This is a genomic window from Pseudomonas sp. S04, from assembly GCF_009834545.1.
GTDB lineage: Bacteria > Pseudomonadota > Gammaproteobacteria > Pseudomonadales > Pseudomonadaceae > Aquipseudomonas.
On the sequence record NZ_CP019427.1, the window covers coordinates 4,397,508 to 4,624,555 of the forward strand.

A 227,048-nucleotide genomic window follows, 5' to 3' on the forward strand; every position below is an offset into this window, starting at 1 on the left:
AATCATCGCGCGTATCGCCGACGGTTCGCGCTTCCTCGAGTTCAAGGGCGAGTTCGACCAGCAGACCCTGTGTGGTCATCTGAAAATCCAGGGCCGGCCCTGTGGTTTCATCGGCAACAACGGCCCGATCACCCCGCAAGGCGCGAGCAAGGCGGCGCAGTTCATCCAGCTGTGTGACCAGAGCCAGACTCCGCTGCTGTTTTTCCACAACACCACCGGCTTCATGGTCGGCACCGAGTCAGAACAGCAAGGGGTGATCAAGCATGGCTCCAAGCTGATTCAGGCCGTGGCCAATGCCCGGGTGCCGAAGCTGACGCTGGTGGTCGGCGGCTCCTACGGTGCCGGCAACTACGCGATGTGCGGCCGGGGACTCGATCCGCGCTTCATCTTCGCCTGGCCCAACAGCCGCACTGCGGTAATGGGCGGCGCCCAGGCCGGCAAGGTGCTGCGTATTGTCACCGAGGCCAGGCAGCTCAAGGATGGCCTGGTCCCGGACCCGAAGATGCTCGACATGCTGGAGCAGGTCACCGCACAGAAACTCGACAGCCAGTCCACCGCCCTCTACGCCAGTGCCAACCTGTGGGATGACGGGCTGATCGATCCACGGGACAGCCGCACGTTGCTGGGCTACCTGCTGGATATTTGCCAGGAGGCCGAGGTTCGTCAGCTGCAACCCAACAGTTTTGGTGTCGCCCGGTTCTAGTCCGGCCAAAGGAGAACAACAACAATGATCTTTACCCAGGAACACGAAGCCCTGCGCCGTACCGTGCGCCAGTTTGTCGACAGCCAGATCAACCCCTACGTCGATGAGTGGGAGAAGGCCGGGCGCTTCCCGATCCACGAGATTTTTCGCCAGGCCGGCGAACTCGGCCTGCTGGGTATCAGCAAACCGGAAAAATTCGGCGGCATGGGGCTGGACTACAGCTATTCGATAGTCGCGGCCGAAGAGTTCGGCACCATTCACTGCGGCGGGATCCCCATGTCCATCGGCGTGCAGACCGACATGTGCACCCCGGCGCTGGCGCGCTTCGGCTCCGATGAACTGCGCGAGGAGTTCCTGCGTCCGGCCATCAGCGGCGAACAGGTCGGCTGCATTGGCGTCTCGGAAGTCGGCGCCGGGTCCGATGTCGCCGGGTTGAAGACCACCGCGCGCAAGGACGGCGACGACTACGTGATCAACGGCAGCAAGATGTGGATCACCAACGCACCGAGTGCCGATTTCATCTGCCTGCTGGCCAACACCTCCGACGACAAGGCGCACATCAATAAGTCGCTGATCATGGTGCCGATGAACACGCCTGGCGTCAGCCTCGGCTCGCACCTGGACAAACTGGGCATGCGCAGCTCGGAAACTGCCCAGGTATTCTTCGATGACGTGCGCGTGCCGCAACGCTACCGCATCGGCCACGAAGGGGCCGGGTTCATGATGCAGATGCTGCAGTTCCAGGAAGAACGCCTGTTCGGCGCGGCCAACATGATCAAGGGCCTGGAGTACTGCGTCGACAGCACCATCGAGTACTGCAAGGAACGCAAGACCTTCGGCAATGCCCTGATCGACAACCAGGTCATCCACTTCCGCCTGGCCGAACTGTCCACCGAGATCGAGTGCCTGCGGGCGTTGGTCTATCAAGCCACCGAGCAGTACGTCAAAGGCCAGGACGTCACCCGCCTGGCGTCCATGGCCAAGCTCAAGGCCGGTCGCCTGGGCCGGGAAGTCAGCGACAGTTGCCTGCAGTACTGGGGCGGCATGGGCTTCATGTGGGACAACCCGGTGGCCCGCGCCTATCGCGACGTGCGCCTGGTGTCGATCGGCGGCGGTGCCGACGAAATCATGCTGGGGATTATCTGCAAGCTGATGGGTACCCTGCCCGGGAAGAAAAAATGAGCACCCTGCCCAATTGCCAGACCCTCTTGCTGGAACTGCACAGTGGCGTGCTGCACATCACCCTGAACCGCGCCGATTGCCGCAACGCCATGAGCCTGCAGATGGTGGCAGAGTTGCGTGCGGTGCTGGCGGCGGTCCGCGATGACCGGCAGGTACGCGCACTGGTCTTGGGCGGTGCCGGCGGGCATTTCTGTGCCGGCGGCGACTTGAAAGACATGGCCAACGCCCGAGCGCAGGGCGCAGACGCTTACCGTGAACTGAACCGGGCCTTCGGCGCGTTGCTGGAAGAAGCCCAGCACGCGCCCCAAGTGCTGATCTGTGTGTTGCAGGGCGCGGTACTCGGCGGCGGCCTGGGCCTGGCCTGTGTCAGCGACATTGCCCTGGCCGACCACAAGGCACAATTCGGTCTGCCGGAAACCAGCCTGGGGCTGCTACCGGCGCAGATCGCGCCCTTTGTGGTCCGGCGCATCGGCCTGACTCAGGCCCGGCGCCTGGCCCTGACGGCGGCGCGTTTTGACGGGCACGAGGCACGGCGCCTGGGCCTGGTGCATTTTGTCGAGCAGGATGCGCAAGCCTTGGCCGAACGCCTGGACGCGGTACTCGAGCACGTCCTGTGCTGCGCGCCAGAGGCCAATGCCGCGACCAAGGCCCTGCTGCTGGCCAGCACCGAACAACCGTTGGGGCCATTGCTCGACCAGGCCGCCGAGTGGTTCAGCGCTGCAGTGACAGGCGCAGAAGGCGTCGAGGGCACCCTGGCGTTTGTCCAGAAACGCAAACCAGGTTGGGCGCCCTGACAACATCGCAAGCAGGCCCTTACCGACTCCGCACTCACCAATGGGAACCCGACCATGCCGACCCTGCGCAAAATTCTCATCGCCAACCGCGGTGAAATTGCCTGCCGCATCCAGCGCACCGCCCAGGCCCTGGGCTATCGCACCGTGGCCGTCTTCAGCGATGCCGACGCCGACGCCCTGCATGTGCAACTGGCCGACGAAGCCGTGCACATCGGCCCTGCTGCGGTGGCCCAGTCCTACCTCAATGCCCAGGCGATCCTCGACGCAGCACGGCGCAGCGGGGCCGACGCGATCCATCCCGGCTACGGTTTCCTCTCGGAAAACGCGCCGTTCGCCCAAGCCTGCGCCGACGCCGGGCTGACCTTTATCGGCCCAAGCCCCGAGGCCATCGAACTGATGGGCAGCAAACGCCTGTCGAAGATCGCCATGCTCGCTGCGGGCGTGCCGTGCATCGCCGGCTACCAGGGCGCAGAGCAGGACGATCAGACCCTGGCGCGCGAAGCCGAGCGCATCGGCTATCCCTTGATGATCAAGGCCAGCGCCGGTGGTGGTGGACGCGGCATGCGCCTGGTGCACGAGGCCGACCAGCTAGTGGCGCAACTGCGCACCGCGCGCTCCGAAGCCCTGAATGCCTTTGGCAGTGCCGAGCTGATTCTGGAGCAGGCGCTGATCGCTCCGCGCCACGTTGAAATCCAGTTGTTCGGCGATCAACACGGCCACCTGATCTATCTCGGCGAGCGTGACTGCTCCATCCAGCGCCGCCATCAGAAAGTCATCGAAGAGGCGCCTTGCCCGATGATGACCCCACAGCTGCGCCAGGCCATGGGCGAAGCCGCATTGAAGGCGGCGCGCGCGGTCAATTATGTCGGTGCCGGCACCGTGGAGTTCTTGCTCGATAGCCGGGGGCACTTTTACTTCCTCGAAATGAACACCCGGTTGCAGGTCGAGCATCCGGTCACCGAACTGATCACCGGCCTCGACCTGGTGGCCTGGCAACTGCAGGTCGCCGCCGGAAAGCCCCTGCCATTGCGCCAGGAACAGGTCGAACTCAAGGGCCACGCCATGGAGGTGCGCCTGTATGCCGAAGACCCGGCGCAGGCGTTCATGCCACAGACCGGGCGTATCCACCACTGGTTGCCGGCGCTGCAAGAAGGGGTGCGCATTGACCATGGCCTGCTCGAAGGGCAGCAGGTCAGCCCGTTCTACGACCCCATGCTGGGAAAAATCATCGCTTACGGCGCTACTCGCGAAGAGGCCCGGCGCAAACTGTTGCGGGCAGTCGAAGACACGGTCCTGCTGGGGGTGCAGACCAATCAGCGCTTGCTCGCCGCCCTGCTGGACCATCCGCAGTTCATCGATGGCGCGTTCAGTACCGACTTTATCCCCGAGCATTTCAGCGCTCACCCAAGCCTGCACCCCCACACCCCCAACGCCGAAGAACTGGCAATCGCCGCGGCCTTGTTCTACCAGCAGTCCGCCCAGGTGCACGGCGCAGGGCTCACGGGCTGGCGCAACAATGCCAGTGCCCCGCTGCAACTGCAGATCGGCCTGCTGGGTGCCCGTTGGCCTGCGCAGATAACGGTGCTGGCCGAAGGTCAGTTGCGCATTGAGGTGGCCGCGCAAACACTGCACCTGAAGTTGCTGGAGATCAGCCCGCACTCAGCCTATCTGGAGCTCGATGGTATCCGCCGGCGTTGTGCCTATGCCTTGGTCCACGACCAGCTCTGGCTGGGCACCCGCCCTGGCGCCCTGGTGCTGCAAGACCAGACGCTGGCACCGGTGCGTGGCCAGGCCGCCGCCAGTTGTGGGACCCTGAAAGCGCCGATGGACGGGGCGATCGTCGATGTGTTGGTCAGCGAAGGCGCACAGGTCAGCAAGGGCCAATTGCTCCTGGTACTGGAGGCAATGAAGATGGAACACCCGCTCAAAGCCGGCATCGACGGCGTGATCAAACGCTTGCAGGTCAGCCGGGGCGACCAGGTGAAAAATCGTCAGATTCTGTTGGAGGTTGAATAAGCCCCTAGGCGGAACCGCCGCGGTTGGCTACGCTCAGCCTCATCAGTACGCGGATACCGGGAAAGCTGCGATGCCTCATTGGCTGGTAATTGATCTTGAAGCGACAACTGATGATGGCGGCTGGCCTATCGAAGAGATGGAAATCATTGAAATCGGTGCCACCCTGGTCAACCGCCAGGGCCGCGAGCTGGATCACTTCCAGCGCTTCGTCCGGCCGTTGCGACGGCCCTTGTTGACCCCCTTTTGTCGGGAACTGACCCATATCACCCAGGCCAACATCGACGCGGCCCAACCGCTGGCAGACGTCTGGCTGCAGTTCGAACGCTGGCTCGGCCAGCATCACAGCCGCCTGGAGGGCTGGGCCAGTTGGGGCGACTACGATCGCAAACAATTACTCCAGGAATGGCAGCGCCTGCAACTCGACAGCGCCCTGAGCCGGGTGCCGCACATGAATCTCAAGCAGCGCTTTGCCAAGGCCCGCCGACTGGAGCGGCCACTGGGCCTCAATGCGGCCCTGCAACTGGCCGGCCTGCAGTTCAGCGGGCAACAGCATCGGGCGCTCGAGGATGCGCGCAATACCGCACGTTTATTACCGTTGACCCTGCCCGCCACTCCATGAGTGCAACAGGTGACGGGCGAAAAGGCCTTGTGCATACTGGCCGGCCTTTTTAGCCCTTTTCGAGGAATCGCCCATGTTCAAAGTCAACGAGTACTTCGACGGCACCGTCAAGTCGATTGCTTTCGGCACTGCCGAAGGTCCGGCCACCATCGGCGTCATGGCAGCGGGCGAATACGAGTTTGGTACTAGCCAGCGCGAAATCATGCACGTGGTCTCCGGCGCCCTGACCGTCAAACTGCCGGACAGCGACGATTGGCAAACCTTCGCCGCCGGCAGCCAGTTCAATGTTCCGGCCAACAGCAAGTTCCAACTCAAAGTGGCGGTCGACAGCGCCTACCTGTGCGAATACCGCGGCTAAGCGTTATTGCGCTACAACAAAAATGCCCGTGTCCTGCGACACGGGCATTTTTCGTTTTGCACCCACGGGATTACTCGAGAATCGTCACCGGCATGCCAACTTCCAGCCGCCCATTGGCGTCGTTGACCAGATTCTGCCCAAACATCGCACCATCGGCTTGCGCGCGATACTGCTGCAAGGTTGCCAACGGCTCGCGGTCAGCGCTGCGCTCACCGGTCTGCGGGTCGATGGTGGTCAGGATGCAGCGCGAGCACGGCTTGACCACACGGAACTCGACATCGCCAATACGAATCCGCTTCCAACCGTCCTCGGCAAACGCTTGGCTGCCTTCGATCACCAGGTTGGGCCGGAACCTGAGCATCTCCAGCGGCCGACCGACCCGTTGCACCAGGTCATCGAGCGAAGCCTGGCCAATCAACAGCAGGGGGAAACCATCGGCGAAGGCGACTTTATCGTCATCCTTGCCATAGCCTGCCTGGGTGGTCCGGGCCAACGCCTCGGGCACTTGCACCAGGCGCGTGGGCTTTCCGATAAACGCGCTGACCCAGGCAGCCGCGGCGTCACCGGCATCAGGCACCCGCAAGGTGTCGCGCCAGATGGTCACGCCACGCAGTTCGGCGTCGTCCACCGGCAAGGCCACCTCAATCGGCGAATGCCCAGGCGCCGCCAGTGTCAGGCCACCCGTGGCATTCCACAGGGCCGACAATTGACTCATCGCCGCAACCGCCCGCTGCGTCAGAAACCGCCCACTGGCCTCGTCCACCAGCATCCAGCGACGGTCACCGACCAGCCCCAGCGTGTCCAGGTGCGCCTGTTGCAGGACTTCACCCTTGGCGGACTTGAGTGGATAACGGTACAGCGCGCTCAGACGCAACATGGCCAGCTCCCTGATGGGCAAAAACGCCACCCTATACGAGCTTGATCGCCGAATCAAAGGCCGGGGGGGCTCCAACGCCTTGCAGGTGCGGATTTTGTGGGGCTGGCAACGCGAGTAGACGGAGCGCCGCCCGGCCCACAGTAAATCTGCCTACCCGCAAGTATTGTGTACCGCCAGCAAACCTGTGGGAGCAAGGCTTGCCGCGATAGCGGTGTGTCGGGGGCCATCGATGTTGAATGGACCGGCCCCATCGCGGGCAAGCCCGCTCCCACAGTGGTTCTGGGTGTTCGCAGATTCTGGGTACACCCACTCAACCTGTGGGAGCTGGCGCCCGCTTGCGGCTTGCCCGCGATAACGGTGTGTCAGGCACCATCGATGTTGAATGGACTGGCCCCATCGCTAGCAGGTCGGCAGGCCGCCTCGCCCGCCCTTACCACTCATCAGGCTGGGACTTCATCGAGCATCAACCGCTGGCGCACCACATCGACCAGTTTGTCGGGCTGGAACTTGGAAAGGAAGTTGTCGCAACCGACCTTCTTCACCATCGATTCGTTGAAACTGCCGGATAGCGAGGTGTGCAGCACCACGTACAGCCCCCGCAAACGCGGATCGTTGCGGATCTCGGTAGTCAGGCGGTAGCCGTCCATTTCCGGCATTTCCGCGTCGGTGAAGACCATCAGCAGCTTCTCGGTCATCTCCACCCCACTGTCTGCCCAGCTCTTGAGCAATTTCAAGGCTTTCAGGCCGTCGCTGGCAATGTGCATTTTCACCCCCAACTGGCTGAGGGTATCGCGCATCTGCGCCAGCGCCACGTTGGAGTCGTCCACCAGCAACACTTCACGATGGCGGGCACGCTCGAGTACTGGGTCCTCGAGTTTCTCGCGCGAGACCTTGGTGCTGTAGGGCACGATCTCGGCGAGGACTTTTTCGACGTCGATGATTTCCACCAACTGTTCATCGACTTTGCTGATGGCGGTCAGGTAATGCTGGCGACCTGCGCTAGTCGGCGGAGGCAGAATGGCTTCCCAGTTCATGTTGACGATGCGGTCCACACCGCCGACCAGGAACGCCTGAACCGAACGGTTGTACTCGGTGACGATAATCGTGCTGTTGGGGCCCGGCACCAGCGGGCGCATGCCAATGGCCTGGGACAAGTCGATCACCGGCAGGGTCTGGCCACGCAGATTGACCACACCACAGACAAATGGATGACGATGGGGCATCAGCGTCAGCTTGGGCAATTGCAGGACTTCTTGCACCTTGAAGACGTTGATCGCGAACAACTGCCGACCGGCCAGGCGGAACATAAGGATTTCCAGGCGGTTCTCACCCACCAGTTGGGTGCGTTGATCTACCGTGTCGAGAATGCCGGCCATTATGACTCCTGGGTTTACCGATGAATTCACTCAGGCAAGGTATCGGCGGCGGCCTGCACTTCTTGACCCTGGAGAGACGGGCCGCGTAAAAAAATTGATGTCATATTGGCATCATGCTCTACTGAATGAATCTCCCCCGGGTAACGTGCTCCACGAACAGCCCCCATCAGCCTTGCGTGTAGCGCATCAGGGAAACCCCTAGATGCAATCGGGACTCGCCTGATATTCGTGATATCCAATAGCCATTAATGTGACGCCATTCTCATTGCATGAATGGAGTCAGGCTTTTGTTGTTGATCGCGGAGCCACCGCCAGGCCCTCTTTACCCCCCTTCAAAACATTCAGCGAGAGCCTCACGACGCCGTGCCGCCGTCGTTCGTTGTGCTACCCCTGCCACCAACGCCGTAGCCCTATGGGTAACTGGTAGGGACCTGCCGGAAAAACCGGAACCGTCCTACAGACTTTGTGCAATTGCAGACAGTAACTTAGCCCCGTTCACCAGACGCCCGATTGCCCTACCTGACTTGAAGTCGTGGAGAAAAGCATGTTGATCGAACGGAATAACTGGAACCCTCGACTGCCTGAATTCCTGATTGAAGCCGAAATGCTGCTGGCAAAATCGGAGGAGTGCCTGGCGCACCTGCAATTGATCAAAAACGACCCGGACGCCATCCACTGCCTGCTTGGCACTCTGCTGACCCTGGCCAATCGCGCGGACGTCCTGGCCCTGGGCGCCATCTGTACATTTGCCCGCTCCCTTCACGTCGTACTCAGCCAGGTACGAGGGCAAGTCGATCTGCATGACCAGGCCCTTGGTGCTTTAAAGGAGTGTTTGACGCTGATCGCCTGGCAACTGGAACTGGTCGATCGACATACCGGTGATCTGCGCCTCGACAACACCGAGCAGGCGTTTTTGCTTGAGGCATTCGTGGCGCAAATCGACTGTGCGGCCTTTCCGTTCGCCGGGCCGACCAGCGGCCTGGCCTGCGCAAACATGGCCACCAGGCGGGCGTAAAGCTCGTCATCAAGACCGTGCCGGGGCGATGTGCGCAAGCGCGACCAACCGCACCTTAGGTGGTAACATGCGCACCAATTAATTGACGCTACAGAAATGACACTCTGAATCCCGGCCCTTGGCGGCGGGAAGTGCAAGGCTCTACCTTGCCCCTCAGACTGCTCTGCTTTGCAGCCGCCCGCTCCAGTCAATCACCCTGACCGGCCAGCCCACAGCGAACATTCATGGGTTCCCTGCGCCATGCACGCCAGCCTCAAATCAGTCATGAACTGGCGCCCCTCCCGACAGGCAGCACAACGCCTGACCCTGCTGCTTTGCCTTTGCACTGCCATCGGTTGCCTGCTGGCCTATTCCCTGTCCAGCCCGGTGCCATTGGCCTTGCTGGTGTTGAGCCTGGCGGCGGCAATCGGCGTATTGCGCCAATACCTGCGCTTGCGCAGCGCCATCAAGTTTCAGCCCCACGAGCTGGCGGACCGCTTGCTGCAGGTCCAGGAAAGCGAGCGTCATCGACTCAGCCGGGAGTTGCACGACGACATCGGCCAATTGCTTACCGCAGCAAAACTGCAAAACGAATGGCTCAAGCGCCGCCTGCCAGCAGAACTGCACAGCCACTGCAACCTGCTCGGCGAAACCCTGGAAGACACCTTGGCCAAGGTGCACGACATCTGCGCCGTGCTCAATCCACGGCAACTGTCGAGCCTGGGCCTGGAAGCCAGTTTACGCGCCCATCTGCTCAAGACGCTGGCCAACAACAGCCTGCACTGGAGCCTGGAATGCCAGCAGCAACTGGCAGGCATTCCAGAAGAAATGGCGGTCGCGGCGTTTCGCGTTACCCAGGAAGCCATCACCAATGTGCTGCGCCACGCCCAGGCCGAGAATCTGCTGGTCCGTTTGCAACGTACCCCGGAGGGGCTGGCACTGTTGATCAGTGACGATGGCGTGGGCTTTTGTCCTGCCGCGTTTCCTGGCCGTGAAGGACAGCGTGGCATGGCGGGCATGTCGGAACGGGTCGAGCAGTTGGGCGGCAAGCTGGACGTCAGAAGTGACCCGGGCAAGGGAACACGGATCGACGCCCTTTTCCCCTGGGCACCCCGCACACTCGAACGAGCCGCCACCCATAAGGTTCCCCATTGACTTGCAATTTGCTACTGGTAGATGACCACTCGCTGATCAGGGCTGGCGTGCGTGCGCTGGTCCTGGATATTCCCGGCTATGCGGTGATTGGTGAGGCCGACGATGGGGCCCAGGTGCTGGAGATGGTCGAGACCTTGAACCCGGACATCATTGTCCTCGACCTCTCGATGAAGCAGGTCGGCGGATTGCACGCACTGCAAAGGCTCAAGGCGGTCCATCCGCAGAGCAAGGTGCTGATCCTGTCGATGCATACCGACCCGACGCTGGTCATGCGCGCCCTGGAGTCCGGGGCTCATGGCTACCTGCTCAAGGACACCACGGCCACGGAGCTCGCGCACGCCCTTGAAGCCCTGCGCAACAACGAACGCTACCTGAGCCCTGCCATCGCCCACACCGTGATCGACCAGGCGCTGGCACGGGCCCACAACCCTCAGGTTCCCACCGTTGATAGCCATAACCTCACCGCGCGGCAACTGGAGATCCTGCGGCTGATCGTACGCGGCAAATCCACTCGCGAGATTGCCTGCGGCCTGGGGCTGAGTATCAAGACCGTGGAAACCCACCGCTCGCAGATCATGAAGCGCCTGCAGATCTACGAGGTGGCGGGGCTGGTGCTGTTTGCCGTGCGCGAGCGCATCATCAGCCTCGACGACTGACCCGGTTCACGCCTTGAGCAAAGGCGAGTCCGCGGGTAGATGCACGCGCAATGCGCCAGGACGCACCGAAAAGCGCAGGCTCTCGCCTTCCAGTGGCTCGCCATCAAGATTGATATAGAGCCCCTCCGAGACCTTGATCTCGACCCATGGCAGGCGCGCGCGGACAAACATGTTGTCGATGCCCCAACCGTCCGCCAACAAATCCTTGAGCGTGCCCACGACATCCTGCGGTGCCGGGAGGATGCTGACATCCAGCAGGCCGTCATTGACCAGCGCCTGCGGACATAACTCATGCCCGCCACCGGCCTGCCGGCCATTGCCGATCCCCAGTGCCAGTAACTGCCCATGCCAGTGAAAATCGGGACCTTGCAACTCGCCGTAGGCGGCATGCAACTCGCTGAAGCGCGACAGTCCGGTGAACAGGTAAGCCGCCCCGCCCAGCATCTTCTTCAGGTCTTCAGAGGTGTTCGCCGTCACCTGGCTGCCAAATCCGCCGGTCGCCATGTTGAGAAATACCTGACCGCCCACTTCCCCCAGGTCGATCGGTTGCGCCGGCACGTCGAGCAACGCGAGCGCCTCTCGCGGTACCAGGGAAACCCCTGCTGCGCGCGCAAAGTCATTGGCTGTACCCAACGGCAGCAGCACCAGGCTAGCTTGATCAGTCTGCGCCGCCAGCGCTTCAGCGATGTCGCGCAAGGTACCGTCGCCACCTCCGGCAATCAATCGGGTAAAGCCGGCAGCCAGTGCCTCTTGCACCAGACGCTGGGCGTCCCCGGCTTCCCATGTCAGGCGCACCGCCAGTTCCCAGCCTTGTTCGCGCTTTTCCTCGACCGCCGAACGGACCTCTTCGTTGAGTGCCTGCTTACCGTGCAAAATCAACAGCGCCTTGCGCTCACTCATCGTCATCTCCCCGGTTGATCAAAGGCCTCTGGCAAATGTTGACCACACACGCGACTGAAAGAGCCAAGGACCACGATAAGTTTCGAGTTTTTTCTTACAGCCTGTGACGAATCGGCCTAATTGACGTTGATTTGATATTGGAACACCTTGTGTCCAGGCACCTCAGGAACAGATTGGTAATACACAAGGAAGTGAATACTTATGAATGGCACCGCCCTCCAGACCCTGACCCGATTCACAACAAAAAAACCTGCACCGACAACCCCCAAGGGCGACCCAGACTCGGCAACCCGTTGCACGTCCATACCAGCCGAAGGAAGCGACATGGAACCTCGTATCGCAGAACTGGAGGCCCATCTCAAGTCACTGCACAAGAACCTTTACCAGGCCCGGGACGAGTTGCAAGCCATCAGGTACAGGGTTGCCTACTCGACCGGCATCCTCATCGTGATCATCGGTCTCGCCAGTTGGATTGCCAACAGCCGCTTCGATCAACTGCTGACACTACTCAACTAAGCATGCGCCAGGCCCGGGCTGCAGCACGGGCCTGGCGCGAATCAGCCAAGCACTTCACTCAATGGAATGAAGTTCACCCAATCACCTTCGACCAGGGTGCGCTCCTCCAGCACCTCGACCAGCCCTTCGGCCCACGCGGCACTGCGTAACACTCCGGAGCTCTGGTTACGGTAGACAACTGCCCGCCCCTGCTCCAGGCGTCCACGCAGGTATTCGCGACGGTTACCGGCCTTGGGCCAGACAAACCCTGCCGGGACCTGGAACTGCAGCGGGGTCACCTCCGTCACGCCCTGGCGTCGTAACAGATAGGGCCGCGCCAGCAAGGCGAAGGTCACCAGGGTCGACGCCGGATTGCCCGGCAAGCCAATCACCGGCACACCTTGAAAGTGCCCAAACGTCAGGGGTTTGCCGGGTTTGATCGCCAGCTTCCATAACGTCAGTTCACCCGCCTCGCGCAGCGCGATGCCGAGGAAATCCGCTTCGCCGACCGACACCCCGCCAGTGGAGAGGATCAGGTCGACGCTGCCCAGTTGCGCAAGACGCTCGCGGGTGGCCTGCAGGTTGTCCGGCAAGATGCCCGCATCCAGCACCTCACACCCCAGGCGCTGCAACCAACTGCACAGCAGCACCCGATTGCTGTTGTAGATCTGCCCAGGCCCGAGTGCCTGCCCCGGCTCCACCAACTCATCCCCAGTCGACAGCACGGCGACCCGCACTTTGCGGACCACCCGCAGCTCGGCATTGCCCAATGATGCGGCCAGGCCAAGTTCAATCGGTCCCAGGCGAGTACCGGCGTTCAGCACCCGTTCGCCCACGGTGGTCTCCTGCCCTTGCGGGCGAATGTTCTGCCCGACGTGCAATGGCTCGCTGAAGCGCACCCGCTGATCGGCCAGGACCTCGGTATTTTCCTGCATCTCAACGCAGTCCGCACCGGCCGGCACCGGGGCACCGGTAAAGATCCGCGCACAGGTACCTGGAGCCAATGGCTCGGGAGCCATCCCGGCAAAGATCTTCTGGCTGACGAGCAATGGTTCGCCTGTCCAGTCGGCGACGCGCAAGGCGTAGCCATCCATGGCACTGTTGGGCCATGGCGGCAGATCGAGGCTCGAGAGCAGATCCTCGGCCAGCACCCGGCCTTCAGCGGCCGCCAACGGCAGGTGCTCAAACTCGACAATCGGCGCAGCCTCGGCCATCTCCAGCAGGCGCGCCAATGCTACTTCGACTGGCATCAAGCTGCCGGTCTTGCCAGGCTTACCCACGGGATTCACAAGGTGCCGCCTGCTTCAAATGGGCGACAAAGTTGCACGGCCGGTGACGGACATCCAACTGCTCGGCCAGAATTCCATCCCAGCCAGTGCGTACCGCATTGGTGGAGCCCGGCAGGCAGCACACCAGGGTGCCATTGGCCAGGCCGGCCAGCGCTCGGGACTGCACCGTCGAGGTGCCGATGTCCGCCACCGATATCTGGCGAAACAACTCGCCGAAGCCATCGACCTGCTTGTCCAGCAGGCAACTGACGGCTTCCGGGGTGCTGTCGCGTCCGGTGAAGCCAGTCCCGCCGGTAATCAGCACCACTTGCACCACGTCGTCGGCAATCCAGGTGGCTACTTGCGCACGTATTTTGTACAAGTCATCTTTAAGCAGCACCCGTGCAGCGAGGTGATGGCCGGCAGCGCCCAGACGGTCGACAAAGACCTGTCCCGAGGTATCGGTGTCCAGTGTGCGAGTGTCGCTGACAGTCAGCACCGCGATGTTCAGCGGGGCGAAAGGTACATCAGCCTTGGCTTTCATAGGCTCGTCCAGTTGTAGGAGAAACAGCCCGGTGTTATATCACAGCGCCTTGTTTTTTTGCCGCCCCGATGGAGTAGCGCCATGCCCTTGAATGTTCAGCTACCACCCTGCTCGATCCTGCTCCTGGCAGGCGGACGCGGCCAGCGCATGGGCGGCCAGGACAAGGGCTTACTCGAGTGGCAGGGCGAACCTTTGATCAGCCATCTGCACCGGCTGACGCGCAGCTTGACCGATGACCTGATCATCTCCTGCAACCGTAATCGGCACCGGTACGCGGCCTACGCCGACCAACTGGTGCACGACGAGATTGCCGACTTCCCTGGACCGTTGGCCGGCATTCGCGCGGGCCTGGCGGCGGCACGGCACGCCCATCTGCTGGTGCTGCCGTGCGATGTGCCGCGCATTGATGCCCAGCTTGTGCACGACATGCGTGCAGCCGCCAGCCAGCACCCGGCCACCCCCTTGATGCTGCGCCAGGGTGAACATTGGCAACCGTTGTTATGCGTGATCCCGGTAGCGCTTGCGCAGGCGTTTGAAAGCGCCTGGAATACCGGTGAGCGCAGTCCTGGGCGTATCATGCGTAATCTGGGTGCTTTGGCCTTGCAGTGCCCGGACCATGATCAGCGCCTGGCCAACCTCAATACGCCCGAGCTGTTAAGCCTGCACGCCAGCGTGTCAGAATGACGGCGCCAAGGAACTTGCCGGCGTGTCACACGTCTCAAGTCCAGTATTTAAAAGAATTCATTTGCGGAGACATCTCATGACTCAACGGACCCTCGCCACTTTCATGCTTGCTCTGGGCCTGGCCACCCTTGCTGGTTGCTCCTCGCCTGCAGTCATCACCTTGAATGACGGTCGCGAAATCCAGTCTGTCGATAGCCCTAGATTCGATTCCGAGTCGGGCTTCTACGAGTTCGAACAACTGGACGGCAAGCAGACCCGCATCAACAAGGATCAGGTTCGCACCGTTAAAGAGCTGTAACCCTCGGCCTCTACGGCTGCACGACAATGCCCGCCCTGCGCGGGCGTTGTCGTATCTGGGAGACGGAAAAACCTGTTGTGCAATACCTATGGCGAAGACTCACCAGGCCAGTCTGATCCGGCTTTCGAAAACCCGCTCTACACCGCTCAGCGGATCGCTGAAGCGCAACCCCCTGGCCAACAGCTTCAGCGGATTGGCGTAGTCGTCCTCGACATCCTTCAGTACCTGCGGATAGAACGGGTCATTGCAAATGCTCGCCCCCAGCGCAGTCATGTGCACCCGTAACTGGTGCTTCTTCCCGGTCACCGGGGACAAGCCGTACCGCCAGAGGTCGCCATTCTTTTCCAGGACCTGCACCGCCGTTTCGGTGTTACTCACCCCTGGGCCTTCCTGCATGCGAAAGAAGGGTTCGCCATCCACCAGCCGGCTTTTGTGGACCAAGGGAAATGCCAGTTGGGGCAACGCCTGGGCAATGGCTTCGTAGTATTTGTCGATCTTGCGGGTTGGAAACAACGACTGATACGCCGAACGGCTTTGCGGATTGGCGGAAAACAGCACCAGCCCGGCGGTGTGCCGATCGATGCGATGCAACGGCACCAGATGGGGATTGTCCAGGCGGCGAATCAAGCGGCGCAGCAGGGTCTGCTCGACATATTCACCCGCTGGCGTCACTGGTAGAAAATGCGGTTTGTCCGCCACGATCAGGTGCTCGTCGGCATACAGGATCGTTTCCAGAACCGGGATGACCTTTTCGTCCGGCACTTCGCGAAAGTAATGGATCCGCAAGCCTTCCTTGTAGGCCAGATCCAGGGTAATCGCCTGGCCCTGGGCATCGAGGACGCGACCACGGGCGATCCGGTCCAACCACTGTTCGCGCCCAATGGCACTGAAGTGTTCGCACAGGCAGTCAAGCACGGTGACCCAGGAACCCGGTGGCAGGTACAGCGTGCTGGCCTGGCTCTGGGCGGCGGAAAATGATGAAGTGGACATACACAGGCTCTTGCGGTTAATGCAGACGAGCATTATCCAGCAACAGCTGAAGCCCACCTAGGGAAGATTCCGTGCCGCCGTGGTTCAGGCCCCACAGGTGGCCATTGATTCGCGCAAGGCCGCAGCCTCGGTGAACTCTTTCAACCAGCGCAATACCTCCACCGCTTCCCAGCGCCCGGGATCATAAAGCGCGTAGAGCAAACCCTGATAACCCACCACATCCAGTTGCCGGTGATACCCGGCGCGCTGGAACAAGGCTTCGATTTCCGCAAAGCAGGTATTGAAGTGCAATTTGTTGAATGGGGTCTTCCCTTCCGTCACCAGGCCATCGAGCCGCAACTCCAGAACCGCCTCACGCACCACGTCGGCCGACATCCGGTTCACGCTGGATTTCAACTGTTCGACATTGACCATGCTGTATCACTCCTGTTTCGTATGCGCCCGCTGATGCCTGACGCTTTATGCAAATGCCTGCTGGACCGCCCTCAGCCACGTCCCACATAGCTGACCACCCAGAGCACCACGCCCCAGATCGGGGCCGGGTCGAGATCGTCGAAGGCAACCGAGGCCACCGAGGGCCGGGCAGCCTTGAGCAGCAGCCCGCCCTTGGGGTCGGCTGCCAGCAAGCGCACGCAGTATTCGTTGTCGCCATCGAGGTGAGCCACCACGTACTGATCCTGAACCGGTCTGATCGAACGATCGACGATCAGGCGATCACCTGGATAAATACCAAAGCCAAGCAAGCTGTCGTCTTCCACCAGCACCGCACGTACCTGGGGCGCGCCCAGGCCGACAATTCGGTCGAGGGAGAAGTTCTGGCCTCGAACTTCGGCGGCACAATGCACGGCGCTGAGGCTCAGCTCATCGGCATCGGGCAAGTGCAGGCGCTGGGTACTGGCGAGCAAGGTGAGGGACATGGCGGCCTCCCGGATAACTGTATGCACATACAGTAACCGAATATCCGGATGGGTGCCAATGCATGTCGCGTGGGACACGACAAACGGAGTGCATGGTGCTGAACTGGCTCCAGGTATCAGCGCAGGAAGGCGACGACTTGTTCGGCGTCGAAGGGCCAGCCCAGTTCCGCGCCGGTATCGACCCGGCGCAGCACCGGGATCCGCAGGCCATAGGCGTCGAACAGTTGCTGGCTATCGGCGATGTCCACCAGCTCTACTAACAGGCCGTGCTCGACCAGCGGCATCAGTTCCGCTTCGGCGAGTTCACACAGGTGGCAGCCAAGGGTGCCGAACAACTGGCATTCAGGGGGCATGACAGACGGACCACGAAAGAATGGGTGTTCATTCTAGGCTGGCCACCAAAAACCGTCGAGCACGGGGCGGCCACCATCAGTCCTGACTGACCGCGCCGATCTTGTGGATCGACAGGTCAGCGCCGTAGTACTCCTCTTCCTGGCTCAGGCGCAGTCCGTGCAGGCGCTTGATCACGCCGTATACCAACAGTCCGCCGAGTAACGCGATGACAATGCCCAACGCAGTGCCGATCAATTGACTGATCAGGCTGACGCCACCCAGGCCGCCCAATGCTGTCTGGCCGAAAATCCCACAGGCGATGCCGCCCCAGGCCCCGCATAGGCCATGCAGTGGCCAGACACCGAGTACGTCGTCGATCTTCCATTGGTTTTGCGCTGCGATAAAACACCAGACAAACAGGGCGCCGGCAATGACCCCCGTGACCAACGCACCCACCGGGTGCATCAGGTCGGAGCCGGCACAGATGGCCACCAGACCGGCCAACGGTCCGTTGTGCAGGAAGCCGGGATCGTTACGACCGACAATCAGGGCCGCCATGGTGCCGCCGACCATCGCCATCAACGAGTTGACCGCTACCAGGCCACTGACCCCTTGCAGCGTTTGTGCACTCATGACGTTAAAGCCGAACCAGCCAACGATCAGTATCCACGAGCCAAGGGCCAGGAACGGAATGCTCGACGGCGCAAACGCCACCAGTCGCCCCTCGCGGTATCGCCCGTTACGTGGCCCAAGCAGCAGCACTGCCGCCAGGGCCAGCCAGCCCCCCATGGCATGCACCACCACGGAGCCCGCGAAGTCATGGAAGCTGGCGCCAAACTGTTCCAGCAACCAGGCCTGCAGGCCAAGATTGCCGTTCCAGACCATGCCTTCGAAAAATGGGTAGATAAACGCCACGATCAACGCCGTCGCGCACAGTTGCGGAACGAAGCGCGCCCGCTCGGCGATCCCTCCCGAAATAATCGCTGGAATGGCGGCGGCAAAGGTCAGCAGGAAGAAAAACTTCACCAGGCCATACCCGTGATCGGCGCTGAGCACGGCGGCCGGTTGCAGGAAATTGACCCCGTAGGAAATCCAGTAGCCTATAAAGAAGTAGGCCAGTGTCGAGACCGCAAAGTCGCTGAGGATCTTCGACAGGGCATTGACCTGATTCTTTTGGCGAACCGTACCCACTTCAAGAAAGGCAAAACCGGCATGCATGGCCAGGACCATCACCGCGCCAATCAGGATGAACAGGGTATTGGAGCTATGGACCAGGGTGGCCACTGCACTTTGCACATTTTCCATGGGATTGGCAGACCTTCAAACCGCAAATAGCACCAAAGCAGTTCGTCGAGCCTGTGCGCGCACCAAGTTGATACTTTCCCTGGTCTCAACCCGGTTTGACGGTGAACCGTTTTGGCGCAAAGACTTCAACGCGATCAATCATTGCTTCGATGTTGCCGCGAGTTTCTATTATTTGAGTTAAGGTTTTCGCCAGGCATGCCCGTTTCAGGACAATCGAAGCGCCCGGCGCACCAGGACATAGCAAAAGCTGTACCAGTCATTTGCACTGAACCTTAGTGCAAGGCCCATACTCGAACCTTTGACACGCCACTTATGGAGATCACCATGGCCAGCAAAACAGCAAAGACTGCTCAAGAAATCCTGATGGATGATTTTCAGACTCTGGTCAGCGACACCGAACGTTTGCTCGAGCACACCGCGACCCTGGCTGGCGATCAAGCCGACGAATTGCGTGACCAGATTCATCAGAGCCTGTTGCGTGCCCGTGAAACCCTGCAATTGACCCAGGACTCCCTGACCGAACGCGGCAAGGCCGCCGTGACGGCCACCGAAGACTACGTCCAGGCCAACCCTTGGCAGTCCGTAGGGATCGCCGCCGGTGTCGGCTTCCTGATCGGCCTGCTGGCGACACGGCGCTGATATGGCTATCGGTGAATCCGGCTCGTCCGAGACTGGTACTGGCTCCTCGCCGCGACGCCTGGGCGCCGCTTTTCTGGGATTGCTGCACAGCCACGTAGAGCTGTTCGGCATCGAATTGCAGGAACAGAAAGCCCGAACAGTCAGCCTGTTGCTGTTTGCCGGCCTGGCCCTGGTGTTCGCCCTGCTGTTGCTGGTGGGCATTTCGGCACTGGTGATGATTCTGCTCTGGGACACTTACCGCCTGACCGCGATCATTGGCCTGTGCGTGTTCTATGCGGCCGCCGCGCTGTTTTGCGGGATGCGCCTGAAAGCGGCAATTTTCGATGAGTCCTCGCCATTCCACGCGACCCTCGAAGAGCTGGCCAATGACCGGGAGCGCCTGCTGCCATGAACCTGCCTGAAATCCCCAAGAACAGTACCCGCAAGGAAATGCGCAAGGCCCTGCTGCGCCTGCGCATGGAAATGCATCGCCAGGAAATCCGTCACGAGTCGCAACAATTGTTGCAGCCGCTGCAGCGTGTACGGGGCATGGGCCAGAGCTTCCAAGACGGCCTGGGCATCAAGCATGCCCCGCTGTGGGGCGTGGCTGCAGTCACCCTGCTCGGATTTCTGACGGGCAAGGGCGCCAAGGGCGGCGGCATACGCAGTGCCACCCGCCTAGTCAGATTGGGCACTACGCTGCTGCCACTGATTCGTATGGTGCTACAGGGCAGCTCACGCAAGGACTGATCGACACATCATTGTCAGCCCGACCGAAGCTCTTGCCCGAGAGCTTCGGTCGGGCTTGCAGCCTGGCGCTTGAACCGGGAAGCTAGCGCATCAGTTCCCTGACGGAGAGATCAGCCTTGGATTGGCAGACCCTGCTTAACCGTGAACGCCTCGGCAAACCTGTGCACAGTCCGGAAGAACTTGGCCGCAGCCCTTTCCACAAAGATCATGACCGGGTGATTTTCTCCGGGGCCTTCCGTCGCCTGGGCCGCAAGACCCAGGTCCACCCGGTTCACAGCAACGATCACATCCACACGCGCCTGACCCATTCGCTGGAAGTCAGCTGCGTGGGGCGTTCGCTGGGCATGCGCGTCGGTGAAACCATTCGCAGTGCCCTACCCGACTGGTGCGAGCCCAGTGACTTGGGGATGGTGGTGCAATCGGCCTGTCTGGCTCATGACATTGGCAATCCACCCTTTGGCCACTCCGGCGAAGACGCCATTCGCTACTGGTTCCAGCAAGCCGCGAACAAAGGCTGGCTGGATGCAATGAGTGAAGTGGAACGTAACGACTTCCTCAACTTCGAGGGCAATGCGCAAGGCTTCCGAGTGCTGACTCAACTGGAGTATCACCAGTTCGATGGCGGCACCCGACTGACCTACGCCACCCTTGGCACCTACCTCAAGTACCCCTGGACCGCACGACACGCCGACTCACTGGGCTACAAGAAACACAAGTTCGGCTGCTATCAGAGCGAACTGCCCCTGCTCGAACAGATCGCCCAGAAGCTCGGCCTGCCGCAACTGGAGGAACAACGCTGGGCCCGCCATCCCCTGGTCTACCTGATGGAGGCTGCGGATGACATCTGCTACGCCTTGATCGACCTGGAGGACGGCCTGGAAATGGAGCTGCTGGAATATGCCGAGGTCGAATCGCTGTTGCTCGGACTGGTGGGCGATGACCTGCCGGAAACCTACCGCCAGCTTGGCCCCTCTGACTCACGCCGGCGCAAGCTGGCGATTTTGCGCGGCAAGGCCATTGAACACCTGACCAACGCCGCGGCGCGGGCCTTCGTCGAGCAACAGGACGCCCTGCTGGCGGGCACGCTGCAAGGTGACCTGGTAGAGCACATGCATGGCCCGGCCAAACGTTGCGTATTGAATGCCAAGGACATGGCCCGCAAGAAAATCTTCCAGGATAAACGCAAGACCCTGCATGAAATCGGCGCCTACACCACGCTGGAAATACTCTTGAACGGCTTCTGTGGCGCGGCGCTGGAGCAACACGGCGGCGGTACGGCCTCATTCAAGAACCGTCGCATTCTCGATCTGCTAGGTAATAACGCACCCGATCCACACGGTCCGCTACATGCCTCGTTTCTACGCATGATCGACTTTATAGCCGGCATGACCGACAGCTATGCCAGCGAAATGGCCATGGAGATGACCGGACGCTCCAGCCGACCGTGACCCATGCACCCGTCGCGCCACCTCTTTGGGCCGCGACGGGTGCTTACAGTCCTCGGCGCCTCCCAGGAATCATCCTACAGTTAGCGTCGAATTGAATGACGACGAGAGTATCGGTACACATACAACTTCGCTTCTATGCTGAACACTATGATCAAAAATCAATACAGCGGTAGATATCCAGCAACAGAAAAAAGATAATCCATCTCCTATTAAAGCTAACGCCGACACTCCCAAGGCCAATCTCTCTTCCAGGAAAGCCAAATGTTAACTTACAACTTACGCATCCTGCTGGTTGAAGACCACCCCTTTCAACTCAGGGCAACACTTTGCTTGCTTAACAGTTACGGCTTCACCCAAGTCACTACCGCCGACACTGCCGACAATGCACTACAAAAGATGAATCTGGCACATCAACCTTTTGAACTGCTACTCTGCGACCAATGCCTTCCAGATCTTCCCGGCCTGGAACTGATTGGCATTGCGAGCCTGCAGGGACTAATACAACAAGCCATTCTCCTGAGCAGCCTTGACAGCCTCGAATTAAACACTTTGAAAAAAGCCGCTGATGAACATCGACTACCCTTACTCGGTTATCTGGCAAAGCCGCTGAAAAAAACCGAGCTTATAAACCTGCTGATGTCAGAGCAGCGTAATCGCTGAGCATCGTCACTACTGCCCCCCAGAGTCTCCCACCCAATTACAAGCGTCCTTCCCGTTACAACTTACAAGTTTAAACATAGGCTTTCGACAGCAGACTTCCTCCTGATATTCCTTCCTACTGCGTAATCCCTAGCCTTCTCTTATGTAGGACTCGTCCTATATTGCACTCCTGCCCCCCTCGGTTCATACGTCGCTACTGCTATCTGAGCTAAGGTGCTCGCTTTATTTGCGCACGTATGGGACTTGATTATGAACACCGTTTTTATTGTCGACGATCACCCCGTCATTCGTCTCGCCGTTCGTATGTTGCTGGAACATGAAGGTTACAAAGTCGTCGGGGAATCGGATAACGGCGTCGATGCCATGCAAATGGTTCGCGAATGCATGCCTGATCTGATTATTCTCGATATCAGCATCCCAAAACTGGATGGCCTGGAAGTTCTTTCGCGCTTCAACAGCATGAATACGCCCCTGAAAACCCTGGTACTGACCGCACAGAGCCCGGAACTTTTCGCCATTCGCTGCATGCAATCCGGTGCATGCGGGTACGTCTGCAAACAGGAAGACCTGAGTGAGTTGGTAAGCGCCATCAACGCCGTTTTTTCCGGCTATCACTACTTCCCCAGCCAGGCATTGAGCCCCTCGCGCAGCAATGATGAACTGAACGCCGAACTCGACTTGTTCCGTTCCGTCAATGACCGCGAACTGATGGTCCTGCAATTGTTTGCCCAAGGTCGCAGCAACAAGGAAATTGCCAAAGGGATGTTTCTCAGCAACAAGACTGTCAGCACCTACAAAAAAAGGCTCATGCAAAAGCTCAAGGCACAATCTCTGGTGGAACTCATCGAAATGGCAAAACGCAACGCTTTAGTGTGAGAGACAGGATGCCCAGTTCTTTAAAGGACTATTTGTTGTATTTAAGTGTCGGACTTTGCCTGAGTGCCTCTGCCTGCATGGCAGACCCAGAAATCGGTAATTACTCGCTGCTCAGTCGCTCGACGACCAAACCCATGGACGTTGAGTTGGATCTATCACAGCGCCAGTGGGTACAAGACCGACCCGGACTGGTCCTGGGGACTTCGGCACCCGACTATCCACCATTCGACCTGACGATCCGGGGCCAGGACTATGAAGGATTCACCGCAGATTACGCGGGTATCATCGGCAGCACCCTGGGCCTGCCTATCCAGATCCGGCGCTACCCTTCCCGAGAAGCCGCCATCCAGGCACTGGAAAACGGCGATGTAGACCTGCTGGGCACGGCCAACGGCTATGAAGCCAGGAAATCGAACATCGCGCTGTCGATCCCCTACGCCATAGACCAACCGGTCCTGGTCACCCGGGAGACCGAAACCCGCTCGCTGACCGAGGGCCTGGCCGGCATGCGCTTGAGCATGGTCTACCACTACCTGCCTCTGGAAGAGGTAACGGCCCTGTACCCCAACGCCATCATTACACCCTACCCGTCCTTTCAGAATGCGATCAATGCCGTGGCCTTCGATCAGGCTGACGTATTTCTTGGCGATACAATTTCCACTCACTTCACGATCAACAAGGGCTATCTGAAAAACGTCAGGATGGCCAACTTCGGTAAACACGAGGCCTATGGTTTCAGCTTTGCCGTCAAGCAGGACAACCAGGAGTTGTTGAACCTCATCAACACGGTCCTGGCAAGGGTGCCGGCCCGTGAGCGAGAAGACATCGCCAAACGCTGGAGCGCCGGCAGTGACATCCTGCTGACTGACCGCAAACTGCAGTTGAGCAATCGTGAAGAACGCTGGCTGGCGCAACATCCAGTGGTGCGAGTGGCCGTCAACGATGGTTTTGCGCCGCTGACCTTCTTTGATTCCGATGGCAACCTGCGGGGGATCACCGCCGACCTGCTGGAGCTCATCAGGTTGCGGACGGGATTGCGTTTCGAGCTTCATCGCAGCCCAAGCGAACGCGCCATGCTCAACCTGATTGAGGAGGACCGCGTCGACCTGATTGCCGCCATTGCCCCCAGTGTCGAGCGCGAGACACGCCTGAGCTTCACCCGCCCCTACCTGGAAAGCTCCTATGTACTGCTGAGCAGCAAGAGCCCCGGCAGCCCGACGGATCTCGAGCAACTGCGTGGCAAGAGCCTGGCAATCACCGAAAACAATCCATTGCGTGATTACCTGCAACGCGAACACCCGGGTATCCACCTGGTGCAAACGCAGGACGCCTTCAGCGCCGTGGAGTTGCTTGCCAAGGGCCAGGTCCAGGGCGCGGTTGAATCCCTGATCATCGCCAACTACTTCATCGCCGCGCAGTTGTTCGAGGACCAACTACAGATCAGCGCAACGGTCGGCACACAGCAAGCCGCAGTTTCCCTGGCCACCGCCCGTGGTGCGATTGAGTTGAGTACTATCCTCGACAAGGCCCTGCTGAGTATCGCCCCGGACGAACTGGGGATCATCAACAGCCGCTGGCGTGGCTACATGGGTCCGGCCAGTGGCACCTGGCGCAACTACCAGCGCCAGCTATACCAACTGGTGGTCGGCAGCAGCCTGGTACTGCTCATGCTCCTGGCCTGGAACGCCCACATGCGTCGCCAGATCAAACAGCGGCAAAAGGTTGAGCGCGCCCTCAATGACCAGCTCGAGTTCATGCACACGCTGGTCAATGGCACGCCCCACCCCATCTACGTGCGCGACCGCCAGGGGGTGCTGAAAAGTTGCAATGACAGCTATCTGGAAACCTTCTGCGCCAAACGCGAGGAGGTGATCGGCAAAACCGTCATGCAAGGCTCCATGAGCAACGCCTTTGAAGCCGGGGAATACCAGGCGGACTATCAGCGAGTGATGGCCGAGGGCGTGCCGATGCTGCTCGATCGCACCCTGCACATCGGCAGCACAAAACTGACGATCTATCACTGGATCCTGCCCTATCGGGATTCCACGGGAGAGGTCCAGGGAATTATCGGCGGCTGGATCGACATCAGCGACAGACGCCAGCTGTTTGATGATCTCAGGTCCGCCAAAGAGCGCGCCGATGAAGCAAACCGCGCCAAGAGCACCTTCCTGGCCACCATGAGCCATGAAATCCGTACGCCGATGAACGCCGTGATCGGTATGCTCGAACTGACCCTCGAACGCGATGAACATAGCCTGCAGGATCGTCCCGCCATTGAAGTGGCCTATAACTCGGCCAAGGACCTGCTGGAGCTCATCGGTGACATTCTCGACATTGCCCGAATCGAATCCGGCCGCCTGAGCCTGGCGCCCGAACGGGTCAATCTCGGCGTCACCCTGGAAGCGGTGATACGGGTCTTTGACGGACTCGCGCGGCAGAAGAAACTGACGCTGAGCCTCGACTTTCCCGACGCGGCGGCGCAGCCGGATGTGCTGACCGACCCTCTGCGCCTGAAACAGATTCTGTCCAACCTGATCAGCAATGCCATCAAGTTTACTGAGCAGGGAAAAGTCAGCATCAAGGTCCGGTTGTTGACGGTCGAGGGCGCCGACCAGCAGCAGATGGTCATGCACATCATCGATACGGGGGTCGGCATCAGTGCGGACGACCAGCGCCTGTTGTTCGAACCCTTCGCCCAGGCGCAGAACACCAGCCAAATGGCCAGGAGCGGAGCCGGCCTGGGTCTGGTGATCTGCCGCAGCCTGTGCGAAATGATGGGCGGCGACCTGCAACTGAGCAGCCAACCGGGAGTCGGCACCGAGATCCGGGTTGACCTGCCCATGACGCCGCTGCCAGACGCCACTGTGCAGGAGCCACTGCCGGCGCTGGTCGCACCTGGCCAGACCTGCTTAAACGTGCTGGTGGTCGACGATCATCCGGCAAATCGGCTGCTGATGAGCCAGCAACTGGGGTTCCTGGGGCATCGTTGGGTCACGGCGAACGACGGTGCGCAAGGATTGGCGGCCTGGCAAGAGGGTCATTTCGACCTGGTGATCGCCGACTGCAACATGCCGGTGATGAATGGCTACGAACTGGCGCGGGCCATCCGCAGGATCGAACACGATGAACAACGCCCACCGTGTACGGTGCTCGGCTTTACTGCCAACGCCCAGCCAGAGGAAAAACCTCGATGTCGCCAGGCGGGAATGAACGATTGCCTGTTCAAGCCCATCAGCCTGGCGACACTCAGCCAATGCCTGGAGACCCTGCGTCCTCTCACCGAGGAACCGGCCTTCAGCCTGCAGAGCCTGCAAGCACTGACCGGTGGCGACCCCGTACTGGTGCAGCGCCTGCTCACCGAGTTGCTCAACAGCAACCGCCTCGATCGCCAAGAACTGCTCGACTTGTCGCCGGCCAGCGGGCGCGAGGGATTCATCGATATCGCCCACAAAATCAAAGGCGCGGCCCGCATCGTCCAGGCCACCAGACTGATGGACAGCTGTGAGGCACTTGAGCGGATGTGCCACGAAGCGTTCACCGAGGCCAGGCTGGCGACCTGCACCGAGGCGATACAGCAGGCCATGCTGGAACTGGAGCAGGCACTGCAACGAGAGATTGCTCAATCTTCGACCTGACATCTCCCGGGCCACAGTTTGAACCCTGCTGGCCCTGGCGCTCGGACAGCCTCAAGGATTCACAGCAGACCGTTGTGCCATTAACTATGCTTGTTGGCTGAGCCGTGCGTATCGACTATGGAGAGCCTGCAATGCCCAGCCCACCGCGCCCGGACAAACGCCGATTGCCGCTGCACGTGCATATCAGCGTGATGTTCACCCTGTTGCTGCTGTTCACGGGCGTTGTGCTGGGTATTTTCAATTATCGACAAACCACCGAGATCATCCTCTCCAGCAGTGAGAAGCTGTTCGAACGCATAGACCAGGACGTGCGCAGGGACCTGCAAACCACCTACCAGCCCATTCGACGATTGCTCAGCCTGTTGGCAGAAAGCGACGCGATACAGGGAACGGATCTGGCGCACCGGCTGCCCCTGCTCAAACCCTTCAGCCAATCCCTCAGGGACAATAACGAGCTGGCATCGCTGTACGTCGGTTATGCCGATGGCGATTTTTTCATGGTCCGCCCATTACGCAGCGATGCCCTGAAAAAAACCCTGCAGGCGCCTGATGCAGCCGCCTTTCAGGTCTGGAGCATCGATCGTGACATCCTCACCGGGCAAACCCGCTCACAATCACTGTTCTATGACGCGACACTGAACCAGATCGGGCGCCTGGATAATCCGCAGGAGGCCTATGACCCTCGCACCCGGGCCTGGTTCGACCGGGCCAACAGCAGCGAAGAACAGATCACCACTGAACCCTACATCTTCTTTTCGACCCACAACATCGGCACGACGCTCGCCCGCCACAGCGGCCCCAATGCCGTGGTGGGCGCCGACCTGACCCTGGCCCAGCTGTCCGCCACCCTGGCCAAGCACCAGGTAACACCCGGCACCGAAGTCGTGCTGTTCGATGGCGACGGCAATGCCGTCGCCTACCCCGACAGTAGCAAGCTGATCATCGATGATCAAAAGGCCCACCTGGCCAAGGTCAAGGACTTGAGCCCGGCCCTGGCAGCCCTGTTTATGCACCCGGCCAGTGGCAATCGCCTGGAGGTCGGCAACCGCCAATGGATCTTTGCTCGCAGCAGCATCCAGGAAGGTGGCCCGCGGGGACTGAACCTGGCAGTGATGGTTCCCGAAGAGGAGTTGCTGGTCGATGCCTATCGAATGCGCTGGCAGGGCGCCCTACTGACCCTGGCCATCTTGTTACTGTGTGTGCCACTGGGCTGGCTGACCTCCCGTATCCTGGTCAAGCCATTACGGGCACTGGTGCAGGAAGCCGACGCGATTCGCAGTTTTGATTTCAACTACCCGGTTGCACGCCGCTCGCCGGTGTTGGAAGTCGACCAACTCAGCGTCTCCATGGCGCGCATGAAAGCGACCCTGGCCAGCTTCTTTGAAATCACCGACAGCCTATCGGCGGAAACCCGCTTCGAGCCGCTGCTGCTTCGAGTCCTGGCGGAAACCGTGAAGATAGGCCAGGCCCAGGCGGGACTGATATACCTGCGGGAAAATGAAGGCAACCGCCTCCAGCCCCATGGCTTGTTCATCGAGGGTGAATCACGCGACCTTTCGGCATTCAACGTCAAGAGTCATGATCCTGACGACACGCAGGCCCCTGCCTGGCTGCACCCACTGGCGAGCCAGAACGCTCTGGTGACGACTCTGGGATTCGAGCAGGCAGGCGATCTGCAAAGTGTAATGCTGGCGCTGCAGTGCCCCAGCGTGCACCTGATCGGCATTCGCCTGCACAATCGCCATAACGAAACCGTCGGCGTGCTGATCCTGTTGCTGGCCGACAGCGGTGCGCAAGCGGACCTCGAAAAGCTGCGCCCTGACCGGATCGCCTTTATCCAGGCGGTCTCCGGCGCTGCAGCCGTGAGCATCGAAAGCCAGCGCCTGCAGCACAAGCAAAAACAGCTGCTGGACGCCTTCATTCAGTTGTTGGCAGGAGCGATCGATGCCAAGAGCCCCTATACCGGCGGCCACTGCCAACGGGTACCCGCCCTGACCCTGATGCTCGCCCAGGCCGCCGCCGCCAGCCGGGCCCCGGAATTCGAACGCTACAACCCCACCGACGATGAATGGGAAGCGCTGCACATTGCCGCCTGGTTGCACGACTGTGGAAAAGTCACCACACCTGAATACGTGGTCGACAAAGCCACCAAGCTTGAGACCCTCACCGACCGCCTGCATGAAATCCGCACCCGCTTCGAAGTACTCAAGCGCGATGCCTGGATCGACTACTGGCAAGGGCTCGCCCAAGGTGGCGACGGGCAGACACTGGCTGTAACGCGCGACGCCAGCCTCGCCGCCCTCGACGACGACTTTGCCTTTGTCGCCCGCAGTAACCTGGGGGGCGAGGCCATGGTCGAAGGCGACCTGCAACGGCTGCACAACATTGCCCAACGCACCTGGACCCGCACGCTGGATGACCGGCTGGGGCTGTCCTGGGAGGAGAACCGCCGCCAGGCTCGCACCCCGACTCCCGTGCTGCCGGTCAGCGAGCCGCTGCTGGCGGATAAGCCCGAACACCTGTTCGAACGCAACAGTGCCGAGCTAATGCCCGCGGACAATCCCTGGGGCTTCAAACTCGACGTTCCGCCGCACAAATACAACCGTGGCGAGCTGTACAACCTGAGCATCACCCGCGGCACGCTGACCTGCGAGGAGCGCTACATCATCAACCATCACATGGTGCAGACGATCCTGATGCTCAGCCACCTGCCCTTCCCCGGGCACTTAAGCAACGTCATGGAAATTGCCGCCGGGCATCACGAAAAAATGGACGGCACCGGCTATCCGAGACGACTCACACGGGAACAGATGAGCCTGCCGGCGCGGATGATGGCGATTGCCGATATTTTCGAAGCGCTGACTGCCGCAGACCGCCCCTACAAGAAGGCCAAGACCCTCAGTGAGGCTCTCGGCATCATGGCGTTCATGTGCCGTGATGCCCATATCGACCCGCAGCTGTTTGCCCTGTTTATCGAGGAACAGATCTATCAGCAGTACGCCGACAGATACCTCGACCCGGTACAAATCGATGCCGTGGACCGACAAAGCCTGCTCGCCAAAGCAGGCCTGGTTAGCTGATCAGCAGTCAGTCAGGCGCAGGAAGATCGCGGCCAGTTGCTCGATACCGGCCTGGTCAGCGACGCTGAAGCGCGCCAGTGACGGGCTATCCAGGTCCAGCACGCCGATCAGTCGACCGTCCTTGACCAGTGGCACCACCAACTCACTGTTCGAAGCGCTGTCACAGGCAATATGCCCGGCGAACGCATGCACATCCTCCACGCGCTGGGTGGTCAGCGTGGCCGCTGCAGCGCCACAAACACCGCGACCAAAGGGGATCCGCACGCAGGCTATCTGGCCCTGGAACGGCCCGAGCACCAACTCTTCATTGCGATTCAGGTAGAAGCCGGCCCAGTTCAGGTCATCGAGTTGATTGAACAGGAACGCCGAGAACTGCGCGGCATTGGCAATAAAATCTCGCTCATCGGCCAGCAACGACTCCAGCTGTGCGCACAGCAGGCCATAACCCTCCAGGCCTGCGCCGCTGTTTTGCAAATCAATCATGCCTGCTGCTCCAACAGTTTGAGCCCGACCCAATAGCGGGCGAACTGATAGGCGCATCGCCCGTTGCGGTTACCACGGCCAGTAGCCCAGCGCACCGCGAGGATTTCCAGCTCTTCATCCCGTTGCCAGGCCAGGCCGGCCTTGGTGGCCAACTCGCCGACCCAGTGTTCGACCACGTTGAGGAAGTGCTCCTGGGTAAACGGGTAGAACGACAGCCACAGGCCAAAACGATCCGACAGCGCGATCTTGTCCTCCACCGCCTCACTGGGGTGCAGCTCACCGTCGACCCTTTTCCAGTTCTCGTTATCGCTCTCCTTTTCCGGCACCAGGTGACGCCGGTTGGAGGTGGCATACAACAGGACATTGTCCGGGGCCTGCTCCAGCGAGCCGTCGAGCACACTCTTGAGCACCCGGTAGTCGCCCTCGCCCGCCTCGAAGGACAGATCGTCACAAAACAGCACGAAGCGTTGCGGCAGCTTGGCAACCTGCTCGACCACCCGCGGCAGGTCCGCCAGGTGATCACGCTCGATCTCGATCAAGCGCAGCCCGCCCTTGGCATGCTCGGCCAACAGCGCGCGCACCAGCGAAGACTTGCCCGTCCCTCGCGAGCCCCAGAGCAGGGCATGGTTGGCAGGCATGCCATCGAGGAACTGGCGCGTATTGCGGCCCAACTGTTCCAATTGCTTGTCGACCCCGATCAGGTCGCTCAGGCGCATATCCAGGCTGACCTCAAGTGGCAGCAGAAAACCGCTGCGTCCCTCACGCTGCCAGCGGGCAGCCAGGCATTGTGTCCAGTCGATGGCACTGCGTGGCGCTGGCAGCAGCGGCTCGATACGAGCCAGAACCGCATCAGCGCGTTCAAGAAAGGCATTCAATCGAGAGTCCACGTCTTCTCCTCAAGGCAGTTCACAGTAATGATGGGCAGACCAACCCGCTCCTGGCGCCAGACACCGTCCCGGGTCGCGAGCCAGAGCGCTGCACGCGTCGGCAAAACCCGGTAACGATCAGCTATGCTTGGCCCAGAAGGGAAACGAAAGTGGCTGCGCACCCAATGGATATCAAGTTCACCAACCGCCTGTCCTACAAGCAAGCCAAGCTCACCGTGCTGGTCGGTTTTGTCCTGGGTATGCTGCTGAGTCTGCTGCAGATAGGCATCGATTATGCCAGCGAAGATGCTTCCATCAACCGGGAAATATTGTCCCTGCTGGAAATCAGCCACAGTCCCGCCTCCCGGATCGCCTACAACATCGACGCCGAACTGGCCCAGGAGTTGACGCTTGGCCTGTTGCGCTCACCTGCGGTGATTGGCGCGCAACTGACCGACAATAACAATACCGTGCTGGCCAATGTCAAACGCGCCCCTTCGGCCAGTACCTACCGAGTGATCAGCGACTTCCTGTTTGGTGCCGATCGCCAGTTCAAGGAGCGGTTGTTCCTCGAACATCTGCCCGATGAATCCCTTGGTACCCTGGCACTGGAAGTCGATACCTACGCCTTCGGCAGCCGTTTCTTGCGTCGGGCCGAAGTCACCCTGCTCAACGGTTTCGCCCGCAGCCTGATCCTCAGCGGCATTCTCCTGGCATTATTTTATGTGATGCTGACCAAGCCGCTGGTACGGGTCATCCGCGAGCTGAGCGAGCGTGACCCGCGCATCGCCGAGCAACCACCGCTGGAATGCCCGGTGCACCATCAGAACGATGAAATCGGGGTGCTGGTCAGGGTGGCCAACCAGCAGTTCGAAAGCATGACCACGGAAATCCAGCAGCGGCGCGCCGCCGAAAATCGCCTGACTGACTACCTCGGGCAACTGGAGTCCATCGTTTCGTCGCGCACCGCCGAGCTGAAAGCGATCAATCGGCGCCTGACGGCCTCCAACGAGGAACTGCAGATCGCGCGCCAGACAGCCTTGGACATGGCGCAGGCGCGCTCGGTGTTCCTGGCCAACATGAGCCATGAAATCCGCACGCCCCTCAACGGCCTGCTGGGCATGATCGCCTTGTCCCTCGACAGCCCGTTGAATGCCGAGCAGCGCCAGCAACTGGCGATTGCCCACGACTCCGGCAAAGTGCTGGTAGAACTGCTCAACGATATTCTCGACCTGTCGAAATTCGATGCCGGCCAACTGGAACTCGAACACATTCCCTTCGACCTCGGCTCATTGATCGAAGACACCGCCAACCTGCTCTCGCAGAACGCTGCACCCAGTGTCGAGCTGACCTGCCTGATCGATCCGCAGTTTCCCGCCCAGGTGATTGGCGACCCGACACGGGTTCGGCAAATCGTCAGTAACCTGCTATCCAACGCCCTCAAATTCACTCGTTTCGGCCGGGTCGATGTGCGCCTCTGTACACGGGAGGATGGCGTCAGGATCGAAGTCTGCGACACCGGTATCGGCATCGCCCAGGATGCCCAGGTCAAGATCTTCCAACCCTTTACCCAGGCTGGCGCCGGCATTACCCGTCAGTTCGGCGGCACCGGGCTGGGGCTGGCCCTGACCTTCAACCTGTGCAACGCCATGCAGGGCCGACTGAGCATCAGTTCGGAGTCGGGTTTTGGCAGCCAGTTCTGCGCCGACCTGCCACTGCCAGCGCACACTCGCGCCACACCGCCGGCTCGCCTGCACGGCAAGGTCGTGGCCATCACGTCGGCCAGCAGTGGCCTGGCCGAGCTGTTGCGCAGCCTGTTGCCCGGATGGGGCCTGAATTACCAACAGCGCAGCCTCGATGACTCACTGCACGACCTGGACCCCGATGTACTGATTACTGACTGCCCACCCTGCCTGTTCGAATTGCGCTCGACGTTCGCCGCACCGATCTTGCTGGTGACCGCCTACGGCAACTTCATGCCCAGCGAAGAAAGCGCCGCCCTTGCTCCTCTGCAGCAACAGGCCCGGCCATTGGCGCGCAATGCGCTGTACCAGACCTTGCGTCGCGCCTTGAACATGGAAAACGTTGGGGATAGCCCAACGCCCGATCACTCGCCGTCACCTCCACGCCGGGGGCGAATCCTGTTGGTGGAAGACAACCCGGTCAATCAGCTGGTGGCCAAAGGCATGCTGAGCAAACTGGGCAGCGACGTGATTGTGGTGTCCCACGGCGCCGAGGCGCTCGACCAACTGGAACTCGGCCACTTTGACCTGGTGCTGATGGACTGCAACATGCCGGTCATGGACGGTTATGAAGCCAGCCGGCACATCCGGCGCAGCGGTCGTTGGCCGGACCTGCCGATCGTCGCCTTGACCGCCAATGCCATGCCCGAGGAACGGGAGCGCTGTCGCGCGGCCGGGATGAACGATTACCTGGCCAAGCCCTTTCGCCGCGAAGAACTGGCCGCGCTGCTGGACCTGTGGATACCGCTCAGGAAAGCCCCTTGATCTGCTCCAGCAACTGATCGAGGCCCGCGCGCAATTGCGTCAGTTGCTGCAGGTCGAAGCCGCTGTCGCACAATAATCTGGACTTCAGCGGCCCCACCTGTTCACGCAGGGCAACACCGGCTGGCGACAAGCTCAGGTGCACTTCGCGCTCGTCCCGGGCCGAGCGCTGGCGCTGGACGAACTGCATCTGCTCCAGGCGCTTGAGCAAGGGCGTCAGGGTTCCGGAATCCAGCGCCAGGCGTTCGCCCAACGCCTTGACCGTGGGTTGCTCGGGCGGCTGTTGCTGCCACTCCCATAACACCAGCATCACCAGGTACTGCGGATAGGTCAGGCCCAGGGGCTCGAGCAAGGGCTTGTAGCCCCGGATCACCGCCCTGGAGGCCGCGTACAGCTTGAAACAGAGCTGGTCATCCAGTGCCAGAGAATCAACGGACAGATCATTCATTTGAGCAGTGCTTCAATCTCGCGCGTCAGGTCTTGCGGCTTGGTCGCGGGGGCAAAACGCTTGACCAGCTTGCCGTCCTGACCGATCAGGAATTTGGTGAAGTTCCATTTGATGCCCTGAGACCCCAACACACCGGGAGCGCGCTTCTTCAACTGGACAAACAGCGGATGGGCGTCGCTGCCATTGACGTCGATCTTTTTGAACAGCGGAAAGCTGACACCGAAATTCAGTTCGCAGAACTCTGAGATTGCCCCCTCGTTGCCCGGCTCCTGCTTGCCGAACTGATTGCAGGGAAAACCGAGCACCACCAGGCCTTGATCCTTGTAGGTCTGCCACAACGCTTCCAGTCCCTTGTACTGCGGGGTAAAACCACATTTGCTGGCTGTGTTGACCACCAGCACCGCCTTGCCGGCGTAATCGGCAAGGGTCTTTTGTTCCCCTTTGATCGTGGTACACGGGATGTCGAGCAGGTTGTCGGTCATGGGACGGGCTCCGAATAATAGGCAGATACAATAAACATAGCGAGCAATTGAATTGTACGCAACTTAATTGGCCGAAAACCGACCGGGAGTACCGGCTGGCTAACGGGGTTGGCTGCCTGCACCAGACCTTCGCCAGCCAGCCAGAACCTGCCTCAGTCGCGCGGCACCAGGTCCAGGCACACGGAGTTGATGCAGTAACGCAGGCCGGTAGGCGGCGGACCATCCGGGAACACATGCCCCAGGTGCGCCTCACATTTGGCGCAGACCACTTCGGTGCGGATCATGCCGTGGCTGACATCGCGGATCTCAACCATCGCGCTCGCGCCGATCGGCTCGTAGAAACTTGGCCAGCCGCAGCCGGAATCGAACTTTGCCCGGGAGTCGAACAGCGGCTCGTTGCAGCAGATGCAATGATAGACACCCGCGGTCTTCGTCGCGTTGTACTTGCCCGAGAACGGTCGCTCGGTGCCCTTGAGACGGCACACGTTGTACTGCTCTGGATCGAGCATGGCCCGCCATTCTTCCAGGGTTTTCTGGATCTTTTCCATTGTCCTACCTCAGCAACTGAAAAAGCCCGATCTGTACCTTTTCCACGGATCGGGCGGCACGTATGATTGCGCCTCGTCAAACGCCAGTCTGGCAGCCGCGTTACACGCATTCAAACGGATTTTGGTGCACCGCTCCGAGGCGCCGGGCTCGTGTGAGAACGCAGGATTCCCAGTACGGTAGTTCATACAACGTCTGGATCGTTCATTTTCGGGAACACATCGCCATGCAGGTCAGCAAATCGAACAAGCTCGCCAACGTCTGTTATGACATTCGCGGCCCGGTGCTCAAGCACGCCAAACGCCTGGAAGAGGAAGGCCATCGCATCCTCAAGCTGAACATCGGCAACCCGGCGCCCTTTGGTTTCGAAGCGCCTGATGAAATCCTCCAGGACGTCATCCGCAACCTGCCGACCGCCCAGGGCTACAGCGACTCCAAAGGCCTGTTCAGCGCACGCAAGGCCGTCATGCAGTACTACCAGCAGAAGCAGGTCGAAGGTGTCGGTATCGAGGACATCTACCTGGGCAACGGCGTTTCCGAGCTGATCGTGATGTCGATGCAGGCCTTGCTCAACAACGGCGACGAAGTGCTGGTGCCGGCGCCCGATTACCCGCTGTGGACGGCTGCGGTAAGCCTGGCCGGCGGCAACCCGGTGCATTACCTGTGCGACGAACAGGCCGACTGGTTCCCTGACCTGGCAGACATCAAGGCCAAGATCACCCCCAATACCAAAGCCCTGGTGATCATCAACCCGAACAACCCGACCGGCGCGGTGTACTCGCGCGAAGTCCTGCTGGGCATGCTCGAACTGGCGCGCCAGCACAACCTGGTGGTGTTCTCCGACGAGATCTACGACAAGATCCTCTACGACGATGCTGTGCATATCTGCACCGCCTCACTGGCCCCGGACCTGCTGTGCCTGACCTTCAACGGTCTGTCCAAGTCCTACCGGGTGGCGGGTTTCCGTTCCGGCTGGATCGCCATCTCCGGGCCCAAGCAACACGCCCAGAGCTACATCGAAGGCATCGACATGCTGGCCAACATGCGCCTGTGTGCCAACGTGCCGAGCCAGCATGCGATCCAGACGGCACTGGGTGGCTACCAGAGCATCAACGACCTGGTGCTGCCACAGGGCCGGTTGCTGGAACAACGCAACCGCACCTGGGAGCTGCTCAATGACATTCCCGGAGTCAGTTGCGTGAAGCCGATGGGCGCGCTGTACGCCTTCCCGCGGATCGATCCGAAAATCTGCCCGATCCACAATGACGAAAAATTCGTGCTCGACCTGCTGCTCTCGGAAAAACTGCTGGTGGTGCAAGGCACGGCATTCAACTGGCCGTGGCCCGACCATTTCCGTGTCGTGACCCTGCCCCGCCTCGACGACCTGGACATGGCCATCGGCCGGATCGGTAACTTCCTGAAATCCTATCGCCAGTAAATGACCTGTCGCCGAGGCGGGTAGCAACCCGTCCTCGGTGATTGATTCAGCAACATATCCCCCCGCCTTTCGACTACTCTCTGCCCCTTGTGTGCTGGCGCTCGCTCGCTGGTGGCTGCAAGCCAACAATCACGGGCATTGCGCAGGAAAAAACTGGCCCAATATTGCTTGAAGCAATACCAGAAATGTCCTGCAACCTAGTGGAATCTGGCTGTAGGACACAGTTTGAAATAGTCACCCGGTTGAATAGCCCGGTGCAGCACCTTATATACCCCGCAGTAAGCTACATCTTTAGCATGAGGAGATTTCTACAACCATGATGCGCATCCTGCTGTTTTTGGCCACTAACCTGGCGGTCGTGCTGATTGCCAGCATCACCCTGAGCCTTTTCGGCTTCAACGGGTTCATGGCGGCCAACGGGGTTGATCTCAACCTCAATCAGCTGCTGATTTTCTGTGCGGTCTTTGGTTTCGCCGGTTCCCTGTTCTCGCTGTTCATCTCCAAGTGGATGGCGAAGATGAGCACCAGCACCCAAATCATCAGCCAGCCGCGCACTCGCCATGAACAATGGTTGCTGCAAACCGTTGAGCAACTGTCCCGCGAAGCCGGGATCAAGATGCCCGAAGTCGGTATTTTCCCGGCTTACGAGGCCAACGCGTTTGCCACCGGTTGGAACAAGAACGATGCACTGGTCGCAGTCAGCCAGGGCTTGCTCGAACGTTTCTCGCCGGACGAAGTGAAAGCGGTCCTGGCCCACGAGATCGGCCACGTGGCCAACGGTGACATGGTCACTCTGGCGCTGGTCCAGGGCGTGGTGAACACCTTCGTGATGTTCTTTGCGCGGATCATCGGCAACTTTGTCGACAAGGTGATCTTCAAGAACGAAGAAGGCCAGGGCATCGCCTACTACATCGCGACCATCTTCGCTGAATTGGTCCTGGGCTTCCTGGCCAGCTCGATCGTCATGTGGTTCTCGCGCAAACGTGAGTTCCGTGCGGACGAAGCCGGTGCCCGCCTGGCCGGTACCAGTGCCATGATCGGCGCCCTGCAGCGCCTGCGCTCGGAGCAAGGCCTGCCGGTGCACATGCCGGACACCCTGAATGCCTTCGGCATCAACGGTGGCCTCAAGCAAGGGTTCGCTCGCATGTTCATGAGCCACCCGCCGCTGGAAGAGCGTATCGACGCACTGCGTCGTCGCGGTTGATCCGTCTGGCGTAACAACAAAAAAGGCCCGCAGCGATGCGGGCCTTTTTTGTTTGTCTTGAGTGGGGAGTTGCTGCCTACGCGCGATGAGACAGGCATAGGCAACTGCGGACTAACGGGGGGAAATCCGGTACACCCGCTCCACAAGCCGTGTCACCCCGGCCCGCAGGAACTTCCAGCTCTCACCCAGCACATCCTGCTCCTGCAGCATGTACAGGCGCCAGAAGCATCCCCAAGACCGCCGCACCTCATCATCCTCCACAGCAAACGGTGGTCCTGGCAACTGCGCTTGATCGTAATCCAGAGTAATCAGCAACCCCCGCAACTCGGCCGGCAAGATCTGCTGCAGATGCGCGCCATAACGCTCGCGCATTGGTGGCGGCAAGGCGATCAGTGCCGCGCGATCGTACAGCGCAGCACAATCAGCCACATCGCGCGCCGTCAGCGCAAAAAAATCGCCGCACCACAGCTCAATGGCCCCGGCACGATAGACCTTGAACGCGCCCGCATCACTTACCTCTGGCGCTAACTGCTGCTCGCTGAAAAAGTCTTCGACAGCCGTTTGCGAAAGTTCGATCCCGAGCACCTGGTGCCCCTGCCCTGCCAGCCACAGCAGGTCCAGGCTCTTGCCACACAACGGGACTAGCACACGTGCCCGCGCAGGGATCGCCAGCTCCGGCCAGTGCCGCTGCAAATACGGATTGACTTGCGGCAGGTGAAAACCGATCTGGTTCGAAGCCCACTTCTTGTGCCAAAACTCCGGCTGCATAAATCACCCTGAAAATTCGATCAATAGGCTCTAAAACTTATATTAGATTTAGATCAATGATCTGACTGAAGATGCAGTCATCTTACCGCTCAGGACCTCCTCCATGTTCCCCAGCCTGTTTATCTCCCACGGCTCACCGATGCTGGCACTGGAACCAGGCGCCAGCGGGCCGGCACTGGCGCGCCTGGCCAGCGAGCTGCCAACCCCCAAGGCCATCGTGATTGTCTCCGCGCACTGGGAAAGTCGGGACCTGCGGGTCAGTAGCGGCACCCAGCCAGAAACCTGGCACGACTTTGGTGGCTTTCCTGCCGCCCTCTTCGCCGTGCAATACCCCGCACCCGGCCAGCCAGAGTTGGCGGCACAGGTCGCCGAACTGCTCAAGACTGACGGCCTGCCGGCACAACTGGACGGGCAACGCCCGTTCGATCATGGGGTCTGGGTGCCGTTGTCGCTGATGTATCCGCAGGCCGACATCCCCGTGGTGCAGGTGTCACTGCCAAGCCACGCCGGCCCGGCACTGCAGACCCGGATCGGCCATGCGCTGGCCAGCCTGCGCCAACAAGGCGTGCTGTTGATCGGCTCCGGCAGCATCACCCACAACCTGCGAGAGTTGGACTGGCATGCCGGCCCGGAGAGCATCGAACCCTGGGCCCGCGAGTTCCGTGACTGGATGATCGACAAGCTGGCGGCCGACGATGAAGCGGCGCTGCATGATTACCGCCAACAGGCGCCCAACGCGGTGCGCAGTCACCCGAGTGACGAGCACTTGCTGCCGCTGTATTTTGCCCGCGGTGCCGGCGGCGAGTTCAGCGTGGCGCACACAGGTTTTACCCTGGGCGCACTAGGCATGGACATCTATCGTTTTGGCTGACCACTGAACCTGGAAAGCAAACAGCAGGCAAAAAAAATCCCCGAACCAGTCGGGGATTTTTTATCGTAGATCAATCAGCCCAAGGGCGGATTAATCTTCGCGGTAGCGACGCAGTTTCAGCTGCTTACCGGCAACACGAGTATCCTTCAGCTTGGTCAGCAGTTTCTCCAGACCATCTTCCGGCAGCTCTACCAGCGAGAAGCTGTCACGCACCTGGATGCGACCGATTGCTTCGCGAGCCAGGCCACCCTCGTTAAGGATGGCGCCCAACAGGTTCTTGGCAGCGATACCGTCACGCGCACCCAGCGCGGTACGGCAACGAGCACGACCTTCGGCCAGCGGGATCGGTGCACGACGCTCACGATCACCACGGTCCGGACGATCACCAGTACGCTCTGGACGGTCGCCACGTGGTGCATTGTTCGGCACCAGTGGACGCTCCTTCTCGATCGCGGCCAGGGTCAGCGCTTGACCGTTGGTGGCCTTGCGCAGCAGGGCTGCGGCCAGGGCACGTGGGCTGCAACCGATATCGGCGGTCAGGCGATCAAGCAGATCACCGTGGGTCGATTCGGCATCGGCAACCAGCGGCGCCAGGCTGTTGGTCAGTTTCTTGATGCGCGCATCGAGAACTGCCTGGGCGTCCGGCAGGCGAACTTCAGCAACTTTCTGCCCGGTTACACGCTCGATCACTTGCAGCATGCGGCGCTCACGAGGAGTCACCAGCAGCAGTGCACGACCTTCGCGACCCGCACGGCCGGTACGGCCGATACGGTGAACGTAGGATTCCGGATCGTACGGCATGTCAACGTTGAACACGTGAGTGATGCGCGGAACGTCCAGGCCACGAGCAGCAACGTCGGTCGCCACAACGATGTCCAGACGGCCATCCTTGAGGGAGTCGATCACGCGCTCACGTTGGTTCTGGGCAATGTCGCCGTTCAGCGCAGCGGCTTTGTAGCCTTTGGCTTCCAGGGCGCTGGCCAGGTCCAGGGTCGCTTGCTTGGTGCGCACGAACATGATCAGGGCGTCGAAATCTTCCACTTCCAGCAGGCTCAATACAGCCGAGGTCTTCTGGTCAGCGTGAACCAACAGGTGAGCCTGTTCGATCGCGGTAACGGTCTGGGTCTTGGTCTGGATCTTCACGTGTTGCGGATCGCGCAGGTGGCGTTCGGCAATGGCACGGATCGACTGCGGCAAAGTAGCCGAGAACAATACGGTCTGACGGGTAGCTGGCAATGCCTTGAAGATAACTTCCAGGTCATCCATGAAGCCCAGCTTGAGCATTTCGTCAGCTTCGTCGAGAACCAGGTGGTTCACGGTCGACAGGACTTTCTCGTCGCGACGCAGGTGGTCGCACAGACGGCCCGGGGTGGCGACAACAATCTGTGCGCCATTACGGATTGCTTTCAATTGTGGGCCCATCGGCGCGCCGCCGTAGACAGCCACAACAGTTACGCCTGGCATTTGCTTGGCGTAGGTTTCAAAAGCAGTTGCAACTTGCAGCGCCAACTCTCGGGTTGGCGCCAGGATCAGGGCTTGCGGCTCGCGCTTGGCAGGATCGATGCAGTGCAGGATAGGCAGGGCGAACGCGGCGGTTTTACCGGTACCGGTTTGCGCCTGGCCAATCATGTCTTGGCCGGCCATGATGATCGGGATCGATTGCTGCTGAATAGCCGAAGGCTCTTCGTAGCCGGTCGCGATGACGGCTGCCAGAATATTCGGATTAAGATTAAAAGCGGCGAAGCCGCCGGTTTCCTGGGTCATGGGTCTGCCTCTAAGTGCATCCGCAAAGACCCATGCTCCAAAGCTGCGCGTGCCGTGTTGAGACTCAAGAGTCGCCCTGGCAGCTTTGTCGGCGGGGATTTGCGAAAACGAATGAATGAAAAGAATCGTCAAGGAAGAGTCCGCAGTGCGGACGTGCAGCCGAAGCTGACTTCGGGGAATTGCTCTACCTAAACGCGGCCCGGCTAAAGGCCGGCGCGCACTATACCGGAATTAGCTGAAAAAGGGAGCTTTTTTTATCGAAAAAAGCCTGTGAACGCAGGACTGTCACAGCTTTTGCGGATATTCGCGCGACAGTCTATTTTTCAAAGGCCCGGCCCTGCTGGTCATGGCGCTTAAACGGTTCATCTTGCGGGCCGGGACCTTTGGTCCGATGCCTCCTTTCCCTCCGAGGATTTACTCCATGAATCAACCGGATAAGAGTCGTGTCAGCCGAGAACGACAGGGGCATGTGCTGTTGATCGGGCTGGATCGGGTCGCCAAGCGCAACGCATTCGACCTCGATCTGCTGAACGCCTTGAGCCTGGCCTATGGCGAGTTCGAGGCCGACTCAGAGGCCCGGGTTGCCGTGGTGTTTGCCCATGGCGAGCACTTTACCGCCGGCCTCGATCTGGTGAGTGCCAGCGGCGCACTGGCCAAGGGCTGGCAGGTTCCGACCGGCGGCTGCGATCCGTGGGGAGTATTCGTCGGGCCCAGGGTCAGCAAGCCGGTGATTGTAGCCGCCCACGGGTATTGCCTGACCATCGGTATCGAGTTGATGCTGGCGGCGGACATCAACCTGTGCGCCAGCAACACCCGCTTTGCGCAGATGGAAGTCCAGCGCGGGATCTTTCCTTTCGGCGGCGCCACCTTGCGCCTGCCTCGACTGTCGGGCTGGGGCAATGCCATGCGCTGGTTGTTGACCGGTGACGAGTTCGACGCCCACGAAGCGTTGCGCCTGGGACTGGTGCAGGAGGTCATGGCCAGCGAGGACCTGTTGCCACGCGCCATTGAACTGGCTGAACGCATCGCTCGACAGGCACCGCTGGGGGTTCAGGCGACATTACAGTCGGCGCGCCAGGCCCACCTCGAAGGTGAAGCCGCGGCGGCAGCGAGTTTGCCGGCGTTGGCCAAGGAGCTGTTGAACAGCGAGGACGCCAAGGAAGGCGTGCGATCGTTGATCGAGAAGCGCCCGGCCATTTTCAAAGGATGTTAACCCCTGGCGCTCCATCAGGTGGCTGGGCGAATGGCCTTGATCAGGTTCTGCAACGAGTAACCCAGGCGCGGGGCCAGGGCTTCGGCGCGGGCGCTCAACCCGTGCATGTCCAGCTCCTGGTCGAGCTCCGCTGGCACGATCAGGATCACATTGCCCTCCTTCACCGGCAGCTCCCAGTAATGGCGGTGATAAAGCCCGCGCAGCAATGCCGCACCCAATGGCTTGCCATCATCGGTCGCCCATTGGTTGATCACCAGCCAACCGCCCGGATTCAGGCGTTTCTGGCAGTTCTCCAGGAAATTCCACGCCAGATGCCCGACACCCGGTCCGACATCGGTGTAGAGGTCGACGAAGATCAAATCTGCAGGCTCGGCGGTTTCCAGCAGATCGAGCGCATCGCCGATGCGGATGTACAGGCGCGGGTCATCGTCCAGGCCCAGGTACTCGATGGCCAGGCGCGGTACGTCCGGGCGCAGTTCAATGGCTTCTACGTCTTCCAGCGGCAGGAACTTCAGGCAGGCCTGGGTCAAGGTACCGGCACCCAGCCCAAGGAACAGCGCGCTGTCCGGCTGCTCGTGGCACAGCGCGCCAATCAGCATGGCGCGAGTGTAGTCATACTCCAGCCAGCTCGGGTCGGCGGTGAACACGCAGCTCTGCTCGATGGCGTCGCCAAATTCGAGGAAGCGGTAATCCGCCACTTCCAGCACCCGGATCATGCCGAACTCATCGTGCACTTCGGCGAGCAGATGCTCGACGCGCTCCTCAGTCATTTCGTCTCCTGGTCGTTGCCCGGCCAGTCCCCAGACAACGTTATCATTCGTTCCGCGTTAGGCGGCAAAGGCGCGATTGTCGGCCAAGCATCGCCAGCAGGTCACGTACTAATTGCTGATAACATGAGGTCCCGTGCGTAAACACTAGAGACCGTGATGAGCCAACCCTGGAGCCCTGACAGCTGGCGCGCCTTGCCGATCCAGCAACAACCCCACTACCCGGACGCGGCGCACCTGCATGCCGTCGAGCAAAGCCTGGCCAGTTATCCGCCCCTGGTGTTTGCCGGTGAGGCCCGGGAGTTGCGCCGTCAGTTTGCCGAGGTCACCGAAGGGCGTGCGTTTCTGTTGCAAGGCGGCGATTGCGCGGAGAGCTTTGCCGAGTTTTCGGCGGCGAAGATTCGCGACACCTTCAAAGTGCTGCTGCAAATGGCCATCGTCATGACCTTTGCCGCCGGCTGTCCAGTGGTCAAGGTCGGCCGGATGGCAGGGCAGTTCGCCAAGCCGCGCTCGGCCAACGACGAAACCATCGATGGCGTGACCCTGCCGGCCTATCGGGGTGACATCGTCAACGGCATCGGCTTCGACGAAAAAAGCCGGGTGCCGGACCCGGACCGCCTGCTGCAGTCATACCATCAGTCCACAGCCACCCTGAACCTGTTGCGCGCCTTCGCCCAGGGCGGTTTTGCCGACCTGCACCAGGTGCACAAGTGGAACCTGGACTTCATCGCCAACTCGGCGCTGGCGGAAAAGTACAGCCACCTGGCCAACCGTATCGATGAAACCCTGGCCTTCATGCGCGCCTGCGGTATGGACTCGTCGCCACAATTGCGCGAGACCAGCTTCTTCACCGCCCACGAAGCCCTGCTGCTCAATTACGAAGAAGCTTTCGTGCGGCGCGACAGCCTGACCAACGACTATTACGACTGCTCCGCCCACATGTTGTGGATCGGCGACCGCACTCGCCAGCTCGACGGCGCTCACGTCGAGTTCCTGCGCGGGGTCAACAACCCGATCGGGGTCAAGGTCGGCCCGACCATGAACACCGATGAGCTGATTCGTCTGATCGACGTGCTCAACCCGGAAAACGATCCGGGCCGCCTTAACCTGATTGCCCGCATGGGCGCGAACAAGGTCGGCGATCACCTGCCGCAGCTGATTCGTGCCGTGGAACGTGAAGGCAAAAAGGTGCTCTGGAGCAGCGACCCGATGCACGGCAATACCATCAAGGCCAGCAGCGGCTACAAGACCCGGGATTTCGCGCAGATCCTCGGTGAGGTGAAGCAGTTCTTCCAGGTTCACCAGGCCGAAGGCACTTACGCTGGCGGTATTCACATCGAGATGACCGGTCAGAACGTCACCGAGTGCATTGGCGGCGCACGTCCGATCACCGAGGACGGCTTGTCGGACCGCTACCATACCCACTGCGATCCACGGATGAATGCCGATCAGTCGCTGGAGCTGGCGTTCCTGATCGCTGAAACCCTGAAGCAGGTTCGCCGCTAAGGCGGGCTACCCCCCGGCCAACGCCACCCGCAACCGCGCCGCACTGGCGCGGGGGCAATTGAGTTGAATCTGCGCCAGGCCCAACCAGTTGGCCATCTTGCGCAAATTGTCCGCCAACGCCTGCATGCCCGCCTCATCGAGACCCGGTTGCTCTTCGTGCACCGCGTGCACCGCCAGCCGCCCCAACGCCCGCTCAGCCCGCAGATCGACCCGCGCGGCGATCCGCTCGTGGTGCAGAAACGGCAACACGTAATAGCCATACACCCGCTTGGCGGGTGGCGTATAGATTTCCAGGCGGTATCGGAAGTCGAACAGACGCTCGGTCCGGCTGCGTTCCCAGATCAACGAGTCAAAGGGTGAAAGCAAGGCACTGGCGCTGACCCGGCGTGGGACTTTCGGCTCGGGCAAACAGTACGCCCGTTGCTTCCAGCCCTGCACTTCGCAGGCCTGCAACGCGCCATCCTCTACCAGTTCCGCCAACGCGCTGCGACACTGCGCCAGCTCCAGGCGAAAATAGTCGCGCAAGTCCTTCTCAGTCGCCACGCCCAGTGCAGCGGCGGCGTGCAGGAGCAGTCCTCGTTGCGCATCTGCCTCGCTTGGCAGAGCAACACTGAGCACGGACGCGGGAATCACCCGTTCCGGCAGATCGTAGAGCCGCTCAAAACCGCGCCGCCCCGCTACCGTGACCTCTCCGGCAGCGAACAACCACTCCAACGCGTGTTTTTCCGCACTCCAGTCCCACCAGGGCCCTGCTCGCTCCTGGCGTGTCGACAAACTCCCAGCCCCCAACGCACCGAGCTCCTCGACCGAGGCCAGGACCCGGCGGATGGTGTCCTGCTGTTCCCGCCCGAAACGCGCCAATTGCTGATAGATGCCCTCGCCTTGCGCGGCCCGTTGCATCCGCCAGCGCAGCAACGGATACATCGACAACGGCAACAATGAGGCCTCATGCCCCCAGTATTCGAACAAGGTGCGCCGCCGCCCTTGACCCCAGGCGGCCTGATCAAGTAGCCCGGAGGAGTAGTCTCCAAGGCGCGAGAACAAGGGCAGGTAATGCGAGCGCACCAGCGCGTTGACCGAATCGATCTGCAGCACACCCAGACGCTCGATCAACCGATTGAGCTGGCTCGACTTGACCGCTGCTGGCGACTGACGCCCAGAGAAACCTTGGGCCGTCAGTGCCAGGCGCCTGGCTTGCTTGAGGGAAAAACACAGGGAGCCGGTCATGTAACCATCCTTGGTGAAGGTTTCCTCCACCTTAATACCAGGCTCACCAAACGCCAATGGCAGGCTCAACGCTTCAGTGGATCATCCCAGAACGGACGCGATGACTCCCTGACCACATCTGCCCGACTCAGGCCGATATCCCGCAACCGGTCATCGCTCATCCGTGCAAGCTCTGCACGGTCCTTACTCAACTGGTGCCACCGCCCCAGTTTCGCGAGCGCCCTGGACAAATGCCGGACCGACCTGTCCAGCGTTGACTCCATGGCCCCGCGCCCTACCCTCACTACTGTGTGCCGTCGTTCCATGACAGTGCTCCCAAAAAGTGAGGTCGAAGTCTGCTACCGGTTCGGCAAACCAACCAGTGAATGTCGGTGACCACCTGTTTCCAGCTCGATACAACCCCATGGCCCGGGCGTTTGCAGTGGACCACGGGGGAGTGACAGAAGATTTCAATCGACCTGGCCGCTTACTTGCCCTTGCCCATTGGGTCTTCCCAGAAATGCCGCTCCGTTTCCTGCTGGATGTCGGCCCGACTCAGACCAATGTCTTTCAGCGCGTCATCGCTGAGGCTGGCCAGCACTGAGCGCTCACGATGCAACTGAAACCAGCGCACGAGTTTTTCCAGCAGATGATGGGAGAAGCCTTGGAGTGAGAAATGGTTTAACTGCACATAACCTTTTTGACCTTTCATCGTCTTGCCCTCCGTTGTGGATGGCTCAAGTCTCGCGCCAGGACTAAGATCAATCCAACGAATGTTTCTTATGCAACACATCTCGGAGATTGATGAGTTGAGCGCCTACCCCAGCATTGATACCGAAGTCCTGCGCACGTTCGTCGCCATTGCCGACCAGGGCGGTTTCACCCGTGCTGGTGAGTTGGTCAACCGCACGCAATCGGCGGTCAGCATGCAGATGAAGCGTCTTGAAGAGGACGTGCTGCAACGCCAACTGTTCCAGCGCGACGGACGCCAGGTGAAGCTGACTGCCGAGGGTCAGGTGTTGCTGGGTTACGCCCGGCGGATCCTCAAGCTGCACAGTGAAGTGTTCAACACCCTGCGAGAACCGCACATGGTCGGCATGGTCAAGATCGGCACGCCCGACGACTATGTCATGCGCTTCCTGCCGGGCATCCTGTCGCGCTTCGCCCAGGCCTATCCGTTGATCCAGATCGAAGTGCATTGCGACTCCTCCGAGCAGTTGCTGCAACGCCAGGACCTGGACCTGTCGATCGTCACCCGCGAACCTGGTAACGAGATCGGCCAACTGCTGCGCAAGGAACGTTTTGTCTGGGCCCAGGCGCTGTGCTTCAACCCCAACGAGCAAGTGCCGCTGCCGCTGGCAATGTTCAACAGTGACTGTTTTTGCCGGCGCTGGGCCTGTAACGCCCTGGACGCCAGCGAGCGCGAGTACCGCATCGCCTATAACAGCTCAAGTCTGTCGGCGATCATGGCGGTGGTCAGTGCCGGGCTGGCCGTAACCGCCCAACTGGAAAGCTTGATCACCCAGGACATGCGCATCCTCGGCGAGGCGGAAGGTCTGCCGCAGTTGCCCGAGGCCAGCATCATGCTGTTGCGCAACCTGCATAACCCCTCGCCCATCACCGAGTGCCTGGCCGAGCACATTGTCGAAGGCTTCAAACTTTAAAGGCGAGCATCACCGCACACAGCACCAGGAAGGCGCAGAACAACCCGCGCAGCAGGCGTTCCGGCATGGCGTGGGCGATCTTCACTCCCCAACTGATGCTCAACAGCCCCCCCGCCGCCATAGGCAGCGCAATGCTCCAGTTCACCTGCTGATGCAGCGCATAGGTGACCAGGGTCACGCCGGTGCTGGGCAAGGCCAGCGCCAGCGACAGGCCCTGGGCCACCACTTGAGTGGTGCCGAACAGACTGGTGAGCACCGGCGTCGCCACCACGGCCCCGCCCACACCGAACAACCCACCCATGGCCCCCGAGGCCGCTCCCAGGACGCCTAGCCAGGGCCATGGATAGCGCATCTGCACGCTGGGCTTGGCGGTTGCCATGAACATACGCAGCAGGTTGTAGCTCGACAGCGCCACCAGAAAGGCCACAAAACCGATGCGCATGACCTGGGCATCAATCCCCACCGCCCAGATCGAGCCAAGCCAGGCGAAACAGAACCCCATCGACGCAAGCGGCAGGGCGTGCCGCAATTCGATGCGATTGCGCTGGTGGTAACGCCACAGCGCCAGCATCACATTGGGCACCACCATCACCAGCGCCGTGCCCTGGGCAATCTGCTGATCCAGGCCGAACAATACGCCCAGCACCGGGATCGCGATCAATCCGCCGCCGATTCCGAACAATCCGCCGACAGTCCCCAGGGCAGCGCCCAGTACCAGATACATCGCCAACTCAATCACAATTCATTTCTCCGCACACCAGGCTGTGCATCCTACGCAGTAGCTTCTAGCGGGGAAACGCACAGCAACGCACAATGGCTGTGCCAAATCCGCATAGGCTGATCCTGATGAATCCCAACGCGCTCACCGACCAACTGGGGTTATTCCTCGACGTAGTGGAAACCGGCAGTTTTTCCGCGGCCGCCCGCCGCCATCCACTGACCCCCTCGGCCGTCGCCAGGCGTATCGACAGCCTGGAGCATGCCTTGGGCAGCCAGCTGTTCGTGCGCACCACCCATGCCGTTCGCGCCACGCCCGCGGGGTTGGCGTTTGCCGAACGAGCCCGACGGATAGTCAGTGAATTACGCCTGGCCCGGGCCGAAGCCGCTTCCCTGAGCAACGCGCCGGAGGGCCTGATTCGGGTCGATGCGCCTGCGGCCTTCGGTCGACGCCATCTGGCACCGGTGATTGCCGACTTTCTACAGGTCTATCCGGGGCTCGACGTGCAATTGCATTTGATCGACAGCTTCGTCGACATGCAGGGCTTGAACCTGGGCAAGGTCGACCTGGTGCTGCGCGCCGGGCAAATGGCCGACACCCGCATGGTGGCCACACCCCTGGCGAGCATGGTGCGCATTGCCTGCGCCAGCCCCGCGTACCTCAAGCGGCGCGGCGTACCCCAGCGGCCCGAGGAGTTGAGCACTCATGACGGCCTCGATTGGGATGGCCTGGCGCCGCCCTTCGCCTGGCGCTTCGAGCACAACGGCCAACAGCACTTGCATCGCCCGCAACGCATCCGCCTGAGCGCCAACAATGCCGAAGCGCTGCTCTACGGCGCCCTCGCCGGCCTGGGTATCGCGCACCTGCCGACCTGGTTGTGCAGCGAATACCTGCTGCGCGGCGAGTTGCTACCGTTGTTTTGCGACGCGGGCTTGCCCAAGCCGGAGAACACCGGCATCTATGCCCTGCGCCTGGAGCAGCAGGCCAGTTCCCGCACACGGCTGTTGCTGGAATACCTCAAGAGCCGCTTCAGCCCAATCCCGCCATGGGACCTGGCCCTGCAGCGTGACTTCAGCCGGCTCTAGCGGACAATCATCTGGCGCAAGGCAAAAAAAAACCCGACACAAGGTCGGGTTTTTTGCCTACAAGGACTGCGCTTATTTAGCACGGCCTTTGTAAGAACCGCCTTCGCGGGTATCGATCTCGATCATGTCGCCGATTTCGATGAAGTCAGCAACCGACAGCTCGGTACCGTTCTTCAGTTTGGCAGGCTTCATCACCTTGCCGGAAGTGTCACCGCGAGCGGAACCTTCGGTGTAGTCAACCTGACGCACGATAGTGGTCGGCAGCTCTACGGATACCAGACGGTCTTCGAAGAACACGGCTTCGCAGACGTCGGTCATGCCTTCTTCAACGAATGGCAGAACGCTTTCGATGTCTTCGGCGTTCAGCTCGTACATGGTGTAGTCAGTGGTGTCCATGAACGTGTAGGTGTCGCCGCTGATGAAGGACAGGGTCGCTTCTTTGCGGTCGAGGATCACGTCGTCCAGTTTGTCGTCGGCGCTGTAAACGATCTCGGTCTTGTAACCGGTCAGCAGGTTTTTCAGCTTGGTCTTCATGATCGCGCTGTTACGACCGGACTTGGTGAATTCAGCTTTCTGAACCAGCCAAGGGTCGTTTTCGAGACGGATCACCGTACCGGGTTTCAGTTCTTTACCAGTTTTCATTGCGAATATCCGAATTTGGATGGGATTTACAAAAATCTAGGCCGCGTATCATATCCAATTTAGGTAAAACTGCACCAGCGCTGAGGCAAGATCGGCCTGCAACGACTGTTCCAGACACCATGAGCGGGCGTGATTTTGCAGCTCCGGCCAGTGCGCCTCGGCGCTGATCCAGGCCGGGGCCATGCCCTCGCCGTTATTCCAGGCCCGCCACAACCCCTCTAGCGCCGCGCGTGCAGCCGGCGACAGGGCTTTGGTGTAGAGGCTCAAAAAGGCTTCGAGCTTATCCAGGTGGGCCTCTTCCTCCTGCTGGTAGATATGCCACAGCATCGGACGAGCGGCCCATTGCGCACGGACGAACGAGTCCTCGCCACGCACCGCGTTGAAATCGCAGCACCACAGCAGCAGGTCGTACTGGTCCTGACGGACAAACGGCAACACCTGCACGGTCAGGGCTCCCCGTTGCTGCACGGCGCCGACTGCCAGTCCCGGCTGCCCTAGCCAGCGTGCCACATCCCCGAGGACTCGCCCCTGCGGCACCAGCAGATGGGTGGCCTGTGCAGCGTTCGCCATCACGTCCAGCCAATCGGCCAGCCCGGCATTCTCGTAGGCAAACAGGGATATCAGGCGCGCTCCCGCGGCGCGCTCTACCCCCAGGCCTTGCAGGAACTCACGCTGCGCAACCGGGTGGGCTTGAAACTGCTCGCGCCGTGCCAGCAACTCCCGTTCGCGCAGCAGACCGCCCGTGCCCGGCTGGAACCCGGGGAAAAAAAAGTATTTCTGCACATGCTGGAACTTCACCGAGGGCAGGCCGTGGCAGCCAACGATCCAGTCTTCGGCACTCAAATAGTCGAGGTTCAGCCACAGCGGAGTGTGCTCGCGGGCTGCCATCGCCTCCATGTAGGCATGCGGCAACTGACAGGCGAAGGCAGCAACCACCACATCGGCAGCGTCCGTCGCTTGCCAGTCCGCCGACCAGTGACGCACGTCCACGCCCTGCTGCCATTGCTGGCGCGCATTGACATCAAGCTCCGGACACAGGCGCTCGAATGCCCGCAGGTCGTCGACCCACAAGCGCACCGCGCAGGGATGCTCAGCCACCAGTTGGCGGGCCAGGCGCCAGGTCACGCCGATGTCGCCGTAGTTGTCGACGACCGTACAGAAAATATCCCAGTCGACTTTCATGCCGGGCTCCGTGGGGCAAAGACTTTGATTGTCCGCATAAATCGTTGCGCGCAGAAGGGCCGACGGCGATTAATCTTCATGCGACAATCCACGCTTGCCCATTTCCCCCGCCAGGAGGCAACGATGCCGTACCGTCCATCCGCTCGCCGCACAGTGTCGATCACTCTCAACCCGCTGCAATTGATCGGCTGCATCGCCCTGGGCCTGTGGCTGGGGTTCGTCGCCATTGCCCTGACCGCCTGGCTGCTGTCCAGGCTTTTGCCTGCTACACAGTTGGCGCCGCTGGCGGACGTGGTGCGCCCGGCCACCCAAGCCGCGCCGGTGGCGGCACAACCAGCAGCGGACAACCAGATGTTTGAGCAGTACAAGTCCATCCTCAACCAACAGGCGCGGCAGGAAGTCCTGGAGCAAGCGCGCAATGACCCGCGCAATCAGACCAACCCCACCTGCCAGTTCTGGTTGCAACAAGACCGCACTATCCCCAGCGACAAAAGCCGCAGCAACGTGCTGCAGTTCTGCAATTGATCATGAATAAACAGAACGTACACCAGTTGCTTCTGGAAAAGCTGGCGGTCGATTTCGACGTCGCCCAGCGAGCGGCGCAAACCGCCTACGAAACCGCAACCCACGAAGAAAACATCGCCGAGAACAAGTACGACACCCTGGGGCTCGAAGCCTCTTACCTGGCGGCCGGCCAGGCCAAGCGCGTCGAGGAAATTCGCCAGGCGCTGACGCGGTGCCAGAACATGCCCGTGGCTGCGTATGACGCGCAGCGGGGCATCCAGATCGGCAGCCTGCTGGGCCTGGAAGACGACCAGGGGCGCCAGCAATGGCTGTTCCTGGCGCCGGATGCGGCGGGATTGAAGGTCTATCTGGTGGGACAGTTGATTACCGTCATCACCCCGCGCTCGCCACTGGGCAACAGCCTCTTGGGCAAATTGGAGGGCGATGAGGTGGAGATCGTGGTGGCGGGCACTCGGCAACAGTTCACTGTCACCGAGGTCGTCTGAGGGACTCAGTGAACCGGTAGTTCAACGCCGTCGAACAGTTCTTCGAGTTCCTGCTTGTTGTGGCACTGGATGGCCTTGGCCATGACTTCGCGGGTCAGGTGTGGGGCGAACTTCTCGATGAAGTCGCACATGAAGCCCCGCAGGAAAGTACCGCGACGGAAACCGATCTTGGTCACGCTGGACTCGAACAGCTCGCTGGCATCGAGTACTACCAGGTCATTATCGAGCTTGGTATCGACCGCCATCTTGGCTACGATCCCGACGCCCAGGCCGAGGCGCACATAGGTCTTGATCACGTCGGCGTCAGCGGCGGTGAACACCACTTTCGGCGTCAAGCCGCGGTGGCTGAAGGCTTCGTCGAGCTTCGAACGGCCGGTAAAACCGAAGACGTAGGTCACGATCGGGTATTCGGCCAGGGCTTCGAGGGTCAGCTTCGGCAGCTTGGTCAGCGGGTGACCCTGGGGCACTACCACACAACGGTTCCAGCGGTAGCACGGCATCATTACCAGGTCGCCGAACAACTCCAGGGCCTCGGTGGCAATGGCAAAATCCACGGTGCCATCGGCGGCCATTTCGGCGATCTGCATCGGCGACCCCTGGTGCATGTGCAGGGCAACGTCGGGGTATTGCTTGATGAAATTGCTGATCACCGGCGGCAATGCATAACGTGCCTGGGTGTGGGTGGTGGCAATCGACAGGGTGCCTTTCTTCTCGTTGGAGAACTCCTGGGCGATCTGCTTGATGCTCTCGACCTTGCGCAGGATTTCGCCGGCGGTGGTGATGATGCGCTCACCGGCCGGAGTGACGCGGGTCAGGTGTTTGCCGCTGCGTGCAAAAACCTCGACGCCCAACTCGTCCTCCAGCAGGCGGATCTGCTTGCTGATGCCCGGCTGCGAGGTGTACAGGCTTTGGGCAGTAGCCGAAACGTTGAGGTCGTGGTGCGCCACTTCCCAGATGTAGCGCAATTGTTGAAGCTTCATATGAATCCCTCAAAGCAGATAGACGCCACGGGCATCAGCGACGGTATATAACTATATTAATGGTTTGAAGAATAAATCTAGAACTTTTTCATCAAAAGGCCAGCATTCTCGCCTCAAATATCCCCGTGCCGCCGGCGCTGTGACAGGGGCACCAGGTAAACCGGCACTTGCGACAACTGCAACACCCGTGCGGCTGTGCGCCCCAAAGGGGTTTCCCCACCGCTGCCATGGCTGTGACTCCCTAGGATCAACAAATCCACCGAGAGTTTCTGAGCCTGTTCGAGAATCACCTGCGACGGATCGCCCTGGAACACCCTGACCGACTGAATCAGCTCCAGGTCCTGCTGCCCCTCCCCCAACTCCTCGCGAAAACTGTCGAGCACCCGCTGTTCGATATTGGCCATTACCGTACTCAGGCCCTGGCTGTGAAACTCGTTCAGCGCCTGTTCGTCGAGGTAGCTCTGCAACACCGATTCAGCGAACAACCCCATCGGTTCAACCGCGTGCACTACATACAGCTCGGCCTTGAACGTTCGGGCCAATGCCAGTGCGTGTTGCATCACAAAAGGAGCGTAAAGGCCGAGGTCAGTGGCATACAGCATCGAACGAATCATGTGACCTCCTCGAGTGCCTGAATGGCGGAGATTGCTTCAGCTTAGCAGTGCTGCGCGCAGTTCGACGTGCCGTGCAAGGTGCTGAACGGGCGACCTAAACCTTCAGTTCGTTGCTGATGCCGTGGGGCACATGCCCGGTGGCCACGACCTCGCGAGCCAGTTCACAGTGGCCGGCCTGGTCGTCGAAAAACACATCGGCGGCAAACGCCTCAAGAAATGCCGACTTGGTCAGCCCCCCGAGAAACAGTGATTCGTCGAGGCGGATATCCCACTCGCGCAGCGTGCGAATCACCCGCTCATGGGCCGGCGCCGAACGTGCCGTGACCAAGGCGGTGCGGATCGGGCATTGGTCTTCGGGGAACTCGCGCTGCAAGGCATTGAGTGCGGCCAGGAAGCCCTTGAACGGACCGCCGCGCAGCGGCTCACGCGCGGCCTGCCGCTCACTGGCCTGGAACGCTTCAAGACCGCCGGCCTGATAGACCCGCTCCGACTCATCGGAAAACAGCACCGCATCGCCATCGAAGGCGATGCGCAACTCTTCGCTGGCCGCACGGCTGGCACCTCCCGACAGAATGGTCGCGGCGGCAAAGCCGGCGTCCAGTGCGCTGCGCACATCTTCAGCGTGAGTGGAGAGAAACAGGTCGCAGCCAAATGCCTTGAGGTACGGATAGGGACTGCGGCCACCGACAAACGCCGCCCGGGAAATTGCCAGGCCGTAATGGTGGATCGAATTGAACACCCGTAAGCCGGTGTCAGCGCTGTTGCGCGATACCAGCACCACTTCGACCCGAGCCTTGCCCAGGTGCGCATTGAGGTTCAACAGTTTCTGCACCAGGGGAAAGGCATCGCCCGGCTCGAGGATCTCGTCTTCATGTTCGATCTGGTACTGCCGGTACGCCTCGACGCCACTGGCCAGGTACACCTTATGGCTGTCGCTGAGGTCGAACAGCGCTCGCGAGGAAATCGCCAGGACCAGTTTGTCGTCGATGCCTTTTGCCATGTGTCCCCCCGGACTGAAACTTCAGCGATTACGCCCTTCAATAAAACACAGGGCCTGATACAGGGCTTCGATCTTCGGCATCGGGCAACCCGCTGCCCGGGCCGAAGCCAAGGGCTGGGCGTAGATCGCAGCCAACTCCAGCGGCCGCTGCTGCAGGAAGTCGTGATACATGCTCGGCCAGTAGTCGGGCATTTTTTCGGTGACCTTGAACAGATGCTCGGCATAACCCGCTGGCATGCTGTGCCCACAGGCTTGTGCGCCCTGCACCACTTCCGCCATCAGCGCCTGGATCAGTTCGCGACTGTATTGATCGGCCATCAAGGGGCTGGTACTCGCCCCGAGCAGCACCGACAAACCGTTGTAAGGAACATTCCAGACCAGTTTTTGCCAACGCGCCTGCTGAAGATTGGCCATGGCCTGGGAATCGAGACCAGCGGTACGAAACAGCCCAGCGCCTTGCTCGACGATCTGCTGGCGTGCCGCCGCATCGGCCATCACCGGGCCACTGTGATAACCCACATGCACGGCGCCCAGCGCCTGGTGTTCGATGATGCCTGGGCCTGCGCGGTGCACACAGATGAAACACAGGCCACCGAGCAGGTGCAGCGAGTCGGGCAACAGCTCGCGCAAGCTGTCCTCGACATCCAGGCCGTTCTGCAGCAGCAGGACCTTGGCGCCCGCCGCCGCAGCCTGGATGATCGCCGGCGCCAGCTCGCTGTTGCTGGTGGTCTTGGCACCCACCAGCAGCCAATCGCAAGGGGGCATGTCTTCAGCGGTGTTGTAGGCCTGGACCGGGTTCAAGGTCAGGGCGCCGAACGGCGCGCTGTGCACTTGCAGGCCACGCTCGGCCACCGCGCAAAATTCGCTGCGCAATAGAAAATGCACGTCAAATCCGGCCCGCGCCAACATCACGCCGTAAAATCCACCAATCGCCCCGGTGCCGATAATGCCGATTCTCGGCGATTGTCCTGCTGTTGCTGTCATGGCAATTCCTCTGGTTCCCGACTCAGCGCCAGCCCCACCGCCGCGTTCAGTTCAGTGCGGGTGAGGCGCGCCTGGACTGCGCCAAAAAACTCACCGTCGCGCACCACAAACAGCGCCGGCAAATGAAAGACCTGATAACGCGCCACGGCTCCGCCGTTGTTGCCGGCGTCGATCCAGCACAGCCGATCGACCGCGAGGCCGAGGGCGGGTAACTGGACTCGCGCCCAACGGCAACTGGAGCAGCCGACACTGGTGAAAATCACCAGCGAGACACCACTCATCGCCAACAGCCGTTGGTCGGCGTCGAAATCGGTCAGCTCGCATTCGACCACTATACTGGGGGAAACACTGTCGAATGACCGACACTTGGAGTCCGCGTTCATGGGGCGTTTTATTCCTCATCCTGACGATGTGCCCGTCGAGTTAACGTTGCGCAAGCACCAGTGTATTTCTCGGCAAGAGCTGCACACTATCAGTCTCGGCGGCGTGGCTTGCAATTACCACCGCGCCTGGCGCAAGGGTACGGCACTGGAAGTACGCATGCCGACCCTCAGCGAACATGTCTGCTACCTGGGCTACGTGGCCTGGTGCCTTCGGCGCAAGCGTGGTTACCTGGTGGGCATCGCCTTCATCGACGAACAGACCCTGTTCAAGGCGCGAATGGGCGAGCAGGTCTGCCAGATCGAACGTTATTGCCGCCAGCAAGACCAGCAGCGCGAACCACAAGGCGTCCAGGCACTGGCCCTGCAATGGGTCGATCAACATGCCGGCGAGTACTCCCACGAGACCGTTCGCCAGGCTTTTGCCACGCCAGCGCTGGATTAAACCCGCGTCTGCCCATTGTCGAGCCACCGCCTAACGCGCTAAGGTTCGGCTCCCCGCTGCGCTTAAATCATGCTGTGCTCCGCCGCGCGGGGATCGCTGGCGGCCGGCACCCGTGACCTGACGAGTAACACGATGGCTGATTTACCGATCAATGACCTAAACGTCGCCTCCAACGAGACGCTGATCACTCCTGACCAGCTCAAGCGTGATATCCCCCTGAGCGCCGCTGCCCTGCAGACCGTGACCAAGGGCCGCGAAGTGATTCGCAATATCCTGGATGGCACCGACCACCGCCTGTTCGTCGTAATCGGGCCCTGCTCGATCCACGACCTCAAGGCCGCACACGAATACGCCGAGCGCCTCAAGGTCCTCGCCGCAGAAGTGTCCGACACCCTGTATCTGGTCATGCGGGTCTATTTCGAGAAGCCACGTACCACCGTCGGCTGGAAAGGCCTGATCAACGATCCGTACCTGGACGACTCCTTCAAGATCCAGGATGGCCTGCACATTGGTCGCCAGTTGCTGCTGGACCTGGCCGAGATGGGCCTGCCGACCGCGACCGAAGCACTTGACCCGATCTCCCCGCAGTACCTGCAGGACCTGATCAGTTGGTCGGCAATCGGCGCGCGCACCACCGAATCCCAGACCCACCGGGAAATGGCCTCCGGCCTGTCCTCGGCGGTTGGCTTCAAGAATGGCACCGACGGCGGCCTGACCGTTGCCATCAACGCCCTGCAGTCGGTTTCCAGCCCACACCGTTTCCTGGGGATCAACCAGGAAGGTGGCGTATCGATCGTCACCACCAAGGGCAATGCCTACGGTCACGTGGTCCTGCGCGGTGGCAACGGCAAGCCGAACTACGATTCGGTCAGTGTGGCGTTGTGCGAGCAGGCGCTGAACAAGGCCAAAATCAAGCCAAACATCATGGTCGACTGCAGCCACGCCAACTCCAACAAGGATCCGGCCCTGCAACCGCTGGTGATGGAGAACGTCGCCAACCAGATTCTGGAAGGCAACCAGTCGATCATCGGCCTGATGGTCGAAAGCCATTTGAACTGGGGTTGCCAGGCGATTCCCAAAGACCTGGCCGACCTGCAATACGGCGTGTCGATCACCGACGCCTGCATCGACTGGTCTGCGACCGAAACCACCTTGCGCAGCATGCATGCCAAGCTCAAGGATGTGCTGCCTAAACGCGAGCGCACCTGACCCGCATTCAGCGCACACAAAAACGCCGGGCTTAGCCCGGCGTTTTTATTGGTAACCCTGATCAGAGCTTGGCGGCATGCCGCTGATGACGTTCCATGTAGCGCTCCACGTAGGAGCACGAGGGGATGACGGTGTAACCCATCTGCTCCGCGTACTCGAGCGCCTGCTCGGTCAACGCGGCGGCAATACCACGGCCACGCAGCGCGTTGGGTACGAACGTGCGATAGATATCCAGGGTCTGCTTACCCAGGTCCATATAGGTCAGGTAGGCACGATGACCGTCCACATTGGTCTCGAATTGATGACCAGCCTGGTCATGGTGGATGGACAACGCCTCGCTCATCACTACTCCTCGCGGGTCTTTGACTGACCCCTACCTTACCGATGTTTTTCCGGCGAAGGAACCTCTACGCCACCCCGTGCCTGTCGGACACCGAGAAAAACCCGTCCTGATCCCACGCAACCTGGCACGTATCAAATAGTAGGCACCAAAGGCACAAATGCTCAAGGCGCGCTCGTCTCGATGTCGCGGGCGTGGGTTCGGCACGGGTCACGTCGAGGCGGTTCGACCGACGCTCTGGAGCGGCCGATCACCTGAACATTGCCGGATATTGAGACTTAAGACGTGCGCCAGTAGTTAAAGTCACTGCCTACATGCAAAAGTGACGTGAAACGACGCACAATTCCTCAACATAAGTGTAGACGAATCTATATAAAGGGACTTTAGGCGATACTGCGAAACAGCCATCAGGGTGCCACTGGCTTTCAAGCAGCGCGCTCAGGACGGGCTTCGCGGTTGCATACTTTTTATACAGTGCGATTAAAAGTTGCTCGAAAAAGAATCAGCGCCTACAATTTTTTTTGCTTCTTGCTATACGTCAGTTTACTTACTAAAAGTAATGGGTAGTATGTACGCCGGCTGTTTCCTCACTCTGGGGTGACAGCTAATTAATAGAAAGTCCTTGAAGGGGAACACGATGAACAACGTTCTGAAATTCTCTGCTCTGGCTCTGGCCGCAGTTCTGGCTACCGGTTGCAGCAGCGTATCGAAAGAAACCGAAGCACGTCTGACTGCTACTGAAGACGCAGCAGCTCGCTCCCAAGCTCGTGCAGACGAAGCTTACCGTAAAGCTGATGAAGCTCTGGCTGCTGCTCAAAAAGCACAACAGACTGCTGACGAAGCTAACGAGCGTGCTCTGCGCATGCTGGAAAAAGCTAGCCGCAAGTAATAGTCCTTCGGGATTGTTATCAAGCCGACCCATTTTTTGGGTCGGCTTTTTTATTGCCCGCAGTTTCTGCCGGCCATAAAAAACCCGCCGGGGCTGACGTCCCGGCGGGTCTTGTGGAGCGCTTACTGCAGTTCTAGCGGCGTGCTCGACACCAGCGGGGCACCCGTGCCCGGCACTGCGATTTCCACCGGCAGGCCATCTTCGGCCGCGACCACGTCACGCACCACGTCCCAGTTCATGCGCATGTTGCTGGTGATGTCCTCACGCTTGAGCATGGCGTTGATCACTGCGGTGTGCTTGTCGACCACCGACGGGTTGCCCTTGTCATCGATTGGCGTATGCGCCTCCAGATAGACCTTGCCCCCGCTCATGCCGAACTTGTACGGGTCGTTGAGGATGCGCACCGAGGTACCCACCGGCACCATGCTGGCCATTTCCAGCACGTTGTTGTTGAACATGCGGAAGCAGCCGTGGCTGGTGCGCATGCCGATGCCGAACTTCTTGTTCGAACCATGGATCAGGTAACCCGGCGTGCCCAGGGTGAACTTGAAAGGTCCCAGCGGGTTGTCCGGACCGGCCGGCACGACATTCGGCAACGGGTCGCCATCGGCGGCGTGCTCAGCCTTGATCGACGCGGGAGGGGTCCAGGTCGGGTTGGGGGTCTTGGCGACGATGCTGGTGTGGGCAATCGGCGAACCCCAGCCTTCCCGGCCGATCCCCAGGGGGAAGGTGTAGACCACGTTGCGGCCTTTAGGGAAGTAGTACAGGCGGTACTCGGCCAGGTTGATCACGATGCCTTCACGCGGGCCCGGAGGCAGGATGAAACGCGTTGGCAGGATGATCTCGGTGCCCGCGCCCGGCAGCCAGGGATCGACACCCGGGTTGGCCGCGACCATTTCCGAATAACCCAGGTCATAGGTGGTGCCCAGGTCGGCGAAGGTATCTTCGTACTTGGCCTTGATCACTTGCACCTGGCCGACGATATCTTCGCCCGGCGGCGGCAAGGGCAGCTCCAACGCTGCAACGGGACCGGCCACGCACAGGGCGGCAAGAGACAGGCAGCGGGCGACGGCAGGAAAGCGCGACAACATCCGGAAAATCCTTTGCATGATCGACAGAGGGGGTAAAACCGCGATTGTACACCGCAGTCTGCGGATTCGGGGAACCGGGCGACGGTCGCCGCGCCGCAGGTTACAACTCGAAACGCAACTCCGGCCAGATCGGCGAAGTACCGCGCTTCTGCGACTCCAGGATCGCTCGGCACAACGAGCACAGACGCTGGTCCTGGAATACCCGGCGATCGACGCTGGACCAGCGCGGTTGCGCCGGCAGCAACGTACCGCACAGGGTACGGTCGGCCGAGCCGCCCAACTCCAGTTGACGCGTCACCAGATGCACCCGGACTTCCTGGCAGGCGAACAGATCCAACTGCTCGTCAGGCTCGATCAGTTGGTAGGCAAACAGGGACCAGGCAGGACGCGGCATCGGGGGCTCCAGATCAGGGGGGCGCCACATTAGCCGAAAGCCTGCCGCTAGAAAAGCATCAAAGCAGGGGTTTTAGCGTTGGCCAGACATTTTCCAGCAACTTGCCCTGTGCCGCGCCGGCCGGGTGAATGCCATCGGCCTGCATCAGCTCGGGCTTGCCGCCAATTCCCTCGAGAAAAAACGGCACCAGCGCGACCTTTTTTTCCGTCGCCAGATTGCTGTAGACCTGGGCAAAGGCCTGGGTATAGCGCACACCATAATTAGGCGGCAACTGCATGCCCAGCAACAGCACCTTGGCGCCACTGCCCCGGGACTGGTCGATCATCGAGGCAAGATTTTGTTGCAATTGCGTGGGCAGCTGTCCGCGCAGGCCGTCATTGCCCCCCAGCTCCAGCACCACCAGCGCCGGCTTATGGGCTGCAAGCAGCGCTGGCAGCCGCGCCTGGCCACCTGCACTGGTGTCGCCACTGATGGACGCGTTGACCACCGTAGCGGTGAAACCTTCGTCCTTGAGCCGCTGCTCCAGCAGCGATACCCACCCCTGCCGGGTATCCAGGCCGAAAGCCGCGCTGATACTATCGCCAACGATCAGGACAGTACCCGCCGCTGCGTTCTGGGCCATGCACATCAAGGCCAGGCCAGCACTCAAAAACCACACACGCATCGGACTCTCCATGGGCGCAAACATTCTCACTGCGCGGAACCTTAGCAAAGTGGTTCCCAGCGCGGAAGGTGAACTGACCATCCTGCACCAACTCAGCCTGGAACTGAACAAGGGCGACAGCCTGGCCATCGTCGGCAGTTCCGGTTCCGGCAAGTCCACCCTGCTCGGCCTGCTCGCCGGCCTCGACTTGCCCAGCAGCGGCGAAGTCACCCTGGCCGGCCAGGCCTTGAGCCAACTGGATGAAGACCAGCGTGCACGCGTCCGCGCCGAGCATGTGGGGTTCGTGTTCCAGTCGTTCCAATTGCTGGACAGCCTCAACGCCCTGGAAAACGTGATGCTGCCGCTGGAACTCGATGGTCGCAAGGATGCCCGCGAACGTGCCACCGAACTGCTGCGCCGGGTTGGCCTGGGCAAGCGCCTGAGTCATTCGCCGCGCCAGCTTTCCGGTGGCGAGCAGCAGCGCGTGGCGATCGCCCGGGCATTTGCCGCCGAACCCGATGTGCTGTTTGCCGATGAACCCACCGGCAACCTCGATACTCATACCGGCGAGCACATCAGCGACCTGCTGTTCGAACTGAACAAGGAAAGCGGCACCACCCTGGTGCTGGTCACCCACGATGAGCGCCTGGCCCATCGCTGTCACCGCCTGATCCGCCTTGAAGCCGGCCTGTTGGTCGCCCCCCTGGAGCCTTGATGGCACGTTTGCCGCTGTTGCGCCTGTTCAGCCTGGCCATTCGTCAATTGCTGCGCGATGCCCGCGCCGGCGAACTGCGGGTGCTGTTCTTCGCCTTGCTGGTGGCCGTGGCCGCCAGCACCGCCATCGGCTATTTCGGCGCGCGCCTGAATGGCGCAATGCTGTTGCGCGCCACCGAATTCCTCGGTGCCGACCTGCTGCTCGAAGGCAGCTCGCCCGCCCGTCCCGAGCAGATCCAGAGCGGCAAGGACCTGGGCCTGCAACACGCCCAGGTGGTGGAGTTTTCCAGTGTCATCGCCACCGACCAGGGCATCCAGCTGTCGAGCATCAAGGCCGCCGACGGGGTCTACCCGCTGCGCGGCCAGCTGAAAAGCGCGCCCGCGCCGTTTGCCCCGGAAGAAGCCGGCGGCAGCCCGCAACCGGGTGAAGCCTGGGTCGAGGCACGGCTGCTGACCGCGCTGGACCTGAAGATCGGCGACAACATCGACGTCGGCATGAAGACCCTGCGCCTGAGCCGCGTCCTGACCTATGAGCCGGACCGCGCCGGCAACTTCTACAGCCTCACGCCGCGGGTGATGATCAACCTCGCCGACCTGACGGCCACCGGCGTGGTGCAGCCCGGCAGCCGGGTCAGCTACCGCGAGCTCTGGCGCGGCGACGCCACCGCCCTGGCCACCTACCGCGAGCAACTCCAGCCCGGCCTGGCGGCGAACCAGCGCCTGCAGGATGCCCGCGACGGCAATCGACAGATCGGTGGCGCGCTGGGCAAGGCGGAACGCTACCTGAACATGGCGAGCCTGGTGGCGGTGCTGCTGTCCGGGGTCGCGGTGGCGCTGTCGGCAACCCGCTTTGCCACCCGCCGTTTCGACGCCAGTGCCTTGTTGCGCTGCCTGGGGTTGTCCCGTCGGGAAACCCTGGTGCTGTTCAGCCTGCAACTGACGGTGCTGGGGTTGCTCGCCAGTATCAGCGGCGCCCTCATCGGCTGGTTCGCCCAACTGGGGTTGTTCGCCCTGCTCGGCGACTTGCTGCCCACCGACGTACCACCCGGCGGCCTGCTACCGGCCATTGCCGGGATCGGCACCGGGCTGGTAGCGCTGGCCGGCTTTGCCCTGCCACCGCTCGCCGCCCTCGGCCGAGTGCCCCCCCTGCGGGTGTTGCGACGCGACATGCTGCCCATCCCGTCAAGCACCTGGATGGTCTATGGCGCCGCCCTGGGCGCGCTTGGCCTGATCATGTGGCGCCTGAGCCTGGACCTGGTGCTGACCTTCGCCCTGCTCGGTGGTGGCGTACTGGCCGCGCTGGTGCTCGGCGGCTTGTTGCTGCTGGTGCTCAAGAGCCTGCGCCGCCTGCTGGCCCGGGCATCCCTGCCCTGGCGCCTGGGCCTGGGGCAATTGCTGCGTCATCCGCTGGCGGCAGCCGGGCAGTCCCTGGCTTTTGGCCTGATCCTGTTGTCGATGGCGTTGATCGCCCTGCTGCGTGGCGAGTTGCTCGACACCTGGCAGAACCAGCTACCCAAAAATGCGCCAAACTATTTCGCCCTGAACATCCTGCCGGCCGACAAACAGGCATTTACCGATCGCCTGATCGAACTCTCCGCCCAATCCGCGCCGCTGTACCCGGTGGTGCCAGGACGCCTGATAAGCATCAATGGTGAGCCGGTGCAGGCGATTGTCAGCAAGGACTCCCAGGGTGATCGGGCGATCCAGCGCGACCTCAGCCTGACCTGGGCGGCGCAACTACCGCCGGGCAACAGCATTACCGCCGGCAATTGGTGGTCAGCCCAGCCGTCCGACGACATCCCCGGGGTCTCGGTCGAGGGCAAGGTTGCCGAGAGCCTGAAGCTCAAGCTCGGTGACCACATGGTGTTCACCGTTGGCGGGGTCAACCGCGAAGCCCGGGTCACCAGCCTGCGCGACATCAACTGGGACAACTTCCAGCCAAACTTCTTCATGATCTTCCAGCCCGGCACCCTGCAGGACCTGCCCGCGACCTACCTGACCAGTTTCTACCTGGCCGCCGGTCACGACCAACAGATCATCGACCTGTCGCGCGCCTTTCCGGCGGTGACCATCTTGCAAGTCGAGGCCCTGTTGGCACAGCTACGCAGCATCCTGGGCCAGGTCACCCTGGCGGTCGAGTACGTGCTGTTGTTCGTCCTGGCGGCGGGTATGGCCGTGCTGTTTTCCGGATTGCAGGCGACCCTCGATGAACGCATTCGTCAAGGCGCCTTGCTGCGTGCGCTGGGGGCCGAACGGCAACTGCTGGTCAAGGCCCGGCGGATCGAGTTCGGCTTGCTGGGTGCGGTCAGCGGCCTGCTGGCGGCCATTGGTTGCGAACTGGTGAGCTTGGTGTTGTACCGCTACGCCTTCGACCTGGCCTGGCATCCCCACCCGTGGCTGCTGTTGCTGCCGGTGATCGGTGCATTGCTGGTCGGCGGTGCCGGGGTCTTTGGTACGCGCCGGGCATTGAACGCCAGCCCACTGACAGTCCTGCGCGAGGGTTGATAGACTCGATGCTTTCCCAGCACAAGACATTGTCATGAGCCGCTATCGCCCTCCCCGTCCTGCCGGCACCGCCCTCATCACTCCCGAGGGCGAGGCGCGGATGCGTGCCGAGTTCCACGAACTCTGGCACGTGCGCCGCCCCCAGGTGACCCAGTCCGTCAGCGAAGCCGCCGCCCAGGGCGACCGCTCGGAAAACGCCGAGTACACCTATGGCAAAAAAATGCTGCGCGAGATCGACAGCCGGGTAAGGTTTCTCACCAAGCGCCTGGAAGCGCTCAAGGTGGTCAGCGAAAAACCCAGCGACCCGAACAAGGTCTACTTCGGCGCCTGGGTGACCATCGAGGATGAACAGGGCAAAACGTCGCGCTACCGCATCGTCGGCCCGGATGAACTGGACCTCAAGCAAGGCCTGATCAGCATCGACTCACCGCTGGCGCGGGCCTTGATCGGTAAAGCGCTGGATGCCGAGGTACGGGTACAAACCCCGGACGGCGAGCAGTTCGTGTACATCACGGCCATTGACTACCCCTGAAGGCTAGCGTCGGGCGATCAGCCCCTGGCGGGCGACACGGGTCAGTTGCCTGATCATTTCACCCGCTTCTTCGGCGCTGGGGGACTGGATAACGGCCAGATCAAAGCTGTCACTGGCAAAACGCGCCAACGACTCGCCGTCTTCGACAAACTGGATCAGGAACGCTGCCGGGCCACCGTTGCGACGCGGCCAGCCATCCAGATAACGCAGCAGCGTCGGCTGGTGATTACCGCCCAGGAGGATTTTCGGGTTGCGTTGGGTCAGGTGAGCCGTGATCGGCGCGGGGCGTACAGAGGGGTGCAGTGCATTCATCTTGTCGTGTCTCAGCCTCAAAAATCTGCATGGCAGGTGAGAGGCAACACCGAACCAGCGCTTTAGCGGTACTTCAAAGCCTGGTCCAGGCTTCTATCGGCAACTGAATGAGTCACCTGGCGCCCCGCAAGTAGCTGTTTAAATCGGCGCATGGCAGCATCCTAGAGAAGCTGACGGGACAGTGTCAAGAATCCGCAGCAACAAAAAGGCCCGCGTATGCGGGCCTTAGTCGTGAGCCAGAGCACTCAACCGGCGATGGCGCGATCCACCGACAGCTTGCCGGCACCTTCGAACAAGACTGCGATGCTACCGCCGAGCAATGCCAGGGCAAATTCGTAGCCGTTGTTGGCCATGAACAGGCCGTTGCTGATGTGCACCGAAAAAATCGCTACCAGCGAGAGGAAGGTCAGGCCCAGGGCGGCCGGACGCACCAGCAAGCCAATGATCAGCGCCAGACCGCCGAAGAACTCGGTACCGCCAGCCAGGATCGCCATCAACTGCCCCGGTGCCAGGCCCAGGCTTTCCATGTACTGCGCGGTCCCCGCAAGGCCATAGCCGCCAAACATGCCGAACAGTTTCTGCGCACCGTGGGCGGCGAAGATCACGCCGACGCAGATCCGCAAGACCGTCAGGCCGTAGCCGGCGCGGGTGAAAAGTACCTTGTTGATCAGTGTGCTCATGCTCTGTCATCCATAGTGAGTGTGTGTTGGTTGGCCGCTATATTAATCGGTAAACCTCATGTTAAAAGCGCAAAAAACCCAGATTAACAATCAGTTTAGTCGATCATTTTCGACCGACAACTTTTTGCCCCGGGGCCTCCAGCGCCTCCCGCTCCCGGTCATAGGCCAAGTAGTACTTGTTCACACTGTTAACATAGCTGACAGGACCCATCCCTACCTGCTCCATGGCAATGCGCTCGACCTGGAAGAACCACTGGTTAGGGTTCAGCCCACGGCGCCGCGCCTCGGCACGCATGCCCTGGACCCGCTCCGGGCCGATGTTGTAGGCGGCGAGAATGAACGCCATGCGCTCGCGCTCATTGAGCTTGGGGCTGGCGAAAAACTTGCGCCGGATCAGCGCCAGGTATCGCGCACCGGCCTGCACATTGCTGTCCAGGGACTGAATGTTATTGACCCCGACCCGCTGCGCCGCCGAGGGCGTGATCTGCATCAATCCGGTCGGCCCGCTGCCGCTTCGAGCGCTAGGCTCCAGCGACGATTCCTTGAACGCCAGGGCCGCCAGGTTCAGCCAGTCCAGGCCTTGTTCGCTGGCATGTTTCTGCAGCACGGTGCGCACTTTCTCAAGGCGTTGCCGGTCGTTGCGGGCCAGCGGGTTGCGTACCTGGTACAGGCGCCGATAAATCCGCAGGAACGCCACATCCTGGTCGGAGGGGGCTTTGTAGGTGGTGAGAAAACGGTCAATGCTGGCCCGCAGCATCGAGGCATCACGATGCACGAACCAGAACTCTTCCCCCGGCTCGCTGATCAGCACCTGCCGGTCGAAACGCAATTTGGGCAGGATCTTGCCCCAGCGCTCGGCAATGGGTTGCTCGACAATGGTCAGGTGAAAAATCCCGCCCTGGACCATTTCCAGCACATCCTCCACGGCGAGGCTGGGGTCTACCCATTCGATCTTCACCGGCGGCAACTTGTGCAGCGCGAGTTTCTGGTTGATCTGGTTGATCGCCTCCCCGGCGGCACTGCCGGTGGGCAGCGCCAGGGTTTTGCCCGACAGCTGTTCAAGCCGGGTGTAGCGCCGCTCACCCTTGATCCCTACCAGCAATAACGGCACGTTGCTGACAATCGGCTCGCTGGCGCTGACCGCCCGCACTGCCTGGGCGTCAAGCAGCTCGCCTGGGGCCACCAGGTCGCCTTCGCCGCGTTGCAGCGCACCGAGCAATTGGTCCTTGGCCTTGGGAATGATCTTCAGGGAAATTTCCTGGCCATCGCGGGCATGGCCATTGAGGTATTGCTCGAAAGCGCGCAGGCGATGGTATTCCATGCCGATGTTCTGGCCCTGGACTTGCGCGGAGCTGTTGCGGCTCTGATTGACCAGGACCCGCAGCACCCGACTGCTGCGGATTTGCGCCAGGTCGCGGACCTTGCCCGTCTGCACGGCCTCCACGGGCCCGGCCAAGCGCGCCAGTGCCGGCAAAGGCACGAGCAACGACAGGCACAGCAGGAATAAAACCGGGAGTCGCGTCATCCGTTCTCCGGAAAGAATACTGTCCCGCCGCACAACAAGAGGCGCAGCAGGTCGACAGAAACAGAGCGCCTGAAGCGCTGGCAACGAGCGAAAGAGCGGGCTGCGAGCCTGATAAAATCAGTCGAAGTGCTCCTTCGGCATCAAAAGACAGCGTTAACTCATTGTAGTTCTTGGCTTTTCTTATAAATCTTGAGCTCTGGTATGCTTTCCGGCCGCATCCCCAGGGTAGCACCATGCAACTCATCGATATCGGCGTCAACCTGACCAACCCCAGTTTCGCCGACAAACACCAGGCGGTGCTGGACCGCGCCTATGCCGCAGGAGTCTGCCAACTGGTGCTGACCGGCACTAGCGTGGAGGGCAGCGAACAGGCCCTGGAACTGTGCCAACAACTGGATGAAAGCGGCGAGCGCCTGTTCTGTACCGCCGGTATTCACCCACACTCGGCCAGCGACTGGAATGCCGACAGCGCGCGGCGCCTGCACAGTTTGCTGAAAGAGCCGAACGTGCGGGCTGTCGGCGAATGCGGGCTGGATTTCAATCGCGACTTCTCACCGCGCCCACAGCAGGAAAAGGTCCTGGAAGAACACCTGGCCCTGGCGGTCGAGTTGCAATTGCCAGTGTTCCTCCATGAGCGAGACGCCAGCCAGCGCCTGCTGGAGATCCTGCGCGACTTCCGCGACCAGTTGCCGGCCGCCGTGGTGCACTGCTTCACCGGGGAAAAAAAGGCGCTGTTCAGTTACCTCGACCTGGACCTGCACATTGGCATTACCGGCTGGATCTGTGACGAGCGCCGTGGCACCCATCTGCACCCGCTGGTGCGCGAGATTGCCCGCGGCCGCCTGATGCTCGAGAGCGATGCGCCCTATCTGCTGCCTCGCAGCCTGCGGCCAAAACCGAAAAACGGGCGCAACGAACCGGCCTACTTGCCCGAGGTACTACGCGAAGTGGCCCTGCATCGGGGCGAGAGCCTGGAAGACCTGGCGGCCCACAGCACTGCCTGTGCCCGGGCGTTTTTCGGCTTGCCGAGCGTCGCGTTTTGCGCCAATCCGTAGGAGCAAGGCTGGCCCGCGATAGCATCTGAAGAGCCCTGCCCCACTACGACTTGACCCACATCAACACCGGACCTCCTCGATAGCGGCACAATGATGGCACCTTGCCAATGCTGTTTCCGCTATCAGAGAAGACCTCCATGGGTGCCTGGCTTAGCAATATCTCGCTGAAATACAAGTTCTGGGCGGTCAATGCCGTCGCCTTCGTGACCACCCTGCTGCTGGTGCTGTATGCCGTGCAACTGGAACAACAGGCGCGCAGCGAGGCTGCCCGGCAGGCGGCTGGCGCTCAAGCGCAATTGCTGCGTGCCTGGCCCGCTGCCCAGCCGTTGCCCGCCAACGACGCGCTGCTGAGCTTCAGGCCAGGGCAAACTCCCACGCTCGACGAGCGGCCGTTACCGCAATTGAACAACGCCAACGGCTGGGTCTCGATCAATGCCATGCCGTTGTTCGGCAACCACCTGCTGATCGGTGCCGAGGTCCTGTCCCGGGCCAATGGCGAACGCACTGCCGTCCTGGCCTATGGCCCGAGCCTGACCCAGGTATTTGCCGAACGCTTCGTCAACTACGCGGCAGCGGTGTTGATCCTGATGCTGGCGATGCTTGGCGCCTCGCAATTGTTGATCCGCTTTCTGCTCAGCCAGCTCAACACCCTCAAGGATGTGATGCTGCATGTCGAGAAAACCGGTGACCTATCGGCCCGTGTGCCGCTGTCCTGCGCCGATGAAGTGGGCCAGATGGCCAGTGCGTTCAATGCCATGCAGGCCGGCTACCAACGCGTGGTCAATACCGTGGCCCAGACCGCGCAGCAACTGGATGTCGGGGCGGCGCGCCTGGCCAACAGCATGAGTGACGTGCGCCAGGGCATGCTCGGCCAGCAAAGTGAAACCGATCAGGCGGCCACCGCGATCAATCAGATGTCCGCCACGGTCTACCACATCGCCCAGCACGCCGGCGCAACGCGGGACCTGTCGCAAACCGCCGACGACCTGGCAGGCAGCGGCCAGGAGGTGGTCAGTCGCGTGCAACACTCCATCGCCGGGCTGTCCACCGGTGTGCAGCAGACCGCCGGGATGATCCAGCGCCTGGCCGAAGACAGCCAGAAGATCAACGGCGTGGTCGGGGTGATCCACAGCATCGCCGAGCAAACCAACCTGCTCGCCCTCAATGCCGCCATCGAAGCAGCCCGCGCCGGTGAGATGGGCCGAGGGTTTGCCGTGGTCGCCGATGAAGTGCGCAACCTGGCCAAGCGGGTCCAGGCCTCGACCGATGAAATCACGCGCATGGTCTCGGCCCTGCAAGCGGGCACTCGCGATGCCGTGGACTTCATGCAGGAGAGCTCCTTCAAGGCCGACGACTGCGTGCAGCAGGCGCAGGAGGCGGGCAGTGCCCTGGCCAAAATCACCAGCGCCGTGGCGCAGATGCGTGAAAGCAACACGCAGATAGCCGTCGCCGCCCAGCAGCAAAGCCAGGTGGCAGAAGAGATGAATCGAGCGGTGGTGAGCATCCGCGACGTCACCGAGAACACTGTGGCACAGACCCTGGACTCGGCCACCACCAGCGATGAGCTGGCAAAACTGGCCGGCGAACTGAACCAGGCCATCGGCCAACTCAAGCTTTAGGCACTATCACGCAGCGGCTATCACCTCGATAGCCAACCTTGATTCGCCGCATGCCAGGACCCGACCTATTCTTCAATCATGTGTTGTACACGGATCGAGGAGTACCTTCATGGGCAAACGTCACCCCAACCTTCCCGCCTGGCAATGGCGGGCGTACCCGAATAATCACCAGCACCCGACCAACCTGGTGCTGCACCTGATTGCCGTGCCGCTGTTCATCCTGGGCTTTTTGCTGATTGTCTGCGGGGTGTTCAGCCTGAGCCTGGCCAATATCGCCATTGGCATCATCGGCTTGCTGGCCGCGTTGGGCTTGCAGCGCCACGGTCACAGCCTGGAAGCCCAAGCGGCCGAACCCTTTACTGATCGCAAGGATGCCGTCTCGCGGCTGCTGGTCGAGCAGTTCCTGACCTTCCCGCGTTATGTCTTGAGCGGCGGCTGGTGGCGCGCCTGGCGCGAACGTCACCGCCGCTGAAGTCAGGCGAAGATCGTCACCGTCTGGCGGCTCAGGGCAATCAATTGGCCCTCGGGGCTCCACAAGGCGGCAGCGGCATGGCCGTAGCCGTCACGGGCGTGTTCAATCTGCACATGGTACTTGCACCAGTCCAGGGTGCTCAGGGCCAGCAATGGTTGGACGAACTCGATGGTCCAGGTCAGGGTACTGCCGGCCGCTGGCTTGTTCAGGTGCGGCAGCAAGGCCGGGGGCCAGGCATCCACCAGCGCCAGGATGTGCGCTTCGCTCACCGCCTCGGCATTGGCTTCGTCGCGCAAACGCACCCAGCCGCCCATGTCGCGCGACTTGTTACCGGTGAAGGGCAAGCCGCCGATGCTCCAGCGCATCGCCAGGTGACGCATGAACTCTGGCGTCACGCCCTTGATATAAGGCAGCTCCTGGCACTCGTCCCAATGCTTCATCGTTGGCGCTGGCGCGGCCAGCACCTCGACCTCGGAAGCCCGCGAGGCGCCGAAGCTGCCCTGGACCAGTGTCACCACCTGACCGTTCTGCACCGCTCGACCGAGTACCTGGCTGACCGCCTTGCCTTCGCGCAGCACCTCGACCTCGAAACGGATCGGCACACCGGGCTCGGCCGGGCCGACAAAGGTGATCGCCAGCGAGCGCACCGGGCGCTCTGCCGGGACCCTGGCGCGCATGGCTTCGTACTGCAAGGCGGCGACCAGCCCACCAAAACTGGCGCGACCCTGCGCCCATTGCGCCGGAATGACCAGCTCATCAGGGGAACGGCGCACGGCGTCGAGTAATTCGCTAAAGCGCATGGCAACCTCAAGACAGGGAAAAGGACAGCAGGATCTTAACCAGCCCAAGCGCTCTATACAGCACCTATTCCGGCCAAAGTGCCGGACAGATAGGCCGCCCATCAACGGCCGCAGGACGTTCATTCGAGTTGACAATACCGCAGGGGGGCGCGGCGCAACCCAACGCAGCCTGCGCCAGCGGCTACAAAAACACCGGCGCTGGATTCAGGACTTGAAGCAGGCGGCGCTGAGTTTGTCGAGCACTTGATCGGCACGCGCCTCAGCCTTGCTCATGGTCTGTTGCCAGACCGCTACGCAGGGCAACAGATCGGATTCGTGCTCGGCCCTGGCCAGCCATTGCCAGCAATCGTGCCAGTCGCCCAGCGCAGCCTGCGCTGCCTTGAGCCGTGGCATGGCGGCCTTGGGTAAACGATCCAGTTCCGGGTAGGCTTCGATGGCGTAGCGCACGCGCTTGATCAACAAGCGCAGGCGGTGACGGTCATGGGCCGGATCGTGCAGGGTCGTGTCCAGGCTATGCCACTGCTTGGCCAGGCGCTTCTCGATGCGTGCACGCAGGCGCTTGAGCAGCCCTTGGCGCTGGGAGGCGCGCAAGAACCGTGGAAAGGCATCGAGGACCATCAATAACTGCGCCAACTGGGGACTGTCGGCCACCGCCGGGTAGGCTTGGGCCATCTGCCGCATGCGTCGCTCGGCCGCAGTGGCTTGCCCGTGGTCGAGTAGATAGGCCGCCAACACTTCGCGGTCACGCAACGGGGTGGTCAAGGTGCCTACGCCCGCCGCAGACGCTTCCAGTTGCTCGACGCCGGGTAAGCCACGCAAGGGCCGCAACAGGCTGCGTAACCGGCGCACGGTGGTGCGCAAGTCATGCAATGCCTCCGGGTCGGTGTTGGCACTCAAGCGTGCCTGGCAAGCCAGCAAACGCACATGCAGGCCCAACACTTGAGCCACCAATCGATCCACCAACGCAGACATCCCGTTCTCCCCAGTCAACCCAGTCATCTTCACCAGTCTACGCTAGGCGCAATAGCGGCTGCCGGTATTGCGCCAGGTCATGGATGGCTTATCGACCGGCGCGGGATTCGCGGATATAGAAGCGCGCCTTCTCGGCCTTGTTGGCGCAGCCTTCGAAGGCTTCGAATTGTTGCTGGGTCTTGGCCCCGGTCAACAGCGACAGGGCCTTGGAGTAACTCACGGTGCCGGCAAATCCTTCGGCCTTGGCCAGGTCCAGTTCTTTCCATGCGGAATCCAGTTGGCTAGCGCAACTATCGCGGTACGCCGTCTTGCCCGCGCAACCGGCCAGGACCAACGCAATCAATGGCAGACAGATCCATGCTTTCATCAATGACACCTCAAGGTAGAAATACAATCGTGCAGGGTAAGACGGTCAACGCGGGTAAAAGTGCCTTGGCCCATCGCTGGAAACTATAGCGTCGGCGAGAATACCCATGCGCCGTCATCCAGTGTCGAAAAAACGACTGCTTGTGTCTGTGTGATTGAAGCACGCCCCTGAAAGGGTGCATTGTTAAAACCTGTTTGGCGAAGGATCAAGTACATGAAGAAGCGTGTCGCGCTGGTGCTCGGCTCCGGTGGCGCCCGGGGCTATGCCCATATCGGGGTCATCGAGGAAATTGAACGACGAGGCTACGACATCTCCTGCATCGCCGGTTGCTCCATGGGAGCAGTGGTGGGTGGTATCTACGCCGCGGGCAAACTCAACGAATACCGTGACTGGATCGAAAGCCTGGATTACCTCGATGTGTTGCGCCTGGTAGACGTGAGTTTTCGCCTGGGGGCCATACGCGGCGAAAAAGTCTTCGGGCAGATCCGCAAGATCGTCGGTGAGATCAATATCGAAGAGCTGCGCATTCCCTACACGGCCGTGGCTACCGACCTGACCAACCAGCAGGAAATCTGGTTTCAGGAAGGTTGTCTGCACCAGGCCATGCGTGCCTCGGCGGCCATTCCGAGCCTGTTCACCCCGGTGATGCAGGGCAATCGCATGCTGGTGGACGGTGGCTTGCTCAACCCGCTGCCGATCGTCCCCGTGGTCTCCAGCCACTGCGACCTGATCATCGCGGTCAACCTCAACTCCACCAACCAGAAGCACTATCAGTTGCCGGTGATCCAACGCCCCGCCGCGTTCAAAAGCCGCTTCGACAGCCTGATCAACTCCCTCGGCTCGCACCTGCCGTTCCGCCGCAAGCAGGCCGAACAATTGCTCCTGCTGGAGCAGGAAGCGTTGCGCAGCGAAGCCGCCGAGATCAACCCCTGGCTCGAAGGTGCCGAACCCGAAGCGCAGCAGCCCGCAGCCGCCCCCGAAACTGAAGGGGCACCCAAGTCGGCGACCGGCTCGTTCATCATCGACAACGTCGGCCCTGCCTCCCTGCTCGACCTGATCAACCAGAGTTTCGAGGTCATGCAAACCTCCCTGGCGCAGTACAAGATTGCCGGTTATCCACCGGACATCCTGATCAACGTGCCAAAGCGCGTCTGCCGGTTCTTCGAGTTCTACAAGGCCCCGGAACTGATCGCCCTGGGCCGCGAGATTGCCCGCGACACCCTGGACCGCTACGAGAGTGAGCGCGATTGAGTATCCGCTGACCGGACACGGTTCAAGCGTCGCTCAACAACCGATACCCCACACCCGCCTCGGTCAGGATGAACCGTGGTCGGGTCGGGTCGTCCGCCAGTTTCTGGCGCAAGTGCCCCACCACGATCCGCAGGTAGTGACTGTCCTCGACATGGGTCGGGCCCCAGATGTCCTTGAGCAGTTGCTGCTGGGTGATGACCCGCCCGGCGTGGCGTGCCAGTTGCGCCAGCACCGCGTACTCCTTGCGGGTCAGCGCCACTTCGGCACCGTCGAGCAGGACCCGGCGGTACGCCAGGTCCACCGTCAGCGGGCCAATGCTCAGCGCTGCTTCCGGCGCCTGGCCGGCGGGCGCCTGGCGCAACAGGGCTCGGATACGGGCGAGGAATTCCTGGATACCGAACGGCTTGGTCACGTAATCATTGGCGCCACCGTCCAGGGCCTCGACTTTCTGCCCCTCGCTGGCGCGCACCGACAACACCAGCACCGGCACTTTCGACCACTCGCGAAATTCGCGCAGGACCTGCTGGCCATCCATGTCCGGCAGGCCGAGGTCGAGCACCAGCAAGTCCGGTTTGTTCAGCGCAGCCTGGGCCAGGCCTTCGGTGCCCGTGCCGGCTTCCAGCACTTTGTAGCCCTGGGAGACCAGGCTGATGCGCAGGAACTTGCGGATCTGCGGCTCATCGTCGATGACCAGGATGGTCGTGGTTTGGCTCATGGTTTCCATTCAACATAAAGAACTGGCGACAGAGTAGCGCAGCCCGCCTCAGGCTTCACTTTCCAACCCCGGTTGTGCCTGCAACGGCAGGTGCAGGGTGATGCAGGTGCCACGGCCGTTGAGACCATCAGCGACGCTGATGCGCCCGCCGTGGGCACCAACCATGCCCTGACAGATCGCCAGGCCCAGCCCCGTGCCCTGCCCGCCCCGATCCCCACGGGCAGCGGTATAGAACATGTCGAAGATCTTCGCCCGCTCCTCTTCGGGGATACCCGGGCCCTCGTCACTCACCGAGAAATACAGCTCGCTGTCCGTCGCCCCCGCACTCAGTTGCAGGTGGCCTTGGGCCGGGGAAAATCGTGCGGCGTTTTCCAGCACATTGACCAGCGCCTGCTCGATCAGCGCCGCGTGCACGAACAGCAGCGGCAGCTCGGCCGGCACCTCGACGCTGACCTGCAACGGCGCCAGCACCGCGCGCAAGCGATTGAGCGCGCTGCCAACGATATCGGCGGGCGACACCCAGTCGCGCGCGAGCTTCAGCGCGCCATGGCCAAGCCGGGTCATGTCCAGCAGATTCTGGATGTAGCGGTCCAACCGCTCGGCTTCATCACGCGTGCCTTCCAGCAGTTCGCGACGATCCTCCAACGGAATCGCCTCGCCCAGCGCCAGCAAACTGTCGATGCTGCCGCGCATGGAGGTCAGCGGCGTGCGCAGGTCGTGGGACACCGACGCCAGCAAGGCACTGCGCAGTTGTTCGGTTTCACCGTGCAGGCGCGCCGCCTCCAGGTCTTCGGCCAATTGGGCGCGGGCCAGGGCTTGGGCCAGGGGCTGGCTCAGCGCCGTCAGCAAGCGCCGCCGTTGCCCACTGAGTGGCTCGCCTTCGCGCGGGCACACGCCGAGCAGGCCCAGCGGACCGTCGTCGACCGACAACGGCCACCACCACCAACGACCGAACGGCAGCGTTCCGGTGCCCTTCCCCGCCGGCTGGTCATGCTGCCAGGCCCACTCGGCAGCCGCACGCTCGGCTTCAGAAAACTGCAACGGCCCGCCGGTTTCCACCTTCCAGCCACCCTGGCCGTCACGATTGAGCAGGCACAACTGCAGATCATTCCAACCCACCAGGTGTTGCGCCGCCGCACTGACCACGGCCTGACGGTCGGTGGCGGCCGTAAGCTTGCGCGACAGGTCGAGGAGCTCGCTCGTCTCTTCCTGGGTATCACGCAGGGCCTGCAATTGCCGACGCTGACGCGCGGCGAGGTTGCCGGTGAGCGCCGCCATGAGCAGGAAAAACAGCAAGGTCAGCACGTCCTCTTCGCGCTGAATGGCAAACGAGAAGTTGGGCGGGATAAACAGGAAATCGTAGGTCAGGAACGACAGCGCGGCGCACACCAGCGCCGGCCCCAGGCTACTGCGCACTGCCACCAGCAGCACCGCGGCGAGAAATACCAAGGAGATGTTCGGCAGTGGCAGCAGGCTCGATACTGCCCACGCCAGGCCGCTGGCCAACAGCGTGGCCAGCGGTGCCAGGGCGTAGTCGAACCAGACCAGAGCCTGGGGCGAACGCTGGCGCGGCAGGTGCTGTTGCTCATCGCTGTCCAGCACGTTGATTTCCAGGCCTCGGGCATTACGCAACAGGCGCGAAGCCAGGCCACCGCCGAACAGCCGCCGGCGCCAACGCGCACGGGACTGGCCGACCAGCACCAGGCTGGCGCGCCGCTCGGCTGCGTGCTGGATCAAGGTCTTGGCCACCTCGCCGGCACGCAGCAACACCACTTCGCCGCCCAAGCGCTCGGCCAGTTGCTGGGCGCTTTGCAGGCGCAAGCGCGACTGCTCATCGCCGACGCTGCCGTTGTCCACATGCACCAGGCTCCAGGGCAGATGCCGGCGCTGGGCAACTCGACTGGCGTGGCGCACCAGGCGTTCGGCCTGGGCATCGCCGTCGACCCCCACCAACAAGCGTCCCCGCACGGCCGGTGCGGCCTGGCCCAACTGCCGGTAGCCACGGCTGAGGTCGTCGTCGACCTGGGCCGCTGCGGTTTGCATCGCCAGCTCGCGCAACGCGGTGAGGTTGGTCTGGGTGAAGAACGCATCGATCGCCGCCCGCGCCTGCTCGGGCACATAGACCTTGCCGTCACGCAGGCGCTCAAGCAGCTCACGGGGCGGCAAGTCGATCAGCAACAGCTCGTAGGCTTCCTGCAGCACCCAGTCGGGCAGGGTCTCGCGCACCTGTACGCCTGTGATGCCGCGCACCTGGTCATTGAGGCTTTCCAGGTGCTGGACGTTGACCGTGGTGTAGACATCGATACCGGCCGCCAGCAGCTCCTGGATGTCCTGCCAGCGTTTGGCGTGGCGACTGCCGGGGGCATTGCTGTGGGCCAGTTCGTCCACCAGCACCAGTTTTGGCCGGGCCTTGAGCAGGCCGTCGAGGTCCATTTCCTCGAGCATCACCCCACGGTATTCCGAGCGCAGCAACGGCTGTTGCACCAACCCACCGAGCAAGGCCTCGGTCTCCGCGCGGCCGTGGGTTTCCACCACCCCGGCCATGACCTTCACGCCCTGGCGCAACTGGCTGTGAGCGGCCTGCAACATGGCGTAGGTCTTGCCGACGCCGGGCGCCGCGCCGAGAAAGACCTTGAGCCGGCCACGGCCATCGTGGGGCAGATCGGCTAGCAGTGCATCGGCGCGGCCGGAGTCGCTCATGGGAGGCTCTTCATTCAGGTGGTTGGGTGGTGTCGCTCGGGTCCGCCAGCGCCTACAACGGCAACTGTTCCAGCGCCCGGTTCAATTGCAGCACATTGACCACCGGCGGACCTACCAGCGGTTGTTCGATATGCGCGTTGAGCAATTGGCGCAACGTCGCCACCGGCACATTTCGCGCCGCAGCAACCCGCGCCAGTTGATAGGCAATCGCGGCCGGAGGCAAGTGCGGATCGAGGCCGCTGCCGGAAGTGGTCAACAGCGCCAATGGCACCGGGCCTTGGCCTGGGACCAACAGTTTGTTGGCCTCATCGATGACCCGCGTGGCCAGCGCCGGATTGCTCGGGGCCAGGTTGCTGGCGCTGCTGGAAACGGTGGCAAAGGCCCCCGCCGAAGGCCGTGGATGGAACCAGGCATCACCGACGAAATCCTGGGCAATCAACGACGAGCCGCGCACCTTGCCATCGGCATCACGCACCAGGCTGCCATTGGCCTGGGCCGGGAAGGCGACCTGGGCCACGCCGGTCACGAGCAGTGGATAAGCGACGCCGGTAATCAGGGTCATCAGAACTAGCAGGCTCAAGGCCGGGCGAATCATTGTGGACATGTCACACCCCTCAATTCAGTTAAAACGCCACGCCCCAGGCGTGGCGCAGCTCCGTTACACCAGATGCAAGGCAGTCAGCAGCAGGTCGATCAACTTGATGCCCGCAAACGGCACCACCAGCCCGCCCACGCCGTAGATCAGCAGGTTGCGGCGCAGCAGGTGGGCGGCGCTGGCGGCCTGTACCCGCACGCCACGCAACGCCAACGGAATCAGCGCGACGATGATCAGGGCGTTGAACACAATGGCCGAGAGGATCGCGCTCTGCGGGCTGCTCAGGTGCATGATGTTGAGCACCCCAAGCTGTGGATAAATCGCCGCGAACAGTGCCGGCAGGATGGCGAAATACTTGGCCACGTCGTTGGCGATGGAAAAAGTGGTCAGCGCCCCACGTGTCACCAGCAACTCCTTGCCGATCTGCACCACATCCAGCAGCTTGGTCGGGTCGCTGTCGAGGTCGACCATGTTCGCCGCTTCACGTGCGGCCTGGGTGCCGTCGTTCATGGCCATGCCGACGTCCGCCTGGGCCAGCGCCGGGGCGTCGTTGGCGCCGTCACCACACATGGCCACCAAGCGGCCGTCGTTCTGCTCCTGACGGATGCGCGCCAGCTTTTTCTCGGGCGTAGCTTCGGCCAGCACATCATCGACGCCTGCCTCCGCAGCAATCGCCGCCGCGGTCAGCGGGTTATCGCCGGTCACCATGACAGTGCGGATCCCCAGCTTGCGCAGCTCGGCAAAACGCTCGCGGATCCCCGGCTTGACCACGTCCTTGAGGTGGATCGCGCCCAGCAACCGACCCTCGGCGCACACCAGCAACGGCGTGCCGCCGCTCTGGGCGATCTTGTCAATTTCCCGCGCCATCGGCGGCAGCAGGTCGGCACGGCTCTGACCGATAAAGGCCAGCAGTGAATCCACCGCGCCCTTGCGATAGACGCGTCCTTGATAATCGACCCCGGACAACCGGGTTTCGGCGCTGAATGGCACAGCGGTCACTGCTTCGGCGGCAGGTTCAGGCTGTGGATAAAGTCCGCGCAGGTACTCGACAATCGATTTGCCTTCGGCCGTGTCGTCCGCCAACGAGGCGAACAATGCGCCTTCGGCCAGTTCCTTGGCGCTGACCCCAGGCGCCGCATAGATGGCCGCACAACGCCGGTTGCCGAAGGTGATGGTGCCGGTCTTGTCCAGCAACAGCACGTGCACGTCACCCGCCGCTTCCACGGCACGGCCGGACTTGGCGATCACGTTGAGCCGCACCAGGCGGTCCATGCCGGCAATCCCGATGGCCGACAGCAAGCCACCAATGGTGGTGGGAATCAGCGTCACCAGCAGCGCCACCAGGAACACCAGCGGCAGGTTGCCATTGGCGAAGTGGGCGAAGGGCTGCAAGGTCACGACCACCACCAGGAAAATCATGGTCAGGCCGATCAGCAGGATATCCAGCGCCACTTCGTTCGGGGTTTTCTGGCGCTTGGCACCTTCGACCAGGGCGATCATCCGGTCCAGGGTCGACTCACCCGGGTTGGCGGTGATGCGCACCAGCAGCCAGTCTGACACCAGCCGGGTGTTGCCGGTGACCGCCGAGCGATCCCCCCCGGATTCACGGATCACCGGGGCGGACTCGCCGGTAATCGCCGCCTCGTTGACCGCGGCGATGCCTTCGATCACCTCACCGTCCCCCGGGATCATTTCCCCGGCTTCGACGCGCACCACATCGCCTTTGCGCAGGCTGGCGGCGGGCACTACCTGAAAGCTGCCATCGGCCTTCTTGCGACGCGCGCTCAGGCCTTCACTGCCGGCCTTGAGGCTGTCAGCGCGGGCCTTGCCCCGACCTTCGGCCAGGGCTTCGGCAAAGTTGGCGAACAGCACGGTGAACCACAGCCACAGGGCAATTTGCGCGGCGACAAAGGTCGACACCGCGGTGTCCGGGATGAAGCACAAGACGGTGGTGAGGATCGCCGTGAGTTCGACCACCAGCATCACCGGCGAGCGCTTGAGCTGGCGCGGGTCGAGCTTGACGAAGGCTTGCACCAGCGCCGGCCGCCACAGGGCCGAGATCGCGGTTTTCGGTTGCTCCGGGGCCTTGGCGGCCACGGGTTTGGTTGCGGGCATATTCATCATCCAGCTCCTATAAAGTGGCTCAGAAGCCCAGGCTCAAGTGTTCAGCAATAGGGCCCAGCGCCAGGCTCGGCAGGAACGTCAGGCCACCTACCAGCAATATGGTTACGGTCAACAGGGTGACGAACAGCGGACCATGGGTCGGGAAGCTGTTCTGGCCGACAGGCGCGCTTTTCTTCATCGCCAGGCTGCCAGCCAGAGCCAGTACCGGAAGGATGTAACCGAAGCGACCGATCAACATGCCCAGGCCCAGCATCAGGTTATGGAATGGCGTGTTGGCGCCCAGACCCGCAAAGGCCGAACCGTTGTTGGCGCTAGCCGAGGTGTAGGCGTACAGCAATTGGCTGAAACCGTGGGGGCCAGGATTACTGATGGTGGCCGCAGGGCCTGACAGACTCGTCGCAAGAGCACCGAGCACCAGTACGCCAACCGGCATTACCAGCAAGGTCACCACCAGCAACTGGACTTCCTTGGCTTGCAGCTTTTTGCCCAGGTACTCCGGGGTGCGCCCGATCATCAGCCCGGCGAGGAACACCGCGATCAGCACGTTGAGCAACATGCCATAGAGACCGGCGCCGACACCGCCGAAAATCACTTCGCCGACCATCATGTTGATCATTGCAATCATGCCGCTCAACGGGTTGAGGCTGTCGTGCATACCGTTGACCGACCCGTTGGAGGCTGCGGTGGTGGTCACTGACCAAAGTACGGTCGCGGTGGTGCCAAAGCGTGCTTCTTTACCTTCCAGCGGCGCGGTTTGTTCTACGGCGGCGTTGTTCAGGGTTGGGTTCGGCTGGTTCTCAGCCCACAGCGACACCGCACCACCGATCAGGAACAGCGCGAGCATGCAGGCGATGATCGCCCGGCTCTGGCGCAGGTCCTTGACGTAATGGCCGAAGGTGAACACCAGGGCCACCGGGATCAGAATGATGGAGCTGACTTCAAACAGGTTGCTCCAGGCCGTCGGGTTCTCGAACGGATGCGCAGAGTTGACGCCGAAGAAGCCACCGCCGTTGGTGCCCAGTTGCTTGATCGCAATCTGGCTGGCGGCCGGGCCCAGTGGAATCACCTGATCGACACCTTGCATCGTCAGCGCATTCACATACTGCGCGAAGCTTTGCGGCACGCCCTGCCAGACCAGAAACAGCGCCAGCAGCAAGCACAGCGGCAGCAAGCCGTAGAGCGTGGCGCGGGTCATGTCGACCCAGAAGTTGCCCAGGGTTTGCGCCGATTTGCGGCTGATACCACGGCACAGCGCAACCAGCACAGCCAGGCCGGTGGCGGCGCTGACAAAGTTCTGCACGGTCAGGCCGACCATCTGGCTCAGGTAACTGAGGGTCGCTTCACCGCTGTAGGACTGCCAGTTGGTGTTGGTCATGAAGCTGACGGCGGTATTGAATGCCTGGGTCCATTCCTGCCCCGGCAGATTCTGCGGATTGAGCGGCAGGTAGTTCTGCAACAGCAGGATCGCGAACAACAGCAAAAAGCCCGCGAGGTTGAACGCCAGCAAGGCCAGGGTGTACTTCTGCCAGCTCTGCTCGCTGTGCGGATCAACCCCGGCTACGCGATAACAGCCACGCTCCACTGGCCCGAGGATCGGCGACAACCAGGTGCGCTGACCCTCCATGACCTTGTAGTAGAAGCGTCCCAGGAACGGTGCGGGAATCAGCACCAGGGCGAAAAAGGCCAGGATCAGCCAATAGTCATAACTGTGCATAGCCGCTCCTAGCTCCGGTCCGCGCGCAACAACGCGACCAATAGATAAATGAACAGTCCCACCGCCAGCAGCAGGGACACCCCGTCCAGAATGTTCATTGAATTTCTCCGAGTTACGGCGTGTTGCCGCGTGTGCAGTGATTGTCGGCAAGGAGGGCGTAAAGGAACGAGATCAGGGGGGTTGGCGGGACGTAAAAAAACCGTAAAGAGTGCGCTTGAGCCGGGGTCTGGCCTCGATTGGCGGGAGGGCTGCCGGCTTTATCGCAAGTCAAGCGAGGGACCTTGCGCATTTACCCTCGCACATGACCGTGACTTCGGGCGAGAATGCCAACCATCGCCGTCTATTGCTGGAGAACATGATGAATGTAGTCAACACCGATCTGCCGGGTGTTCTGATTATCGAACCGAAGGTCTTCGGTGACGAACGTGGGTTCTTTTACGAGAGTTTCAACGCGAAGGCTTTTGCCCAGGCGACAGGCCTGGACACCCAGTTCGTTCAAGACAACCACTCACGCTCGCAAAAAGGCGTGTTGCGCGGCCTGCATTACCAACTGGAAAACACCCAGGGCAAGCTGGTGCGTGTAACGGCGGGTGAGGTACTGGACGTTGCCGTGGATATTCGCCGCAGCTCGCCACACTTCGGCAAATGGGTCGCGGTACGCTTGTCCGCCGAGAACCATCGCCAACTGTGGGTGCCGGAAGGTTTCGCCCACGGTTTTGTGGTGCTGAGTGAGTTCGCCGAGTTTCTCTACAAGACCACCGACTACTACACCCCTGCGGCCGAGCGCAGTATTCGTTGGGACGACCCGGACCTGGCGATCGACTGGCAACTGCATGAAGCGCCGCAACTCTCCGCCAAGGATCAGGCAGGTGCTTGGTTCAAGGACGCCCAGGTATTCGATTGAAACCCGCTCGCTGCGCTGAACCGATGTTGGTCAGGTGAACCTGGCGCAACAGGCCTAGAATGGAACCACGGAGAATCGTTGAGACTCAAAGTGGATATGCACGACATTGACGCGAAACCGTTCGCCTCGATGCCTGCCCTTAAGGAGAGCCCTATGCCCTGGTATGCCTGGTTGATTCTGGTGGTTGCGATCGGTTCGATCGTCGGTGGTCTGATGATGTTGCGCGACACCGCGAACAAGGTCGAGCTGACCGATGAGCAACGTAAACGCGTGGCTGAACGTAACGCGGAAATGGACGCCAAGGACGCTCAGGATCGTTGACCCTGGCGCCGGCCGGGATTTTGTAATTATGCGTCCCGGCCGGCACCCGCCCTACTCCTGCCAATCCGCCTTGGCAGTCTGCAGCCCGTGCAAGCCTTTGTACGCAGCCCGTTCAGGCTGACTCCAGCCTTGCAGCAAATCATCGTCCAGCCTATAGATTTCCACCCCCAGTGGCCGACATACACTCAACGGGTCCTGGGCGTCCGGCCCCCACATCGCCAGCGACAAATCCCCGCCCGGGCACGTCGACAACGCGCACAACAGATCGATCTCGGCAAAAAATTCCAGGTAGTCGCCTTTGCGAGCCGGACAGGCTTTCATGAAATACAGGTCATCGTGGTTCAGGCCTGTGCACTGGAAGATGTTCAGCACGTCATGCACGTCGAACTCGGTCAAACCATGGGGCAGCACCGCACGGGTCAGGTTGGAATGACAGTGATGGTGAAAGTCTTCGCCGGTGAGCATCTTGTTCACGTAGGGATCGCAGCGCGTGCCCAGCAAGTCATGCAGGCGGCCGCCGTGTTCGTCGATCCCATAGTCGGCCAGGCTATCGTCGGTGATGGTCACCAGAGGCCTGAGAAACGGCAGGTTTGACCAGAGCCGGTCGTGGGTGCTGACATGGGCCCCCTGCAACTGCCGGGTCCGGGCCGCCCATAAGCGCTCGCGCGGATCGTTGGCATTCCACACGTTAAAATCCCCCACCTGCGGTCCCACCGGCGTGGTCACCCGAAACACATGGCCGGCGGGAACATGCCAGGCGCGACCGGTACGAATGGGCACCTCGAACTGCTCGATTAGCGTGCGGCCATCCGGGGTGTCGCGAATTCGCTGATAAAACGCGGTATCGACCTGCAATGCCGAACCCTTACTGACCTGGTAGGCCGCGGGATAGTCTTTGTACATGGCGTGATTCCTCGATCAGTGGCGCGAGCCAGGGTTGAATACCTCGAGCAGTTGCTGCTCGGAGTCGTCCAGGTAAGAGTTCAGGGCTTCGATGGCGGCCGGACGGTCGTTCTCGATCAGGTGCTGGTAAATCAGTCGATCACGCGTCAGCCACGGTGCCTGGAACCTGGATTCATCAGGCGCCGCGCTGAACACCAGGCGCAATTGCGCGACGACGTTGGTGAAGAACTCGTCGAGCAACGGGCTGCCCAGCAACCCGACAATCAGTTGGTGAAAATGCAGGCTGTGGGTACCGACGGCTCGCCAGTCCTCCCGATCACGGGCCAACTGCACGGCCTCGATGGCCTCGTGCATGGAGTTCGATTGCTGCTCGCGCAGCGGACGGCTGGCGGCGATCCCCTGCAACTCAAGGGTACGTCGCACCTGGAACAGGTCGCGCACCTGATCGGCGCCGGGCTGGCGGACCATCACCCCTTTGTGCCGTACGTAGCGCGTCAGGCCTTCCTGCCCCAGGCGGTGCAGGGCTTCGCGAATAGTGTTGCGCGAGGCGTTGTAAGCCAGCACCAGGTCCGCCTCGATCAACGCCTTGCCCGGCAGCAAGCGCCCGCCAATGATATCGGCGCGCAGCTCCAATGTGATGTGGTCAGCCAGGGACAGTCCATCACTCATACTCATCACCTGCGGATTGTTGAACAATCTTCTGGGAATGAGTAATCACTATTCGTGCCAGCTACTTATCGTCAGTAAGGCGAATCTGGACGCATCTGCATGCTTTTTCGAAATAGAAGTACAGTCACCATTCCATTTAGCTTGGTTAATATGGCGCATTGCCGTGGAGATTAACGATGCGCTACTCGCAGGACCATAAAGCCCAGACTCATCAGCGCATCATCAAGGAAGCAGCCGCACGCTTTCGCCGCGACGGAATCGCTGCCACTGGCCTGCAACCCCTGATGAAGGCCCTGGGGCTAACCCATGGCGGTTTCTACTCACACTTCAAATCCAAGGACGAACTGGTTGAAAAGGCCCTGCAAGCCGCGGGGGAAGAAGTCAGTGAGCGTTGTGCAGCGCTGTTTGCGCAAGAGCGCCCCCTCCAGGCCTTTATCGACACCTACTTGTCCGAATGGCACAAGACCTCTCCCCATGAGGGCTGCCCACTGCCCACCATGTCGTCTGAACTGGGATTGCGCGGTCAAGCCAGCCCCACCAGCGATATCGTGCTCAATGCACGCCTGCAGCAGGTTGAGCACGCCCTGGGCAGCGAGGATGCGGCCGACCAGAGCCTGATCATCATGTCGACCCTGGTCGGCGCTCTCTTGCTGTCGCGCAGCGTCGAAAGCCCGGAGTTGGCCCAGCGAATTCTCGATGTCACGCGCGAGCATCTGAACAAGCTGGCGGAGTAAACCTGCCCTACTTGTAACGTGCGGCGGCGACGTTTCTCGACAGGTTCGGCGCCAATGCGTGACGCGCGGTAACAAACCCATCCCAGTCTGCGGCATCAGGTAGCGAAGGAATGCAGATCAATTCCCCTTGGTCGAAACCCGACAAGGCAGCGTCAACCATCTCCCCTGCTTCCATGACCATCTCTGCCGGAATGGCACTACCGTCGATTCCGGAGCGTTCCCTTTACCTGCCAGTGTTCAATTACGCAGACAAAAAAGGCCGGTCAATGACCGGCCTCATCACGGGCACTCGGGTATCAGTTCACTTCCAGCCGGTCGCGATTCTTGTCCAGGAGCATCTTGCCGATGCCCTTGACCTCCAACAATTCATCCACCGAGGTGAACGAACCATTGCTGTCACGGTACGCAACAATAGCTTTGGCTTTGGCTTCGCCGATTCCGGAGAGGTCGCGCTGCAAAGTAGCCACATCGGCTTTGTTCAGATCTATCTTGGCCGCCATCTCAGAAGATGCCACTGGCATCGTTGCAGGCGCTGGAACCGTTTCGAGTTTAGGGGCGGGAGCAGCGATGGCTGCAGCTGAGAGACTGGTCAACAGGGCGAAAACCAGAGAGTGGAAGTAACCTGTACGCATAAGTGACGCTCCATGACTTCGTTGAGAGAGAAGCAGCTTTTCCAAAGCTGCTTCCCAAACCTAGGTCATGGTGGGCGTCTGTCAAAAATGTGTGCGTTGCAGAGTATGTAGCATCAGGGCTCAAGGCGGCGTTGCTGGTAGATCCAATCGACGATTTCCCCGTCCGGGGTATAGCCGCTGACGGTTTCGCGCAGCAACTGACGAACTCGGGCGTAATCGTCTTGATCCGCAGTAGTCAGCAACTCCGTCCATCAAACCTTAAACACATCCCAGGGTAGATGGTCATGCTCAATGGGGCTGAGTCGCCACAATGTTGTCGCAACTCTTCGTTGCGTTTTTTCCTGGGAGCAAACCGGTAGACTTATTTTTGATGACCCCCGCTGATTTGAGTGTCTCAGCCCAGCATAGACACTAAAATCAAAGCGACCTCGGGCAGTGCCAAACCCTACGCACTGCTGCAAACGTTTTTAAAGGTACAAAGCGAGTGAAACTCAACTCTACCGGCGTGTCAGCATAGCGCTGGCACCCATTGACCTGAACCTGGGAAAACAAACGTACGACGACTACCCGAGCACAAACACAACTCGATTGCGTAGCGTCGTTATGGGACACTTACATTGGCTGTGCATTAGAAAATACTACCGCCCCACACCACCCAAGAGCCTTTGTATCTGGCTTCGCCTGCAAAACTGCGCATCTCAGGGCACCCGCTGTGCTCACGGCACAAAACCCCGACATCATTTGATAGGTTTACCATCATGGCTAATGCCCCTATTTTAATCACCGGCGGAGCCGGTTTTATTGGCTCCCATCTGACCGATGCTTTGCTGGCCAAGGGCTATGCAGTGCGCGTTCTCGATGACTTGTCCACCGGAAAGCGCAGCAACTTGCCGCAAGAAAACCCTCTCGTCGAATTCGTCGAAGGCGATGTCGCCAACGCTGCCTTGGTTGCACAGGTCATGATCGGTTGTCGGGCGGTTGTGCATTTAGCCGCGGTAGCTTCAGTCCAAGCCTCAGTGGATGATCCAGTACGCACACACCAGAGCAATTTCATCGGTAGCTTGAACGTCTGCGAAGCCATGCGCCTGGCAGACGTCAAACGCGTGGTATTTGCCTCGAGTGCCGCGGTATATGGTAACAATGGAGAAGGCCAAGCTATCGACGAGGAGACGCCTAAGGCGCCATTAACACCCTATGCCTCGGACAAGCTAGCGAGCGAGTATTACTTCGACTTCTACCGCCGCCAGCACGCCCTTGAGCCAGTCATGTTCCGTTTTTTCAACATCTTCGGCCCTCGCCAGGACCCCTCTTCACCGTACTCGGGGGTGATTAGCATCTTCAGCGAACGGGCACAGAAAGGTCTGCCGATCACCGTCTTCGGCGACGGCGAACAAACCCGAGACTTTGTTTATGTCGAAGACTTGGTAAAAGTATTGGTGCAGGCCATCGAAGCACCGCAGGTCGAAGTGGGCGCAATCAACGTCGGAATGAATCAAGCCACCACACTCAAGCAAATGCTGGAAACATTGTCCGAGGTACTAGGAGGGCTGCCACCAGTGAGTTATGGCCCCGCGCGCTCTGGAGATATTCGCCACTCGCGGGCTAACAACCAGCGGCTGCTTGAAAGATTTCAGCTCCCCGAACAGACACCTATGAAGTTGGGGCTGGCACGGTTGCTGGGTAAAGAGTTTTTTTGAACTCTTGAAAACCTTGACGCCTAATAACGTGAAAACTCTGAGGTGTTCAAATCAACCGCCCACCTCCTCTCATATTCTCGATAAAGGGGCAATGGGCGGAAAGACCTTGCATCTTGTATGCAAGTTTACTGACGGTCGGAAGAGAAAGACAAAAAGTTCTGCTTTGATCAAACACATCGCTTCACATTCAGACAATAACGAAAATACCCAGCATGCTTCAATGTTGGGTATTTTTTAGTTCCGGCCATTGTTGGATGACCATCCCGTTCGCGCTCACCTAACTAAAACAATAACTTTAATTACTCCTCAACAACCCTCCTGGCAAACAACCCGCCGTTTCCAACGGTATAGTTGCACATACGGGAATCAGGGATCGAGGCGACGTTGCTGATAAATCCAGTCGACGATATCACCATCCGGTGTGTAGCCACTGACTGTATCACGCAGTAACTGACGAACCCGGGAATAGTCATCCTGCTCAACCGCAGCAAGTAGTTCCGTTAGCCTAGCCTTGAGCACATCCCAGGACAGATGATCTTCATTGGCACTCATGATCATTGGATGCTGAGTAGCTGCCACATTGTCACCAATCAGTAACTCTTCGTACAGTTTTTCGCCCGGGCGAAGACCGGTGAACTCGATTGAGATATCACCGTGAATATTTTTCTCCGATCTAACTCTCAAACCCGATAAATGAATCATCTTCTCCGCCAACTCGACAATCTTCACTGGCTCGCCCATGTCCAGCACAAACACGTCACCGCCCTGCCCCATGGAGCCGGCCTGAATTACCAGTTGGGCCGCCTCGGGGATGGTCATGAAATAACGGGTTATTTTCGGATGGGTGACCGTCAACGGCCCGCCTGACTTGATCTGCTTATGGAATAGGGGTATGACTGAACCAGAAGACCCCAGCACATTGCCAAACCGGACCATTGTAAATCGGGTTTTATTTACCCGCGATACGTTGGCCTTATCGCCGAACAACACCGGCGCAACCTCGCGACTCAGCGCCTGAAGGGTCAACTCAGCCAGGCGCTTGGTGCTACCCATCACATTAGTCGGACGTACCGCCTTGTCAGTGGAGATCAGTACAAAGTTAGCAACACCCGCCTGCAATGCAGCCTGGGCGGTATTGAGTGTCCCAATCACATTGTTCAGCACGCCTTCGGCGATATTATGCTCAACCATAGGAACGTGCTTGTACGCGGCTGCATGGTAGACCGTGTCTACATTCCAAGTCTTCATTACATCAAGAAGCTTATGGGGATGACGAATGGAACCGAGAATAGGCAATAACCGGACAGACAGCGACTCGCGGGCAATACGCTGCTCTAGCTCAAACAAGATGCTGTAAAGATTGAACTCACTATGTTCGAACAACAAAAGCGTGGTCGGACCGATGGAAAAGATCTGCCGACACAGTTCCGAGCCAATCGAACCACCGGCCCCCGTCACCATGACCGTCTTACCCTTGATACAGCGCGCCAGCAGATCAGCTTGCGCCGGAACCGAATCGCGCCCCAGCAAATCCGCAATATCAACCTCCTGAATGTCATCGACCGTCACCCTGCCACTGGCGAGATCAGTGAAATTCGGCACACTGCGAACATGAAGCGGAAAGCCTTCCAGGAGATTGAGAATCTCTCGACGTCGCGCTCGAGTAGACGATGGTAGAGCCAGAAGAATCTCTTCAGCCCCCGTCACATCGATCATCTGCTGAATATGCTTGGGCTTGTAAACCTGTAAGCCTGCAATCGAGCGATCCGTAATACTTGTATCATCGTCGATAAAAGCGACAGGCCGCATAACCCGCCCCATACGCAACGCAGCAACGAGTTGATTGCCGGCATCACCGGCTCCATAAATGGCCACTTTGGTCAGACCATCGTCGCGATTGGTGAACGGTACGTGTTGAGCAGCGGTAAACCAATCCCCCATAAAATATTGGCGCATGCAAAGACGCAGCCCACCAATGATGACGAGGCTCAACCACCAGTAGTTGAAGATAATGGAACGAGGCACCACGGCTTCATGGTTACTGTACCAATAGACCACGACCGCAAGGAGCAGTGATGACAGGCTGACGGCCTTGATGATGGCGATCAACGCATCGTTGCCAAAATAGCGCATGACCGCGCGGTACATACCAAAACGGACGAAAAGGGGGATGGCTAAAATGGGGGCGCACACGAAGAGCCAGAAATGGACCTTCAGGGGATTGTACATGCCATCAATGCCCAGACGAACAATGAAGGCCAGCCATAGAGCAAACCAAACCAAGACCGTATCAGTGGCTACCTGTAACAGTCTTTTTTGCCTACGAGGCAGTCCCAGCAAAAAAACTCTAAATTTGTCCATGAACACTTGACCTGCCAAGTCCGCCCCTCATTACTGGATCTGATACAGCATTGTACATAAACATCCCAACCCATCACCGTAAACCTGACGATAGAGATTGCCCAGCGATGGAGGGTCGCAAACGATTATGTACGCCGCCAGTACGCTCAACGACAAAGGTTGCGAACAAAATTGATCCCGCCTCCAACTAACCTAGCAGGTGATCACAAAACCGCTCACACGTCTACATCCCGAGCCTGTCAGACGCCATGCTCGCGGTAATCGCAGGTCGAGCCATGCCTTGACAGCTCGCGGATGACCTCGACGAGCGGCAGGTCTGGCGGAATGGCTTGCGCTTGCGTCTCACCAGGCTTGGCGTGAGCACCTCACCCTCAAGCCGCTCAGCAACAGGCATTAGCGAACATTGTATTTTGCCGAAGAGCGCGACTTACGGTGTCGCAAATTCATCGACGCGCTCCGACTTACGGCCAAAAAATGCTGGCGTAATAGCGTACTCTTCCCTTCGAAATAATCGACCTTCGGCTCAGTGGCAAAGGTCATCGAGAAAAGTGAAAAACACCAAGTCGAACGCGGCCATTCTGGCTATCCAACTCGGCCAGAGCTTCGAGGTCGTCCACGGATTTTCGCGAGCCGCTCGCCATGGAGGAGGGATAGTTTTTTTCACTACTGCACCGGGCGCACGAGGGGCTGGCTCCCTAGAGAAATCGGGCCTCAGAAGCACGGATCAAGCCTCGGCTGAACTCAGGAATCATCAATGGTTACGAATCATTTAGGGGGGTTATACGACTTAATTCGAGGGTGCTACAATTGCTCCCTTACGTTTAGGATTCCATCGCTCCCAAGGGGCGAATGCCTATTATGGTTCAACCAAGAAAAACAACCGCCGAAGGTGCTTTGGAGAGCAGATCTGGAGATCCGCTGGTGAGCCAATTCAACACAGTACGGATTAACGTCAGTACGATGTATTGCCTAGAAAGTATCACCCGTGCGTTATCGCCTCCGAAACAACCTACGGAGGTATCTATTCAGAAAAAGCAAACCTTATCCAAGGTTCCAACCACACCCTACGCTAGCATTGACAAAAGCTTTTTGACGGATCCGCTCGAATCATTTACTACCTACGCCCCCCGCCAACCGCACGGTTTTAGCTCTATACCAGCCCTCGCTGGGATGGTGAGGTGGTTTGCTATACCGGCAACTGGCTCTGCACTGAAACTATGCACGCGGATTATTGACGCAGGCAGAGCAAGCCCCCCCAAAGGATTCAACAAGTGAGTGTATCGATGCAAAAGGCTACGCCGATCAATCCACACAGCAGACATTCAACTTCCCCATTCACCCTGATTTCGTGTTTGTGGCGCAACCGCCAACTCATCCTCCAAATGACAAAACGCGAAGTAGTCGGGCGTTATCGTGGATCGGTGCTCGGCCTCGCCTGGTCTTTTTTCAATCCAGTCCTGATGCTATTGGTATACACATTTTTTTTCGCCGTCGTGTTCAAATCACGCTGGGGGACAGGAGGAACCGATAGCAAGACAGACTTCGCTGTAATATTGTTCGTAGGCATGATTGTTCATGGACTGCTTGCAGAAATTCTTAATCGCTCTCCGAAGCTGATACTTGACAATGCAAACTATGTAAAAAAAGTTGTATTTCCCATTGAAGTCCTACCTGCCATCAGTATATGCGTCGCATTATTTCATGCCACGATTAGCCTCGCTGTGCTACTGGTTGCGTTCCTGATTTTCAATGGTTTCATTCAGTGGACCGCTATATTCATACCGCTGGTAATATTACCACTTGTAATACTTTCACTGGGAGCTGCCTGGTTCCTCGCTTCGCTGGGCGTGTATTTGCGCGACGTAGCCCAAACGATTGGGCTTTTCACCACCGTATTAATGTTTCTTTCTCCCGTTTTCTACCCCGTCACCTCATTACCTGAAGCGGTACGCCCGTGGTTAATGATCAACCCGCTGACCTTCATCATTGAGCAAGCTCGGGAAGTGATGATATGGGGCAAACTCCCGGACTTTCAGGGACTGGCAATTTACACACTTTGCGCAGTATTCATTGCATGGCTAGGTTATATCTGGTTCCAGAAAACAAGAAAGGGGTTTGCTGATGTCCTCTAATGACCTGGCAATTTCAGTTACAGGCGTCTCGAAGGTTTACCATCTTTATGAAAAACCTCAAGACAGACTGAAACAAATTCTCTGGAAAAGCGCTGCCAATCCCAGCGACGAGTTCTGGGCGCTGCGGGATATCAACTTTGATGTAAAGAAGGGCGAGACCGTTGGCATTGTGGGGCGCAACGGCTCCGGTAAGTCCACGCTGTTGCAGATTATCTGCGGAACCCTGACGCCTTCCCATGGCCACGTAGAGCGTCAAGGTCGCTTATCAGCCTTGCTTGAGCTCGGTTCAGGTTTCAACCCAGAGTTTACTGGCCGCGAGAACGTTTACCTGAGCGCCTCGATTCTTGGATTGTCAAAAGAAGAAATTGATAATCGATTTGATAAAATTGCCGGTTTTGCTGACATTGGGCAGTTTATCGACAGCCCTGTAAAACACTACTCAAGTGGTATGTTTGCCAGACTTGCATTCTCGGTATCTGTTCACGTTGAACCCGAAATATTGATCGTAGATGAAATTCTTGCTGTCGGCGATGCTGCATTCCAACGACGTTGCCTTTCGAAATTTTACGAAATACGTGATCGTGGCTGCACCATCCTTTTTGTGTCCCATGACCAATATCAAGTTAAGTCAGTGTGCGAAAGAGCGCTGTACCTCAAAGAAGGCCAACAGATCATGTTCGGTCCTGCGCCTAGAGTCATCGATCAATACATGATCGAAATGGAGGCTCAGGTTGCTCAAAATACTCCAGCTGCATTCACTGCCACGCAAGCAACAGCGACTGTCGAAAGTCACGTCGATTCAGACCCTGCCGAGTCAGGTGCGAGCAAGCCAAAAAGCGTCGCACCTAAAACAACTCTGAGTAGCAGCGAGTCAGCAGATCAACTGTTTAGAATTACGGATGTCCGCCTGACTGACACCGAAGGCACGCCCCTGGATACAGTGACAACCGGACAATCCGTACGTGTGAATTTTGATTTTATCGCGCTGGTGGATGCACCGCCGGAAGAAATCAGTTTCGTCTTCAACTTATATAGACATGATGAACTATATCTATGTGGCGCCACCACATTGATGGATAAAATTCCAGCCTACCGGTCCTCAAGCGCAGGAACCGTATCGATTGACTTTGCAGATCTCCCTCTGTTGAGCGGTCAATACAAGTGGCGGGTAGCAATTAACGACAATGTTGGATTCATAACTTACGCAGAAGCAAAAAATGCGTGCTCGTTCCGTGTTGAAGATAATTTCAAGGCGGTTGGCATGTTAAGCCTTCCGCGACAGTGGAATTTTCAAGCAACCGAACTCAACAGTATTTGAATAGGCCACAAATGGAACGGTTAGATATCAACTCTGCTCCAGAGAGAGCGAACATAGAAGCGTCAATCCATTTCGCGAGATACTCGGTTGCCACGCCCTTTGTTAAAAATAAGCGAGTCCTGGATATCGCCTGCGGCGAGGGTTATGGAAGCTACCTTTTAAAACAGGCTGGGGCTGAAGAAGTAGTCGGCGTAGATGTATTCACTGACGCAGTGAATCGTGCCACTCATTCATTTGGCGGTCCTGGAATTGAGTTTATTGCGGCGGACGCTACAACCATCGAAGGCAGGTTTCCGGCCGAACACTTTGACGTTATCGTTTCATGTGAAACCATCGAACACATTGAAGACCCGGTAGCCTACTTACATTCTCTGAAACGCATTGCAAAAAAAGATGCGATCATTATCATCAGTTGTCCAAATGACTACTGGTACTTTCCGGAAGAGCATCAAAGCAACCCGTACCACTTGCGCAAATACCGATTCGAAGAGTTTCAGGAGCTCGCAAGCAGCGTGCTGGGAGACAACGTCAATTGGAGCATAGGAACCGCGGTCTTCGGATTCGGCTCAACGTCGCTAGATATCGAACGAGACTATGAAACTGTCCCCGATAGCTGGATGAAATTCAATTCAGTCCAAGGTGCATACCTGGTAAACGGCGGCGAGAAGCGGGAATTCAACCCTGAGAACTGCAGCTATTACTTTGGCATCTGGAATGCTTCTGAAATCACTAATGGCGCCGCTGTTTTCCCGGTAAATATGGACGCTTATGCGCGCATGGTACAGGCAATGGACGGTGCACTGCTCGTCGACGAACGGAAGAAGGCGGCGACACTGCTTGGGGATGAACGATTGAAGCTGGAAGCGCTCAACCAGGCTTTAACGACCCTTCAAATGGAAGCTGATGTATTGAAGGCGGACTTGAGAAAAACACGACTTAACTATCAGGCAACGCTGACGGAAAACGAACTAGTAAAAGAACGACTGCATGCATTCAACTCTGCCCAGCACGCGTTGAGTGAAGTAGTGCACGGACTTCAGGCCGAAGTGGCTAAAGTAACTGCTGAGCGTGATCAGATGCGAGTCGGTTATTACCGATATCTGCGTTTGGGAGGACTGATTCCTCGTCCGGTTCGAGCGCTCATGAAAAAAGCCGTAAAAATTGTTCGCAGGAACCCAAATAAATGAAAGTTCTAGGGTTGGATATCATCCCGGGGCTTTCGCGCGGGCTCTACGTTTACGACAATGCGCACGCTCTTCTGGCAACCGATGCATGGCAGGAGACAGGACCGAATATCGGCAGCAGCGGTGAAAACTTAACGATTTCTTTCCTTTCAATGAACCGTTCGTCGCTCTCGATCAAATTGCTCAAGTCCATCGAGGAGTTCATACCACACTTCGCCGGTGAAGCGCTAATCATAGACAACGGCTCTTCAGCGGAAGAAATCGAGCAGATACGCGAAGCATGTAAAACACTGACCTTCCGCACTCGTATTGTTGAACTCGGGCAAAATTTCGGTGTATCAGGCGGCCGCAATAGAACCATTCCGCACGTCACGACGGAATGGTTGATGTGTCTGGATAATGATATCTACTTCACGATGAATCCGCTGAAACAGATCCAGCATGATCTAGCGGTTCTTGGCTGCCATTTCATGAGCCTCCCCTTACTGGATCCAGATGGTCAAACAATTTTCGCCAGGGGTGGTCACGTTTATGTGTCCTATGAAGACGGCGAACTTCATATTGGTGCGGGCAGCGCTTCCCTACAGACAAAAATACAAGACATTATCAGTCAGCCGTTCCTAGGGACCTTTCTATTTGGTGGTGCTTGCGTCGTTAACAAAGACACGTTCGTTCGCGTCGGTAGTTATGACGAGGCAATGTTTGTTGGTTTCGAGGATATCGATTTTTCGGTACGCCTATTCCAGCAGGGCTACAAAGTCGGCTGCGCATCGGTTTGCGCTCTGGTGCATGACCACCCAATGCCTGATTCGGACGCTGATCGCGACTATGAAAAAGAACGTTTTTCTCGTGGTGTCCTTCACAAGTCGGCGATGCATCTTGAAGCAAAACACGGTTTCAAGATATGGGGTGACGCGGTAGACCATTGGCTGCAGTCACGGCATGATGAACTGGGGCTCAATAATGAAGCGGATCACATTTCCGCTCCTGCGAAGACCGTTCCGGCAGAACACAAAAAAACAAAAATAGCCCTGATCATTGATACGGATAACTGGGCATTTGGAAATATTTCCCGACAACTGGAACGTTATTTGAGTGACCGGTTTGATTTTGTTGTAATACCGATGGATATCATCGATAACGTCAACAAAGTATTCATGATGACCGAAGACTGCGACATCGTTCACTTCTTCTGGAGGGAACATCTGACGCTCATTGGTACTCCTTACTACAGGAGCTACGCTGAAAGCCTAGGCATGCCATATGAACTGTTCCATCAGCGTTTCATTGCCACTAAAAAGCTCAGTACAAGTATTTATGACCATCTGCTTCTGAAAGAAGAGGAGCTCAGTGGGCGCGCGCATATTTTTACCGAAGTAGTCGCCGGCTACACGGTGGGCTCTGAAAAATTAGAGCGCATTTATTCCGAAGTGAATGGCTACCCCGAACCCACCTGCGTAATTGAAGATGGTGTCGACCTGAGCAAGTTCATGCCCATGAATATAGAGCGCTTTCAAGAAGTTGGTCAGCGGGAACTGGTTGTCGGCTGGGTAGGAAACAGTAAGTGGGCAGCTGAGCTCGAAGACTTCAAAGGCGTGAATACGATACTCAAGCCAGCAATTGAACAGCTTCAGCAAGAAGGTTTCGCTGTAAAGAGCCTGTTTGCTGACCGCCAGGATCAATTCATTCCCCATGATCAGATGCCGAACTACTACACAAAGATCGATGTCTATGTCTGTACGTCGAAAATTGAGGGTACGCCTAATCCTGTTCTAGAAGCGATGGCCTGCGGAGTACCGGTTATCAGTACTGATGTTGGTATCGTGCCGCAGGCTTTCGGTGAGTTGCAAAAAGCATTTATCTTGCCAGAAAGAACAATTGAAGCACTCAAGGTGAGTATCCGTAAGCTTGTCGAGGAGCCGGCACTACTGACTCGGCTTTCAACTGAAAATATTGAAAGAATCAAGGACTGGAACTGGTCGATAAAAGCTGAAAAGTTTGGTCAGTACTTTGAAAGCCTTACAGCCATCGACAGCCGTACATGAGAATTGAGCATGCCGCTGGCTCGAAACAGCCTTCGGCATGCAAAACGCTTTGAGCTTACAGTTAGCACGGATATCCGAGTATCGCGGTCTATCGGATCTACCTGTCCTACCTGCTATCAACATACCTCAAAACGTCAATCGACATCGCCCCCATCAAACGGAATACATGCAGTGAAAAAAACTCCATCGGCGACGAGTGGCATCAGAAAAACTGGCGTTGAAGGAAGCTCTAACTCGTTCGAACTTTTCGGAGAGATGGCAGACACGCTTCTGTATTGGGTGAGCGAACTGCATCGCACGCTCATCGGCAACGGTGTCAAGCAGGTGTTCTTTCTCTCCAGAGAGGGGCAACCGCTCAAGCAAATGTTCGATCGATATTGCGTTCGCGTGGGAGTTCCGATTCAGAGCCGTTACCTCGAGGTTTCTCGCAGGTCAACGCTGCTGCCTTCTCTGAATACGTTGAGTGAAGAACGGTTCGAAACGCTTTTCAGGCAATATCGGTGCATGTCGCTACTGGAGTTTCTATCGAGTCTTGGGCTGGATGAGTTCTGCGTGGAGCTGTCAGCCTTGCTGGGGCTGACGAACGAACAATTGAATCAAAGGCAAGAGGATTTTCCCGAGAGCGAACTCTTCTACCGCCTGAAGGCGTTACCACGATTCATAGAAATATATGACGAGCAACGGCTGAGTCGTCAGAAGGCTTTTGAACAATATATTTCTGTGCTCTCGGAAGGTGATGTTCCCGAAAATCTTGTGGTCGTAGACGTCGGCTGGAAGGGCACGATCCAGGACAACCTTTATGCGCTGTTGTGCAAGGGACCGGCATCGCCAATCAAATCAGTCACCGGCTACTACATCGGGCTTATAGCACCAGGAGCAGCAGGGGCGGCAAACCTCAAACACGGTCTTCTATTTTCCTCCATTGCGGGCCGTACACCGCGCTTTCATGTATTCAATGAAAATCGTGCTCTGTTCGAAATACTCCTGGCAGCAGATCACGGCTCCGTGGCCAGCTACCTAATTGACACAGATGGCAAGGCCCTTGCCGTCCATGACACGTACCATGAGCAAGAGATGGTGGAGGCTCTGGTGTTTCCTGTTCAGCGCTACCTCTTCGCTCGCTTTGACCAACTGCTGGACGCCATGACACAGCAAGCAGATGTTAAGTCGCTACGTCTTGGGCAAATCGCTCGCAGCCATGCACGCCTGGTCTTCCAGCCTTCACAGCCCGAGATCGACTGGTTTTCTTCAGTATTTCATGTTGAAAACTACGGTGTATTTGAGCGCTCTTTCTTTACTGGCGTACACAAGGTCCCAAGCTTTTCTGCTAGGTTGAAGTTCATGTTCACCGTCCTGAGGCGCAACGGACGAGGATTGCTTGGGTTCTGGCCATGGAAGAAGCTCGATGAGCGGGTGGGCCGCCCAATAGCCAACTTGTATGGACTAATCCGCTATTTTCAGAAGTAGTCATAAATTGAACGATAGAAAAATTTGCTTTCTCGTAGGCTCGATGGCTATCAGCGGTGGCACTTACGTCATCATTCAGCATGCCAGCTACTTGCGCAGACATGGATATGACGTAACGCTGGCAGTTCAGGAGCCTTTTTCGGCAGCGACACTTTCCTGGCATGACGAAGCGCCCAAGCTTCGTTGCCTGCCTATCGAAGAGGCCAAACAAGAATCTTTCGACCTGGTCATCGCCACATGGTGGAAAACCGCTTTTGAGCTTGGCAATTTCGACGCCAGGAGGTATGCGTACTTCGTACAATCGATCGAGTCCAGATTTTATCCTGAATCGGAAATACCCTTGCGGGCTTTGGTGGACGCTACCTACCGCTTCCCCATCGAATACGTGACTGAAGCTACGTGGATCCAACAATATCTGAAGGACGATTTCAATCGGGATACTGCTCTGGTACGCAACGGTATTCGCAAGGATGTGTACTCAACACAGGGCGTAGCCAGCGCACCCCGCCCTACTGATGCGCAACCCAGGATCCTGGTAGAAGGGCATTTTGGTGTTTCATTCAAGAACACGGCTTTGGGTGTTCGATTAGCCAGAGAAGCCGGTGCAAAAGACATCTGGGTGCTGACGGGGTCTCCCATCAAGTGGCTTCCCGGGGTTTCGCGGGTGTTTTCTCGGGTACCAATGGTCAAGACTGCCGAAATTTATCGCTCTTGCGATATTTTGATCAAACTCAGTACGGTCGAAGGGATGTTCGGCCCACCGCTTGAGCTATTTCACTGCGGCGGCACCGCCGTAGTCTTTGATGTTTCCGGACATGACGAGTACATCGTCAACGGAGACAATGCGGTCGTGATCCCCACTGGAGACACTGACAGTGTCGTCAACGTCCTAAAAAAACTCATAAGCGATCGCACGGAGCTTTCACGGCTTCAAGAAGGGGCACGCCAAACGGCCGACAACTGGCCCTCCTGGCATGACTCTTCGGCTCTTTTCTGCGAATGGGTAGAGAAGTGTTTGGAAGGTCCGCTCATGGAAAAGTCTATTTTTACAGAGTTGACGGTAAAAGCATTCAACGAGTACTCAGCTCAAGAAAAACAGCGTCTCAATACAAATCGCTGGGTCGTTCGCCGCCATAAACTCAGCGCGCTTTCCGCCAGACTCCCCGAGTCGCTGAAGCTTCGGATCAAACAACTGGAAGCGGTAGGTGAAGTGATTTTTGGTGGGCGAGAAGTACGATGATCTACAAAATCAAGACAGTTGATGTCTGGGACACCTTGCTTAGAAGAGATTGCCACCCTGAATGCATCAAGCTGGCGACTGCCGCTCATGTCTATTTCGAGCTGCTTGGACACTTCAAACCACCCTATACGGGTTACTGGGATATCTATCGAGCACGGGTAGAGACCGAGGCCCGTCTTGCGCGAGAGGCTCGAGAAGCAAACAAGGACGAAGAGTACGAAATCGTTCATGTGCTCAAAGAATGGCTGAAGACAATACTGCTCTCTTCCTCCGATGAGAGCCTGCCTCAGCGCTTTGCCGACTATGAGCTTTCAGTAGAAGTGCGGCATACTTTTCAGGACCCGGATATCGAAGAGTTTCTCAAGCTGCACTCTGCCGAAAGAACAATATTCCTTTCCGATTTCTACATGAGCTCTGACATGCTCAAACACTTGCTCGAGCAGAAGGGCCTCAGTCATCTCTTCGAGGATGGCGTGAGCTCGTGCGACGTGGGCTTGAATAAACGCTCAGGAACGCTGTTCAAGCATGTACACGAGGTCTTCGGGATCACCCCTCACGAACATGTGCATGTAGGCGATCACCCTTGGTCGGATGTGGAGTCTCCGGCGCAACTGGGTGTTACCGGCATTTCATTCGTGCCGGAAAAATCCCATGCCGACAGGAAAGAGCGAGAGAGCCTGTTTGTTTCGCGTGAAGCGCTGTTCCAACATCTTCGCCAGCTCAGTATCCAAGCAATGGCGCCATCTATACTTGCGCGGCAAAAGACCGAATCGACAGCTTTTCGTTTCGGGGTGGAAGCCGCTCCACTGTTCGTGGGCTTCGCCTTGTGGATCGCCGAACAGGCAATCGCTCAGCGTCTGGATCAAGTATTCTTTCTTACCCGAGAAGGCGAGTTCTTTCGCCGCATATACGAAATTATATTCCCAGATCAGACGCTTTTTGGGCATCAGTTGCCAGCTTATGCGGAGCTTGAAGTCAGCCGGCTCTCTACGTTCGTCGCCTCAATGGAAGATATCTCGAAGGATGAGTTCAATCGTATTTGGCGCTTGAACCGCTCACAAAAAGTTTCCGGACTGTTTTCCACCCTTGGCCTGGAATACTCCAACTTTTCTAATCTATTATCTGAGGTTGGGTTAAAGGCCACGGATGTTATTGAACGCCCCGAGGCAAACGAGTCATTAAGCAAGTTGATTCGGGCCCCGGAATTCACGGCTGCCGTCAACGAAAAAATATTGGAACAACGTGAGCTTTTGAATGAATACCTTACAGAAAAAGGTATTTCGCAGAGCGATAAGGTTGGCCTGGTTGATATTGGCTGGCGCGGAACGATCCAGGATAATCTTGCGCGGATAAAGCCTGCTACACACTTTCACGGGATGTACCTCGGCCTGCGTAAGATGTTAAATCCTCAGACGTCGAACGTTTCAAAATGTGCCTATGGTGCTGATGAAAGGGTTGATGCAGATACAGGGCAGCTGTTTGAAGCGTTTGCTGTACTTGAAATGCTGTGCACTTCAAACTTGGGAAGCGCGGAGAAATACGTGCGATCGCAAGGCAAGGTTACTGCACATCGCAACGTCTGTGCCGAGGAGAATAGTTCCCACAGTGAATTTTCCGTTCACTTTCAGGAAGGTGTCGCACTGGCGGCTCAAGTATGGGGACCGTATCTGGAGCGTTACGTGGTGGGCGCTGCAGAACTGCATGCGTCGGCTGTGCATGTCTGGAAAAAACTCAGTGTCAATCCGAATCCCGACTTGGCAAAGATCTTTATCCAGACCCCTCAGCATGATGTTTTTGGCTTCGGCGATATTTTTCAGAAGAATCAAGCCCCGGCACTATCCACAATCTTTCTTTCACCATTTAGTGGCACGGCGCGCAGACAGGTGATGGACTATATCCGCCGAGTTCAATGGACCTCTGGAATCAAGCATCTCAATGGAATTGGCCCAGTGCACAAGGCCGTACTTATTGCTCTCTTCACATTGGCCAACGCGGTCAAACGCTATCGGATGAAGTCCCGCAAAAGATAGTGCTTAAGTTTGCCAACAGTAACCAACTAACAATCTCTCCCACCAAGGATGAGATTGTTAGTTTGATACAGCAAACAGTCACTCTCACTGCGGCTCAAGAATCAGGCTTTTCCTCAAGCGCTCCAGCGTTGAATAAGCAGACTATAAAGGCCAGCGGAGTGTACGCAAGTAACATCCCCAGCATTTCATTGATCAGTCCCACCCCAACAAAAATCGAAATGGGCAGCAACCAGACAAGATTAATAACAACAACCCCGACCGTTACAACTCGATGGCTCTTAAAGTGACGAGATGCATACTGATAGGCGTGGCTGCGATGCGCCTGAGAAACGTTGTCTCCACGCATTAAACGTCGCAGCAACGTCCAGGTCGCATCCACTATAAAAACACCGAGCAGAATCAACCAACTCCAAAGCAACTCAGGTGCTGTCCAGGCCGCATGAAGCGCCAAACCACCGAGAGTGAAGCCTAGAAACCCACTCCCCGCATCTCCCATAAAAATACGTGCAGGAGGAAAGTTCCAGCATAGAAACCCTGCCACCGCTCCCGCCAAAACGAATGGAACCCATATCAGGTTGGCGTAGCCACCAAGCCAATACAGTACACATGCCCCCAGGCATACGCATATGGCTTCGGCGCTGGCCAAGCCATCAATCCCGTCCATAAAGTTGTAGAGGTTCAGCATCCACACAAGGTAAATCAGTGCGAGAACAATACCGAACCAACCCAAGTCAATTGCCGTACCAAAAAATGAGATAGGCGCGAGTCCGTTGAACCAGAACAGTGCCCAGCCGGCTGCTATGAAATGCCCCAATAGGCGCCATCTAGCAGCAATATGACCATGATCATCGGCGAAGCCAATAATCGCCACTAAAATTCCAGAGCCCAGCAGCCCAGTCAGCAAAGGTATGCCCAGCAGGCCCATAGTGACTAACACCGGCAGCGCTCCTGCAAATGCCAACACAATAGCGACCCCTCCTCCGCGAGGCGTAGGCACCGTATGGGAACTGCGCTCGCTAGGTATATCCATCAAACTTCGGGCCAAGGCATAACGGCGCAGGACAAACGTCAATAACCAGGAACTAGCGAACACCGCAGTTAGCAACCACCAAAAATTCATTTCGTTAGCTTATCCAGATAATAGTCAGCAGTTTTGCGTAATGCATTGTCCACGCTTACCGGGGGACGCCAGTTCAAAACATCACATGTCTTGCTAATATCAACCTGCAATGAGTTGCACAAACGCTGAACAATCGCCTTTTTACCTATGAGTGCAGCACTTAAAGTCAATATCAATGCCGGCACCGGTAGTAACCATGATTTTGAGCCCAAGGCGTGAGCCAGGCGCCGAAGCAGCAACGTTGTCGACAAGTCCTCACCATCACTAACCAGGAATACATTATTCGCCGCCGCGGGATGATCGATACAGGTCACAACGAGATCCACAAGATTTTCAAGCGCCACCAGACTGCGTTGATTATTGATAGCCCCTAATGGCAGGGGTACATTTCGGTACAGCCAGTTCATCATGCTTAAAAAATTCGCTTTCACACCCGGGCCATACACGAGCGGTGGCCTGATGATAACAATCTCCATCCCTGTATTCTGGCCAATTTCCCTCAACGCTTCTTCAGCTTCTTGTTTCGAGATTCCATACGGATCTACAGGTGCTGGAGGGTCGTCAGCTTTAAAAGATGTCCTTGGTGCAGTTTTTTCGCCATTAACCTTGATTGAACTGATAAAAATAAACCGCTTCACCCCCGACTCGGCAGCTTTCTGGGCCAGTCTAGCGGTTCCCTCCACATTAACTTTACGAAATTCAGAAAGGGAATCCGTTGACGCTTCCTTCATCACATGCACTCGAGCCGCGGCATGAATTACTACTTGGACGTCATTCAGGGCAGGCAACGCAGTTTTGTCGTTCAAGTCGAACGGGACTACCCGGCACAAACCAAGTAGTTGTGTAACGCCCCGTACGGCGGCGACAGGCGTGAATTTTTTATCGAATAGAAGCCTGAAAACCAAAGCTTCACCAACAAACCCGCTTGCTCCCGTTACCAAAACTTCTGGACCTTTCATTTAGCTCTATTCCCCATCACCGCGATGGCACAGCAAATAAAAAAGAAGAATACTTTATCGCGGAATCTTCGCCGGCATTTCCAGGCGCTTAAGGAAAGCTTCAATAACTGGCTGCGCCCTAATTCCAACCAGGCACCGACAAATGGATCTCTGTTCTGGCCAACCAACGAGGCGATCAATTGCACTTGAGAAAACCACTGGCCATTATGAATGGTTTTATATCGGGCAATTAGAGGTGTTAGTCCAGTATTAGCCCCCACTTGATTGCTATCGTGCTGACGATAGTGCATGGATGGAACAGGGTCGATGAACCATTTGTAATGGTGACTGCGGGCGAAAGCGTAGCAATACCAATCATGCAAGCCAACGTCCTGTAATGCTTGCCAATTGCAAAGCATGGAGTCCTTCAGCGGGTCTGCCAATCTCTTACTCAATACATAGGTGCAACCGGGTCCAGCAGCCTCAAATAAAAAATCCCAGGCAACCTGTGGCTGCGCCTTGTCCAACAAATGTGTTTTCCCGTCCGGCCAGAAAGCCGTTACATTACTTGAATAGGCGTCGTATTCGCTTGTCAGTAAAGCCTGAGTGGCCCGTGCGAGCTTATCTGAGTGCCAAATGTCATCCTGATCAGAGAACGCGATGAAGTCATAACCTTCAAAGTCGACATCACGGATGAGACGGAAGAAATTACGTGCTGCGCCACCGAAATGGCCGGCAGTAGGCAACAAAACTACGTTGCTGCGCTCAACGGCGAGACTGGCACACCACCCCTCGGTGCCGTCTGTCGAAGGATCAACACTTATATAAACGGTAACATCTACAGCTGACTGATCTAAGATTGAGGAAACTTGCTCTTCAATCCACCGTATTCCGTTGTACGCAGCCAGCAAAACTGCTACCCGTGGATACTTTACTGGCATGCCGATCCTGCTTGCATTGGTTGAACACTTCAAATTGGAAAAAGGACGCTCACAGGTCAGTAAAAACACTAGTCCAGCAGCCTCTGCAGATACTGACCATAGCCAGTCTTCTTGAGACGCTGTGCCTGAGCACTCAATTGCTCTGGGGTGATCCAGCCATTGTTGTAAGCGATCTCCTCCAGACAAGCTACTTTCAGTCCCTGACGCTGTTCGATCGTGCGCACGAAGTGACTGGCTTCCAGTAAAGACTCGTGCGTGCCGGTGTCGAGCCAGGCGAAACCGCGACCGAGCATTTCGACGTTCAGGGTATTCTGCTCAAGATAGGCGCGAGTTACATCCGTGATTTCCAGCTCGCCCCGCTCGGAGGGCTTGATGCCCTTGGCAATCTCGACAACCTGGTTATCGTAAAAATATAACCCTGTAACCGCGTAGTTTGATTTGGGCTTGAGCGGTTTTTCCTCAATGCTAAGCGCTCGCCCCGATGCGTCAAACTCAACTACACCAAAACGCTCCGGATCGGAAACGTGATAACCAAAAACCGTAGCACCGTGTTGCTGGGCGCTCGCCGCGCGCAGATTATCGGAAAAGTGCTGACCGTAAAAAATGTTGTCACCCAGGATCAGACAGCATGGGTCGTTGCCGATAAACTCTTCGCCAATAATGAATGCCTGGGCAAGGCCATCCGGGCTCGGCTGTTCGGCATAGCTTAGCTTGATGCCATAAAGACTACCGTCACCAAGAAGCTTACGAAAACTCGGCAGGTCTTCAGGCGTGGAAATGATCAGAACTTCACGCATACCCGCAAGCATCAGTACCGATAGCGGGTAGAAGATCATCGGCTTGTCATAGATCGGCAGCATCTGCTTGGACACGCCGAGCGTCAACGGGTGAAGTCGAGTGCCTGAGCCGCCTGCGAGGATGATGCCTTTACGATTTGTCGTGGTCATTTATTCAGGACTTCCCTAAGCATTCGGGTTACACCAGTTTGCCAATCCGGTAAGCACAGAGAAAAACTGTCGCGCAGCTTTTGCGTATTCAGACGCGAATTCAGCGGGCGGCGTGCAGGTGTTGGATAGGCCGTGGTATCGATCGGATTGACTGCCGTCACTGCCAGTTGTTCACCCTGGCTGCGGGCGAAATCGATCACATGACTAGCATAGCCGTGCCAGGACACTTCACCACCAGCAGCCAAGTGATAAAGGCCCGCGAGCTCAGGGTTTTGCATGACTTTCTGAACAGCCAGCGCGGTGATGTCTGCGATAAGCTCTGCCCCCGTAGGGGCCCCAATCTGATCAGCGATGATGCTCAAGGTCTCGCGCTCCCTGGCCAGTCGCAGCATCGTCTTGGCGAAGTTATTGCCGCGAACCCCATAGACCCAACTGGTGCGAAAGATCAGGTACTTACACCCGGCCCCAATAATCGCCTGCTCACCGAGCAACTTACTGGCGCCGTAGTGATTGACGGGGGCGACTGCATCTACCTCCGTCCATGGAACCAGGCCCTGCCCGCTGAAGACATAGTCGGTCGAGTAATGAATAAGCCAGGCATCGAGAGCTTTGGCTTCCACCGCCATGACCTGGCTCGCCTGACCATTCACACGGTCAGCCAGTTCGGTTTCGGATTCGGCCTTATCAACAGCTGTATAAGCAGCAGCGTTGACAATGACGTTGGGCTTGACCCGGCGGATTGTCGCGCGCAAGGCCTCGAGGTCGGACAGGTCGCCGCTCAAGCCATCGGAGGCATGACGATCCAGCGCAATCAACTCGCCAAGGGGTGCAAGAGAGCGCTGCAGTTCCCAGCCTACCTGGCCATTTTTCCCCAGCAGGAGGATTTTCATGCCTTGCTCGACCGATCCGCGTAGTTCTGGTCGATCCACTGCTGGTAGCTTCCGCTCTTCACGTGATCCACCCACTCAGTGTGGGTTAGATACCATTCGACGGTCTTGCGGATGCCGGTTTCAAAAGACTCTTGCGGCGTCCAACCCAGCTCACGCTGGATTTTGCTGGCATCGATCGCGTAGCGCTGATCGTGACCCGGGCGATCCTGAACGAAAGTGATCAGGCTGGCGTGCGGGCAATGAGGAGAATCCGGACGCAGCTCATCGAGTAGTGCGCACAGGGCGCGTACGACCTCGATATTTTGTTTTTCGTTATGGCCACCGATGTTGTAGGTCTCGCCAATGACACCTTCGGTCACGACTTTATACAGCGCCCGCGCATGGTCCTCGACATAGAGCCAGTCACGCACCTGGTTACCTTTGCCATACACCGGCAATGCCTTGCCTTCCAGCGCATTGAGAATGATCAGCGGAATCAGTTTCTCGGGAAAGTGGCACGGCCCGTAGTTGTTCGAGCAGTTGGTGACCAGGGTAGGCAGGCCATAGGTACGCGCCCAGGCACGAACCAGATGATCAGAGCTGGCCTTGCTGGCCGAGTACGGCGAGCTTGGCTGATAGGGCGTGGTTTCGGTGAAGAGGTCTTGCGGGCCTTCGAGGTCACCATAAACTTCGTCAGTCGAAATATGGTGAAATCGGAAACTCGCCTTGCGACCATCGTCCAGCGCTGCCCAGTAGTGACGCGCGGCTTCAAGCAGCGTGTAGGTGCCAATGATGTTGGTCTGGATAAATTCGGATGGGCCGCTGATCGAACGATCGACGTGGGATTCCGCGGCCAGGTGCATGATGGCATCTGGTTGCTGTTCACGCAGGACACGATCGATCTGCTCGCGATCACAAATATCGACGTGCTCGAATAGATAACGGGCGTTTTGGCTGACTTCAGCCAAAGACTCAAGGTTGCCCGCATACGTGAGCTTATCGACATTAACGACCGCGTCATTCGTGTTGGAAATGATATGGCGAATGACCGCCGAACCGATAAATCCTGCACCGCCGGTTACTAGAATTTTCACGCGAAAGCATACCCTTGAGTTGCAGACAGCGTCGCTACCGGACGGCCGTCTAATCCATGAATGCATCAGTCGTTTTTTGTCAGGTTCAGTCCGACCGATGTGAGGCCCAATCATTTGCGGACGATTGCTGCAATTTACCGCTCAATCACGACTCACTAATGGATATGGGCACCCTGCAGCCAAAGCCAGGGGCATGCCAAAGGTGCTCCGCTAGGACAGCACCCGCTTTCGCGCCCCCCTGGAAGTACGACCCAGGAACCACCCCAATACAGGCCCTATCACCATCCCCACCAGGAGCGTCAGTACCACAACCACCGACAGTGGGATTTGCGGCCCCGCCCAGCCAAGAAACAGCAAAGATACCGACTGCTGATTTTCCAGCACAAACAGCAGTATCGCCAGCGCCAGCAACAGGACAAAAACGCCAAGCAGTACACGCTTCACGCTACGCATAAGTGATTCCTTGAGTTGCGCAGTCTGTCAAAGCCCCTCCTCCTCTTCTTCATTCACCCGATCCCGAAGCTCTTTGCCCGGTTTGAAATGGGGAACAAATTTTCCATCCAGGCTAACCGATTGCCCGGTCTTCGGGTTGCGTCCTACACGAGGTGCGCGGTAGTGCAGGGAGAAACTGCCAAAACCACGGATCTCGATGCGATCACCGGTGGCCAGGCATTGGGACATTTGTTCAAGCATAGTCTTGATGGCCAGCTCTACATCCTTGGATGAAAGCAGCCCTTGATGGGTGACAATTCGTTCGATCAACTCCGACTTCGTCATATTTTTCCCTTCTTTTTCAAGCAGCTAGATCAGCGCTTCAAAGGTTTTAGCATGCCAGAAGGAATTTGAACAGCCCAAGCATTGACTTATCTGCACGACCACGACCTCACCGATCAATCGAGTTTTTTCAGACATCAAACCCAGACTCACCATACAAATTCACCACACGATTACCTACAAATGACCAGCATAGTGCGCGTAAGGTAACCCGCCGGATTCCAACCAAACGGATAGTCCTGATCCTCCTCCTTGATATCACTGGACCTGGCAACGACCTTATACCCCTGCGCCTTGCATTCCTTGTCTGCGCGCTTGTAGCACCTCTCCCAACCCGACCCAAGCCCCGAACAATCGATCTCGATCCCGCTCACCCCGCGCACCGCATGGGACTTCACGTTAGTGGTACAGCCTGCCAGAACCAGCACAACAAGCACGACGAAGAACCTGTTCATTCGCTTCCTTAGACTGGACGATTTGCCCGACCGCTGTTTGCTTCAGGCTAAGCCTAGCCCAAATAGTGAAATGCTCCGCACAAAGAACCAGACAGCACTGCCCGGGGTTTGTTTCACCGATAACCGACACACCCATCAATCGTCGCAAACTCAAATTCCAGGCACAAAAAAGGGCGACCGAAGTCGCCCTTTTTATGGTCTAACAGAACTTAGTTCTGTTTTTCCATCTGTGCACGCAACAGGTCGCCCAGAGTGGTAGGACCAGCAGCAATGTCAGAGGTAGCTGGCTTGTCGCGCAGGCTCTGGATTGCTTCTTTCTCTTCAGCATCGTCTTTCGACTTGATGGAGAGCTGGATTACGCGGCTCTTGCGGTCAACGCTGATGATCTTGGCTTCTACTTCTTCGCCTTCTTTCAGAACGTTACGCGCGTCTTCAACGCGGTCACGGCTGATTTCGGAGGCTTTCAGAGTCGCTTCGATGTCGTCAGCCAAAGTGATGATGGCGCCTTTAGCGTCAACTTCTTTCACGATGCCTTTAACGATTGCGCCTTTGTCGTTCTCTTGAACGTACTCGGAGAACGGATCGCTTTCCAGTTGCTTGATACCCAGGGAGATACGCTCGCGCTCTGGGTCAACCGACAGGATAACGGTGTCCAGCTCGTCGCCTTTCTTGAAGCGACGAACAGCTTCTTCGCCCACTTCGTTCCAGGAGATGTCGGACAGGTGAACCAGGCCGTCGATGCCGCCGTCCAGACCAATGAAGATACCGAAATCGGTGATCGACTTGATGGTGCCGGAGATTTTATCGCCCTTGTTGAACTGGCCAGAGAAATCTTCCCATGGGTTAGATTTGCACTGCTTGATGCCCAGGGAGATACGACGACGCTCTTCGTCGATGTCCAGAACCATAACTTCCACTTCGTCGCCGACTTGTACGACTTTCGAAGGGTGGATGTTCTTGTTGGTCCAGTCCATTTCGGAAACGTGTACCAGACCTTCAACGCCTTCTTCCAGCTCAGCGAAGCAGCCGTAGTCGGTCAGGTTGGTTACACGCGCGGTAACGCGAGTGCTTTCTGGGTAACGGGCTTTGATAGCAACCCATGGATCTTCGCCCAGTTGCTTGAGGCCCAGGGAAACACGATTGCGCTCGCGATCGTACTTCAGAACCTTGACATCGATCTCGTCGCCAACGTTGACGATTTCCGATGGATGCTTGATACGCTTCCAAGCCATGTCGGTAATGTGCAGCAGGCCATCGACGCCACCCAGATCGACGAATGCGCCGTAATCGGTGAGGTTCTTGACGATACCTTTGACTTGTTGGCCTTCCTGCAGGGATTCCAGCAGAGCTTCACGCTCAGCGGAGTTCTCGGCTTCGAGGACGCTACGACGGGAAACGACAACGTTGTTGCGTTTCTGGTCAAGCTTGATGACCTTGAATTCCAGCTCTTTGCCTTCCAGGTGCGTGGTGTCGCGCACAGGACGGACGTCAACCAGAGAACCTGGCAGGAACGCACGGATGCCGTTAACGTCGACAGTGAAGCCGCCTTTAACCTTACCGTTGATAACGCCCTTGACCACTTCTTCGGCTGCGAAGGCTGCTTCCAGAACAATCCAGCATTCAGCGCGCTTGGCTTTTTCACGGGACAGCTTGGTTTCGCCAAAGCCGTCTTCAACCGAGTCCAGAGCAACGTGAACTTCGTCACCGACGTTGATGTTCAGTTCGCCAGCGTCGTTGTAGAACTGCTCAAGCGGGATGAGTGCTTCAGACTTCAGGCCAGCGTGAACGGTTACCCAGCGAGCTTGGTAATCGATATCAACGATAACACCGGTGATGATGGAGCCTGCCTGAAGGTTCAGGGTTTTTAGGCTTTCTTCAAAGAGTTCCGCAAAGCTTTCGCTCATTTTAATTCCTGTTGATAAGGGCGAAGAATACGCCCATCTCCACACCCCAGACGGTGTGGGTTAGTTTCAATTAAAAGAAGCACCGCAGGACTATGACTGGTCCCCTACGGCCTTCTTGGTCACCCGGCGATATCGCGGAGGGCGATTTCGCTCATGATGCGTTCCAGCACCTGATCGATGGACAACTCCGTGGAATCCAGCTGAATCGCGTCGACCGCCGGCTTGAGCGGGGCTACCGCTCGCTGGGTGTCGCGCTCATCGCGCACACGGATCTCATCTAGCAGACTCGACAGACTAACATCCTCGCCCTTGCCCTTCAACTGCAAATATCGGCGGCGCGCTCGTTCCTCGGCGCTGGCGGTCAGAAAAATCTTCAAGGGCGCATCGGGAAAGACCACCGTGCCCATGTCACGACCGTCAGCCACCAGCCCCGGGGCTTCCTGGAAAGCCCGCTGGCGCTGCAGCAGCGCTTCACGCACAGCCGGCAGCGCAGCTACCTGGGAGGCGCCCGCACCAGCAGCTTCGGTGCGGATCGCGTCGCTGACCTCATCCCCTTCAAGGATGATGCGCTGCAACTGACCGTCGGTCGCCGCGATGAACTGCACATCCAGATGAGCGGCAAGTTTCTTCAGCAATTCCTCGTTGGTCAGGTCGACCCCGTGGTTGCGCGCAGCGAACGCCAGCAAACGGTACAACGCACCGGAATCCAGCAGATTCCAGTTCAGGCGCCTGGCGAGCATGCCGGCAATAGTGCCTTTACCCGAACCACTTGGCCCGTCGATGGTGATAACTGGAGCAATGTTGTTCACGACTGAGCCTCTTGGGCAACGCGGATACCGACCTGCGCGCACAACGCGAGGAAATTCGGGAAGGAGGTGGCGACGTTGGCGCAATCATGGATGCGGATCGGCGCATTGGCACGCAGCGACGCCACACTGAAGGCCATCGCAATCCGATGATCACCATGACCGTGGACTTCGCCACCACCGATCTGGCCGCCGTCAATGATAATCCCATCCGGCGTCGGCTCACACTTGACGCCCAGCGCCAGCAGACCGTCGGCCATGACCTGGATCCGATCAGATTCCTTGACCCGCAGCTCTTCGGCACCGCGCAGGATAGTCCGGCCTTGCGCACAAGCTGCCGCCACGAACAGTACCGGGAACTCGTCGATGGCCAGCGGCACCAGCTCCTCGGGAATCTCGATGCCCTTGAGTTGAGCCGCGCGCACGCGCAGGTCAGCCACCGGCTCGCCGCCCACTTCGCGCTGGTTTTCCAGGGTAATGTCGGCACCCATGAGACGCAGGATATCGATCACCCCGGTGCGGGTCGGGTTGATGCCGACGTGCTCCAGCACCAGCTCGGAACCTTCGGCAATCGAAGCGGCGACCAGGAAAAACGCCGACGAGGAGATATCGCCCGGCACTTCGATGTGAGTGGCCGTCAGCTTGTGGCCGGACTCGACCGAAGCGGTTGCGCCCTCGACAGTTACCGGATAGCCGAAGCCACGCAGCATGCGCTCGGTATGGTCACGCGTTGGCGCAGGCTCGGTGACCGTGGTCTGGCCTTCGGCGTACAGACCAGCCAACAGCAGGCAGGACTTAACCTGGGCGCTGGCCATCGGCATGGTGTAGGTCAGGCCCTTGAGGGCATGACCACCACGAATGATCATCGGCGGACGGCCTTCAGCGGCGGTTTCGATCACCGCACCCATTTCCCGCAGCGGATTGGCCACGCGATTCATCGGGCGCTTGGACAACGAGGCGTCGCCCGTCAGGGTGCTATCGAAGCTCTGCGCAGCCAGAAGGCCAGACAGCAGGCGCATCGAAGTGCCGGAGTTGCCCAGGTAGATCGGGCCAGGCGCCGGTTTCAAGCCATGCAGGCCCACACCGTGAATGGTCACACGACCATGGTGCGGCCCTTCGATGACCACCCCCATGTCGCGGAAGGCCTGCAGGGTCGCCAGGGCATCTTCGCCCTCGAGGAAGCCTTCGACTTCGGTGACACCCTCAGCCAGCGAGCCGAGCATGATCGAACGGTGGGAAATCGATTTATCGCCCGGTACACGAATCCGCCCAGTCAGGCGGCCACCAGGTTGTGCCAGGAAAATCAGGTCGTTGGAGTTCATAGCGTCCACATAGGCCCGGCGGGCCAGGATTTTACTGAAATGCTCGCGGGCAACCCGGGCGCGAGTGAATACGCCCAACAATTGGTGCCCGTCCCCTGCATCGACCGCGTCGCGCAAGGCGTCGAGGTCGCTGCGAAATGTATCGAGTGTGCGCAGCACCGCTTCCCGGTTAGCGAGAAAGATGTCGTGCCACATCACCGGGTCGCTACCGGCGATTCTTGTGAAATCGCGGAAGCCGCCCGCAGCGTAACGGAAGATCTCAAGATTTTCATTGCGCTTGGCCAAAGAGTCGACCAGACCGAACGCCAACAGGTGCGGCAGATGGCTGGTTGCGGCCAGCACTTCATCGTGGCGCTCGACCTGCATGTGCTCGACATCGGCACCCAGTTCGCGCCACAACGCATCAACCACCGCCAGCGCAGCCGGATCGGTTTGCTCAAGCGGCGTAAGGATCACCTTGTGCCGGCGGAACAACTGGGCATTGGAGGCCTCAACCCCGCTCTGCTCGGAACCGGCAATCGGGTGCCCCGGCACGAAGCGTGGCGGCATGCCGCCGAACGCCTGGGTTGCCGCGCGTACCACATTGCCCTTGGCACTGCCGACATCCGTCAGGATCGCTGCGCCCAGGTCCATGCCCGCGAGCAACGCCAGGAGTTTCTCCATGGCCAGGATCGGCACCGCCAACTGAATGACGTCCGCACCGACACAGGCGGCCGCCAGGTCATCTTCACAGCGGTCGACCACGCCCAGTTCTACGGCAAGCTTGCGTGATTGCGGATCGAGATCGACCCCCACCACCTCACGGCAAATGCCGCTTTCGCGCAAGCCCTTGGCAAACGAACCGCCGATCAGCCCCAGGCCGACCACCACCAGGCGGCCGATCACCGGCACAGCAGGTTGCACGGCACTGACATCAACCACGAGCCAGGACCTTGCTCAGCGCCTCGAGGAAACGACTGTTTTCCGCCGGCAGGCCGACGGTGATGCGCAGGTGGTTTGGCATGCCGTAGTTGGCCACCGGACGCACAATCACACCTTCACGCAGCAAGCCCTGGAAGATCGGCGCAGCACTGCACCCCAGATCAACACAGATGAAGTTGCCCCGGGACGGGATCCAGCCCAGCCCCAGCTCACGGAACCCGGCTTCCAACTGCTGCATGCCAGCCTCATTCAGGCGTCGGCTTTCAGCCAGGTATTCATCGTCCTGCAACGCGGCACAGGCGGCTGCCAGTGCCAGGCTGTTGACGTTGAAGGGCTGGCGCACGCGATTCAGCACGTCAGCCACCACCGCCGTCGACAAACCATAACCGACGCGCAACGCCGCTAAGCCATAGGCCTTGGAGAAGGTGCGCGATACCAGCAAGTTCGGATACGCAGCAAGAAAATCCAGGCCATCGGGCAGCTCACTGCCCTCAGCGTACTCGATGTACGCCTCGTCCAGCACCACCAGCACCGAGGCAGGCACATCCTGCAGGAACTCATCCAGTGCCTCGGCACTGAACCAGGTTCCGGTCGGGTTGTTCGGGTTGGCAATGAACACTACTCGGGTATTGGCGTCGATCGCCGCCAACATGGCGGGCAGGTCGTACCCCCAGTCCTTGGCTGGAATCACCCGCGCGTCAGCACCAACGGCCTGGGTGACGATCGGATAGACCGCAAAGGCGTGCTCACTGAACACTGCGTTCAAGCCGGGTGCAAGATAGGCACGCGCCACCAGCTCAAGAATGTCGTTGGAGCCGTTGCCCAACGTCACCTGGCTCAGCTCGACACGGCACTGTTCTGCCAGCAGGGTCTTGAGCGCAAAGCCATTGCCATCCGGATACCGGGTCAGCTCGGCCAGCTCTTCACGAATCGCCGCCAAGGCCTTGGGACTGGCACCCAGCGGGTTTTCGTTGCTGGCCAGTTTAACGATGCTGGCCGGATCGATATCCAGCTCGCGAGCCAGTTCGTCCACGGGCTTACCCGGAACGTAAGGCGAAAGTTGTTGCACGCCCGGCTGTGCCAGAGCGAGGAAGTCGCCACTCATTGTTAACGCCCTTAGAGAACTGCTTTGGGGTAGGAACCCAACACTTTAAGTGCCACTGCTTCCTGACTGATTTTCTCCAGCACACCCTTGACCAGCGGATCGCGGTGGTGGCCGACGAAGTCGATGAAAAACACGTAGGTCCACTTGCCACTGCGCGACGGACGAGTCTCGATGCGAGTCAGGTCGATGCCGTTGTCGTGGAAAGGCACGAGCAGTTCGTGCAGCGCACCCGGCTTGTTGCTCATCGAGACGATGATCGAGGTTTTGTCGTCGCCGGTCGGCGGCACTTCCTGGCTACCGATCATCAGGAAGCGCGTGGAGTTGTCCGGACGATCTTCGATCTTCTCGGCCAGGCGAGTCAGGCCGTACAGGCCAGCCGCCATGTCGCCAGCGATTGCCGCCGAATTCCACTCACCCTTGACCCGCTTGGCTGCCTCGGCGTTGCTGGAGACCGCCACGCGCTCGACATTCGGGTAATGCGCATCCAGCCACTTGCGGCACTGGGCCAGGGACTGGGCGTGGGAGTAGATGCGGCTGATGCTGTCAGTCTTGGTGTTTTCACCCACCAGCAAGTGGTGGTGAATCCGCAGCTCGACTTCGCCACAGATGACCATGTCGTGCTCAAGGAAGCTGTCGAGGGTGTGGTTGACGGCGCCTTCCGTGGAGTTTTCCACAGGCACCACGCCAAAATTCACCGCGCCGGCAGCCACTTCACGGAACACTTCATCGATCGCCGCCATCGGCTTGCTGATCACCGCGTGACCAAAGTGCTTCATGGCGGCTGCCTGGGTGAAGGTGCCTTCAGGCCCCAGGTAAGCCACTTTCAGCGGCTGCTCGAGCGCCAGGCACGAGGACATGATTTCGCGGAACAACCGCGCCATCTCTTCGTTGCCCAGCGGCCCCTGGTTTCGCTCCATCACGCGCTTGAGCACCTGAGCTTCACGCTCAGGACGATAGAACACCGGCACTTCGCCTTCGGCCAGCGAGGCCATCTTTACTCGCGCGACTTCCTGGGCGCAGCGGGCACGCTCACTGATCAGCTCCAGGACCTTTTCGTCCAGCGAATCAATGCGCAGGCGCAGTGCCTTGAGTTCTTGCTCAGACATTAGCCGTGTTCCTTCTCGAACTCTGCCATGTACGAAACCAGTGCGTTGACCGCAACGATGTCGACGGCGTTATAGATGGAGGCGCGCATACCGCCTACCGAACGGTGACCCTTGAGGTTCAGCAGGCCCCGCTCCTCGGCACCGGCCAAAAATGGCTTGTCCAGGCGATCGTCGGCCAGGCGGAACGGCACGTTCATCCACGAGCGATCAGTCTTGTTGATCGGGTTGCTGTACAGGCCGCTGGCATCAATGAAGTCATACAGAGTGCGCTGCTTGGCCTCGTTGAGCTTACCGATAGCTTCCACGCCACCTTGATCCTTCAGCCACTCGAACACCAGGCCGGACAAGTACCAGGCCAGGGTTGGCGGGGTGTTGTACATCGAGCCGTTGTCGGCCGCGACCTTGTAGTCGAGCATGGTCGGGCACAACGAGCGGGCACGACCCAGCAGGTCTTCGCGCACGATGTTGACCACGATACCGCTCGGGCCGATGTTTTTCTGGGCGCCGGCGTAGATCATGCCAAAACGCGAAACATCGATCGGGCGCGACAAAATGTCCGAAGACATGTCGGCGACCAGCGGCACATCAGCAGTTTCCGGCACCCAGCCAAACTCCAGGCCGCCGATGGTTTCGTTCGGCGCGTAGTGCACGTAGGCGGCGTCTTGCGACAACTGCCACTCGTTCTGTCCGGGAATTGCAAAATAGTCGTAGGGCTTGGCGGTCGCGGCAACGTTGACGTGGCCGTAACGGGAAGCTTCTTCGATGGCTTTCTGCGACCAGATACCGGTGTCGATATAGTCGGCGGTGCCGTTTTCCGGCAACAGGTTCAGCGGAATCTGGGCAAATTGCTGGCTCGCGCCACCTTGCAGAAACAGTACTTTGTAGTTCGAAGGGATATTCAGCAGATCACGCAGATCCTGCTCGGCCTTGGTGGCAATGGACACGAACTCATCACTGCGATGGCTCATTTCCATGACGGAGAGGCCCTTGCCGTGCCAATCCAGGAGTTCACCCTGGGCACGTTGCAGGACAGCTTCGGGAAGTGCCGCCGGACCGGCACAGAAGTTATAGGCTCTCTTGCTCACATCCAATCTCGCTCTGATTTGGTGGTATCACACATTTATAGGGGGCGATCGCCACTCACATGGCTGAGCAGCGATCAACTGTAGGAGCGAGCTTGCTCGCGAAAAACCTGAGGACGCCGCGCTTAATCAGGAAACCCGCGTCATCGTTAACGTCCATCGCGAGCGAGCTCGCTCCTACAGGGTCATCAATTTTCCATAGGGACAAACAACAAGGGGGCGAATTTTCATCCGCCCCCTGTTTGTCCGCTTACTCTTGCGGTTCTTCGTCAGCGGCGGCATCGAGTTGCTGATCGTCAACCACGTCGTCGATCACGACCTCGCCGTCGAATACCCCACCCTCTTCACCTTCCAGCTCGTCACCTTCGACTTCCGACGGCTCCTGGACCCGCTCCAGGCCTACCAGCGTTTCGTCGCTGGCCAGCTTGATCAGGGTCACGCCCTGGGTGTTACGACCCAGGCTCGAGACTTCGTCGACACGGGTACGCACCAGAGTGCCCTGGTCGGAAATCAGCATGATCTCCTCACCGTCGAGCACCTGAACGGCACCTACCAGACGGCCGTTGCGGTCGTTGCTGACCATGGCGATCACGCCCTGGCCGCCACGCTTGTACTCCGGGAACTCGCCGATGGCGGTACGCTTGCCATAACCACGCGCCGAAGCGGTGAGGATCTGGCTGCCTTCTTCCGGGATCAGCATGGAAATCAGCTTCTGCCCTTCCGGCAGGCGCATGCCGCGCACACCACGTGCAGTACGGCCCATGGCACGTACATCGGATTCCTTGAAGCGAGTGACCTTGCCGCCGTCGGAGAACAGCATGACTTCACGCTCGCCATCGGTGATGGCTGCGCTGATCAATACGTCGCCTTCGTCCAGCTCCAGCGCGATCAGGCCGACGCTGCGTTGACGACTGAAGGATTCCAGCGGGGTCTTCTTCACGGTGCCTTTGGCGGTCGCCATGAAGATGAAGTGACCTTCGGTGTACTCCTCGACCGGCAGCATGGTCGTGATGTACTCATCACTGTCCAGCGGCAGCAGGTTGACCAGCGGACGCCCACGGGCAGCGCGGGAAGCTTCCGGAATCTCGTAGGTTTTCAGCCAGTACACCTTGCCCTTGCTGGAGAACAGCAGCAGCGTGGTGTGGCTGTTGGCAACCAGCAGGTGAGCGATGTAGTCCTCATCCTTGACGCCAGTCGCCGACTTGCCTTTACCGCCACGACGCTGGGCCTGGTACGCAGCCAATGGCTGGGTCTTGGCGTAGCCACCGTGGGAAATGGTCACGACGCGCTCTTCTTCCGGGATCATGTCACCCAGGGTCAAGTCGAGACGGGCATCGAGGATTTCGGTGCGGCGCACATCGCCGTACTCGGCGCGGATCACTTCCAGCTCTTCGCGGATCACTTCCATCAGGCGCGTGGCGCTGTTGAGGATGCGGATCAGCTCGCCGATCTGGTTGAGGATCTCTTGATACTCGGCCAGCAGCTTTTCGTGCTCCAGGCCAGTCAGGCGGTGCAAACGCAGCTCCAGAATGGCTTGCGCCTGTTCCGGCGACAGGAAGTACTTGCCTTCGCGCAGGCCGTATTGCGGGTCCAGGGTCTCTGGACGGCAAGAGTCGGCACCGGCGCGCTCGACCATCGCCACCACGGCGGAGGATTCCCAGGCAGTGCTGATCAGCGCTTCCTTGGCTTCCGACGGCGTTGGCGAGGCCTTGATCAGGGCGATGACCGGGTCGATGTTCGACAGGGCAACGGCCTGGCCTTCCAGGATGTGGCCACGCTCGCGGGCTTTACGCAGCTCGAACACGGTACGACGGGTCACGACTTCGCGACGGTGACGCACGAAGGCTTCCAGCAGATCCTTGAGATTGAGGATCCGCGGACGGCCATCGATCAGCGCAACGATGTTGATACCGAACACTGCTTGCAGCTGAGTCTGGGCGTAGAGGTTGTTGAGAATCACCTCTGGCACTTCGCCGCGACGCAATTCGATCACGACGCGCATACCATCCTTGTCGGACTCGTCGCGCAGTTCGGTGATGCCTTCCAGCTTCTTCTCTTTGACCAGCTCGGCGATCTTCTCGATCAGACGCGCCTTGTTCAACTGGTAAGGCAGTTCGGTGATGACGATCTGCTGGCGACCACCGACCTTGTCGATGTCTTCGATCGTCGAGCGGGCACGCATGTAAATGCGCCCGCGACCGGTACGGTAGGCTTCGATGATGCCGGCGCGACCGTTGATGATCGCCGCGGTCGGGAAGTCCGGACCCGGGATGTATTGCATCAACTCGTCGACAGTCAGCTCGGGATTGTCGATGAGCGCCAGGCAACCGTCGATGACTTCACCGAGGTTGTGCGGCGGAATGTTGGTCGCCATGCCCACGGCGATACCGCTGGAGCCGTTGACCAGCAGGTTGGGAATACGGGTCGGCATGACCGCCGGGATCATTTCGGTGCCGTCGTAGTTCGGCACCCAGTCCACGGTTTCCTTGTGCAGGTCAGCCAGCAGCTCGTGCGCCAGCTTGGTCATGCGCACTTCGGTGTATCGCATCGCAGCGGCGTTGTCGCCGTCGACCGAACCGAAGTTGCCCTGGCCGTCGACCAGCAGGTAACGCAGCGAGAATGGCTGCGCCATCCGAACGATGGTGTCGTACACCGCGGTATCACCGTGGGGGTGATACTTACCGATCACGTCACCGACAACACGGGCAGATTTCTTGTACGGCTTGTTGAAGTCGTTACCCAGCTCGCTCATAGCGAACAGCACACGCCGATGCACGGGCTTCAAGCCATCGCGCGCATCAGGCAGTGCCCGCCCGACAATTACGCTCATTGCGTAGTCGAGGTAGGACTGCTTCAGCTCGTCTTCGATATTGACCGGGAGGATTTCTTTGGCCAGTTCGCCCATGAGAAGCCTGATTCCTTTTTCTGGTGAAACTTCGTCACATCCAGATGGGACGAACGAAGCTCGCCGCTGCAGGCTGAGTGCCATGCACCGACTTACGACAAATCAACGAGTTATGCCATGGATCTGCGCAGTAAAGGTTACCCCGCGGGGCGACCTTGGAAACCGCCGGATGTTATCACAAGAGCCGCCACGCACCTATCCCCCTGATGCGCATGGAGCATAGTTAGTTGACCGATGACAGGCTTGAGGGGGACGAGAGAAGCTTAGAGGCTGATTCGAGACTAGATTGTGGTTAATTTATTGACTTGACCTGCCCCTTCGCTGGCAAGCCAGCTCCTGCAGAGCATGTGGTGGGCGCAAAACCTGTGGGAATGAACCTGCTCGCGACGACTATCGCTCAGACACCTGAGCTGATCAATGCAGGCGCTTGCGGCACATCAATTGCGCCATCTTTGCAGTATCCGGCCGCTCGACCAGGCCTTTTTCGGTGATGATGGCATCGATCAAGTCCGCCGGCGTGACGTCGAACACCGGATTGAAAGCCTCGACCCCCTCACCGATCCGCTTGCCGCCCACCTCGAGCAACTCACCGGCGTCGCGCTCTTCAAGGACGATGTCCTCGCCGCTGGCCAGGTCCATGTCGATGGTCGAGCTCGACGCCACCACCATGAAGCGCACGCCGTGGTGCATGGCGTTGACTGCCAACTGGTAGGTGCCGATCTGGCTGGCCACATCGCCATTGGCGGCGATCCGATCAGCGCCGACGACCACCCAGGTAATCCCCTTGGTCTTCATGATATGGGCGGCAGCCGCATCGGCGTTGACCGTCACCGGAATGCCTTCGTTGGCCAGCTCCCAGGTGGTAAGGCGCGAGCCTTGTAGCCAGGGCCGGGTTTCGTCGACATAGACCCGCTCGACCATGCCTTCCAGGAACGCCCCGCGAATCACCCCCAGCGCCGTACCGAAGCCGCCCGTGGCCAGCGCACCGGCATTGCCATGGGTGAGGATGGTCTGCGCGTTGCCTTGGTGCTTGCGAATCAGGTCGACGCCCAACTGGGCGATGGTCAGGTTGGCCTCACGATCACTTTCTTGGATCGCCAGGGCTTCGGTTTCGAGCGCGACCAAGGGCTGGGCGTGGGCCTTGAGCCGCGCCAGGCGTTCGCGCATACGCCCCAGGGCCCAGGACAAGTTGGCTGCCGTCGGGCGGGACTCGGCCAGCAGGGCGAAATCCTCTTCCAGCGCCGCCTGCCAGTCGCCACCGGCGGCGATTCGGGCACGCGCGGCCAGCACCATGCCATAGGCGGCGCTAATGCCGATTGCCGGGGCGCCACGGACCACCATCGCACGAATGGCTTCCGCCACCTGCGCCGCGCTGGTATGGGCGATCCAGCGCTCCTCGAACGGCAGCAGGCGCTGATCCAGCAGGTACAGGGTGCCGTCTCGCCAATCGATGGCCTTCACCTTCTCAGCAGCCAACAGTCGATCGCGCATCCCTCACCCCGTACTCATGAACAAAAGCCGTCGATTATAGCGATCCCCCCGCGAAGACGCTCGGGTATACTTCGCCATCCTTTACAAAAGCACTGGACCGAATCCTCGATGCCGACCCCCGTTGCCGCTCTCGACCTCCTCTTGCTGCCGACCTGGCTGGTGCCTGTCGAGCCGGCGGGCGTGGTGCTCAAGGAGCATGGCCTGGGGATCCGCGACGGGCGAATTGCCTTCATCGGTCCGCGCAGCGCTGCACTCAAACTCGCGGCCCATGAGGTCCGGGAGTTGCCAGGCATGCTGCTCAGCCCCGGGCTGATCAACGCCCATGGGCATGCGGCAATGACCCTGTTCCGCGGCCTGGCCGACGACTTGCCGCTGATGACCTGGCTCGAACAGCACATCTGGCCGGCCGAGGCCAAGTGGGTTGATGAGGCCTTTGTACGCGACGGCACCGACCTGGCCATCGCCGAACAGATCAAAGGTGGCATCACCTGCTTCTCGGACATGTACTTCTTCCCCAAAGTTGCCAGTGAGCGTGTCCATAACAGCGGCATACGGGCACAGATCGCGATTCCGATCCTCGACTTCCCGATTCCCGGCGCCAGCAGTGCCGATGAGGCGATCCGCCAGGGCATCGAACTGTTCGGCGACCTCAAGCACCATCCACGCCTCAAAATCGCCTTCGGTCCCCATGCACCCTACACCGTTGGCGATGAAAACCTGGAGAAAGTCCGGGTCATCGCCGAGGAATTGGACGCCGCCATTCACATGCACGTCCACGAAACCGCAATCGAGGTGCACCAGGCGCTGGAAAAGCACGGCGAGCGGCCATTGGCCCGCCTGGCACGCCTGGGCCTGCTGGGGCCACGCTTCCAGGCGGTGCACATGACCCAGATCAGCGAAGACGACCTGGCATTGCTGGTAGAAAGCAACAGCAGCGTGATTCATTGCCCGGAATCGAACCTGAAACTGGCCAGCGGCTTCTGCCCGGTGGAGCGCTTGTGGCAAGCCGGGGTCAATGTGGCGATCGGCACCGATGGCGCCGCCAGCAACAACGACCTGGACCTGCTGGGCGAAACCCGTACCGCCGCCCTGCTGGCCAAAGCCGTTGCCGGATCCGCCAGCGCCCTGGACGCCCATCGCGCCCTGCGCATGGCGACCCTCAACGGCGCCCGTGCCCTGGGCCTGGAACAGCAGATTGGCTCGCTGGAGGTCGGCAAGTTTGCCGACCTCGTGGCCTTCGACCTGTCCGGCCTGGCCCAGCAACCGGTCTACGACCCAGTCTCGCAACTGATCTATGCCACCGGCCGGGACTGCGTGAAACACCTTTGGGTCGGCGGCAAGCAATTGCTCGACGACCGGCGCCTGACGCGCCTCGATGAACAACAGCTGTGCGCCACGGCCAACGCCTGGGGCCAACGCATCAGCGGCCACACCGAATAGAACGACCCCTTGAGCTGAACCTCAAGGCTGACAGCAAAATATTTCAGATTCAGAGGATTACCCATGAGCAACGTCGACCACGCTGAAATCGCCAAATTCGAGGCCCTGGCCCATCGCTGGTGGGATCGCGAAAGCGAGTTCAAGCCCCTCCACGACATCAACCCACTGCGCGTCAACTGGATTGACGAACGCGTCAAACTGGCGGGCAAGAAGGTCCTGGACGTCGGCTGTGGCGGCGGCATCCTCAGCGAATCCATGGCACAGCGCGGCGCCACCGTGATGGGCATCGACATGGGTGAAGCGCCCCTGGCAGTTGCCCAGTTGCATCAACTGGAGTCGGGCGTGAGCGTGGAATACCGGCAGATCACCGCCGAAGCCCTGGCCGAAGAAATGCCCGAGCAGTTCGACGTGGTCACCTGCCTGGAAATGCTCGAGCACGTGCCCGACCCCTCGTCGGTGATCCGCGCCTGCTTCCGTATGGTCAAGCCCGGCGGCCAGGTGTTCTTCTCCACCATCAACCGCAACCCGAAGGCCTACCTGTTCGCCATCGTCGGCGCGGAATACATCATGAAGCTGCTGCCACGCGGCACCCACGACTTCAAGAAATTCATCCGCCCTTCCGAACTGGGCGCCTGGAGCCGTGCAGCCGGCCTGACCGTCAAGGACATCATCGGCCTGACCTACAACCCGCTGACCAAGCACTACAAGCTGGCCAGCGACGTTGACGTCAACTACATGATCCAGACCCTGCGCGAGGAGTAAGCCCATGGCAATCAGAGCAGTTCTCTTCGACATGGACGGCACCCTGCTCGACACCGCGCCGGACTTCATCGCCATCTGCCAGGACATGCTGGCCGAGCGCGGGCTGCCAGCGATCCCGGACAAACGCATCCGCGACGAGATTTCCGGCGGGGCCAAGGCCATGGTCGCCGCGACCTTCATGCTGGACCCGCAGGCGCCAGGCTTCGAGGAACTACGCCTGGAGTTCCTCGAGCGCTACCTCAAGGGCTGCGCGGTCCACAGCAAACTGTTCGACGGTATGGCTGAACTGCTGGCCGACATCGAGAAGGCCAATCTGATCTGGGGCGTAGTGACCAACAAGCCGCTGCGTTTTGCCGAGCCGATCATGCAACAACTGGGGCTGGCCGAGCGCTCGGCCCTACTGATCTGCCCGGATCACGTAAAGAACAGCAAGCCAGACCCGGAACCGCTGATCCTCGCGTGCAAGATGCTCGACCTCGACCCGGCCAGCGTCCTGTTCGTCGGCGACGACCTGCGCGACATCGAGTCCGGACGCGATGCCGGCACCCGCACCGCCGCGGTCACCTACGGCTACATTCACCCAGACGACAACCCGCGGCACTGGGGTGCGGACGTGGTTGTGGATCATCCGCTGGAGTTGCGCAAGGTGCTCGATAGCGCGTTGTGCAGTTGCTAAGCAGTCACGCACCACATCTGTGGGAGCGCGCCTGCTGGCGATAGCCGCACCGGCGCCCCCGCTGGGATTGCGCCTGACCTGAAGAATTTTTGTAGAGGTTTTTTATGTTTGATTACTCCGCTCGTCCTGAATTGCTCAAGGACCGGGTCATCCTGGTCACCGGTGCCGGCCGCGGGATCGGTGCAGCCGCCGCGAAAACCTACGCAGCTCACGGCGCCACCGTGCTGTTGCTGGGCAAGACCGAAGCCAACCTGACCCAGGTCTACGACGAAATCGAAGCTGCGGGCCACCCTCAACCGGCGGTAATCCCGTTCAACCTGGAAACCGCTTTGCCGCACCAGTACGACGAGTTGGCGGCAATGATCGAGACTGAGTTCGGGCACCTTGACGGCCTGCTGCACAACGCCTCGATCATTGGTCCACGCACGCCGATCGAGCAACTGTCCGGCGAAAACTTCATGCGCGTGATGCAAGTCAACGTCAACGCCATGTTCATGCTCACCAGCACCCTGCTACCCCTGCTCAAGCTGTCCAAGGACGCCTCGGTGATCTTCACCTCCAGCAGCGTGGGTCGCAAGGGCCGTGCCTATTGGGGTGCTTATGGCGTATCGAAGTTCGCCACCGAGGGCTTGATGCAGACCCTGGCCGATGAAGTCGACACCGTCGCACCGATCCGCTCCAACAGCATCAACCCGGGCGCCACCCGCACCAGCATGCGTGCCCAGGCCTACCCCGGGGAAAACCCGAACAACAACCCGACCCCGGAAGAGATCATGCCGGTCTACCTGTACTTGATGGGGCCGGACAGCAGCGGCATCAACGGCCAGGCGTTCGACGCCCAGTAAGCTCGCCCCAAGCATGTCGCGACGGCTTCCCGCCGCGGCATGAGCCAGGCGGTGCCACTATTCTGCTATGCTTAGTCAAACAACCGTCATATTGCTCGCAGGCATACCCCGCTGGGTGCCCCAAGCATCTGATTGCAATCGGCTTTTCCAGAAAATGAACCGATGGCACGCATTTCGCTCTAAATCTGCACCAAACACGCTGTAACCCAGCTTGTCAGACAGCATTCCTGCTTGGGGGCGCACGCCATATGAAATCTCCGACCCAGACCCACGCAATTGATTTTGATAGCGCCAAATTGCAACGCCTGGGTTTTGGCCAGATCCCGCCCCTTGTGGAACGCCCTGCGAGCCTGAGCCAGTTGCGCCAGCAAATGGGCCTGCAATTGCAAACCAGCCTGGAACCGCAACGCATCCTCGGCCTGTTTTTTCGCGAAGTTCAGCGCCTGGTTCCGCTGGACGCCCTGCACTATCGGCACGAGTCCAGCGAATTGCGCCTGGAGCTCGGCCAGCGCGGCCATCACTCGGTGAGCTACAGCCTCAGCCATCAGGGTGAACACCTGGGTGAACTGGTGTTCCGGCGCAATCAACGTTTCAGCGAGCAGGAGCAGGCCAACCTCGAAGCCCTGCTGGTGCCCTTGTTGTTCCCCATGCGCAACGCCCTGCTGTATCGAGCGGCGACTCAAAGCGCACTGCGTGACCCCCTGACCGGTACCGGTAACCGTATCGCCATGGATCAGACCCTGGAACGGGAAATCCACATGGCCCGACGTCACCAGCAGCCTTTGTCCCTGCTGATGCTGGATATCGACCATTTCAAGCGCGTCAATGACAGCCACGGCCACGCTGCTGGCGACCAGGTGCTCAAGGCCGTCGCCACGTCGATCAAGAACCAACTGCGCAACGTCGACATGGTGTTTCGTTTCGGTGGCGAGGAGTTTTTGATCCTGCTGTCCAATACCAGCCGCGAAGCTGCGGCCATGGTCGGTGAACGCCTGCGATACAGCGCACAGGTGGAGGATTATCGGGTTGAGGGCAAGCTGATCGAGCTGACCGTCAGCCTCGGCTGCTCGACCCTGCTCCCCGCAGAATCGGCCGAAAGCCTGCTGCGCCGCGCTGACAGCGCGCTGTACGTGGCCAAGCGCGAGGGGCGTAATCGCCTAGCGATGGCGGGATAATCCCCCGACACCCTGCTTGAGAATGTCGGGGGTCGCTGCGCAACCCAACGCAGGCTGCGCCAGCTGCTGCAGGAGCCGCGCCGTCAGCCTTCTGCCATCGCCATTCGCCCACGGACTACGCTGGGCTTGTGGACGTACTCCAGTTGCAGGCAGCGCTCCAGGAACAGGTACATATAGTCGTAGCTTTTGCACACGGCTAGGCGCAGCTCTTCCTGCAGCGACTTGCTGGGGTTTTGGCCAGCGAGCGTGCAGATGATCTCCAGCGCCTCCCAAGGATGAGCATCATCGTACTGCGCGTGCATTTTCAGCCATTTCATGGCGCGTTTGCGTTCCTCATCGGCAAATGACGCCGCATAGATCCCGTTGGAACAGACCAGCGCCGCCCACTCCCCCGTCGCTCCCTCGATCGCATAGTTGGTGGCGGCGATGGCCACGATCAACGAGTCGGACGAACTGGTATGCCAGCACCAATGACTCAGCGCATGCAACTCGGGCGCCACTTGTTGCGCCTGCAAATCTTCCAGACTCACGCCATGGGCACGACTCCAGTGCAGCCAATAGTCGGCATGATTGAGTTCTACCCGGATATTGCGCATCAACCAGCGGCGTGCCATGTCTTCGCCCGGGTGCCGGGCAAAGCGGGTCTTGGTCAGGTTCTGCGCCATATACAGCGCAAATTGTTCCACCACCGGCCAGCCACCAATCAAGTATTGGCGCATGGTCCTGGCGCTGAGTTGGTTGTCGCGCATACGCAGGTAAAGTTCATGTTCGACAACCCGACGCTTGCTCTCGCTGCACGCCTGAATCAATTGCTGAGCCCAGGCAGGATAACTAGCAGCTTCCATAAGCGGGCCGGTTCTGTTGAATGTATCGATCACTGTCGCACTCCTTTTGATTGTGATGGTTAGGGATCGACAGACAACTTCAACGGAACGTACCGGGCGCCTTGAACAACAATGGCCGAGGTCGACTCGGCCGACAGAGCAGGCTGTCAGTGGTAAACAACTGCGGACGTTCAATGTTGTAACCCTGCGCATAATCCACGCCGATTTCCAGCAAGGCCTGCTCGATCTGCGGGGTTTCAACAAATTCGGCAATCGTGCGCTTACCCATGACATGACCAATGTGGTTGATCACTTCGACCATTGCGCGGTTAATCGGGTCGTCCAGCATATCCCTGACGAAACTTCCGTCGATCTTTAGAAAGTCTACAGGTAAGTGTTTCAGATACGCGAACGATGACATTCCGGCACAAAAATCATCTAGAGAAAAGTAGCAACCCAAGCCTTTGAGTTCATTAATAAATTTAATTGCACTGGATAAATTTGAAATTGCACTGGTTTCAGTAATTTCAAAACAAATCATTTCAGGCGGAATACCGTGAATAACAAACTGCTGACGCAAGAAGATTAAAAATTCATCATCACCAATAGTAATGCCTGACAGATTAATCGCACACATCGCCATCGGCCCTTCATGTTGTCGGGCCATACACTGGGCAATTATCTTGAATACATTCTCGACCACCCAGCGATCCAGAGAAGTCATCAAGCCATAACGTTCGGCGGCGGGAATAAAAGAACTGGGCAATATCATTCGCCCGGCTTCGTCATGCAGTCGTAGAAGAATTTCGACATGCCCACCGCCTGTATCGACGTGCCCCAAGGTGGCGATTTCCTGGGAGTACAAACAGAAGCGATTTTCTTCAAGGGCCATGTGCAAGCGCTGCACCCAAGCCATTTCGCCAAAGCGCAGCGACAACTCGGAATCGTCGACATGGTACAGCTGCACGCGGTTACGGCCCTTCTCCTTGGCCATGTAGCACGCCATGTCCGCCGCCCGCAGCAAGGCTTCCAGGGTCGCCGGATTCTGCGCGACGTGCACCAGGCCGATACTGACAGTGGTCACGAATGGCCGGCCTTTCCAGACAAAATGCAGGTTTTGCACGGTCTGGCGCAGGGTCTCGGCGATTTTCTCCGAGGACTCCGGCGAGCAGTTCTCCAGGAGAATGCCGAACTCGTCCCCCCCCAGCCGAGCCAGGGTGTCACCCTCGCGCAAGCCCGACTGCAGCAAGGCACAGATGTGTCGCAGCAACTCATCGCCGGCAGCATGCCCACAGGTGTCATTGACCAGCTTGAATTGATCGAGGTCGAGGAACATCAGCGCATGTCGCCCAGGTTGGCGTGTCAGGTTATGCAGCGCCTGCTCCAGGCGAAATTCGAATTCGCGACGGTTGGCCAGGCCGGTCAAGGCGTCGTGGGTCGCCTGCCAGGAAAGGTTGGCGATGTATTGCCGCTCCTGGGTCATGTCATGCAACACCAGCACCGTGCCACTGACCTTGCCGGCCGTGTGAATCGGCGACCCGACCAGGGTCACCGACACCGTACTGCCGTCCAGACGCTGGATCAGCTTGGCGTGTTCGCTGCTGCCACTGAGCTGACCGCTGAGAATGTGCTCGATCAGGGTGAAGCCGTCGGCCTGGGCGTTCTCATCCAGCAGATTGAATAACTCCGCCAGCGGCAGGCCGACGGCCTGTCCAGCCTTCCAGTGGGTCAGTGCTTCGGCCGCCGGGTTCATGTAAGCAATGGCGCCCTCGACATCGGTGGTGATCACGGCGTCGCCAATCGACTGCAAGGTAATTTGCGCGCGCTCTTTTTCCAGCTGCAAGGCATCGGCAAAAGCGTGGCGCTGCGCGAGCAATTTGTGGGTCCGCAGCAAGGCCAGGACAATCAGACCGAGCGCGGTTGCCAGGTTGGTGTACAGCAACCAGCGCAAAATCACCCGCGAGCCCTCGCCCAGCGCATCGCTGAAGGCCTTGGCGGCGGGGGTTACACCTTCATTGATGGCAAATATCCGCGCTTTCCACCGCGCCATGTCCGCTTCGGTGGCCTGGTTGCGGCTGATGCGCTCGTGCATGTCCCGGGCAACAGTGTCCAGCTGGACCAGATACGCATCACCCTCAATCCAACGATCGATAGCGATTTGCAGATAGCTGAAATGGCGAAAATTCAAGTACAGCCAGATCAGGCTCGGTACGTCGTCCGGGTGATTACCCCCCTTGAGAATGCCTAGTCGGGCCGCCTCCAGGTCCGGCGGCTCGCGGTCCAGTGCAACCCGCAGTTCATGGCCACCTTCCGGCACCGTCATGGCCTGCTGGTATTTTCGAAAGATAGATTCGTCGCGGTTGTCAGCGTAGAGATTGAGGTAGTAGATCGCGTCTTTCTGGCTCTTGGACCACAGGCTCTCGCCGGCCACATAGCCGCGAACCGCCGACAGCGTATAGAGGCTGACACCACCGAGCAGGGCCTGAAATAGGACGACGGCAATAAACGGCCAGACGATGCCCAGCAGCCGAGGTGTCCCGAGCGTCCTTTTTTGCTTCATGAGGTCCCTTGCGTTAACGCTGCTTGATCGACGTGCAGCCGAAATCGTTACAGCTAGCCTAGGAGGCGATCTCACTCCCGGCAAGCCGCGACATTTTTAATGCCCATACGTGATGAAGCAGTTTGCCGATGACGTCAGCCCCAATGCATTGAAAAAGGTCTGGAAGTGAGCACCGATCGCCGTCAGTGCTGTTGCAAATGACCGTACAGTTTGGCGTACAAACCACCCTCCGCGATCAGTTGCTGATGGTCGCCATCCTCGGCAACTTGCCCGCTATCGAACACCAACACCCGGTCGGCCTGCTTCACCGCCGAGAGGCGGTGAGCAATGATCAAGGTGGTCCGCCCACTGAGAAACCGCGCCAGCGCCAGGTGCAGGTTGTACTCGGTGGCGGCATCGAGCGCCGAGGTGGCTTCGTCGAGAATCACCACCTTGGGTTCGGCGAGCACCATCCGGGCAATCGCCAGGCGTTGGCGCTGACCACCGGACAAACGCACACCGGAACGCCCGACAATACTGTCCAGCCCCTGGGGCAAGCCCTTGACCGTGGCATCGAGTTGGGCGATCTGCAGGGCCTGCCAGCAGGCTTCGTCACTGCGCTCACGGCCCATGGTCAGGTTGGCCCGAATGCTGTCGTTGAACAGCGCCGGGTGCTGCAGCACCACCGCGACATGCTCGCGGATGGTTTCCAGGCCAATGTCGTACTGGGTGACACCGCCAAAACGGATTTCGCCGCCCTGGGGGGTATAAAGCCCCAGGAGCAATTGCACCAAGGTGCTTTTACCGCCACCACTGGCCCCGACGATGGCGACTTTTTCTCCGGGCGCAATGGACAGGTTCATCTGGTCCAGCACCGGCTCGTCGCCATAGCTGAAACTCAGGCCTTGCACTTCGATACCGACTGTCTCGCGCCCCTTGAACGGATCGATCCCTCCCGGGTACTGCGGCTCGTCGGCGCGCGACAACAGCTCATTGATCCGCGTCAGAGCACCGCCGGCTGCGTAATAGGCGTATTGCAGATTCAGCAGTTGTTCGACCGGACCGATCATGAACCACAGGTAGCTGAACACCGCCAGCATCTGCCCGATGGACAGGTCGGAGAACAACACGGTGAGCATCGCTGCGGCACGAAAGATGTCGATGCCGAACTGGAACAGCAAGCCACTGGCGCGGCTCGACGCATCGGTTTTCCACTGCGAGTTGACCGCATAGTTGCGCACGTCCCGGGCGCGCGCGCCAAGACGACCGAGGAAAAAGCCCTGGCGGTTGCCGGCACGGATTTCCTGAATCGCGTCCAGGGTCTCGGTCAGCGCCTGGGTGAACCGCGAGGTGCTGTCGTTCTCCAGCTTCTTCAGGTGCTTGACCCGCTTGCCCAACTGCACCGTGGCGTAGATCACCAGTGGGTTGAACAGCAGAATCAGCAGTGCCAGCTGCCAGTGCATCCAGACCAGGATCGCCGCCGTGCCCACCAGCGTGAGCATGGCCACGAGGAACCGACTGAGAGTCTCGCCGACAAACTTGTCGACCGTGTCCAGGTCGGTGACCAGGTGGGTGGTGACCGTGCCGCTGCCCAGGCTTTCGTACTCGCCCAGGGAAATGCACTTGAGGCGCTCGATCAGCCGCAGGCGAATGCGATACACAATGTCTTTGGCCAAACCGGCAAACAGCCGAGCCTGCACCACGTTGAACAACAATGCCGCACACCGCAGGGTCAGGGTGATCAGCAGCATCAGGCCGATATAACCGGCGGCGCTTTGCCAGGCCTGGGGCAGCGCGTGGTTCATCACCTTCAGCGCCGCATCACCATTGCCCAGCAACACCTCATCCACCAGCAACGGCAGCAGCAAGGGAATCGGCACGCTGCACAGAGTCGCCAGAACGGCGACGCCATTGGCGATCCACAAGGCTTTTTTATGCCGCAGTGCCAGGCGACGGATGTGTGCCCAACTCAGCCGATCGACTCGCTCCGGTGGCTGTCCAGCGTCAGGCTGGTCATACACAGGCGGCACGCTCCAGCCAGCGGCCGAGCAACGGGGACAGCTCGCTAAGTGGTTGGTAGCCATTGGTCAACAAGGCCAGTTGACCGTTACGCTCGGCCAACAAGGTCGGGAAGCCGGCAATCCCCAGGTCCTGGACCCAGGTGAAATCCGCCGCCGTGGCGGCGTGCTGGTCGGCACGGTCGAAGGCTGCGGCGAATTCGATTCGCGGCAAGCCCGCTTGCTCGGCCAACTCCACCAGCACGCTGGCATGGGTCACATCGCGCCCCTGTGCATAAAAAGCCTGCTGGATCAGCTTGAGCAACTGCCAGGCGCAATCCGGTGCCAGGCTGCGGGCCGTGACCAGCGCGCGGCAGGCGGGCTCGGTGTCGTAGACAAAACCTTCGGGCAGCGCACCGTCGAGCTTGAATGGTTGGCCAGTGGCGTCGTTGACGGCCTGCCAGTGTTCAAGAATGTAGCGTCGGGTAGTCGGCTCCAGCGCCGCGCCACTGCCCGTGCGCAAACCACCGACCACCAGGTGCACGTCCACGCCGGCGGCCTGCGCCTGCAAGGCCAATGCCTCGGCCACCGGAGCGAACCCCCAGCACCAGGAACACATCGGGTCCATTACATAGAGCAGGCGCGCGGTCATGGTTCAGGCCTCGGTGCTGGATTGCTTGTAGTTGTAACCAATCGGGTGCGGCTGGTTGCGCGCCTTGGCCAATTCGATCTGCTTTTGCCGGTCGATCGCACTGCGACGGGTTTTCTCGCTCAGCTTATCCCAGCAATGGGGGCAACTGATGCCAGCCACATAGTGCTCGGATGCGCGGTCTTCTACGCTGACGGGTGTACGACAGGCATGACATTGATCGTAGTCGCCTTCGCTCAAGTCGTGGCGAACGGTGACCCGGTTATCGAATACAAAACAGTCGCCCTGCCATTTGGTTTCTTCCTGCGGCACCTCTTCGAGGTACTTGAGGATTCCGCCCTTGAGGTGGAAGACCTCATCGAAGCCCTGGCTGAGCATATAGCTCGAAGCCTTCTCGCAGCGAATGCCGCCGGTGCAGAACATCGCGACCTTCTTGTGCTTGGCCGGATCGAAGTTGGCTTTGATGTAGTCGGGAAATTCGCGAAAACTGGTGGTCTTCGGGTCGATCGCCCCTTCAAAAGTGCCAATCGAGACCTCGTAGTCATTACGGGTATCGATCAACAGCACTTGCGGGTCGCTGATCAAGGCGTTCCAGTCCTGCGGCTCGACATAGGTGCCGACTTTCTTGTTCGGGTCGACGCCTTCGACGCCCAGGGTCACGATTTCTTTCTTGAGCTTGACCTTGGTGCGATAGAACGGCTGATCGTCGCAGTACGATTCCTTGTGGTCGATATCGTCCATGCGCGGGTCGTTCTTGAGCCAGGCCATCAGGCCGTCGATGCCTTCGCGGCTACCGGAAACCGTGCCGTTGATGCCTTCCTCGGCAATCAGCAGGGTGCCTTTGATGCCGTTGTCGACCATCGCCTGCAGCAGGGGCTCGCGCAGTGCAACGTAATCTTCCAGGGTGACGAACTTATACAGTGCCGCCACGACAATCTGTTGTGTCATGGGTATTTCTCCAGGTGGCTACCCTCGTAAAGGGTGAACCGGATGCGAAAAAAAACGCGCCGGCATAAGCGGCGCGCTGCGTAGTCTAACAAAAATCAGCTGGCCTGTAGGCGATCAGTGCTTGCTGCCGCCGGCACAAGTCGGCGAGGCAGGCGCGGCGCCCGTCTTGGCCCATTCCTCGGGGGTATAGGTGTGCAGCGCCAACGCGTGAAACTCACCCATCAGGTCGCCCAGCGTGGCGTAGACCTTCTGGTGGCGTTTGACGCTGTTGAGCCCGGCGAACTGTTCGCTGACCACTACCGCCTTGAAGTGGGTCTGCAACCCGCGACTGTGCATGTGGCTTTCGTCCAGCACATCCAGGTGCACGGGTAGCAACGCGTTCAGCGTCGTCTCAATACGTTGTTGCATGGTCATCACGGGCTCCGGTCAGGGCTTTTTCTTGGCGGCTGCCGCGGCTTTTGGATCAAGTTCGTTGGTCATGTCGGCCAGCAGTTTGTTGACCACCGGTACCGCGCTTTCCAGTTTGGCCTGGGTCATCTGCGCCGATTGCTGAGTCAGTTGAGGCATTTTTTCCAGGACTTTTTTGCCCAGAGGCGACTTGTAGAACGCGACCAGGTCCTTGAGTTCTGATTCGCTGAAGTTGCTGGTGTACAGCTTGACCATGTCCGGCTTGAGCTTGTTCCAGCCAATGGCCTGGTCCAGCGCGGCGTTAGCCTTGGCCTGGTAGGTTTCCAGCAGGGCTTTTTTCGACTCCGGGGCCTTGGTCTGGGCAAAGCGCTGGGCAAACATCTGCTGCACCTGCATGTACACCGGGGTACCCAGCTTGTCGGCATGCGCCAGGGTCAGGAAAGCCTCGGCGCTGGCATTGTGGCTGGCGGTATCGGCGAAGGCCTGGCCGCTGGCGCAGACCAGGGCAACCGCGGTACAGATGGCACGAAGACGGGTCATCGAGTTTCCTTTTCTAGCTGGCGAGGTAAAACCCCAAGGGGAGCCATTCTGCGCCTAAAAAACGCGTGCGCTCAACCCCTCCCCCTTGCCGGGCCTGATTTGCAGCAACCGAACGGTAGAAAAATCGACTGATGGAACCCCCAGCGACATTCAGCACCTAAACTTCGCTATCAACCCTGAAGGAATGTGACCCATGAGCCGTATTGAAACCGACAGCCTTGGCCAGGTTGAAGTCCCGGATGACGCCTACTGGGGCGCGCAGACCCAACGCTCGCTGATCAATTTCGCGATTGGTAGCGAACGCATGCCACTGGCGGTGCTGCACGCCCTGGCGCTGATCAAGAAAGCGGCGGCCCGGGTCAATGATCGTAATGGTGACCTGCCGGCCGATATTGCCCGGCTGATCGAACAGGCTGCCGACGAAGTGCTCGACGGCGAGCATGATGAGCAGTTCCCCCTGGTGGTCTGGCAAACCGGCAGCGGCACCCAGAGCAACATGAACGTCAACGAGGTGATTGCCGGGCGTGCCAACGAACTGGCCGGCAACCCGCGTGGCGGCAAGGCGCCGGTGCACCCGAACGACCACGTCAATCGCTCGCAGAGCTCCAACGACTGTTTCCCCACGGCCATGCACATCGCCACGGTGCAGGCCGTGCAACAGCAACTGCTGCCGTCGATCAACGAACTGTCCGGCGGTCTCGCCGAGCTGGCGGCGCGCCACATGAAGCTGGTGAAGACCGGGCGCACCCATCTGATGGACGCCACGCCGATCACCTTCGGCCAGGAGATGTCCGCCTTCATTGCCCAGCTCGACTACGCCGAGCGAGCCATCCGCAGCGCCTTGCCGGCCGTCTGCGAACTGGCCCAGGGCGGGACCGCCGTCGGTACCGGGCTCAACTCGCCCCATGGCTTTGGCGAAGCGATTGCCGCGGAGCTCGCCGCCCTCTCCGGCCTGCCGTTTGTCACCGCACCGAACAAGTTCGCCGCGCTAGCCGGTCATGAGCCGCTGACCACCCTGTCCGGCGCCCTGAAAACCCTCGCCGTGACCCTGATGAAACTCGCCAACGACTTGCGCCTGCTCGGCTCCGGGCCGCGCGCCGGTTTCGCCGAGGTCAGGCTGCCGGCCAACGAGCCAGGCAGTTCGATCATGCCCGGCAAGGTCAACCCGACCCAGTGCGAAGCCCTGTCGATGCTGGCCTGCCAAGTGCTAGGGAACGACGTGGCGATCGGCTTCGCCGCGAGCCAAGGTCACCTGCAGTTGAACGTGTTCAAGCCTGTGATCATCCACAACCTGTTGCAATCGATCCGCTTGCTCGCCGACGGCTGCAGCAACTTCCAGTTGCACTGCATCGCCGGCCTGGAACCGGATGCCGGGCAAATGGCCGCTCACCTGGAACGAGGCTTGATGCTGGTGACCGCGCTGAACCCGCACATCGGTTATGACAAGTCGGCGGAAATCGCCAAGAAAGCCTACAGCGAGGGGTTAACCCTGCGTGAGGCGGCGTTGCAGTTGGGCTACCTGACAGACGAGCAGTTCGATGCCTGGGTGCGCCCGGAAAACATGCTGGAGGCAGGCAAGCAGGGCTGAAGCAGCCAGTTGGCACGCTTGCGCAGGTTATACACAATCCCTGTGTGAGCGAGCCTGCTCGCGATGCCCTAAAGTACGCCGCATTTTTTCAACTGATCCGCGTCACCGCCGCCCGCATCCGCCGAGCCCTGAGCCCGGCAATCAGCGACGGCCCCAATGCCACCAGCGCCGACCCCAGCACCACCAGCAACGCGCCGCCATACGCCAGGCCATTGATCTGCTCGGCCTGCACATACTCAGGCCATAACCAGGCCGCCAACGCCACTGCCGCAAAAGTCACCAACGGGGTGATCGCCAGCGTTGCACTGACCCGTGAGGCTTCCCAATGGGCCAGCGCCTCGGCAAACGCGCCATAGGCAACCAGGGTATTGAGGCAGCACGCCAGTAGCAGCCAGCCTTGCAGCGGGCTCAACTGCAGCGCCTCCAGTGGATGCACCCACGGCGTGAGCAACAGGGCGCAAAACAGGTAGATCACCATCATCACCTGTAGCGAATTCCACACTGTCAGCAATTGTTTTTGCCCCAGCGCATAGAAGGTCCACACGGTGGAAGCCAACAAAATCAGGAGCACCCCGGCGGTGTAGTCACTCAAGGACGTCAGCAACTCGCTCAGGCGTTGATTGAAAAACAGCCCGAAGCCGAGCATCAGCACCAGCAGGCCAATCCCCTGCCCCAGGCTGAAACGCTCCTTGAATATCAACACACTGCCGATCAGCAACAGGATCGGGCCCACCTGCACCACCAGTTGCGCAGTGCCGGGGCTCAATAGATTCAGGCCCATGAGGTACAGCACGTAGTTCCCCACCAGCCCGAGCACAGCCATCAGCACCAGCCAGCCGCCTTTGGGGCCTAGGGCCTTGCGGCTTGGCAGGCGCCGGGTGGCGGCTAGGTAGGCAAACAGGCACCCACCGGAAACCAGCAGGCGAAACCAGGTCACCGTGACCGGGTCCATCACCAGCAGCACCTGCTTGAGCTTGATCGGCAGGATGCCCCATAAAAAAGCGGTCAGCAGGGCCAGGAACAGACCATAGACCCAGCGACCGGACGAAATGTGCATGCAAACCCCAGAGCAAGACGGCGAGAAAAGCCCATTCTAGGCTTCCACGCCGGCATCACACAGGGACAGTTGCGCACTAGCCGCTAATAAGACTGTATGGGTCGCTCGGTTCAACGCACCGCTTCGAACAACCCGCTGGCGCCCATGCCACCGCCCACACACATGGTCACGATGCCGTAGCGCAGGTTGCGGCGCTGCAGTTCGCGCACCAGGTGCCCGACCTGGCGTGAGCCAGTCATGCCGAACGGATGGCCGATGGAGATCGAGCCGCCGTTGACGTTGTACTTTTCGTTGTCGATTTCCAGGCGGTTACGGCTGTACAGGCATTGCGAGGCAAAGGCTTCGTTGAGTTCCCACAGATCTATATCAGCGACTTGCAGACCTTTGGCCTTGAGCAGCTTGGGCACCGAGAACACCGGGCCGATACCCATTTCATCCGGCTCACAACCGGCCACCGTAAAACCACGGAAGAACGCCTTGGGTTTAAGGCCCAGTTGCAGGGCTTTTTCCAGGCTCATCACCAGGGTCATCGAAGCACCGTCGGACAGTTGCGACGAGTTACCGGCCGTCACCGAGCCGTCCTCGGCGAACACTGGTTTCAATCCGGCCAGGCTTTCGTAGGTGGTGTCGGGACGGTTGCAGTCATCACGATCGACAATGCCCTCGAGGATCTGCACCTCGCCGCTGTGCTTGTCCTCGACCTTGTACTTCACCGCCATCGGCACGATTTCATCGTCGAACAATCCGCCGGCCTGCGCCTGGGCGGTGCGCAACTGGCTTTGCAGGGCGTAGCGGTCCTGCTCTTCGCGGCTGACCTGATAACGACGGGCAACGATTTCCGCGGTCTGGCCCATGGGGAAGTAGATACCCGGCACCTGCTCCTTGAGCAACGGGTTGATCAGGTTGTCGGTGTTGACGCTTTTCATGGTCAGGCTGATGGACTCGACGCCACCGGCGACAATGATGTCGCTGCAACCCGAAGCGATCTGGTTCGCCGCAATGGCAATCGCCTGCAGGCCCGAGGAGCAGAAGCGGTTGAGGGTCATGCCGCTGGTGCCAGTGCCCAGGCGCGAGAGCACGGCCACGTTACGTCCGATATTGAAGCCCTGGGCACCTTCGTTGGAGCCGGCGCCGACGATGCAATCCTCGACGCTGGCCGGGTCGATAGCATTTCGTTGCAGCAGTGCGTTGACGCAATGGGCCGCCATGTCATCCGGGCGAGTCTGGTTGAACTTGCCACGGAAAGACTTGGCCAGGCCGGTTCGCACGCTATCGACGATCACTACTTCACGCATGGCATACCTCATTGTTGTTGTCGTTCAGGGGAGTGAATCGAGGATAAATCCACCGCCCTGCCGACCGCGACAATCATTCATCCCGCGTATGCAAACCCATGGTGCTCGCTTGAGATGAGGCCGGCGCAGCCAACATGGATGCAACCTGACACACCGTTATCGCGGGCAAGCCCGCTCCCACAGGTTTCATGCTTGCTTGCAAAATTTGCATGCACCCACAATTACCGTGGGAGCGGGCTTGCCCGCGATGAGGCCGGCACAGCCAACATGAATGCAACCTGACACACCGCTATCGCGGGCAAGCCCGCTCCCACAGGTTTCATGCTTGCTTGCAAAATTTGCATGCACCCACAACTACCGTGGGAGCGGGCTCGCCCGCGATGAGGCCGGCACAGCCAACATGAATGGAGCCTGACACACCGTTATCGCGGGCAAGCCCGCTCCCACAGGTTTCATGCTTGCTTGCAAAATTTGCATGCACCCACAATTACCGTGGGAGCGGGCTTGCCCGCGATGAGGTCGGCGCAGCCAACATGGATGCAACCTGACACACCGTTATCGCGGGCAAGCCCGCTACCACAGGTTTCATGCTTGCTTGCAAAATTTGCATGCACCCACAATTACCGTGGGAGCGGGCTTGCCCGCGATGAGGTCGGCGCAGCCAGCATGGATGCAACCTGACACACCGTTATCGCGGGCAAGCCCGCTCCCACAGGTTTCATGCTTGCTTGCAAAATTTGCATGCACCCACAATTACCGTGGGAGCGGGCTTGCCCGCGATGAGATCGGCACAGCCAACATGGATGCAACCTGACACACCGTTATCGCGGGCAAGCCCGCTCCCACAGGTTTCATGCTTGCTTGCAAAATTTGCATGCACCCACAACTACCGTGGGAGCGGGCTCGCCCGCGATGAGGCCGGCACAGCCAGCATGGATGCAACCTGACACACCGTTATCGCGGGCAAGCCCGCTCCCACAGGTTTCATGCTTGCTTGCAAAATTTGCATGCACCCACAACTACCGTGGGAGCGGGCTCGCCCGCGATGAGGCCGGCACAGCCAACATGAATGGAGCCTGACACACCGTTATCGCGGGCAAGCCCGCTCCCACAGGTTTCATGCTTGCTTGCAAAATTTGCATGCACCCACAATTACCGTGGGAGCGGGCTTGCCCGCGATGAGGTCGGCGCAGCCAACATGAATGGAGCCTGACACACCGTTATCGCGGGCAAGCCCGCTCCCACAGGTTTCATGCTTGCTTGCAAAATTTGCATGCACCCACAATTACCGTGGGAGCGGGCTTGCCCGCGATGAGGTCGGCGCAGCCAACATGAATGGAGCCTGACACACCGTTATCGCGGGCAAGCCCGCTCCCACAGGTTTCATGCTTGCTTGCAAAATTTGCATGCACCCACAATTACCGTGGGAGCGGGCTTGCCCGCGATGAGGTCGGCGCAGCCAACATGGATGCAACCTGACACACCGTTATCGCGGGCAAGCCCGCTACCACAGGTTTCATGCTTGCTTGCAAAATTTGCATGCACCCACAATTACCGTGGGAGCGGGCTTGCCCGCGATGAGGCCGGCACAGCCAACATGAATGGAGCCTGACACACCGCTATCGCGGGCAAGCCCGCTACCACAGGTTTCATGCTTGCTTGCAAAATTTGCATGCACCCACAATTACCGTGGGAGCGGGCTTGCCCGCGATGAGGTCGGCGCAGCCAACATGGATGCAACCTGACACACCGTTATCGCGGGCAAGCCCGCTCCCACAGGTTTCATGCTTGCAAAGTTTGCATGCACCCACAATTACCGTGGGAGCGGGCTTGCCCGCGATGAGGCCGGCGCAGCCAACATGAATGGAGCCTGACACACCGCTATCGCGGGCCCGCTCCCACAGGTTTCATGCTTGCTTGCAAAATTTGCATGCACCCACAACTACCGTGGGAGCGGGCTCGCCCGCGATGAGGCCGGCACAGCCAACATGAATGGAGCCTGACACACCGTTATCGCGGGCAAGCCCGCTCCCACAGGTTTCATGCTTGCTTGCAAAATTTGCATGCACCCACAACTACCGTGGGAGCGGGCTCGCCCGCGATGAGGCCGGCACAGCCAACATGAATGGAGCCTGACACACCGCTATCGCGGGCCCGCTCCCACAGGTTTCATGCTTGCTTGCAAAATTTGCATGCACCCACAATTACCGTGGGAGCGGGCTTGCCCGCGATGAGGTCGGCGCAGCCAACATGAATGGAGCCTGACACGACGCTTACGACTTGCCAGAGACCTACCCCTACTTGTGTTTCTTGTCGTGCTTGTCGGATTTCTCGAACGCCGCTTCCAGCGCCCGGTTGATGGTGCGCAGCACCTTGACCCGGGCCCAGCGCTTGTCGTTGGCCTCCACCAGGGTCCAGGGCGCGACCTCGGTGCTGGTGCGGTCGACCATATCGCCCACGGCGCCACGGTAGTCGTCCCATTTTTCGCGGTTACGCCAATCGTCCTCGGTGATCTTGAAGCGCTTGAAGGGGATCTGTTCGCGCTCCTGGAAACGCTCCAGCTGGGTCTGTTTATCGATGGCCAACCAGAACTTCACGACGATTACATTGGAGGCATCGAGTTGCTCTTCGAAGTCGTTGATCTCGCCATAGGCGCGCATCCAGTCGGCCGGCGTACAGAAGCCTTCGATACGTTCCACCAACACCCGGCCATACCAGGAACGGTCAAAGATGGTGAACTTACCCCGCGCCGGAACGTGCCGCCAGAAGCGCCACAGGTAAGGTTGCGCACGCTCTTCCTCGGTCGGCGCGGCAATCGGCACGATGCTGTACTGCCGCGGATCGAGCGCCGCGGCCACCCGACGGATCGCCCCGCCCTTGCCTGCCGCATCATTGCCCTCGAACACCGCGACCAATGCGTGCTTGCGCATGCGCTTGTCCCGCAGCAAGCCGGCCAGCCGTGCCTGCTCGGTAATCAACTGCTCTTCATAGTCTTTCTTGCCCAGGTGCTGGCTCATGTCCAGGGCATCCAGCAGCCCGCGCTGGTCCACGCTGGTGGTCAGTGGCGCGGCGCTGACCTTATCCGGCTTGAGGTTGGGCCGCTTGAGGGCGGCCTGCAGGCCGGCGAGCAGGATCTTGCCTACCGCCAGGCTACGATAGTGCGGGTCGACGCCTTCGATAATGTGCCATGGCGCGTAATCGCGGCTGGTGCGGCGGATCACCCGCTCGCCGTACTTCACGAACTTGTCGTAGGTCTGGGACTGCTGCCAGTCCAACGGGCTGATGCGCCAGCTATGCAGCGGGTCGTCCTGCAGCGATTTGAGGCGGGCCTTCATTTGCTGCTTGGACAGGTGAAACCAGAACTTGAAGATCAGTGCGCCTTCGTTGCAGAGCATTTTCTCCAGGCGTTCCGCACCATTGATGGCCTGGTCCAGCACCGCGTCCTTGAACAAGCCGTGAACCCGACCTTGCAGCATCTGGCTGTACCAATTGCCGAAGAACACCCCCATACGGCCCTTGGCCGGAAGCATCCGCCAATAGCGCCAGGCCGGTGGCCGCGCCAGCTCTTCATCGGTCTGCTGGTCGAAGGTGCGCACTTCGATCAGCCGCGGGTCCATCCACTCGTTGAGCAATTTGACCGTCTCGCCCTTGCCGGCGCCTTCGATACCGTTGATCAGCACGATCACCGGAAAGCGGTCCTGCTGCTGCAACTCGAACTGGGCTTCGAGCAAGGCTTCACGCAGCGCCGGTACTTCGGCCTCATAGGTTTCTTTATCGATCGCGTGACCGATTTCGGCAGATTCGAACATGAGTGGCTCCCATCCAAGATGGCCCAAGCCTAGCGGATTGACCGGCGGTTTGTGCGGGTAATACGCGCCGAGCTGCCATAGATCAGTTCCCGTTGCCCTGATCCGCTAGAATGGCGGCCTTGCCAATGCTGAGCCCGCCATGAACCCTGTATTGCCCCACGCCCAGCTCGACTGGGACGACCAAGGCCGCCCGCGCTCGCGGGTGTTCGATGACGTGTATTTCTCCGACCAATCGGGCCTGGAAGAAACCCGCTATGTATTCATCGAACAAAACCGCCTGAGCGAACGTTTTGCCGCCCTGAGTGCCGGCGAAAAACTGGTGATTGGCGAGACCGGCTTCGGTACCGGGCTGAACTTCCTGTGTGCCTGGCAACTGTTTGAACAGCAGGCAGTGGCGGGTGCGCGCCTGCATTTCATCAGCGTTGAAAAATACCCGCTGAGCCCTGCCGATCTGCAGCGAGCCCTGGCCCTGTGGCCGGAACTCAAGGCCTTCGCCGAGCCCTTGCTGGCGCAGTACGTCGCCATCCACCAGGGTTTCCAGCGCCTGGTACTGGACCATGGCCGCGTCACGCTGACACTGCTGATTGGCGACGCCCTGGAGCAGTTGCCACAACTGGACGCGCAGATCGACGCCTGGTTTCTCGACGGCTTTGCCCCGGCGAAAAATCCCGAGATGTGGACCGCCGAACTGTTCGCCGAACTGGCGCGCCTGGCCGCTCCCGGCTCGACCATCAGCACCTTCACCAGCACCGGCTGGGTGCGTCGTTTGCTCAACGCCGCCGGCTTCAAGATGCGCCGCACGCCGGGCATCGGCCACAAATGGGAGATCCTGCGCGGGGCGTTCATCGCCTGGCCCGCAGAGACGCCAGCACCGGCAGCCGTCAAACCCTGGTTTGCCCGGCCGCCGCAGCACCTGGGCGAACGCCATGCGCTGGTGATCGGTGCCGGCCTGGCCGGCTGCGCGAGTGCCGCCAGCCTCGCCGCACGTGGCTGGCAGGTCAGCCTGCTGGAGCGCCACGCCGACCTCGCCCAGGAAGCCTCCGGCAACCCGCAAGGGGTGCTGTACCTGAAGTTGTCGGCCCACGGCACCGCCCTCTCGCAAATGATCGTCAGCGGCTTCGGTCATACCCGGCGTCTGCTCGAACACTTGCACCGCGGCCACGACTGGGATGATTGCGGGGTCCTGCAACTGGCATTCGATGCCAAGGAAGCCGAGCGCCAGGCCAAGCTGGCGGCGGCGTTTGCCAGCGATCTGCTGCAGCCGCTGGATCGCCTCCAGGCACAGGCCATCGCCGGCATCGCCCTGGAACACGGCGGGTTGTTTTACCCCGAAGGCGGCTGGGTGCACCCGCCTGCATTGTGCCGCTGGCAAGCGGCCCACCCCCAGGTGCAACTGCTGGCCCACCGCGAAGTACTGCAACTGCGCAAGGTCGACCAGCTCTGGCAAGCCTGGGATGGCGAGACCCTGCTGGCCAGCGCGCCGGTGGTGATCCTGGCTGGCGCGGCGCAGATCAAACAGTTTGCGCAAAGTGCCGACTTGCCGCTCAAGCGGATTCGCGGGCAAATCACTCGTTTAGCGCAAACCCCACAGAGCCAGAGCCTCGGCACCGTCGTGTGCGCCGAAGGTTACGTCGCCCCGGCGCGCCTGGGTGAACACACCCTGGGCGCCAGCTTCGACTTCAAGAGCGACGACCTCACGCCGACCACCGCCGAACACCTGGGCAACCTGGACATGCTCAAGGACATCTCCCCCGACCTGGTCGAGCGCCTGCACATATCCGAACTGGACCCGGAGCAACTCCAGGGACGCGCGGCCTTCCGCTGTACCAGCCCCGACTACCTGCCGATTGTCGGTCCGCTGGCCGACAGCCAGGCCTTCACCCAGGCCTATGGCGCACTGGCCAAGGACGCCCGGCAAGTACCGGACCACCCGTGTCCTTGGCTCGAAGGCTTGTACGTCAATAGCGGCCATGGTTCCCGGGGGTTGATCACCGCTCCGCTGTCTGGCGAGCTGCTCGCAGCCTGGCTGGACAATGAACCGCTGCCCCTTCCCCGCAGCGTGGCTGAAGCCTGCCACCCGAATCGATTTGCCTTGCGCCAGTTGATTCGCGGCAAAGCCTGAGGCCAGTCCGGCAACCCCTGCTTATAACCGATCGATCTAAAACTCACAGCACCGCAGCAGGTCAGTTTCTGAGTACCCGCCACTTCCGGCGGGTTCGAGATTGACCCTCCCCAACGGAAAAACCGGTAAGGAATTTATGTGCGGATTAGCTGGCGTTTTTGGTCCGGGGGTTTTAAAGGGCTTCAGGGGGTATTCAACCCCCTAAAATCCCCCTGAAAAACGCATGATTGGTATAAAAAGTGGTACGAGAATTACCGGGCTTTAGTTGTCTTCCAATTGGAGATCTCTACCAAAACAGCTGCATCGCCATCGTCGTTCCAGATAGGGGTTTTAAAGTTCCAGTAAATGTGATGCCAAAGAACATCTCCATTTTTTCGCTCCTTGTCCTGCCCGACCTTGGTGTGCAGAGCAACCCGCTCTCCCTTGCTCACCAATTTATTGACAAACCATTTAGAGTGGCGATGCTTGTTGGATATTTTCCCATCTTCGGTATATGTCGCATCAGATACCATATAGCTATTCAAGTTACAGTCTTCGAGTACGGTTAACAGCACTCGCTCTTCACTTGCATCACCGTGCCCGTGGCACCTTATCAATTCTCAATTTCATTTCAGCTTCCATGTTGTGGCATGTTCGTGGTAAGGCTGAATGTATTCGATTGGATAGCATCTGGCCACTTCTAAGCTCACTCCCCTTACCAGGCGCCCTGCCGACCGTTAAAATCTTCGTGAAGCGCAGTGCTTCTGCTGAGCTCATAAACGAGGATTCGCGATGCCAAATTCTGACCTATTCCCTTCCCTGCCCTACAAGCTCAACGAGAACCAACTCGCCCTCGAGGCCGCCATCATGGAGCTATCGAACTAGGTGGAGGCTCGCGGCTCGGCAGACGTCGCCGATAACCTCCGCGGCGCCCTGGACACGATCGACCGGAATGAAGAGTTCATCAAAATAACGCTGGCAGTGCTTTTGACCCCAGAATGAGTCTGGATATGGCGGATTACCGCAGACTCTACGCCATGGTCCGATGACCAACCGTTTGCATCCGCTGGCCCCCAACTAAGATTCCTGTTGACTAGCATATCCGGGGGCATTGAGTACCTAGACGCGGGCGCCTGGAGTGGCCTCCAGGATCTCGCACTGACACGTTTGAGGCAACTGATCAACTAGTGCTATCCCGCTGCGCCAAACTCCTCATGGAAACAGTCCACACAGACGTTTGACACGGCTTGCAAACGTGATATCGTAATGCGCATCATTCTCATCTGTACGACCGAGAGAAGCCGGACCCGTAGGGCAGTAAGTTTGATGCTCATTGACAGATCAACCGTGTGGTAAAGCAAAGGAAGGCAAGACAATGGTAGCTTTTGTACGTAGTGCGTTGTTAGTAGCGATAGCCTCTGCTCATAGCATAGCTTTCGCTGACTCAGTTAAGGAAATCTCTCAGGAGATCCAGGCCAATGGATGGTTTCAATCATGCAGTCGGGCCCTTCCACGACTTGCGAAACTAGGAGAGCCTTCTAGGCAGTCTGGGGATTGGAAGTCGCATGTATTAACTAAGGCTGGTTGTTTGTCTGAGCTTCGCCGAGATGCAGAAGCTGTTGCTTACTTGGAGAGAAGTTATCCGAAAGGGGATTTTGATTCGGATGCGTTGGAGTTTTTAGCAACCAGCAATATCAGGCTTGGAAACTACGAAGATGCAGCCAAGCATTTGGAAGCAGCACTTGCGGGCGGGGCAAAAAAAACAAGAATTCCAGAGATTCATAGCAAGTTGGCTCTGGCATATGTACAAGTAGCCGTCAAGCAAAGTTTCGCAGCACGCAGCCGCAGTGATTTTTTGGAGAAGGCTGAGAGGAGCCTGCGCACTGCCATTGATCTCAGCGACACACCATCCCCATCCCTGTATACGCAGCTTGGACAAGTTGAAACAATCAAAGGGGATTTTGATGCTGCAGAAAGATCGCTGAATACTGCCCAAACAGTTAATGATTCTTATAAGTGGGAGAAGCCTGGTCTTCGCCCAGTGATTGAATCAGAAATACTTATGGCAAAGAGTCAGTTAAAGATGGTGACCGGGGACTCTGTCGGTGCTGAAGGTTTGGCTCAACAAGCAGTGAAGTCGGCGCCAACAGAAAATCTGAAAATAGTCTTGGAGGCTATTAAGTCATCGCCTGAAGTAAAGGCCGAAGCATCATCGAAGTCGACTATGGCCAAGTCGGCTAAAGCATCGATATTAGCCCAGCCATACATCCCACTTGATGAAGAACTCTGAGTATAATCGAATGACAAAAGCTAAGCTTACTCTGGCTGCATTAGTATTTATGCTGCCGTCGCTATCGTTTGCTGGGGTTTCTTCCGCAATGATCTATACTTGCAATAATGCTCCTACTAGTGAACCACGTGGAGGTGGGTGGATTTGCTACTACCAAAATATGCCCGTAAACATTAACCCTCCGCCGGTGATTCTTTGAGGTCTTTTCTTACTCTTGCGATGTTTTTTAGTTTGGAGGCGTCGCAACAAGCTATTGCCGAGCATTCGGCACGGGCTATTTCGTTCGGGGGTGTTTCATGTGCGGACGTAACGCGGAGCTTGCCTTCTGGCAATTCGGCCCTGGATCATGCTACCACATGGGCTGAAGGATACTTGAATGCTCAAAACCAGGATGCGCCTGAGTGGGTGGATTTGGTAGAAAACACCTTGAACAGAGGTCAGCGTGAGAGTTATATATACGCCTATTGCAAGAAGCATCCTCAAGCCTTGGTTTTAGATTCGGCACAGGAACTCCAGAGGTTCCTAGAATCAGAATTGATAGGGCGAGCGAAGAGACTTTGACGTCTTCAGCCTAAGTAACTTCAATGTTTTAGTTGAAAGAGTAAAGAGCCGCCGATCATCTCAGAGCGTATCAATCGATCCGTGCTTTGTGCACGGAGCAAGAGCCTCTGCTGGACTTTCAGGGACCATCTGCAGGGGCGGCGACCGGGGTGGATGTTGACGCATTCTTCCCGGTCGCTCTTTTTCACTTTGTTGCTGTCACGGCTTTGACATAGGCCTGACAAGCCGCCAGAGCGATCAATCCTTGGTCGCCGGCATTGGTAATGCCGATAATTCGTTGAGCATGCGCTGGTTCAAGTCGGGCTCGCGCCCCTCCATGAACCATGCCGACGGCGCCGGCGGTGGTAGGCACTGACCAGCTACCGGCTGAATCCTCAGCAAGGAGGACTGACAGCCGGAGATCAGCAGTGGCAAGACGATCACGCAGGCGAGCCTGTTTGGTCTGAGCATCGCTCATTTCCTTATAGTGGGCTTGATCGTTAGCTGACAACCGCTGCTCGAGCGCAAGGCGGTTTTCCTGATTCGTGCTCATCTGGGCTGAGGCCGCGTTGTTGATGGCGGTCAAATCGTTCTGATGTAGGTCGGCCTGCTCTGCCAGTTGCTTACCGTAGCGCCAGTCCTGAACCTTCCAGGTTGCTCCAATCGCCAGCAGTACCATCACTAGCTCCCCGACCAGCACCACCTTCAACCCCGGCACGCTCATGACAGCGCCCCGCCCGCCAGGCGGAACTGCTTAATCAAGTCCTCGAGGCGGTGTTCACGCTGGCCATAGCCAGCCTCGGGCAGGCTGGCTCAGATTTTCCGGCACTTCTTGATAGCGGTTTCGATCCGACCGGCATGCACGTCCGGCAGCGCCCGACATTCGCGGACGTGCTGCAGGGCCAGCAGGTCCTGGCTGATCGGGCTGAAGTCCGGCAGCTTGAGCAGCGCCCGGTAATGCGGCCAGTCCTTGAGCATCTGCTGATAGCGGCCGGAGGCGTTCGAGGTCAGCCCCTTGCTGTTGATGACCTTGGACTTGCAGCCCCGGGCAAAGGGGTGATCGGTGAAGTCCTTGAACACCTCAGGCTTCCGGTCGATGCCGGTGACGATCACGTCGTAGCCATCCATGGCCGTGGCCGGCGAGGTGACAGTACCCTCTCCAGGCCAGCATATCGAGGAAGGCGAGCGCATTGCGGCTGCCCGCCCTGCTCTCTGAAAGTCTTGCCATTGCTTTGCCGATTTTGGGAACAGGCAAACGGCCCTATACCTGATGGCTGCTACGTATCTCCTCTAGATGGAAACAGACGTAACACTGACTTGGCCAACCTCAAGCTGGTGACCAAGGATGCCCTACTTGGCCGATAAGCCGATGGACAAGGTCACGCCGGTGATCATGCGCAAGATCGTCAACGACATTCAATGGACGTCACCAGTTCGCCGAAAGAACGCCATTCGGCTGGTGACTACGATCTTCACCCAGGCTGTGCGCGACGAGCTCATTACCCGAAACCCTGCTGCATCTATTCCGGCAACCCGCGTTCCAAAGCGAGATCTCGATCCCTTCACGCGCCCCGAAGCCGACCTGATGATTTCCAAACTGTACGAACTGACGAGCGGTTTACAACAGATCTACGCCTCCTTTTTTGAGTTCTCGTTCTACACCGGAATGCGCCCAGGAGAGGCGATGGCTCTGCGCTGGGCGGAGGTTGATATGCGCAAGAAAACCGCTCGTATTTGTCGTATTCGTATCTACGGAAAGATCCAGGAGCGAACTAAAACAAAGACCTCTCGCGAAGTTTTATTGAACGATCGCGCGATTAAGGCGCTCGAAAAAGCCAGGCCACTTACAGCGGCGCGTTCTGATTATGTGTTCGCGCCGGAAGGATCGGGTGACAGGTCGGAACTGTTTATCCGATCCGAGACTGGCCCAAAACGCTACTGGTTGAGCGCGCTGCGAAAGTTAGGAATTCGGCATCGCAGGATGTATGACACGCGCCACACGTACGCAACGATGTGTTTGATGTCCGGCATGAACCCAGCTTTCATTGCCGCACAGCTTGGGCACAGCGTTCAGGTTCTGCTTTCGACGTACGCCAAGTGGATCAGCTCGCCGAGTGATTGGGCAGAGCTTGAGAAGCTGGACAAAATTGAAAGTGGTACAAAAACGGTACGTGAAAATCACCCGTAGTGACATGCATGCCGAAATACAAAGGGTTTACGGTACATGTGCGGATTAGCTGGCGAGTTACGTTTTGATCATCAACCGGCCGACCTGGCCGCCATTGAGCGAATCACCCATCACCTGGCGCCTCGTGGCCCCGACGCCTGGGGTTTTCACAGTCAGGGACCGATCGCCCTGGGCCATCGACGGCTGAAAATCATGGACCTGTCGGACGGCTCGGCGCAGCCGATGGTCGACAGTCAACTGGGCCTGTCCCTGGCCTTCAACGGCGCGATCTACAACTTCCCCGAATTGCGCGCCGAGCTGGAAACCCTCGGTTATGCCTTCTATTCCGGCGGTGACACCGAAGTGTTGCTCAAGGGCTATCACGCCTGGGGCGCAGACCTGCTGCCCCGGCTCAACGGCATGTTTGCCTTCGCCATCTGGGAGCGCGACAGCCAACGCCTGTTCATCGCCCGTGACCGCCTCGGCGTGAAACCCTTGTACCTGTCGCGCACCGGCCAGCGCCTGCGCTTCGCCTCGACTTTGCCTGCCCTGCTCAAGGGCGGCGACATCAACCCGATCCTCGACCCGGTGGCGCTCAACCACTACCTGAACTTCCACGCTGTGGTCCCGGCGCCCCGCACCTTGCTGGCAGGCATCGAAAAACTGCCGCCGGCGACCTGGATGCGTATCGAGGCTGACGGCAGCACCGAACAGCACACCTGGTGGACGCTGCCCTACGGACCCCGCGCCGACGAACTCGACCTGACCCTGGAAGACTGGCGTGACCGGGTGCTGCAAAGCACCCGTGACGCGGTGGCGATTCGTCAGCGCGCGGCGGTGGATGTCGGCGTGCTGCTGTCCGGCGGCGTCGACTCCAGTCTGCTGGTGGGACTGCTGCGCGAAGTCGGTGTGCAAGACCTGTCGACCTTCTCCATCGGTTTTCAGGACGCGGGCGGCGAACGGGGTGACGAGTTCCAATACTCGGACCTGATCGCCAAGCACTATGGCACCCGTCATCACCAACTGCGCATCGACGAGAAGGAAATCATCGAGCAACTGCCCGCCGCGTTCCGCGCGATGAGCGAGCCGATGGTCAGCCACGACTGCATCGCCTTCTACCTGCTGTCCCGGGAAGTGGCCAAGCACTGCAAAGTGGTGCAAAGCGGCCAGGGTGCGGATGAACTGTTTGCCGGCTACCACTGGTACCCGCAGGTCGATGGCGCCAGCGACCCCTATGCGGCCTATCGCGAGGCCTTCTTCGACCGCAGCTACGACGACTACGCCGCCACCGTGCAACCGCAATGGCTGACCGAGCATGACGCCGCCGGCGACTTCGTGCGGGCACATTTCGCCCAGCCCGGCGCCGCCGCACCTGTGGATAAAGCGTTGCGCCTGGACAGTACGGTGATGCTGGTCGACGACCCGGTCAAGCGTGTGGATAACATGACCATGGCCTGGGGCCTGGAGGCGCGTACGCCGTTTCTCGACTACCGCCTGGTGGAATTGTCAGCGCGGGTACCGGGCAAATTCAAACTGCCGGACGGCGGCAAGCAGGTGCTCAAGGAAGCTGCGCGCCTGGTGATCCCCAGCGAGGTGATCGACCGCAAGAAGGGTTACTTCCCCGTTCCCGGCCTCAAGCATCTGCAAGGCGCGACCCTGGACTGGGTGCGCGAACTGCTGCTGGATCCGAGCCAGGACCGCGGCCTGTTCAAGCCGGCCATGCTCGACCGCCTGCTCACCGACCCGCAAGGCCAGTTGACCCCGTTGCGCGGCTCCAAACTGTGGCAACTGGCAGCGCTGAACCTATGGCTCAGCGAACAAGGAATCTGACTGATGAAACCTCACGCCACAGCGCTGAACCAGCGCTTGCTGCGCGGCCAGGCACCGTCCTATGAACGCCTGCAAGCGCGCTTCGCCGAAGACGGCAGCGACGCTGGCGAGCCGATTGCCGTGCATTGCGGCTGGGGTCGGTTGCTGATCGGCCATACCTTCCCCGACGCGGCGAGCCTGGCCCGGGAGCTGGCCAATGAAGAACCGGGTGAGCGCGACATTGCCCTGTACGTGGCCGCGCCCCAGCAAGTGTTGGGCTTGGAGCCGGCGCAGCTGTTTCTCGACCCCTCCGACACCCTGCGCCTGTGGTTCAGCGACTACCGCCAGGCAACCCGGGTCTTTCGCGGCTTCCGTATTCGCCGGGCGCAGAGCGACGCCGACTGGCACGCCATCAACCAGTTGTACCTGGCCCGCTCCATGCTGCCCATCGACCCGCAGCGCCTGACGCCCCGGCATCACGGTGGCCCGGTCTACTGGCTGGCCGAAGATGAAGACAGCGGCGCGGTGATCGGCAGCGTCATGGGCCTCAACCATGACAAGGCCTTCGCCGACCCCGAACACGGCAGCAGCCTGTGGTGCCTGGCGGTCGACCCGCAGTGCACGCGGCCCGGGGTTGGCGAAGTGCTGGTACGCCACCTGATCGAACACTTCATGAGCCGTGGCCTGAGCTACCTCGATCTCTCGGTTTTGCACGACAACCGTCAGGCCAAGCAGCTCTACACCAAGCTGGGGTTTCGCACGCTGACGACCTTCGCCATCAAACGCAAGAATGGCATCAACCAGTCGCTGTTTCTCGGCCCGGGGCCACAGGCCGATTTCAATCCCTATGCGCGGATCATCGTCGATGAAGCCCACCGGCGCGGCATCGATGTGCAAGTCGACGATGCCCAGGCCGGCATGTTCACCCTCAGCCATGGCGGGCGCCGGGTGCGTTGCCGCGAATCCCTCAGCGACCTGACCAGTGCCATCAGCATGAGCCTGTGCCAGGACAAGAGCCTGACCCACAAAGTGCTCAAGGCCGCCGGGCTGAATCTGCCGGCCCAGCAACGGGCGGGCAACGCCGACGACAACCTGGCGTTTCTCGACGAACACCGCCGGGTGGTGGTCAAACCCCTGGACGGTGAACAGGGTCAAGGGGTGGCGGTGGACTTGCAGAGCATCGACGAGCTGCAACAGGCCATCGACGACGCCCGCCGCTTCGACTCCCGGGTGTTGTTGGAAAGTTTCCACCAAGGCCTCGACCTGCGCATTCTGGTGATCGGCTTCGAGGTGGTGGCGGCCGCCATCCGCCGCCCGGCGCAAATCATCGGCGATGGCCAGCATACGATCGACGCCTTGATCCAGGCCCAGAGCCGCCGACGCCAGGCCGCCACCGACGGCGAAAGCAAAATCCCCCTGGACCACGAAACCGAGCGCACGCTGCAGGCCGCCGGCTTTAGCTACAGCAGCATCCTGCCCGCGGGTGAGCGCCTGTGTGTGCGGCGTACAGCCAACCTGCACACCGGCGGCACCCTGGAAGATGTCACCGAGATGCTGCATCCCACCCTGGTCGATGCCGCCGTGCGCGCGGCGCGGGCACTGGATATTCCGGTGGTAGGCCTGGACCTGATGGTGCCGGCCGCCGATCAGCCGGACTACGTGTTCATCGAAGCCAATGAACGTGCCGGCCTGGCCAATCACGAACCACAACCGGTGGCCGAGCGGTTTGTGGATCTGTTGTTTCCGCATAGCTGACAGCTGCGAGCGGCGAGTCACGCCTGAGCGCGTTAGCTCTTGAGGCTTGCCGTTTGCCGCTCGCGACTCAAGTCAATTCAAGGAATTCCCATGACCCGTAAAATTCCCGAACCCGATCTCGCCTACCTGCAGAAAGTCCTCCTGGAGATGCTCGCCATTCCCAGCCCGACCGGTTTCACCGACACCATCGTGCGCTACGTCGCCGAGCGTCTTGAAGAACTGGGCATCCCCTTTGAGCTGACCCGCCGTGGCACCATTCGCGCCACGCTCAAGGGCCAGAAAAACAGCCCCGATCGCGCCGTCTCCGCGCACCTCGACACCATCGGTGCCAGCGTGCGCGCGGTAAAGGACAACGGTCGCCTGACCCTCGCCCCGGTGGGCTGCTGGTCCAGCCGTTTTGCCGAAGGCAGCCGCGTCAGCCTGTTTACCGACAACGGCGTGATGCGGGGCAGCGTGCTGCCGTTGATGGCCTCGGGGCATGCGTTCAACACCGCGGTCGACGAACTGCCGGTGAGTTGGGACCACGTCGAACTGCGCCTGGATGCCTATTGCGCCACCCGGGCCGATTGCGATTCGCTGGGCGTGAGCATCGGCGACTTTGTCGCCTTCGATCCCCTGCCGGAATTCACCGAGAGCGGCCACATCAGTGCCCGGCACCTGGACGACAAGGCCGGCGTGGCCGCCCTGCTGGCCGCGCTCAAAGCCATTGTCGACAGCGGCGAACCCTTGATGATCGACTGTCATCCGCTGTTCACCATCACCGAGGAAACCGGCAGTGGCGCGGCGGCGGCATTGCCCTGGGATGTCAGTGAGTTTGTCGGCATCGACATCGCGCCGGTCGCCCCGGGCCAGCACTCCAGCGAGCACGCGGTCAGTGTGGCGATGCAGGATTCCGGCGGGCCCTATGACTACCACCTCTCGCGCCACCTGTTGCGGCTGGCCAGCGAACATGAATTGCCGGTGCGCCGCGATCTGTTCCGCTATTACTTCAGCGACGCCCACTCGGCGGTCACCGCCGGCCATGACATCCGCACCGCCCTGCTGGCATTCGGTTGCGACGCCACCCACGGCTACGAGCGCACCCATATCGACAGCCTCGCCGCCTTGAGCCGCTTGCTGGGTGCCTACATCCTCAGCCCGCCAGTATTTGCCAGCGACGCCCAGCCGGCCAAAGGCTCACTGGATCGCTTCAGCCATCAACTGGAACACGATGCACAGATGGAAAGCGATACCCGCGTGCCCTCGGTGGACAGCCTGGTAGGGCAACGTTCGTCCTAGGACCGGGGTCACTTTGCACTGGTCCTGCTGCGCGAAGCGCCGTAGGATCGGCGCATTGATGACCGAGGTAGCCATGCTGATTCCCCACGACCAACTTGAAGTCGACACCCTGACCCGCCTGATCGAAGACTTTGTCACCCGCGACGGCACCGACAACGGCGACGACACACCGCTGCAGACTCGGGTGCTGCGGGTGCGCAATGCCCTGAGCAAAGGCCAGGCCCTGATTGTCTTCGACCCCGAGAGCGAGCAGTGCCAGTTGATGCTCAAGCACGATGTGCCCAAGCACCTGTTCGACTGAGCCTTAGTCGCGCATTTCCCGGGCACGCTTGGCCTGGATGCGTTCGTAGACTTCACAACGGTGGACATTGACGTGCCGCGGGGCTTCGACGCCGAACCGCACGTTGCCACCGCTGACGTCGAGAACACGCACGGTGATGGTGTCGCCAATGGAGATCAATTCACCGACAACGCGGCTGAGTACAAGCATGGCTCTAGTCCTTGAGGTTACCGAGCCCTGAAGATGGCCGGCGAACTCCGGAGCTTCAAGACAGCGCCAGGAAAATAGCCCATTCCTACACGCCAGATCGAATTACCCTACAGACATCCCCTGCAATACCCGCCAAATGACTCAGGTCGACGTGAAGCGTGGGCCAAACAGAATAATGCTCGCCCCCAGCACGCACAGGGCTACCCCCAACCAGTCCGAACTCAACGGGCGCACCCGCTCGACCAGCCCCAGCCAGGCGATCGAGGCAACGATGTAGATCCCGCCATAAGCGGCATAGGCTCGCCCGGCGTAGGTCGCCTCGACCTTGGTCAACAGCAGGGCAAACAGCGTCAGGCTGAGCAGCGCCGGGACCATCCACCAGGCGCTTTTGCCCTGGCGCAGCCACATCCAGAAGGCGTAGCAACCGGCGATTTCAAACAGCGCCGCGAGGAAGAACCACAGGTAGTTGAGCATGGGCACATCTCGTCAGGGTTGCCAGAATGCGGCAACCCTAACCATCGCGCCTCTGAGTCGCAAGTTCAGCTAGCGTTTTGCCGGGCCTTGGCGCGCATCTTGTCGGCCATGACGGTCATTTCGTTGTACAGCAATTGCGGGTTTTTCTGCTTCAGTGCCCAGGCCATGCGCCCCTGTTCATGGGGCAGGATCATGAACTCGCCAGCCGCGACGTGCTGGTAGATGTAGTCGGCGATATCGCTGGCGGTAATTGGCGAGCTCTCCAGCAACTTGCCGACCTGGGCCTTCATGGCCGGGGTCGGGCCGCGGAACGAGTCGAGCAGGTTGGTCTGGAAGAACGACGGGCAGACCACGTGCACGCCGATCTCCTGTTGCGCCAACTCGATCAACAGGCTCTCGGACAGCGCCACCACGCCGGCCTTGGCCACGTTGTAGTTGCTCATGGCCGGCCCCTGCATCAGTGCCGCCATCGAAGCGATGTTGATGATCTTGCCCTTGCTTTGCTCCAGCAGCGGCAGGAAGGCCTTGCAGCCCTTGACCACGCCCATCAGGTTGATTGCGATCTGCCAGTCCCAGTCTTCCAGCGACAGCTCGCTGAAGAAGCCACCTGAGGCGACCCCAGCGTTGTTGACGATCACGTCGATGCCGCCGAACTTGACCTCACAGGCCTGGGCAAAGGCCGTCAACTGGCTGTAGTCGCGCACATCACAGCGCTGCACAAAGCCATCACCGCCGGCCTCGCGGACCAGCTTGAGGGTTTCCTGCAGACCGGACTCGCTGACGTCCGACAAGGCCAACTGCCAACCTTCACGAGCCCAGCGCAGAGCGATTTCGCGACCCAGGCCGGACCCGGCGCCAGTGATCATCATGCGATTTTGCATAGGAAGTTGCCTTGTTGTTCTGGGAAAGATGCTCGCAGTGTAGCGAAGGAATTTCCTACACCCATGACCATCAAAGCGCTGAATGCCCCAGGCAAACCGAACCACAGCGCAGCCCCCTCGCGGTGGTTGATAAACGAAATAAACCGGCAAGCCAATAGCAGTAAAGAAACATTGAATTTTCTCGCGCCGGCCACAGTCGGAAATATTAAGCCGCTCGGATTTATTGCAGTCGGGCCTGTTATTCAACCAATGCGACGTTCAATAACTCTCCAATAAGGAATTCGACATGGGCACGATTCTTCTGGTTATCCTGATTCTGCTGTTGATCGGTGGTCTGCCGGTGTTCCCCCACTCCAGAAGTTGGGGCTATGGGCCATCTGGGGTGATCGGCGTGGTGGTCGTGGTGCTGCTGGTATTGCTGTTGCTCGGCAGGATCTAAGACAAAAACTGCAGGCAAAAAAAAGAGGCCCGAGCGGGCCTCTTTTTTGTATTACGCCAGGCCTTAGTCCGGCGTGCCGTCTACTACACCAGCGGTGTTATCGATCAGGCTTTTGGTTGCCGTCTGCAGGAAGGCTTCCAGTTTCTGCTTCATCTCAGCGGTACGCGGTGCGTCCGGGATGATCTCGGCACGTGGATTGGCGCCCAGTTGGTACTGGTACATCTTCGGCGCCATGTCCTTTTCCTTCGGCAGCACCAGGATCTGGTCCTGGGTGATGATCGCCGTAGTCTGCTCGCTACCCGAAGGCTTGATCACGCCAAAGCCGGTGTCGCCCTGCGGCAGGTTGAGCAGGTCACGCCCCCAGCACTGGTGACGCGTTTCGCCGCCCAGGCGGCCCATGATGGTCGGCACGATGTCGACCTGAGTCCCCACGGTGTGATCCAGGGTACCGAACTTTTCCTGGATACCCGGCGCGATCATCAGCATCGGCACGTTGAAGCGGCCCAGGTCCATTTCGGTGATCTGCCGTTCGTTGCCAAACCCATGGTCGCCAACGATGACAAACAGGGTTTCCTTGAAGTAAGGCTCCTTGCGGGCCTTCTCGAAGAACTGCCCCAGTGCCCAGTCGGAGTAGCGCATGGCGGTCAAGTGTTCGTTGAGGCTGCCACGACCGGTGACCGGCTCCACCGGCAAAGGAGTCGGCAACGCGTATGGGGTGTGGTTGGACAGGGTTTGCAGCAAGGCATAGAACGGCTTGCCGTTTTCACGCGCCTTGAGCTCTACCAGGCCACGGTCGAACATGTCCTGGTCGGACACGCCCCAGGTTGGGTCGGAGAACACCGGGTTGACGAAGTCGTTGCGGCCGACAAAGTTGGTCATGCCCTGGTTGCTGAAGAAACCCGACTGGTTGTCCCAGGCAAAGTCACCGTTGTAGACATACACGTCGTCGAACTTGCGTGCACTGAGCAGCTGCGGCAGGCCGGACAGCTTGTGGCTGCCTTCCGGGGTCTGCATCAGGTATTCAAAGCCTGGCAGGTTAGGGAAGCACGCCATGGTGGCGAACATACCTTGGTGGGTGTGGGTGCCGTTGGAGAAGAAACGGTCGAACAGCAGGCCTTCCTTGGACAGTTTGTCCAGGTACGGGGTGATGTTGCCCGGCGCGCCCAGCGCACCGACCGAGTGACCGGCCATGCTTTCCATCAGGATCACGACGACGTTCTTGATCGGCAGGGTCTTGTCGGCAGGCGGCAGGAAATCCCGGCGCACGGCGGCGCTGTCGGCATCCACCAGCTTCTCGTCCGGCATGACCAGCATGTCGCGCACGATCTGCTGCGCCTCAGGCTGCGGCAGGGTGGCTTTCCAGATGTTGTCGCGGTCTTCGGACATTCGGCTTTTCGCCGCGGCCACCAGTTGCAGGGTGCCGTTGAGGCCCAACTGGTTGGCGAAGTTCGAGTCGGTGGTGTACACGTCACCCCAGCGCATCGGCGGGCCTTGACGCAGGGTGCCACGGGCGGCCGCTACGCAGATCAGCAGGCACACCATGAACACGGCAACGCGGGTGTACCACGGCGCCACTTGACGGGTGCCGACATTGCCGCCACTGAACGGGCCACGCGGCCGGGTAGCGCGGTCAGCGCCCTTGAACGCCAGGCTCAGCAACCAGGTGCCGACCACCCAGGCCAGCAGGTAGCGCACCACCGGGAACCCGTACCAGAGCATGCTCATCACGGTCTTCGGGTCTTCCTTCACGTACTGGAAGACCAGGCCGTTGAGGCGCTGGTGGAACTCGCGGTAGAAGTCCATCTCCATCAGGCCGAGGAACAGCGCGATGCTCGACACCACCGTCAGCCAGAACCGGAACAGGCCCCGGGCGGCCATCGCCCGGACGCTGAACAGCGACAGCAACAGCGGGATGCTGAGGTAGATCACCAGACGCAGGTCGAAACGCAGGCCGTTGGCGAAAGCTTCGAGGAAAGTCGAAGCCGGTGTGTCAAGAATCATCTCCCGGTTGTACACCAGCAACGCCAGGCGCAGCAGGGAGAGCATCACCATCATGACCAGGGCGCAGAGTAGCGTGTACGCCAGATGGGATTTGACGGTCGGTTGCAGCAAGCGATTCGAGGCTCGCTGCTGATTCAGGGCGTCCGTGTTTGCCATGTCGTTTTAGGACCCATTGGAAGTTGAAGTTACAAAGAAGTAGCGGCGCCCAGGCTTTCTTATTGCCATGACTTGGGGGAAATGGCCGGGACCTTGCGCGGAGCACAAATGTTGCACGATCACCCACGGCATTGCCATTTATTACTCGCAAGCACTGGCGGGGCGAAAACCGGGGATGAAAAACAAGCGGGCGAATTGTCTTGGAGCGGTTGTGAAAATTTCGTGCAACGCATATCTGGAAACACAAAAAAGGCTGCGAGCTAACCTGGTCCTGTAGCAGCTACCGAAGGCTGCGTTGGGTTGCGCAGCGACCCCCGGCTATCTTGCCAATCCGGATGAACGTCCTGCGGCCGTTGACGCAGCCTCGCGCTGCTCGACAGCTGCTACGGTTGTTGATGGGGGCTATAGGCGCACGTTGCCCCTCGGCCCAGCGATGGCCCAGATGATCAGGCCCAGTACCGGCAACAAGAGGATCAGTAGTATCCAGACGATTTTCATCCCGGTTTGCGCGCCGCTCTTGAGCACGTTGATGATCGCCCAGATATCCAGCGCCAGGATAATCAGGCCAACCAGGCCATTAAAGGTAGAACCCATGGTGTTGCTCCCAATAGAAGGCATTCCCCCCTTAGGATAGCCGGCTCCCGGGAGGGTTCCCTTTTATTGCCGTGAGTTAAACGTGTACGGCTACCTTGAGCGCTTCCAGGGACGGCGCCGCATTGATCCCGACTTCGGCACACAACTCCAGCACCCGTGCCACGTCGTTGCCATACACCAGCACGAGCTGGATTTCGTCGTCGAGCAACTGGCTGAAGTTGAGCAGCGTGTAACCGCCGTTTTCCGGGTTCATGCTGCCCATCTGGATCTGGATCCGGTTGAGCGCGGTCAGCGCCTCGGTCTTGGCCAGTTGCTTGGGCTTGATGTTGAACGCCACACCGGGGCCGAACGACGCAACGATCTGCTCGAACAGGTCCATATAGGTGTCAGCCTGGAACAGCACGGTGTCCGGCAGGCTGCCAACTACCACCCACTCGCCCAATGCAATCGGGAAAGTGTCGTCGTAGTTGATGTCCGGATTGGCCGCCAGGAACGCCTCCGGGTCGGCGTACGCCTGCGCCGCCTCATCGGCGATCTGCACGATTTGCGCGTCGCTCATGCAGCCGGAGCTGATTTTACTGATGAGTTCGATGAGTGCGGCTTTCATGGCAGATCCTGTAGCGAGGGAGATTTTCGGCCGCGAAGGATAGCGTATTTGGCGGTAATTATTCAGCGAAGCTTGCGGCCCACCCGGCTATCAACCGAGGATCTTCTCCAACTGCGCCGTGGTATCCACCGCGCCCATGGTCTTGGCCGCGTCCAGCGCGGTGATGCCGTTGGCGTCCTTGGCCTTGGGATCTGCGCCCTTGCCAATCAAGTAGTCGACGATGGCTGTGCGGTTGAACATCGCGGCCATCATCAACGCGGTCCGGCCATCGAAGGACGAACCTTCGATCTCCGCCCCGCCATCGACCAGTGCCGCCACCACCGCCAGGTCACCCTTGAACGCCGCCCCGGCAATCGGGCTCTGGCCGTTGTCGTTGCGAATCTGCGGGTCGGCCTTGTGCTCCAGCAGCACCTTCACCGCATCGACATGCCCGTGGTAAGCCGCCAGCATCAACAGGGTGTCGCCCTTGTGATTGCGCAGGTTCGGCGGCAAACCCTTGCTCAACAGCGCCGCGAGCATCGCCGCATCGCCTTCACGGGCCTTGTTGAAAACCTGCTCGGCAAACTCGGCGGCTTCTTCCGGGGTCATCTGGCGGGGTTGGTCTGACATGGGTGACTCCACATTCGGTCAATCGATAGGCCGCTAGTGTCCGCAAGCGGCCTGCCCCCTGTCACCCCTTTTTTCTCTCATGCCACCATAGCCACAATCAATAACGGAACTTGCCGCCATGGATATCCGCCAGTACCTGTTCGGTGATCTGCACGTAAGTGTCTGAACCGGGCAGCCAGGCATAGATCGGATCGTCGCCGGTTTTGCCGGGGTCGAAAGCTTCGTCCTTGAGTCGGGTCTTCTGGTACTTGAAGGTGCCAGTGGTTTCCATCTTGACTTTGACCCGCAGGAACAACGGTACCGCATAGGCCGGCATCTGCTCGCGGGCGAACCTCAGCAGCTCACTGAAATCCAGGGTCGCCAGGGATTCGGCCGGGGTGATCGCCGCCATGCCGGCACGCCCGTTGGTGTTGCTGATCTCCACGCCATAGGCCACCGCCTCGGCAATATGCGGGTGTTGCAAGAGGATGTTCTCGACTTCGGTGGTGGACACGTTCTCGCCCTTCCAGCGATAGGTGTCGCCCAACCGGTCGACGAACTGGGCGTGACCAAAACCGATGTTGCGCAGCAAGTCACCAGTATTGAAGTAACGGTCGCCCTTCTCGAACACATCGTGCAGCACCACTTTTTCGGTCTTTTGCGGGTCGGTATAGCCGTCAAGCGGAGCCTTGTCGTCAATCTTCGCCAGCAACAGGCCTTGCCGGCCCTTGCCGACTTTCTGCATGAAGCCGTTGCTGTTGCGTAGCGGCGCACCGCTGTCGTGGGCGTACTCCACCAACTCCCAGGACATCAGCGAAAAACCGATGGTGTTATCGAAGTTGAGGATGTTGCTGAAACCTATGTTGCCGTCACTGGCGGCATACAGTTCACAGATGTGATTGACCGCAAAACGCCCCTTGAACTCGCTCCACACGCCGGGGCGCAAGCCGTTGCCAATCATCTTCACGACTGCGTGATCCCGGTCGTTAGTGGCCGGCGTCTGGTCGATCAGGTAGCGGCACAACTCACCCACGTAACCGATGGTTGTAGCCTGGTACTTACGCACATCGTTCCAGAACTGGCTGGCGCTGAACTTGCGCCGAATGGCGAAACCCGAGGCGCCGCAGATGGCTGACCCCCAGCACACGCACAGGCCCGTCGCGTGGTACAGCGGCAAGGTGCAATAGACGACATCGTCCGGGCTCATATCCAGGGCGATCATGCCGAAGCTGGCGCTGCTGCGCATCCAGCGACCGTGTTTGAAGACCCCTGCCTTGGGTAACCCGGTGGTGCCGGAGGTATAGATGTAGAAGCACGGGTCATCGAGAAACACCTGCTGGCTGCTGGGCGGGTTGTCGCTTGCGCAATCGGCACTCTCGGCCATCAGGTTGCGCAAGCCCTCTGGTGCCTCGCCGTGATGCCGAGAGCAATCCTGGTCAGCCACCCACCAGGTGCGGCAGTCATCGATGGCGACCTGCTGGCGAATCGCCGAATAGGCCTGGACCAACTCTCCACCGACAACAATGGCCGCCGGCTTGACCAGGTTGACACTGTGCAGCAGCGCCTGGTGGGTTTGCGAAGTATTGAGCATGGCGCTGACGGCGCCGACCTTGGCCACCGCCAGCACCGTGACCAGCAGTTCAGGACGGTTCTCGATGAACACCCCGACCACGTCGCCCTTGCCGATGCCCTGGGCCAACAGGTGATGAGCGATACGGTTGGCCCACTGGTTGACCTGTGCATAAGTCAGCGACACGCTGCCGTGCAGCAAGGAGGGGCCATCAGGGTTACGAACTGTCGCCTGTTCGAAGGTGAACGCCAGGCCACAAGGCTGGTCCGGCTGTTTGACATTGGCCACCTTGAGGCCCTTGACCACCCGGGGCAGGGCTTTGACGATCGACGGCAACTTACGGAGCATCATGCTCCAGGTAATAGTGTCGTGGTGCGTGCTGCTCATGGTTGCTCCCGTTCGGCCCTCTGCGGCGGGCCTGTATTGTTATTGTCGGGCGAACATGCAATCGAGGTGTTCGGGCAACTTCATCCCTGTATGAGACACAACGGAAAACCTCTGCTTAACGGCAAAAAAGTACGCCAGGGGTTCTGTCGCTGTACACGCGGTTTTTGAAATGTTTTGTATCCGGCCCTCGCCCACTGCCACTGCCGGCAGGTGGGCCCGCAAACGGCCGTGCAATCTCGCAAAATGCAGGATGCACGATGGCCATTCATGCAGAATGCACGAATCCGAAAAATTCACTTTTTCGTATATCATTGATTTATAAGGATTTTTTTAGATAACGATACTGGCACAATCACTGCAACTACCCCTCCATGCTTGCCATTCATGTGCACACGGAGCTGATAGACATGAGCCTGATCCAAGAAAAATTCACTTCGCTGTTCTCCAACTTCGACGTCACCACCCAGGCACGCCCGGATGGCGGCATTCTGCTGACCTTGCGCAGCAGTGAAGGCAAAGTCTTCAAGCGCTCGATTTCCTACGCCCAACTGCATGCTGGCGATCAACTGTCCTGGGTGATCAGCGCTATTCGTCGCGACCTGGCGGAACAGGCCAGTGAATTGCCGCAAATTTCCATGCTGCAGAGCCAACAGCGCTTTGCCCTGCCGACCTATCACTCGATGTAATCGAAGCGGGTTGCTAGCAGATTTCCTTGGGCCACCTGACACCCAGTCAGGTGGCCCTTTTTTCAGTGCAACATACCGCGTCTGGCCGCCTCCCCCACCGCTTGTGCACGGTTGCTGACCTGCAGCTTGGCGTAGATATTGGCCAGGTGAAATTTCACCGTGGCCTGGGAGATCGAGCGAATCACACTGATTTCCCAAACGGTCTTGCCGCGCTTGGCCCAGTGCAGGATCTCCAGTTCCTTCTCGCTCAGCGGCTTGCCTGCCCGATCCGGGCGTCGGCGTTTGACTGGCTTGACCTCCGGCCCGGCGTCACCCGTTGCGCTGTCCATTACCTTTCTCCTGGTGATCGTCCATGCCTGAACTCGAACGGTGATCGTCCGGGCCAGTGGTTGAGTGTCAGAAAGAAAGAGTTACATAGAGGGCGGATTAAACAAGCGCATGAACGCTGAATCAGTCTTCACTGACTCAGCAATAGGCAACGTCCTACGCACAGCACAAGGAAAGCCCGGGTGACGCACTGCGCCAGCGTTTAATCGCCTGTAGCGTATCCGCTCGGCAGTTTAATCTTCCAGCCGCGGGAAGTGCCCGGCGAAGTCACCTGGGGTGATGCGGGGCAGCGGTTCCACAGCAGTGCTGAACAGGCCGATGGCCACGAAGTGCGGTCGCTCACCCTTGTCGAACCAGTGCCGAGTACCGGCAGGCAGCAGGATCAGGTCGTTTTTCTCGCAGAGTACGGCGTACACATAATCGCCGATGTGCAAATTGAACTGGCCACGTCCGGCAACAAACAACCGTACCAGGTCCTCGTCAAAATGCTGCTCTTCGAAGAGCTCGGCAGGCGATTCAGCGGGTTGCTGCTGCTCGCTGCTGACACTGATGACCTGCACCCCAAGGTAACCACGCTCGGTCATCAGTTGGTCGATCGGCCCCTGATAGGCGGCCACCAGCTCTTCGTCGCTGGCGCCCGGCTGAAGCTTTGCCGCCGCCTGCCAACGGTCGAATCTGACACCCTGTTCGGCCAGGGTCGCGCTGATGTCGTCGAAGTGGGTCAGGACCTTGTTCGGCAGGTCCGGGCTTGAAACGTGGTAAACCGACAGGCTGCTCATTTCGGCAACTCCTCTTGCATGCGTGTGGCAATGATAACGGCTGCAGCCAGCGCGGCGAGGCTTGCAATACTAAAGGTGAAGGTGGCGCCCAGGGCATTCCAGCTGTAGCCGGCGTACAAAGCCCCCAGTGCGCCACCGGTGCCGGCCAGCGCCGCGTAGAGCGCCTGGCCCTGCCCCTGCTGGCGCGGGCCGAAACTGCGTTGGACAAAATGAATGGCCGCGGCGTGAAAGCTGCCAAAGGTGGCCGCGTGCAGGACCTGCGCAAACAACAGCACCCAGAGAAACTCGGCGAACGACCCCAGCAGCAGCCAGCGCAAGGCGGCCAGCAGGAAACTGGCCAGCAGCACTCGGCGCACTGAAAACCGCGCCAGGATCCGGCTCATGAACAGGAACATCAGGACTTCGGCGACCACTCCCACGGCCCAGAGCATGCCGATCACTCCACGGCTGTAGCCCAGGCGCTCCAGGTGCAGGGTCAGGAAGGTGTAGTACGGCCCGTGGCTGAGCTGCATCAGGCCCACGCAGGCATAAAATGCCAGGACCCCCGGATTGCGCAACTGCTTGACGAAGCCCTCCCCTGCCAGGCGGTTGCCGGGCGCAGGCTGGGCGTTGGGCACCCACAGGCTGCTGATGATGATCCCCGCCATGATCACCACCAGGGTTACCGGGTAGACGTCCAGGCTCAACCATTCGAACAGCCGCCCCAGTGCAACCACCGCGATAATGAAGCCGATAGAACCCCACAGGCGGATCTGGCTGTAGCGCGAAGCCTGGCCTTGCAGGTGCGCGAGGGTGATCACTTCGAACTGCGGCAGCACCGCGTGCCAGAAAAACGCGTGCAGGGCCATGACCATTGCCAGCCAGGCGTAGCTCTTGCTGACGAAGATCAGGCAGAACGTCAGCAGCGTACAGACCGCGCCAAAACGCACAATGGCCAGGCGCCGGCCAGTGTAGTCACCCAGCCAGCCCCAGATATTGGGCGCGATGCAGCGCATCAGCATCGGGATCGCTACCAGCTCGCCGATACGCGCAGGCGAAAACCCCAGGTGGTCGAAGTACAGCGCCAAAAAAGGCGCTGTCGAACCGAGCAAGGCGAAATAAAACAGATAAAAGCTGGAAAGCCGCCAGTACGGGAGCACCGCCACGGCCATCAGACCGCGGCGACGTCAGGGCCCGGCTTCACAGCTGGCCCAACACCGGGGTGCTGACGCGCACGTCGGCGTTTTGCCCGCGATGGCGCAGCAGGTGGTCCATCAACACAATGGCCATCATCGCTTCGGCAATCGGCGTGGCACGGATACCGACGCAGGGGTCGTGGCGGCCCTTGGTGATCACGTCCACCGGGTTGCCGTGGACATCGATCGAACGGCCCGGGGTGGTGATGCTCGACGTTGGCTTGAGCGCCAGGTGGGCAACGATCGGCTGGCCGGAAGAAATGCCACCGAGGATGCCGCCGGCGTTGTTGCTGAGGAAACCTTGTGGGGTCATCTCGTCGCGGTGTTCGGTACCGCGCTGGGCGACGCTGGCGAACCCGGCGCCGATTTCCACGCCCTTGACCGCATTGATGCTCATCAGCGCATGGGCCAGTTCGGCATCGAGGCGGTCGAAGATCGGCTCACCCAGGCCTGGCTTCACGCCTTCGGCGACCACGGTGATCTTGGCGCCGACCGAGTCCTGGTCGCGGCGCAGTTGATCCATGTAGGCCTCAAGTTCCGGCACCTTGTCCGGGTCGGCGCTGAAAAACGCATTTTGCTCCACCGAGTCCCAGCTCTTGAACGGGATTTCGATCGGGCCCAACTGGCTCATGTAGCCGCGAATCACGATGCCCTGGGTCGCCAGGTACTTTTTCGCAATCGCCCCGGCCGCCACGCGCATGGCAGTTTCGCGCGCAGAACTGCGACCGCCGCCACGGTAATCGCGTTCGCCGTATTTGTGGTGGTAGGTGTAGTCGGCGTGGGCCGGGCGGAACAGATCCTTGATCGCCGAGTAGTCCTTGGACTTCTGGTCGGTGTTGCGGATCAGCAGGCCAATGGCACAGCCAGTGGTCCGGCCTTCGAACACGCCGGAGAGGATTTCCACCTCGTCGGCTTCCTGGCGCTGGGTGGTGTGGCGGCTGGTGCCTGGCTTGCGTCGGTCGAGATCGCGCTGCAGGTCGTCCAGGGACAACTCAAGACCCGGCGGGCAGCCGTCGACAATGGCGACCAACGCCGGACCATGGCTTTCGCCCGCGGTGGTGACAGTGAACAGCTTGCCGTAGGTATTGCCGGACATGCAGGGCGCTCCGTGAAATCGCTGAACTAAGTGCGCGCCAGTATACGCAGGCTCACCCAGTAGTTCATCCTCGAACCTTATGGGTGTCTGCGAGTCCAACCGACACCTTGTGAATGATGGCGTGATGATGCTGCGAGTTATAGCCTTGAGCCTTACCCTGATTACCGGCCTGCTGTGCAATATCGCGCAGGCCACGGTCCTGCAACGCCCGGTCAGCCTGGATACCAGTAGCGGCGAGCTGTTTGGCTCGATGCTGCTGCCCAAGTCCGACGCCCCGGTGCCGGTGGTCCTGATCATTTCCGGCTCGGGCCCCACCGACCGCAACGGCAATAACCCAGAGGGCGGCAACAACGATAGCCTCAAGCGCCTGGCCTGGGTGCTGGCCAAACACAATATCGCCAGCGTGCGCTACGACAAGCGCGGCGTGGCGGCGAGCCTGGCGGCCACCCCGGACGAGCGCAACCTGAGCCTGGAGGCCTACGTGGCCGATGCCGTGGCCTGGGGCAAGCAACTCAAGAGTGACCCGCGCCTGGGGCCGCTGATTCTGTTGGGGCACAGTGAAGGGGCACTGGTAGCCACCCTCGCCGCTCCCCAAGTGGACGCCGCCGGCCTGATTTCCCTGTCCGGCAGCGCACGACCGGTGGATCAGGTGTTGCGCCAACAGTTGAGCCACCGCCTGCCGCCCCAGTTGCTGCTGCGCAGCAATGAACTGCTGGACAGCCTCAAGGCCGGCCAGGTGGACAGCAATGTGCCGCCGGCGCTGCAAGTGATCTTTCGCCCCAGCGTGCAACCCTACTTGATCAGCCTGTTCCGCCAGGACCCGGCCGCCGCATTCGCCCGCCTGCACATGCCCGCGCTGATCGTCCAGGGCAGCAATGACATGCAGGTCGGTGTCGGGGATGCGCAAATGCTCAAGGCTGCCAAGCCCGACGCCCAGTTGGTGGTGATCGAGGGCATGAACCACGTGATGCGCATCGTGCCCAACGACATCAAGCGCCAGGTGGCGTCCTACAAGGATCCGCAACTGCCACTGGCGGCAGAACTCGGCACCCGGATCCTCGGCTTTATTGATGCAATTGCTCGAAGTTAGCCCGGTTTTACCCTCCAGTCCTGCGCAATTCGGCCGATAAGCCAGTGTCGACAGCCCATTGTCTGTCGACAAGCAGCGCTTGGACAGGATCTCGCCGTTATGACTGATACCCACAAATCACCCGACACCACGCCCGACACAACGGCCCCCGAAGCGGCGCAGCAGCCGTGGGCGGACGTTGCGGCCGAGCACCGGCGGATGCTGCGCCTGGCGCCGCTGAAAACCGATCGCAGCACCGGGGGCCGGCCGTTGCGCTTTGTCGAGTTCGGCTATGCCGAGCGCAACAACAAGGAGCGCAGCCTGTTGCGCATGAGCATCACGTTGCCGGGCCAGCGGGTGCGCAAGGAGCAGAACCACCTGGACGTCTGGGTCGACCACGAACAGCGGCGCGTGCACTTCGGCCCCGACAGCGGTGTGCAGATAGAACCAATGAACCGCGGCATCGGGCGTTTTCTCGCGGCCCAAGGCATTACGTGGGCGAAGAAAAAGTGGGCGAGCTACAGCTTTGATGCGATGGACCTGAGCAACAAGGATGCCTTGGTCGAAGACACGCGCCTGCGCCGCGACCATTTTTTGCGGGTGCACGGTTTTGACGTGGTCTACGCCGACGCCCAGCATTTGAAAGGCAGCGTCAAGGCCGGCAAGGTCGGTGACCTGCTGGGCGACTGGAACACCGAGAAGCTGCAGTTCGTGGAAATCCTCGAAGCCGCGCAGATGTTGCAGCAAGCCGAGCAGAACCTGGCCGAACAGGAAGTCAAACTGCAAAAGCAGGAAGAAACCGTCAGCAAATTCAAACGCGAAGAAACCGGCTTGCGCTTCACCATTACCTGCCTGGTGGCGTTTTCAGTGTTCCAGGCCGGTTTGCTGATCTGGATCGCCACACACCGCTGACCACCGCCAACGTCTGTAGGAGCGAGCGCCCGCTTGCGGCGCCCGCTTGCGGCCTGCTCGCGAAGGACGTCAACGCTGACGCGAATTACCTGAATAACCGCGTGGCGCTTTCGATCTTCGCGAGCAAGCTCGCTCCTACAAGGATTCGTAACAACCCGTGGGAGCGAGCTTGCTCGCGAAGGATGGATCAGGCCCGTGATGCAAACAGTGCCTGGTGTTCACGGCATTGCTCGGCGCTGAGCATGAACACGCCGTGGCCGCCGCGTTCGAACTCCAGCCAGGCGAAATCGACTTCCGGGTACAGCGCCTCGACGTGTACCTGGCTGTTGCCCACCTCGACAATCAGCAAGCCTTTCTCGTTCAGGTGATCGGCCGCCTGCGCCAGCATGCGCCGCACCAGGTTCAGACCGTCTTCGCCACAGGCCAGGCCCAGCTCGGGCTCGTGCTGGAACTCGTCCGGCATATCGGCAAAGTCTTCGGCATCCACGTACGGTGGATTGGACACGATCAGGTCGAATCGCTGGCCAGGCAAACCGTCGAAGCCGTCGCCCTGGACCGTGTACACCCGCTCATCGACGCCGTGGCGCTCGATATTCTGGTTGGCCACCTCAAGGGCTTCGAACGACAAGTCCGCCAGCACCACTTCAGCGTCCTGGAACTCATAGGCACAGGCGATGCCGATGCAACCGGAACCGGTGCACAGGTCGAGAATGCGCGCCGGCTCGCTGTCCAGCCAGGGAGCGAAGCGTTTTTCGATCAGTTCGCCAATCGGTGAACGCGGGATCAACACGCGCTCATCGACAATAAACGACATGCCGCAGAACCAGGCCTCGCCCAGCAGGTAGGCGGTGGGAATGCGGTCTTCGATACGGCGCTTGAGCAACCGCTGCAGGTTGACCAGTTCGTCGTCTTCGAGCGCGCAGTCCAGGTAGCTGTCGGCGATTTCCCAAGGCAGGTGCAACGCTCCCAGCACCAGTTGACGGGCTTCATCCCAGGCGTTGTCGGTCCCATGGCCGAAAAACAGATCCTCCCCATGAAAACGGCTGACAGCCCAACGAATATGGTCGCGCAAAGTGCGCAGACGGGAAGTGATCACGGGGTAAACTCCTGAAAAAACGACCGGGGATTCTAACAGCCTAAACCTGCCCCGACGATCAATGAAAAAACCCCTGGGCAAATGTAGGATTTATCCGGTTTTTCAGCTTTTGGTTGAACATCCGGTCAGCTCTTGAGAGGCTGCAGCCCAGCAACGACGGTGCCTACGATGGTAGCGATTCACAGAAGCGCTCAGCCAGAGGACAATGTCGCAAAAGCCCCACTCGAAGGAGCCCCAGAATGTCCGTTCCAAAGACGATGTTTCAACTCAGCGGTCGTGGTTACGCGCCAGCCAATCTGGCCCACGCGACACTGGTGATCATCGATGCACAAAAAGAATACCTCAGCGGCCCACTGGCCCTGACCGGCATGGCAGAGGCCGTGGCCAACATCCAGCAACTGCTCGCAGCGGCCCGGGCCGCGGGGCGACCGATTGTCCATGTGCATCACCTGGGCACTGTCGGCGGCCTGTTCGACCCCCAGGGCGAGCGCGGTGAGTTCATACCCGGCCTCGAACCCCTGAGCGACGAAACCCTCATCGGCAAGTTGCTGCCCAGCGCGTTCCACGGCACGCCCCTGGAAAAACGCCTGCAGGACCTTGGCTCCCTGGACCTGATCGTCTGCGGCTTCATGAGTCACTCCAGCGTCAGTACCACCGTGCGTGCGGCCAAGAACCTGGGCTTTCGCTGCACCCTGGTCGAAGACGCCTGCGCCACCCGGGACCTGCCCTACAAGGGCGGCGTACTGACTGCCGAGCACGTCCAGCAGACCGAAATGGCGATCATGGCTGACAACTTCGCCACCCTCGCCCAGACCCGGGACCTGATCTGATCGCCCGCGGATGAGCGGCGATCATCGCCGCTCATCCGCAAAAGACTCTCATTTCCTCTATTTGCCTTAGCCTCAGGAACAACCCGGTCAACTCCCGGTCGAAGGGCCGATACCCATTGAGGAAGGTCGGAATGAAGATATCCGATGGATTTGACGCTCGCCGCTTGCGCCCCAAAGGGCAACGCAACTGGCGTTATCGTTTCGGCGCTGCATTCGCCGCCCTGCTCGCCACCCTCGGTGTGCTGCTGGCAATGGCCGGTGCTGCCAGCCTGCTTGGTCGTCCGCCCGCACTGGGTGAACTGAACGCCAGCCCGCTGGGCTCGGCGATCATTCTGGCGATTGGCCTGTTGCTGCTCTACCTGGGTGTCGCGTTCTGGCGTCGCTGTCGCCGCCGCATGCGTCAACCTCGCGAGCTGAACATGGCCCCGCATTTGATGAAAAAGCATGACTGAGTCGCGCGCGACGCGTTTTGCCGCGCCCGATTCACCTCGACTTGGGTAAACTGGCCGCCCTTCGCGGAGGCTGACATGCAAGACGACGATTTTTCCCTGTTCAAAAGTGCGATCCAAGGCGTCAAGCCGATCAAGCACGACCGCGCCGAAACCGGCAAGCCCAAGGCTGACCGCGCGCAAATTGCCAAGCTGCGCCAGGCAGCGACCATTCGTACCGACGTGGCGGCTGTGGACGGCCTGTCCGACCAATTCGTGATCGATGTCGGTCCGGAAGACGAGTTGATGTGGGCACGTGACGGGGTCCAGGAAAGCCAGATGCGCAAGCTCAAGATCGGGCAGATCCCGTTCGAAGGCAGCCTCGACCTGCACGGCATGAACGTGGAAAAGGCCCGCGAGACGCTCTGGGCATTTCTCGCCGAAGCGACAAAATTCGAAATCCGCTGCGTGCGCGTGACCCACGGCAAGGCCGTGCGCCTGGACGGCAAGCGCCCGATGATCAAAAGCCACGTCAACACCTGGCTGCGCCAGCATTCACAGGTCCTGGGCTTTACCTCCTGCCAGGCCAAGCACGGCGGCGCCGGTGCGGTGTATGTGATGCTCAAACGAACCATGATGGAAGGCCGCGACGAGTAAAGCTGACGCGTCACGCTTGCAGCGCCGTGTCCGCCACCGTACCCTTGCCCTTTGCGTAAAATCCCACAGGTAGTTTCATGTCCCTGGAACAGAATTACACCGCGATTCTCGGCCAACTGGGCGAGGACGTGTCCCGCGAGGGCCTGCTCGACACGCCAAAGCGTGCCGCCAAAGCCATGCAGTACCTTTGCCGCGGTTATGAACAGACACTTGAAGAAGTCACCAACGGTGCCTTGTTCAGCTCCGACAACAGCGAAATGGTACTGGTCAAGGACATCGAGCTTTACTCGTTGTGCGAACACCACCTGCTGCCTTTCATCGGCAAGGCGCACGTCGCCTACATTCCGAGTGGCAAGGTACTGGGCCTGTCGAAAGTCGCGCGGATCGTCGATATGTACGCCCGCCGCCTGCAGATCCAGGAAAACCTCAGTCGCCAGATCGCCGATGCGGTGCAGCAAGTCACCGGCGCCCTGGGCGTTGCAGTGGTGATCGAGGCCAAGCACATGTGCATGATGATGCGCGGTGTGGAGAAACAGAATTCGTCGATGATCACTTCGGTGATGCTCGGTGAGTTCCGCGAAAATGCGGCCACCCGCAGCGAGTTTCTCAGCCTGATCAAGTAACACGCGGCACCCGGAAAACCGGCGTTCATCGCCGGTTTTTTTTCGTCCGTGAAAAATCAGGTAAGCTTCGCGCCATTCCCATTTGCCCCGTGAGGCTTACATCGTGTTCGTCAAAGCGCTTCGTGTCGGCCTCGGCCAGTTGATCATCTTCATCGACTTCATCACCCGTCCTGGTAAAAAGCAGCGCCCTGCCGCCGCCCAGGCCCAGGTCGAAGCCGCCGCCAAGGGCCTGACCCTGTACCAGTTCCACGCCTGCCCGTTCTGCGTGAAAACCCGCCGCACCCTGCGCCGCCTGAACGTGCCGGTGGCCCTGCGCGATGCCAAGAACAACCAGCAGGACCGCCAGACCCTGCTGGAGCAAGGCGGCAAGATCAAGGTGCCGTGCCTGCGCATCGAAGAAAACGGCCAGACCACCTGGATGTATGAGTCCAAGGTAATCATCGATTACCTGGACCAGCGTTTCGCCGCGGCCTGATCGTTGGGCGCTAGAAACACAAACCCCAGACAAGCATAAACCGGCCCATTGGCCGGTTTATGCTTGTCTAGCTTCCCCTTACGCCGCCTGCCGCGCCTGTCCCTCGCGCACCACCGCCGCTAATCGCTTGAGCCCTTCATCCAGGCGCGCCGGGTCAATGTGGCTGAAATTCAACCGCAGGTGACCCAGGTTGCAATCCGGCTCGGGAAAGAACGGTTCCCCCGGCATGAACGCCACATCATTGGCCAGTGCAGTCTTGAGCAAGGTTCGGGTGTCGAGCGGCTGCTTGAGAGTCAGCCAGAAAAACAGACCACCCTGCGGCAGTTCCCAATCCGCCAGCTCGCTGAAATGCCGCTGCAGCGCCGCCTGGAATCCATCGCGGCGGACTCGGTAGAAATCCCTTAATTCGCTCAGGTGATCACGCAGGCGCTCGGTGCCGATCCATTGCAAGGCCTGCCATTGACCAACACGGTTGGTGTGCAGGTCCGCCGACTGCTTGAGCCGTAGCAGATGCGGGAACAGGTCCGGGCTGGCAATCAGGTAGCCGACACGCAAGCCCGGCAACAAGGTCTTGGACACGGTGCCGGTGTAGATCCAACTGGCCCGCTGCAAGCGGCTGACAATCGGCGTGGCGCTGGCGCCATCGAATGTCAGCTCGCGGTACGGCTCATCCTCGATCAGGGTCACGCCGAATTCGTCGAGCAACGCCGCCACGCCATCGCGCTTGGCCTCGCTGTAGCGCACCGCAGAGGGGTTCTGGAAGGTCGGGATCAGGTAGATGAACGCCGGCCGATGTTGCTCCAGGCGCGCCCGCAGCTTCACCAGGTCGGGGCCGTCGGCCTCCAGCGGCACGCTCAGGCAATCGGCACCGAACAGCTGGAAGATTTGCAGCGCGGCCAAGTAGGTCGGCGCCTCGAGCAGGATCTGCGTGCCTTGGTCGATGTACAGCTTGGCCGCCAGGTCGAGGGTCTGTTGTGAGCCGCTGACCACCAACACCTGGTTCGCCTCACAGGGTACGCCGAGGGCACGCGCCTCTGCCGCCAATGCTTCACGCAGCGCCGGCTCGCCTTCACTCATGCCGTATTGGCCCATGGACACTGGCATATCGGCCCACTGCACCTTTGGCAGCATGGCTTCGGCCGGCAGGCCGCCGGCAAACGACATCACTTCCGGGCGCTGGGCCGCGGCGAGGATTTCACGGATCAAGGAACTCTTGAGGCGCGCAACACGTTCGGAAAAAGCCATGGGGGTCACCGGTAGCAAAGGCCAAGGAAATTAAGTCAAACTGGTTGACCGAAATTACGCCAGCCCGGACAGATACGTCAATATGCTTGACCTTAAATCCCAAAGCACCCAGCAAGCCGCCATGGAAGCGTTTTTTTTCGGCTACCAGGCCTTCACTGCCAAAGCCGACGAAATGCTCGAACGCCGAGGCCTCAGCCGGGTGCACCAGCGCATCGTGTTTTTCATCGCCCGCTACCCGAGCTTGAGCGTCAAGGAATTGCTCGCGCTACTGGGCGTCAGCAAACAGGCACTGAACATGCCCTTGCGCCAATTGCTGGAAATGCACCTGGTGGACAGCGTGGCGGCCGTGGACGACAAACGTAAGCGCCTGCTGCAACTGACCAGCGACGGCGTGCGCTTCGAAGCCGCGCTGCGCCGTGAACAGGTGAAGCTGCTCGAGCGCGTGTTTGCCGAGGCGGGTGAAGCGGCGGTAGATGGCTGGCTGGCGGTAAACAAGGCCCTGGGGCAAACCCAAGCGCTCGCAGACTGAGCCCTCAGTCTGGATCCACTGGCGATATATCCCTATCGCCAGATTTTTCGTCGACAAAACCGAAAACATTATTTGCTTTATTTGTATACAAAAGCATAATTCGCTTCGTGCGAGTTCCTGACCAATAGGTCAACAAATTCGCAAGTGCCTCAAAGAGCCGCTGCCCACCTCTGTGTCCGGCTCTGGAAATAACAATAAAACTCTTGAGGAGTACTCGCTGTGGAAAGCCGCAAATCCGAAGCACCGACGCTGGATCTCTCGCCGCCCCAACGCACCGGCTGGCTGGAGCGCCTGTTTAAACTCAGCGTGCATGGCACCACGGTGAAGACCGAGCTGATCGCCGGCCTGACCACCTTTATCACCATGGCCTACATCATCTTCGTCAACCCGAACATCATGGCCGATGCCGGCATCGATCACGGTGCGGCCTTTGTCGCCACCTGCATCGCCGCAGCGCTGGGTTGCCTGTTGATGGGGCTGTACGCCAACTGGCCAGTGGGCCTGGCGCCGGGCATGGGCTTGAACGCGTTCTTTACCTACACCGTGGTCGGGACCATGGGCTACAACTGGGAAACCGCACTGGGCGCGGTGTTCGTCTCCGGTGTGTTGTTCATGATCCTGACCTTCTCGCGAATCCGCGAATGGCTGCTCAATAGCATTCCGGGGAGCCTGCGTTATGCCATGGGGGCCGGTGTCGGCCTGTTCCTCGGGTTGATCGGCCTGAAGACCGCCGGCATCGTGGTCGACAGCCCGGCTACCCTGATCAAGCTCGGTTCCCTGCGCGAGCCAGGCCCGCTGCTGGCCGCCATCTGCTTCCTGATGATCGCCATCCTCAGCTATCACCGGGTCTTCGGCGCCATCCTCATCAGCATCATCACCGTGACCCTGGCCGGTTGGGGCCTGGGCCTGGTGCACTACGAGGGCATCATGTCCGCTCCGCCGAGCCTGGCGCCGACCTGGATGGCCATGAACGTCGCTGGCGTGTTCAACGTCAGCATGATCAGCGTGGTGCTGGCGTTCCTCTTCGTGCACATGTTCGACACCGCCGGGACCCTGATGGGTGTCGCGCAACGGGCCAACCTGGTGGGTAAGGACGGCAAGATCGAAAACCTCTCCCGCGCCATGAAGGCCGACAGTGCCTCCAGCGTGTTTGGTGCGGTGGTCGGCGTGCCTCCAGTAACCAGCTATGTGGAAAGTGCCGCGGGTGTGGCTGCGGGTGGTCGCACTGGTCTTACCGCGGTGACCGTCGGCGTGCTATTTATTGCCGCAATGTTCTTCGCACCGCTGGCGGGGATGATTCCGGCGTATGCCACCGCCGGTGCATTGATTTATGTGGCGATGCTGATGATGGGCGGCATGGCTCACATCGAGTGGGACGAAGCCACCGACAGCATTCCGGCGATCGTCACCGCGATCATGATGCCCCTGACCTTTTCGGTCGCCGACGGTATCGCGCTGGGCTTTATCACGTACGTGGCCCTGAAGGCCGGTACTGGCAAGTACAAGGAAATATCCGTAAGCCTGTGGGTTCTTTGCGCGATCTTTATCGCCAAGTTCATTTTCTTGTAAGCGTTTCAAGCGTGACCCAGCCTCACCCCGTCGGGTGGGGCTTTTGCACATATGGAGGAAAGTGATGAGTCTGGAAACCTGGCTGCTGTTCAGCGGCGCCGCCCTGGTCGTGATCCTGATCCCGGGCCCCTTGTCGTTATTGATGATCAGCAACAGCCTGAACTACGGTTTGCGCCGCTCCTACCCGGCGTTTCTCGGCGGGGTGTTTGCCTCGATCTGCCTGCTGAGCGCCTCGGCCCTGGGCCTTGGCGCGTTGCTGCTGGCCTCGGAGCAACTGTTCAGCGCGCTGAAGATCGTCGGCGCCCTGTATCTGTTCTACCTCGCCTGGCAGAGCTGGCAGCAGTCCCGGCAACCGGCCCACGCCACTGAAGTGCCCCAGGCGGCCGCTGTGCCGCGCTTTCGCGCACTGTTCGGGCGCGCCTTTGTCCTGGGGGCGAGCAATCCCAAGGACATCCTGTTCTTCGCCGCCTTCCTGCCCCAGTTCCTCAGCGCACAGCAGCCGTTCCTGCCGCAGTTGCTGATCATGATCGTCACCTGGACCCTGCTCGACCTGTGCTGCAAGCTGGCCTACGGCCTTGGCGCCCATGGTGCCGCGCGCTACCTGCGCAGCGGCAAGGGGCAAAGCTGGTTCAACCGGATCAGCGCCGGCTTGTTCAGTGGCGCGGGCGCGGCTTCCCTGCTGAGCCGCTAAAAGCATCGCGGGCAAGCCTTGCTCCTGCAGGATCTGCATCGCCCTGCAAAACCGTAGGAGCAGGGCTTGCCCGCGATGGCGTGCATACAGGCGCCACACTTTTCCCGGGACGAAAAAAAGCCCGCAGTGTGAGCGGGCGAAGGACCAAAGAAGCTTTTTGCGCAGATTCTTGGGGGATCTAGCTTCCTCTGTAGGTCGAATAGCTATAAGGCGAAATCAGCAACGGCACATGGTAGTGATCCTGCTCGGCCGAGATGCCGAAACGCAGTACCACCACATCCAGGAACGCCGGCTCCGGCAGCTGGACACCGCGAGCGCGGTAGTAGTCGCCGGCATGAAACTGCAGCTGATAGACCCCGGACCGGTAGTCATCGCCTTGCAACAAGGGCGCATCACAACGGCCATCGCTGTTGGTCAGTGCGCTGGCGACCAATTCCAGCTGCGAACCCTCAACGCGGTACAACTCGACCTTGATCGAGCTGCCCGGGCAACCGTGTGCTGCATCCAAAACGTGTGTAGTCAAACGTCCCATTGATTCTGCGCGCCTGCCTGCGTGTACGGCAGTCAGGCCTCGCGCCTCCCGAAGTCAGTTGAAAAGGAGACCGCACCCTTTCGGAGCACGAAAAGTTGCGGCGAGCAGCTGATTAAGACACTTTCAATAAAAATTGTACACAATAATAATGACTTTTTATCCCAAGCTTCCTGGCCTGCCCGCCTCGCCTCGTTTATCCGCAAAACCACAGCCAATCACGACCTCTCATCCATAAGCTGACCAGTCAGGCAGGTTTCTTGCAGTAGCACTGGAAGATGACAGTTGATGAAAAATGGAAAAAATCAGGCTTACAAAGCGCACATAAAGTTGTATACAATCACTCCATCGCTGTGACGCCAGCCTGTCATCTCACCATCAGGCCGCCACACCACCCCTTATCGCGAATAAGCAAACTCGAATAAGAAGGAAGACTGCAGTGAGCGCTGACTACCCACGCGACCTGATCGGTTACGGCAGTAACCCTCCCCACCCACACTGGCCGGGCAATGCCCGCATCGCCTTGTCCTTCGTGCTCAACTACGAAGAAGGCGGCGAGCGCAACATCCTGCACGGCGACAAAGAATCGGAAGCCTTCCTTTCGGAAATGGTCTCGGCGCAGCCGCTGCAGGGCGAGCGCAACATGAGCATGGAGTCCTTGTACGAGTATGGCAGCCGTGTCGGCGTCTGGCGGATTCTCAAGCTGTTCAAGGAATTCGACATTCCGCTGACCGTCTTCGCCGTGGCCATGGCCGCCCAGCGCCACCCGGACGTGATCCGCGCGATGGTCGAGGCCGGCCACGAGATCTGCAGCCACGGCTATCGCTGGATCGACTACCAGTACATGGACGAAGCGCAAGAGCGCGAGCACATGCTCGAAGCCATCCGCATCCTCACTGAAATCACCGGCGAGCGCCCATTGGGCTGGTACACCGGCCGCACCGGCCCGAACACCCGGCGACTGGTGATGGAAGAAGGCGGTTTCCTCTACGACTGCGACACCTACGACGACGACCTGCCCTACTGGGAACCGAACAACCCGACCGGCAAGCCGCACCTGGTGATCCCCTACACCCTGGACACCAACGACATGCGTTTCACCCAGGTCCAGGGTTTCAACAAGGGCGACGACTTCTTCGAATACCTCAAGGATGCGTTTGACGTGCTCTACGCCGAAGGCGCCGAGGCGCCGAAGATGCTGTCTATCGGCCTGCACTGTCGCCTGATCGGTCGTCCGGCGCGCCTGGCTTCGCTCAAGCGCTTTATCGAATACGCTAAAAGTCATGAACAGGTGTGGTTCAGCCGCCGCGTCGACATCGCTCGCCACTGGCAACAAACCCACCCGTACCAAGGGGCGTCGAAATGACCACCTTTCAAACGCTGAAACCCTCGAGCCTGAGCCGTGACGCCTTCGTCAGCGCTTTCGCCGATATCTACGAACATTCGCCATGGGTGGCCGAAAAGGCCTTCGACCTGGGCCAGGACGCTTCGATCGACGAGATCGAAACCCTGCACCAGCGCATGAGCGACATCCTGTTGAGCGCCGATCACGCAAGCCAGCTTGCGCTGATCAACGCTCACCCGGACCTGGCCGGCAAAGCTGCCGTCCAGGGCCAACTGACCGAAGCCAGCACCAATGAACAAGCCGGCGCCGGTATTCACCAATGCACGGCCGAAGAGTTTTCTCGCTTCACCGAGCTGAACGACGCCTACAAAGCCAAGTTCAAGTTTCCCTTCATCATGGCGGTAAAAGGCAGCAACCGGCATCAGATCCTCGCAGCGTTCGAAACACGCATCCACAACCCGGTCGACACCGAGTTCAAGTGCGCGTTGGCGCAGATCAACAAGATCGCGTTGTTCCGATTACTGACCCTCTAAACGACCATCCCCAGCCACTCTATTTAAGGCAGACAAGAAGAATGAAAGCTTACGCCGTACCTTTCGAGAAGTTCGTCAACCTGGCCGACGCCCGCCTGGGCACGAAGATCATCTCGGTCACCGATGACTGGTTTGCCGACGCCAACCGTCTGTTCCAGCCGACCCCGGCCGTATGGAAGGAGGGCGTTTTCGATGACAACGGCAAGTGGATGGACGGCTGGGAGTCGCGCCGCAAGCGCTTCGAAGGCTACGACAGCGCTGTGATCCGCCTGGGTGTACCGGGTTCGATCAAGGGTGTGGACATCGACACTTCATTCTTCACCGGCAACTTCCCGCCATCGGCCTCCCTGGAAGCCTGCTTCCTGACCTCCGGTGAGCCGGACGCAAACACCCAATGGACCGAAGTCCTGTCGGCTGTCGAGCTGCAGGGCAATAGCCACCATTTCCACGAAATCAACAACGACCAGTCGTTCAGCCACCTGCGTTTCAACATCTACCCTGATGGTGGCGTGGCCCGTCTGCGTGTGTACGGCATTCCGTTCCGCGACTGGTCGGCCGTTGGCGACAACGAGCAGGTTGACCTGGCTGCTGCCTTGAATGGCGGTCGTGCCCTGGCCTGCTCCGATGAACACTTCGGCCGCATGAGCAACATCCTCAACCCGGGCCGCGGGATCAACATGGGCGATGGCTGGGAAACTGCCCGTCGTCGCACACCTGGCAATGACTGGGTGATCGTCGCCCTGGGTCACCCGGGCGAGATCGAGAAAATTGTCGTCGACACCCTGCACTTCAAGGGCAACTACCCGGACACTTGCTCGATCCAGGGCGCATTCGTCAAGGGCGGTACCGACAGCCAGATCGAAACCCAGTCGTTGTTCTGGCGCGAACTGTTGCCGGCACAGAAACTGGAAATGCACGCCGAACACACCTTCGCCGAGCAGATCAAGGCGCTGGGCCCGATCACCCACATCCGCCTGAACGTATTCCCGGACGGCGGTGTGAGCCGCCTGCGTGTTCTCGGCAAGGTAGCTAAGTAAGCGTCGCCCCTAATCGCGGGCAAGCCCGCTCCCACAAGGAATGATGGTGTACACACAACCTGTGGGAGCTGGCTTGCCAGCGATGACGAAAGAACCAACAACACAGAATCCGGATAAGAAGAACAGCATGCGCACATTGACGATTGAACCGCTGACCAAAGAAGCCTTCGCCCCTTTCGGTGACGTGATCGAAACCGACGGCAGCGATCACTTCATGATCAACAACGGTTCGACCATGCGCTTCCATAAACTGGCGACGGTGGAAACCGCCAAGCCAGAAGACAACGCGATCATCAGCATTTTCCGCGCCGACGCGCAGGACATGCCGCTGACCGTTTGCATGCTGGAGCGTCACCCGTTGGGCAGCCAGGCTTTCATTCCGCTGCTCGGCAACCCCTTTCTGATCGTGGTCGCGCCCGTTGGCGATGAACCTGTATCAGGCTTGGTCCGCGCCTTCGTCACCAACGGCAGGCAGGGCATTAATTACCATCGCGGCGTCTGGCACCACCCGGTGCTGACGATCGAAAAGCGGGATGACTTCCTGGTGGTTGATCGCAGTGGCACAGGCAATAACTGCGATGAGCATTTTTTCAAAGAGGATCAACGCTTGATCCTTGCCCCCCACCAATAAGAGAAGGTCTGATCACTCGACGACAGAGTGACAGGCGAGAGGTAAAGACTGTGGAAGCACATCTGTTCGAATGGCTGAACCTGAGCGTGCGCTGGGTTCACATGATCACTGGCGTCGCCTGGATCGGCGCGTCGTTCTATTTTGTCTGGCTGGAAAACAACCTCAATCGGGTCAACCCGAAGAACGGTCTGGCGGGCGATCTCTGGGCGATTCACGGTGGCGGGATCTACCACCTGGAGAAATACAAACTGGCTCCACCGACCATGCCGGACAACCTGCACTGGTTCAAGTGGGAGGCCTACTTCACTTGGTTGTCGGGGATCGCGCTGCTGTGCGTGGTGTTCTACTCCAACCCGACCCTGTACCTGTTGGCACCTGGCAGCAGCCTGAGCGGCCCTGAAGGGGTTCTGCTGGGCATCGGTTCGCTGTTCGCCGGCTGGTTCATCTACTCCTTCCTGTGCGACTCGGCCCTGGGCAAACGCCCTGCCCTGCTGGGTTTCATCCTGTTCGTCCTGATCATCGGCGCGGCCTACGGCTTCAGCAAAGTGTTCAGCGGCCGGGGTGCTTACCTGCACGTGGGCGCCATCATCGGCACCATCATGGTCGGTAACGTGTTCCGCATCATCATGCCGGCACAACGGGCACTGGTGGCGGCGATCGCCGAGAACCGCACCCCGGACCCGGCCCTGCCGGCCAAGGGCCTGCTGCGTTCGCGACACAACAACTACTTCACCTTGCCTGTGCTGTTCATCATGATCAGCAACCACTTCCCGAGCACCTACGGCAGCCAGTACAACTGGTTGATCCTGGCCGGGATCGCGGTGCTGGCGGTGTTGGTGCGTCACTACTTCAACACCCGCCACGACAGCCACAAGTTCGCCTGGACCCTGCCAGTCGCGGCCGTAGGCATGATCAGCCTGGCGTACGTTACCGGCCCCGCGCCGATGACCAGCCCGGAAGTGGCCAAGGCCCCCGCGCAGATCCAGTACCAGCCGCTGCCGGAAACCGCCGTCGGCGGTGGTGCGAAACCGGCTGAGGCCACGCCAGCCGCTGCTCCTGCAGCCCCGGCCCAGGCAGCCAATACCGGTCCAGGCTTTGACAAGGTGCACAGTGTGATCCAGGAACGCTGCGCGGTCTGTCACTCGGCCAAGCCCACCAGCCCGCTGTTCAGTGCCGCCCCGGGCGGCGTGATGTTCGACACCCCCGAGCAGATCCGCCAGAACGCCCCGCGCATTCAAGCCCAGGCAGTCACCACGCAGATCATGCCACTGGGCAACATCACCCAGATGACCCAGCAGGAACGTGACCTGATCGGCGCCTGGATCGTGCAGGGAGCCCAGACCAATTAAGTAGCGAAAAGCATCGCTGGCAAGCCAGCTCCCACAAGGATCACCTGAATCCTGTGGGAGCTGGCTTGCCAGCGATTGGCCGCGCCGCGGTCCTCCCTGCTGCACAAAATCACAAGAATAAAAAAGATCCGAGGTGTTGCATGTCCGTGTCATCCGAAGCGCGCATCCCCGACGCACCCGCTATCGCGCGCCTGCCGTTGTTGCAACTGATCCTGGTAGGTCTGCAACACGTTCTGTTGATGTACGGCGGCGCCATTGCGGTGCCGTTGATCATCGGACAGGCCGCTGGCCTGAGTCGTGAAGAAATCGCCTTTCTGATCAATGCCGACCTGCTGGTCGCCGGGATCGCCACCATCGTCCAGTCAATGGGCATCGGCCCCATGGGCATTCGCATGCCGGTGATGATGGGCGCCAGCTTCGCGGCGGTCGGCAGCATGGTGGCCATGGCCGGCATGCCCGGCATCGGCTTGCAAGGCATCTTCGGCGCGACCATTGCCGCAGGGTTCTTCGGCATGCTGATCGCACCGTTCATGTCCAAGGTGGTGCGTTTCTTCCCGCCTCTGGTGACCGGTACCGTCATCACTTCGATCGGTTTGTCACTGTTCCCCGTCGCGGTGAACTGGGCAGGCGGCGGCAGTTCCGCCGCACAATTCGGTTCCCCCATCTACCTCGCCATCGCCGCCCTGGTGCTGGGCACCATCTTGTTGGTACACCGCTTCATGCGCGGGTTCTGGGTCAACATTTCGGTGCTGATCGGCATGACCCTGGGCTACATCCTCTGTGGCCTTTTGGGCATGGTCGACCTCAGCGGCATGACCCAGGCGCCCTGGCTGCAGATCGTCACGCCGCTGCACTTCGGCATGCCCAAGTTTGAATTGGCGCCAATCCTGTCGATGTGCCTGGTGGTGGTGATCATCTTCGTCGAGTCCACCGGGATGTTCCTGGCGCTGGGCAAGATCACCGGCCAGGAAGTCTGCCCGCGCATGCTGCGTCGCGGCTTGCTGTGTGATGCCGGCGCCTCGTTCTTCGCCGGCTTCCTCAACACCTTCACCCACTCCTCGTTTGCCCAGAACATTGGCCTGGTGCAGATGACTGGCGTGCGTTGCCGCTCGGTCACCATCGTTGCCGGGGGGTTGCTGATCCTCCTGAGCCTGCTGCCCAAGGCCGCGTTCCTGGTGGCCTCGATCCCGCCGGCAGTGCTGGGCGGCGCGGCCATCGCCATGTTCGGCATGGTCGCGGCCACCGGGATCAAGATCCTCCAGGAAGCCGACATCGCCGACCGGCGCAATCAATTGCTGGTCGCGGTGAGTATCGGCATGGGCCTGATCCCGGTGGTCCGGCCGGAATTCTTCGCCCACCTGCCGCTGTGGATGAGCCCGATCACCCACAGCGGCATTGCCATGGCCACCCTCAGCGCGCTGACGCTGAACCTGTTGTTCAACATCCTGGGTGGCAGCGAACGGGCTGCCATCAACGATTGCGCCGCTCACCCGCACTGATGCAAACGCAACATCCCCTGTAGGCGCTGGCTGCCAGCGCCTACAGGGTTGGCGGCTGCCTGCAAGAGCAAAAATAAAAACAAAAAGGGAGCAACAGATGATTCGTACACACACAAGCCTACTGCTGGGCACCAGCCTGTTGGCCGCGAGCCAGGCCATGGCCGGCGACCTGCTGCTGTGGCAAACCAACAGCCTGAGCTACCTGTACGGCAAGAATTTCGCGATCAACCCATCGATCCAGCAGACCGTGACCTTCGAGCACGCTGACCGCTGGAAGTACGGCGACACCTTTCTGTTCGTCGACAAGATCTTCTACAACGGCAAGGAAGACCCCAACAAAGGCCCCCACAGCTTTTACGGCGAGTTCAGCCCACGCCTGTCGGCAGGCAAGATCTTCGACCAGAAACTGCAATTAGGTCCGATCAAGGACGTATTGCTGGCCATGACCTATGAGTACGGCGAAGGCGAAAGCGAAGCCTACCTGATTGGCCCCGGCTTCGACCTGGCGGTGCCCGGGTTCAACTACGTGACCCTGAACTTCTACCGACGCCAGACCGAAGGGCCGCGCCCAGGTGACGGGGTCTGGCAGATCACCCCGACCTGGTCCTACACCATTCCCGCCGGCCGCTCCGACGTGCTGATCGACGGCTACCTCGACTGGGTCGTGGACAACGACCAGAACTCACGCGGCACCTATCACGCCAACCTGCACCTCAACCCGCAGATCAAGTACGACCTGGGCAAGGCCCTCAATGGCCCGGCCAAACAGATCTACGTCGGGGCCGAATACAGCTACTGGAAAAACAAGTACGGCATCGAGGACAACGCCAATCTGGACACCAACCAGAACACCGCCAGCCTGCTGATCAAGGTGCACTTCTAGAATGGCCCGCAACGGTGCCCCAGGTTTGATACCGGTGCGCTGTTGCGGGGCGCTTGAGCCGTGGCGCGGGAGCCAGTATTCTCCGCGGCCGTCTGAATCCGGTATAAAAAAAAGCCCGGATTTAATTCCTGACCAGAAAGCCAACTTATCCCGGCCCTGGACGGTCACGAGGCTAGACAGACAAAAGCCCAATGGACGCTTGATCGACTGTTTTCGAACAGCCGACCAGGCGTTTTTTGCCTTTTTAAATGCCTTGGCCCAGCTCTTGCTAAGAGCTGTAAAGCTGACCGATTGGATGGTTTTTGCAGCACTGAAAAAAGGCGCCACACCAGAGCGCCGTCAAAAAAAACGTGGAACACCTACTTTGGGAGCAACCGAATGAAACGTACGTGCACTAGCCTGATGCTCGCCGGATCCTTGCTGGCAGGGGGCCAGGCCATGGCCGGCGATCTGCTGCAGTGGCAGAACAACAGCCTGACCTATCTCTACGGCAAAGACTTTCAAGTCAACCCGCGCATCCAGCAGACCGTGACCTTCGAGCACGCCGACGCCTGGAAGTACGGCGACAACTTCTTCTTTATCGACAAGATCTTCTACAACGGCAAAGAAGATGCCTTCGCCGGTGAGAACACCCACTACGGTGAGCTCCAGCCGCGCCTGTCATTCAACAAGATCTTCGACCAGAAGTTCGAGTTTGGCCCAATCAAGGACGTGCTGCTGGCCATGACCTACGAGTTTGGCGAAGACGACACCGAGTCCTACCTGATCGGTCCGGGCTTCGACCTGGCCATTCCAGGCTTCGACTACTTCCAGCTGAACTTCTACAACCGCCACACTGAAGGCGACCGTCCGGGTGACGATGTCTGGCAGATCACCCCTGTGTGGTCCTACACCATCCCTGTCGGCGGCTCCGATGTGCTGATCGACGGTTTCATGGACTGGGTGGTCGACAACGACGTCAACAGCAAAGGCGAATACCACGCCAACCTGCACTTCAACCCACAGGTCAAATACGACCTGGGCAAGGCCTTGAATCTGGGCGAGAAGCAGTTGTACGTCGGTGTCGAGTACGACTACTGGAAAAACAAGTACGGGATTGAAGACAGCCAGGGCTTCAAGACCGATCAGAGCGTGACCAGCTTCCTGGTCAAGGTGCACTTCTGAGTCTGGACTGACCAACCGGCATCACCCTTCACCCGCCAACGCGCATCGTAGGCGGGTGAAGGGCGATGCCTGTCAGGCCGGAATCACCGGCTCCCGCACCCCAAGAAACCGACACAACTCCTCCCGCTTGGCCAAGGCATCGCGCCGGCCGAGTTCGATCAGCTCGCTGCAGTATCCCGCCTCGAACAGCAGGTAACTCAACACCCCTGCCCCGCTAGTCTTGGTTGCCCCCGGGCCGCGCAGGAACAGGCGCAGTGCCGCCGGCAATTCCTGGCGGTGCCGTGCGGCGATCTCGTCGATCGGCTGGCTCGGCGCAATCACCAACACCTCTACCGGTGCCACACCCAGGGCGCGGGTTGGCGTGCCATCGGGCAGCAAGTGGCTGAACTGGTTCAGGCGTTGCAACAACTCGATGTCGCTTTCCAGGCTGTCAATGAAGGTGCTGTTGAGCATGTGCCCGCCGATCTGCGCCAAGGACGGCTGCTGGCCGGTGTAGGTGCGCAGGGAGGTGTCGGGATCGACGCCGCGCGGGTTGCCACTGACACCCACTACCAGCACCCGGCTCGCCCCCAGGTGCAACGCCGGGCTGATCGGCGCCGACTGGCGTACCGCGCCGTCGCCGAAGTACTCATTGCCGATTTTCACGGGTGCAAACAACAGGGGAATGGCCGAACTGGCCAGCAGGTGCTCGACGCTCAACCGGGTCGGCACGCCGATGCGCCGGTGCCGCAGCCAGGGGTCGATGCTGCGACCGCCCTGATAAAAGGTTACCGCCTGTCCGGATTCATAGCCAAAGGCGGTGACGGCCACAGCGTGCAGTTGTTTTTGCGCGATGGCCTGATCGATCCCCGACAGGTCCAGCCTGGTGTGGAGCAGATCACTCAAGGGCGAGCTGTTGAGCAGCGCCACCGGCACCTTGGCGCCGATCCCCAGCAGACTGTGGGTGACAAAACGACTGGCCTGGCTAATCACACCGGGCCAGTCGCTGCGCAGCACCTGATGGCTGCGAAAGCCCTGCCAGAACGCGGTCAGGCGTTCGATGGCGGCCGTGAAGTCCATGGCCCCGGCGGCCAGGCTGACCGCATTGACTGCCCCAGCCGAGGTGCCGACGATTACCGGGAACGGATTGGCCGCGCCGGCCGGCAACAGTTGCGCGATGGCCGCCAATACGCCTACCTGGTACGCCGCCCGAGCCCCGCCGCCGGAAAGAATCAAGCCTGTCACCGGTTCAGCCGAACTCATCGCCACACTCCCTGGTGCTGATTATTGACGGTAGGCCGTCGCGGGCTCAACCACGCTTGTCGTAGAGTTTCGGCTCGCCCGGCGGCCGGCTCTTGAAGCGCCGGTGCGCCCACAGGTACTGCTCGGGGCAGGCGCTGACGGCGCTTTCGATCCACTGGTTGATGCGGATGCAGTCGGCTTCGTCGCTGGCCCCCGGGAAATCGCTGAACGGCGGGTGGATCACCAGGCGGTAACCGCTGCCGTCGGCCAGGCGCTCCTGGGTAAACGGCACCACCAGCGCCTTGCCCAGCTTGGCAAACTTGCTGGTGGCCGGCACCGTGGCCGCGAGAATGCCAAACAACGGCACAAAGATACTTTGCTTGGCGCCGTAGTCCTGGTCCGGTGCGTACCAGATCGCCCGGCCTGCGCGCAGCAGCTTGAACATGCCACGCACGTCCTCGCGCTCGATGGCCAGGGAGTCGAGGTTATGCCGCTCGCGGCCACGACGCTGGATGAAATCGAATAGCGGGTTCTTGTGCTCGCGGTACATGCCATCGATGGTGTGTTGCTGGCCTAGCAGCGCCGCGCCGACTTCCAGGGTGGTGAAGTGCAAGGCCATCAGGATCACGCCCTGGCCATCGCGCTGGGCCTGCTTGAGATGCTCCAGGCCTTCGATATGGGACAGGCGCGCCAGGCGCTCGCGTGGCCACCACCAACTCATGGCCATTTCAAAGAAGGCAATGCCGGTGGAGGCGAAGTTTTCCTTGAGCAGACGTTTGCGTTCGTCGGGAGTTTTCTCGGGAAAACACAGCTCAAGGTTACGTTTGGCGATGCGCCGACGGTCGCTGGCGACCCGATACATGCCGGCCCCCAGCACACGACCAATGCGCAACAGCCACGAATACGGCAACTGGACAACCAGCCACAGCAGCCCTAGACCGCACCATAGCGGCCAAAAACGTGGCGAAAGAAATGCAGCTCGAAATTGCGGGCGATCCATTAACGATTCCGGACGGACAACAAGGTCGCGCATTCTACATCGGTTCGACCCTGCTTGCGGGCTGCGGGCGTTCTCGTTATAAGTCTCGGCACTTTTAGTGACAAGCCGTTGTATGCCAACCATGAGCCAAACCGAACTGCTAGACCAAGATCCCGTGTTCCAGTTGAAGGGCAGCATGCTCGCCATTACGGTGCTGGAGCTGGCCCGCAATGACCTGGAAATCCTCGACCGGCAGCTGGCTGCAAAGGTAGCTCTGGCACCTAATTTCTTCAGCAACGCCCCGCTGGTGCTGGCCCTGGACAAGCTACCGGCCAGTGAAGGCTCGGTGGACCTGCCGGCCCTGATGCGCGTGTGCCGCCACCATGGCCTGCGCACCCTGGCCATCCGCGCCAGCCGTATCGAGGACATTGCCGCGGCCATTGCCGTCGACCTGCCGGTGTTACCGCCGTCGGGGGCCCGCGAGCGCGCCCTTGAACCGCTGGAAGGTGAAGTGCGCAAAAAACCGGAAAAACCACCGGAGCCGAGCATCAAGCCGACGCGCATCATCACTTCGCCAGTACGTGGCGGCCAGCAGATCTACGCCCAGGGCAGCGACCTGGTGGTGGTGTCCTCGGTCAGCCCCGGGGCGGAACTTCTGGCCGATGGCAACATCCATGTATACGGGCCGATGCGCGGTCGTGCGCTGGCCGGGGTCAAAGGCGACACCAAGGCACGGATTTTCTGCCAGCAAATGAGCGCTGAACTGCTGTCCATCGCCGGTCATTACAAGGTTTCCGAAGATCTTCGTCGCGACCCGCTCTGGGGGGCCGGCGTACAAGTCAGCCTGTCGGGCGACGTGTTGAACATCATTCGGCTTTAACGGATACTGCCGCATTTTCCAAGCATCTCTAAAACGTAGTGAAAACGGCTCAAACGAAGTAGGAAAATGGCGTAGAGCGGTGTTTACCGGAGGTAAACCCTGCCCCAGGCCCGATTCCAGCCAAGGCTGTCCGACTGCAGTAGTTTTCAAGAGATGTTTTTCGGGGCTAAAAGTCCTTTTTCCTTAGGGGTGAAACACCTTGGCCAAGATTCTCGTGGTTACATCCGGCAAGGGTGGTGTGGGTAAGACCACCACCAGCGCCGCTATCGGTACCGGCCTCGCTCTGCGTGGTCACAAAACAGTCATCGTCGACTTCGACGTCGGCCTGCGTAACCTCGACCTGATCATGGGTTGCGAGCGTCGCGTAGTGTATGACTTCGTCAATGTGGTCAATGGCGAAGCCAACCTGCAGCAGGCCCTGATCAAGGACAAGCGCCTTGAGAACCTCTACGTCCTGGCAGCCAGTCAGACCCGCGACAAAGACGCGCTGACCGTCGAAGGCGTGGAAAAGGTGCTGATGGCACTCAAGGAAGATTTCGAATTCGTGGTCTGCGACTCCCCGGCGGGCATCGAGAAAGGCGCCCACCTGGCCATGTACTTCGCTGATGAAGCGATTGTCGTGACCAACCCGGAAGTGTCCTCGGTACGTGACTCGGACCGCATGCTGGGCCTGCTGGCCAGCAAATCGCGACGCGCCGAAAACGGCGAAGACCCGATCAAGGAACACCTGCTGTTGACTCGCTACAACCCTGAGCGCGTCAGCAACGGCGAAATGCTTGGCGTCGAAGACGTCAAGGAAATTCTGGCAGTCACCCTGCTTGGCGTGATTCCAGAGTCGCAAGCCGTACTCAAGGCTTCCAACCAAGGCGTGCCAGTGATTCTCGACGACCAGAGCGACGCCGGTAAGGCGTACAGCGATGCCGTCGATCGTCTGTTGGGCAAAACCGTGGAACACCGGTTCCTTGATGTTGAGAAGAAGGGATTCTTCGAGCGCCTTTTTGGAGGTAGATAATGAATCTTTTTGACTTCTTTCGCGCCAGCAAAAAAACCAGCACCGCGTCGGTAGCGAAAGAGCGTCTGCAGATCATCGTGGCGCATGAACGCGGCCAGCGCAGCACCCCTGACTACCTGCCAGCCTTGCAAAAGGAACTGGTCGAGGTGATCCGCAAGTACGTCAATATCGGGTCCGACGACGTGCATGTTGCACTGGAAAACCAGGGCAGCTGCTCGATTCTGGAACTCAATATCACCCTGCCAGATCGCTGAGTCGATCCGGCTGGAGCCACGGCGGCTCAGGTCCCCCAGGTTTGCTGGAGGGGCCTGAGTCGCCGTTGGCGTTTGTTACGAGGCTGTTTTAATGCCGTTGTCCAATATCCACATCCTCCACCAGGACACCGCCGTCCTGGTGGTGAACAAGCCTACCCTGCTGCTCTCGGTGCCTGGCCGCGCCGACGACAACAAGGACTGCCTGATTACTCGCCTGCAGGAAAACGGCTACCCGGAAGCGCGTATCGTCCATCGCCTGGACTGGGAAACCTCGGGGATCATCCTGCTGGCCCGCGACCCGGATACCCATCGCGAACTGTCTCGGCAATTTCACGACCGTGAAACCGAAAAAGCCTACACGGCGCTGTGCTGGGGCCAACCGGAACTGGACAGTGGCAGTATCGATCTGCCGCTGCGCTACGACCCACCGACCAAACCACGCCACGTGGTCGACCACGAGTTCGGCAAACATGCGCTGACCTTCTGGCGCGTGCTGGAGCGCTGTGGCGACTGGTGCCGGGTGGAGCTGACGCCGATTACCGGACGCTCGCACCAATTGCGCGTGCACATGCTCTCCATCGGCCATCCGCTGTTGGGCGACGGGCTGTACGCCCACCCCCAAGCCCTGGCGGCGTATCCTCGGCTGTGCCTGCACGCCAGCATGCTGAGCTTTACCCACCCGCAAAGTGGTGAACGCCTGCGCTTTGAGTGCCCGGCACCCTTTTGAGCGCCTTGAAGCCCTTTCAAGCAACCCGTCGAAACCTGAAGGACGCCTGGACCGATGACGCCTGACTCCCCACAACCGTCGACGCCCCTTGAGAAAGCGCCGCAGCAGTTGCTCTATCTGGTCTACGGCGACAAGGACGTGTACCGGCGCGAAGCCAAGTTCAGCATCCTCACGGCGCTGGCCCAACTGAAAAAGGCCGAGCCGCTGTGCATCCGCGTCCTCACCGATCGCCCGCAGGACTACGCCGGCTGGCCGGTCGAAACCATCGCCCTGAGCGATGAGATCATGACCGCCTGGCAGGGCAGCAACGGCTATCACCACCGGCGCAAGGCCTGCGCCATTGCCTACGGCCTGACCCTGGCGCACAAGACCCTGTTCGTCGACACCGACACGCTGTTCCTCGACAACCCCCTGCGGGTGTTCGAGCACATTGGCCCCGGCCAGTACGTGATGGATCGCTTCGAGTACGACTGGCGCACTGTCTGCGAACGCGCGGACTACCTCAAGCTGGGCACTTGCCTGCAAGCCCACGGGGTCACGCCTGACAACGGTTTCAAGCTGTACAACAGTGGCCTGTGTGGCGTCACCGACGGCGATAGCCCCTTGCTTGAACGCAGCATCGAGCTGATCGACGAGTGGACCCGCGATGGGTTCGATATCCACACCATCGAACAGATCGCCCTGTCCTTCGCCATGCGCGACAAGCCGGTCCATGAAGCCAACCGCTACATCTACCACTACTTCGCCGAGAAGGGCTTTTTCCATGCCATGCAAAAGCACTTCTTCAGCCTGCATGGCGAACGCTTCCGCGCCGAACTGCCCACGCTGTGCACCGAGGTGCCCCGCTGCAAACCGATCCCCTCGCCGTGGCAGCGCCTGCGCATCAAGTGGAAGCTGCGCAACAAGCGTGGTGCGGTGAAAAAGGTCGGCCGTGCGTTGCTCTATGGCAGTGCCGCCCCCGAGCACCCGTACTACGAAGTGTGTCGTCATGAATGGTGGGAGTCGGCTTCGCGGGAGATTCTGCGTTGGGACGAAGGCACGCGAAAGCAGTTCTTCGGCCCCGACCAGGGACGCTGGCCGAAACACCTGCCCAAGCCGGCAAAATCGGCGGACGAACAAACCATCATTGCCTACCTGCGCAAGCGTTTGGCACATTGATCCCGTGTCGCGAGTCGATTGCCGTGCGCCACACGCACTTGCCCAATGCGTGTGGCCAATACGTTAAACTCGCGGCACTGCTGTCTGGAGCTACTTATGCGCGAAGAGTTGAACCAAGGCCTGATCGACTTCCTCAAGGCCTCCCCTACCCCCTTTCATGCCACTGCCAGCCTGGTCCAGCGCCTGGAAGCGGCGGGCTATCAGCGCCTTGACGAGCGCGAGTCCTGGACTACCGAAGCCAACGGTCGTTACTACGTAACCCGTAACGACTCCTCGATCGTGGCCATCAAGCTGGGCCGCAACTCGCCGCTGTACGACGGCATTCGCATGGTCGGCGCCCATACCGACAGCCCGTGCCTGCGGGTCAAGCCGCAACCTGAACTGCAACGCCAGGGGTTCTGGCAACTGGGCGTCGAAGTCTATGGCGGCGCGCTGCTTGCCCCCTGGTTCGATCGCGACCTGTCGCTGGCCGGACGCGTGACCTTCCGCCGCGACGGCAAGGTCGAAAGCCAGTTGATCGACTTCAAGGCGCCGATCGCCACCATTCCCAACCTGGCCATCCACCTCAACCGTGAGGCCAACCTGGGCTGGGCGATCAACGCGCAGACCGAACTGCCGCCGATCCTCGCGCAATTTGCCGGTGACGAGCGCGTCGATTTCCGCGCCGTGCTCACCAACCAATTGGCCCTGGAACACGGCCTGAATGCCGACGTGGTGCTGGACTACGAGTTGAGCTTCTACGACACCCAAAGCGCCGCGGTGATTGGCCTGCACGGCGATTTCATTGCCGGTGCGCGCCTGGACAACCTGCTGTCGTGCTACGCCGGCCTGCAAGCGCTGCTGAGCGCCGAGACCGACGAGACCTGCGTGTTTGTCGCCAACGACCACGAAGAAGTCGGCTCCTGCTCGGCCTGCGGTGCCGACGGCCCGATGCTGGAGCAGACCCTGCGCCGCCTGCTGCCCGAAGGTGAGGAGTTCGTGCGCACCATCCAGAAATCCCTGTTGATCTCGGCCGACAATGCCCACGGCGTGCACCCCAACTACGCCGACAAGCACGACGCCAACCATGGCCCGAAACTCAATGCCGGCCCGGTGATCAAGGTCAACAGCAACCAGCGCTACGCCACCAACAGTGAAACCGCCGGTTTCTTCCGCCACCTGTGCATGGCCGAAGAAGTACCCGTGCAGAGCTTCGTGGTGCGCAGTGACATGGGTTGCGGCTCGACCATCGGCCCGATCACCGCCAGCCACCTGGGCGTGCGAACCGTGGACATCGGCCTGCCGACGTTCGCCATGCACTCGATCCGCGAACTGTGCGGCAGCCACGACCTGGTGCACCTGGTCAAAGTGCTGAGCGCGTTCTACGCCTGCCGCGAATTGCCATGACCCGTCACGGCGAGGGTGCTGGTGCCCTCGCCGCGAATTGCCCTGGCGTTGACATTCATCACGCCCGTTGACGCAAAAGCCACCTAAACTTAAACCTGTACCTTTCTAAGGCTGTCGCCATGATCTCGATGTCTTTGTTCAACTCCATGCTCATTCCGATCCTGTCGGGGATGATCCTGCTGGCCATCGGCTTCAACTTTCGCGACAAGAACGCCGGCGTGTTCTCGATGTGGATCGGCATGCTGGTGATTCTCGCCACCGTGGTCATCAAGATCCTCGCCAAGCTCAACGAATAAAAGCACCCGCCACGCTCGCATTGGCTTTGCCCCACTCGTACACTCGGTCAACCTGCACCTGTTGAGGTTGACCGCCTAGTGTTTGCTCGCCTGTTCGCCCTGCCGTCCACGTTGTTCATTTGCCTGCTGCTGTTGCTGCCCATGGCGTCGGCCCAGGCGGTCGGCTTGCCGAGCCTGCTCGGCAGCTCCAGCAAAACCCAGCCGCAAGCGAGCGAGCCCTTGGGGCAATCGCTGGACGAAGTGATCAAGTCGCTGGAAAACGACCAGCAACGGGCCAAGCTGCTGGCCGACCTGAAAAAACTGCGCGACGCCACGAAAAAGGCCCAGCCACCCGCGGAAGAAGGCGTGCTGGGCCTGATCGGCGGCACCCTGTCGAGCCTGGAAAAACAACTCACCGGCTCCGACAGCCCGATCACCCGCTGGAGCGCCGAATTTGACCAGGCCAAGGAAGAATTCAGCAGCCTGATGCTGCCGGCCAGCGAATGGCTACCGATCATCTTTGGCTTTGCCGTGGTGCTGATGCTCTGGAGCCTGCTCGCCGCGGCCCTGATCTGGCTCAGCCACCGCTTGCGCATGCGCTTCGGCCTGACCGAAGAGCTGCCACAACATCCCCGGACCTGGGACCTGGTGCGCTTCGCCCTGCGCAAGCTCGGGCCCTGGCTGATCGCCCTGGTGATCACCGTCTACATGAGCTACGCCCTGCCGCCCTCCCTGGGCAAGTACCTGGCGATGGTGCTGGCCTATGCACTGGTCGTGGGGACCTGCTTCTCGGCAGTCTGCGTGATTGCCTTTTCCCTGCTCGATGGTCCGCACCGCCACCGCGCGTTGTACATCCTGCGGCACCAGGCCTTCCGCCCGCTGTGGCTGATCGGCAGCTTTGCCGCATTCGGCGAAGCCTTGAACGACCCAAGGCTGGTGGCCAGCCTGGGGATTCACCTGGCCCACGCCACCGCCACCGTCGCCAATGTACTGGCCGCCCTGTCTACCGGCCTGTTCATCCTGCGTTTCCGCCGTCCCATCGCGCACCTGATCCGCAACCAGCCGCTGTCGCGACGCCTGACCCGCCGCGCCCTCAGCGACACGATCGAGATCCTCGGTACCTTCTGGTACCTGCCAGCCCTGGTACTGGTGGGTATCTCGCTGTTTGCCACCTTCGTCTCGGCAGGCGACACCAGCACCGCCCTGCGCCAGGCGCTGATCTGCACCGTGCTGCTGGTGGTGTGCATGGTCATCAACGGCCTGGTTCGCCGGCATTCCCTCAAACCGCAACGCGGGGCCAAGCGCCACGCGCTGTACTCCGAACGCCTCAAGAGCTTCTGCTACACCCTGGTGCACCTGGCGATCTGGCTGGTGTTCATCGAACTGGGCCTGCGGGTCTGGGGCATGTCGTTGATCCGCTTCACCGAAGGCGAAGGCCATGACGTCAGCGTCAAATTGTTCAGCCTGGCCGGCACCCTGATTTTCGCCTGGTTGATCTGGATCCTCAGCGACACCGCCGTGCACCACGCCCTCACCCGCTCGCGCAAAGGCCTGGCCAATGCCCGTGCGCAGACCATGATGCCGCTGATTCGCAACGTGCTGTTCGTGGCGATTTTTATCATCGCGCTGATCGTCGCCCTGGCCAACATGGGCATGAACGTCACCCCGCTGCTGGCCGGTGCCGGTGTCATCGGCCTGGCCATTGGTTTTGGTGCGCAGTCGCTGGTGGCCGACCTGATCACCGGGCTGTTCATCATCATCGAGGACTCCCTGGCCATCGACGACTACGTCGACGTCGGCGGCCACCTGGGCACTGTCGAAGGCCTGACCATCCGCACCGTACGCCTGCGGGACATCGACGGCATCGTCCACACCATCCCGTTCAGCGAAATCAAAAGCATCAAGAACTACTCGCGCGAGTTCGGCTACGCCATCTTCCGCGTGGCGGTGCCCTACAACATGGAAATCGACGAAGCGATCAAACTGATGCGCGACGTCGGCCAGAAGATCCGTAACGATCCGCTGCAACGCCGTAACATCTGGTCGCCGCTGGAGATCCAGGGCGTCGAGAGTTTCGAGTCTGGTAGTGCGATCCTGCGCGCCCGGTTCAAGACCGCGCCGATCAAGCAGTGGGAAGTGTCACGGGCGTTCAACCTGTCGCTCAAGCGCCATATGGACGAGGCCGGCCTGGACCTGGCGACGCCACGCATGAGCGTCCAGGTGATTACCCCGGGAGGGGGGACCGAGAAGGATTGATGGTGCCTGACATGCCGCTATCGCGGGCGTAGGTATCTACACAGCTTTGTGGCGGCCTGTGGGCCTACCGGAGGTGTTGGATTCGGCCGAGTACATATCCATTTCTGCGGTAACGGCCTCCTATGGTTCCGCTTTTACAGCGGCTCACTTTTGGAGGAGCCCAAAAGTAAGCAAAAGGCTCTTGCCCCACCACTCGGCACCTCGCTTAGGCTCGGTGTGCCCTCACGCAGGCTTGAATCCGTGGGCCGCCGCCACGCGCCATCCATGGCGCGGGGCGGCTAACCCGGCGTCCTGCCGGGTTACCCACGGCTTCAAGCCTGCGTTCGGCCAGCGTGGTTAACGGGGCGCCCAGGATCAAAAGCCAGAGCCAGAGCCAAAGCAAAAGCCAGAGCCAGAGCCAGAGCCAGAGCCAGAGCCAGAGCCAGAGCCAGAGCCAGATCAAAAGATTGCTGACTTCGTCAGCGTCTTGGGAAGTAGAAGCTACACCGCGCATGCCCTAGCGATCAGGTCGGCTTTTAGGCCGCCTCGCTTTGTTTTTGATCCCCCCCGGTGTCAGGGTAGTTGTCGTGTCCTCCGCTTTTTAAAAGTATTCCGGGGGCGGCAAGAGTAAGGTCATGCCTTTCTATTCAGAAGAACGCAAAGCTGCGTTGTTGAAAATGATGCTTCCGCCCCTGAGCCTTTCAGCGTCGGAGGTCGCGCGCCGTGAAGGTTGTAGCGACATGTCTCTTCATTATTGGCGTAAGCAAGCTGCTGCCAGAGGTTCCCAGTTGTCCGAAAACAAGCAGTCGCCTGAAAATTGGTCTGCCGAATCCAAGCTCATGGCAGTCATCGAATCATCAGCTTTGTCGGAGCTGGAGCTGAGTGAGTATTGCCGTCGCAACGGTATTTTCCCTGAGCAAATTGATGGCTGGCGCAAAGCTTTCATTGCCAACAGTACTAATCATTCAGCGCTGAAAAAAGGAATCGCTGGGGAGACCAAGGAGGATAAAAAGCGGATTCGGGAACTGGAGCGCGAGCTGCGCCGAAAGGATGCAGCACTGGCTGAAACAGTCGCATTGCTGGTGCTGCGAAAAAAGCTCAATGCCTACTGGGGGAGCGACGACGAGGTCAATTGACCTTGTTGCCAGAACGGCATCTTCTCGTCGACTGGCTCAACGAAGCCATCACGGCGGGCGCCCGCAGGGCGCCTGCGTGTCTAGAAGTCGGTATTTCGCTACGCACGCTACAGCGCTGGAGCCTGCCCGAAGCAATGTTGGCAGATGGGCGCACCACGACGGTGAGGCCAGTGCCGAGTAACGCCCTGAGTGATCTTGAGCGCCAAGCTATCCTGGTCTTGTGCAACAGCAAGGCCTACGCACATCTGCCACCGAGCCAGATCGTGCCACGGCTCGCTGACGAGGGACGTTACATGGCATCGGAGGCAACCTTTTACCGAGTGCTGCATGCGGCAGATCAGCAGCATCATCGTTCCCGCGCCAAACGCCCGCATCGCCATGAAGCACCCACCACTTACGCGGCGACAGCCGCCAATCAGGTGTGGTCTTGGGATATTACGTACCTGCCGTCGCCGGTTCGTGGGAAGTTTTACTACCTCTATTTGATCGAGGATATCTACAGCCGAAAGGCCGTGGGCTGGGAAGTTTACGAGGCAGAAAGCGGTGAAAAAGCAGCCGTCCTACTGCAACGAAGTGTCACTCGAGAGAAGTGCTGGCGTCAGCCGCTGGTGCTTCACTCGGACAATGGCGCACCGATGAAATCGGTGACGTTACTGACCAAGATGTACGACCTGGGTATCACGCCATCGAGAGGAAGACCTCGGGTAAGCAACGACAATCCTTACTCGGAGTCGCTGTTTAGAACGCTGAAGTACTGCCCGCAGTGGCCGCAGGATGGATTTAGCAGCCTGGATGACGCGCGTATCTGGGTGAGGAATTTTATGGCCTGGTACAACACCGAGCATCGTCATAGCCGAATCCGCTTCGTGACACCCGCCCAGCGCCACGAGGGAAATGACCGGGAAATCTTGGCCCGGAGGGCGGCAATCTATGGGCAAGCGAGAGAAAAAAGGCCTGAAAGATGGTCAGGTGAGACACGCAACTGGAACCCAATCGGGACGGTGTATCTCAACCCCGAAAGGGAGCTGACAGTTGTCGTGAAGGTCGCCTAGCAAGACGGGCGACACGACAACTACCTTGAAAAACGCCGATCCTGGGCGCCCCGTTAACCACGCTGGCCGGAGTCCGATATTGATTTGGGGGGTAAACCGGCAGGACGCCGGTTTAGCCGCACTGGGCCAGGGATGGCCCATTGCGGCGGCCCCCCAAATCAATGTCGGAGTACGGGCATGCCGAGCCTAAGCGAGGCACCAAGTGGTGGGGCAAAAGCGTTTTGCTTACTTTTGCGCTGTTCAAAAGTGAGCCGCCGTCAGGCGGAACCATAGGAGGCAGTTACCGAAGAAATGGATATGTACTCGGCCTGATCCAACATCCTGGTCGGCCCTCCTGGTCGGCCCACAAATGCAACGTCGCACCACAGTTATGTAGATACCGATACCGCAATGAGAACGGAACATTCAACAGTGTGGCGGCAGCTAGACCACATCCACCCCGACATGAATCGCATCATGCCGCCAGAACTCCAGGTCACAATCGATCAGCCGCTGATGCTGATCGTAGTTGACCCGGGCGATGCGCAACCCCGGGCTGCCCAACGACACCCGCAAGGCCGCCGCCGCATCCACCGGCAATGAGGTCGGCACGATCTCGAAGCGCACCCGCCCATAGTGCAAATCGTAATGCCGGGCATACAACTCGGTAATCGACTGATTCAGATCCAGCTGCAGAATCCCCGGGAAATACTGCGGGTTCAGGTAGTGCTCCACATACAGCACCAGTCGCCCATCAATACGCCGAGCGCGGCAGATCTGGATCACACTCGACAGCGCCGGCAGCTGCAGCCAGGCACACACGGCTGCCGACGCCGGCTGCAGACGCGCCGAGATAACCTCGGTCGACGGCTCCCGCCCCTGGGCACTGACCATGGCGTGAAAGTGACTGCGCTGCATCAGGTTGTAAGCCAGCCGGGGTGGAGAGACGAACCAGCCACGGCGCTCCTCCCGATAAATCTGGCCTTGGGCCTCCAGTTGCAACAGCGCTTCACGCACGGTAATGCGTGTGGTGCCGAACAGCTCACTGAGCTTGCGCTCGGCCGGCAGCTTGCTGGCAGGCGCCAGCAGACCGTGGTCAATCTGCTCTTGCAGGACTTGGCCAATGGCTGTCACCGCGCGGGTTGCCTCTTCACGCATCAAGGTTACCTTTCTGGACTAGACCAGCACTGTTTCGGGGCCGGAGTGCGCCAAAAAACGCCTCCTCTAAGCTAGTGCAAGCCTAGGCACAACATATGACTGATCGATGACAAAGCCGCCCAACGGCAGCATCTAAGCACTGCAATTGTGCGGCCAAGTCCCGGTAAACCGGCCTCCTCCCGATGGTCTACGCTTATCTCGTTGTCACCCCTAGCGAGCGAAAAAAAGCCTTGGGCTGGGGCCGCCGACATCAAAGTGTCATCCAGCCCACCTAAATTGGCTCAGGTATTGCTGACCTAGACCAACCCAACCGCAAACGTTCGATAAAAACGCAGCGTTGAATACGCCCAAAGGAGCTTTCGATGAAACAGCTTTTCCTGGCATCCCTGTTAGGCTCGACCATTGCCATGTGCACCGCCGCCATGGCTGCTGATACCGATCTGAAAACCCTGGAAGCCGCTGCGCGAGCGGAAGGCGCGGTCAACAGTGTCGGCATGCCCGATGACTGGGCCAACTGGAAAGGCACCTGGGAAGACCTGGCCAAGACCTACGGCCTCAAGCACATCGATACCGACATGAGCTCGGCGCAGGAAATCGCCAAGTTCGCCGCGGAAAAGGACAACGCCAGCGCCGACATCGGCGACGTCGGAGCGGCCTTCGGCCCGATCGCGGTCAAGCAAGGCGTGGTGCAACCCTACAAGCCTTCGACCTGGGACCAGGTACCGGCCTGGGCCAAGGATAAAGATGGCAACTGGGCCCTGGCCTACACCGGCACCATCGCCTTTATCGTCAACAAGAAGCTGCTGCACGGCTCCCCTGCACCGACCAAGTGGGCCGACCTCAAGACCGGCAAATACAAGGTTTCCATCGGTGACGTGAGCACCGCCGCCCAGGCTGCCAACGGTGTACTGGCAGCGGCCCTGGCCAACGGCGGTGACGAGAAGAACCTGCAACCAGCACTGCTGTTGTTTGCCGAAATCGCCAAGCAGGGTCGCCTGTCGATGGCCAACCCGACCATTGCCACCATGGAGAAAGGCGAGGTCGAGGTTGGCGTGGTCTGGGACTTCAACGGCTTGAGCTACAAGGCCAAGATGGCCAACCCGGATGACTACACCGTGCTGATCCCGTCCGATGGCTCGGTGATTTCCGGCTACACCACGATCATCAACAAATACGCGAAGAACCCCAACGCCGCCAAGCTGACCCGTGAGTACATCTTCAGCGATGCGGGCCAGATCAACCTGGCCAAAGGCAACGCCCGGCCAATCCGCGCCGAACACCTGACCCTGCCCGCCGAGATCCAGGCCAAGCTGCTGCCGAACGAGCAGTACAAAGGCGTGACCCCGATCAAGGATGCCGACGCCTGGGAAAAAACCTCCAAGGCCTTGCCACAGAAGTGGAACGAAGAAGTCATCGTCGAAATGAAATAACCCCCGTAGGAGCGAGCCTGCTCGCGATGGCGGCCTGACATTCAAAAGACCCTCTCGGGTGTCAGGCCGTTCTCGCGAGCAAGCTCGCCCCTACAACGAATTACGATGTTTCGAGTTACCGATGTACGGAGTTTCAGTGCCATGAGTCACAACGTCATCCTTGTCGTTCTCGACGGTCTCAACTACGAAGTCGCGCGGCATGCCATGGGGCATTTGCAGGCCTATGTACAGGCGCAAAAAGCTGCCCTGTACAAACTCACCTGCGAGCTTCCTGCGCTATCGCGCCCGCTCTACGAAACGATCCTGACCGGGGTCACGCCCATCGACAGCGGCATCGTCCACAACAACGTCGCGCGCCTGTCCAACCAGCGCAGCATTTATCACTATGCCCGTGACGCCGGCCTGACCACCGCCGCCGCGGCCTATCACTGGGTCAGCGAGCTGTACAACCGCTGCCCTTTCGTCGCGGCCCGGGATCGCCACACCGCCGAGCCCGAACTGCCGATCCAGTACGGCCACTTCTATTGGTCCGACCATTACCCGGATTCGCACCTGTTCGCCGACGCCGAGCACCTGCGCCTGCAACATGCCCCGCACTTTCTGCTGGTGCACCCGATGAACATCGACGACGCCGGGCACAAGCACGGCCTCGACACCCCGCAGTACCGCAACAGTGCCCGCTCGGCCGACATCATCCTGGCCGACTACCTGCAAGGCTGGCTCGACGCCGGTTACCAGGTGCTGGTGACCGCCGACCACGGCATGAACAACGACCGCTCCCACAATGGCCTGCTGGCCGAGGAACGGGAAGTCCCGCTGTTTGTGATTGGCGATGCCTTCAGCCTCGACCCCGATGCCGCCCCCAGGCAGCTCGAACTGTGCGGCACGGTGTGCCAGTTGCTCGGCATACCCCACGACAAACCTGTATGCCGGGAGTTGCTCAAGTGAACGCCATCACACGCGGCAAATGGCTGGCAGCGTTGTGCCTGGTGCCCTTTGCGATCTTCTTTTTCGTGTTCCAGATCGCCCCGCTGTGCTGGGTGCTGATCAACAGCCTGCAATCGGAAGAGTTCGGCTGGGGCCTGGCCAACTTCAACAAGATCTTCAGCTCCAGGTTCTACCTGCAAGCGATCCAGCACAGTCTGGAAATCAGTTTCTACTCCAGCCTGTTCGGCATTGTCATCGCCATCCTCGGCGCCTACTCGCTGCGTCGGGTCGACTCCAGGTTGCGCAACTTCGTCAACGCTTTCGCCAACATGACCAGCAACTTTTCCGGCGTGCCCCTGGCCTTCGCCTTCATCATCCTGCTGGGCTTCAACGGCAGCATCACCATCATGCTCAAGCAGGCCGGGATCATCGAGGACTTCAACCTGTACTCAAAAACCGGGCTGATCATCCTCTATACCTACTTCCAGATTCCCCTGGGCGTACTGCTGTTGTACCCGGCGTTCGACGCCCTGCGCGAAGACTGGCGCGAATCCGCCGAGTTGCTGGGGGCCAACGGCTGGCAGTACTGGCGCCACATCGGCCTGCCAGTGCTGACTCCAGCCCTGCTCGGCACTTTCGTGATCCTGCTGGCCAATGCCCTGGGCGCCTACGCCACGGTGTACGCCCTGACCACCGGCAACTTCAACGTGTTGCCGATCCGCATCGCGGCGATGGTTTCAGGTGACATTTCCCTGGACCCGAATCTGGCCAGTGCCCTGGCCGTGGTGCTGGTGGCCTTGATGACCGTGGTGACCGTGGTCCATCAGTTACTGTTGAAGAGGAGCTACCATGTCTCGCGCTGAACCCGGCTCTGCGGCCCTTTATCACCGCGTGGTGGTCTACCTGCTGTTTGCCATCTTGTTACTGCCGCTGGTTGGCACTCTGATCTACTCGATTTCCAGCAGTTGGTCGGCGACCATCCTGCCCTCGGGCTTCACCTTCAAGTGGTACCTGCAACTGTGGAGCGACCCGCGTTTTCTCAACGCCTTCGGCCAGTCGCTGCTGGTCTGCGTCGGGGCGCTGATCCTGTCGGTGGTGCTGATCCTGCCGCTGCTGTTCGTGGTGCACTACCACTTCCCGAAACTCGATGCGCTGATGAACATCCTGATCCTGCTGCCGTTCGCGGTGCCGCCGGTGGTGTCCTCGGTGGGCCTGTTGCAGCTCTACGGTTCCGGACCGTTCGCCATGGTCGGTACGCCCTGGATCCTGGTGGGCTGCTACTTCACCGTGGCGCTGCCGTTCATGTACCGGGCAATCACCAACAACCTGCAGGCAATCAACCTGCGCGACCTGATGGACGCCGCCCAGTTGCTCGGTGCCAGCACCTTCCAGGCGGCGTTCCTGGTGGTGCTGCCGAACCTGCGCAAGGGCCTGATGGTGGCGTTGCTGCTGTCGTTCTCGTTCCTGTTTGGCGAGTTTGTATTCGCCAACATCCTGGTCGGCACCCGCTACGAAACCCTGCAGGTGTACCTCAACAACATGCGTAACAGCAGTGGCCACTTCACCAGCGCGCTGGTGATCTCCTACTTCCTCTTTGTGCTGGTTCTGACCTGGGCTGCCAATATCTTGAACAAGGACAAAAGCCAATGAGCTATGTCAGCGTCCAACACCTGCAAAAAAACTACTCCGGCACCACGGTGTTCAGCGACATCAACTGCGAAATCCACAAGGGCGAGTTCGTCACCCTGCTCGGCCCTTCGGGTTGCGGCAAGTCCACCCTGCTGCGCTGCATTGCCGGGCTGACCGCGGTGGATGGCGGCAAGATCCTGCTCGAGGGCCAGGACCTGGTGCCCCTGAGTCCACAAAAACGTGGGATCGGCATGGTGTTCCAGAGCTATGCGCTGTTCCCCAACATGACCGTGGAACAGAACGTCGCCTTCGGCTTGCGCATGCAAAAGGTCAATGCCGACGACAGCCACAAGCGCGTACAGGAAGTACTGCAACTGGTGGAGCTGACTGACTTTGCCGCGCGTTATCCGCACCAGTTGTCCGGCGGCCAATGCCAGCGCGTGGCCCTGGCCCGCTCCCTGGTCACCCGTCCACGCCTGCTGCTGCTCGATGAGCCGCTGTCGGCACTGGATGCGCGGATTCGCAAGCACCTGCGCGAACAGATCCGCCAGATCCAGCGTGAGCTGGGGCTGACGACTATTTTCGTCACTCACGATCAGGAGGAGGCCCTGACCATGTCTGATCGAATATTCCTCATGAACCAGGGGAAAATCGTACAAAGTGGCGACGCAGAGACCCTCTACACTGCGCCAGTGGATGTGTTTGCCGCCGGATTCATCGGCAACTACAACCTGCTTGATGCCGCCAGTGCCAGTAAACTGCTGCAACGTCCCATCAACAGCCGCATCGCGATTCGCCCGGAGGCCATCGTGCTGAGCCGCACGGGCGAACCCGATACCCTGATCCGCAGCCACAGTCTGCTGGGCAACGTGATTCGCTATCGGGTCGAGTCACGCGGCGTGGAGTTGGTGGTGGATGTACTGAACCGTTCGGCGGCTGACTTGCATGCCGACGGTCAACGCCTGGCACTGTCCATTGATCCGAGCGCCCTGTGTGAGGTCGCCTGATGATGTCAACGAATGAGCTGAAGAGAGAGCACTGATGGCCCTGGCAATTTTTGATCTGGACGAAACCCTGATCCACGGTGACTGCGCCACCCTCTGGAGTGAGCAGATGGCCCGCCTGGGCTGGGTCGACGGCGAGTCGTTCATGCGCCGCAACAACGAACTGATGGACGCCTACAGCCACGGCAAGCTGGCCATGGAAGAGTTCATGGCCTTCAGCCTGGAACCCTTGATCGGCCGTACCCCGCAAGAGGTCGAGCACCTTGTAGGGCCCTGGGTCGAAGACTTTATCGAGCCGATCATTTTCAGCGATGCCACCAAGACCATCGCCGCCCACCGCAAGGCCGGCGACCGGATCCTGGTGATTTCCGCCTCGGGCACCCACCTGGTCAAGCCCATCGCCGAGCGCCTGGGCATCGATGAGGTGCTGGGTATCGAACTGGAGCTGGTCAACGGTTTCTACAGCGGCCATACCGTCGGCACCCTGACCTACCGCGAAGGCAAAATCACCCGCCTGTTGGAATGGCTGGACGCCGAAGAAGAAAATCTCGAGGGCGCGAGTTTCTATTCCGACTCCCGCAACGACCTGCCCTTGCTGCTCAAGGTCGACTTCCCCCACGTGGTCAACCCGGACCCAGTGCTGCGCGAGCATGCACAACAGGCCGGGTGGCCGATTCACCACTGGAAGTAATCGAATACCTGTGTGGGAGCGGCCTGCTCGCTCCCACCGTTTCAGTGCAATGTCGTCAGGTCAGGCTCTCGTCAATCACCAACACCAGCTTGCCCGACACCTGATTGGTCGCCAGTTCGGCAAACGCCGCCTCGGCATCCTTGATCGGGAAGGTCTTGGCCAGTTGCGGGCTCAAGCGGCCTTCGGCGAACAATGGCCAGACGTGCTGGCTGAGATCGCTGAACAGATCGGCCTTGAACTGCTCGTCGCGGCTGCGCAGGGTCGAACCCAACAGCTGGATCCGCTTGGCCAGCACTTGCGCCAGGTCGAGCTTGGCATCACGGCCGCCCATCAGGCCAATCAACACCCAGCGTCCGTCCCGAGCCAACACCTTCAGGTTCAACGCCGCGTAGTTGGCGCCGACCGGGTCGAGGATCACATCGAACGGTCCCAGATCGCTCAACCCCTCCAGACCATCGGTGCGCACCACCCCGCCCTGGGCACCCAGCGCTTCGCAATAGGCCAACCGATCGGCCGAGCCGACACTGACCCAGCACGGGTTGCCAAACGCCTTGCACAGCTGGATGGCCGCCGACCCTACGCCACTGGCGCCGGCATGCAGCAAGACTTTTTCCCCGGGCTTGAGCGCAGCCAGTTGAAACAGATTCAGCCAGGCAGTGCTGTACACCTCAGGAAGCGCCGCCGCTTCGACCAACGACAAGCCCTCAGGTACCGGCAGGACGTGGCGACCATCGACCACCACCTCCTCGGCCATCCCGCCCCCGGCCAGCAGCGCGCACACCCGGTCACCGATCTGCCAGGTCGAGCCCGGGCCCACCTCGCTGATGACCCCCGAGCACTCCAGCCCCAGCACCTGGCTGGCACCCGCAGGCGCAGGATAGAGCCCCGCTCGCTGCAGCAGATCGGCCCGGTTCAACCCCGCGGCCGCAACACGGATGCGAACTTGCCCCACATCACAGACCGGAGCCGGCTCTTCAACCCACTCCACATGTCCCTCAACGCCTTGCAATGCCTTCACAGTGCCTCCATAGTGAGTCTGGACTGAGCCCGATGCTATAGCGCCGGGCTTTTTGCATTATGCGACCGGTCCTTGTGGAACCGGCGACTTCAAAGACGGCCTAATATGCGTTATCAATTGTCCCCGCGTCGAATCGGCATGAAGCATTTGTTCCCCAGCACCGCACTCGCTCTCCTCATCGGCCTGGGCAGCTTATCGCTCGCGCCCGATACATTCGCAGCCAATAGCTGGGACAAGCTTCAGCCCGACCGTGACGAGGTGATCGCCAGCCTGAACGTCGTCGAGCTGCTCAAGCGCCACCACTACAGCAAGCCGCCCCTCGATGATGCGCGCTCGGTGATCATCTACGACAGCTACCTCAAGCTGCTGGATCCATCGCGCAGCTACTTCATGGCCAGCGACATTGGCGAATTCGACAAATGGAAAACCCAGTTTGACGACTTCCTCAAGAGTGGCGACCTGAACCCCGGGTTCACCATCTACAAGCGCTACCTGGACCGGGTCAAATCGCGTCTGCAGTTCGCCCTGGCAGAACTCAACAAAGGCGTGGACAAGATCGACTTCAACGCCAAGGAAACCTTGCTGATCGATCGCAAGGACGCCCCGTGGCTCAAATCCAATGCCGAGCTCGACGACCTGTGGCGCAAACGCGTCAAGGACGAAGTGCTGCGCATGAAAATTGCCGGCAAGGACTCCAAGCAGATCCAGGAAACCCTGACCAAGCGCTACAAGAACCAGTTGTCACGCCTGGACCAGACCCGCGCCGAGGACATCTTCCAGGCGTACATCAACACCTTCGCCATGTCCTACGATCCGCATACTAACTATCTGTCACCGGATAACGCGGAAAACTTCGACATCAACATGAGCCTGTCCCTCGAGGGCATCGGCGCCGTGTTGCAGAGCGACAACGACCAGGTCAAGGTCGTGCGCCTGGTGCCTGCAGGTCCAGCCGACAAGACCAAACTGGTCGCGCCGGCGGACAAGATCATCGGTGTCGCCCAGGGCAACAAGGAAATGGTCGATGTGGTCGGCTGGCGCCTGGACGAAGTGGTCAAGCTGATCCGTGGGCCGAAAGGCACCGTGGTCCGCCTGGAAGTGATTCCGGCCAGCAATGCGCCCAACGACCAGACCAGCAAGATCGTGCCGATCACCCGCGAAGCGGTGAAGCTTGAAGACCAGGCGGTGAAAAAATCCGTGCTCAACCTCAAGCAGGATGGCAAGGACTACAAACTCGGCGTAATCGAGATCCCGGCCTTCTACCTCGACTTCAAGGCGTTCCGTGCCGGTGATCCGGACTACAAGAGCACCACCCGCGACGTCAAGAAACTGCTGACCGAACTGCAAAAGGAAAAAGTCGACGGCGTGGTCATCGACCTGCGCAACAACGGCGGTGGCTCCCTGCAGGAAGCCACCGAACTGACCAGCCTGTTCATCGACAAGGGCCCGACTGTCCTGGTGCGCAACGCCGATGGCCGGGTCGATGTACTCGAAGACGAAAACCCGGGGGCGTTCTACAAAGGCCCGATGGCCTTGCTGGTCAATCGCCTGTCAGCCTCGGCTTCGGAGATTTTTGCCGGCGCCATGCAGGACTACCACCGCGCACTGATCATCGGCGGCCAGACCTTCGGCAAGGGCACGGTACAGACCATTCAGCCGCTTAATCATGGCGAACTGAAACTGACCCTGGCCAAGTTCTACCGGGTTTCCGGGCAGAGCACCCAACACCAGGGCGTACTGCCGGACATCGATTACCCGTCGATCATCGACACCAAGGAAATCGGCGAAAGCGCACTGCCGGAAGCCATGCCGTGGGACACCATCCGCCCGGCGATCAAACCGGCCGTCGACCCGTTCAAACCCTTCCTCGCCCAGCTCAAGTCCGAGCATGACGAGCGCACCGCCAAGGATGCCGAGTTTGTCTTCATCCGCGACAAACTGGCCCTGGCCCAGAAGCTGATGGCGGAAAAAACCGTCAGCCTCAACGAAGCCGAACGCCGCGCACAACATGCCGATATCGAAGCCCAACAGCTGGCGATGGAAAACATTCGCCGCAAAGCCAAAGGCGAAGAGCCGCTCAAGGAACTGAAAAAAGAAGACGAGGACGCCATCGCGGCCGAGCCAGACAAGACCAAGCCGGAAGACGACGCCTACCTCAGCGAAACCGGGCGGATCCTGCTGGACTACCTGAAACTCAACACCGCGGTCGCCAGCAACAGGAAGTAATGGCCACCCAAGCAACACGCTGACCAGAAAAGACCGGGCTTGCCCGGTTTTTTCTGGTCGTTAGTTTCTTGTCTGATCAGGTCGTATACAGACCCTGGGGGGCTCGGCAGCTGCTGCAGGGGATTGGGGGTATTCGCCAGATTTGTGGTTTGTCGGAGATCGCCATCGCGGGCGAGCCCGCTCCCACAAGGGGACCCAACCCTAAGCCGCCATAACCGCAGGAGCGGATCTACACCCAGATCAACCAGCCCGCGCAGCCAACTCCCGCAACTTGATTGCAGCCAACGGATGCCCGGCCTTTTCCGCCAGCCCCCACCAGCGAGCCGCCTCCACCGCATCCGGCGCCTTGCTTGGTGTCCCAGCCAAACTGATCACACCCACCTGATAGGCCGCCTTGCCATCGCCCGCCAACGCCGCCAGGCGCAACAAGCGCACGCCCTCCTCGCGAGCCCCAAGACCGACCCCGCGAAACGTCAGGATGTGACCATAGAAGCTCTGGGCCCCCACATCACCCAAATTGGCCATGCGCGCAAACTGCCCTTCCAGCCAGGCCCAGCCCCGCGGCTGACGGACAAACCAGGACCAGTGAAACAACCGGCGAGCCAGCCAGTAGCTGACATGTGCCTTGAGTCGTAGCAACACTCAGGCCTCCGCAGATTCAGGGTATTCGTACTCAAACACCCGAACCACTTCCGAAGCATGCCAGGACGCTGCAGCTACGCCGTCTGACGGCCCGGAGAAGCGTCCCAGGCGCTCCACACACTCGAAGAACCCCGTGCGCGGCAACCGGCTCGCGCCCTGGCTGATCACCAGCGAGCTGCGCAGCGGCTGCTCAGCCCGAGCGTCCAACGCCGCCAGGTGCTCGAGGGCGGCCGTCAGGGTTTGCATCGCCGGGCTCGGCAACTGCAACCGCTCCAGCAGCGCACGATAGGTCAGCAGGTGGCGCTGGCGGCGCGCCTGATCCAGTTCACCGAGCAAACCGTCCCAATGTTGACGACTGATCCGTACGCTCACGATTCATCCCTCCAACCCTGCACCTTCAACTCCCAGGCCAGGCTGCGACGAATCGCGGCGTCGGGCTGGCGCTCGCCACTTTCGATCAAGGCCAGGTAGGAAGGGCTGATGCCTACGGTGCGGGCCAACGCATCAATGGCAATGCCCTGTTCTTCGCGTAGATGACGCAGTTGATCGAGGCCCGGAAGAACCGGGTTCGAGGTGGCCGCGTGCGGGACTGTGGCTGCACGCGGTGGTTGCTCCTTGACGCCTGCCGCTTTTAATAATGCTTGATACTGCGCCCATGGCAACACCGCGTACTCGGGTTCACCATCACGTGTGATTATCTGAATATCCATGACTACCCCGTAGGACAACAACACTTAGCGAGTCGGCACTTTTCCATTGAAGTGTAATCCTAACAGTCGCTAAGGTCGCTGGGGCGTATCAATCTCTGGATAGATCTGATTCGATTCAGGTTTTTTTCGGGTGTTGAAGCAACAACTGCTCCGGCGAATCGGGCAGGCACTCGACGTTCACCAGTTTTTCCGGGTGCTGGCGGTTGCGCCAGAGGCGAAAGGCAGTCAACTCGTCATCCAGGGTTTTCATCAGCCATGCCAGTACGGCGATATCGTCGAGCATGCCGAACATCGGGATGAAATCTGGAACGGCATCCAAGGGACTGAGGAAGTACATCAGGCCGGCCACCACCGATACCAGGGCCTTGGGACTGATGGCCCGGTACTCGCCTCGCCAGTACGCCAGGCACAACGCCTGCAGCAAGCGCAGGTCGTCCTTGAGCTTGCCCAGCCGGAAACCCTGAGTGGCGCCCTTGCTGGCCACTGCGAAGAGCAGAGTCGGCAAACGGCCACGACTGATCAAGCGACCGGCCAGGGGCAGGAACCGAGCGAAATTCCAGGGTGTTTTCATCATGCCTCCACTGAAATGTTATCCACACAAATTGTGGATAACCTTGTGAACAGAGCCGCCTTTCAGGCCTCAAAGCCCCGTCTTACAAGGGCTCGAGTCAGATCGGGCGTTTTTTACTCACATAAAAAAACCCCAACATTTCATTGACTTGGCGGCCTGGTGCGGCTAACGGCGGCGCCTTCAATGCTATGACTGCTACAACCGGTGTCGGTTCTACTGGATTTTCCCCCACCGACCGCCAGATACAACAACGCCCCGGATAAACGGGGCGTTGTTTTTCAATCCGACGCAGCTTACTTGGCGTCGTCTTGCTTGGCTGGATCTTTGATCGCCAGCAGTTCCAGGTCGAACACCAGCACCGAGTTGGCCGGGATTGCCGGGCTAGGGCTTTGAGCGCCGTAGGCCAGTTCGCTAGGAATGTACAGCTTGTACTTCTCGCCTACGTGCATCAGTTGCAGGCCTTCGACCCAACCCGGGATCACGCCGCTGACCGGCAGATCGATTGGGCTGCCACGCTCGACCGAGCTGTCAAACACAGTGCCGTTGGTCAGGGTGCCAGTGTAGTGCACAGTCACTACGTCGGTAGGCTTAGGCTGAGCGCCGTCGGCCTTCTTCACGACTTCGTACTGCAGACCGGAAGCCGTGGTGGTCACACCGGCTTTCTTGGCGTTGTCTTCGAGGAATTTCTTGCCGGCTGCGGCCGACTCTTCGCTCATCTTGGCCATACGCTCTTCAGCGCGCTTTTGCAGCGCAGCGAAGGCTTCGACCAACTCTTCATCCTTGAGCTTCTGTTCTTTCTTGCCGACAGCATCTTCGATGCCTTGGGCTACGGCTTTGGAGTCCAGGTCATCCATGCCTTCCTGAGCCAGGCTCTTGCCCATGTTCAGGCCGATACCGTAGGAAGCTTTTTGCGCCGGGGTTTTCAGCTCTACGCTGGTCTGCGAGTCACAACCCGCAAGTACCAGGCTAACCAGGGCCACCGCCGCCGCCAACCGATGCTGTTTCATGCTATTTCCTTGTTCATGCGCCTAAAGGGCAATCGAATAAAGCCGCGAGCTTATCAGGCCGCCACGACCAATGGCTACCGGCATGAGAGCAGGAAAGCTCCGATAAGTTCAGGTCTTTTAACGCGTTTTACCCAGGAATAGGGTGAAGTTTCTGTCAGCTTCAGCCGAGGGCAGACGCAGCCTGTTCCCACAGCCTATGGCGTAATGGCCTCTTGCTGCCAAACTTCAGCTCAGGCATAACACCCCGATCAATCTACAAGGATGTTTATCGTGCGCCTGCTGCTCCGTTTTTTACTGCTGATTCTGACCCTGTTGGGGGTCGCGTTGGCCGTTGTGCTGTATTACGTGGCCAACCCCAAACTGCCGGTTTATACGCCTGTGACCCAGGTGAACTACCTCGACCAGTGGAGCGCGGCCGATCGCCAGACCTATTACTTCACCCCCCAGGGCACCCAGGTAAAGGGCTTGCGGTACGACTGGTTCAAGGCCCTTGAGCTGCCGTTTTCCGAGCAACGCTTTGCCGCGCCGCAGTACCTGGCGCGCTTCGGCTTTTTGGTGGACCCGACGCAAACGGCCACCTCCAGTAATCCGGGCAATCTGCCGGTGGGCTTCGCCAGGCACCAGAATCCTGGCAGCAAAGAAGAGTATCTGGATATTACCTGCGCCGCCTGCCACACCGGCGAGCTGCGCTACCAGGGCCAGGCCCTGCGCATCGATGGCGGTACGGCGCAGCACGTGCTGCCCTCCAGCGTCCCCACGTTACGCGGCGGCAGCTTCGGCCAGGCACTGGTGGCCAGCCTTGCCTCGACCTATTACAACCCGTGGAAATTCGAACGTTTCGCCCGCAATGTGCTGGGACAGGATTACGACGCCGAGCACGGACAACTGCGCAAGGACTTCAAGGCTTCGCTGGACACCTTCCTGCGCGTGGCCTGGAACGACACCCATCGCGGTCTCTACCCCACCGAGGAAGGCCCCGGGCGCACCGACGCCTTCGGCCGTATCGCCAATGCCACCTTTGGCGACGCCATTTCCCCGGACAATTATCGGGTCGCCAACGCCCCAGTGGACTACCCACAACTGTGGGATATCTGGACCTTCGACTGGGTACAGTGGAACGGCTCGGCGCAGCAGCCCATGGCGCGCAACGTCGGCGAAGCGCTGGGGGTGGGCGCCACCCTGAGTTTCTTCGACGCCAACGGCCAACCGCTCAAGGGCGATGCGCGCTACCCCTCCAGCGTGCGCGTACGTGACCTGCACCTGATCGAAGAAACCCTCAAGCGCCTCAAGCCGCCCGCCTGGCCCGAAGCGCTGCTGGGCACCGTCGACAAGCCCCTGGCTGCCCAGGGCCGCGCGCTGTTTGCCGAGAACTGCGCCGGTTGCCACGTGCCCAAGGTGATCCAGGCCAACGGCCGCCCCGAGCAGCAGTTGAAAATGCTGCCGGTGGCAGTGATCGGCACGGACCCCGCCAGCGCCAACAACATCGCGCAGCACCGCTTCGACGTCACCCCACTGCAATGGGACCCGGCGGAATTGGCCGACCTCGACGTCAAGCTGCAACCCACGCCCACCGAGCCGCTGGACCTGAGCCAGTTGTCAGTCGCCAAGGGCCTGGCCTACGTCACCGCCTTCGTCGAGAGCCGCGCCTACCGCGAGGCCAACGTCACCCCTGAGGAGCGGCCGGACATGGATGGTTTTGCCCTGCCGATCGGCGTGCGCGAACGCGTGGCCTACAAGGCCCGGCCGCTGGCAGGCGTCTGGGCCACGGCGCCCTTCCTGCATAACGGCTCGGTGCCGAGCCTCTACCAGTTGCTGTCACCGCAAAGTGAACGCGCGAGCACCTTCTATAAAGGCACCTTCGAGTACGACCCCAAACACCTGGGCTATCGCACCGAAGCCTTCGACAACGGGTTTGTGTTCGATACGCGCGTTACCGGCAACCACAACAGCGGCCACGAGTTTCGCGCCGGCGAACGGGGTAACGGGGTCATCGGGCGCCTGTTGCTACCTCAAGAACGCTGGGCACTGCTGGAGTACCTGAAGGTGCTGGGCGGCCCATTGGAGGCGCAATTGCCATGAGCCGCAGACAGTCAGGAAGGAGTTTTACATGTTGATGAGCCTATGGCTGCGCCTCGCGGCGTTGTTGGGTAAATGCCTGCTGTGGTTACTCGGACTCGGCCTGCTCGGCTGGGCCCTGGCCAGCGCCTGGTGGGCCTGGCAGCACAGCGGGCCGGTGTCCGCCCAGGAGCAGATACCGGCCGGCGAAGCCGCGATGACCCAGGAGGTGATCCAGACTGCCGTGCGCATCGTCGACCAGCATCGCGACAACACCCGTTACCTGCGTGACGCCCACGCCAAGGCGCACGGCTGCTTGCAGGCCGAGGTCCAGGTATTGACCGACCTGGCCCCGGAACTGCGCCAGGGCGTATTCAGCGAAGCCGGCAAGACCTGGCAAGCGACCCTGCGTCTATCCAACGGCAATGCCTACCCGCAGTTCGACAGCATGCGCGATGCCCGGGGCATGGCCCTGAAATTACTCGACGTACCCGGCACGCAGTTACTCAAGGACCGTCAAGGCCGTGGCGAACAGGACTTCGTCATGTTCAACCACCCGAACTTTTTCGTCAGTGACGTTGCCGAGTACCGGCAGAACGTCGCGGCCCAGGCCGACGGCAAAAAGGTCCTCGCATTCTTTCCCGGCTGGGACCCGCGCAGCTGGCAGGTGCGCCATCTGTTCATCGCCTTGGCGACGCTGGCGCCGGCACCGACGAGCCCCACCCAGAGCACCTATTTTTCCGTCTCGCCCTACAAGTTTGGCAACGCCAACGCAAAGTTTCGCGTGGCTCCAGACCCAGGCAGTTGCCCGAGCTACACCCTGCCGGCGCAGAACCAGGCCTTGCCGAACTTCCTGCGCAGTGCGTTGAACCAGCAGCTGTCGACGGACCGGGTCGCGGCCTGCTTTGTCCTGCAGATCCAACGTCAGGACCCGGGCGCATACATGCCCATCGAAGACACCAGCATTGAATGGCAGGAAAGCGACGCGCCGTTCGAAACCGTGGCGCGCATCCGGATTCCCGCCCAGGACTTCGACACCCCGGCGCTGAACCTGCAATGTGACAATCAGTCGTTCAATCCCTGGTTCGGGCTGGAGGCGCATCGCCCCATCGGTGGGATCAATCGATTGCGCAAAGCCGTGTACGAAGCGGTCAGCGACTACCGGCACGCGCGCAACGCCGAACAGTAAGGCCAGGCCGCACGCCCGTCAGACGACGGGCGTGCGGCGATCAAGGCTCAGTACCGGGCATCCTGTGGTTTGCCACCTTTTGGCCAGTCCTTGTGCTTGTCCGGGAAGTCCGGCCGCGGTTGATGGGAGAAGTACTCGGCGACGTCTACCGCCTCCTGATCAGAAAGCCCGCCCTGCCCCAATGGGAACTGCTCGTGAAAGCCAATCGGCATGTTGCGTTTGACGAACGCCGCCGCGGTATAGGTGCGCGCCATGCCGGCGCCAATGTTGAACGACTCCTCGCCCCACAGCGGCGGGAATACCCACTCGCCCTTGGCGCTCTTCAAGCCTTCGCCCTCAGTGCCATGGCACACCGCGCATTGCTTGGCGTAGACCCGCTCACCGTTGACGCGGTCAGGCTTGATCGCCGGATCGATCTTGCCGACGCCGCGCCCGGCCACTTTATCCCCGGGCTGGGTGTTGCGCTTCATCCAGTCGAAGTAGGCAATCATCGCCTGCATGTCCGCCGACTCGACGGGCAGCGGCTTGCCGTCCATCGAACGGCGGAAGCAACCATTGATGCGCTCGGCGAGGGTGATTTCCCGTCCCACACGCGGTGCATAGCCCGGGAAGAACGCCGAGACCCCGACAAACGGCGAACCATCGGCAACAGTGCCCGCATTCAGGTGGCAACTGGTGCAGTTCAAGGCGTTACCGACGTTGTCCGGCAACAGGGCCTTGGTCTGCAGGTGCAGGCGCATGCCCCGCACTACCTGTGGCGCATTGGGCGCCACTAGCATATCGGCCAGGCGTGGGGTTTCGAAGGTGACAGGCCCGTCCACCGGCTTGAGCTGGCCACGCAGCTGTTTGACCTGGGCAGCGCTGATCACTGAGCCGCTATTGCCCCAACTGGTGCGCACGAAGCTGAGGATTTCGGCGATCTCGTCATCGGCCAGCCGGGCGAATCCGGGCATGGTGTAGACCCGTGGGTGGGTCTGGGTCTCGGCGGTTTTCCAGCCCGTCAGGGTGATGTGCAGCAACGAAGTCGGATCGGCCGAGGCCACGCTCGGGTTGCCCGCCAGCGGCGGGAACATCGCCGGTACACCACCGCCATCCGCACGGTGGCAGTCGGCACAGAACTGCGTGTAGCCCAGGCCACCACGGCTGCTGAACAGCGTCGCCGGAGCCGCCGCCGGGGCCAGTGGCAAGGACGGTGGCGGCAGGTCATCCGGGCCGGCCGGCAGCGACTTGAGGTAGGTCGCAATGGCGGTCAGGTCATCATCGGTAAAATGCTGGGTGCTGTGATGGATCACCTCCGCCATGTTGCCGGACACCGTGGCAAATCGGTTCTGCCCGGTCTTGAGCAACTGCACGGTGTCTTCCACCGTCCACAGGTTGCGCAAGCTGAGTGCGCGCCAATGCTCGACGGTCTCCCCGGCCAGGTAATGCTTGCCACTGGCACCGGCATCACTCATGGCCTTTTCCTGGAAGGCGATACCCCGTGGGGTATGGCAAGCGCCGCAGTGACCCAAGCCCTGCACCAGGTAGGCGCCACGGTTCACCTGTGGGTCCTTGGCCGGGTCCGCAGCGAAGGGAGCGTCATCGACGAACACCTTGTTCCAGAACCACAGCCCCCAGCGCTGGTTGAACGGCCAGCTCATGTCTGCCTGCAGATTGGCCTGCTTGACCGGGCTGACCCCCTGCAGCAGGTAGGCATACAGGGCCCGCATATCTGTTTCGCTCATCTTGGCGTAGGACGGGTACGGCATCGCCGGGTACAGGTTGTCGCCCGCTGGCGTCACGCCCTGGCGCATGGCACGGTCAAACTGTTCGAAGGTGTAGCGGCCAATGCCCGTTTCTGGATCGGGGGTGATGTTGCTGGAATACAGGGTGCCCATGGGCGTTGTCAGTTCCAGGCCGCCGGCCATCACCGCACCGTCCTTGGCGGTGTGGCAGGCAATACAGTCGCCGAGCTGGGCCACGTACTTGCCTTGGGCGATCAACGGGTCAGCCTCTGTGGCCGCTGCCGACGGCGGCTCACTGGCGTTGAGGTGGTGCACAAACAATAACGACGAAACCAACACGGCCAATCGCGGCAAATTCAGATCCATTGAAAACACCCCTTATGGCGCCGGCGTCGGGTTTTCCCGCTGGCCAGGCACCACTTCGTTTTTATAGGTTCAGCAAACGGCAACCGCGATGTGCAGGTCCCAGGTACTTTCTATAGGAATTGGCCGGTGTGGTCGTTGACATGTATCAGGCGCAGTCCGAATGGCTGGCGACAAAGAGGTTGGGCGCGGACGGCCAAGGTGTTGCGAGGAGGGGCGAAGGGAAGTTTGCCAAATCCCAGACAGCAAAAAGCCCGCACTAGGCGGGCTTTCTGTGGTGACCTGGCGTTCAGTGGTCCAGGTTACCGAATATGGCGCAGCGGACGGGACTCGAACCCGCGACCCCCGGCGTGACAGGCCGGTATTCTAACCGACTGAACTACCGCTGCGCTAAGCGTTGAAAGTAAATGGTGGGTGATGACGGGATCGAACCGCCGACATTCTGCTTGTAAGGCAGACGCTCTCCCAGCTGAGCTAATCACCCTTTACCTTCGTTGCGGGACACATTATGCCACAGGTTTTTATAAAGTGTTGATTTAATTGAAGTATTTTTCAAATAAATCTAAAAACCGGTGAAACATGCTTCCTGCAGGAACTTCGGACAGAAAAAAACCCGCCTAAGCGGGCTTTTCCGTGGTGACCTGGCGTTCAGCGATCCAGGTTACCGAATATGGCGCAGCGGACGGGACTCGAACCCGCGACCCCCGGCGTGACAGGCCGGTATTCTAACCGACTGAACTACCGCTGCGCATAACACTGAAAACGAATGGTGGGTGATGACGGGATCGAACCGCCGACATTCTGCTTGTAAGGCAGACGCTCTCCCAGCTGAGCTAATCACCCTTCGCTTCGGTGTGGCGCGCATTCTACGGAGCGACCCCACCTCTGGCAAGCACTTTTTTAAATAATTTTTTCAGGCCTTCCAAAGGCTTAGCGAAGGGTTGGCCTATTGAGCTGCGCGGAGAATAATGCCCCCCTTTGTATAAAGGAGAGACTCACCCCATGTGGTTCAAAAACCTGCTTATCTATCGCCTGACCCAAGATCTGCCTGTTGATGCCGAGGCGTTGGAAACTGCACTGGCCACCAAGCTGGCGCGTCCATGTGCAAGCCAGGAGTTGACCACCTACGGTTTCGTCGCGCCGTTCGGCAAAGGCGAAGATGCACCATTGGTACATGTCAGCGGTGACTTCCTGCTGATCAGCGCACGCAAGGAAGAGCGCATCCTGCCAGGCAGCGTCGTGCGTGACGCGCTCAAGGAAAAGGTCGAAGAGATCGAAGCCGAGCAAATGCGCAAGGTCTATAAGAAGGAACGCGATCAGCTCAAGGATGAAATCATCCAGGCGTTCCTGCCGCGCGCTTTTATCCGCCGCTCGTCGACCTTCGCTGCCATCGCGCCGAAGCAGGGCCTGATCCTCGTCAACTCGGCCAGCCCGAAACGTGCCGAAGACCTGCTGTCGACCCTGCGTGAAGTGATCGGCACCCTGCCGGTGCGTCCGCTGACAGTGAAAATGTCGCCGACCGCAACCATGACCGAATGGGTCACTACCCAGAAAGCCGCGGACGACTTCTTTGTGCTGGACGAGTGCGAACTGCGCGACACCCACGAAGACGGCGGCATCGTGCGCTGCAAACGCCAGGACCTGACCAGCGAAGAAATCCAGCTGCACCTGAGCACCGGTAAAGTGGTGACCCAGCTGTCCCTGGCCTGGCAAGACAAACTGTCGTTTGTCCTCGACGACAAGATGGTGGTCAAGCGCCTGAAGTTCGAAGACCTGTTGCAAGACCAGGCGGAACAGGACGGTGGCGACGAAGCCCTGGGCCAACTGGACGCCAGCTTCACCCTGATGATGCTGACCTTCGGCGAATTCCTCCCGGCACTGGTGGAAGCGCTGGGCGGCGAAGAGATTCCGCAGGGCATCTAAAGCCTGGCGATCTCTCTTGTAGGAGCGAGCTTGCTCGCGATGGTGTGTCAGGTAAATGAGTGATGTCTGATACACCATCGCGAGCAAGCTCGCTCCTACAAGTGTTTGTATGGTGTAACTAATAATAAGGAACAGGTCATGCGCGCATTGGCAGCACTGAGTCGTTTTGTCGGCAACACCTTTGCTTACTGGGTACTGATTTTTGCGGTCGTGGCATTCCTGCAACCGTCTTGGTTCATCGACCTGAAAAGCTTCATCGTGCCGCTGCTGGGGCTGGTGATGTTCGGCATGGGCCTGACCCTCAAACTCGAAGACTTCGCCGAAGTCGCACGTCATCCGTGGCGCGTGGCGTTGGGTGTGGTCGCGCAGTTCGTGATCATGCCGGGAATGGCCTGGTTGCTCTGCCAGGTATTCAGCCTGCCGCCGGAAATCGCCGTCGGGGTAATCCTGGTGGGTTGCTGCCCAAGTGGCACCTCCTCCAACGTCATGACCTGGTTGGCCCGGGGCGACCTCGCACTCGCGGTAGCCATCTCCGCCATCACCACACTGCTTGCCCCACTGCTGACCCCGACGCTGATCTGGTTGCTGGCTTCGGCCTGGCTGCCTGTCTCGTTCATGGAGTTGTTCTGGTCGATCCTGCAAATCGTCCTGCTGCCTATCGTTCTCGGCGTGATCGCACAGCGCGTGCTGGGTGCACGGGCGCGTTATGCGGTCGAGGTCTTGCCACTGATTTCGGTGGTGAGCATCGTCATCATCGTAGCCGCAGTAGTCGCCGCCAGCCAGGCGAAAATTGCCGAATCCGGCCTGCTGATCATGGCGGTAGTGATGCTGCATAACAGCTTCGGCTATCTGCTGGGCTACCTCACCGGCCACCTGTTCAAATTGCCACTGGCGCAACGTAAAACCCTCGCCCTGGAAGTCGGTATGCAGAACTCGGGGCTCGGGGCGGCACTGGCCAGCGCGCACTTCTCGCCGCTGGCGGCGGTGCCCAGCGCCCTGTTCAGCGTCTGGCACAATATTTCCGGCGCCCTGCTCTCGACCTACTTCCGGCGCATGAGTGAGAAACAGGACCGGGAACTGGCGGCACAACAAGCGGCTGACTGACGTGGGAGCTTGATCCCCGGACTAATGATGGGCACTATACTGCGCAACGCGAGGACGACCTCGCGGCTCGATCGAGTCATTAATCTGGGGACGGCCCCGTCAATCGATGGAGGTTTGCATGTCCTGGATCATTCTGTTTTTCGCCGGTCTGTTTGAAGTCGGCTGGGCCGTTGGCCTGAAATACACCGACGGCTTCAGCCGCCCCCTGCCCACCGCCCTGACAATCGTCGCCATGGCCATCAGTCTCGGCTTGCTCGGGCTGGCGATGAAGGAGTTGCCGCTGGGCACCGCCTACGCGATCTGGACGGGTGTAGGCGCAGTGGGCACAGTCATCGCCGGGATCATTCTGTTTGGTGAATCCATGGCGCTGTTCCGCCTGGCCAGCGTTGCGCTGATCATTGCCGGACTGGTCGGGCTGAAAATCAGCGCGGCCTGATCAACTGAATAAAAAACGCCCGCATTACGCGGGCGTTTTTTATCTGTGCACTTCCTAGCGCACCGTCCCCCGCAACTCGCTGACCCGTGCCTGCAACTGCGCCGGCGCTGCCGCCTCGGCGGCTACCGGCGGGCCTGCCACCAGGGTCACCCGCGACCATAGCCGATGGAAAAAACCCTTGTTTGGGTCGCGGCTGAAAAAGCTGCCCCACAACCCTTGCAGGGCCAAGGGAATCACCGGCACCGGAGTCTGTTCGAGAATCCGCGTCAGCCCGCCCTTGAACTCATCGATCTCACCGTCAGCGGTCAGCTTGCCTTCCGGGAAGATGCACACCAGTTCGCCGTCCTTCAGATACTGGGCGATGCGGCTGAAGGCCCTTTCGTAGATCTGGATGTCTTCCTGGCGCCCGGCGATGGGAATCGTCCCGGCAGTGCGGAAGATGAAGTTCAATACCGGCAGGTTGTAGATCTTGTAGTACATCACGAAGCGAATCGGCCGACGCACCGCGCCGCCAATCAGCAAGGCGTCGACAAACGATACGTGATTGCACACCAAAAGCGCCGCACCCTCATCGGGAATCAGCTCCAGGTTCCGGTGCTGGACGCGGTACATGGAATGGCTGAGCAGCCAGATCATGAAGCGCATGCTGAACTCGGGGACAATGCGGAAGATGTAGGTGTTGACCCCGATATTGAGCAGCGACACCACCAGGAACAACTGGGGAATCGTCAACTTGGCCAGGCTCAGCAAGACAATGGTGACAATCGCCGACACCACCATGAACAGCGCATTGAGGATGTTGTTGGCAGCTATCACCCGCGCCCGCTCGTGTTCGGCGGTGCGCGACTGGATCAATGCATACAGCGGCACGATGTAGAAACCACCAAACACCCCCAGCCCGAGGATGTCCAGGAGCACCAGCCAGGTATGGGCGAAGCCGAGCACTTCGAGCCAGCCATGGCCTTCGACGCTGTCCGGGATACCGCCCGAGTGCCACCACAGCAGCAGGCCGAACACCGTCAGGCCGAAGGAGCCAAAGGGCACCAGGCCGATCTCGACTTTACGCCCGGAGAGTTTCTCGCAGAGCATCGAGCCCAGGGCAATCCCCACCGAAAACACCGTGAGGATCAGGGTCACCACGGTTTCGTCGCCGTGCATCCACTCCTTGGCGTATGCCGGGATCTGCGTCAGGTAAATCGCTCCGACGAACCAGAACCATGAGTTGCCGACAATCGAGCGCGACACCGCTGGTGTCTGCCCCAGGCCCAGGCGCAAGGTGGCCCAGGACTCATTGAAGATATTCCAGTTCAGCCGCAGCCCAGGCGTGGAGGCGGCTGCGCGGGGAATGCCACGACTGGCCAGGTAACCGAGCACTGCGATGGCGATGATCGCCGTGGAGACAATGGGCGCGTAGTGACTGGAGGACATCATGATCCCGGCACCGATGGTCCCGGCGAGGATCGCCAGGAAGGTGCCCATTTCCACCAGGCCATTACCGCCGACCAATTCTTCTTCGCGCAGCGCCTGGGGCAAAATCGAATACTTCACCGGACCGAACAACGCCGAGTGAGTGCCCATGGCAAACAACGCCAGCAGCATCAGCCATAGGTGATTGAACATGAAGCCGACCGCGCCTACCGCCATAATGGCGATTTCCCCCAGCTTGATCAGACGGATCAACGCGTCCTTGGCGAACTTTTCCCCGAACTGTCCGGCCAGCGCCGAAAACAGAAAGAACGGCAGGATAAACAGCAACGCGCACAGGTTGACCCAGATCGAGCGGTCGCCCTCAATGGCCAGCTTGTACAGAATGGCGAGGATCAACGACTGCTTGAAGATGTTGTCGTTGAACGCCCCGAGCGATTGCGTAAGAAAAAACGGTAGGAAGCGCCGCTTGCGAAGCAAGGTGAACTGCGAAGGTTGACTCATCTTCCATGTCCCTGAGTGGCTTGGATGCTCTTATTGGAATGTCGCTCAGCGATCCAGGCCACAACCTTAAAACTATTTCTTCAATCCGGCGATGCACGGCGAGACAAACAACTCACCGCGCCATGCTCCCTGCACCGTACGTTTGGCGACGATCAGCCACAGGCTCGCCAGCAGCACCACCAGCACCGAACCGAACAGGCTGAAGAAGGCCAGGCCCAGGGTGCTGGCCAGCTTCAAGGTGGCCAGCGAATAAACGCCCAGCGGGAAGGTAAAGCCCCACCAACCGAGGTTGAAGGGAATGCCGTCGCGCAAGTAGCGCAGGGTAATCAGCACCGCCATCAGCATCCACCACAGGCCAAACCCCCACAGGGTGATGCCGCCGATCAGCCCCAGCCCCGCCGCCACTTCACCGACTCCCGGCAGGCCATTAGCCGCGAAGATCACCGGCCCGTCACCGCCCAGTAGCAACATGCCCAGCGCTCCGGTGCCAATCGGCCCCAGCGCCAGCCAACTCGACGCCGCCATGTTCTCGTGGGGCAACTTGTGCAAGGCCATACGCAACAACAGGATGGTCAGGATGCTGAACGCCACTGGCAACGAGAACGCCCACAGCACGTAGCTGGTGCAGAGCATCACCAGTTGCCCATGGGCGTCCGCCAGGTGCGGGGCCAGCAGGCCCCCGCTGGCTGCAGCCACTTCCGCCGCCACCACCGGCAACAACCACACCGCGGTCATCTGGTCGATGCTGTGCTCCTGCCGCGTGAACATCATGTACGGGATCAGCACGCCGCAGGCCAGCGACATGGCGACGTCCAGCCACCACAGGACCTCGGCCACCTGGACCACATCCTGTCCCCACCGCGGCACGCCAAACACCAGGAAACCATTAATGATGGTGGCCAGGCCCATGGGAATGGTGCCGAAAAACATCGACACCGTGGAGTGGGCGAAAATCCTCCGCGCCTCATCGAAGAACAACACCCAGCGCGCGGCATACAGCACGCTGAACAACACAAACAGACCAATATTGAACAGCCACAGGCCTTCGGCGAACACCCGCAGTCCGGGGATTGCCAGCGGCAACTGGGCCAAGGCCAATGCCAGCACCCCGGTGCCCATGGTGGCGGCGAACCAGTTGGGCGTGAACTGGCGAATCACTTCGCGCGGGTGCTGTAACTGGCTCAAGGGCCGGTTGAGAATTTTGCTGCTATTGGCGCATTGCATGCTGAGCTCCTGTCCCCTGATGAGGTAGAGCCCATGATAGAAGCAGATCGAATATCTATATAACGGGTAATATCTCTAACTGTTATCTATTTTGCAGATATGCGCTCTACACACTGCCCTCGGATTCGATCACCAGCACCCGCGCCGGGCCCTGTGGATGCGCCACGTGCTCGGTCCCCACCGCGGCGTAGAAAATGTCCCCGACCTCCAGCACAACGGCTTGCTCGACACCGTTCTCGCGGTAGCGCATCTGCACCTGTCCATCGAGCACTACAAACACTTCCTGACCATCGTTGACGTGCCATTTGTATGGCTGATCCGTCCAGTGCAGGCGGGTGGTGATGCCATTCATGTTGGCGATATCCAGCGCCGCCCAGGCACGCTCGCCGGTAAACGCTTTGCTGCGGATGATCTTCATGGGTGGGGGCAATCCTTGGGGTCAGTACTGATTGATGGCCTAGGCTAACGCAAATGCCCTGCTCAGGCTCGGCTCGCTCAAGATCGCCCTGCGACACCCCGCCACGCTGAGACCTTGGTCGACACTGACGCCGCCTGAACATCGTGCGAGACTGTTCGACCGGACTGCAGTCCCGGGGGTCTTTTGCCAGGAGTTTCCATGTCGTTGTCCAGCGGGCTGATCGCCGCCGTCGCCCTGGCCTATATGGCCATCATGTTCGCCATCGCCTTTTATGGCGATCGCCGCAGCACGCCGCTGCCGCCGCGCATGCGCGCCTGGGTGTACAGCCTGTCGCTGGCCGTCTATTGCACCAGCTGGACCTTCTTTGGTGCGGTAGGCCAGGCCGCCGAACAGCTCTGGTCGTTCCTGCCGATTTACCTGGGGCCGATCCTGTTGCTGGTGTTCGCGCCTTGGGTCCTGCAAAAGATGGTGATGATCAGCAAGCAGGAGAACATCACCTCGATTGCCGACTTCATCGCCGCCCGCTACGGCAAATCCCAGTCGCTGGCGGTGGTGGTGGCGCTGATCTGCCTGGTCGGCGTGTTGCCTTACATTGCCTTGCAGCTCAAAGGTATCGTCCTGGGAGTCAACCTGCTGATCGGCGCCGGTGCCGACGCCATGGGCACCCGCGCCCAGGACACGGCGCTGATCGTGTCGTTGATCCTGGCGCTGTTCACCATCGTCTTTGGCACCCGCAACCTGGATGCCACCGAGCACCACCGGGGCATGGTGCTGGCGATTGCCTTTGAGTCGCTGGTCAAGCTGTTCGCTTTTCTTGCCGTCGGCGCATTTGTCACCTACGGCCTGTACGACGGTTTCGATGACCTGTTCGACCAGGCCATGCTCGCCCCGCGCCTGGAGCAATACTGGAAGGAAACCATCAACTGGCCGTCGATGGTGGTGCAGACCGGTGTGGCGATGATGGCGATCATCTGCCTGCCCCGGCAGTTTCACGTCACGGTGGTGGAGAACATCGAACCCCAGGACCTGCGCCTGGCGAAATGGGTATTCCCCGCCTACCTGGCGCTGGCCGCGTTGTTCGTGGTGCCGATTGCCCTGGCCGGGCAAATGCTGCTGCCCAGTTCCGTGCTGCCAGACTCTTTCGTCATCAGCCTGCCATTGGCCCAGGCCCATCCGGCCCTGGCGCTGCTGGCATTCATCGGCGGTGCCTCGGCCGCCACCGGCATGGTGATCGTCGCCAGTGTCGCGCTGTCGACCATGGTTTCCAACGACATGCTGCTGCCGTGGCTGCTGCGGCGCAAAAACGCCGAGCGCCCGTTCGAAGTGTTCCGCCACTGGATGCTCTCGGTCCGCCGCGTGAGCATCGTGGTGATTCTGCTGCTGGCCTATGTCGCCTATCGCCTGCTTGGCTCGACCGCTAGCCTGGCCACCATCGGCCAGATCGCCTTTGCCGCGGTCACCCAACTGGCCCCCGCGATGCTTGGCGCGCTGTACTGGAAACAGGCCAACCGCCGCGGCGTATTCGCCGGCCTCGCCGCGGGCACCTTCCTGTGGTTCTACACGCTGATCCTGCCGATTGCCGCCCACAGCATGGGCTGGTCGCTGAGCACCTTCCCCGGTCTCGGCTGGCTGCACAGCAACCCGCTGAACCTGCCGATCACCCCGCTGACCCAGGGTGTGGTGCTGTCACTGGCGGGTAACTTCACCCTGTTTGCCTGGGTCTCGGTGCTGTCCCGCACCCGGGTCTCGGAACACTGGCAAGCCGGGCGCTTCATCGGCCAGGAGATCAGCGCGCGGCCCAGTGGTCGCTCGCTGCTCGCGGTGCAGATCGACGACCTGCTGCAACTGGCGGCCCGCTTCGTCGGCGAAGAGCGGGCGCGGCAGAGCTTCATCCGCTTCGCCTATCGCCAGGGCAAAGGCTTCAACCCGAACCAGAATGCCGACGGTGAATGGATCGCCCACACCGAGCGGTTGCTCGCCGGTGTCCTGGGGGCTTCATCGACCCGCGCCGTGGTGAAAGCCGCGATTGAAGGCCGGGAAATGCAGCTCGAAGACGTGGTACGCATCGCCGACGAAGCCTCGGAAGTGCTGCAGTTCAACCGCGCACTGCTGCAAGGCGCGATCGAAAACATCACCCAGGGCATCAGCGTGGTCGACCAGTCGCTCAAGCTGGTGGCCTGGAACCGCCGCTACCTGGAACTGTTCAACTATCCTGACGGCTTGATCAGCGTCGGCCGGCCGATTGCCGACATCATTCGCCACAATGCCGAGCGCGGCCTGTGTGGCCCCGGCGAAGCGGAAGTGCACGTGGCCCGCCGCCTGCACTGGATGCGCCAGGGTCGCGCCCACACCTCCGAGCGACTGTTCCCCAACGGCCGGGTGATCGAGTTGATCGGCAACCCGATGCCGGGCGGTGGTTTTGTCATGAGTTTCACCGACATCACCGCATTCCGCGAAGCCGAACAGGCGCTGACCGAGGCCAACGAAGGCCTGGAGCGCCGCGTCACCGAGCGGACCCACGAACTGTCGCAACTGAACGTCGCCCTGACCGAAGCCAAGGGCACGGCCGAGTCAGCCAACCAGTCGAAGACCCGTTTCCTCGCGGCGGTCAGCCATGACTTGATGCAGCCGTTGAATGCCGCGCGCCTGTTCTCCGCCGCCCTGTCCCACCGCGACGAAGACCTGAGCCCGGAAACCCAGCAACTGGTGCATCACCTGGACAGTTCGCTGCGCTCGGCCGAAGACCTGATCAGCGATCTGCTGGACATCTCGCGCCTGGAAAACGGCAAGATCAACCCGGATCGCCAACCCTTCGTGCTCAACGAACTGTTCGACACCCTGGGCGCTGAATTCAAGGCCCTGGCCCGCGAGCAAGGCTTGAAATTCCGCTTGCGCGGCAGCCGCCTGCGGGTCGACAGCGACAGCAAACTGCTGCGCCGGGTGCTGCAGAATTTCCTCACCAATGCCTTCCGCTACGCCAAGGGCCCGGTGCTGCTGGGGGTGCGCCGCAAGGGCGACCAACTGTGCCTGGAAGTCTGGGACCGTGGCCCGGGGATCCCGGAAGACAAGCGCCAGGTGATCTTCGAAGAGTTCAAGCGCCTGGACAGCCACCAGACCCGCGCCGAGAAAGGCCTGGGCCTGGGCCTGGCGATTGCCGACGGCTTGTGCCGGGTACTCGGCCATCAACTGCAAGTACGCTCATGGCCGGGCAAAGGCAGCGTGTTCAGCGTCAGCGTGCCGCTGGCCCGCGCCCAGGCCAGCGCGCCCGACAAAGTCGCCGAGCTCAACGGCCGCCTGCCCACGGGCGCGCAGGTGCTGTGCGTGGATAACGAAGACAGCATCCTGATCGGCATGAATAGCCTGCTCACGCGCTGGGGCTGCCAGGTGTACACCGCGCGTAACCGCGAGGAATGCGCGAACCTGCTCAACGACGGCATGCGCCCGCAACTGGCACTGGTGGACTACCACCTCGATGACGGCGAAACCGGGACTCAACTGATGGCCTGGCTGCGCACCCGCCTGGGTGAGCCGGTGCCAGGCGTGGTGATCAGCGCCGACGGCCGCCCCGAGATGGTCGCCCAAGTGCATGCCGCGGGGCTGGATTACCTGGCCAAACCAGTGAAACCGGCGGCCTTGCGAGCCTTGTTGAGTCGGCATTTGCCGCTTTGACCATCACCCGGGCGACGAACCCGTAGCAGCTGTCGAGCAACGCGAGGCTGCGACCGACAGCGCCGGGGACGACTAGGGTTACTCGGGCAATTCAGCCAAGCCATCAACATCGGTCATCGCCCGCTCCAGCAAGTCTGCTGGCAGGCTCTTGCTGGCCCGTGCGCCGAGCAGCTTGAGCTGCTCGCTGCGGCTGACCAGGTTGCCACGGCCCTCGGTCAGCTTGTTGCGGGCTGCGCTGTAGGCTTTATCCAACTGCTGCAGGCGATTGCCGACTTCGTCCAGGTCCTGGATGAACAACACGAACTTGTCGTACAACCAACCCGCACGTTCGGCGATTTCCCGGGCGTTCTGGCTCTGGCGCTCCTGCTTCCACAGGCTGTCGATCACCCGCAGGGTCGCCAGCAGGGTGGTCGGGCTGACGATCACGATGTGCCGATCAAAGGCCTCTTGAAACAGGTTCGGCTCCGCCTGCAGCGCAGCCGAAAAGGCTGCTTCGATGGGCACGAACAACAATACGAAGTCGAGGCTGTGCAGGCCTTCCAGGCGTTTGTAATCCTTGTCGGACAAGCCTTTGACGTGGTTGCGCAAGGATTGCACATGCTGCTTGAGAGCCGCCTGGCCGAGCGCCGCATCCTCGGCAGCCACGTACTGTTGATAGGCCGTGAGGCTAACCTTGGAGTCGACCACCACTTGCCTGTCGCCCGGCAGGTAGATCAACACGTCCGGCTGGAAACGCTCGCCATCCGGGCCCTTGAGATTGACCTGGGTCTGGTACTCGCGACCCTTCTCCAGGCCCGCATGCTCCAGCACCCGCTCCAGAATCAACTCGCCCCAGTTGCCCTGGGTTTTCTGGCCCTTGAGGGCTCGGGTGAGATTGGTGGCCTCGTCACTCAGGCGCAGGTTCAGTTGTTGCAGGCGCTCCAGCTCCTTGCCCA

General features: G+C 59.9%; 216 protein-coding genes, 4 tRNA genes and 3 pseudogenes (2 of these 223 cut by a window edge). 109 read left to right on the top strand and 114 right to left on the bottom strand.

The window, feature by feature from the left end; all coding sequences use genetic code 11:
* The 6 genes from atuC to ppnP all read left to right on the top strand — a co-directional run.
* Window positions 1-703 carry the 3' end of a geranyl-CoA carboxylase subunit beta gene (gene atuC / locus PspS04_RS19350; protein WP_159997241.1) on the top strand. Its footprint begins 914 nt before the window's first position, so only the last 703 of its 1,617 coding nucleotides appear in the window; its start codon lies off the left edge, out of view; its stop codon occupies window positions 701-703.
* A 24-nt stretch (window positions 704-727) separates the two neighbouring features.
* Complete coding sequence (gene atuD / locus PspS04_RS19355; protein ID WP_095168195.1) at window positions 728-1,885, top strand: citronellyl-CoA dehydrogenase; 1,158 nt, start codon at window positions 728-730, stop codon at window positions 1,883-1,885.
* Window positions 1,882-2,679, top strand: coding sequence for an enoyl-CoA hydratase/isomerase family protein (locus PspS04_RS19360; protein ID WP_159997243.1), 798 nt, complete (start codon window positions 1,882-1,884; stop codon window positions 2,677-2,679). The genes atuD and PspS04_RS19360 overlap by 4 nt, the downstream gene beginning before the upstream one ends.
* Before the next feature lie 54 nt (window positions 2,680-2,733).
* Complete coding sequence (locus PspS04_RS19365) at window positions 2,734-4,695, top strand: acetyl-CoA carboxylase biotin carboxylase subunit (RefSeq protein WP_159997245.1); 1,962 nt, start codon at window positions 2,734-2,736, stop codon at window positions 4,693-4,695.
* A gap of 70 nt (window positions 4,696-4,765) precedes the next feature.
* Window positions 4,766-5,314, top strand: coding sequence for an exonuclease domain-containing protein (locus tag PspS04_RS19370; protein ID WP_095168190.1), 549 nt, complete (start codon window positions 4,766-4,768; stop codon window positions 5,312-5,314).
* Window positions 5,315-5,387: 73 nt separating this feature from the next.
* Window positions 5,388-5,672 (top strand): pyrimidine/purine nucleoside phosphorylase, encoded by a 285-nt coding sequence (gene ppnP / locus PspS04_RS19375; protein ID WP_095168189.1) that lies wholly within the window; start codon window positions 5,388-5,390, stop codon window positions 5,670-5,672.
* Between the two features lie 70 nt (window positions 5,673-5,742).
* Here ppnP and PspS04_RS19380 read toward each other — a convergent pair whose 3' ends face one another.
* Window positions 5,743-6,549 carry an MOSC domain-containing protein gene (locus PspS04_RS19380; protein ID WP_095168187.1) on the bottom strand — a complete coding sequence of 269 codons (807 nt, stop codon included), beginning with the start codon at window positions 6,547-6,549 and terminating at the stop codon, window positions 5,743-5,745.
* A gap of 440 nt (window positions 6,550-6,989) precedes the next feature.
* Window positions 6,990-7,925 carry a chemotaxis protein CheV gene (locus PspS04_RS19385; protein WP_159997247.1) on the bottom strand — a complete coding sequence of 312 codons (936 nt, stop codon included), beginning with the start codon at window positions 7,923-7,925 and terminating at the stop codon, window positions 6,990-6,992.
* 544 nt (window positions 7,926-8,469) lie between these two features.
* Between PspS04_RS19385 and PspS04_RS19390 the strand changes: the two genes are divergently transcribed.
* From PspS04_RS19390 to PspS04_RS19400, 3 genes are all read left to right on the top strand, one after another.
* The gene (locus tag PspS04_RS19390; protein ID WP_159997249.1) at window positions 8,470-8,940 is read left to right on the top strand and encodes a hypothetical protein; all 471 of its coding nucleotides are present in this window, start codon (window positions 8,470-8,472) and stop codon (window positions 8,938-8,940) included.
* A gap of 240 nt (window positions 8,941-9,180) precedes the next feature.
* The gene (locus PspS04_RS19395) at window positions 9,181-10,074 is read left to right on the top strand and encodes a sensor histidine kinase (RefSeq protein WP_159997251.1); all 894 of its coding nucleotides are present in this window, start codon (window positions 9,181-9,183) and stop codon (window positions 10,072-10,074) included.
* A complete protein-coding gene (locus PspS04_RS19400) occupies window positions 10,071-10,730 on the top strand; it encodes a response regulator (protein WP_159997253.1) in 660 nt (219 codons plus the stop codon). Before PspS04_RS19395 ends, PspS04_RS19400 begins: the two co-directional genes overlap by 4 nt.
* Window positions 10,731-10,736: 6 nt before the next feature.
* Here PspS04_RS19400 and yegS read toward each other — a convergent pair whose 3' ends face one another.
* Window positions 10,737-11,630: a lipid kinase YegS gene (gene yegS, locus PspS04_RS19405; protein ID WP_159997255.1), complete on the bottom strand. Its 894-nt coding sequence runs from the start codon at window positions 11,628-11,630 to the stop codon at window positions 10,737-10,739.
* Window positions 11,631-11,954: 324 nt separating this feature from the next.
* On the opposite strand from yegS, the gene PspS04_RS19410 reads away from it, so the two are divergent.
* Window positions 11,955-12,146, top strand: a complete 192-nt coding sequence (locus PspS04_RS19410) for a hypothetical protein (protein ID WP_095168175.1) — start codon at window positions 11,955-11,957, stop codon at window positions 12,144-12,146.
* Window positions 12,147-12,187: 41 nt separating this feature from the next.
* Here the strand turns inward: PspS04_RS19410 and PspS04_RS19415 are convergent, their stop codons facing one another.
* Both PspS04_RS19415 and moaB read right to left on the bottom strand, forming a co-directional pair.
* Entirely contained in the window at window positions 12,188-13,375 is a 1,188-nt protein-coding gene (locus PspS04_RS19415) for a molybdopterin molybdotransferase MoeA (RefSeq protein ID WP_162530233.1), read from the bottom strand.
* Between the two features lie 22 nt (window positions 13,376-13,397).
* Entirely contained in the window at window positions 13,398-13,937 is a 540-nt protein-coding gene (gene moaB / locus PspS04_RS19420) for a molybdenum cofactor biosynthesis protein B (protein WP_095168171.1), read from the bottom strand.
* Window positions 13,938-14,018: 81 nt separating this feature from the next.
* Here moaB and mobA point away from each other — a divergent pair, with 81 nt between their 5' ends.
* Both mobA and PspS04_RS19430 read left to right on the top strand, forming a co-directional pair.
* Entirely contained in the window at window positions 14,019-14,621 is a 603-nt protein-coding gene (gene mobA / locus PspS04_RS19425) for a molybdenum cofactor guanylyltransferase MobA (protein WP_159997259.1), read from the top strand.
* 76 nt (window positions 14,622-14,697) lie between these two features.
* Complete coding sequence (locus tag PspS04_RS19430; RefSeq protein ID WP_095168167.1) at window positions 14,698-14,919, top strand: YgdI/YgdR family lipoprotein; 222 nt, start codon at window positions 14,698-14,700, stop codon at window positions 14,917-14,919.
* A 99-nt stretch (window positions 14,920-15,018) separates the two neighbouring features.
* On the opposite strand, the gene PspS04_RS19435 is transcribed toward PspS04_RS19430, so the two are convergent.
* From PspS04_RS19435 to PspS04_RS19455, 5 genes are all read right to left on the bottom strand, one after another.
* Window positions 15,019-15,909 (bottom strand): pseudouridine synthase, encoded by an 891-nt coding sequence (locus PspS04_RS19435; RefSeq protein ID WP_095168165.1) that lies wholly within the window; start codon window positions 15,907-15,909, stop codon window positions 15,019-15,021.
* An 84-nt stretch (window positions 15,910-15,993) separates the two neighbouring features.
* Window positions 15,994-16,323: a transcriptional regulator gene (locus PspS04_RS19440; RefSeq protein WP_159997261.1), complete on the bottom strand. Its 330-nt coding sequence runs from the start codon at window positions 16,321-16,323 to the stop codon at window positions 15,994-15,996.
* A gap of 71 nt (window positions 16,324-16,394) precedes the next feature.
* Window positions 16,395-16,826 (bottom strand): LexA family protein, encoded by a 432-nt coding sequence (locus PspS04_RS19445; protein WP_159997263.1) that lies wholly within the window; start codon window positions 16,824-16,826, stop codon window positions 16,395-16,397.
* Between the two features lie 116 nt (window positions 16,827-16,942).
* The gene (locus tag PspS04_RS19450; RefSeq protein ID WP_159997265.1) at window positions 16,943-17,179 is read right to left on the bottom strand and encodes a glutaredoxin family protein; all 237 of its coding nucleotides are present in this window, start codon (window positions 17,177-17,179) and stop codon (window positions 16,943-16,945) included.
* 76 nt (window positions 17,180-17,255) lie between these two features.
* Entirely contained in the window at window positions 17,256-18,464 is a 1,209-nt protein-coding gene (locus tag PspS04_RS19455; RefSeq protein WP_159997267.1) for an ammonium transporter, read from the bottom strand.
* A 324-nt stretch (window positions 18,465-18,788) separates the two neighbouring features.
* On the opposite strand from PspS04_RS19455, the gene PspS04_RS19460 reads away from it, so the two are divergent.
* The 8 genes from PspS04_RS19460 (at window position 18,789) to PspS04_RS19495 (ending at window position 29,531) form a co-directional block, all read left to right on the top strand.
* On the top strand, window positions 18,789-19,103 hold the full coding sequence (locus PspS04_RS19460) for a DUF883 family protein (RefSeq protein WP_095168156.1): 315 nt from the start codon (window positions 18,789-18,791) through the stop codon (window positions 19,101-19,103).
* Window position 19,104: 1 nt separating this feature from the next.
* On the top strand, window positions 19,105-19,494 hold the full coding sequence (locus tag PspS04_RS19465; protein WP_095168154.1) for a phage holin family protein: 390 nt from the start codon (window positions 19,105-19,107) through the stop codon (window positions 19,492-19,494).
* Window positions 19,491-19,832 (top strand): hypothetical protein, encoded by a 342-nt coding sequence (locus tag PspS04_RS19470; RefSeq protein ID WP_095168152.1) that lies wholly within the window; start codon window positions 19,491-19,493, stop codon window positions 19,830-19,832. Before PspS04_RS19465 ends, PspS04_RS19470 begins: the two co-directional genes overlap by 4 nt.
* Before the next feature lie 116 nt (window positions 19,833-19,948).
* Window positions 19,949-21,280 carry a deoxyguanosinetriphosphate triphosphohydrolase gene (locus PspS04_RS19475; RefSeq protein ID WP_095168150.1) on the top strand — a complete coding sequence of 444 codons (1,332 nt, stop codon included), beginning with the start codon at window positions 19,949-19,951 and terminating at the stop codon, window positions 21,278-21,280.
* Window positions 21,281-21,541: 261 nt separating this feature from the next.
* On the top strand, window positions 21,542-21,940 hold the full coding sequence (locus tag PspS04_RS19480; protein ID WP_159997269.1) for a response regulator: 399 nt from the start codon (window positions 21,542-21,544) through the stop codon (window positions 21,938-21,940).
* Window positions 21,941-22,189: 249 nt separating this feature from the next.
* Complete coding sequence (locus PspS04_RS19485) at window positions 22,190-22,816, top strand: response regulator transcription factor (protein WP_159997271.1); 627 nt, start codon at window positions 22,190-22,192, stop codon at window positions 22,814-22,816.
* 8 nt (window positions 22,817-22,824) lie between these two features.
* Window positions 22,825-26,451, top strand: coding sequence for a transporter substrate-binding domain-containing protein (locus PspS04_RS19490; RefSeq protein WP_159997273.1), 3,627 nt, complete (start codon window positions 22,825-22,827; stop codon window positions 26,449-26,451).
* Window positions 26,452-26,582: 131 nt separating this feature from the next.
* Window positions 26,583-29,531: an HD domain-containing phosphohydrolase gene (locus PspS04_RS19495; protein ID WP_159997275.1), complete on the top strand. Its 2,949-nt coding sequence runs from the start codon at window positions 26,583-26,585 to the stop codon at window positions 29,529-29,531.
* Here the strand turns inward: PspS04_RS19495 and PspS04_RS19500 are convergent, their stop codons facing one another.
* Entirely contained in the window at window positions 29,532-30,014 is a 483-nt protein-coding gene (locus PspS04_RS19500) for a GAF domain-containing protein (RefSeq protein WP_095168141.1), read from the bottom strand.
* A complete protein-coding gene (locus PspS04_RS19505) occupies window positions 30,011-30,901 on the bottom strand; it encodes an ATP-binding protein (protein ID WP_095168139.1) in 891 nt (296 codons plus the stop codon). The genes PspS04_RS19500 and PspS04_RS19505 overlap by 4 nt, the downstream gene beginning before the upstream one ends.
* A 164-nt stretch (window positions 30,902-31,065) precedes the next feature.
* Between PspS04_RS19505 and PspS04_RS19510 the strand changes: the two genes are divergently transcribed.
* Window positions 31,066-33,387, top strand: a complete 2,322-nt coding sequence (locus PspS04_RS19510; protein WP_159998886.1) for a hybrid sensor histidine kinase/response regulator — start codon at window positions 31,066-31,068, stop codon at window positions 33,385-33,387.
* Here the strand turns inward: PspS04_RS19510 and PspS04_RS19515 are convergent.
* From PspS04_RS19515 to msrB, 3 genes are all read right to left on the bottom strand, one after another.
* Window positions 33,371-33,832: a MarR family winged helix-turn-helix transcriptional regulator gene (locus tag PspS04_RS19515; RefSeq protein ID WP_159997277.1), complete on the bottom strand. Its 462-nt coding sequence runs from the start codon at window positions 33,830-33,832 to the stop codon at window positions 33,371-33,373. The genes PspS04_RS19510 and PspS04_RS19515 overlap by 17 nt on opposite strands.
* Window positions 33,829-34,314 (bottom strand): glutathione peroxidase, encoded by a 486-nt coding sequence (locus PspS04_RS19520; protein ID WP_095168133.1) that lies wholly within the window; start codon window positions 34,312-34,314, stop codon window positions 33,829-33,831. Before PspS04_RS19520 ends, PspS04_RS19515 begins: the two co-directional genes overlap by 4 nt.
* 152 nt (window positions 34,315-34,466) lie before the next feature.
* A complete protein-coding gene (gene msrB, locus PspS04_RS19525) occupies window positions 34,467-34,862 on the bottom strand; it encodes a peptide-methionine (R)-S-oxide reductase MsrB (protein WP_159997279.1) in 396 nt (131 codons plus the stop codon).
* A 224-nt stretch (window positions 34,863-35,086) separates the two neighbouring features.
* Between msrB and PspS04_RS19530 the strand changes: the two genes are divergently transcribed.
* Both PspS04_RS19530 and htpX read left to right on the top strand, forming a co-directional pair.
* On the top strand, window positions 35,087-36,298 hold the full coding sequence (locus PspS04_RS19530) for a pyridoxal phosphate-dependent aminotransferase (RefSeq protein WP_095168129.1): 1,212 nt from the start codon (window positions 35,087-35,089) through the stop codon (window positions 36,296-36,298).
* A gap of 316 nt (window positions 36,299-36,614) precedes the next feature.
* Window positions 36,615-37,502, top strand: coding sequence for a protease HtpX (gene htpX / locus PspS04_RS19535; RefSeq protein ID WP_095168127.1), 888 nt, complete (start codon window positions 36,615-36,617; stop codon window positions 37,500-37,502).
* A 111-nt stretch (window positions 37,503-37,613) separates the two neighbouring features.
* Here htpX and PspS04_RS19540 read toward each other — a convergent pair whose 3' ends face one another.
* The gene (locus PspS04_RS19540; protein ID WP_159997281.1) at window positions 37,614-38,270 is read right to left on the bottom strand and encodes a thiopurine S-methyltransferase; all 657 of its coding nucleotides are present in this window, start codon (window positions 38,268-38,270) and stop codon (window positions 37,614-37,616) included.
* 103 nt (window positions 38,271-38,373) lie between these two features.
* Between PspS04_RS19540 and PspS04_RS19545 the strand changes: the two genes are divergently transcribed.
* Window positions 38,374-39,141, top strand: a complete 768-nt coding sequence (locus PspS04_RS19545; RefSeq protein WP_159997283.1) for a DODA-type extradiol aromatic ring-opening family dioxygenase — start codon at window positions 38,374-38,376, stop codon at window positions 39,139-39,141.
* A gap of 90 nt (window positions 39,142-39,231) precedes the next feature.
* Here PspS04_RS19545 and PspS04_RS19550 read toward each other — a convergent pair whose 3' ends face one another.
* On the bottom strand, window positions 39,232-40,905 hold the full coding sequence (locus PspS04_RS19550; RefSeq protein WP_095168122.1) for a DEAD/DEAH box helicase: 1,674 nt from the start codon (window positions 40,903-40,905) through the stop codon (window positions 39,232-39,234).
* 421 nt (window positions 40,906-41,326) lie between these two features.
* Between PspS04_RS19550 and PspS04_RS19555 the strand changes: the two genes are divergently transcribed.
* A complete protein-coding gene (locus tag PspS04_RS19555; RefSeq protein ID WP_095168121.1) occupies window positions 41,327-42,118 on the top strand; it encodes a crotonase/enoyl-CoA hydratase family protein in 792 nt (263 codons plus the stop codon).
* Window positions 42,119-42,132: 14 nt separating this feature from the next.
* Here PspS04_RS19555 and PspS04_RS19560 read toward each other — a convergent pair whose 3' ends face one another.
* Entirely contained in the window at window positions 42,133-42,888 is a 756-nt protein-coding gene (locus tag PspS04_RS19560; RefSeq protein ID WP_159997285.1) for a spermidine synthase, read from the bottom strand.
* A gap of 156 nt (window positions 42,889-43,044) precedes the next feature.
* Here PspS04_RS19560 and PspS04_RS19565 point away from each other — a divergent pair, with 156 nt between their 5' ends.
* Window positions 43,045-44,391, top strand: coding sequence for a class II 3-deoxy-7-phosphoheptulonate synthase (locus tag PspS04_RS19565; RefSeq protein WP_159997287.1), 1,347 nt, complete (start codon window positions 43,045-43,047; stop codon window positions 44,389-44,391).
* A 6-nt stretch (window positions 44,392-44,397) separates the two neighbouring features.
* Here the strand turns inward: PspS04_RS19565 and PspS04_RS19570 are convergent, their stop codons facing one another.
* The 3 genes from PspS04_RS19570 to PspS04_RS19580 form a co-directional block, all read right to left on the bottom strand.
* Entirely contained in the window at window positions 44,398-45,618 is a 1,221-nt protein-coding gene (locus PspS04_RS19570; RefSeq protein ID WP_159997289.1) for a winged helix-turn-helix domain-containing protein, read from the bottom strand.
* A 65-nt stretch (window positions 45,619-45,683) separates the two neighbouring features.
* Entirely contained in the window at window positions 45,684-45,923 is a 240-nt protein-coding gene (locus PspS04_RS19575; RefSeq protein ID WP_442966565.1) for a DUF1127 domain-containing protein, read from the bottom strand.
* A 161-nt stretch (window positions 45,924-46,084) separates the two neighbouring features.
* A complete protein-coding gene (locus tag PspS04_RS19580; RefSeq protein ID WP_159997293.1) occupies window positions 46,085-46,309 on the bottom strand; it encodes a DUF1127 domain-containing protein in 225 nt (74 codons plus the stop codon).
* A gap of 97 nt (window positions 46,310-46,406) precedes the next feature.
* Between PspS04_RS19580 and PspS04_RS19585 the strand changes: the two genes are divergently transcribed.
* Window positions 46,407-47,261 carry a LysR family transcriptional regulator gene (locus PspS04_RS19585; RefSeq protein WP_162530234.1) on the top strand — a complete coding sequence of 285 codons (855 nt, stop codon included), beginning with the start codon at window positions 46,407-46,409 and terminating at the stop codon, window positions 47,259-47,261.
* On the opposite strand, the gene PspS04_RS19590 is transcribed toward PspS04_RS19585, so the two are convergent.
* On the bottom strand, window positions 47,251-48,000 hold the full coding sequence (locus PspS04_RS19590) for a sulfite exporter TauE/SafE family protein (RefSeq protein WP_159997297.1): 750 nt from the start codon (window positions 47,998-48,000) through the stop codon (window positions 47,251-47,253). The genes PspS04_RS19585 and PspS04_RS19590 overlap by 11 nt on opposite strands.
* Before the next feature lie 107 nt (window positions 48,001-48,107).
* On the opposite strand from PspS04_RS19590, the gene PspS04_RS19595 reads away from it, so the two are divergent.
* Entirely contained in the window at window positions 48,108-49,064 is a 957-nt protein-coding gene (locus PspS04_RS19595) for a LysR family transcriptional regulator (protein WP_095168111.1), read from the top strand.
* A gap of 72 nt (window positions 49,065-49,136) precedes the next feature.
* Here PspS04_RS19595 and PspS04_RS19600 read toward each other — a convergent pair whose 3' ends face one another.
* Together PspS04_RS19600 and earP are read right to left on the bottom strand one after the other, a co-directional pair.
* Entirely contained in the window at window positions 49,137-49,706 is a 570-nt protein-coding gene (locus PspS04_RS19600; RefSeq protein WP_002554550.1) for an elongation factor P, read from the bottom strand.
* A gap of 48 nt (window positions 49,707-49,754) precedes the next feature.
* Complete coding sequence (gene earP, locus PspS04_RS19605; RefSeq protein ID WP_159997299.1) at window positions 49,755-50,888, bottom strand: elongation factor P maturation arginine rhamnosyltransferase EarP; 1,134 nt, start codon at window positions 50,886-50,888, stop codon at window positions 49,755-49,757.
* A gap of 123 nt (window positions 50,889-51,011) precedes the next feature.
* Here earP and PspS04_RS19610 point away from each other — a divergent pair, with 123 nt between their 5' ends.
* On the top strand, window positions 51,012-51,413 hold the full coding sequence (locus PspS04_RS19610; protein WP_095168107.1) for a hypothetical protein: 402 nt from the start codon (window positions 51,012-51,014) through the stop codon (window positions 51,411-51,413).
* Window positions 51,414-51,415: 2 nt separating this feature from the next.
* Window positions 51,416-51,898, top strand: coding sequence for a GreA/GreB family elongation factor (locus PspS04_RS19615; RefSeq protein WP_095168105.1), 483 nt, complete (start codon window positions 51,416-51,418; stop codon window positions 51,896-51,898).
* Window positions 51,899-51,903: 5 nt separating this feature from the next.
* Here the strand turns inward: PspS04_RS19615 and cysB are convergent, their stop codons facing one another.
* From cysB to PspS04_RS19640, 5 genes are all read right to left on the bottom strand, one after another.
* Window positions 51,904-52,878 carry an HTH-type transcriptional regulator CysB gene (gene cysB, locus PspS04_RS19620; protein WP_003183769.1) on the bottom strand — a complete coding sequence of 325 codons (975 nt, stop codon included), beginning with the start codon at window positions 52,876-52,878 and terminating at the stop codon, window positions 51,904-51,906.
* A gap of 113 nt (window positions 52,879-52,991) precedes the next feature.
* Window positions 52,992-53,492, bottom strand: coding sequence for a universal stress protein (locus PspS04_RS19625; RefSeq protein ID WP_095168103.1), 501 nt, complete (start codon window positions 53,490-53,492; stop codon window positions 52,992-52,994).
* Window positions 53,493-53,586: 94 nt separating this feature from the next.
* Window positions 53,587-54,492: a 5'-nucleotidase gene (locus PspS04_RS19630; RefSeq protein ID WP_095168102.1), complete on the bottom strand. Its 906-nt coding sequence runs from the start codon at window positions 54,490-54,492 to the stop codon at window positions 53,587-53,589.
* A 21-nt stretch (window positions 54,493-54,513) separates the two neighbouring features.
* Entirely contained in the window at window positions 54,514-55,476 is a 963-nt protein-coding gene (locus PspS04_RS19635; RefSeq protein WP_159997301.1) for a putative 2-dehydropantoate 2-reductase, read from the bottom strand.
* Complete coding sequence (locus PspS04_RS19640; RefSeq protein WP_095168100.1) at window positions 55,473-55,859, bottom strand: thioredoxin; 387 nt, start codon at window positions 55,857-55,859, stop codon at window positions 55,473-55,475. Before PspS04_RS19640 ends, PspS04_RS19635 begins: the two co-directional genes overlap by 4 nt.
* Between PspS04_RS19640 and PspS04_RS19645 the strand changes: the two genes are divergently transcribed.
* A complete protein-coding gene (locus PspS04_RS19645; protein ID WP_095168099.1) occupies window positions 55,858-56,301 on the top strand; it encodes a PilZ domain-containing protein in 444 nt (147 codons plus the stop codon). The genes PspS04_RS19640 and PspS04_RS19645 overlap by 2 nt on opposite strands.
* 132 nt (window positions 56,302-56,433) lie before the next feature.
* Entirely contained in the window at window positions 56,434-57,510 is a 1,077-nt protein-coding gene (locus tag PspS04_RS19650) for a 3-deoxy-7-phosphoheptulonate synthase (RefSeq protein WP_159997303.1), read from the top strand.
* Window positions 57,511-57,571: 61 nt separating this feature from the next.
* Here PspS04_RS19650 and PspS04_RS19655 read toward each other — a convergent pair whose 3' ends face one another.
* Window positions 57,572-57,853, bottom strand: a complete 282-nt coding sequence (locus PspS04_RS19655; RefSeq protein ID WP_093422070.1) for a GNAT family N-acetyltransferase — start codon at window positions 57,851-57,853, stop codon at window positions 57,572-57,574.
* Between the two features lie 634 nt (window positions 57,854-58,487).
* Here PspS04_RS19655 and oprI point away from each other — a divergent pair.
* A complete protein-coding gene (gene oprI, locus PspS04_RS19660) occupies window positions 58,488-58,739 on the top strand; it encodes an outer membrane lipoprotei OprI (RefSeq protein WP_003172710.1) in 252 nt (83 codons plus the stop codon).
* A gap of 122 nt (window positions 58,740-58,861) precedes the next feature.
* Here the strand turns inward: oprI and PspS04_RS19665 are convergent, their stop codons facing one another.
* From PspS04_RS19665 to PspS04_RS19675, 3 genes are all read right to left on the bottom strand, one after another.
* The gene (locus PspS04_RS19665) at window positions 58,862-59,830 is read right to left on the bottom strand and encodes a L,D-transpeptidase family protein (RefSeq protein WP_159997305.1); all 969 of its coding nucleotides are present in this window, start codon (window positions 59,828-59,830) and stop codon (window positions 58,862-58,864) included.
* 100 nt (window positions 59,831-59,930) lie between these two features.
* Complete coding sequence (locus tag PspS04_RS19670) at window positions 59,931-60,224, bottom strand: hypothetical protein (RefSeq protein ID WP_027620143.1); 294 nt, start codon at window positions 60,222-60,224, stop codon at window positions 59,931-59,933.
* Between the two features lie 58 nt (window positions 60,225-60,282).
* Window positions 60,283-60,888 carry an arylesterase gene (locus PspS04_RS19675; RefSeq protein WP_095168096.1) on the bottom strand — a complete coding sequence of 202 codons (606 nt, stop codon included), beginning with the start codon at window positions 60,886-60,888 and terminating at the stop codon, window positions 60,283-60,285.
* 10 nt (window positions 60,889-60,898) lie between these two features.
* Between PspS04_RS19675 and PspS04_RS19680 the strand changes: the two genes are divergently transcribed.
* The 3 genes from PspS04_RS19680 to greB are packed head-to-tail and all read left to right on the top strand — an operon-like array spanning window position 60,899 to window position 64,618.
* Complete coding sequence (locus PspS04_RS19680) at window positions 60,899-61,582, top strand: ABC transporter ATP-binding protein (RefSeq protein ID WP_095168095.1); 684 nt, start codon at window positions 60,899-60,901, stop codon at window positions 61,580-61,582.
* On the top strand, window positions 61,582-64,086 hold the full coding sequence (locus tag PspS04_RS19685) for an ABC transporter permease (RefSeq protein ID WP_159997307.1): 2,505 nt from the start codon (window positions 61,582-61,584) through the stop codon (window positions 64,084-64,086). The genes PspS04_RS19680 and PspS04_RS19685 overlap by 1 nt, the downstream gene beginning before the upstream one ends.
* 34 nt (window positions 64,087-64,120) lie before the next feature.
* Entirely contained in the window at window positions 64,121-64,618 is a 498-nt protein-coding gene (gene greB, locus PspS04_RS19690; protein WP_095168093.1) for a transcription elongation factor GreB, read from the top strand.
* A 3-nt stretch (window positions 64,619-64,621) separates the two neighbouring features.
* Here greB and PspS04_RS19695 read toward each other — a convergent pair whose 3' ends face one another.
* From PspS04_RS19695 to PspS04_RS19705, 3 genes are all read right to left on the bottom strand, one after another.
* On the bottom strand, window positions 64,622-64,930 hold the full coding sequence (locus PspS04_RS19695; protein ID WP_095168092.1) for a hypothetical protein: 309 nt from the start codon (window positions 64,928-64,930) through the stop codon (window positions 64,622-64,624).
* A gap of 245 nt (window positions 64,931-65,175) precedes the next feature.
* A complete protein-coding gene (locus PspS04_RS19700) occupies window positions 65,176-65,610 on the bottom strand; it encodes a DoxX family protein (protein WP_095168090.1) in 435 nt (144 codons plus the stop codon).
* Window positions 65,611-65,713: 103 nt separating this feature from the next.
* Window positions 65,714-67,135, bottom strand: a complete 1,422-nt coding sequence (locus tag PspS04_RS19705) for a transglycosylase SLT domain-containing protein (RefSeq protein WP_159997309.1) — start codon at window positions 67,133-67,135, stop codon at window positions 65,714-65,716.
* Window positions 67,136-67,368: 233 nt separating this feature from the next.
* Between PspS04_RS19705 and PspS04_RS19710 the strand changes: the two genes are divergently transcribed.
* The 3 genes from PspS04_RS19710 to PspS04_RS19720 all read left to right on the top strand — a co-directional run bounded on the left by PspS04_RS19710 (window position 67,369) and on the right by PspS04_RS19720 (window position 70,281).
* Window positions 67,369-68,190, top strand: coding sequence for a TatD family hydrolase (locus PspS04_RS19710; protein ID WP_159997311.1), 822 nt, complete (start codon window positions 67,369-67,371; stop codon window positions 68,188-68,190).
* Between the two features lie 137 nt (window positions 68,191-68,327).
* Entirely contained in the window at window positions 68,328-69,809 is a 1,482-nt protein-coding gene (locus PspS04_RS19715; RefSeq protein ID WP_159997313.1) for a methyl-accepting chemotaxis protein, read from the top strand.
* Between the two features lie 109 nt (window positions 69,810-69,918).
* Complete coding sequence (locus PspS04_RS19720) at window positions 69,919-70,281, top strand: terminase (RefSeq protein WP_159997314.1); 363 nt, start codon at window positions 69,919-69,921, stop codon at window positions 70,279-70,281.
* A 2-nt stretch (window positions 70,282-70,283) separates the two neighbouring features.
* Here PspS04_RS19720 and PspS04_RS19725 read toward each other — a convergent pair whose 3' ends face one another.
* The 3 genes from PspS04_RS19725 to PspS04_RS19735 form a co-directional block, all read right to left on the bottom strand.
* Window positions 70,284-71,081, bottom strand: coding sequence for an acyl-CoA thioesterase (locus PspS04_RS19725; RefSeq protein WP_159997316.1), 798 nt, complete (start codon window positions 71,079-71,081; stop codon window positions 70,284-70,286).
* 204 nt (window positions 71,082-71,285) lie between these two features.
* Complete coding sequence (locus PspS04_RS19730; protein ID WP_159997318.1) at window positions 71,286-72,053, bottom strand: CHAD domain-containing protein; 768 nt, start codon at window positions 72,051-72,053, stop codon at window positions 71,286-71,288.
* 88 nt (window positions 72,054-72,141) lie between these two features.
* Window positions 72,142-72,420: a hypothetical protein gene (locus tag PspS04_RS19735; RefSeq protein ID WP_095168077.1), complete on the bottom strand. Its 279-nt coding sequence runs from the start codon at window positions 72,418-72,420 to the stop codon at window positions 72,142-72,144.
* Window positions 72,421-72,633: 213 nt separating this feature from the next.
* Here PspS04_RS19735 and PspS04_RS19740 point away from each other — a divergent pair, with 213 nt between their 5' ends.
* Window positions 72,634-73,671 carry a patatin-like phospholipase family protein gene (locus PspS04_RS19740; RefSeq protein WP_095168076.1) on the top strand — a complete coding sequence of 346 codons (1,038 nt, stop codon included), beginning with the start codon at window positions 72,634-72,636 and terminating at the stop codon, window positions 73,669-73,671.
* 22 nt (window positions 73,672-73,693) lie between these two features.
* Here PspS04_RS19740 and PspS04_RS19745 read toward each other — a convergent pair whose 3' ends face one another.
* From PspS04_RS19745 to kdpF, 6 genes are read right to left on the bottom strand one after another with little or no spacing between them, the layout of a single operon-like run.
* Window positions 73,694-74,386, bottom strand: a complete 693-nt coding sequence (locus PspS04_RS19745; protein ID WP_095168074.1) for a response regulator — start codon at window positions 74,384-74,386, stop codon at window positions 73,694-73,696.
* Window positions 74,387-74,434: 48 nt separating this feature from the next.
* On the bottom strand, window positions 74,435-77,086 hold the full coding sequence (locus PspS04_RS19750; RefSeq protein WP_159997320.1) for a sensor histidine kinase: 2,652 nt from the start codon (window positions 77,084-77,086) through the stop codon (window positions 74,435-74,437).
* 52 nt (window positions 77,087-77,138) lie between these two features.
* Window positions 77,139-77,690 (bottom strand): potassium-transporting ATPase subunit KdpC, encoded by a 552-nt coding sequence (gene kdpC / locus PspS04_RS19755; RefSeq protein WP_095168070.1) that lies wholly within the window; start codon window positions 77,688-77,690, stop codon window positions 77,139-77,141.
* 54 nt (window positions 77,691-77,744) lie between these two features.
* On the bottom strand, window positions 77,745-79,802 hold the full coding sequence (gene kdpB, locus PspS04_RS19760; protein WP_159997322.1) for a potassium-transporting ATPase subunit KdpB: 2,058 nt from the start codon (window positions 79,800-79,802) through the stop codon (window positions 77,745-77,747).
* A gap of 22 nt (window positions 79,803-79,824) precedes the next feature.
* Window positions 79,825-81,519, bottom strand: a complete 1,695-nt coding sequence (kdpA, locus tag PspS04_RS19765) for a potassium-transporting ATPase subunit KdpA (RefSeq protein WP_095168067.1) — start codon at window positions 81,517-81,519, stop codon at window positions 79,825-79,827.
* 8 nt (window positions 81,520-81,527) lie between these two features.
* Window positions 81,528-81,617 carry a K(+)-transporting ATPase subunit F gene (kdpF, locus tag PspS04_RS19770; protein ID WP_095168066.1) on the bottom strand — a complete coding sequence of 30 codons (90 nt, stop codon included), beginning with the start codon at window positions 81,615-81,617 and terminating at the stop codon, window positions 81,528-81,530.
* 260 nt (window positions 81,618-81,877) lie between these two features.
* Between kdpF and rfbC the strand changes: the two genes are divergently transcribed.
* Both rfbC and PspS04_RS19780 read left to right on the top strand, forming a co-directional pair.
* Window positions 81,878-82,423 (top strand): dTDP-4-dehydrorhamnose 3,5-epimerase, encoded by a 546-nt coding sequence (rfbC, locus tag PspS04_RS19775; protein ID WP_159997324.1) that lies wholly within the window; start codon window positions 81,878-81,880, stop codon window positions 82,421-82,423.
* A 153-nt stretch (window positions 82,424-82,576) separates the two neighbouring features.
* Window positions 82,577-82,744, top strand: a complete 168-nt coding sequence (locus PspS04_RS19780; protein WP_071554261.1) for a DUF2897 family protein — start codon at window positions 82,577-82,579, stop codon at window positions 82,742-82,744.
* Between the two features lie 51 nt (window positions 82,745-82,795).
* Here PspS04_RS19780 and PspS04_RS19785 read toward each other — a convergent pair whose 3' ends face one another.
* Window positions 82,796-83,647, bottom strand: coding sequence for an urea carboxylase-associated family protein (locus tag PspS04_RS19785; RefSeq protein ID WP_159997326.1), 852 nt, complete (start codon window positions 83,645-83,647; stop codon window positions 82,796-82,798).
* A 15-nt stretch (window positions 83,648-83,662) separates the two neighbouring features.
* Window positions 83,663-84,316 carry a GntR family transcriptional regulator gene (locus tag PspS04_RS19790; RefSeq protein ID WP_159997328.1) on the bottom strand — a complete coding sequence of 218 codons (654 nt, stop codon included), beginning with the start codon at window positions 84,314-84,316 and terminating at the stop codon, window positions 83,663-83,665.
* 176 nt (window positions 84,317-84,492) lie between these two features.
* Between PspS04_RS19790 and PspS04_RS19795 the strand changes: the two genes are divergently transcribed.
* Window positions 84,493-85,050: a TetR/AcrR family transcriptional regulator gene (locus PspS04_RS19795; RefSeq protein WP_095168059.1), complete on the top strand. Its 558-nt coding sequence runs from the start codon at window positions 84,493-84,495 to the stop codon at window positions 85,048-85,050.
* Window positions 85,051-85,057: 7 nt separating this feature from the next.
* Here the strand turns inward: PspS04_RS19795 and PspS04_RS27875 are convergent.
* From PspS04_RS27875 to PspS04_RS28135, 3 genes and pseudogenes are all read right to left on the bottom strand, one after another.
* A pseudogene (locus PspS04_RS27875) lies at window positions 85,058-85,270 on the bottom strand (SDR family NAD(P)-dependent oxidoreductase); the annotation flags it as partial.
* Between the two features lie 76 nt (window positions 85,271-85,346).
* Window positions 85,347-85,682: a ComEA family DNA-binding protein gene (locus tag PspS04_RS19805; protein ID WP_159997330.1), complete on the bottom strand. Its 336-nt coding sequence runs from the start codon at window positions 85,680-85,682 to the stop codon at window positions 85,347-85,349.
* A 113-nt stretch (window positions 85,683-85,795) separates the two neighbouring features.
* Window positions 85,796-86,060, bottom strand: a pseudogene (locus PspS04_RS28135) (polysaccharide biosynthesis protein); the annotation flags it as partial.
* A 380-nt stretch (window positions 86,061-86,440) separates the two neighbouring features.
* Between PspS04_RS28135 and PspS04_RS19810 the strand changes: the two are divergent.
* Window positions 86,441-87,379 (top strand): NAD-dependent epimerase/dehydratase family protein, encoded by a 939-nt coding sequence (locus PspS04_RS19810; RefSeq protein WP_159997332.1) that lies wholly within the window; start codon window positions 86,441-86,443, stop codon window positions 87,377-87,379.
* Between the two features lie 366 nt (window positions 87,380-87,745).
* On the opposite strand, the gene PspS04_RS19815 is transcribed toward PspS04_RS19810, so the two are convergent.
* Entirely contained in the window at window positions 87,746-89,740 is a 1,995-nt protein-coding gene (locus tag PspS04_RS19815; RefSeq protein ID WP_159997334.1) for a polysaccharide biosynthesis protein, read from the bottom strand.
* 1,283 nt (window positions 89,741-91,023) lie between these two features.
* Here PspS04_RS19815 and PspS04_RS19820 point away from each other — a divergent pair.
* The 7 genes from PspS04_RS19820 to PspS04_RS19850 all read left to right on the top strand — a co-directional run bounded on the left by PspS04_RS19820 (window position 91,024) and on the right by PspS04_RS19850 (window position 101,156).
* Window positions 91,024-91,872: an ABC transporter permease gene (locus tag PspS04_RS19820; protein WP_159998888.1), complete on the top strand. Its 849-nt coding sequence runs from the start codon at window positions 91,024-91,026 to the stop codon at window positions 91,870-91,872.
* Window positions 91,862-93,190: an ABC transporter ATP-binding protein gene (locus PspS04_RS19825; protein WP_159997336.1), complete on the top strand. Its 1,329-nt coding sequence runs from the start codon at window positions 91,862-91,864 to the stop codon at window positions 93,188-93,190. Before PspS04_RS19820 ends, PspS04_RS19825 begins: the two co-directional genes overlap by 11 nt.
* An 11-nt stretch (window positions 93,191-93,201) precedes the next feature.
* Window positions 93,202-94,377 (top strand): class I SAM-dependent methyltransferase, encoded by a 1,176-nt coding sequence (locus PspS04_RS19830; protein WP_159997338.1) that lies wholly within the window; start codon window positions 93,202-93,204, stop codon window positions 94,375-94,377.
* A complete protein-coding gene (locus PspS04_RS19835; protein ID WP_159997340.1) occupies window positions 94,374-96,419 on the top strand; it encodes a glycosyltransferase in 2,046 nt (681 codons plus the stop codon). Before PspS04_RS19830 ends, PspS04_RS19835 begins: the two co-directional genes overlap by 4 nt.
* A 171-nt stretch (window positions 96,420-96,590) precedes the next feature.
* Window positions 96,591-97,886, top strand: a complete 1,296-nt coding sequence (locus PspS04_RS19840) for a hypothetical protein (RefSeq protein WP_237234933.1) — start codon at window positions 96,591-96,593, stop codon at window positions 97,884-97,886.
* 7 nt (window positions 97,887-97,893) lie between these two features.
* A complete protein-coding gene (locus tag PspS04_RS19845; RefSeq protein WP_237234934.1) occupies window positions 97,894-99,126 on the top strand; it encodes a glycosyltransferase in 1,233 nt (410 codons plus the stop codon).
* Window positions 99,123-101,156 (top strand): HAD family hydrolase, encoded by a 2,034-nt coding sequence (locus tag PspS04_RS19850; protein WP_159997342.1) that lies wholly within the window; start codon window positions 99,123-99,125, stop codon window positions 101,154-101,156. The genes PspS04_RS19845 and PspS04_RS19850 overlap by 4 nt, the downstream gene beginning before the upstream one ends.
* A gap of 94 nt (window positions 101,157-101,250) precedes the next feature.
* Here the strand turns inward: PspS04_RS19850 and PspS04_RS19855 are convergent, their stop codons facing one another.
* From PspS04_RS19855 to mtnA, 17 genes are all read right to left on the bottom strand, one after another.
* Complete coding sequence (locus PspS04_RS19855; RefSeq protein WP_159997344.1) at window positions 101,251-102,276, bottom strand: MraY family glycosyltransferase; 1,026 nt, start codon at window positions 102,274-102,276, stop codon at window positions 101,251-101,253.
* Window positions 102,273-103,235 (bottom strand): UDP-glucose 4-epimerase family protein, encoded by a 963-nt coding sequence (locus PspS04_RS19860; RefSeq protein ID WP_159997346.1) that lies wholly within the window; start codon window positions 103,233-103,235, stop codon window positions 102,273-102,275. Before PspS04_RS19860 ends, PspS04_RS19855 begins: the two co-directional genes overlap by 4 nt.
* Complete coding sequence (locus PspS04_RS19865; protein ID WP_159997348.1) at window positions 103,232-104,155, bottom strand: glycosyltransferase; 924 nt, start codon at window positions 104,153-104,155, stop codon at window positions 103,232-103,234. The genes PspS04_RS19860 and PspS04_RS19865 overlap by 4 nt, the downstream gene beginning before the upstream one ends.
* A gap of 68 nt (window positions 104,156-104,223) precedes the next feature.
* Complete coding sequence (gene rfbA / locus PspS04_RS19870; protein ID WP_159997350.1) at window positions 104,224-105,102, bottom strand: glucose-1-phosphate thymidylyltransferase RfbA; 879 nt, start codon at window positions 105,100-105,102, stop codon at window positions 104,224-104,226.
* Window positions 105,099-105,992, bottom strand: coding sequence for a dTDP-4-dehydrorhamnose reductase (gene rfbD, locus PspS04_RS19875; protein WP_159997352.1), 894 nt, complete (start codon window positions 105,990-105,992; stop codon window positions 105,099-105,101). The genes rfbA and rfbD overlap by 4 nt, the downstream gene beginning before the upstream one ends.
* A complete protein-coding gene (gene rfbB / locus PspS04_RS19880; RefSeq protein WP_159998894.1) occupies window positions 105,989-107,065 on the bottom strand; it encodes a dTDP-glucose 4,6-dehydratase in 1,077 nt (358 codons plus the stop codon). The genes rfbD and rfbB overlap by 4 nt, the downstream gene beginning before the upstream one ends.
* Window positions 107,066-107,275: 210 nt before the next feature.
* The gene (locus tag PspS04_RS19885) at window positions 107,276-107,518 is read right to left on the bottom strand and encodes a lipopolysaccharide assembly protein LapA domain-containing protein (RefSeq protein ID WP_159997354.1); all 243 of its coding nucleotides are present in this window, start codon (window positions 107,516-107,518) and stop codon (window positions 107,276-107,278) included.
* Between the two features lie 27 nt (window positions 107,519-107,545).
* Window positions 107,546-107,842, bottom strand: a complete 297-nt coding sequence (gene ihfB, locus PspS04_RS19890) for an integration host factor subunit beta (protein ID WP_007899751.1) — start codon at window positions 107,840-107,842, stop codon at window positions 107,546-107,548.
* A 170-nt stretch (window positions 107,843-108,012) separates the two neighbouring features.
* A complete protein-coding gene (locus tag PspS04_RS19895) occupies window positions 108,013-108,294 on the bottom strand; it encodes a hypothetical protein (RefSeq protein WP_095168027.1) in 282 nt (93 codons plus the stop codon).
* A gap of 209 nt (window positions 108,295-108,503) precedes the next feature.
* The gene (rpsA, locus tag PspS04_RS19900) at window positions 108,504-110,198 is read right to left on the bottom strand and encodes a 30S ribosomal protein S1 (protein WP_014337228.1); all 1,695 of its coding nucleotides are present in this window, start codon (window positions 110,196-110,198) and stop codon (window positions 108,504-108,506) included.
* A 119-nt stretch (window positions 110,199-110,317) separates the two neighbouring features.
* Window positions 110,318-111,007 (bottom strand): (d)CMP kinase, encoded by a 690-nt coding sequence (cmk, locus tag PspS04_RS19905; protein WP_159997356.1) that lies wholly within the window; start codon window positions 111,005-111,007, stop codon window positions 110,318-110,320.
* Window positions 111,004-113,211, bottom strand: a complete 2,208-nt coding sequence (locus tag PspS04_RS19910) for a bifunctional prephenate dehydrogenase/3-phosphoshikimate 1-carboxyvinyltransferase (RefSeq protein ID WP_159998896.1) — start codon at window positions 113,209-113,211, stop codon at window positions 111,004-111,006. Before PspS04_RS19910 ends, cmk begins: the two co-directional genes overlap by 4 nt.
* A gap of 28 nt (window positions 113,212-113,239) precedes the next feature.
* The gene (gene hisC / locus PspS04_RS19915; protein ID WP_159997358.1) at window positions 113,240-114,352 is read right to left on the bottom strand and encodes a histidinol-phosphate transaminase; all 1,113 of its coding nucleotides are present in this window, start codon (window positions 114,350-114,352) and stop codon (window positions 113,240-113,242) included.
* 11 nt (window positions 114,353-114,363) lie between these two features.
* Window positions 114,364-115,458 (bottom strand): prephenate dehydratase, encoded by a 1,095-nt coding sequence (gene pheA / locus PspS04_RS19920; RefSeq protein ID WP_017129662.1) that lies wholly within the window; start codon window positions 115,456-115,458, stop codon window positions 114,364-114,366.
* Window positions 115,458-116,543 carry a 3-phosphoserine/phosphohydroxythreonine transaminase gene (serC, locus tag PspS04_RS19925; protein ID WP_159997360.1) on the bottom strand — a complete coding sequence of 362 codons (1,086 nt, stop codon included), beginning with the start codon at window positions 116,541-116,543 and terminating at the stop codon, window positions 115,458-115,460. The genes pheA and serC overlap by 1 nt, the downstream gene beginning before the upstream one ends.
* A gap of 247 nt (window positions 116,544-116,790) precedes the next feature.
* On the bottom strand, window positions 116,791-119,445 hold the full coding sequence (gene gyrA, locus PspS04_RS19930; RefSeq protein ID WP_159997362.1) for a DNA gyrase subunit A: 2,655 nt from the start codon (window positions 119,443-119,445) through the stop codon (window positions 116,791-116,793).
* A 414-nt stretch (window positions 119,446-119,859) separates the two neighbouring features.
* Window positions 119,860-120,936, bottom strand: coding sequence for an S-methyl-5-thioribose-1-phosphate isomerase (mtnA, locus tag PspS04_RS19935; protein ID WP_159997364.1), 1,077 nt, complete (start codon window positions 120,934-120,936; stop codon window positions 119,860-119,862).
* Window positions 120,937-121,044: 108 nt separating this feature from the next.
* On the opposite strand from mtnA, the gene PspS04_RS19940 reads away from it, so the two are divergent.
* From PspS04_RS19940 to PspS04_RS19960, 5 genes are all read left to right on the top strand, one after another.
* Window positions 121,045-122,376 carry a TRZ/ATZ family hydrolase gene (locus PspS04_RS19940; RefSeq protein WP_159997366.1) on the top strand — a complete coding sequence of 444 codons (1,332 nt, stop codon included), beginning with the start codon at window positions 121,045-121,047 and terminating at the stop codon, window positions 122,374-122,376.
* Window positions 122,377-122,439: 63 nt separating this feature from the next.
* The gene (ubiG, locus tag PspS04_RS19945; protein WP_095168018.1) at window positions 122,440-123,138 is read left to right on the top strand and encodes a bifunctional 2-polyprenyl-6-hydroxyphenol methylase/3-demethylubiquinol 3-O-methyltransferase UbiG; all 699 of its coding nucleotides are present in this window, start codon (window positions 122,440-122,442) and stop codon (window positions 123,136-123,138) included.
* Window positions 123,139-123,142: 4 nt separating this feature from the next.
* Window positions 123,143-123,814 (top strand): N-acetylmuramic acid 6-phosphate phosphatase MupP, encoded by a 672-nt coding sequence (gene mupP / locus PspS04_RS19950; protein WP_095168017.1) that lies wholly within the window; start codon window positions 123,143-123,145, stop codon window positions 123,812-123,814.
* 104 nt (window positions 123,815-123,918) lie between these two features.
* Window positions 123,919-124,659, top strand: a complete 741-nt coding sequence (locus tag PspS04_RS19955; RefSeq protein ID WP_095168015.1) for a YciK family oxidoreductase — start codon at window positions 123,919-123,921, stop codon at window positions 124,657-124,659.
* 248 nt (window positions 124,660-124,907) lie between these two features.
* Window positions 124,908-125,834: a GGDEF domain-containing protein gene (locus PspS04_RS19960; protein ID WP_095168013.1), complete on the top strand. Its 927-nt coding sequence runs from the start codon at window positions 124,908-124,910 to the stop codon at window positions 125,832-125,834.
* A gap of 83 nt (window positions 125,835-125,917) precedes the next feature.
* On the opposite strand, the gene PspS04_RS19965 is transcribed toward PspS04_RS19960, so the two are convergent.
* From PspS04_RS19965 to PspS04_RS19995, 7 genes are all read right to left on the bottom strand, one after another.
* Window positions 125,918-126,679 (bottom strand): TenA family transcriptional regulator, encoded by a 762-nt coding sequence (locus tag PspS04_RS19965; protein WP_442966566.1) that lies wholly within the window; start codon window positions 126,677-126,679, stop codon window positions 125,918-125,920.
* A 79-nt stretch (window positions 126,680-126,758) separates the two neighbouring features.
* Window positions 126,759-129,218: an EAL domain-containing protein gene (locus PspS04_RS19970; protein ID WP_095168010.1), complete on the bottom strand. Its 2,460-nt coding sequence runs from the start codon at window positions 129,216-129,218 to the stop codon at window positions 126,759-126,761.
* Between the two features lie 182 nt (window positions 129,219-129,400).
* A complete protein-coding gene (locus PspS04_RS19975) occupies window positions 129,401-131,218 on the bottom strand; it encodes an ABC transporter ATP-binding protein (protein ID WP_159997370.1) in 1,818 nt (605 codons plus the stop codon).
* Complete coding sequence (locus tag PspS04_RS19980) at window positions 131,211-131,813, bottom strand: DsbA family protein (protein ID WP_174244628.1); 603 nt, start codon at window positions 131,811-131,813, stop codon at window positions 131,211-131,213. The genes PspS04_RS19975 and PspS04_RS19980 overlap by 8 nt, the downstream gene beginning before the upstream one ends.
* A gap of 36 nt (window positions 131,814-131,849) precedes the next feature.
* Complete coding sequence (gene trhO / locus PspS04_RS19985) at window positions 131,850-132,791, bottom strand: oxygen-dependent tRNA uridine(34) hydroxylase TrhO (RefSeq protein ID WP_095168005.1); 942 nt, start codon at window positions 132,789-132,791, stop codon at window positions 131,850-131,852.
* Between the two features lie 114 nt (window positions 132,792-132,905).
* Window positions 132,906-133,205 carry a BolA family protein gene (locus PspS04_RS19990; RefSeq protein ID WP_095168004.1) on the bottom strand — a complete coding sequence of 100 codons (300 nt, stop codon included), beginning with the start codon at window positions 133,203-133,205 and terminating at the stop codon, window positions 132,906-132,908.
* 12 nt (window positions 133,206-133,217) lie between these two features.
* Window positions 133,218-133,739 (bottom strand): DUF2059 domain-containing protein, encoded by a 522-nt coding sequence (locus PspS04_RS19995; protein WP_159997372.1) that lies wholly within the window; start codon window positions 133,737-133,739, stop codon window positions 133,218-133,220.
* 193 nt (window positions 133,740-133,932) lie between these two features.
* On the opposite strand from PspS04_RS19995, the gene PspS04_RS20000 reads away from it, so the two are divergent.
* Window positions 133,933-135,327, top strand: coding sequence for a class II fumarate hydratase (locus PspS04_RS20000; RefSeq protein WP_095168000.1), 1,395 nt, complete (start codon window positions 133,933-133,935; stop codon window positions 135,325-135,327).
* A gap of 88 nt (window positions 135,328-135,415) precedes the next feature.
* On the opposite strand, the gene PspS04_RS20005 is transcribed toward PspS04_RS20000, so the two are convergent.
* The 3 genes from PspS04_RS20005 to pap form a co-directional block, all read right to left on the bottom strand.
* Window positions 135,416-136,384, bottom strand: coding sequence for a DMT family transporter (locus PspS04_RS20005; protein ID WP_095167999.1), 969 nt, complete (start codon window positions 136,382-136,384; stop codon window positions 135,416-135,418).
* 110 nt (window positions 136,385-136,494) lie between these two features.
* Complete coding sequence (locus PspS04_RS20010) at window positions 136,495-137,679, bottom strand: thiolase family protein (RefSeq protein ID WP_159997374.1); 1,185 nt, start codon at window positions 137,677-137,679, stop codon at window positions 136,495-136,497.
* A 2,297-nt stretch (window positions 137,680-139,976) separates the two neighbouring features.
* Window positions 139,977-141,488, bottom strand: a complete 1,512-nt coding sequence (gene pap, locus PspS04_RS20015; protein WP_095167995.1) for a polyphosphate:AMP phosphotransferase — start codon at window positions 141,486-141,488, stop codon at window positions 139,977-139,979.
* Window positions 141,489-141,627: 139 nt separating this feature from the next.
* On the opposite strand from pap, the gene mnmC reads away from it, so the two are divergent.
* Entirely contained in the window at window positions 141,628-143,610 is a 1,983-nt protein-coding gene (mnmC, locus tag PspS04_RS20020) for a bifunctional tRNA (5-methylaminomethyl-2-thiouridine)(34)-methyltransferase MnmD/FAD-dependent 5-carboxymethylaminomethyl-2-thiouridine(34) oxidoreductase MnmC (protein ID WP_159997376.1), read from the top strand.
* 251 nt (window positions 143,611-143,861) lie between these two features.
* Here mnmC and PspS04_RS20025 read toward each other — a convergent pair whose 3' ends face one another.
* Window positions 143,862-144,134: a hypothetical protein gene (locus PspS04_RS20025; protein WP_159997378.1), complete on the bottom strand. Its 273-nt coding sequence runs from the start codon at window positions 144,132-144,134 to the stop codon at window positions 143,862-143,864.
* A gap of 247 nt (window positions 144,135-144,381) precedes the next feature.
* Here PspS04_RS20025 and PspS04_RS20030 point away from each other — a divergent pair.
* Window positions 144,382-144,591: pseudogene (locus PspS04_RS20030) on the top strand (hypothetical protein).
* Between the two features lie 586 nt (window positions 144,592-145,177).
* Window positions 145,178-145,879, top strand: coding sequence for a tetratricopeptide repeat protein (locus tag PspS04_RS20035; RefSeq protein WP_159997380.1), 702 nt, complete (start codon window positions 145,178-145,180; stop codon window positions 145,877-145,879).
* 745 nt (window positions 145,880-146,624) lie between these two features.
* On the opposite strand, the gene PspS04_RS20040 is transcribed toward PspS04_RS20035, so the two are convergent.
* Window positions 146,625-147,143: a lysis system i-spanin subunit Rz gene (locus tag PspS04_RS20040; protein WP_159997382.1), complete on the bottom strand. Its 519-nt coding sequence runs from the start codon at window positions 147,141-147,143 to the stop codon at window positions 146,625-146,627.
* 89 nt (window positions 147,144-147,232) lie between these two features.
* Window positions 147,233-147,547, bottom strand: coding sequence for a glycoside hydrolase family protein (locus tag PspS04_RS28140; protein WP_342792440.1), 315 nt, complete (start codon window positions 147,545-147,547; stop codon window positions 147,233-147,235).
* Here PspS04_RS28140 and PspS04_RS28145 point away from each other — a divergent pair.
* From PspS04_RS28145 to PspS04_RS20075, 6 genes are all read left to right on the top strand, one after another.
* Window positions 147,476-147,784 carry an HNH endonuclease signature motif containing protein gene (locus PspS04_RS28145; RefSeq protein WP_342792441.1) on the top strand — a complete coding sequence of 103 codons (309 nt, stop codon included), beginning with the start codon at window positions 147,476-147,478 and terminating at the stop codon, window positions 147,782-147,784. The two genes, PspS04_RS28140 and PspS04_RS28145, sit on opposite strands and share 72 nt — an antisense overlap.
* The gene (locus PspS04_RS20055) at window positions 147,774-148,607 is read left to right on the top strand and encodes a tyrosine-type recombinase/integrase (protein WP_237234935.1); all 834 of its coding nucleotides are present in this window, start codon (window positions 147,774-147,776) and stop codon (window positions 148,605-148,607) included. Before PspS04_RS28145 ends, PspS04_RS20055 begins: the two co-directional genes overlap by 11 nt.
* A gap of 36 nt (window positions 148,608-148,643) precedes the next feature.
* Complete coding sequence (locus PspS04_RS20060; protein ID WP_159997386.1) at window positions 148,644-150,416, top strand: N-acetylglutaminylglutamine amidotransferase; 1,773 nt, start codon at window positions 148,644-148,646, stop codon at window positions 150,414-150,416.
* A gap of 3 nt (window positions 150,417-150,419) precedes the next feature.
* Window positions 150,420-152,150, top strand: a complete 1,731-nt coding sequence (gene ngg, locus PspS04_RS20065) for an N-acetylglutaminylglutamine synthetase (protein ID WP_159997388.1) — start codon at window positions 150,420-150,422, stop codon at window positions 152,148-152,150.
* Window positions 152,151-152,240: 90 nt separating this feature from the next.
* Window positions 152,241-153,428: an osmoprotectant NAGGN system M42 family peptidase gene (locus PspS04_RS20070; protein ID WP_159997390.1), complete on the top strand. Its 1,188-nt coding sequence runs from the start codon at window positions 152,241-152,243 to the stop codon at window positions 153,426-153,428.
* Window positions 153,429-153,501: 73 nt separating this feature from the next.
* Window positions 153,502-153,729 (top strand): YheU family protein, encoded by a 228-nt coding sequence (locus PspS04_RS20075; protein WP_095168255.1) that lies wholly within the window; start codon window positions 153,502-153,504, stop codon window positions 153,727-153,729.
* A 3-nt stretch (window positions 153,730-153,732) separates the two neighbouring features.
* Here the strand turns inward: PspS04_RS20075 and csrA are convergent, their stop codons facing one another.
* From csrA to PspS04_RS20090, 3 genes are all read right to left on the bottom strand, one after another.
* Window positions 153,733-153,918: a carbon storage regulator CsrA gene (gene csrA, locus PspS04_RS20080; RefSeq protein ID WP_095167985.1), complete on the bottom strand. Its 186-nt coding sequence runs from the start codon at window positions 153,916-153,918 to the stop codon at window positions 153,733-153,735.
* 141 nt (window positions 153,919-154,059) lie between these two features.
* Window positions 154,060-154,392 carry a YnfA family protein gene (locus PspS04_RS20085; RefSeq protein ID WP_159997392.1) on the bottom strand — a complete coding sequence of 111 codons (333 nt, stop codon included), beginning with the start codon at window positions 154,390-154,392 and terminating at the stop codon, window positions 154,060-154,062.
* Window positions 154,393-154,457: 65 nt separating this feature from the next.
* Complete coding sequence (locus tag PspS04_RS20090; RefSeq protein WP_159997394.1) at window positions 154,458-155,273, bottom strand: SDR family oxidoreductase; 816 nt, start codon at window positions 155,271-155,273, stop codon at window positions 154,458-154,460.
* Window positions 155,274-155,559: 286 nt separating this feature from the next.
* Here PspS04_RS20090 and PspS04_RS20095 point away from each other — a divergent pair, with 286 nt between their 5' ends.
* Window positions 155,560-155,712 carry a DUF3309 family protein gene (locus tag PspS04_RS20095; RefSeq protein ID WP_095167980.1) on the top strand — a complete coding sequence of 51 codons (153 nt, stop codon included), beginning with the start codon at window positions 155,560-155,562 and terminating at the stop codon, window positions 155,710-155,712.
* A gap of 63 nt (window positions 155,713-155,775) precedes the next feature.
* On the opposite strand, the gene PspS04_RS20100 is transcribed toward PspS04_RS20095, so the two are convergent.
* From PspS04_RS20100 to PspS04_RS20120, 5 genes are all read right to left on the bottom strand, one after another.
* On the bottom strand, window positions 155,776-157,869 hold the full coding sequence (locus PspS04_RS20100) for an LTA synthase family protein (RefSeq protein WP_095167978.1): 2,094 nt from the start codon (window positions 157,867-157,869) through the stop codon (window positions 155,776-155,778).
* A 402-nt stretch (window positions 157,870-158,271) separates the two neighbouring features.
* Window positions 158,272-158,463, bottom strand: a complete 192-nt coding sequence (locus tag PspS04_RS20105) for a PLDc N-terminal domain-containing protein (protein ID WP_095167976.1) — start codon at window positions 158,461-158,463, stop codon at window positions 158,272-158,274.
* 76 nt (window positions 158,464-158,539) lie between these two features.
* Entirely contained in the window at window positions 158,540-159,070 is a 531-nt protein-coding gene (locus tag PspS04_RS20110) for a hypothetical protein (protein WP_095167974.1), read from the bottom strand.
* Window positions 159,071-159,160: 90 nt separating this feature from the next.
* Window positions 159,161-159,679, bottom strand: coding sequence for an ankyrin repeat domain-containing protein (locus PspS04_RS20115; protein ID WP_095167972.1), 519 nt, complete (start codon window positions 159,677-159,679; stop codon window positions 159,161-159,163).
* Between the two features lie 97 nt (window positions 159,680-159,776).
* Window positions 159,777-161,615 carry a long-chain-acyl-CoA synthetase gene (locus tag PspS04_RS20120; RefSeq protein ID WP_159997396.1) on the bottom strand — a complete coding sequence of 613 codons (1,839 nt, stop codon included), beginning with the start codon at window positions 161,613-161,615 and terminating at the stop codon, window positions 159,777-159,779.
* 407 nt (window positions 161,616-162,022) lie between these two features.
* On the opposite strand from PspS04_RS20120, the gene PspS04_RS20125 reads away from it, so the two are divergent.
* Window positions 162,023-162,301, top strand: coding sequence for a DUF3509 domain-containing protein (locus tag PspS04_RS20125; RefSeq protein ID WP_095167968.1), 279 nt, complete (start codon window positions 162,023-162,025; stop codon window positions 162,299-162,301).
* A gap of 62 nt (window positions 162,302-162,363) precedes the next feature.
* Here the strand turns inward: PspS04_RS20125 and PspS04_RS20130 are convergent, their stop codons facing one another.
* The 4 genes from PspS04_RS20130 to aroC all read right to left on the bottom strand — a co-directional run bounded on the left by PspS04_RS20130 (window position 162,364) and on the right by aroC (window position 165,678).
* Window positions 162,364-162,630 (bottom strand): helix-turn-helix domain-containing protein, encoded by a 267-nt coding sequence (locus PspS04_RS20130; RefSeq protein WP_159997398.1) that lies wholly within the window; start codon window positions 162,628-162,630, stop codon window positions 162,364-162,366.
* A 231-nt stretch (window positions 162,631-162,861) separates the two neighbouring features.
* Window positions 162,862-163,407 carry an acireductone dioxygenase gene (locus tag PspS04_RS20135; protein WP_159997400.1) on the bottom strand — a complete coding sequence of 182 codons (546 nt, stop codon included), beginning with the start codon at window positions 163,405-163,407 and terminating at the stop codon, window positions 162,862-162,864.
* Entirely contained in the window at window positions 163,404-164,558 is a 1,155-nt protein-coding gene (locus PspS04_RS20140) for an MFS transporter (RefSeq protein ID WP_162530209.1), read from the bottom strand. The genes PspS04_RS20135 and PspS04_RS20140 overlap by 4 nt, the downstream gene beginning before the upstream one ends.
* A 28-nt stretch (window positions 164,559-164,586) precedes the next feature.
* The gene (aroC, locus tag PspS04_RS20145) at window positions 164,587-165,678 is read right to left on the bottom strand and encodes a chorismate synthase (RefSeq protein ID WP_095167962.1); all 1,092 of its coding nucleotides are present in this window, start codon (window positions 165,676-165,678) and stop codon (window positions 164,587-164,589) included.
* Between the two features lie 79 nt (window positions 165,679-165,757).
* On the opposite strand from aroC, the gene PspS04_RS20150 reads away from it, so the two are divergent.
* Window positions 165,758-166,768: an alpha/beta hydrolase gene (locus PspS04_RS20150; RefSeq protein WP_159997402.1), complete on the top strand. Its 1,011-nt coding sequence runs from the start codon at window positions 165,758-165,760 to the stop codon at window positions 166,766-166,768.
* A 99-nt stretch (window positions 166,769-166,867) separates the two neighbouring features.
* A complete protein-coding gene (locus PspS04_RS20155) occupies window positions 166,868-167,659 on the top strand; it encodes a hypothetical protein (RefSeq protein WP_159997404.1) in 792 nt (263 codons plus the stop codon).
* A gap of 187 nt (window positions 167,660-167,846) precedes the next feature.
* Here PspS04_RS20155 and prmB read toward each other — a convergent pair whose 3' ends face one another.
* Window positions 167,847-168,755 (bottom strand): 50S ribosomal protein L3 N(5)-glutamine methyltransferase, encoded by a 909-nt coding sequence (prmB, locus tag PspS04_RS20160; RefSeq protein ID WP_159997406.1) that lies wholly within the window; start codon window positions 168,753-168,755, stop codon window positions 167,847-167,849.
* Window positions 168,756-168,994: 239 nt separating this feature from the next.
* Between prmB and PspS04_RS20165 the strand changes: the two genes are divergently transcribed.
* The 5 genes from PspS04_RS20165 (at window position 168,995) to PspS04_RS20185 (ending at window position 171,768) form a co-directional block, all read left to right on the top strand.
* Complete coding sequence (locus PspS04_RS20165; RefSeq protein ID WP_095167955.1) at window positions 168,995-169,585, top strand: cysteine hydrolase family protein; 591 nt, start codon at window positions 168,995-168,997, stop codon at window positions 169,583-169,585.
* A gap of 131 nt (window positions 169,586-169,716) precedes the next feature.
* Window positions 169,717-170,037 (top strand): hypothetical protein, encoded by a 321-nt coding sequence (locus PspS04_RS20170; protein WP_095167953.1) that lies wholly within the window; start codon window positions 169,717-169,719, stop codon window positions 170,035-170,037.
* A 75-nt stretch (window positions 170,038-170,112) separates the two neighbouring features.
* Window positions 170,113-170,670: a Smr/MutS family protein gene (locus tag PspS04_RS20175; protein WP_095167951.1), complete on the top strand. Its 558-nt coding sequence runs from the start codon at window positions 170,113-170,115 to the stop codon at window positions 170,668-170,670.
* Window positions 170,671-170,747: 77 nt separating this feature from the next.
* The gene (gene folE, locus PspS04_RS20180; RefSeq protein ID WP_003204506.1) at window positions 170,748-171,293 is read left to right on the top strand and encodes a GTP cyclohydrolase I FolE; all 546 of its coding nucleotides are present in this window, start codon (window positions 170,748-170,750) and stop codon (window positions 171,291-171,293) included.
* A gap of 103 nt (window positions 171,294-171,396) precedes the next feature.
* The gene (locus tag PspS04_RS20185) at window positions 171,397-171,768 is read left to right on the top strand and encodes a glutathione S-transferase N-terminal domain-containing protein (protein WP_159997408.1); all 372 of its coding nucleotides are present in this window, start codon (window positions 171,397-171,399) and stop codon (window positions 171,766-171,768) included.
* A 78-nt stretch (window positions 171,769-171,846) separates the two neighbouring features.
* On the opposite strand, the gene PspS04_RS20190 is transcribed toward PspS04_RS20185, so the two are convergent.
* The gene (locus tag PspS04_RS20190; RefSeq protein ID WP_159997410.1) at window positions 171,847-173,013 is read right to left on the bottom strand and encodes an aminotransferase-like domain-containing protein; all 1,167 of its coding nucleotides are present in this window, start codon (window positions 173,011-173,013) and stop codon (window positions 171,847-171,849) included.
* A gap of 82 nt (window positions 173,014-173,095) precedes the next feature.
* Here PspS04_RS20190 and PspS04_RS20195 point away from each other — a divergent pair, with 82 nt between their 5' ends.
* From PspS04_RS20195 to PspS04_RS20205, 3 genes are all read left to right on the top strand, one after another.
* Entirely contained in the window at window positions 173,096-173,542 is a 447-nt protein-coding gene (locus PspS04_RS20195; protein WP_159997412.1) for a MarR family winged helix-turn-helix transcriptional regulator, read from the top strand.
* Window positions 173,543-173,761: 219 nt separating this feature from the next.
* On the top strand, window positions 173,762-175,111 hold the full coding sequence (locus tag PspS04_RS20200; protein WP_159997414.1) for an NCS2 family permease: 1,350 nt from the start codon (window positions 173,762-173,764) through the stop codon (window positions 175,109-175,111).
* Window positions 175,112-175,175: 64 nt separating this feature from the next.
* Window positions 175,176-175,802 (top strand): LysE family translocator, encoded by a 627-nt coding sequence (locus tag PspS04_RS20205; RefSeq protein WP_095167942.1) that lies wholly within the window; start codon window positions 175,176-175,178, stop codon window positions 175,800-175,802.
* A gap of 178 nt (window positions 175,803-175,980) precedes the next feature.
* On the opposite strand, the gene uraH is transcribed toward PspS04_RS20205, so the two are convergent.
* Complete coding sequence (gene uraH / locus PspS04_RS20210) at window positions 175,981-176,334, bottom strand: hydroxyisourate hydrolase (protein WP_095078352.1); 354 nt, start codon at window positions 176,332-176,334, stop codon at window positions 175,981-175,983.
* Between the two features lie 436 nt (window positions 176,335-176,770).
* On the opposite strand from uraH, the gene puuE reads away from it, so the two are divergent.
* From puuE to PspS04_RS20255, 9 genes are all read left to right on the top strand, one after another.
* Complete coding sequence (puuE, locus tag PspS04_RS20215) at window positions 176,771-177,697, top strand: allantoinase PuuE (RefSeq protein WP_095167940.1); 927 nt, start codon at window positions 176,771-176,773, stop codon at window positions 177,695-177,697.
* Window positions 177,694-178,209: a 2-oxo-4-hydroxy-4-carboxy-5-ureidoimidazoline decarboxylase gene (gene uraD, locus PspS04_RS20220; RefSeq protein WP_095167938.1), complete on the top strand. Its 516-nt coding sequence runs from the start codon at window positions 177,694-177,696 to the stop codon at window positions 178,207-178,209. Before puuE ends, uraD begins: the two co-directional genes overlap by 4 nt.
* 41 nt (window positions 178,210-178,250) lie before the next feature.
* A complete protein-coding gene (gene alc, locus PspS04_RS20225) occupies window positions 178,251-179,246 on the top strand; it encodes an allantoicase (RefSeq protein ID WP_095167936.1) in 996 nt (331 codons plus the stop codon).
* A 127-nt stretch (window positions 179,247-179,373) separates the two neighbouring features.
* A complete protein-coding gene (locus PspS04_RS20230; protein ID WP_095167934.1) occupies window positions 179,374-179,877 on the top strand; it encodes an ureidoglycolate lyase in 504 nt (167 codons plus the stop codon).
* A gap of 50 nt (window positions 179,878-179,927) precedes the next feature.
* Window positions 179,928-181,226 carry a urate hydroxylase PuuD gene (locus PspS04_RS20235; RefSeq protein ID WP_159997416.1) on the top strand — a complete coding sequence of 433 codons (1,299 nt, stop codon included), beginning with the start codon at window positions 179,928-179,930 and terminating at the stop codon, window positions 181,224-181,226.
* 140 nt (window positions 181,227-181,366) lie between these two features.
* Window positions 181,367-182,725 carry a nucleobase:cation symporter-2 family protein gene (locus PspS04_RS20240; protein ID WP_095167931.1) on the top strand — a complete coding sequence of 453 codons (1,359 nt, stop codon included), beginning with the start codon at window positions 181,367-181,369 and terminating at the stop codon, window positions 182,723-182,725.
* A gap of 97 nt (window positions 182,726-182,822) precedes the next feature.
* Complete coding sequence (locus tag PspS04_RS20245; protein ID WP_095167929.1) at window positions 182,823-183,608, top strand: outer membrane protein OmpK; 786 nt, start codon at window positions 182,823-182,825, stop codon at window positions 183,606-183,608.
* A 1-nt stretch (window position 183,609) separates the two neighbouring features.
* On the top strand, window positions 183,610-183,990 hold the full coding sequence (locus PspS04_RS20250) for a hypothetical protein (protein WP_143501178.1): 381 nt from the start codon (window positions 183,610-183,612) through the stop codon (window positions 183,988-183,990).
* A complete protein-coding gene (locus PspS04_RS20255) occupies window positions 183,987-184,772 on the top strand; it encodes an outer membrane protein OmpK (RefSeq protein WP_095167928.1) in 786 nt (261 codons plus the stop codon). Before PspS04_RS20250 ends, PspS04_RS20255 begins: the two co-directional genes overlap by 4 nt.
* A 72-nt stretch (window positions 184,773-184,844) precedes the next feature.
* On the opposite strand, the gene PspS04_RS20260 is transcribed toward PspS04_RS20255, so the two are convergent.
* Complete coding sequence (locus tag PspS04_RS20260; protein ID WP_095167926.1) at window positions 184,845-186,014, bottom strand: patatin-like phospholipase family protein; 1,170 nt, start codon at window positions 186,012-186,014, stop codon at window positions 184,845-184,847.
* A 46-nt stretch (window positions 186,015-186,060) separates the two neighbouring features.
* Window positions 186,061-186,993: a lipid A biosynthesis lauroyl acyltransferase gene (locus tag PspS04_RS20265; protein WP_159997418.1), complete on the bottom strand. Its 933-nt coding sequence runs from the start codon at window positions 186,991-186,993 to the stop codon at window positions 186,061-186,063.
* Window positions 186,994-187,114: 121 nt separating this feature from the next.
* Here PspS04_RS20265 and minC point away from each other — a divergent pair, with 121 nt between their 5' ends.
* The 9 genes from minC (at window position 187,115) to PspS04_RS20310 (ending at window position 197,087) form a co-directional block, all read left to right on the top strand.
* Window positions 187,115-187,852, top strand: a complete 738-nt coding sequence (minC, locus tag PspS04_RS20270; protein WP_095167923.1) for a septum site-determining protein MinC — start codon at window positions 187,115-187,117, stop codon at window positions 187,850-187,852.
* Window positions 187,853-188,051: 199 nt separating this feature from the next.
* Window positions 188,052-188,864: a septum site-determining protein MinD gene (gene minD, locus PspS04_RS20275; RefSeq protein WP_095167921.1), complete on the top strand. Its 813-nt coding sequence runs from the start codon at window positions 188,052-188,054 to the stop codon at window positions 188,862-188,864.
* Complete coding sequence (gene minE, locus PspS04_RS20280; RefSeq protein WP_095167919.1) at window positions 188,864-189,118, top strand: cell division topological specificity factor MinE; 255 nt, start codon at window positions 188,864-188,866, stop codon at window positions 189,116-189,118. Before minD ends, minE begins: the two co-directional genes overlap by 1 nt.
* A 91-nt stretch (window positions 189,119-189,209) precedes the next feature.
* Window positions 189,210-189,845, top strand: a complete 636-nt coding sequence (locus tag PspS04_RS20285) for an RluA family pseudouridine synthase (RefSeq protein ID WP_159997420.1) — start codon at window positions 189,210-189,212, stop codon at window positions 189,843-189,845.
* Between the two features lie 54 nt (window positions 189,846-189,899).
* On the top strand, window positions 189,900-191,003 hold the full coding sequence (locus tag PspS04_RS20290; protein ID WP_159997422.1) for a hypothetical protein: 1,104 nt from the start codon (window positions 189,900-189,902) through the stop codon (window positions 191,001-191,003).
* 96 nt (window positions 191,004-191,099) lie between these two features.
* Entirely contained in the window at window positions 191,100-192,389 is a 1,290-nt protein-coding gene (locus tag PspS04_RS20295; protein ID WP_095167916.1) for a M18 family aminopeptidase, read from the top strand.
* Window positions 192,390-192,508: 119 nt separating this feature from the next.
* Window positions 192,509-192,685 (top strand): hypothetical protein, encoded by a 177-nt coding sequence (locus PspS04_RS27535; RefSeq protein ID WP_174244590.1) that lies wholly within the window; start codon window positions 192,509-192,511, stop codon window positions 192,683-192,685.
* A 78-nt stretch (window positions 192,686-192,763) separates the two neighbouring features.
* The gene (locus PspS04_RS20300; protein ID WP_159997424.1) at window positions 192,764-194,920 is read left to right on the top strand and encodes a mechanosensitive ion channel family protein; all 2,157 of its coding nucleotides are present in this window, start codon (window positions 192,764-192,766) and stop codon (window positions 194,918-194,920) included.
* Between the two features lie 614 nt (window positions 194,921-195,534).
* Window positions 195,535-197,087 (top strand): IS3 family transposase gene (locus PspS04_RS20310; RefSeq protein WP_194240661.1). Its coding sequence is split into 2 segments (ribosomal slippage): window positions 195,535-195,997 and window positions 195,997-197,087, totalling 1,554 coding nucleotides; the frame shifts between segments, so codons are not numbered across the junction.
* A gap of 423 nt (window positions 197,088-197,510) precedes the next feature.
* Here the strand turns inward: PspS04_RS20310 and phnR are convergent.
* Window positions 197,511-198,224, bottom strand: coding sequence for a phosphonate utilization transcriptional regulator PhnR (phnR, locus tag PspS04_RS20315; RefSeq protein WP_095170300.1), 714 nt, complete (start codon window positions 198,222-198,224; stop codon window positions 197,511-197,513).
* A 362-nt stretch (window positions 198,225-198,586) separates the two neighbouring features.
* Between phnR and PspS04_RS20320 the strand changes: the two genes are divergently transcribed.
* The 6 genes from PspS04_RS20320 to PspS04_RS20345 all read left to right on the top strand — a co-directional run bounded on the left by PspS04_RS20320 (window position 198,587) and on the right by PspS04_RS20345 (window position 203,905).
* Window positions 198,587-199,654, top strand: a complete 1,068-nt coding sequence (locus tag PspS04_RS20320; protein WP_159997426.1) for an ABC transporter substrate-binding protein — start codon at window positions 198,587-198,589, stop codon at window positions 199,652-199,654.
* Between the two features lie 141 nt (window positions 199,655-199,795).
* Window positions 199,796-200,602 carry an alkaline phosphatase family protein gene (locus PspS04_RS20325; RefSeq protein WP_159997428.1) on the top strand — a complete coding sequence of 269 codons (807 nt, stop codon included), beginning with the start codon at window positions 199,796-199,798 and terminating at the stop codon, window positions 200,600-200,602.
* Window positions 200,581-201,444, top strand: coding sequence for an ABC transporter permease (locus PspS04_RS20330; RefSeq protein WP_174244591.1), 864 nt, complete (start codon window positions 200,581-200,583; stop codon window positions 201,442-201,444). Before PspS04_RS20325 ends, PspS04_RS20330 begins: the two co-directional genes overlap by 22 nt.
* Complete coding sequence (locus PspS04_RS20335; protein WP_159997430.1) at window positions 201,431-202,231, top strand: ABC transporter permease; 801 nt, start codon at window positions 201,431-201,433, stop codon at window positions 202,229-202,231. Before PspS04_RS20330 ends, PspS04_RS20335 begins: the two co-directional genes overlap by 14 nt.
* On the top strand, window positions 202,228-203,217 hold the full coding sequence (locus PspS04_RS20340) for an ABC transporter ATP-binding protein (protein ID WP_159997432.1): 990 nt from the start codon (window positions 202,228-202,230) through the stop codon (window positions 203,215-203,217). Before PspS04_RS20335 ends, PspS04_RS20340 begins: the two co-directional genes overlap by 4 nt.
* A 34-nt stretch (window positions 203,218-203,251) precedes the next feature.
* Window positions 203,252-203,905 (top strand): HAD family hydrolase, encoded by a 654-nt coding sequence (locus PspS04_RS20345; protein WP_159997434.1) that lies wholly within the window; start codon window positions 203,252-203,254, stop codon window positions 203,903-203,905.
* A 55-nt stretch (window positions 203,906-203,960) separates the two neighbouring features.
* Here the strand turns inward: PspS04_RS20345 and PspS04_RS20350 are convergent, their stop codons facing one another.
* On the bottom strand, window positions 203,961-204,923 hold the full coding sequence (locus PspS04_RS20350; protein WP_095170307.1) for a zinc-binding dehydrogenase: 963 nt from the start codon (window positions 204,921-204,923) through the stop codon (window positions 203,961-203,963).
* A gap of 138 nt (window positions 204,924-205,061) precedes the next feature.
* On the opposite strand from PspS04_RS20350, the gene PspS04_RS20355 reads away from it, so the two are divergent.
* Entirely contained in the window at window positions 205,062-207,149 is a 2,088-nt protein-coding gene (locus tag PspS04_RS20355) for a carboxy terminal-processing peptidase (RefSeq protein ID WP_174244629.1), read from the top strand.
* A 240-nt stretch (window positions 207,150-207,389) separates the two neighbouring features.
* Here the strand turns inward: PspS04_RS20355 and PspS04_RS20360 are convergent, their stop codons facing one another.
* The 5 genes from PspS04_RS20360 to PspS04_RS20380 all read right to left on the bottom strand — a co-directional run bounded on the left by PspS04_RS20360 (window position 207,390) and on the right by PspS04_RS20380 (window position 210,079).
* Entirely contained in the window at window positions 207,390-207,791 is a 402-nt protein-coding gene (locus PspS04_RS20360) for a sel1 repeat family protein (RefSeq protein WP_159997438.1), read from the bottom strand.
* Window positions 207,792-208,163: a hypothetical protein gene (locus PspS04_RS20365; protein ID WP_003179080.1), complete on the bottom strand. Its 372-nt coding sequence runs from the start codon at window positions 208,161-208,163 to the stop codon at window positions 207,792-207,794. It lies immediately after the preceding gene.
* Window positions 208,160-208,501, bottom strand: a complete 342-nt coding sequence (locus PspS04_RS20370) for a helix-turn-helix domain-containing protein (RefSeq protein ID WP_159997440.1) — start codon at window positions 208,499-208,501, stop codon at window positions 208,160-208,162. The genes PspS04_RS20365 and PspS04_RS20370 overlap by 4 nt, the downstream gene beginning before the upstream one ends.
* 115 nt (window positions 208,502-208,616) lie before the next feature.
* Window positions 208,617-209,072, bottom strand: coding sequence for a YkvA family protein (locus PspS04_RS20375; protein WP_159997442.1), 456 nt, complete (start codon window positions 209,070-209,072; stop codon window positions 208,617-208,619).
* Between the two features lie 293 nt (window positions 209,073-209,365).
* Window positions 209,366-210,079: an FKBP-type peptidyl-prolyl cis-trans isomerase gene (locus PspS04_RS20380; protein WP_095170311.1), complete on the bottom strand. Its 714-nt coding sequence runs from the start codon at window positions 210,077-210,079 to the stop codon at window positions 209,366-209,368.
* A 270-nt stretch (window positions 210,080-210,349) separates the two neighbouring features.
* On the opposite strand from PspS04_RS20380, the gene PspS04_RS20385 reads away from it, so the two are divergent.
* Both PspS04_RS20385 and PspS04_RS20390 read left to right on the top strand, forming a co-directional pair.
* Window positions 210,350-212,158, top strand: coding sequence for a c-type cytochrome (locus PspS04_RS20385; RefSeq protein WP_159997444.1), 1,809 nt, complete (start codon window positions 210,350-210,352; stop codon window positions 212,156-212,158).
* Between the two features lie 28 nt (window positions 212,159-212,186).
* Window positions 212,187-213,323, top strand: coding sequence for a catalase family protein (locus tag PspS04_RS20390; RefSeq protein ID WP_159997446.1), 1,137 nt, complete (start codon window positions 212,187-212,189; stop codon window positions 213,321-213,323).
* Window positions 213,324-213,370: 47 nt separating this feature from the next.
* Here the strand turns inward: PspS04_RS20390 and PspS04_RS20395 are convergent, their stop codons facing one another.
* From PspS04_RS20395 to PspS04_RS20415, 5 genes are all read right to left on the bottom strand, one after another.
* The gene (locus PspS04_RS20395) at window positions 213,371-215,413 is read right to left on the bottom strand and encodes a c-type cytochrome (RefSeq protein WP_159997448.1); all 2,043 of its coding nucleotides are present in this window, start codon (window positions 215,411-215,413) and stop codon (window positions 213,371-213,373) included.
* A gap of 309 nt (window positions 215,414-215,722) precedes the next feature.
* A tRNA-Asp gene (locus tag PspS04_RS20400) sits at window positions 215,723-215,799 on the bottom strand.
* 19 nt (window positions 215,800-215,818) lie between these two features.
* Window positions 215,819-215,894, bottom strand: a tRNA-Val gene (locus PspS04_RS20405).
* A 187-nt stretch (window positions 215,895-216,081) separates the two neighbouring features.
* Window positions 216,082-216,158: transfer RNA gene (locus PspS04_RS20410), tRNA-Asp, on the bottom strand.
* Window positions 216,159-216,177: 19 nt separating this feature from the next.
* Window positions 216,178-216,253, bottom strand: a tRNA-Val gene (locus tag PspS04_RS20415).
* Between the two features lie 159 nt (window positions 216,254-216,412).
* Between PspS04_RS20415 and rdgC the strand changes: the two genes are divergently transcribed.
* The 3 genes from rdgC (at window position 216,413) to sugE (ending at window position 218,873) form a co-directional block, all read left to right on the top strand.
* The gene (rdgC, locus tag PspS04_RS20420; RefSeq protein ID WP_095170314.1) at window positions 216,413-217,333 is read left to right on the top strand and encodes a recombination-associated protein RdgC; all 921 of its coding nucleotides are present in this window, start codon (window positions 216,413-216,415) and stop codon (window positions 217,331-217,333) included.
* A 138-nt stretch (window positions 217,334-217,471) separates the two neighbouring features.
* Window positions 217,472-218,437, top strand: coding sequence for a bile acid:sodium symporter family protein (locus tag PspS04_RS20425; protein WP_159997450.1), 966 nt, complete (start codon window positions 217,472-217,474; stop codon window positions 218,435-218,437).
* Window positions 218,438-218,555: 118 nt separating this feature from the next.
* Window positions 218,556-218,873, top strand: coding sequence for a quaternary ammonium compound efflux SMR transporter SugE (gene sugE, locus PspS04_RS20430; protein ID WP_027620002.1), 318 nt, complete (start codon window positions 218,556-218,558; stop codon window positions 218,871-218,873).
* A 54-nt stretch (window positions 218,874-218,927) separates the two neighbouring features.
* Here the strand turns inward: sugE and PspS04_RS20435 are convergent, their stop codons facing one another.
* From PspS04_RS20435 to PspS04_RS20445, 3 genes are all read right to left on the bottom strand, one after another.
* Entirely contained in the window at window positions 218,928-220,802 is a 1,875-nt protein-coding gene (locus tag PspS04_RS20435) for an MFS transporter (protein ID WP_159997452.1), read from the bottom strand.
* Between the two features lie 72 nt (window positions 220,803-220,874).
* On the bottom strand, window positions 220,875-222,026 hold the full coding sequence (locus tag PspS04_RS20440) for a TDT family transporter (protein WP_159997454.1): 1,152 nt from the start codon (window positions 222,024-222,026) through the stop codon (window positions 220,875-220,877).
* Window positions 222,027-222,132: 106 nt separating this feature from the next.
* Window positions 222,133-222,444, bottom strand: a complete 312-nt coding sequence (locus PspS04_RS20445) for a cupin domain-containing protein (RefSeq protein WP_095170319.1) — start codon at window positions 222,442-222,444, stop codon at window positions 222,133-222,135.
* 198 nt (window positions 222,445-222,642) lie between these two features.
* Between PspS04_RS20445 and PspS04_RS20450 the strand changes: the two genes are divergently transcribed.
* A complete protein-coding gene (locus tag PspS04_RS20450; protein ID WP_159997456.1) occupies window positions 222,643-226,113 on the top strand; it encodes a hybrid sensor histidine kinase/response regulator in 3,471 nt (1,156 codons plus the stop codon).
* A gap of 78 nt (window positions 226,114-226,191) precedes the next feature.
* Here the strand turns inward: PspS04_RS20450 and rmuC are convergent, their stop codons facing one another.
* Window positions 226,192-227,048 carry the 3' portion of a DNA recombination protein RmuC gene (gene rmuC, locus PspS04_RS20455; RefSeq protein ID WP_162530235.1) on the bottom strand. Its footprint extends 508 nt past the window's final position, so the window shows 857 of its 1,365 coding nt (coding positions 509-1,365); the start codon falls outside the window, past its right edge; it ends in the stop codon at window positions 226,192-226,194.

What these genes read in the sequence shown, in the direction of transcription:
- atuD (WP_095168195.1), top strand. Translation starts at nt 728, where the DNA reads ATGATCTTTACCCAGGAACACGAAGCCCTGCGCCGTACCGTGCGCCAG.
- PspS04_RS19360 (WP_159997243.1), top strand. Translation starts at nt 1,882, where the DNA reads ATGAGCACCCTGCCCAATTGCCAGACCCTCTTGCTGGAACTGCACAGT.
- PspS04_RS19365 (WP_159997245.1), top strand. Translation starts at nt 2,734, where the DNA reads ATGCCGACCCTGCGCAAAATTCTCATCGCCAACCGCGGTGAAATTGCC.
- PspS04_RS19370 (WP_095168190.1), top strand. Translation starts at nt 4,766, where the DNA reads ATGCCTCATTGGCTGGTAATTGATCTTGAAGCGACAACTGATGATGGC.
- ppnP (WP_095168189.1), top strand. Translation starts at nt 5,388, where the DNA reads ATGTTCAAAGTCAACGAGTACTTCGACGGCACCGTCAAGTCGATTGCT.
- PspS04_RS19380 (WP_095168187.1), bottom strand. Translation starts at nt 6,549, where the DNA reads ATGTTGCGTCTGAGCGCGCTGTACCGTTATCCACTCAAGTCCGCCAAG.
- PspS04_RS19385 (WP_159997247.1), bottom strand. Translation starts at nt 7,925, where the DNA reads ATGGCCGGCATTCTCGACACGGTAGATCAACGCACCCAACTGGTGGGT.
- PspS04_RS19390 (WP_159997249.1), top strand. Translation starts at nt 8,470, where the DNA reads ATGTTGATCGAACGGAATAACTGGAACCCTCGACTGCCTGAATTCCTG.
- PspS04_RS19395 (WP_159997251.1), top strand. Translation starts at nt 9,181, where the DNA reads ATGCACGCCAGCCTCAAATCAGTCATGAACTGGCGCCCCTCCCGACAG.
- yegS (WP_159997255.1), bottom strand. Translation starts at nt 11,630, where the DNA reads ATGAGTGAGCGCAAGGCGCTGTTGATTTTGCACGGTAAGCAGGCACTC.
- PspS04_RS19410 (WP_095168175.1), top strand. Translation starts at nt 11,955, where the DNA reads ATGGAACCTCGTATCGCAGAACTGGAGGCCCATCTCAAGTCACTGCAC.
- PspS04_RS19415 (WP_162530233.1), bottom strand. Translation starts at nt 13,375, where the DNA reads ATGCCAGTCGAAGTAGCATTGGCGCGCCTGCTGGAGATGGCCGAGGCT.
- moaB (WP_095168171.1), bottom strand. Translation starts at nt 13,937, where the DNA reads ATGAAAGCCAAGGCTGATGTACCTTTCGCCCCGCTGAACATCGCGGTG.
- mobA (WP_159997259.1), top strand. Translation starts at nt 14,019, where the DNA reads ATGCCCTTGAATGTTCAGCTACCACCCTGCTCGATCCTGCTCCTGGCA.
- PspS04_RS19430 (WP_095168167.1), top strand. Translation starts at nt 14,698, where the DNA reads ATGACTCAACGGACCCTCGCCACTTTCATGCTTGCTCTGGGCCTGGCC.
- PspS04_RS19435 (WP_095168165.1), bottom strand. Translation starts at nt 15,909, where the DNA reads ATGTCCACTTCATCATTTTCCGCCGCCCAGAGCCAGGCCAGCACGCTG.
- PspS04_RS19440 (WP_159997261.1), bottom strand. Translation starts at nt 16,323, where the DNA reads ATGGTCAATGTCGAACAGTTGAAATCCAGCGTGAACCGGATGTCGGCC.
- PspS04_RS19445 (WP_159997263.1), bottom strand. Translation starts at nt 16,826, where the DNA reads ATGTCCCTCACCTTGCTCGCCAGTACCCAGCGCCTGCACTTGCCCGAT.
- PspS04_RS19450 (WP_159997265.1), bottom strand. Translation starts at nt 17,179, where the DNA reads ATGCCCCCTGAATGCCAGTTGTTCGGCACCCTTGGCTGCCACCTGTGT.
- PspS04_RS19455 (WP_159997267.1), bottom strand. Translation starts at nt 18,464, where the DNA reads ATGGAAAATGTGCAAAGTGCAGTGGCCACCCTGGTCCATAGCTCCAAT.
- PspS04_RS19460 (WP_095168156.1), top strand. Translation starts at nt 18,789, where the DNA reads ATGGCCAGCAAAACAGCAAAGACTGCTCAAGAAATCCTGATGGATGAT.
- PspS04_RS19465 (WP_095168154.1), top strand. Translation starts at nt 19,105, where the DNA reads ATGGCTATCGGTGAATCCGGCTCGTCCGAGACTGGTACTGGCTCCTCG.
- PspS04_RS19470 (WP_095168152.1), top strand. Translation starts at nt 19,491, where the DNA reads ATGAACCTGCCTGAAATCCCCAAGAACAGTACCCGCAAGGAAATGCGC.
- PspS04_RS19480 (WP_159997269.1), top strand. Translation starts at nt 21,542, where the DNA reads ATGTTAACTTACAACTTACGCATCCTGCTGGTTGAAGACCACCCCTTT.
- PspS04_RS19485 (WP_159997271.1), top strand. Translation starts at nt 22,190, where the DNA reads ATGAACACCGTTTTTATTGTCGACGATCACCCCGTCATTCGTCTCGCC.
- PspS04_RS19490 (WP_159997273.1), top strand. Translation starts at nt 22,825, where the DNA reads ATGCCCAGTTCTTTAAAGGACTATTTGTTGTATTTAAGTGTCGGACTT.
- PspS04_RS19495 (WP_159997275.1), top strand. Translation starts at nt 26,583, where the DNA reads ATGCCCAGCCCACCGCGCCCGGACAAACGCCGATTGCCGCTGCACGTG.
- PspS04_RS19500 (WP_095168141.1), bottom strand. Translation starts at nt 30,014, where the DNA reads ATGATTGATTTGCAAAACAGCGGCGCAGGCCTGGAGGGTTATGGCCTG.
- PspS04_RS19510 (WP_159998886.1), top strand. Translation starts at nt 31,066, where the DNA reads ATGGATATCAAGTTCACCAACCGCCTGTCCTACAAGCAAGCCAAGCTC.
- PspS04_RS19515 (WP_159997277.1), bottom strand. Translation starts at nt 33,832, where the DNA reads ATGAATGATCTGTCCGTTGATTCTCTGGCACTGGATGACCAGCTCTGT.
- PspS04_RS19520 (WP_095168133.1), bottom strand. Translation starts at nt 34,314, where the DNA reads ATGACCGACAACCTGCTCGACATCCCGTGTACCACGATCAAAGGGGAA.
- msrB (WP_159997279.1), bottom strand. Translation starts at nt 34,862, where the DNA reads ATGGAAAAGATCCAGAAAACCCTGGAAGAATGGCGGGCCATGCTCGAT.
- PspS04_RS19530 (WP_095168129.1), top strand. Translation starts at nt 35,087, where the DNA reads ATGCAGGTCAGCAAATCGAACAAGCTCGCCAACGTCTGTTATGACATT.
- htpX (WP_095168127.1), top strand. Translation starts at nt 36,615, where the DNA reads ATGATGCGCATCCTGCTGTTTTTGGCCACTAACCTGGCGGTCGTGCTG.
- PspS04_RS19540 (WP_159997281.1), bottom strand. Translation starts at nt 38,270, where the DNA reads ATGCAGCCGGAGTTTTGGCACAAGAAGTGGGCTTCGAACCAGATCGGT.
- PspS04_RS19545 (WP_159997283.1), top strand. Translation starts at nt 38,374, where the DNA reads ATGTTCCCCAGCCTGTTTATCTCCCACGGCTCACCGATGCTGGCACTG.
- PspS04_RS19550 (WP_095168122.1), bottom strand. Translation starts at nt 40,905, where the DNA reads ATGACCCAGGAAACCGGCGGCTTCGCCGCTTTTAATCTTAATCCGAAT.
- PspS04_RS19555 (WP_095168121.1), top strand. Translation starts at nt 41,327, where the DNA reads ATGAATCAACCGGATAAGAGTCGTGTCAGCCGAGAACGACAGGGGCAT.
- PspS04_RS19560 (WP_159997285.1), bottom strand. Translation starts at nt 42,888, where the DNA reads ATGACTGAGGAGCGCGTCGAGCATCTGCTCGCCGAAGTGCACGATGAG.
- PspS04_RS19565 (WP_159997287.1), top strand. Translation starts at nt 43,045, where the DNA reads ATGAGCCAACCCTGGAGCCCTGACAGCTGGCGCGCCTTGCCGATCCAG.
- PspS04_RS19570 (WP_159997289.1), bottom strand. Translation starts at nt 45,618, where the DNA reads ATGACCGGCTCCCTGTGTTTTTCCCTCAAGCAAGCCAGGCGCCTGGCA.
- PspS04_RS19575 (WP_442966565.1), bottom strand. Translation starts at nt 45,923, where the DNA reads ATGGAACGACGGCACACAGTAGTGAGGGTAGGGCGCGGGGCCATGGAG.
- PspS04_RS19580 (WP_159997293.1), bottom strand. Translation starts at nt 46,309, where the DNA reads ATGAAAGGTCAAAAAGGTTATGTGCAGTTAAACCATTTCTCACTCCAA.
- PspS04_RS19595 (WP_095168111.1), top strand. Translation starts at nt 48,108, where the DNA reads ATGAATCCCAACGCGCTCACCGACCAACTGGGGTTATTCCTCGACGTA.
- PspS04_RS19600 (WP_002554550.1), bottom strand. Translation starts at nt 49,706, where the DNA reads ATGAAAACTGGTAAAGAACTGAAACCCGGTACGGTGATCCGTCTCGAA.
- earP (WP_159997299.1), bottom strand. Translation starts at nt 50,888, where the DNA reads ATGAAAGTCGACTGGGATATTTTCTGTACGGTCGTCGACAACTACGGC.
- PspS04_RS19610 (WP_095168107.1), top strand. Translation starts at nt 51,012, where the DNA reads ATGCCGTACCGTCCATCCGCTCGCCGCACAGTGTCGATCACTCTCAAC.
- PspS04_RS19615 (WP_095168105.1), top strand. Translation starts at nt 51,416, where the DNA reads ATGAATAAACAGAACGTACACCAGTTGCTTCTGGAAAAGCTGGCGGTC.
- cysB (WP_003183769.1), bottom strand. Translation starts at nt 52,878, where the DNA reads ATGAAGCTTCAACAATTGCGCTACATCTGGGAAGTGGCGCACCACGAC.
- PspS04_RS19625 (WP_095168103.1), bottom strand. Translation starts at nt 53,492, where the DNA reads ATGATTCGTTCGATGCTGTATGCCACTGACCTCGGCCTTTACGCTCCT.
- PspS04_RS19630 (WP_095168102.1), bottom strand. Translation starts at nt 54,492, where the DNA reads ATGGCAAAAGGCATCGACGACAAACTGGTCCTGGCGATTTCCTCGCGA.
- PspS04_RS19635 (WP_159997301.1), bottom strand. Translation starts at nt 55,476, where the DNA reads ATGACAGCAACAGCAGGACAATCGCCGAGAATCGGCATTATCGGCACC.
- PspS04_RS19645 (WP_095168099.1), top strand. Translation starts at nt 55,858, where the DNA reads ATGGGGCGTTTTATTCCTCATCCTGACGATGTGCCCGTCGAGTTAACG.
- PspS04_RS19640 (WP_095168100.1), bottom strand. Translation starts at nt 55,859, where the DNA reads ATGAACGCGGACTCCAAGTGTCGGTCATTCGACAGTGTTTCCCCCAGT.
- PspS04_RS19650 (WP_159997303.1), top strand. Translation starts at nt 56,434, where the DNA reads ATGGCTGATTTACCGATCAATGACCTAAACGTCGCCTCCAACGAGACG.
- PspS04_RS19655 (WP_093422070.1), bottom strand. Translation starts at nt 57,853, where the DNA reads ATGAGCGAGGCGTTGTCCATCCACCATGACCAGGCTGGTCATCAATTC.
- oprI (WP_003172710.1), top strand. Translation starts at nt 58,488, where the DNA reads ATGAACAACGTTCTGAAATTCTCTGCTCTGGCTCTGGCCGCAGTTCTG.
- PspS04_RS19665 (WP_159997305.1), bottom strand. Translation starts at nt 59,830, where the DNA reads ATGTTGTCGCGCTTTCCTGCCGTCGCCCGCTGCCTGTCTCTTGCCGCC.
- PspS04_RS19670 (WP_027620143.1), bottom strand. Translation starts at nt 60,224, where the DNA reads ATGCCGCGTCCTGCCTGGTCCCTGTTTGCCTACCAACTGATCGAGCCT.
- PspS04_RS19675 (WP_095168096.1), bottom strand. Translation starts at nt 60,888, where the DNA reads ATGCGTGTGTGGTTTTTGAGTGCTGGCCTGGCCTTGATGTGCATGGCC.
- PspS04_RS19680 (WP_095168095.1), top strand. Translation starts at nt 60,899, where the DNA reads ATGGGCGCAAACATTCTCACTGCGCGGAACCTTAGCAAAGTGGTTCCC.
- PspS04_RS19685 (WP_159997307.1), top strand. Translation starts at nt 61,582, where the DNA reads ATGGCACGTTTGCCGCTGTTGCGCCTGTTCAGCCTGGCCATTCGTCAA.
- greB (WP_095168093.1), top strand. Translation starts at nt 64,121, where the DNA reads ATGAGCCGCTATCGCCCTCCCCGTCCTGCCGGCACCGCCCTCATCACT.
- PspS04_RS19695 (WP_095168092.1), bottom strand. Translation starts at nt 64,930, where the DNA reads ATGAATGCACTGCACCCCTCTGTACGCCCCGCGCCGATCACGGCTCAC.
- PspS04_RS19700 (WP_095168090.1), bottom strand. Translation starts at nt 65,610, where the DNA reads ATGAGCACACTGATCAACAAGGTACTTTTCACCCGCGCCGGCTACGGC.
- PspS04_RS19705 (WP_159997309.1), bottom strand. Translation starts at nt 67,135, where the DNA reads ATGACGCGACTCCCGGTTTTATTCCTGCTGTGCCTGTCGTTGCTCGTG.
- PspS04_RS19710 (WP_159997311.1), top strand. Translation starts at nt 67,369, where the DNA reads ATGCAACTCATCGATATCGGCGTCAACCTGACCAACCCCAGTTTCGCC.
- PspS04_RS19715 (WP_159997313.1), top strand. Translation starts at nt 68,328, where the DNA reads ATGGGTGCCTGGCTTAGCAATATCTCGCTGAAATACAAGTTCTGGGCG.
- PspS04_RS19720 (WP_159997314.1), top strand. Translation starts at nt 69,919, where the DNA reads ATGGGCAAACGTCACCCCAACCTTCCCGCCTGGCAATGGCGGGCGTAC.
- PspS04_RS19725 (WP_159997316.1), bottom strand. Translation starts at nt 71,081, where the DNA reads ATGCGCTTTAGCGAATTACTCGACGCCGTGCGCCGTTCCCCTGATGAG.
- PspS04_RS19730 (WP_159997318.1), bottom strand. Translation starts at nt 72,053, where the DNA reads ATGTCTGCGTTGGTGGATCGATTGGTGGCTCAAGTGTTGGGCCTGCAT.
- PspS04_RS19735 (WP_095168077.1), bottom strand. Translation starts at nt 72,420, where the DNA reads ATGAAAGCATGGATCTGTCTGCCATTGATTGCGTTGGTCCTGGCCGGT.
- PspS04_RS19740 (WP_095168076.1), top strand. Translation starts at nt 72,634, where the DNA reads ATGAAGAAGCGTGTCGCGCTGGTGCTCGGCTCCGGTGGCGCCCGGGGC.
- PspS04_RS19745 (WP_095168074.1), bottom strand. Translation starts at nt 74,386, where the DNA reads ATGAGCCAAACCACGACCATCCTGGTCATCGACGATGAGCCGCAGATC.
- PspS04_RS19750 (WP_159997320.1), bottom strand. Translation starts at nt 77,086, where the DNA reads ATGAGCGACTCCGGCCGCGCCGATGCACTGCTAGCCGATCTGCCCCAC.
- kdpC (WP_095168070.1), bottom strand. Translation starts at nt 77,690, where the DNA reads ATGTCCACAATGATTCGCCCGGCCTTGAGCCTGCTAGTTCTGATGACC.
- kdpB (WP_159997322.1), bottom strand. Translation starts at nt 79,802, where the DNA reads ATGAATATGCCCGCAACCAAACCCGTGGCCGCCAAGGCCCCGGAGCAA.
- kdpA (WP_095168067.1), bottom strand. Translation starts at nt 81,519, where the DNA reads ATGCACAGTTATGACTATTGGCTGATCCTGGCCTTTTTCGCCCTGGTG.
- kdpF (WP_095168066.1), bottom strand. Translation starts at nt 81,617, where the DNA reads ATGAACATTCTGGACGGGGTGTCCCTGCTGCTGGCGGTGGGACTGTTC.
- rfbC (WP_159997324.1), top strand. Translation starts at nt 81,878, where the DNA reads ATGAATGTAGTCAACACCGATCTGCCGGGTGTTCTGATTATCGAACCG.
- PspS04_RS19780 (WP_071554261.1), top strand. Translation starts at nt 82,577, where the DNA reads ATGCCCTGGTATGCCTGGTTGATTCTGGTGGTTGCGATCGGTTCGATC.
- PspS04_RS19785 (WP_159997326.1), bottom strand. Translation starts at nt 83,647, where the DNA reads ATGTACAAAGACTATCCCGCGGCCTACCAGGTCAGTAAGGGTTCGGCA.
- PspS04_RS19790 (WP_159997328.1), bottom strand. Translation starts at nt 84,316, where the DNA reads ATGAGTGATGGACTGTCCCTGGCTGACCACATCACATTGGAGCTGCGC.
- PspS04_RS19795 (WP_095168059.1), top strand. Translation starts at nt 84,493, where the DNA reads ATGCGCTACTCGCAGGACCATAAAGCCCAGACTCATCAGCGCATCATC.
- PspS04_RS19805 (WP_159997330.1), bottom strand. Translation starts at nt 85,682, where the DNA reads ATGCGTACAGGTTACTTCCACTCTCTGGTTTTCGCCCTGTTGACCAGT.
- PspS04_RS19810 (WP_159997332.1), top strand. Translation starts at nt 86,441, where the DNA reads ATGGCTAATGCCCCTATTTTAATCACCGGCGGAGCCGGTTTTATTGGC.
- PspS04_RS19815 (WP_159997334.1), bottom strand. Translation starts at nt 89,740, where the DNA reads ATGGACAAATTTAGAGTTTTTTTGCTGGGACTGCCTCGTAGGCAAAAA.
- PspS04_RS19820 (WP_159998888.1), top strand. Translation starts at nt 91,024, where the DNA reads ATGCAAAAGGCTACGCCGATCAATCCACACAGCAGACATTCAACTTCC.
- PspS04_RS19825 (WP_159997336.1), top strand. Translation starts at nt 91,862, where the DNA reads ATGTCCTCTAATGACCTGGCAATTTCAGTTACAGGCGTCTCGAAGGTT.
- PspS04_RS19830 (WP_159997338.1), top strand. Translation starts at nt 93,202, where the DNA reads ATGGAACGGTTAGATATCAACTCTGCTCCAGAGAGAGCGAACATAGAA.
- PspS04_RS19835 (WP_159997340.1), top strand. Translation starts at nt 94,374, where the DNA reads ATGAAAGTTCTAGGGTTGGATATCATCCCGGGGCTTTCGCGCGGGCTC.
- PspS04_RS19850 (WP_159997342.1), top strand. Translation starts at nt 99,123, where the DNA reads ATGATCTACAAAATCAAGACAGTTGATGTCTGGGACACCTTGCTTAGA.
- PspS04_RS19855 (WP_159997344.1), bottom strand. Translation starts at nt 102,276, where the DNA reads ATGAATTTTTGGTGGTTGCTAACTGCGGTGTTCGCTAGTTCCTGGTTA.
- PspS04_RS19860 (WP_159997346.1), bottom strand. Translation starts at nt 103,235, where the DNA reads ATGAAAGGTCCAGAAGTTTTGGTAACGGGAGCAAGCGGGTTTGTTGGT.
- PspS04_RS19865 (WP_159997348.1), bottom strand. Translation starts at nt 104,155, where the DNA reads ATGCCAGTAAAGTATCCACGGGTAGCAGTTTTGCTGGCTGCGTACAAC.
- rfbA (WP_159997350.1), bottom strand. Translation starts at nt 105,102, where the DNA reads ATGACCACGACAAATCGTAAAGGCATCATCCTCGCAGGCGGCTCAGGC.
- rfbD (WP_159997352.1), bottom strand. Translation starts at nt 105,992, where the DNA reads ATGAAAATCCTCCTGCTGGGGAAAAATGGCCAGGTAGGCTGGGAACTG.
- PspS04_RS19885 (WP_159997354.1), bottom strand. Translation starts at nt 107,518, where the DNA reads ATGCGTAGCGTGAAGCGTGTACTGCTTGGCGTTTTTGTCCTGTTGCTG.
- ihfB (WP_007899751.1), bottom strand. Translation starts at nt 107,842, where the DNA reads ATGACGAAGTCGGAGTTGATCGAACGAATTGTCACCCATCAAGGGCTG.
- PspS04_RS19895 (WP_095168027.1), bottom strand. Translation starts at nt 108,294, where the DNA reads ATGAACAGGTTCTTCGTCGTGCTTGTTGTGCTGGTTCTGGCAGGCTGT.
- rpsA (WP_014337228.1), bottom strand. Translation starts at nt 110,198, where the DNA reads ATGAGCGAAAGCTTTGCGGAACTCTTTGAAGAAAGCCTAAAAACCCTG.
- hisC (WP_159997358.1), bottom strand. Translation starts at nt 114,352, where the DNA reads ATGAGTGGCGACTTCCTCGCTCTGGCACAGCCGGGCGTGCAACAACTT.
- pheA (WP_017129662.1), bottom strand. Translation starts at nt 115,458, where the DNA reads ATGTCTGAGCAAGAACTCAAGGCACTGCGCCTGCGCATTGATTCGCTG.
- gyrA (WP_159997362.1), bottom strand. Translation starts at nt 119,445, where the DNA reads ATGGGCGAACTGGCCAAAGAAATCCTCCCGGTCAATATCGAAGACGAG.
- mtnA (WP_159997364.1), bottom strand. Translation starts at nt 120,936, where the DNA reads ATGCGCGATCGACTGTTGGCTGCTGAGAAGGTGAAGGCCATCGATTGG.
- PspS04_RS19940 (WP_159997366.1), top strand. Translation starts at nt 121,045, where the DNA reads ATGCCGACCCCCGTTGCCGCTCTCGACCTCCTCTTGCTGCCGACCTGG.
- ubiG (WP_095168018.1), top strand. Translation starts at nt 122,440, where the DNA reads ATGAGCAACGTCGACCACGCTGAAATCGCCAAATTCGAGGCCCTGGCC.
- mupP (WP_095168017.1), top strand. Translation starts at nt 123,143, where the DNA reads ATGGCAATCAGAGCAGTTCTCTTCGACATGGACGGCACCCTGCTCGAC.
- PspS04_RS19955 (WP_095168015.1), top strand. Translation starts at nt 123,919, where the DNA reads ATGTTTGATTACTCCGCTCGTCCTGAATTGCTCAAGGACCGGGTCATC.
- PspS04_RS19960 (WP_095168013.1), top strand. Translation starts at nt 124,908, where the DNA reads ATGAAATCTCCGACCCAGACCCACGCAATTGATTTTGATAGCGCCAAA.
- PspS04_RS19965 (WP_442966566.1), bottom strand. Translation starts at nt 126,679, where the DNA reads ATGGAAGCTGCTAGTTATCCTGCCTGGGCTCAGCAATTGATTCAGGCG.
- PspS04_RS19970 (WP_095168010.1), bottom strand. Translation starts at nt 129,218, where the DNA reads ATGAAGCAAAAAAGGACGCTCGGGACACCTCGGCTGCTGGGCATCGTC.
- PspS04_RS19980 (WP_174244628.1), bottom strand. Translation starts at nt 131,813, where the DNA reads ATGTGTTCCTGGTGCTGGGGGTTCGCTCCGGTGGCCGAGGCATTGGCC.
- trhO (WP_095168005.1), bottom strand. Translation starts at nt 132,791, where the DNA reads ATGACACAACAGATTGTCGTGGCGGCACTGTATAAGTTCGTCACCCTG.
- PspS04_RS19990 (WP_095168004.1), bottom strand. Translation starts at nt 133,205, where the DNA reads ATGACCATGCAACAACGTATTGAGACGACGCTGAACGCGTTGCTACCC.
- PspS04_RS19995 (WP_159997372.1), bottom strand. Translation starts at nt 133,739, where the DNA reads ATGACCCGTCTTCGTGCCATCTGTACCGCGGTTGCCCTGGTCTGCGCC.
- PspS04_RS20000 (WP_095168000.1), top strand. Translation starts at nt 133,933, where the DNA reads ATGAGCCGTATTGAAACCGACAGCCTTGGCCAGGTTGAAGTCCCGGAT.
- PspS04_RS20005 (WP_095167999.1), bottom strand. Translation starts at nt 136,384, where the DNA reads ATGCACATTTCGTCCGGTCGCTGGGTCTATGGTCTGTTCCTGGCCCTG.
- PspS04_RS20010 (WP_159997374.1), bottom strand. Translation starts at nt 137,679, where the DNA reads ATGCGTGAAGTAGTGATCGTCGATAGCGTGCGAACCGGCCTGGCCAAG.
- pap (WP_095167995.1), bottom strand. Translation starts at nt 141,488, where the DNA reads ATGTTCGAATCTGCCGAAATCGGTCACGCGATCGATAAAGAAACCTAT.
- mnmC (WP_159997376.1), top strand. Translation starts at nt 141,628, where the DNA reads ATGAACCCTGTATTGCCCCACGCCCAGCTCGACTGGGACGACCAAGGC.
- PspS04_RS20040 (WP_159997382.1), bottom strand. Translation starts at nt 147,143, where the DNA reads ATGAGCGTGCCGGGGTTGAAGGTGGTGCTGGTCGGGGAGCTAGTGATG.
- PspS04_RS28140 (WP_342792440.1), bottom strand. Translation starts at nt 147,547, where the DNA reads ATGGATGGCTACGACGTGATCGTCACCGGCATCGACCGGAAGCCTGAG.
- PspS04_RS20060 (WP_159997386.1), top strand. Translation starts at nt 148,644, where the DNA reads ATGTGCGGATTAGCTGGCGAGTTACGTTTTGATCATCAACCGGCCGAC.
- ngg (WP_159997388.1), top strand. Translation starts at nt 150,420, where the DNA reads ATGAAACCTCACGCCACAGCGCTGAACCAGCGCTTGCTGCGCGGCCAG.
- PspS04_RS20070 (WP_159997390.1), top strand. Translation starts at nt 152,241, where the DNA reads ATGACCCGTAAAATTCCCGAACCCGATCTCGCCTACCTGCAGAAAGTC.
- PspS04_RS20075 (WP_095168255.1), top strand. Translation starts at nt 153,502, where the DNA reads ATGCTGATTCCCCACGACCAACTTGAAGTCGACACCCTGACCCGCCTG.
- csrA (WP_095167985.1), bottom strand. Translation starts at nt 153,918, where the DNA reads ATGCTTGTACTCAGCCGCGTTGTCGGTGAATTGATCTCCATTGGCGAC.
- PspS04_RS20085 (WP_159997392.1), bottom strand. Translation starts at nt 154,392, where the DNA reads ATGCTCAACTACCTGTGGTTCTTCCTCGCGGCGCTGTTTGAAATCGCC.
- PspS04_RS20090 (WP_159997394.1), bottom strand. Translation starts at nt 155,273, where the DNA reads ATGCAAAATCGCATGATGATCACTGGCGCCGGGTCCGGCCTGGGTCGC.
- PspS04_RS20095 (WP_095167980.1), top strand. Translation starts at nt 155,560, where the DNA reads ATGGGCACGATTCTTCTGGTTATCCTGATTCTGCTGTTGATCGGTGGT.
- PspS04_RS20100 (WP_095167978.1), bottom strand. Translation starts at nt 157,869, where the DNA reads ATGGCAAACACGGACGCCCTGAATCAGCAGCGAGCCTCGAATCGCTTG.
- PspS04_RS20105 (WP_095167976.1), bottom strand. Translation starts at nt 158,463, where the DNA reads ATGGGTTCTACCTTTAATGGCCTGGTTGGCCTGATTATCCTGGCGCTG.
- PspS04_RS20110 (WP_095167974.1), bottom strand. Translation starts at nt 159,070, where the DNA reads ATGAAAGCCGCACTCATCGAACTCATCAGTAAAATCAGCTCCGGCTGC.
- PspS04_RS20115 (WP_095167972.1), bottom strand. Translation starts at nt 159,679, where the DNA reads ATGTCAGACCAACCCCGCCAGATGACCCCGGAAGAAGCCGCCGAGTTT.
- PspS04_RS20120 (WP_159997396.1), bottom strand. Translation starts at nt 161,615, where the DNA reads ATGAGCAGCACGCACCACGACACTATTACCTGGAGCATGATGCTCCGT.
- PspS04_RS20125 (WP_095167968.1), top strand. Translation starts at nt 162,023, where the DNA reads ATGAGCCTGATCCAAGAAAAATTCACTTCGCTGTTCTCCAACTTCGAC.
- PspS04_RS20130 (WP_159997398.1), bottom strand. Translation starts at nt 162,630, where the DNA reads ATGGACAGCGCAACGGGTGACGCCGGGCCGGAGGTCAAGCCAGTCAAA.
- PspS04_RS20135 (WP_159997400.1), bottom strand. Translation starts at nt 163,407, where the DNA reads ATGAGCAGCCTGTCGGTTTACCACGTTTCAAGCCCGGACCTGCCGAAC.
- PspS04_RS20140 (WP_162530209.1), bottom strand. Translation starts at nt 164,558, where the DNA reads ATGGCCGTGGCGGTGCTCCCGTACTGGCGGCTTTCCAGCTTTTATCTG.
- aroC (WP_095167962.1), bottom strand. Translation starts at nt 165,678, where the DNA reads ATGTCCGGCAATACCTACGGCAAGCTGTTCACTGTCACCACCGCGGGC.
- PspS04_RS20150 (WP_159997402.1), top strand. Translation starts at nt 165,758, where the DNA reads ATGGGTGTCTGCGAGTCCAACCGACACCTTGTGAATGATGGCGTGATG.
- PspS04_RS20155 (WP_159997404.1), top strand. Translation starts at nt 166,868, where the DNA reads ATGACTGATACCCACAAATCACCCGACACCACGCCCGACACAACGGCC.
- PspS04_RS20165 (WP_095167955.1), top strand. Translation starts at nt 168,995, where the DNA reads ATGTCCGTTCCAAAGACGATGTTTCAACTCAGCGGTCGTGGTTACGCG.
- PspS04_RS20170 (WP_095167953.1), top strand. Translation starts at nt 169,717, where the DNA reads ATGAAGATATCCGATGGATTTGACGCTCGCCGCTTGCGCCCCAAAGGG.
- PspS04_RS20175 (WP_095167951.1), top strand. Translation starts at nt 170,113, where the DNA reads ATGCAAGACGACGATTTTTCCCTGTTCAAAAGTGCGATCCAAGGCGTC.
- folE (WP_003204506.1), top strand. Translation starts at nt 170,748, where the DNA reads ATGTCCCTGGAACAGAATTACACCGCGATTCTCGGCCAACTGGGCGAG.
- PspS04_RS20190 (WP_159997410.1), bottom strand. Translation starts at nt 173,013, where the DNA reads ATGGCTTTTTCCGAACGTGTTGCGCGCCTCAAGAGTTCCTTGATCCGT.
- PspS04_RS20195 (WP_159997412.1), top strand. Translation starts at nt 173,096, where the DNA reads ATGCTTGACCTTAAATCCCAAAGCACCCAGCAAGCCGCCATGGAAGCG.
- PspS04_RS20205 (WP_095167942.1), top strand. Translation starts at nt 175,176, where the DNA reads ATGAGTCTGGAAACCTGGCTGCTGTTCAGCGGCGCCGCCCTGGTCGTG.
- uraH (WP_095078352.1), bottom strand. Translation starts at nt 176,334, where the DNA reads ATGGGACGTTTGACTACACACGTTTTGGATGCAGCACACGGTTGCCCG.
- uraD (WP_095167938.1), top strand. Translation starts at nt 177,694, where the DNA reads ATGACCACCTTTCAAACGCTGAAACCCTCGAGCCTGAGCCGTGACGCC.
- alc (WP_095167936.1), top strand. Translation starts at nt 178,251, where the DNA reads ATGAAAGCTTACGCCGTACCTTTCGAGAAGTTCGTCAACCTGGCCGAC.
- PspS04_RS20230 (WP_095167934.1), top strand. Translation starts at nt 179,374, where the DNA reads ATGCGCACATTGACGATTGAACCGCTGACCAAAGAAGCCTTCGCCCCT.
- PspS04_RS20240 (WP_095167931.1), top strand. Translation starts at nt 181,367, where the DNA reads ATGTCCGTGTCATCCGAAGCGCGCATCCCCGACGCACCCGCTATCGCG.
- PspS04_RS20245 (WP_095167929.1), top strand. Translation starts at nt 182,823, where the DNA reads ATGATTCGTACACACACAAGCCTACTGCTGGGCACCAGCCTGTTGGCC.
- PspS04_RS20250 (WP_143501178.1), top strand. Translation starts at nt 183,610, where the DNA reads ATGGCCCGCAACGGTGCCCCAGGTTTGATACCGGTGCGCTGTTGCGGG.
- PspS04_RS20255 (WP_095167928.1), top strand. Translation starts at nt 183,987, where the DNA reads ATGAAACGTACGTGCACTAGCCTGATGCTCGCCGGATCCTTGCTGGCA.
- PspS04_RS20260 (WP_095167926.1), bottom strand. Translation starts at nt 186,014, where the DNA reads ATGAGTTCGGCTGAACCGGTGACAGGCTTGATTCTTTCCGGCGGCGGG.
- PspS04_RS20265 (WP_159997418.1), bottom strand. Translation starts at nt 186,993, where the DNA reads ATGGATCGCCCGCAATTTCGAGCTGCATTTCTTTCGCCACGTTTTTGG.
- minC (WP_095167923.1), top strand. Translation starts at nt 187,115, where the DNA reads ATGAGCCAAACCGAACTGCTAGACCAAGATCCCGTGTTCCAGTTGAAG.
- minE (WP_095167919.1), top strand. Translation starts at nt 188,864, where the DNA reads ATGAATCTTTTTGACTTCTTTCGCGCCAGCAAAAAAACCAGCACCGCG.
- PspS04_RS20285 (WP_159997420.1), top strand. Translation starts at nt 189,210, where the DNA reads ATGCCGTTGTCCAATATCCACATCCTCCACCAGGACACCGCCGTCCTG.
- PspS04_RS20290 (WP_159997422.1), top strand. Translation starts at nt 189,900, where the DNA reads ATGACGCCTGACTCCCCACAACCGTCGACGCCCCTTGAGAAAGCGCCG.
- PspS04_RS20295 (WP_095167916.1), top strand. Translation starts at nt 191,100, where the DNA reads ATGCGCGAAGAGTTGAACCAAGGCCTGATCGACTTCCTCAAGGCCTCC.
- PspS04_RS27535 (WP_174244590.1), top strand. Translation starts at nt 192,509, where the DNA reads ATGATCTCGATGTCTTTGTTCAACTCCATGCTCATTCCGATCCTGTCG.
- phnR (WP_095170300.1), bottom strand. Translation starts at nt 198,224, where the DNA reads ATGCGTGAAGAGGCAACCCGCGCGGTGACAGCCATTGGCCAAGTCCTG.
- PspS04_RS20320 (WP_159997426.1), top strand. Translation starts at nt 198,587, where the DNA reads ATGAAACAGCTTTTCCTGGCATCCCTGTTAGGCTCGACCATTGCCATG.
- PspS04_RS20325 (WP_159997428.1), top strand. Translation starts at nt 199,796, where the DNA reads ATGAGTCACAACGTCATCCTTGTCGTTCTCGACGGTCTCAACTACGAA.
- PspS04_RS20330 (WP_174244591.1), top strand. Translation starts at nt 200,581, where the DNA reads ATGCCGGGAGTTGCTCAAGTGAACGCCATCACACGCGGCAAATGGCTG.
- PspS04_RS20335 (WP_159997430.1), top strand. Translation starts at nt 201,431, where the DNA reads ATGTCTCGCGCTGAACCCGGCTCTGCGGCCCTTTATCACCGCGTGGTG.
- PspS04_RS20340 (WP_159997432.1), top strand. Translation starts at nt 202,228, where the DNA reads ATGAGCTATGTCAGCGTCCAACACCTGCAAAAAAACTACTCCGGCACC.
- PspS04_RS20345 (WP_159997434.1), top strand. Translation starts at nt 203,252, where the DNA reads ATGGCCCTGGCAATTTTTGATCTGGACGAAACCCTGATCCACGGTGAC.
- PspS04_RS20355 (WP_174244629.1), top strand. Translation starts at nt 205,062, where the DNA reads ATGAAGCATTTGTTCCCCAGCACCGCACTCGCTCTCCTCATCGGCCTG.
- PspS04_RS20370 (WP_159997440.1), bottom strand. Translation starts at nt 208,501, where the DNA reads ATGGATATTCAGATAATCACACGTGATGGTGAACCCGAGTACGCGGTG.
- PspS04_RS20375 (WP_159997442.1), bottom strand. Translation starts at nt 209,072, where the DNA reads ATGAAAACACCCTGGAATTTCGCTCGGTTCCTGCCCCTGGCCGGTCGC.
- PspS04_RS20380 (WP_095170311.1), bottom strand. Translation starts at nt 210,079, where the DNA reads ATGAAACAGCATCGGTTGGCGGCGGCGGTGGCCCTGGTTAGCCTGGTA.
- PspS04_RS20390 (WP_159997446.1), top strand. Translation starts at nt 212,187, where the DNA reads ATGTTGATGAGCCTATGGCTGCGCCTCGCGGCGTTGTTGGGTAAATGC.
- PspS04_RS20395 (WP_159997448.1), bottom strand. Translation starts at nt 215,413, where the DNA reads ATGGATCTGAATTTGCCGCGATTGGCCGTGTTGGTTTCGTCGTTATTG.
- rdgC (WP_095170314.1), top strand. Translation starts at nt 216,413, where the DNA reads ATGTGGTTCAAAAACCTGCTTATCTATCGCCTGACCCAAGATCTGCCT.
- PspS04_RS20425 (WP_159997450.1), top strand. Translation starts at nt 217,472, where the DNA reads ATGCGCGCATTGGCAGCACTGAGTCGTTTTGTCGGCAACACCTTTGCT.
- sugE (WP_027620002.1), top strand. Translation starts at nt 218,556, where the DNA reads ATGTCCTGGATCATTCTGTTTTTCGCCGGTCTGTTTGAAGTCGGCTGG.
- PspS04_RS20435 (WP_159997452.1), bottom strand. Translation starts at nt 220,802, where the DNA reads ATGAGTCAACCTTCGCAGTTCACCTTGCTTCGCAAGCGGCGCTTCCTA.
- PspS04_RS20440 (WP_159997454.1), bottom strand. Translation starts at nt 222,026, where the DNA reads ATGCAATGCGCCAATAGCAGCAAAATTCTCAACCGGCCCTTGAGCCAG.
- PspS04_RS20445 (WP_095170319.1), bottom strand. Translation starts at nt 222,444, where the DNA reads ATGAAGATCATCCGCAGCAAAGCGTTTACCGGCGAGCGTGCCTGGGCG.
- PspS04_RS20450 (WP_159997456.1), top strand. Translation starts at nt 222,643, where the DNA reads ATGTCGTTGTCCAGCGGGCTGATCGCCGCCGTCGCCCTGGCCTATATG.